Consider the following 228,923-nt stretch of genomic DNA (forward strand, 5'->3'; position numbering starts at 1 on the left):
CGTCACGATCGCCGACGCCGCCGCCATCCCCAACCGGCCCGCCGTGACGGCGTCGCCGACGTGCGGGTGCTTGCACGGCATCCGTTCACCGGTGAGCGAGATGCGGGGTGCGGTGGCTTCACCGACCTGCACGATCTTGATCGCTTCACCAACCGATGCGCCGGTGGTCGCCTGGATCATCGACACCGGCGACCGGAACCCCTGCCGCCGGGCGAGGGAGTCCTTCCCGAGTTCGACACGGGACTGCCGTGCCACCTCGGCCGCGACCGGCGCGTACGCGGCATCCACATGCCGCTTCAACTCCCCGAACGCACGATTCACCGCGAGCAACTCCCCAGGAGCGAGCCCGCCCGGCTCACCATCACCACCCGCCGCAGCGAGCGCGGCGAGGGCCTCGGTGATGCCGGCGAGCGCGTCCTTCATGCCTTCGACATTAGAACATACCTACGACATTCAAGCCGCGATAGCGTGGAGCGGTGGAGAACGAGTGGGTCGCGAGAGTGGTGTTGTGCGCCGTCATGGTCGTCGCGGGCGTCCTTCTCGTGTGGATGGCGAATGCGGCGGCGTCCGGACGTCTGAAGCGCAACCAGCTCGCCGGCATTCGGATTCCCAGCACGATGGTGAGCGACGAAGCCTGGCTTGCAGCGCATATGCGTGCGCGGGGTGTGACGGTGTGCGCCGGAGTGGTCAGCATCCTGAGTGGGGCCTTCGCACTCCTTCCCGTCTCGATGCCGGTGGTGCTCATCGGCGTGCTGGCCGCCGCGCTCGTCGTGCTCGGATTCGTCTTGTACGGGGCTCGGGTCGGCGGTGTAGCTGCGAGAGCGGTTTCCGAGTCGTGATCGCACACGTCGCGTGCGGTCGAACTTCTCCCGCTGGGGTCAGTCGCGGCTGCAGAGAAAATGCTCGTTGAGGGACCGCGACTCGAACACGATCCACCGGCTACCTTGATCCGTATGGGTGACATCGGGAAACGAGGCCGCGCTTTGAAGCTCGACGGCATCCTCGCCGTCATTGCCGCTGTCTCGCTCCTTTCCGCCTGCGCGCAGTCCGGTCCGATCCCGCGCGCGCCCGACGATGATCCGATCGAGGCGGCGAAGGCGCTGGCAGATGCTCCGGACGAGGTCCGGGCAAGCGATGCCGGCGCGAGCTGTGGAGCGTTCGTCCTCGGTCAGGGAGAAGCAATTCCGACTGAGGCGGTCGAGTGCCTGGCCGCGGCTGCCGGTTCGGGCGAGCGCGCGCAGCTCGCCTGGAGCTTCCCCACCACCGAAGGCGACCCGATCGTGTCCTTCGCGTTCGCAGCGGAGGGCTCCGATGTCACCGTCTACACCACGAACGCCTTCGATTCGTGGGGCGGAGACCCTCAGTGGACGCGAAGCACGTGCGATTCGAGCACGGCCACAAGCCTCACGGGTTGCCTGCACGGTTAGCGACTGACGTCTCCGCGATCGCGAGAGCAGGCGCATGGCGGCCTCGGCGCGCCCGGCCGCGATCAGTGACCGGCGGTCAGTGCCGCGTAGGCGGCTGCGGCGAGGATCTCTCGCACTTCGCCGTCGTCGTGGGCGGTGCGCAGCGCGCGCAGTGAGTGCGGTGTCGAGTTGATGAGCCCGAACCCGGCATGCGCTTGGACGCGGAGTCGGTCGCGACTGGCACCGGGGTGGAGGTGCGAGAGGACGTCGATCCACAGATCGATGTACTCGCGTTGCAGCCGTCGCACTTCTCGACGGTCATCCTGTTCGAGGCGGCCGAGGCCGCGGTCCTGGGCGCGGATGACGTCGCTCTCGTCGACGGCGAAGTCCACGTGGAATGCGACGAGTGCGCGCAACTGATCGGTCGCGGTCCCGTGCGCGTCGACGACGGCACGCCCACCGTCGAGCAGGCGTTCACTGGTGCGCTGCAGCAGCGCTCCGAGCAGGGCCTGTTTGCTGCGGAAGTGGCGGTACACGGCCGGGCCCGTGATGCCGACCGCTGACCCGAGGTCTTCGAGGCTCACGCCGTCGAATCCCTTTGCGGCGAACAGTCGTGCAGCTTCACGCAGAAGCGCGGCAGATCGATCGGCCTTCGCGCGCTCGCGCGGGGTCGTGTCTGGAGTGCTTGCCATCTCAGTTAATCCTCGCTAACCTGGGATGCATCGAGTTAGTGCACACTAACCGATCGTCCGGCGGGGCCGCCAGACGATGAGACCGGATTGTGACATCGACGGAGATGCCATGGCAACGCTCACCGGCGCCGCCGCACACGACGACGCCTTCAACAGGAACCGCGACGGACAGCGCGCCGCTGCCGCAGCACTGCGCGAACGACTCGACCGTACCGCCGCCGGCGGACCCGAGCGTGCACGTTTACGTCACACGGCACGCGGCAAGCTGCTCCCGCGCGACCGGGTCTCCCGATTGCTCGACGAGGGGAGTCCCTTCATCGAACTCGCGCCCCTCGCCGCCGAAGGACTCTATGACGGCGACGCGCCGGCCGCGGGGGTGATCGCGGGGATCGGCCTGGTGCACGGGCGGCACGTCATGGTCATCTGCAACGATGCGACCGTCAAGGGCGGCACGTACTATCCGATGACCGTCAAGAAGCACCTGCGCGCGCAGGAGGTCGCCCTCGAGAATCGCCTGCCGTGCATCAGCCTCGTCGACTCCGGGGGCGCGTTCCTGCCCAAGCAGGATGAGGTGTTCCCCGACCGCGACCACTTCGGGCGCATCTTCTACAACCAGGCCAGGCTGTCGGCCGCCGGCATTCCGCAGATCGCCGCCGTCCTCGGCTCCTGCACCGCAGGCGGCGCGTATGTCCCCGCGATGAGCGACGAGACCGTCATCGTGCGGGGCCAGGGCACGATCTTTCTGGGCGGACCGCCGCTCGTGAAAGCAGCGATCGGTGAGGTCGTCACCGCCGAAGAGCTCGGTGGCGGAGAACTGCACGCCCGCACCTCGGGGGTCGTCGACCACCTCGCCGAAGACGACGAGCACGCGCTCGAGATCGTCCGCGACATCGTCGCGACCCTGCCCGCACCGGTCGCGCCGGTGTGGGAGGTGGCCGACAGCGTCGAACCGCTCATGGACCCTACTGAGCTCGACGGTGTCGTGCCGGTCGACGTCAACCAGCCGTATGACGTGCACGAGGTCATCGGGCGCCTGGTCGACGGCAGCGAGTTCCACGAGTTCAAACGCGAGTACGGCACCACGCTGGTCACCGGGTTCGCGCGCATCCACGGGCACCCGGTCGGGATCGTCGCGAACAACGGCATCCTCTTCGGCGAGTCCGCGTTGAAGGGCGCGCACTTCATCGAGCTGTGCGACCAGCGCGGTGTGCCGTTGCTGTTCCTGCAGAACATCACCGGGTTCATGGTGGGGCGGGATGCCGAGGCCGGCGGCATCGCGAAAGACGGCGCCAAGATGGTCACCGCCGTCGCCACGACGCGCGTGCCCAAGCTCACCGTCATCATCGGTGGCTCGTTCGGCGCAGGCAACTACTCCATGTGCGGCAGGGCGTACTCGCCTCGGTTCCTGTGGTCGTGGCCCGCCAGCCGCATCTCGGTGATGGGCGGTCCGCAGGCGGCCTCGGTGCTGTCGACTGTCAAGGGCGACCAACTCGCCGCGGCCGGCGAGGAATGGGATGCCGAGGCCAAGGCGGCCTTCGAAGCACCCGTGCGCGCGCAGTTCGAGCAACAGGGTTCCCCGTATTACGCAACCGCCAGGCTGTGGGACGACGGCATCGTCGATCCGCTGCACACCCGAGATCTGCTCGGCCTCGCCCTCGACGTCTGCTCCCGCACGCCCCTGCCCGAGCCCCGCTTCGGCATCTTCCGGATGTGATCACCGTGCCTCAGCCCCCCTTCACCACCGTGCTCGTCGCCAACCGCGGCGAGATCGCCCGCCGTGTCATCCGGACGCTGCGCCGGCTCGGCATCCGTTCGGTCGCCGTGTACAGCGACGCCGACACCGACGCCCCACACGTGCGCGAGGCCGACGTCGCCGTGCGCATCGGACCGGCAGCGGCATCGTCGTCGTACCTCGATGTGGATGCCGTCGTCGGTGCAGCCCGTGCCACCGGCGCGCAGGCGATCCACCCCGGCTACGGGTTCCTCTCCGAGAACGTCGCATTCGCCCGCGCGTGCGCCGCCGCGGGCATCGTCTTCATCGGCCCGGGTGAGCGTGCGCTGGAGGTCATGGGCGACAAGATCCGCGCGAAGGCGCAGGTGGAGGCGTTCGACGTGCCGACGGTTCCCGGCTTCAGCGCCGCGGGAATCGACGACGCCGATATCGCCGCTCGCGCCGACGACGTCGGCTACCCGCTCCTGGTCAAGCCGTCCGCCGGCGGCGGTGGCAAGGGGATGCAGGTCGTCCGCAGTGCAGCCGAGCTTCTCGATGCGCTCGCCGGGGCACGCCGTGTGGCGCGGGCCGCATTCGGCGACGACACGCTGCTGCTGGAGCGGCTCATCGAGAAGCCCCGCCACATCGAAGTGCAGGTGCTCGCCGACGAGCACGGCGGGATCGTGCATCTCGGTGAACGCGAGTGCACCCTGCAGCGCCGCCATCAGAAGGTCATCGAGGAGGCGCCGTCGCCGCTGGTCGACGACGCCATGCGTGCCCGTCTCGGCGCGGCTGCCTGCGCCGCCGCTGCCAGCGTCGACTACCGCGGTGCCGGCACGGTCGAGTTCCTGGTGCCCGGCGACCGCCCCGATGAGTGCTTCTTCATCGAGATGAACACGCGCCTGCAGGTCGAACACCCGGTCACCGAAGAGGTCACCGGCGTCGACCTCGTCGAACAGCAGGTGCGCATCGCGGCGGGGGAGCCGCTCCCGTTCGTGCAGGACGACATCCGGCTGCGCGGCCACGCGATCGAGGCCCGCGTGTACGCCGAGAGCCCTGAGCGCGGCTTTCTGCCCGCGACCGGTGAGGTGCTGCGGTGGCGCGCTGCGGAGGGCGCCCGCACCGACGGTGGCGTCGAGACCGGATCGGTCGTCACGGCCGACTACGACCCGATGATCGCCAAGGTCATCGCTGTCGCCGAGGATCGGGCAACTGCGCTGAACCGGCTCGACACGGCGCTCGCCGAGACGGTGCTGCTCGGTGTGGACACCGGCATCCGGTTCCTGCGCGCATTGATCGCTGACCCGCCCGTGCGCGCGGGCGATATGGACACCGGGCTCATCGATCGGATGCCGCCGCCCGAACCCGTGCCGGCACCCGAGGCCGCCCTCGCAGCAGCAGCGGCACTGGTGGCGGCGTCACGCCCGCGTGCGCACGGCGTGTGGGGCGAGCTGACCGGGTTCCGAAGCGGGGCGCCCACCACCGACACGGTCTTGCTGCGCGACGCGACGGGTGCCGTGCACGCTGTGCCGGTCGGCGACCCCGCCGAGCCGGAAGCGATTGCCGATGCGGACGGCGCCGTCTGGGTGCACGCCGACGGCGGAGCGCACCGGCTTGAGCCGGTCGGCCGGCGCGCCGCGATGCTGTCGCGCCTCGCAGCGGCCGGACGAGGGGCGGATGCGGCGGCTCCCGAACTGCGCGCCCCCATGCCCGGCACCGTCGTCGCGGTGCACGTCACCGACGGCGACGTCGTCACCGCAGGAACCCGCCTCGTGACCATCGAGGCCATGAAGATGGAGCACACCGTGACGGCGCCCCACGACGGCGTCGCACGGATCCACGTCAGCAGCGGCGCGCAGGTGCGCCGCGACGAACTGCTGGCAGACGTCACGGCGCATCACGCTGGAGAGGAACAGAAATGACGTTCGAGCTCACCGACTACGGGCTGGAAGAGGACCACGTCGAACTCGCGCGCATGGTGCGCGCATTCGCCGATGAGCAGGTCGCCCCGGTCGCCTACGAAGCCGACCGCACGAAGACGCTGCCGATGGACATCGTCGCCCAGATGGGCGACCTCGGCCTGTTCGGACTGCCCTTCCCCGATGAGCACGGCGGGCAGGGTGGCGACTACCTCGCGCTGTGCCTGGCGATCGAAGCGCTCGCGCGCGTCGACCAATCGATCGCGATCACCCTCGAGGCAGGCGTCAGCCTCGGCGCCATGCCGATCCACCGGTTCGGCACCGACGCGCAGAAGGCAGAGCTGCTGCCCGACCTGCTCGCCGGGCGTGCCCTGGCAGGCTTCGGGCTCACCGAACCCGACGCCGGGTCCGATGCCGGTGCCACCCGCACCACGGCGACGCTCGACGGCGGCGAGTGGGTCATCAACGGCGCCAAGCAGTTCATCACCAACTCGGGCACGCCGATCACCCGCTTCGTGACGGTGACCGCTGTGACGGGGCGCGACGGTGACCGCAAGGAGATCTCGACGATCATCGTGCCCTCCGGCACCCCGGGATTCACCGTCGAACCCGCCTACGACAAGGTGGGCTGGCACGCGAGCGACACGCATCCACTCACCTTCGACGGCGCACGCGTACCCGAAGCCAATCTGCTGGGGGAGCGCGGACGCGGGTTCGCGAACTTCCTGCACATCCTCGACGAGGGCCGCATCGCGATCGCCGCGCTGTCGACCGGAGCCGCCGAGGGATGCCTGGACGCCGCCATCGAACACGCGAAGACCCGCACCGTGTTCGGCGAGGTGCTCTCGCAACGGCAGGCGATCCAGTTCATGATCGCCCGCATGCAGCTGCGCGTGCACAACGCCCGACTCGCGTGGCATCACGCAGCGCGACTGCGTGATGAGGGGCGCCCCTTCAAGGGCGCCGCGGCCATCGCAAAGCTCACCGCGAGCGACGCGGCGATGGACAACGCCCGCGACGCGACGCAGATCTTCGGCGGCAACGGGTTCATGAACGAGTTCCCCGTCGCCCGGCACTACCGCGACTCGAAGATCCTCGAGATCGGTGAGGGGACGAGCGAAGTGCAACTGCTCGTCATCGCGCGCGAACTGGGCCTTGCCGGGTAGCGTGACAGCGTGACCGAAATCGTGCAGCGGGGACTGTTCTTCGACGAGTTCGAGGTGGGCACCGTCTACGCACACCGCCCCGGACGCACCGCGACCGAGGCCGACAACGTCCTGTTCACCACCCTCACCATGAACAGCCAGGCCCTGCACTTGGATGCCGCCTACTCGGCGACCCAGCCGTTCGGCAAACCGCTCATCAACTCGATGTGGACACTCGCCACGATGGTCGGCGCCTCGGTCACCCAGCTCACGCAGGGCACGCTCGTCGCACAGCTCGGCCTCGGCGACATCTCGTTCCCGCATCCGCTGTTCGCGGGCGACACCCTGTACACCTCGACCGAGATCGTCGAGGCGCGGCCATCGCGCTCACGCCCCGGGCAGGGCATCGTCACGATGCGCCACACCGGCCGCAATCAAGACGGCGAGGTCGTCGCGGTCGCCACCCGAACGGCCCTCATGTGGGCGTCGCCGGCTGCTGAGGAGGAATCATGAGTGCATTCGCGCTCGGACCGGCACTGCTGTTCTGCCCGGCCGACCGACCCGAGCGGTTCGGCAAAGCACTCGTGCGCTCCGACGCCGTCATCCTCGATCTCGAAGACGCCGTCGCGCCGGCCGCGAAACAGGCCGCCCGTGGCGCGCTCATCGACGCCCACGTCGACCCCGAACGCGTCATCGTGCGTGTCAACTCCGTCGGCAGCGCCGACTTCGAATCCGACATCGCCACGCTCTCGCAGACCGACTTCCGCACGATCATGCTCGCGAAGGCCGAATCGGCGAAAAAGATCGCGCGCATCGACGCCCGGTTCGACATCGTCGCGCTGTGCGAGACGGCCAAAGGCGTCGTCGCATCCGAGAAGATCGCCGGCCTCGAGAACGTCGTCGCGCTCATGTGGGGTGCAGAAGACCTCGTCGCATCCCTCGGCGGCACGTCCAGCCGCACCGCGAAAGGGCGCTACCGCGACGTGGCGCGGGCCGCACGCTCGCGCGTGCTGCTGGCCGCCGCAGCCGCGGGCAAGGCGGCCATCGACGCGGTGCACCTCGACATCGCCGACGAGGCCGGGCTCGCGCGCGAAGCCGCGGACGCGGCAGCAAGCGGATTCGCTGCGACCGCCTGCATCCACCCGGGGCAGGTCGAGACCATCCGTGCCGCGTACCGTCCCGATCCGAAGGATCTCGCCTGGGCGCGGGGTGTGCTCGCGGCTGCGGATGGGCAGCCCGGCGTCTTCTCGCACGGCGGGCGCATGGTCGACGAGCCGGTGCTGCGGCACGCCCGCACGCTCGTCGCGCGCGATCAGGCTGGGTAGGCGGCGTACGAGAGCAGGCTGAGCCGGTCACGTTCCATCAAGAACGTGTGCGCGGATCCGTTGGCCAGGCGTTCGCCCTCGGCCGGGAACGCACCGCCCGTCGCGTGCCGGATGAGCTCGCGGATGAGCGCCCCGTGCGAGACGACGATGAGCGACGGCGCCTGCGGGGCGGTCGCGTGACGTGCGTCGCGAATCGCCGCACGCAGACCCGACAGCGCACGGGTGCGCACGTCGGTCCACGTCTCGGCGCCGGGCACCTGGGCGACATGCCAGTCGCCCCAGCGTTCGTGGAACTCGTCGATGCCGAGCCCTTCGGCTTCGCCGTAGTTGCGTTCGCGCAGTTGGGGATACGTCGCCGGCGCGTCGACGCCGAGTTCGGCGGCGATGAGCAGCGCCGTCTCGTGCGCGCGCGACAGATCGCTCGAAACGACGACGAGCGGGTCGCCGTCGACGAGGTGCCGCAGGCCGGCGGCGGCTTCTCGAGCCTGCTCGCGGCCGGTGTCGTTGAGCGGGATGTCGGCGGACCCCTGGATGCGGCGCTGCGCGTTCCAGTCGGTCTGTCCGTGGCGGACGAGAGTGAGGGTGGTCACCCTGTCGAGCCTACGCGTGCCGCGGCGTGGTTCAGCCCAGGGCGCCGAGGGCCCGCGAGAGCTGCTGCAGCACCTCGGTCGTGCCGGCGTCGATCTTGACGGTGGCCTTCGCATCGGCGCGGGTCTGCCCGCGGTTGACGATGACGACAGGCAGCTTGCGACGGCGCGCGCGTTCGACGAGCCGGATGCCGGAGTTGACCACGAGCGACGACCCCGCCACCAGCAGGGCGTCGCTCGAACGCACGAGCTGCTCGGCCTCGTGGAACTTCTCGGTGGGGATGAACTCGCCGAAGAAGACGACGTCGGGCTTGAGCATGCCGGTGCAGACGCTGCAGGTGGGCACGATGAACCCGTCACTCGACGACGGCAGCACATCGCCGTCCGGGCCGAGATCGACGCTGTCGGGCACGGTGATCCACGGGTTCTCGTGCTCGACGCGCGCGGCGAGGTCACGCCGGTCGAACACCTGCCCGCAACGGGTGCAGAAGACACGCCGCATCGTCCCGTGGAGCTCGACGACGCGTCGGCTGCCGGCGCGCACATGCAGCCCGTCGACGTTCTGAGTGATGACACCGGTGGCGACCCCCGTCGCCTCCAGCTCGGCGAGCGCCGCGTGTCCGCCGTTGGGCTGCGACGCCGCGAACGTGCGCCACCCGAGGTGGCTGCCGATCCAGTACCGGCGCCGTGCCTCTTCGCTGCCCAGAAACTGCTGCACGGTCATCGGCGTGCGGGTCGGCGCGCCCTTGCCGCGGTAGTCGGGGATGCCGGAGTCGGTCGAGACGCCGGCGCCCGTGAGCACGGCGATGCGCCGCCCGGCGAGTGCATCGACCGCGCGGCCGACGGCAGCCGTGGTCGCGGGGTCGAAGCCGAGGAGCGCGGTCATGGCCCTGAGCCTACGCGGCCCGGTTTTCGCGCAGGTTACGGCGCGTGCGAAAGTGGGCGGATGCAACCCGTCCGCATCGCCGACCCCGCCGATCCGCGACTGTCGGACTACCGCGACCTGACCGATGTCGCCCTCCGCCGTGTTCGTGAGCCCGAGGAGGGGCTGTACATCGCCGAGTCGGCGAAGGTCATCGCTCGAGCGGTGGCGGCGGGGCACCGTGTGCGCTCGGTGCTCGTACAGGAGAAGTGGCTGGGCGATGTCGCCGAACTCGCGGGTGATGCGCCGGTGCTCGTCGTCAGTGACGTCGTCGCCGAGCAGCTGACCGGCTACGCCGTGCATCGTGGGGCACTCGCGGCCATGCACCGCCCCGCGCTGCCCGCGGTCGCAGACGTCGTGCGTGATGCCCGACTCGTGCTGGTGCTCGAAGACATCGTCGACCACACGAACGTCGGAGCGGCGTTCCGCGCCGCAGCCGGACTCGGTGCCGACGCCGTGCTCGTCGCACCCCGATGCGCCGACCCGCTTTACCGGCGCAGTGTGCGGGTGAGCATGGGCACCGTGTTCCAGGTGCCGTGGACGCGGCTACCGGAGTGGCCGGCGGCGCGCGATGAACTGCACGCCGCCGGCTTCCATCTCGCCGCACTCGCGCTCGCCGACGATGCGGTGCCGCTCGATGCATTCGCGTCAGCGCGCCCCGAGCGCGTGGCGCTGCTGATGGGAGCCGAGGGTGACGGGCTGTCACCACGCGCGATCGAAGCGGCCGACACGATCGTGACGATTCCGATGGCCGGCGGCGTCGACTCCCTCAACGTCGCCGCCGCGAGCGCCGTCGCCCTCTGGGCGCTGCGCTGAGTCAGGCCTGCTGGCCGCGACCGGCGGCGCGGTCGGCGGCCGGGGCCTCGACGATCGTGGGCAGACCGATCGGCGCGGCGTCGGGCCGCTTAGCCGTGACGTTGTCGCCGCTGGACTGGTGGCGCAGGCGTCGAAGCACCCACGGCACGAGGTGTGCCCGCGCCCAGACCAGGTCGTTCACGCGCGCCTCGCGCCATGTGAGCGAGGGGAGCGGGTCGGGCTGCATCGGCTGCAGGTCGTTCGGCACGTTCAGGGCTCGAAGCACCATCCGCGCGACCTCGTGGTGGCCGAGGGCGTTCAGGTGCAGCCGGTCGTCGTCGAAGAACCGCATGTCCTGGATGTCCTTCAGCGCCCACTGATCGGCGACGATGCAGTCGTAGCGGTCGGCGATGCCGCGGATATTCTCGTTGTAGATCGCGACCTTGCCACGGATCCCGCGGAACACGGGCGTGAAGTTGGTGTCGATCCCGGTGAAGACGATCACGGTGGCGCCCTGCGAGGTGAGGCGGGCCACGGCATCCTCGAACTGCTGCGCGACGGCATCGGGGTCGCTGCCGGGGCGGATGACGTCGTTGCCGCCCGCCGAGAACGTCACGAGGTCGGGCGCCAGCGCGAGGGCCGGTTCGATCTGGTCGGCGACGATCTGCCCGATGAGCTTGCCGCGGACCGCCAGGTTCGCGTAGGCGAAGTCGTCGACCTGCCCGCCGAGCACTTCGGCGACGCGGTCGGCCCAGCCGCGGTGCCCGCCCGGCAGCGACGGCTCGGGGTCGCCGATGCCCTCGGTGAACGAGTCGCCCACCGAGACCATGCGCCGCCACGGGTGCGTGCTCTCGTTCGGGATATACGGACTGCGGTGCTCGTCGTTCGACGCGTCGTTCCTGCGCATTGCCTCTTCCTCGACTCGTGGTCGCCATCGAGGCTACCTGGACTGGGGGGTGAACCGCGTCGGATCGCCGCCGGTGGGGTACGGGTCGTTTAGGGTGGTCACTCGTGACGGCACGGGAACAGGAGCATTTCGGCAGTTTCGCCGCCGAGCACCTGTCTCCGTCGTTCCCGCAGCGCGCCCCGTGGGGAACGGCGCAGAACCTGCGTGCCTGGCAGGCTGAAGCGCTCGAAGCGTACTTCGCCGCCGACGGCCCCGACGGGGTGGGATCGGGTCCCCGTGACTTCCTCGCCGCCGCGACCCCGGGCGCCGGAAAGACGACCTTCGCCCTGCGCCTGGCATCCGAACTGCTGCGCCGGAACGTCGTCGACCGGATCGTCGTTGTCGCGCCCACCGAGCACCTGAAGACCCAGTGGGCCGATGCGGCCGCGCGCGTGTCGATCCGACTCGATCCGCGGTTCAGCAACCGGCATCACACGCCGTCGAGGCAGTACCACGGTGTCGCCGTGACCTACGCGCAGGTCGCCGTCAAGGCATCCGTGCACCAGACCCTCACGCTCGACAAGCGCACGCTGGTCATCCTCGACGAGGTGCACCACGGCGGTGACGCACTCAGCTGGGGTGAGGCGCTGCGCGAGGCCTACGGTCGCGCGACCCGCCGCCTGCTGCTCAGCGGTACGCCGTTTCGCAGCGACACCGCACCCATCCCGTTCGTGGAGTACCACCCGAACGAGAAGGGCATCCGCCTCTCGCGCACCGACTACAACTACGGCTACGGTCGCGCGCTCGAAGACGGGGTCGTGCGCCCCGTGCTGTTCCACGTGTATGCGGGCAAGATGCGCTGGCGCACGCGGGCGGGCGACGAGCTCGAAGCGCAGCTCGGTCAGGACAACACGAAGGACGTCACCTCCCAGGCGTGGCGGACCGCCCTCGACCCCGACGGTGACTGGATCCCCGCGGTCCTCACCTCCGCCGATCAGCGACTCACCGAGGTGCGGCAGGACGTGCCAGATGCCGGTGGCCTGGTCATCGCGACCGATCAGACCGCCGCGCGCGCCTACGCTGCGATCCTGAAGACCATCACGGGGGAGTCGCCCACCGTCGTCCTCTCCGACGACAAGGCCGCCTCGGGGCGCATCGAAACGTTCTCGCAGACCGACTCCCGCTGGATGGTCGCGGTGCGGATGGTCTCCGAAGGCGTCGACGTGCCACGGCTCGCCGTCGGCGTCTACGCCACGAGCGCCTCCACGCCGCTGTTCTTCGCGCAGGCGATCGGGCGTTTCGTGCGTGCCCGACGCCGCGGCGAGGCGGCATCCGTCTTCCTCCCCAACGTGCCGCAGCTGCTCACGCTCGCCGGCGAGATGGAACGCGAACGCGATCACGCGCTCGACCGCGACACCGACGGTGACGACGACGGCCTCGAGGACGGCCTGCTCGACGAGGCCGAGCGCGAAGACAAGGCATCCGACGCACTGACCGAGGAGTTCACCTACCAGGCACTCGGGTCGGTCGCGCATTTCGACCGGGTCGTGTTCGACGGCCGCGAGTTCGGTCAGCTCGCCGTTCCCGGCACGCCCGAGGAGCAGGAGTTCCTGGGACTGCCGGGCCTGCTCGAACCCGAGCACGTGCACGAGTTGCTCATGCAGCGGCAGGCCCGCCAGTCCCGGCACCGCAAGGTGCGGGAGGCCGCCGAGGCTGAGGCCCGCGACCGCGGCGAGGCCGTCGAGTCCGACACCGCGGTGCCGGCGCCGTTGCACCGGACGCTGCGCGAACAGCGGCAGCTGCTGAACAGCCTCGTGGGACTGTACGCCCGGCAGAGCGGCGAGCCGCACGGGGCTGTGCATGCAGAACTGCGACGCGTGTGCGGTGGGCCGGCGGTCGCGCAGGCCACCGTCACGCAGCTGCAGTCCCGCATCGACATCCTTCGCTCGCGCGTCCGGTCCTGAGCGGCCGCTACACTCCCGGCCATGACCGGCCACCGCTACGCGTTCACCTCGCACTGGAGCGTGCCGCTCGAGGTGCACGCGTGCTGGGCTGCGATCGCCGACGCCGTCGAGCGCGGCGAGACGCCCTGGTGGCCGGGGGTGCGTCTCGAGCCGGGTCCGCTGCGAGACGGCGAGGAGCGGATGCTGGTGGTGCGCAGTCCGCTCGGATACCGGCTGCGGGTGCGTGTGCGCTTCTGTGAGGTGGATCCGCCGCGGCGCCTGGCGGCGCACGCCCGAGGTGACCTCGTCGGCGGCGGCAGCATCGCACTCACGCCCGCGGGCTCGCACGGCACCCTCGTGACCTGGGTGTGGACCGTCCGCGCGCACACGCAGTGGATGCGACTGCTCGAGCCGGTGCTGCGACCGGTCTTCGGCCTCGCGCACGCCACCGTCATGGCGCGGGGGCGTCGCGGCCTGCTGCGCGCGGTCGCGCACGGTTCGGAGCCCCGAAATGCTGGCAATCCGGGGCTTTCGTCCGATCGGACCCCGACCGCTGGCTAGCGTGGAAGGCGTCTTCCCGCCCCCGAATCGGAGCCCGCGTGAGCCTGCCCGCCACCCCGACCGCCCGCGATCGTCGCCGCTGGGCGCAGTACCTCGTCGACGAACGCGCCGAGGCGCGCGTCTACCGCGAACTCGCCGCCCGCCGGTCGGGGGAGGAGCGGGCGATCCTGCTCGCCCTCGCCGACGCGGAGGGGCGTCACGAGGCGCACTGGCTCGAGCTGCTGGGCGGTGAGCCGACGCGCCTGCCGAGCCCCGGCATCGGCACGCGGATGCTGGCGTGGATGGCGCGCCGGTTCGGCTCGATCTTCGTGCTCGCGCTCGCCCAGAACGCCGAAAGCCGGTCGCCGTACGACACCGAGCCCTACGCGACGGCCCGCATGGCGGCCGACGAGAAGGTGCACAGTGAGGTCGTCCGGGGCCTCGCTGCTCGCGGCCGTCGCCGGCTGTCGGGCACTTTCCGCGCGGCCGTCTTCGGGGCCAACGACGGACTCGTCTCGAACCTCGCCCTCGTGATGGGCATCGGCGCGACGGGCGTCGCCCCGCAGTTCGTCCTCTTCAGCGGCGTTGCGGGGCTGCTCGCGGGCGCCTTGTCGATGGGGGCCGGGGAGTTCGTCTCGGTGCGGTCGCAACGCGAGCTGCTCGATGCCACCCAGCCGTCCGCCGACGCCGCGGACGCACTGCCCGATCTCGACCTCGACGCCAACGAACTCGCGCTCGTCTATCGCACGCGGGGCATGGCCGAAGCCGACGCGCTCGCGCGGGCCCGCCGCGTCGTGCACGCCGCGCAGACCCAGGATCCGTCGCACCCGTACGGGCCGGAGGCCGCCGACGCCCATGACCACGACGTGGTCGGCGGCGCTTTCGGCGCCGCGGCCTCGAGCTTCCTGTTCTTCGCCTCGGGTGCCATCATCCCGGTGCTGCCGTGGCTGTTCGGGCTGTCCGGCATCCCGGCTGTCGTGATCGCTCTCGCCCTCGTGGGGATCGCGTTGCTCGCGACCGGCGCAACCGTCGGGTTGCTCTCGGGTGGGCCGCCGCTTCGACGCGGGCTGCGGCAGCTCGCGATCGGCTTCGGCGCAGCCGCTGTCACCTACGCGCTGGGGCTCGTGTTCGGGGTGTCGCTGGCGTGAGCGCGGTTCGTCGCACGAGCTCGGACGTGCTAGGCTCGATCTTCGGTTGGTGACAACCACACACCCATGCGCGGGTGGCGGAATAGGTAGACGCGCTAGCTTGAGGTGCTAGTGCCCGTATAGGGCGTGGGGGTTCAAGTCCCCCCTCGCGCACAAGAGAAAAGGCCCCGATCTCGGGGCCTTTTCCATATCCGGCGGACGGCGACGACAGGGAGCACGGCCATGACCGAGAGCACCGAGACGGACCTGCCGGAGGTGGCGCGCGTCGCGCGTGATCTGATCCGATTCGACACGACGAACTGGGGCGAGGGTCGTTCGCGCGGCGAGCGCGAAGCCGCCGAGTACGTCGGCGCGTACCTGGAATCGCTCGGACTCGTCCCGGAGTACTACGAACCGGTTCCGCGCCGCACCAACGTGATGGCGCGCATCCCGGGACGCGACCGTTCCCGGCCTGCGCTCGTCCTCCACGGGCACCTCGACGTCGTGCCCGCCGTCGCCGAGGACTGGAGCGTCGACCCCTTCGCGGGCATCGTGAAGGACGGCATGCTGTGGGGCCGCGGCGCCGTCGACATGAAGGACATGGATGCCATGATCCTCACGTCGGTCGCCGACCTGCTGCGCGGGGGCGAGCAGCCCGAGCGCGACTTGATCCTGACCTTCTTCGCCGACGAGGAGAACGGCGGGGTCGAGGGTTCGCAGTTGGTGGTCCGCGACCGGCCCCAGTGGTTCGCCGGCGCGAGCGAGGCCATCAGCGAGGTCGGGGGCTACTCGATCGCCGTCGGCGACCGCCGGGCCTACCTGCTGCAGGTCGGGGAGAAGGCGCTCGTCTGGATCCGTCTGCACGCCCGCGGCCTCGCAGGTCACGGCAGCCGGTTCCACCATGACAACGCCGTGACCCGGCTTGCCGAGGCCGTCACCGCGCTCGGGCGTGCGTCGTGGCCGATCGAATTGACTGCGACGACGCGCGAACTCGTGGACGAACTCGCGCGCATGGCGGGCGTCGACCCCACCGACCCCGACGCCGTCGCGGCGGCCACGGGGCCGGCATCCGCATTCCTCAGCTCGACCTTCCGGACGACCACGAATCCGACCGGGCTCACCGCCGGCTACAAGCACAACGTCATTCCCGACAACGCCGTCGCGGCGATCGACATCCGCACCCTGCCCGGTCAAGAGGACGCCGTCCTCGCCGAAGTGCAGCGGCTCGTGGGCGACGACATCGAGATCGAGGTCGTCCACCGCGACATCGGGCTCGAGGTGCCGTTCGGCGGCGATCTGGTCGACCGGATGGTCGCCGCACTGAACCGGCACGACCCGGGCGTCCCCGTCGTGCCGTACCTGATGGGCGGCGGCACCGACAACAAGGCCCTCGCCGAGCTCGGTATCGTCGGGTTCGGGTTCGCGCCGTTGCGCCTTCCGTCCGATCTCGACTTCACGGGTATGTTCCATGGGGTGGACGAGCGCGTCCCCGTCGACGCGCTGACGTTCGGCCAGGCCGTGCTCACCGACCTCATCCGCTCCGCCTGACCGCGCCGAAACCCGAAGGACACCATGGATCTGTTCGAGGCGATCTTCCTCGGGATCATCCAGGGACTGACCGAGTTCCTGCCGATCTCCTCCAGCGCGCACCTGCGCATCGTGGGCGAGTTCCTGCCGTCTGCAGAAGACCCCGGCGCCACGTTCACCGCGATCACCCAGATCGGCACCGAGCTTGCCGTGCTCGTCTACTTCTGGAAGAAGATCACGCGCATCATCACGAAGTGGTTCCAGTCGTTGGCGGGCAAGGTCGACCGTAACGACCCCGACGTGCGCATCGGGTGGATCGTCATCATCGGCACGCTGCCGATCGGTGTGCTCGGGTTCCTCTTCCAGGACGTCATCCGCGATACGTTCCGCAATCTCTGGCTCGTCGCCGTCGTGCTGATCGTCTTCGGCATCCTCCTCGGCATCGCCGACGCGCTCGGTCGCCGTGAGCGCACCGAGGCCGACATGACCTACCCGCACGGGCTCGCGCTCGGATTCGCGCAGGCCCTCGCCCTGATTCCCGGTGTCTCGCGTTCCGGCGCGACCACGACGATGGGGCGCGCACTCGGCTACACCCGTCCCGCCGCCGCCGAGGTGGCATTCCTGCTGGCCGTGCCCGCCGTGTTCGGCTCGGGCGTCTACGAGCTGATCCAGGCGATCCGCGAGCCCGGCCAGTCGGTGTTCTCGCTCGGTGAGACGGCGGCGGCCACTGTCGTCGCGTTCGGTGTCGGTCTCGCGGTCATCGCGTTCTTGATGCGCTACCTCAAGCGCGGCAGCTTCCTGCCGTTCGTGGTCTACCGTGTGCTGCTCGGCATCGCGCTGATCATCCTGCTCAGCGTCGGGGTGCTGCAGCCGTACTGATCCGGTCGGCCGGTCAGCGGCGCGGGTCGTCGCGGCCGGGCTTTGTCGGGCCGTCGCCGCCGCGGCGCAGGTACTTCTCGAACTCCTGCGCGATGGCGTCTCCCGAGGCTTCGGGCGAGTCCCACGTGTCGCGGGTCTGCTCGAGCTGGCGGATGTACTCGGTCATCTCCTCGTCGTCTGCGGCGGCAGCGTCGATCGACGCCTCCCAGGCGAGCGCCTCGGCGGGCAGTTCGCCGCGGTCGACGTGCGCGCCGGTGAGCTCTTCGAGCTTCGACAGCAGGGCGAGCGTCGCCTTCGGCGAGGGGGAGTGGCCCGCGACATAGTGCGGCACGCTCGCCCAGAGCCCCGCAGTCGGGATGCCGGCTTCTTCAGCAGCGGCCGACAACACACTGAGGATGCCGACGGGCCCCTCGTATGTCGAGCGCTCCAGAGAGAACTCGGCACGCAGCTGCTCGTTCTCGCTTCCGGCGAAGACCGAGATCGGTCGGGTGTGCGGCACATCCGACATCATCGATCCCAGCGCGACGAGCCCTGTGACGTCGTGGCTGAGGGCGATGTCGATGAACTCCGCGGCGAAGGCCTGCCAGGCGCGGGCGGGCTCGACCCCGCTCAACACCCACAGCTCCGGACCGTCGGCCGGCGCGTTCGGTCGCCACACGGTCGCCTCCGGCCACGACAGTGTTCGCGTGCCGTCGGCATCCATGCCGATGGTCGGCCGCGTGTACTGGTAGTCGAAGTAGAGCTCGGGGTCGACCGAGAACACCGATGTGTAGTCGCCCGACGTGCGGATGCGGCTGACGGCGGCCGAGGCCGCTTCGCCGGCGTCGTTCCAGCCGTCGAAGGCCACTACGAGTACTCGCTGTCCGAGAGTCGCCACTGCGCTCCTTCCGCTGCCGGGGTCGATCACCCCACGATACGCCGGGGCGGTGCCCCCGGGGCGCGACCGGCGCGCTCGGTAGGATGGATCAGTGACATCCCCTACCCCTGCCGCGGTCCTGTGGGACATGGACGGCACCCTGGTCGACACCGAACCCTACTGGATGGCTGCGGAGGAGCGACTCGTCGCGAGCCACGGCGGCACGTGGACCCACGAGGAATCCCTGCAGCTCGTCGGGTCGGGACTCGAAGACGCCGCGAAGATCCTGCAGAACGCGGGCGTGTCGCTCGACGTCGACGAGATCGTCCAGACGCTCACGAGCGACGTGATGGTGCAGCTGCAGACGCAGGGTGCGCCGTTCCGACCCGGCGCCCAGGAGCTGCTGCGCAGCCTGCGCGAGGCCGGTGTCAAGACGGCGCTGGTCACGATGTCGATGCGACGGATGGCCGACATCGTCGTCTCCCTCATCGGCTTCGAGGCGTTCGACATCGTCATCGGTGGCGATGACGTCGAGCGACCCAAGCCGCATCCCGATCCCTATCTGCAGGCCTGCCGCGCCCTCGGCGTGTCGCCCGAGGACGCCGTCGCGATCGAGGATTCGCCGAACGGACTGCGCGCGTCGCTGGCGGCCGAGGTGCCGAGCATCGGCGTGCCGCACATCGTTTCGCTCGACGAAGTCGGCGCCGACACCCTCTGGCCGACGCTGGAAGGGCGCACGGCTGAGCACGTCGCGGCGTTTCACGCCGAGCACCGCGCAGGGGCCGCGCTGTGAACGCGCTGCGACCGAGCGGCCCGTTCCGCCTCGGCGACCGCGTCCAGTTGACGGGGCCAAAGGGGCGCCTGCACACCGTGACGCTCCGCGAGGGCGGCGAGCTCCACACGCATCACGGGGTGCTGCGGCACGAGTCGATCGTCGGGCAGCCCGACGGGTCTGTCGTCACCAACAGCGGCGGGCACGAGTACCTCGCGCTGCGCCCGCTGCTGCGGGACTTCGTCATGTCGATGCCGCGGGGAGCGGCGATCGTCTATCCGAAGGATGCCGCGCAGATCCTCGCTTCGGCCGACATCTTCCCCGGTGCGACCGTCGTCGAGGCCGGTGTCGGGTCGGGCGCGCTGTCGCTGTGGCTGCTGCGCGCGATCGGCCCGTCGGGCAGGCTCGTGTCGTTCGAGCGGCGGGCGGAGTTCGCCGAGGTCGCCGAGGCGAACGTCGAGACCTTCCTGGGTGAGCGTCCCGACGCCTGGCGGGTCGTGGTGGGCGATCTCGTCGAATCGCTGCCCAGCGCCGTCGAACCCGGCAGCGTCGACCGCGTCGTGCTCGACATGCTCGCACCATGGGAGTGCATCGATGCGGTGGCCGAGGCGTTGACGCCGGGCGGCGTCGTGCTCTGTTACATCGCGACCGCGACGCAGCTCAGCCGTGTCGCGGAGTACATCCGCGGCTCCGGACTGTTCACCGACCCCGAAGCCACCGAGACGATGGTCCGTGGGTGGCACGTCGAGGGGCTCGCGGTGCGACCCGATCACCGCATGGTCGCCCATACCGGGTTCCTGCTGACCGCTCGTCGCCTTGCGCCGGGAGCCGTGCCGCCCGACGTGCGCAAGCGTGCGTTGAAGAAGCCGAGTTACGCCGACGAGGACGTCGAACTGTGGACGCCCGGCGCCGTCGGAGACCGGCAGATCACCGACAAGAACCTGCGCAAGCGGGTCCGCGACGCGAAGCGCGCCGTCGAAGGAGCCCGTCAAGCGGCCGGGGAGCGCGGCGACGACGACGTAGACTGATCCGGTGCGTCGGATCCCCGCTGTCTTCTCTGTCCTCAGCCTGTCCGCCCTTGCCCTCGTCGGCTGCGCGTCTGCGCAGCCCGGCGACGCGGCGGGCTGCGAGCGTCCGGTCTCCGATTCGACGGTGCTCGATGTGATCGACGCATCGGGCGAACTCGGGCAGCCGACGGTCTCGCTCGGCTCCCCGGTGCACGTCGATGACACCGTCTTCACCGACCTCACGGTCGGGGAGGGCGCTGCCGTGACGACGCGCGCACAGGACGTGCAGTTCACGGTGGCGATCGCCAACGGCTCTTCGGGCGAGACGATCATCGCCTCCGGCACGCAGGTCACCCCGCTCAGCAACTGGGCCGAGCACTACGAAGGCATCGCAGTGATGCTCGAGTGCGCCACGGAAGGGTCGCGCGTGGTCGGTGCGATTCCGGCGAGCGATCTCTCCGAGACGGCTGCGGCCGATCTGGGTCTCACCGAGGGCGACGCGGCCGCCATCGTCATCGATCTGCAGCGGGTCTACCTGCCGGCTGCGAACGGCGCGCCGCAGTACAACGACCGCCCCGGAATGCCGTCGGTCGTGCTCGATCCGTCGGGCCGCCCCGGCATCATCGTCCCCGATGCCGATGCACCGACCGAGCAGGTCGTCGAGGTGCTGAAGAAGGGTGACGGCGCTGAGGTCACCGCTGCCGACTCGGTGCGTGTGCACTACACCGCCGTCGGCTGGGACGATCGCACCGTGGTCGCCTCGACCTGGACGGACGGGGCTTCGGCCGCCGTGACGCTCGCGGGCGACGGCCCGGAGTTCGCCGCAGCACTCGAGGGCCAGACCGTCGGATCGCAGTTGCTGGTGGTCGTGCCGGCCGCCGATGACGCGGCATCCGCCACGGTCTACGTCGTCGACATCCTCGGCACCGACCTCGTCGCGACGCAGTAACCGGAAGTGCGGCGCGGTCACCTCGGGTGCACTGAGGCGGCGACCGCACGGCTCGTGCGCGGGGCTCCGGCTCGGTGCACTCGCGCGTGCCTAGGATGGGCTGGTGCCCACCGAATCCGTCCGCTCCGCCCCTGAGGAGCGTCTCGTCAACCTCGTCGTCGCCCTCATGGCGACCGAGCAGGGACTGACGAAAGAGACGATCCTCTCATCGGTCTCGGGGTACCGCGAGCAGAGCGAAGCCGGCGCCGGCAAGGACGCCCTCGAGAAGATGTTCGAGCGCGACAAGGAGAACCTCCGCGGCCTCGGCGTGCCCATCGAGACGATCGGCGACTACGCCGACCCCGACGACCTGCGCGAGGCGCGGTATCGCGTGCCCACCGCAGAGTACGAACTGCCCGTCGACATCACGTTCACGCCGGCCGAGTTGGCAGTGCTCAACCTCGCCGGCGGCGTCTGGAGCGAGAGTTCCATGTCGGCGCAGGCGCGCAGCGGCCTGCGCAAGATCCGCGCGCTCGGCAATGACGTGGACGCCCCGATCATCGGGTATTCGCCGCGCATCAGCCTGCGCGAGCCGTCGTTCGCGCCGCTGCAGCGGGCGATCGAACAGGCCCGTGTCGTCGAGTTCGACTATCTCAAGGGGGGAGAGGATGCCGCGCGCAGACGCCGCATCCAACCCCTCGCGCTCGTCGAGTACGAAGCGCGCTGGCACGTGTTCGGCATCGATCTCGCGGCCGGCGCCGACCGTACGTTCCTGCTGTCGCGCATCGTGTCGACCGTCACCCTCACCCGGAGCAGCTTCGACCTCGCGTTGCGCGACGGCGCCGGTGAGCGCGCGCTGAGCGGTCTGAACGACGTCGCCGCGCGACAGCGCGCGCTGCTGGAGGTCACCCCCGGCACTGAGGCCTCGCTGCGGCTCGGGCGTCGTGCGACGCCCGCCGACCAGGGGCTGTACGTGCCGTACGTCGACCTGCACATCTTCGCCGACGAGCTCGCCTCGTACGGACCCGAGGTGCGGGTGGTCGAACCGGCATCGCTCAGGGAGCAGGTCGTCGCGCGCCTGCAACGGACCGTCGATGCGCATGAGGCGGTGCCCGCATGAGCGCGCGGCCGCTGCTGGCGACCGAACGCGCAGCGCTCATCCTCCAACTCGTGCCGTACCTGATCGGCAAGGGCGAGGTGACCGTCGCCGAAGCGGCGGACGAGTTCGACGTCACGCCGGCCGAGATGCAACGGATGGTCGAGAAGCTCACGGTCATCGGGCTGCCCGGCGACGGTGGATTCTGGCAGATGGCGAACGACCTGTTCGACATCGACTGGGACCTGCTCGACGAGCGCGGGGTCATCTCGATCACCAACACCGTGGGGCTGGAGCGCACGCCCCGACTCACTGCGCGCGAGGCAGCGGCACTGCTGGCAGGTCTTCAGCTGGCCGCGAGTCTGCCCGGCGTCGGGGACAACGGTGTCGTGCAGGGGCTCCTCGCCAAGCTCGCGGCCGGTGCGTCCAGCGCGCCCGCCGATGTGATCGTCGCGCCCGGTGGCGTCGACGACGTGCGCGTCGCGGTCGCCGAGGCGCTTCGCGATGGCGTCGCGGTCGCGTTCACCTACCGGGCGCCCGACAGTGACGCCACGACCCGCACCGTCGACCCGGTGAAGGTGCATATCGCCGGCGGGCAGTGGTACCTGCAGGGCTGGTGCCATCTGCGTCAGGCGATGCGCACGTTCCACCTGGAACGTGTGAGCGATGTGCGCCTGACCGACATCCCGATCACCCACGGCGGCGAGCACGTGCCCGACCTGTTCGAGCCGAGTCCTGCCGACACGGTCGTCGAGGTGCGGTTCCGTGCTGCTGTCGCACCGCTGCTCGGGGAGTACCTCGACGAGGCCACGGTCACCGACGATGCCGGATGGCAACGGGCCCAGTTGCGGGTGGCTGACGAGCGCAGCGTCAAACGGATCGCCGCACGACTGGGAGGCGACCTGCAGGTCATCGGACCCGACACGGCGCGCGAGGCGGCCAGATCGTGGGCCTCCGCCGGGCTCGACGGCTACCGCTGACACGTCACCGCCCGCGGTCGATCCGCCGCCCCGGACGGGTAGACTCGCCACACGACTCAATTCGAGGAGAGATCTCATGGGAAACCTGACCGGATGGCACCTGCTGATCATCCTCGCTGTCATCCTGTTGCTGTTCGGTGCGGCGAAGCTGCCGGCCCTGGCCAAGAGCGTCGGACAGTCCGCCCGCGTGTTCAAGGGCGAGATGAAGGCGATGAAGGACGAAGACGCTCCCGCCGACGGCACCGCGGCATCCACTGCCGCCGACCCTGCGACGCCGACGCAGTCGGGATCGACCGCATCCGGCGATCCCAAGCCGTAGTCGGCGGTGGCCACGGCCGAACACCCGCGAATCGGAGAGGATGACGCTCCGAAGCGGGACAAGCGCATGTCGCTCGGAGCGCACCTGCAGGAGCTGCGCAAGCGACTGATGATCGGCGCGCTCGCGCTGGTCATCGGCATGGTCGTGTCGTTCTTCCTCACCGACTGGATCATCTGGGCCATCACCGAACCGATCCGCATCGTCGCCGACAACCGGGGCGAGGAGGAGAAGGTCGGATTGATGTTCCAGACCGTGACGGCCGCGTTCGACCTGCGACTGCGCATTTCGTTCGCCGTCGGCCTGCTCATCTCGGCACCGGTGTGGCTCTGGCAGATCTGGGCGTTCCTCATGCCCGGCCTCACGCGCAAAGAGGTGCGGTACACGATCTGGTTCGTGGCCGCCGCAGTGCCCCTGTTCTTCGGCGGCTGCTTCATCGGTTGGCTCGTCATGCCGCATGTCGTCGAGATCATGGCGTCGTTCACACCCGACGAGGCCGCGAACTGGTTCACGGCGAACTACTACTACGACTTCGTCTTCAAGCTCATCCTCGTCGTCGGTGTCGCGTGCGTGCTGCCCGTGTTCTTGGTGGCACTGAACGTCGCCGGCATCATGAGCGGCAAGGCGATCCTGAAGGGGTGGCGCGTCGCCATCCTGGTCGCGACGGTCTTCGCGGGGCTGGCAACTCCCGCTGCCGATGTGGTGAGCATGCTGTTGCTCGCGGGCATTCTCATCGTGCTGTATTTCGCCGCAGCGGGCCTCTCGATGCTGTTCGACCGCCGCCGAGCCAAGCGTGACGCCAAGGAACTGGGCCTGACCGCGTGACCGATCCGGCAGAGCGGTTCGCGCGGGCGGAGTCGGCGAAGGCGCACCCCGAATCGACCGCGTTCGCGCAGTCCCAGCGGTTCGAGCTCGACCCGTTCCAGGTCGCCGGATGCCACGCCCTCGAAGAGGGGCGAAGCGTGCTGGTGGCCGCGCCGACGGGCGCCGGCAAGACGATCGTGGGCGAGTTCGCGATCCACCTCGCCATGCGAGAGCCGGGCGCGAAGGCGTACTACACGACGCCCATGAAGGCACTGTCGAACCAGAAGTTCCGCGAACTGCAACAGGTGTACGGCGCCGACGAAGTGGGACTGCTCACCGGTGACACGAACATCAACGGCAACGCCCGCATCGTCGTGATGACCACCGAAGTGCTGCGCAACATGCTGTACGCAGAATCGGCGGCGCTGCGCGGGCTGCGGTACGTCGTGATGGACGAGGTCCACTACCTCGCCGACCGCTTCCGCGGTGCGGTGTGGGAAGAGGTCATCATCCACCTGCCGCCGGACGTGCGACTCGTGTCACTGTCGGCGACCGTGTCGAACGCCGAGGAGTTCGGCGACTGGCTCGACACGGTGCGCGGCGACACCGCGGTCATCGTCTCGGAGACACGCCCCGTGCCGCTCGAGCAGCACGTGCTCGTGCGCGGCGATCTGCTGCCGCTGTTCGATGACCGGGCCGGAGTGGCGACCGCGCAGGTCAATCAAGAACTCATGCGGGTGCGCTCGTTCAAGGGACCCATCTACGAGAACAACCGCCGCTCGCAGGAGTACCGCAGCAGCGGAATGGGCGACGCCGCGAAGCGGCGCCCCTACAAGGGCAACAAGCGCCCGATCCGCCCGTCCAATGTGCAGCGCGTCGAGCGCATCGACCGTCCGCAGGTGGTCGAGCTGCTGGGGCGTGCGAACTTGCTGCCGGCGATCTTCTTCATCTTCAGCCGCGTGGGGTGCGAAGCGGCGGTGGAACAAGTGCGCCGCAGCGGTGTGCGGCTGACGAGCCGTGAGGAGCGCGACGAGATCCGCGCCATCGTCGATGACCGCACCCGCACGCTACGGGACGAAGATCTCGCAGTGCTCGGCTTCTTCGAGTGGCGCGAGAACCTCGAGCGCGGCCTCGCCGCCCACCATGCCGGGCTGCTGCCGGCGTTCAAGGAGGTCGTCGAGGAACTGTTCCAACGCAAGCTCGTGAAGGTCGTGTTCGCCACCGAGACCCTCGCGCTCGGCATCAACATGCCCGCCCGAACCGTCGTGCTCGAGAAGCTCGAGAAGTTCAACGGTGAGGCGCGTGTCGCGATCACGTCGGGGGAGTACACCCAGCTCACCGGCCGGGCGGGACGCCGCGGCATCGACGTCGAGGGACACGCGGTCATCCAGTGGACGGCGGGTCTCGACCCGCAGGCGGTCGCCGCGCTCGCTTCACGCCGCACATATCCGCTGAACTCGAGCTTCCGACCGACCTACAACATGGCCGTCAACCTCATCGACCAGTTCGGCCGCGAACAGGCGCGCGAGATCCTCGAATCGTCGTTCGCACAGTTCCAGGCGGACCGATCCGTCGTCGGGCTTGCGCGTCAGGTGAAAGAGGCCGAGGAATCGCTCGGCGGCTACGAGCAGGCGATGGTCTGCGATCGGGGCGACTTCGCCGAGTACGCGCGTATGCGGCGTGAACTGAGCGACCTCGAGAAGAAGAACCGTTCCGATCGTGAGGCGCCGAAGGCGACGCAGACCGAGCGGCAGCGACGTATCCAGTCGCTGCGGCGGTCGTTGCAGCGGCATCCGTGTCATGAGTGCCCCGACCGCGAGCACCACGCGCGGTGGGCGGAGCGGTACTGGAAGCTGCGGCGGCGCACCGACAAGCTGCGTGGGCAGATCGAGAGTCGCACCGGCACGGTCGCGCGTGTCTTCGACCGCATCGTCGAGGTGCTGACGGCGCTGGAATACGTCTCGGTGGACGGCGGCGTGACCTCACTGACCCCGGCCGGCGCAACCATGAAGCGCATCTACGGTGAGCGCGACCTCCTCGTGGCCGAATCGCTGCGACGTGGCATCTGGAACGAGCTGGATGCCGCCGGCCTCGCCGCGCTCGCCTGCAGCCTCGTATACGAGCCCCGACGCGACGACGCAGCACCGGGGGAGCACGGGCTGCCCCGCGGCGCGTTCCGCCAGGCACTCCGTGACACTCAGGAGCTGTGGGTGCGACTGGACGATCTCGAGCAGGAGCATCATCTGCCGGGCTCCGAGTCGATCGCGACGGGGCTGGCGCCGGCCATGCACGCGTGGGCTCGGGGTGCTGCCCTGGACCGCGTGCTCATGGAAGCCGACATGGCTGCCGGCGACTTCGTGCGGTGGGCCAAGCAGACGATCGATCTGCTCGATCAGCTCTCCCTCGTGGCCGATCCGCCGGTCGCGACGACGGCGCGCAAGGCGTTGGATGCCGTCCGCCGCGGCATCGTCGCCTACTCGTCTGTTTGATCCGATATGCGGGTTCCAGGCACGAGCGCAGTTCTCCTCCGTGTGCGCGGATCGAGATGCGCGTGCGCACGTAGGCTGGAGGCGTGCCCGAACGTCCGCTGCTGCCGATGTGGGCGGCCGTGTTGTGCGCCCTCCTCGGTGGTGCGGTGCTCGACCTCGCCTTCCCCGACGTGGGCTGGTGGCCCCTCGCGTTCGTCGGCGTCGGACTTTCGCTCGTCTCGCTGATCGGTCGTTCGGCCTGGGGCGCGGTCCTGGTCGGAGCTGCGTTCGCGGCATCCTTCTACCTCATCCATATCGTCTGGATCACCCGGTACCTCGGCCTCGTGCCGTGGTTCGCCCTGTCGGGGGTCGAAACGGTCCTCAGCGCGGCCGGAGCGGTGCTCATCGCGTTGGCCTACCGCTGGATGCCGCGGTTCGCCCGTGGCGCCGCAGGGCGGCTCGTGGCGCTTCCCGCACTCGTCGCGGGGCTGTGGACCGCGCGGGAACTGTTCCTGGGGTCGTGGCCCTACACGGGGTTTCCGTGGGGGCGCATCGGCATGAGTCAGGCCGAGAGCCCGTTCGGCGACGTCGCCTCGTGGGTGGGCGTGTCAGGCCTGACGTTCCTGATGGTGCTGTTCGTCGCCGCCGTCATCGAATGGGCGCGGTTCGGGCGGCTCCGCGAAGTGCGCACGGCCGGCCCCGCGGTCGCGGTGCTGGCAGCGCTCGTGGCGCTGCCGGCCTTCCCGACGGCGGATGCCGGCACCCTGACCGTCGGCGCCGTGCAGGGCAACGGACCGACCGGGTACTTCGACGAGCGCGAGCCGTGGGCGGTGCTCGACGCGCAGATGGCAGCCACCGAGCCGCTCATCGGCGAGGACATGGATGTGCTGCTGTGGCCGGAGGGCGGGATCGATGGCGACCCGCTCGCGAACGCATCCGTGGCGCGCGTGCTCGACCGGCTGTCAGCCGCCGTCGATGCCCCGCTCATCGTCAACGCCGCCACCACGCGCGGCGATGACACGTTCAACACGTCGATCCTGTGGGAGGACGGCGCCGAGAACCCTGTCGCCCTGCACGACAAGGCGAACCCCGTGCCGATGGGGGAGTACGTGCCCGATCGGTGGTTCTACGAGGCCATCGCCCCGGACCTGATCGGGCTCATCCAGCGCGAGTACACGCCGGGCACGAACCCCGCGTTTTTCGACGTGCACGGCATCGGCGTGGGGCTCGCGATCTGCTTCGACGTGATCTACGACGACGTCATCTGGGACAGCGCTCGAGACGGCGCGCAGGTCTACATGTTCCAGACGAACAACGCAGACTTCCGCGACACCGATGAGAACCTGCAGCAGCTGGCCTTCGCGCGAATGCGTGCCATCGAGACCGGGCGCGCCGTCGTCAACATCTCGACGGTCGGCACGAGCCAGGTGATCGCCCCTGATGGCTCGACGATCGAGGGGCTCCCGGCCGGGGAGGCGGGCGCCATGCTCACTGACGTGCCGCTGCGCACCGGTCTCACACCCGCCGTGATCATCGGGCCGGCCGTGCAGCTCGTGCTGCTGTGGGGGAGCGTCCTGGCGCTCGCGGTCGTCGGCGTGTGGACGCGACGCTACCGAAACACGACGATGCCGGACCCCGAGGGGTCCGGCATCGAAGAAGAAGGACTCAGGCGCTGAGCTTGGCTGCGCCGCGGCGTTCGCGCAGCAGAGCGAGGCGCTCTTCGAGCAGTTCCTCGAGCTCGGGAATGGTGCGACGCTCCATCAGCATGTCCCAGTGGGTACGGGGAGCCTTGTCGCCGGAGTGATCGACCTCGGCGACGGTGTCGCCGACACGCAGCAGGGCCTCGCCGCCACAGGTGCGGCACTCCCAGGCCTCGGGCACCTCCGCGTCGGCCGCGAAGGTCAGCACGCTCTCACGGTCGCACTGGGTGCAGACGTAGGTGTGGTTGGTGCGTTCGTGGAAAACGACGCCTTCCTCGCTCTGTAGGCTGGAGGCGCCGAGTCGGATGCCGCGCAAGCTGCGGTCTGCCATTTTGTGGTCCTCTCGTCGATCATCAGGTATAACGACTCGACCTGTGTGCATCATCCGAAGAAGGGCCCTGAAGGCCCTTTTCACAGCGGATGCTCAGCGCCGCGTGGCATGCGTGCATACCCGCCGCGCACGGGTCGCCCTCGAGACGGTTTCAGGAGCGCGAGGCGACCACCGCGAGCGCGAGATCGCAGCGATCGGTGACGAGGCCGTCGACCCCGAGATCGAGCAGTCGGGACATGTCGTCGGGCTCGTTGATCGTCCACACGTGCACCTCGACACCGTGTCGGTGCACCGCATCGATCAGACGCCGCGAGACGACGCGCACGCCCTTGTGCCGCTCGGGGACCTGCAACGCATCGAGCCCGCGCACAGCGGCACCGACGAGTCGTCGCGAACCCGTTGCGACGGCGGCCACGACGCGCGCCATCGTCTTCGTTCCGGGGGAGGTGGCCGGTGTTCCGCCCGCCGCCCGAGCCGCATCGAGTGCGGCGATGCGACGCCCGTCATCGAAGCTCGTCACCAGCACCCGGTCGGCGTGCTTGGCGACGATCCGACCGGCCGGTGCAGCCACCGCATCCGCCTTCATGTCGAGATTGAACCGCACCGTGGGAAAGGCCGTGAGTGCCTGCGGCAGTGTGATCAGTCCGCCGCGCGTCGACATGAGGTCTTCGAGCTCTCGCGCGCGGACATCGGCGATCGGGCGCTGGTCGCCGATGACGCGCGTGAGGTCTGCGTCGTGGAAGAGCACCACCTCGCCGTCGGCGGTCAGATGACAGTCCGATTCCACGTAGACCGCACCCGCGGCATGCGCGGCCGCCACCGCCGCGAACGAATTCTCCACGACCCCCTCAGCGTCCGGCGGCACGAAGCCGCGGTGGGCCAGTACACGGGGGAGAGGAGCAGCCGAGAACCAGGGATGCGTCACGGAGCCGGGTCCGCCGGCGGCACTGCGGTGGGCGGCGGCGTCTGACCCGCCCGCGGCGCGAACCCCTGACGGAGCCCCTTGAGCGCCTCGGTGAACTCACTCGGGATGATCCAGAGCTTGCTCGACGCGCTCTCGCTGATCTTCGGGAGCGTCTGCAGGTACTGGTAGGCGAGCAGCTTGTCGTCGGGGTTGCCCTTGTGGATGGCGTCGAACACCGACTGGATCGCAGTCGCTTCACCCTCGGCGCGCAGGATCGCGGCCTGCTTCTCACCCTCGGCGCCGAGGATCGCAGCCTGGCGCCGCCCCTCCGCCTCGAGGATCTGCGACTGCTTGGATCCTTCCGCCGTGAGGATCGCCGCGCGCCGGTCGCGCTCGGCGCGCATCTGCTTCTCCATCGAATCCTGGATGGACACCGGCGGATCGATCGCCTTCAGCTCCACACGCGAGACGCGCAGACCCCACTTACCGGTGGCCTCATCGAGCACGATGCGCAGCTTGCTGTTGATCTCGTCGCGGCTTGTGAGGGCCTCTTCGAGGTTCAACCCGCCGACGACGTTTCGCAGCGTCGTGGTCGTGAGCTGTTCCACGGCACTCAGATAGTTGGCGATCTCGTAGGTCGCGGCGCGCGCGTCGGTGACCTGGAAATAGACGACCGTGTCGATGGAGACGACGAGGTTGTCTTCGGTGATGACCGGCTGCGGCGGGAACGAGACGACCTGCTCGCGCATGTCGACCAGCGGGCGAAGGCGGTCGATGAACGGCACCAGCAGATTCAGGCCGGGCGAGAGGGTGCGCTGATAGCGACCCAGTCGCTCGACGACGCCTGCGTAGGCCTGCGGGATGATGCGGATCGAACGGAAGATCACGATCACCACGAAGATCGCTACGACGATCAACAGGATGATGATGAAGATCTGCCCGATGAAGGCGCCGGGGTCGATCATGATTCCGCACTCCGTTCCGTGGTCTGAGGTGGTGTCTGCAGGGGGACGACCTCGACGGTCGCGCCCCGCACGGCCTGCACTGTGACGCGTGTGCCGACCGCGAGTCCGTCACCGCCGCCGACGAGCCGGGCCGTCCAGGTCTCGCCGTTGTCGAGCTTGACGGCGCCGTCGCCGTCGACGAACGGGGTCGTGACGCGCGCACCGATGCCTTGCAGGGCGTCGACGTTCATCGGCACCGCGGCGCTGCTGCGATGCAATGCCCGTAGCAGGAGCGGTCTGATCGTGAACAGCAGCAATGCCGAGATGGCGGCGGCCATGAGGATCTGCAGCCACCACACACCGCCCAGCAGGTTGACGCCGAGGCCGCCGATGAGGGTGCCGGTGGCGAGCATGAGGAAGGTGAATTCGAGCGTGAGCAGTTCGATGATGACGAACAGCAGAGCCAGCACGAGCCACGCGATCCAGAGATACTGCGTGAGGTCCGGCAGCATCGCGGCCCCCTTCCGTCCGGCGTTCTTCGAACGATAACACCGGGTGCCGATCCGGCGCGGGAAACCGGCGGTTGGTAGTGTCGAAACCGCCCGGATCCGGGCATCGACAGCCATCACAGGAGTGCAACACCGATGTCACAGCCCATTCCCGCAGGAACGCTCACGGGCCGCACAGCCCTCGTCACGGGATCCTCGCGCGGCATCGGCGCCGACACTGCGCGCTACCTCGCGCAGGCCGGTGCGAACGTCGTCATCAACTTCCGCAACAAGGCACCCCGCGCCGAGAAGCTCGCGAACGAACTGCGCGAACTGGGCGTCGAGGTGCTGACGGTGGGCGCGGACCTCACCGACCCCGAGTCGGTCGCCGCGATGATGCAGGCCGTCAAGGAGCAGTTCGGCGCGCTCGATCTGCTCGTGCTGAACGCCTCGGGCGGCATGGAGAGCGGTATGGCCGGCGACTACGCCATGGTGCTCAACCGCGACGCACAGGTGAGCGTGCTCGAGCACGCGCTGCCGATCATGCCCGACGGCTCCCGCGTCGTGTTCGTCACGAGCCACCAGGCGCACTTCATCCGCACCACCCCGACCATGCCCGAATACGAGCCGGTCGCCCTGTCAAAGCGCGCGGGCGAAGACGCCCTGCGCGAGCGCATCGGCGACCTCACCGAGCGCGGGGTCGGGTTCGTCGTCGTCTCGGGCGACATGATCGAAGGCACCATCACCGCGACACTGCTCGAGCGCGCCAACCCTGGGGCCATCGCTGACCGTCGCGAGTCGGCAGGCAAGCTCTACAACGTCTCCGAATTCGCCGCCGAGGTCGCCACTGCCGCCGTCGAGCCGATTCCCTCCGACAACACGCGGCTGATCGGCGACACCGGATCGTTCGGCGGCGAGTGACATGCGCGCCGACGACATCGAATCGCTCGTCTCCGTCGGCCGCCCCTCGATCGCCCCGGACGGGACGTTCGCGGTGTTCGCGACCTCGCGTCCCGATCTGGCCGCGAACCGCAACGTCGGCCAGTTGTGGCGCGTCGACCTGCCCGGAGGAGCGCCCCGGCGCCTGACCCGCGGTGTCGCCGACGCTTCGCCGCGCGTGCGCCCAGACGGTGCGGCGATCGCATTCGTGCGTGCCGACGCCGACGGCAAGGCGCAGGTGTTCGTGATCCCGGCATCCGGTGGTGAGCCGGTACAGGCCACCGCGGCGGATGCCGGCGTCGGCGGCTTCGACTGGAGCCCCGACGGCTCACGAATCGCGTACACGGCGCGGGTGGTCGAGCCCGGGCGTTACGGCTCGGTCGAGGGCCTCGATGCCGCGCACGAGTCGCCGCGGCGGGTGACCGGCATCCGCTGGCACGCGAACGGTCTCGGCTATATCGCCGATCGCCCATCGCACGTGTTCGTGATCGATGCACCCGAGGTGGATGCCGAGCCGTTCTACGAGCCGGCCCCCGCTGTGCGCGCCGAGGGTGAAGACGCGCCGAAGGCGCGTCGTATCGCCGCCGAGCCCCGTCAGCTGACGACGGGAGAGGTCTCGCACGGCGGCGTCCGCTTCACGACCGACGGCACCGAGATCTTCACCGTGCCCGACGCGATCGAGGCGGATCGTCGCGATCTCCGCGCCCCGCTGCTGGCCGTCGCCGTCGACGGGTCCGGCACCCGCGAGGTGATCGGTCGCGAAGCCGGACTCATGATCAGTGAGGCCGTGCAACTCGCGGATGGCACGATCGCGCTGCTCGCCGCTGCTGCGGGCGACGGCGTCGATTTCATCGCACCGGGTGTCGCGCTGCATCTCTGGCGCGACGGCGACCTGCACACCCTCACCGATCCCGAGCAGATCGATCTCGGCGAGGTGGGCTCGCACCTGACACTTGACGGCGATGACTTCCTGGTGCAGAACCGCACCCGCGGGCGCGTCACACTGCTGCGGGTCACCCGCGACGGCGTCATCACCGAAGAACTCGGCGGCGACATCGAAGTGGTCGGGCACGATGCAGCGGGAGGTCGTGTTGTCGCAGCGATCGCCTCGCCGACGAGTCTCGGCGAACTCGCGCTCGTCGGGCACGGCACGCTCACCGACTTCGGGGCGGGCAGCGGTGCGAGCGGCCTCGTGGCGCCACGCGAACTCGAGATCGTGGGCCGCGACGGCTACCCGGTGCACGGCTGGGTCGCGACGCCGGAGGGGGAGGGGCCGTTCCCGGTCATCCTCCAGATCCACGGCGGGCCGTATGCCTCGTACGGCATACACCTGTTCGATGAGACGCAGGTGCTCGTCGATGCCGGCTACGCCGTCGTGTACAGCAATCCGCGGGGGAGTGCCGGCTATGGCCGCGCGCACGGCCGCAGCATCCGTCAGCAGATGGGTACCGTCGACTTCCACGACGTCATGGACTTCTTCGACGCGGCGATCGAAGCCGATCCGCGACTGGATGCGGCGCGCGTCGGTGTCATGGGAGGTTCGTACGGCGGCTATCTGACGGCATGGGTGATCGCGCACGATCACCGGTTCGCAGGCGCGATCGTCGAGCGAGGGTTCTTGGACCCCGCGACGTTCCAAGGCACGAGCGACATCGGTTCGTTCTTCGGTGACGAATACGTCGGGGTCGACCCGGCGCAAATCGCGGCGCAGAGTCCCATGGCGGTGGTCGACCGGGTGCGCACGCCGACACTCGTGCTGCATTCCGAGCTCGACTTCCGGTGCCCGCTCGAGCAGGCGACCCGGTACTACACAGCCCTGAAGCGGCAGGGCACAGATGCCGAGATGTTGATCTTTCCGGGGGAGGACCACGAACTCACCCGCTCGGGTCAGCCGCGTCACCGCATCGAACGCTTCGACGCGGTCGTGGACTGGTGGCGTCGCTACCTGCCGATCGACTGACGAACACGAAGATGGCCCGGAGCTGAGCGCTCCGGGCCATCTTCGTGCAGTCGTTACTTGCCGAACGTGAACGCGCGGATGATCTGCGCGATACCCAGCACGATGGCCGAGATGCCGAGCATCAGGAACAGCACGGCGGCGCCCCACAGCGGCGAGGTGACGAGGGTGATGCCGGCGATGATGGAGATCGTGGCGAACACGACGGTCCACACCTTGGTGGTCGCCTGGCCGAGGGTCGAGAGCGACACGACGCCTTCGACGATCCACATGACGCCGACGAGGACGCCGAGGAACACGGCGAGCCAGACGGCGGTGGCGCCGAGGTTGGCGAACGCGACGATGCCGGAGACGATGAACAGGACGCCGAGCAGGATGTGGCCGATGCGTGACCATCCGCCCTTGGTCTTGGAGAAGATGCCGAGACCGGCGTAGGCGAGTCCGGTGGCGATGGCGTAGATCGCGACGATGGCCGCGACGACCATGGCGCTGCGGCCCGGCCACACCAGGATGACGATGCCCGTGATGAGTGCGAGGACACCGCCGATGCCCAGCGCGATGCGGATGGCGTTGACCTCGGACTTGTCGAGGGTGGTGGACATGCTCGGCCTTTCTGAAAGGAACCTGAGAACGATCTCATCCAGCGTAAACCCGGCTGCGCGCGCGGGATGGTATCGACGCGGGGGAGCGGGCCGGGGTCAGCCGAGGAGCACCGTGATGAGCAGCAGCGCCGGCACGCAGCCGAGCGTCGTGAGGAAGACGGTGTCGCGGGCGATCGTCTCGCCGACATCGAACCGTTGCGCGTAGTTGAACACGTTCTGGGCGGTCGGAAGCGCCGCGAGCACGGTGATGACGAGCACGTCGTGGTCGTCGAGCCCGAACATGAATCGGGCGGTGCTCCACGCGACGAGCGGCATGACGAACAGCTTCAGCGCCGATGCGAGCAGGATGTCGCGCCGCCGGCCGCTTGCACCCAGCACCCGCTGGCCGTACAGCGAGATGCCGTAGCTGATCAGCAGCACCGGCACGCACGCGTCGGCGATGAGGCGTGCGGGCTCGTAGATCATCGCGGGCAGGTCGATGCCCGACAGCGACACCGCGACGCCCAGCACCGAGCCGACCACCAGCGGGTTCGTCAGCGTGCGACGCAGGATCGGCCATGCGCGCCGTTGGCCCGTCGAGATCGCCTCGAAGATCGCCATCGTGAGCGGCGTGAACACGATGAGCTGCAACAGGATCACCGGCGCCGGGTAGGCAGCGCTGCCGAGCAGATACAGCGACAGCGGGATGCCGATGTTGTTCGAGTTGACCTGACCGGCCGACAGCGTGCCGATGAGCGTCTCGCCGACGCTGCGACGCCACACGAACCGCGCCACGACGACGTAGACGGCGAACACCGACACCGCAGCGATCGCCGACACCGGCAGCAACGCGGAGAAGAGCGTGTGCACATCGGCGGTGGCGAGCACGACGAACAGCAGGAACGGTGACAGCACGAAGAACGTCAAACGGCTCAGCACGTGTCGTCCGTGCGGGCCGAGCAGATCGATGCGCCCGATGATCCAGCCGACGACGATCGCGACGCCCACCACGACGAATCCGGTGAACGTGTCGAGCATGCTCTGAGCCTACGGCCGCCCGGCATCCCGCCTCGACCGCATTTCACCGATAATGCACATTATGTCAACTATCGGAGTGATGCCCCTCCTCCCGCGGTCAGGCGAGATCGGTGGAGGCCGCCCTGCGGCAGCACTGCGACGTGCGTCGCTGGTGCGTGCTGCGCCAGGCGCCTACGAGTTCTTCACGCCACTCGGACCTTTTCTTGATGTACTCGTTGTCGGCGAAGTCGGCGAAGAGAATTCTTTCGGCGGGTTCCCTCGGGCGTAACGTTGAGGGGTGACGCACACGGCAGGCCCCGGCATCCGTGCCTGGATCATCTGGGTCGTCGGTGTCGCCGCCTATGTGCTGGCGATCACCAACCGTTCGTCACTGTCGGCCGTCGGGGTCGACGCGGCGGAGCGGTTCACGGCGGATGCCGCCACCCTGTCGATGTTCGCCGTCGTGCAGCTGGCGATGTACGGCGGCATGCAGATCCCCGTCGGCGTGCTGCTGGACCGGTACGGGGCGCGACCGGTGATGACCATCGGCATGCTCGTGATGGCCCTGGGGCAGCTCACGATGGCGCTCTCGCCCAGCGTCGGGGTCGCGCTCGTCGCCCGCATGCTGCTCGGCGCGGGAGACGCCGCCATCTTTCCGGGAGTCCTGCGCCTCATCGCCACGTGGTTCCCCGCGCAGCGTGCGCCGGTCATGGTGCAACTGACCGGCATCGTCGGGCAGACCGGGCAGCTCATCGCCGTCATCCCGCTTGCCGCGCTCCTGCACGCGACGTCGTGGTCGATCACGTTCGGCTCGATCGCCGGACTCGGCGTGCTCTTCGCGATCCTCGTCGTCCTTCTTGTGCGCAACCACCCGCCCGAGGTCGCAGCCGACGTGTCGGTCAACACCGATACCGGCGCGATCCGCGTCGTGCGCTCTTCGGTCGACACCGGCGTGGGCATCCGAGCCGCCTGGGCGCATCCGGGCACCCGACTGGCGTTCTGGACGCACTTCACGACGCCGTTCGCGGGAACCGCGTTCGTGCTGCTGTGGGGCGTGCCGTTCCTCACCGCCGGTGAGGGACTCTCGCTCGCCGCAGCCGCCGGCGTCACCTCGGCGTACGTGCTGGTCGGCATGGTCATCGGCCCCGTGATGGGCGACCTGTCGCGCCGCATCCCCCATCTGCGCTCCAGGGCGCTCGTGCTGCCGGCGGTCGGCGTGCAGGCACTCGCGTGGCTGGTGGTCATCGTCTGGCCAACGGCTGCGCCGCTGTGGCTGCTGTACGCGCTCGCCGTCGCGCTGGCGATGGGTGGACCGGCCTCGATGATCGCGTTCGATCACGCTCGGACGCACAACCCCGCTCACCGGCTGAGCACGGCGACCGGAGTGACCAACGCCGGCGGCTTCCTCGCCGCGCTCATCGCGATCCTGCTGATCGGCCTCGCGCTCGACCTGCAGGGTGCGGGAACCCCCGACACGTATCGCCTCGAGGCGTTCCGGTGGGCGTTTCTCACCCAGCTTCCCCTCTGGGTGCTGGGCGGCGTGTTCATCGTCATCGAGCGCAAGCGGACGAGGATCCATATCGGCATGGATCCGCCGCGCCGCTCGCGCTCGTGACGGGGGCGCTCAGGCGACGGGAGGCTCGCCAGAGCTGCTGGTCGTGTTGCGCGTGACGCGCTCGCCTTCGACCGGGTCGACCGTGCGGGTGACGACTTCGGTCTGTCGACGACGGAAGAGGAAGACGAGGCCGATGAGGAACACGAGCGCTCCAGCGCCCATCATGATGTAGCCGATCATGTCGAGGTTGACGACGTCGGTCTCGACGTTGACGGCGAATACGAGGATCGCTCCGATGACGAACAGGGCGATGCCGGCTCCGATACTCATGTGCAGGACTCCTTCTCCGGGGGTCGGGATACGAGCATCCTGACGCATCGACGGGCGCGTGAGCGAGGCCCTTGACACCGACGATGGGGGTGTGTTTAGCCCGCCGAGGGCGCGATCGACACCCATTGCGGATGCTTCGCAGCTCTGCCGTCACCCGAAGACGTTCCGGTGAGACGGCGTCGAACCCAGGGGCCGAGGTGCTCGCGCACGTACGCGCCGCGACCCAGCCGAACCCATTCCGGAAGTTCCGGCAGCGACCACCACCCGTCGGGCACCCGCTCCCCCAACGCCTCCAGCACCCGTGCCGCCACGCGATGGTGTCCACGGGTGTTCATGTGCAACCGGTCGGCCGACCAGAACGACGGGTCGGTCAAGGTCGCATCGGGCCAGTTGAGTGCCATCACGACATCGTCCCGCCCGTGCACCCGGGCCACCACCGCACGCGAGAGCTCGTCGCCGCGACGTTGGATGACGCGGCTGAGTGGCAGCTGGCCGGACGGGTTCGCACCTGACAGGAGCACGAGCGTGACGCCCTCCTCGTCGCAGCGACGCAGCACGTGCGTGAACGCGTCCGCGATGCGACTGATGGGCGTGCGGGGCCGCAGCATGTCGTTGCCGCCCCCGTTGAACGACAGATGCGTCGGATGCAGGGCGAGCGCGCGTTCGAGCTGCTCCTCGACGATCGGCCAGACGAGCTTGCCCCGGATCGCGAGATTCGCGTACTCGATCGCCTCACCGCGGGAGGACGCCCAGCCGGTCGCGACGAGGTCCGCCCAGCCGCGCACGGTGCCGTCAGGCAGCTCGTCGCCGACGCCCTCGGTGAACGAGTCGCCGAGCGCGACGAAGCGGACCGGATCCATCGTTCCAGCCTAGCCGCGGTGCCGACGCGGTCAGCGCTCGTCGAGCGCCGCCCCGCGCCGGTCCACGAGCCCCCACGCGGCGGCGGCTCCGACGACGAAGAATACGGCGAACACGACGAACAGCAAGCCGATGCCTCCTATGCCGGTCAGCAGTGGAACGCTCAGTGGGGCGATGATCGACGCGATGCGGCCGACACCGGCCGCCCACCCTGAACCGGTTGCCCGCAGGGAGGTGGGATACATCTCGGGTGTGACGGCGTACAGCGTGCCCCACGCACCGAGGTTGAAGAACGACAGCGCCATGCCGCTGATGATGATCGTCGTCTGGTCGGTTGCCTGGCCGAACGCGATCGCTGCCGCAGCCGAGCCCACCAGGAACACCGACAGCGTGAGCCGCCGCCCCCACACCTCGATGAGCCATGCGGCGACGGCATACCCGGGCAGCTGCGCGAGCGTGATGATGAGCGTGAACTCGAACGTGCGCACCAGGTCGTAGCCCTGTTGGAACAGCAGCGTCGGGATCCAGATGAACGCGCCGTAGTAGGCGAAGTTCACGCAGAACCAGACGATCCACAGCGCCGCCGTGCGCACGGCGAATTCGCGCGACCAGAGCGCCGCGAGGCGTTGCCCGGCCGAGGAGGCGGCCGGTGGCGGCGTGTCCGCGATCACCTGCCGGCGCCGCGTGGCCGCGGTGAGCGACGCGGACTGCTCGAGGGTCGTGACGATCGCATCGGCCTCCGCGTGGCGACCTTGCCGTTCGAGCCAGCGCGGTGATTCGGGGAGCGCCCAGCGCACGACGAGCGCGTACACGGCTGGAAGCGCCCCGATCGCGAACGCCCACCGCCATCCCTCGGAGACGTTCGGGATGACGAAGTAGCCGACGAGCGCCGCGGCCGTCCAGCCGACGGCCCAGAACGCCTCGAGGATGACGATGAGCCGGCCGCGCATGCGTGCGGGCGCGAACTCGGAGACGTAGGTGCTGGCGACGGGCAGTTCGGCTCCGAGCCCGAGGCCGACGAGAAACCGCAGTACGAGCAGCGCGACGAGGCCGCCGACCAGGGCGCTCGCACCAGTGGCGACCCCGTAGACGAGCAGCGTGATCGCGAACACCGACCGCCGACCGAGTCGGTCGGCGAGCAGGCCGCCGAGACTTGCGCCCACGGCCATGCCGACGAAGCCGGCGCTCGCGATCCACGATGCCTGCTCGCCGGTGAGCGACCACTCCGACACGAGCGCGGCGATGATGAACGAGATGAGCCCGACATCCATCGCGTCGAGTGCCCAGCCGATGCCCGAGCCGGTGAGGACACGCAGGTGCCCACCCGTGAACGGCAGCGCGTCGAGGCGGGTCGCGACTCGGGTGGTCTGCGTCATGCCCTGATGCTACCGGTCCGACTCCGGTGCGTCGTGGAGGAGTTCCTGCACGAGCGGAGCGACGCGGGTGCCGAACAGTTCGATCGAGCGCAGCATGCGCGCGTGCGACAGCGTGCCGGTCGAGAACTTCATGTCGAAGCGATCGATATCGAGCGTGCGGACGGTGTCGACGATCTTGCGGGCGACGGTCTCGGGTGAGCCGACGTAGGCCGCCCCCTCGGGGCCGACATCCCGCTGGAACTGCATGCGGTTGTACGGACCCCAGCCGCGCTCGCGACCGATCACGTTGCGCATCTGCTCGAAGGCGGGATACGCCTCACTCCACGCCTGCTCGTCGGTGTCGGCGACATGCCCGGGCGAGTGCACTCCGATCGGCAGCGCGGCTTTGCCCGCGCGCGCCTGATGGAAGAGGTCTACGAACGGCTTGAACCGATGCGCAGGCCCGCCGATGATGGCGAGCATGAGGGCGTAGTCGTGCTCGGCAGCACGGATGACGGATTCGGGGCTGCCACCGACACCGACCCACGCGGGGAATCCGCCCTCGGTCTTGGGGAACACGTCGGCGGCGTCCAACGGTGCCCGTGTCGTGCCGGACCAGGTGACGGGACGCTCGGCACGCAGCTGCGAGAACAGCGCGAGCTTCTCGTCGAAGAGCACCTCGTAGTCGCGCAGGTCGAAGCCGAACAGCGGAAACGATTCGACGAACGAGCCGCGCCCCAGCGTGATCTCGGCGCGACCCGACGAGACGGCATCCAGCGTGGCGAAACGTTCGTACACGCGCACCGGGTCATCGCTCGACAGTACGGTCACCGCGGTGCCCAACCGGATGCTGCGGGTGCGCGCAGCGGCCGCGGCCAAGACGACCTCGGGGCTCGAAATCGCGAACTCGCGCCGGTGGTGCTCCCCCACACCGAACGCGTGCAGGCCGACCTCGTCGGCCACGACGGCCTGCTCGACCACGTCGCGGATCGCCTGCGCGTCGGAGACTCGGGTGCCGTCCTCGCGCAGTGTGATGTCGCCGAACGTGTCCAGTCCCAGCTGCACCGAAACGCCCATCGGCCGCCCCCTTTCCTCTGTCGAGGTCAACGAGCGGCCGACGGATGTATTCCCGTGGATGCGATCAGTGCTGCGCGAGCGCCATCCGCAGGGTGTCGAGCCCGACGCCACCGAGCTGCAGCGCCTTCATGTGGAAGGTCTTGAAGTCGAAGGCATCGCCCGCACGTTCGCGGTAGTCGTCGCGGATCTGCTCCCAGATGCGCTGGCCGACCTTGTACGACGGGGCCTGTCCCGGCCACCCCAGGTACCGGTTGACCTCGAACCGGACGAACTCGTCGGGCATGTTGACGTTGCGCCGCATGAACTCGAGCGCATAGTCCGCATCCCAGACGCCGTCGCCGTCGAGCTTCGGCTTGCCGAGGTGTACGCCGATGTCGAGCACGACCCGTGCCGCGCGCATGCGCTGACCGTCGAGCATGCCGAGGCGGTCGGCCGGGTCATCGAGGTAGCCGAGCTGCTCCATCAGTCGCTCGGCGTACAGCGCCCACCCCTCAGCGTGCCCCGACGATCCCGCGAGCAGGCGGCGCCATGAGTTCAGTTCGGCCCGGTTGTAGACGGCCTGCGCGATCTGCAGGTGGTGCCCCGGAATGCCCTCGTGGTAGACCGTTGTCAGCTCACGCCACGTGTCGAAGGTGTCGACGCCCTCGGGCACCGACCACCACATGCGACCCGGACGGGAGAAGTCGTCGGTCGGGCCGGTGTAGTAGATGCCGCCTTCTTGCGTCGGCGCGATCATGCACTGCAGGGTGCGGATCGGTTCGGGGATGTCGAAGTGGGAACGGCCGAGCTCTTCGACGGCACGGTCGCTCGTCTCCTGCATCCACCGCTGCAGGGCCTCGGTGCCGTGCAGTTTACGGCTCGCGTCGGTCTCGAGGAACGCGACAGCCTCCTCGACGGACGCGCCGGGCTTGATCTCGTCGGCGATGCGCTCCTGCTCGGCGACCATGCGGGCGAGCTCTTCGATGCCCCACTCGTACGTCTCGTCGAGGTCGATCTCTGCCCCGAGGAATCGGCGTGACTGCAGCGCGTACAGTTCGCGCCCGACGGCATCCTCCTCAGTCGCCGCGGCAGCAAGGTCCGATCCGAGGAACGCAGCGAGGCCGTCGTAGGCCACCCGAGCGGCATTGGCGTTGTCGGAGAGGTCGCGTGCCAGCGACGCGGGCAGGCCGCCCTCTGTGGGTGCAGCATTGCCGACGAAATCGGCGAAGAACCCGTTGTCGGCCGTGTAGCGGGCGATCTGATCGACCACTTCGGTGACTTGCCGGCGCGCGGGGGTCACACCCTGAGCGATGCCTTCGCGGAGGGTCTGGATGTACCCGTCGATCGCCGCCGGAACCGCAGCGAGGCGCATCGCGATGACCGACCAGTCCTCGACCGTGTCGGTCGGCATGAGGTCGAACGTCTCGCGCAGGGCCTGCGCGGGCGACGCGATGACGTTGACGTCGCGCAGGTGGTCGCCGGCCTCGTGCAGTTCGATGTCGAGGCGCAGTGTGCTCGCGAGATCTGCTTTCGTGACGACATCGACCTGGTCGACGGGCTCAGCCGCCTCCAGGGCCGCCAGCGCGGCCTTCGTGGCGGCCAGGCCACGCGCGGTGCCTTCCGGCGACAGGTCGTCGAGGCGCGCGTTGTGCTCGAAACGTCCGATGTAGGTCGCCAGCCCCGGTGAGAGCTCGGCGGCGGTGTCCACCCAGTCCTCGGCGATCTTGTCGATCGGCGTGGGGGTGCGCTGTTCGTTGGTCATCCCCCGAGCCTATGCGCTGGACCAGCTCCGGTGTGGGACCGCTTCCGCGCGGTGCCGACGCCCGTCAGTGCCCCGCGACATCCCAATCGCCGCCGCGCCCGATCTGCACGTCGAGCGGCACCGTGAGATCGGCGGCATCACCCATGCGCTCGCGCACGATGCCCTCCACCTCGTCCCACTCTCCCGCTGCGACTTCGACGACCAGTTCGTCGTGGATCTGCAACAGCACCCGCGAGGCCAACCCCTTGTCGACGAGTTCGTCGTGGATGCGGAACAGGGCGATCTTCATGATGTCGGCCGCGCTGCCCTGGATCGGGGCGTTCAGCGCCGCACGCTCGGCGTTCTCGCGCAGCACGCGGTTGGGGCTGCCGAGGTCGGGGAAGGGACGACGACGACCGAAGATCGTCTCGGTGTAGCCGTCGACGCGCGCCTGGGCGACGGACTCGCGCAGGTAATCGCGTACGGCACCGAACCGCGCGAAGTAGTCGAGCATGAGCTGCTTGGCCTCGGCCTGCTCGATGCGCAACTGCTTGGACAGCCCGAACGCCGACAGCCCGTAGACGAGCCCGTACGACATCGCTTTCACCTTCGTGCGCATCGCCGGGGTGACATCGGCCGGTTCGACCCCGAACACCCGCGAGCCGACGAAGCGGTGCAGGTCTTCACCGGAGTTGAACGCCTCGATCAGGCCCGGGTCCTCAGACAGATGCGCCATGATGCGCATCTCGATCTGCGAGTAATCCGCCGTCAGCAGCGTCTCGAACTGCTCGCCGACTTCGAACGCCGAGCGGATGCGGCGCGACTCCTCGTTGCGGATCGGGATGTTCTGCAGGTTGGGGTCGGTGCTCGACAGCCGCCCGGTCTGGCTGCCGGTCTGCACATACGTGGTGTGCACACGGCCATCGGCGGCGATGGCGACGTCGAGCGACTCGATGATCTGCCGCAGCTTCGTTGCTTCGCGGTGCTGCAGAAGCAGATTCAGGAAGGGATGCGGGTTCGACTCCTGCAGGTCGGCCAGCACGGCCGCATCGGTGGAGTATCCGGTCTTCGTCTTGCGGGTCTTGGGCAGCTCGAGCTGCTCGAACAGGACCTCCTGCAGCTGCTTGGGCGACCCGAGGTTCACCTCGCGGCCGATCGCGGAATACGCTTCCTGCGCGATCGTGTCGGCGCGCGCGGCGAGCTCAGTCGAGAACGACGACAGCTTCTCGTGCGAGACGGCGACACCGGCGAGCTCCATGTCGGCAAGAGTGTCGAGCGTCGGCAGTTCGATGTCGGTGAGCACGGTCGACACGGATGCCGGCAGTTCGGCGCGCAGGGCTTCGGCGACCCGCAGCACGTACCACGACAGTTGTCCCGGCGTCGCGCCCTCGGTTTCGGGCACGAGCTGCGTCGGATCTGCTTCAGGCAGCTTCTCGTCGAGGTAGCGGTCGACCAGGTCCCCGAGTCCCTTGTCGGGAAAGCTGGGGCGCAGCAGCCACCCCGCGAGCACGACGTCGCACGCGAGCCCGCGCAGGCGGATACCCGCTCGGCGCAGCGCCTTCACCTGGGTCTTCGCGTCGGCCAGCACCTTCGGGGCGTCGCCGGTGAGCCACGGGGTCAGCGCCGCGGCGACCTCGTCGGTCCAGGTCGCCTCGACCGCCGCATCCGGCGTCGCGAGCCCGATGCGCCCGGGCAGGCCGCCGTCGACAGTCAGGGTCACGCCGACATCGCCGGCCGCCGCCTCGACCCACGCCGCGAGGGCGACCGGGTCGGGTTCGGACGGTATCGGCGCCTGCTGCGCCGGCTCGCTGACGGACTCGGCGGGGTCGGCGCCCATCGCTTCGAACACACGCGGCAACAGGGTGCGGAACTCGAGTCGCGCGAAGATGTCGCGCACCGCCTGCGCGTCGATCGCCCGCATGGCGAGATCGGCGGGCGCCACTTCGAGCTCGACGTCGCGCAGCAAGGCGTTCAGCGCGCGGTTGCGGCGCACGTCGTCGAGGTGGTCGCGAAGATTGCCCCCGACGACGCCCTTGATCTCGTCGGCGCGCTCGAGCAGCGCATCGAGCGAACCGAACTGGGTGAGCCACTTCACCGCGGTCTTCTCGCCGACTTTCGGGACGCCGGGGAGGTTGTCGCTGGTCTCCCCCACGAGCGCCGCGATGTCGGGGTAGTTCTGCGGCGGCAGACCGTATTTCTCGACGACGGTGGCGGGCGTGTAGCGCTTGAGCTGGGAGACGCCCTGCACACTCGGGTAGAGCAGGGTCACGTCGTCGGTGACGAGCTGGATCGTGTCGCGGTCGCCCGAACACACGAGCACCTCGTAGCCCTGTTCGGCGCCCTGCGTCGCAAGGGTCGCGAGGATGTCGTCGGCCTCGAAGTCCTCCTTGGTGAGCACCGTGACGTTCATTGCGGCGAGGCAGTCCTGCAGCAGCGGGATCTGCCCCTTGAACTCGGCCGGCGACTCGGAGCGGTTCGCCTTGTACTCCGCATACTCACGCGTGCGGAACGACTGCCTCGAGGTGTCGAAGGCGACCGCCAGGTGCGTGGGCTGTTCGGCCTTGACGAGGTTCACGAACATCGACAGAAAGCCGTAGATGCCGTTCGTGTGCTGGCCGTCCTTGGTCGAGAAATTGTCGACCGGGAGGGCGAAGAACGCCCGGTACGCCAGCGAATGGCCGTCGACGACGAGAAGGGTAGGCTTTGCGGAGTCGCTCACCCGTCCAGCCTAACGAGGGTCGGCGACACCGCCCCCAGCGAAGAGGAACGATGACCGAGACTGCGCCCCCCGACGTCAACGGCATGGAATGGGCCGCGCAGCGGGGCATGGGTGCCCTCGCCGAGAAGATGGGCATGGCGTTCACCGAGTTCTCGGTCGAACGCTGTGTCGCGACGATGCCCGTCGAGGGCAACACGCAGCCCGTGGGCTTGTTCCACGGCGGCGCGTACGTGGTGCTCGGCGAGTCGCTCGGGTCGATGGCGGCGAACCTCCACGCCGGACCGGGCCGACTCGCTGTCGGCGTCGACATCAACGCGACCCACACGCGCTCAGCGACGTCGGGCATCGTCACGGGCGTCTGCACGCCCATCCACCTCGGCCGCAGCATGACCGTGCACGAGATCGTCGTGAGCGACGATCAGGGCCGGCGGTGCTCGACGATCCGCATCACGAACATGATCAAGGACATGCCCGCGCGCTGAGTGTTGAGGTTTCGATACACCGCGGCCTCGCCGCGGCACTCAACCTGAGTCGGCTCGCGTCAACGCCGCTTCGCGGCATCGACCCGCAGCCGACTCACTTCTTCGGCGAGAGCTGTTCGATGATCGCCTTGGCGACGTCCTGCATGGTCAGGCGGCGGTCCATCGACGCCTTCTGGATCCAGCGGAACGCCTCGGGCTCGGACAGGCCCATCTTCTCGTTCAGCAGCCCCTTGGCGCGATCGACCAGCTTGCGGGTCTCGAAGCGTTCGACCATGTCGGCGACTTCGGCCTCGAGCGTGATGATCTGCTCGTGGCGGGCCAGGGCGATCTCGATCGCGGGCAGCAGGTCGTTCGGCGTGAAGGGCTTGACGACATAGGCCAGGGCCCCAGCCTCGCTCGCGCGCTCGACGAGCTCCTTCTGGCTGAACGCCGTCAGCAGCACGACCGGTGCGATGTGGGCCTTCGACAGGCGCTCCGCGGCGCTGATGCCATCGAGGACGGGCATCTTCACGTCCATGATGACGAGGTCGGGGCGCAGCTCCGTTGCGAGCTGTACAGCCGTTTCGCCGTCACCGGCCTCGGCGACGACGTCGAAGCCGTTGTCGCGGAGGATCTCGACGATGTCGAGGCGGATCAGCGATTCGTCTTCCGCCACGACGACGCGACGCGGTGCGGCCGGTGCCGTGGGGGTCTGTTCCTGCTCAGTCACCCTTGAATCCTACGGCACGCGAAGAACCCGACGCGAAGCGTGTCCGAAGGTGCTCCCCCGCTGCGGTATCTTCGATGTGCACCACGCCGGTGTGGCGGAATGGCAGACGCGACCGACTCAAACTCGGTTGCCCGAAAGGGCGTGTGGGTTCGACTCCCACCACCGGCACGCGATCCCGCACGAACGCGGAAGGGGCGGATGCTGCACGATGCAGCATCCGCCCCTTCCGCGTCTGCGGTCAGTTGCCCGCCTGGTAGATGGGTGCCTTGCCGTACATGGCGTCGCCGAGCTTGTGGATGCGGATGTCGTTGGTCGAGCCGATGATCCCGGGAGGCGATCCCGAGATCACGACGACCTTGTCGCCTTCGGTGGCCAGGCCATTGCCGAGGAAGTAGTCGTCGACCTGCAAGAACATGAGGTCGGTGTGCGCGACCGGCTCCACGAGCGCTGAGCGGACGCCCCACGTGAGGGCCATGCGGCGACGGATCGCCGGGTCGGTCGCGAACGCCATCATGGGAATGCGAGGGCGCAGGCGCGACATCCGTCGTGCCGTGTCACCCGACTCGGTGAAGATGCAGATGTACTTCGCCTCGACGAACTCTGCGACCTCTTCTGCGGCGAGCGTAATGATGCCCGGCTGCGTGCGGGGCTTCGTGTTCAGCGGTGCGATGCGCTCGAGCCCGTGCTCTTCGGTGGACTCGATGATGCGCGCCATCGTGCTGACGACGACGGTCGGGTACTTTCCGACGCTCGTCTCGCCCGAGAGCATCACGGCGTCCGCGCCGTCGAGGACCGCGTTGGCCACGTCGCTCGTCTCGGCGCGCGTGGGGACGGGGTTCTCGATCATCGATTCGAGCATCTGCGTCGCGACGATGACGGGCTTCGCCATGCGGCGGCAGAGCTCGACCGCGCGCTTCTGCACGATCGGCACCGCCTCGAGGGGCAGCTCCACGCCGAGGTCGCCGCGAGCGACCATGATGCCGTCGAACGCATCGATGATCTCTTCGAGCGCATCGACGGCCTGCGGCTTCTCGATCTTGGCGATGACGGGGACCTTGCGCCCCTCCTCCGCCATGATCTCGTGCACGCGCGTCACGTCTTCGGCGTTGCGCACGAAAGACAAGGCGATGATGTCGGCACCGGCGCGAAGGCCCCAGCGCAGGTCCGCCTCGTCCTTCTCGCTGAGGGCGGGAACGTTGACGGCGACACCGGGCAGGTTGATGCCCTTGTTGTCGGACACCGGGCCGGCGACGATGCATTCCGTCGTGACGACGTTGCCCTCGACCGACGTCACCTGGACGCGCACCTTGCCGTCGTCGATGAGCAGGAAGTCGCCCGCCTTGACATCGCCCGGAAGGCCCTTGAACGTCGTCGAGACGATGTCCTTCGTGCCGAGGATGTCATCGGTGGTGATCCTGAGCACGTCGCCGACCGCGAGCTCATGCGGGCCGTTCTCGAACTTGCCGAGGCGGATCTTCGGTCCCTGCAGGTCGACGAGGATGGCCACCGGGCGTCCGGCGTCGTCAGCCGCCTTGCGCACGTTGGCGAAGTTGCTGTCGTGCACGGAATAGTCTCCGTGGCTGAGGTTGAACCGCGCCACATCCACACCGGCGTCGATGATCGCGCGGACCATCTCGTAGGTGGAAGTGGCGGGGCCGAGGGTGGCGACGATCTTCGCGCGTCTCACGTATCTGACTCCGGTCTTGGGTTATCGGGGATTGGTTCTCACCCTACGCGGGCAGCAGACCGATGGCGATGTCGGTCGGGCGCACCGGTGAGGGAAGCATGGTCTGGCCCATGAGGTACTCGTCGACCGCTGCGGCGGCTGCGCGGCCCTCGGCGATCGCCCACACGATGAGCGACTGTCCGCGCCCGGCGTCACCGGCCACGAACACGCCGGGAGCGGTCGTCTGATAGTCGTCGGCGCGCTCGACGGTGCCGCGTCCGGTGAACACGGCACCGAGCTGCTCCTCGAGCGCGGTGCGCTCGGGGCCGGTGAAGCCCATCGCGATCAGCACCAGATCAGCGGGGATCTCTCGCTCCGTGCCGCTCTTGGGCACGCGGCGGCCGTCGATGTACTCGGTTTCGGCAACGCGCAGGGCACGCACCTCTCCGGCATCGTTGGCGAGGAACTCGACGGTCGACGCCAGGTAGGCCCGCTCGCCGCCTTCCTCGTGCGCGGACTGCACTTCGAACACCGTCGGGGCCATGGGCCACGGCTGGTGTTCGGGACGCTCGTGCGGCGGCTGCTTGCCGATGGCGAGGTTCGTCACGCTCAGCGCGCCGTGGCGGTGGGCCGTGCCGATGCAGTCGGCGCCGGTGTCGCCGCCGCCGATCACGACGACGTGCTTGCCTTCGGCGTGGATCTGGTGGGGAACCTGGTCCCCCGCGACGGCCTTGTTCGATTCGACGAGGTACTCCATCGCGAAGTGCACGCCGGCGAGGTCGCGGCCCGGGATCGCCAGGTCGCGCGGCAGCGTCGCGCCGGTGGCCACCACGACGGCGTCGTACCGGGCGCGCAGGTCGCTCCACGAGATGTCGCGGCCGATCTCGACGCCGGCGCGGAAGCGGGTGCCCTCGCCCTGCATCTGACGAAGACGCGTCTCGAGGTGGCGCTTCTCCATCTTGAAATCGGGGATGCCGTAGCGCAGCAGACCGCCGATGCGGTCGTCGCGCTCGAAGACGGCGACCGTATGGCCTGCGCGCGTCAGCTGCTGTGCGGCCGCGAGCCCCGCGGGTCCGGATCCGACGACGGCGACCGTCTTGCCGGTGAGGCGCTCCGGCGGCTCGGGCTCGACCCAGCCATTGGCGAACGCCTCGTCGATCGTCGAGACCTCGATCTGCTTGATCGTGACGGCAGGCTGGTTGATGCCGAGCACGCACGAGCTCTCGCACGGTGCCGGGCAGAGCCGCCCGGTGAACTCCGGGAAGTTGTTCGTCGCGTGCAGGCGCTCGATCGCGGCCCGACCTTCGCCGCGCCAGGTCAGGTCGTTCCACTCCGGGATGAGGTTTCCGAGCGGGCAGCCCTGGTGACAGAACGGCACGCCGCAGTCCATGCAGCGTCCAGCCTGACGGCGCAGGACGGCAGTGTCGCCCGGCTCGTAGACCTCTTTCCAGTCCATGATGCGTACGGGCACGGGGCGGCGGGCGGGCAGCTCGCGCTCCGTCGTCTTGAGGAAGCCCTTCGGGTCAGCCACCGGTCACCTCCAGGATGCGGGTCCAGACGACGTCGCCGTCGGGGTCGAGCCCCTCGGCGACTGCGTTCTGGCGGGTCTGCAGCACCGCTGCGTAATCGCGCGGCAGGACACGGACGAAATTCGCGGCCTCGGCCTCGAAGTCGTCCAGCAGCTGGGCGGCAAGCGCCGAGCCGGTTTCGGTACGGTGCTGCTCGAGGAGGTCGCGCAGCATCTCGACGTCGCCGGAGCCCATCTCGAGCAGCTCGAGCTCGCCACTGGCGAGGGCCTCGCGGTTCACGAGATCGCGGTCCAGCTTGTAGATGTAGGCCGAGCCTCCCGACATACCGGCACCGAGGTTGCGACCCGTCGTGCCGAGAATGACGGCCAGTCCCCCGGTCATGTACTCCAGTGCGTGATCGCCGACGCCCTCGACGACGGCGGTGGCACCCGAGTTGCGCACCAGGAAGCGCTCGCCGACGACGCCGCGCAGGAACATCGTTCCCTGGGTTGCGCCGTAGCCGATGACGTTGCCGGCGATGACGTTCTTCGAGGCGTCGAAGCTCGCATCGCGCGGCGGACGCACCACGATCTGTCCGCCCGAGAGCCCCTTGCCGACGTAGTCGTTCGAGTCGCCTTCTAGGCGCAGCGTGATGCCTGCGGGCAGGAAGGCTCCGAAGGACTGACCGGCCGAACCCGTCAGGTTCACTTCGATCGACCCCGCGGGCAGCCCGTTCTCACCGTGGGCGAGGGTCACCTTGTTGCCGAGCATCGTCCCGACCGCACGTGCGGTGTTGCGCACCGGCAGGTCGATCGACACGTGTCCGCCGTGCGCGACCACGTCCTGTGCGCGCTCGATGAGCTGCACGTCGAAGTGCTCGTGGAGTTCGTGGTCCTGCGCGCGCATGTTGCGACGCGGGACGTCGGCAGCGAAGGCGGGGCCGCGAAGGATCGGGCCGAGGTCGAGCCCGCTGGCCTTCCAGTGATCGATCGCGCCGTTCACGTCGAGCAGCTCACTGTGACCGATCGCCTCGTCGAGCGAACGGAAGCCCAGCTCGGCGAGATACTCGCGCACCTCTTGCGCGATGAACTCCATGAAGTTCACGACGAACTCCGGCTTGCCGGTGAAGCGGCTGCGCAGCACGGGGTTCTGGGTCGCGACGCCGACCGGGCAGGTGTCGAGGTGGCAGACACGCATCATGATGCAGCCCTCCACGACGAGGGCCGTGGTGGCGAAGCCGAACTCCTCGGCGCCCAGGAGCGCGGCGACGATGACGTCGCGCCCCGTCTTCAACTGCCCGTCGGCCTGCACCACGACGCGGTCGCGCATGTCGTTGAGCATGAGCGTCTGCTGCGTCTCGGCCAGACCCAGCTCCCACGGGGTGCCGGCGTGCTTGAGCGAGTTCAAGGGGCTCGCACCCGTGCCGCCGTCGTGCCCCGAGACCAGGATGACGTCGGCCAGGGCCTTCGCAGTGCCCGCCGCGACCGCGCCGATCCCGGACTGGCTCACGAGCTTCACGTGCACACGAGCCGCGGGGTTCGCGCGCTTGAGGTCGAAGATCAGCTGCTTGAGGTCTTCGATCGAGTAGATGTCGTGGTGCGGCGGCGGCGAGATGAGTCCGACACCGGGTGTGCCGCCACGGGTGCGGGCGATCCACGGGTACACCTTTGCGGGCGGCAGCTGACCGCCCTCGCCGGGCTTGGCGCCCTGGGCGAGCTTGATCTGGATGTCGTCCGCGTGCGTGAGGTACATGCTGGTCACACCGAAGCGTCCAGACGCGACCTGCTTGATCGCACTGCGACGCTCGGGGTCGAGCAGACGGTCGACGTCCTCGCCGCCCTCGCCGGTGTTCGACTTCGCGCCCAGACGGTTCATCGCGATGGCGAGCGTCTCGTGCGCTTCCTTCGAGATGGAGCCGTAGCTCATCGCGCCGGTCGAGAATCGCTTGACGATCGAGGCGACCGACTCGACCTCGTCGATCGGCACGGCCCGGCGCTCCTCGGTGCGCAGCTTGAACAGCCCGCGCAGCGTCTTCAGCTCGGCGGCCTGGTCGTCGACCAACCGCGTGTACTCGCGGAAGATGTCGTATCGACGGTTGCGCGTGGAGTGCTGCAGCCGGAAGACCGTCTCCGGGTTGAACAGGTGCGGAGCACCGTCGCGGCGCCACTGGTATTCGCCACCCGTCCAGAGGCGCTCGTGCGCGCGGGCCGCGGCATCCTCGGGGTAGGCGAAGTCGTGGCGCTTCTGGTTCTCGGCGGCGACCGCCTCGATGCCGATGCCGCCGAGCTTGGTCTCGGTGCCGGTGAAGTAGGTGTCGATGAACTCCTGCGAGAGGCCGACGGCCTCGAACACCTGCGCACCCGCGTACGACGACACGGTCGAGATGCCCATTTTCGACATGATCTTCAGCACGCCCTTGCCGAGAGCGTAGATCAGGTTCTTGACGGCCTTCTCAGGCGCGATGCCGGTGATGAACCCGGCGCGCACGAGATACTCGACGGTCTCCATCGCGAGGTACGGGTTGACCGCCGAGGCGCCATAGCCGAGCAGCGTCGCGACGTGGTGCACTTCGCGCACGTCACCGGCCTCGACCACGAGCCCGACCTTCATCCGGTTCTCGTTGCGGATGAGGTGGTGGTGGATCGCGGACAGCATGAGCAGCGACGGGATCGGGACCAGGTCCTTGTTCGAGTCGCGGTCACTGAGGATCACGAACTCCGCGCCCGCCTCGATCGCGGTGTCGACCTCGGCGCACATCTGCTCAAGGCGGTCGCGCATGGCGTCGGGTCCCGCCTCGAACGGGTACAGGCCACGGATCGTCACCGAGCGGCGGCCGGGCAGCAGCTTGTCGATGTTCTGCAGCTTGGCGAGCTCGTCGTTGTCGATCACCGGGAAGTCGAGCGTGATCGTCCGCGTGTGGTCCGGGCCCCACGTCAACAGGTTGCGCTCGGGGCCGAGGCCCAGCGCGAGGGACGTCACGACCTCTTCGCGGATCGAGTCCAGGGGTGGGTTGGTGACCTGCGCGAACTGCTGGATGAAGTAGTCGAACAGGAGGCGCGGCCGCTCGCTGAGCGCGGCGATCGGCGTGTCGGAACCCATCGCGCCCAGGGGCTCGGCGCCGGTCTGACCCATCGGGGTCAGGAGGATCCTCACTTCTTCCTCGGTGTAGCCGAACGTGCGCTGACGGCGGGTGATCGAGGCGATCGGGTGCACGATGTGCTCGCGCTCGGGCAGGTCGCGCAGCTGCACCCGGCCCTCGTCGAGCCACTCCTGCCACGGCTCCTGCGCAGCGAGCTGCGCCTTGATCTCTTCGTCTTCGATGAGTCGACCCTGTGCCGTGTCGACGAGGAACATGCGGCCCGGACGCAGGCGGCCGCGGCGCTTGATGCGCTCGGGCTCGAAGTCGAGCACGCCCGTCTCCGAGCCGATGACGACCAGACCGTCGGTCGTCTCGGTCCAGCGCCCGGGACGCAGACCGTTGCGGTCGAGCGTCGCGCCGACAAGGGTTCCGTCGGTGAAGATGAGGGCGGCAGGACCGTCCCACGGCTCCATCTGCATCGAGTGGTACTCGTAGAACGCCCGCAGGTCGGGTGCGATGTCGGCCTGCTTCTCGTAGGCCTCGGGCACCATCATCATGATTGCGTGGGGCAGGCTGCGACCGGTGAGGGTGAGCAGCTCGAGCACCTCGTCGAACGACGCCGAGTCGCTTGCACCGTCGGTGCAGATCGGGAACAGCTGACGGATGTCGCCCAGGTTCTCTGCCTCGAGCTGCGACTGGCGCGCCCGCATCCAGTTGCGGTTGCCGTTGACGGTGTTGATCTCGCCGTTGTGGGCGAGCATGCGCAGCGGCTGTGCGAGCGGCCACGAGGGGAAGGTGTTGGTCGAGTAGCGCGAGTGCACGACGGCGAGTTCGGTCGTGAAACGCTCGTCCTGCAGGTCGGGGTAGAACGGCTCGAGTTGCAGCGTCGTGACCATGCCCTTGTAGCCGATCGTGCGGCACGACAGCGACACGAAGTACGCGTCGAGTTCGTGCTGCGCGCGCTTGCGAAGGCGGTAGGCGCGGCGGTCGAGGTCGATCCCCGACAGCGCGGCGTTGCCGCCGGAAGCCGGGTGCGAGAGGAACACCTGCTCGAACGCGGGCCGCGCGTCGAATGCGAGCTTGCCGAGGTGCTCGTCCGCCGTCGGCACGGCACGCCAACCGAGCACGGTGAGGCCCTCGGTGGCGGCGAGGTCGGCGATGCGGTCCTTCAGCGTGCGACGCGCATCGGCATCCAGGGGGAGGAAGGCGAGCCCCGCCGCGTACTCCCCCACCGGTGGCAGGTCGAACTCGACGACTGCGCGGAAGAAGTCGTCGGGCATCTGCGTGAGAATGCCCGCACCGTCGCCCGTACCGGCATCCGAGCCGATCGCGCCGCGGTGCTCGAGGTTTCGCAGCGCGGTCAGGGCGAGGTCGACGATGTCGTGACCCGCCTCGCCGCGTAGCGTGGCGACCATTGCGAGACCACACGCGTCCTTCTCGAACGCGGGGTTGTACATGCCCTGCTTGGGCGGGAACGCACCTCCGACTCGGGTGTCGGCGGCGGTGGAACGGGGGCTCGAAGGCATACCTGACCGTCCTCCTGGAGAAGCTCAAGTGGGACGACGTCGGCCCGAGATGTTCTTTATTTGGCGGCGATGGCGCTTGTGGCTTGCCCGTCGCTGACTTCGGATGCCGGGGGTGCGCTCACATCCACGAAGTCATCGGTGTCCTGCGATTGTACAGCCCCGTCGCCGGACCATTCGCGCCCAGTGACGTAGGGCGAGGGCTCGTCGCCGAGATGACGGCGCTTCTGCACGATCATGATGACCAGTCCGAACACGACGCCGAAGATCGCCGCCCACACGTTGGTGCGCAGCCCGAAGAACACCTCGCTGGGGTCGATGCGGATCGATTCCCACACGATGCGGCCGGCGCTGTACCAGACCAGGTAGAGGCCGAACAGGCGTCCCCACTGCAGGCGGAAACGCCGCGCGGCCCACAGCAGCACGAGCACGCCGAGCGTGTTCCAAACGACTTCGTACAGGAATGTCGGGTGGAACAGGGTGTCTTCGGCGAGCCCCGGCGGGAAGGCGCCGTTGTCGGGGTCGATCTCGAGACCCCACGGCAGGTCGGTGGGCAGGCCGAACAGCTCCTGGTTGAACCAGTTGCCGAAGCGGCCGATCGCCTGCGCCAGCAGCAGGCCGGGAGCCAGGGCGTCGGCGAAGGACCAGAAACGGATGCCGGTCCAACGGCAGCCGAGCCACGCGCCCACCGCGCCGCCGATCAGCGATCCGAAGATCGCGATACCGCCCTCCCAGATGTAGAACACCGCGAGCGGGTCCTTGCCCTCGCCGAAATAGAACCCCGGGTGGGTCAGTACGTGGAAGATCCGAGCCCCGATGATCGCCAGCGGCACGGCCAGCAGGGCGATGTCGATGACCACCCACGGCTCGGCGCCGCGCTTGGTGAGCCGGTGGTTCGTCCACAGCGCCGCCACGATGATGCCCGTCATGATGCACAGCGCGTAGATGTGGATCGTGAGCGGGCCGATCTGGAAGCTGCTGATGTCGGGGCTCGGGATGCTGGCGACGACGTCGAGGGCGGAGAAAGTCACGACCGCGAGTCTACTTCGCCCCGCACCCGCGTTGCGTCAGCGGGTGGTGCCGGCGGCGATGGCGCGGGTCGTGGCGGCGAGGCCGTCGAGCCCGCCGTCGCGCAGCGCGCGCACGAGCGCGGTACCCACGATCGCACCGTCGGCGTAGTCGAGGAGATCCGCGACCTGCTCCGCGGAGGAGATGCCGATGCCGACGCACGCGTGCTCGGCGCCGTGCTCGCGCAGGCGTGCCACGAGTGTGCGGGCTGCGGCATCCAACTGCGCCCGCTCCCCCGTGATGCCCATCGTGGAGACCGTGTACACGAAGCCCGTGGACTGCTGCACGATCATCTCGAGCCGGTCGTCGGTCGACGTCGGCGCGGCCAGGAAGACGCGGTCGAGCCCCGTGCGTTCGGAGGCGGCGATCCACTCGCTCGCGGCATCAGGGGTGATGTCGGGTGTGATGAGCCCTGCTCCCCCGGCGGCGGCGAGGTCATCGGCGTATCGGTCGACGCCGTACTGCGTGACGGGGTTCCAGTACGTCATGACGAGGATGGGCACGTCGACGCGTGCCGCGATCTCGCGCACTGCGGTGAAGGTGTCGCGCAGTCGGAATCCGCCCGCCAGGGCAGCCTGGGTGGCTTCTTGGATGACCAGGCCGTCCATGACCGGATCCGAGTACGGCGGGCCGAGCTCGAGCACGTCGACGCCGTTCTCGGCGAGGGTCACGGCCGCATCGATGCTCGTCTGCAGGTCGGGGTAGCCGATCGGGAGGTAGCCGATGAATGCGCCGCGCCCTTCGGCGCGGGCCCGGTCGATCGCGTCAGCGACGCGGCTCATCCCTGCGCTCCCTCGTCGTCACCGGGTTCGTCATACAGGCCGAACCACTTCGCGGCGGTGTCCATGTCCTTGTCGCCGCGGCCCGACAGGCTCACGGCGATCACGGCGTCGGGGCCCAGTTCGCGCGCCAGACGCAGCGCGCCGGCCAATGCGTGCGCGGACTCGATCGCGGGGATGATGCCCTCGGTGCGGCTCAGCAGCCGAAGCGCGTCCATGGCCTCGGTGTCGGTCGCCGGAATGTACTCGGCGCGGCCGATGTCGGCGAGCCAGGCGTGCTCGGGACCGACCCCTGGATAGTCGAGCCCTGCCGAGATCGAGTGCGACTCGACCGTCTGACCGTCCTCGTCCTGCAGGACGTATGTCTTCGCGCCGTGCAGCACGCCGGGTCGGCCACGCTCGATGGATGCCGCGTGCTTCGGCGTGTCGACGCCGTCGCCGGCGGCTTCGACGCCGTACAGCTTCACCCCCGGGTCGTCGAGGAACGCATCGAACATGCCGATCGCGTTCGATCCGCCGCCGACGCAGGCGACGACGACGTCGGGCAGTTTGCCGGTCTCGTCGAGCAGCTGCCGGCGCGCTTCCTCGCTGATGACCTTCTGGAAGTCGCGGACCATCGCGGGGAACGGGTGCGGTCCTGCGGCCGTGCCGAAGATGTAGTTCGTCGACTCGACCGTCGCCACCCAGTCTCGGTAGGCGTCGTTGATCGCATCCTTGAGGGTGCGCGACCCCGTCGTCACGGGGATCACCTCGGCACCCAGCAATCGCATGCGCGCGACATTCAGGGCCTGTCGCTGCGTGTCGACCTCGCCCATGTAGACGGTGCAGTCGAACCCGAACAGGGCCGCCGCTGTCGCGGTCGCGACACCGTGCTGGCCGGCACCGGTCTCGGCGATCACGCGTGTCTTGCCGAGGCGCTTGGTCAGCAGCGCCTGCCCGATGACGTTGTTGATCTTGTGCGAGCCCGTGTGGTTGAGATCTTCGCGCTTGAGGAAGATGCGTGCACCCCCGGCGTGCGCGGCGAAGCGCGGCACCTCGGTGAGCGCGGATGGTCGACCTGCGTACGTGTTCAGCAGACGGGTGAATTCGGCCTGGAACGCCGGATCGGCCTTGGCGGACTCGTACTCCGCCGTGAGTTCGTCGATCGCGGCGATGAGGGATTCGGGCATGTAGCGCCCACCGAACTCGCCGAAGAAAGGGCCTGCGGCCTCACGAAGACTCATGCGCCCGCCTCCAGGAAGTTCGTCAGCGTCGCGACGGGATCACCCGTCACGAGTGCTTCACCGATCAGGACGACATCGGCCCCGGCCGCTCGATAGTGGCCAACGTCGGCCGGCGTGAGGACGGCCGACTCCGCGATCTTCACGGCATCTGCCGGAATGTGCTCGGCGAGTCGTCCGAACAGGTCGCGATCCAGCTCGAACGTCGACAGGTCTCGGGCGTTCACGCCGACCAGACGTGCCCCGATGTCAGCGGCCCGGTGGACTTCGTCGAGGGAGTGCGTCTCAACGAGGGGCGTCATGCCCAGCTCGAGCACGAGTTCGTGCAACTCGGCCAGCAGTGGCTGCTCGAGCGCCGCGACGATCAACAGCACGAGGTCGGCCCCCGAGGCGCGCGCCTCGAACACCTGGTACGGCGTGGCGATGAAGTCTTTGCGCAGCACCGGCAGTGAGACCGATGCCTTGACGGCTTCGAGGTCGGCGAGCGAACCCTTGAATCGGCGACCCTCGGTCAGCACCGAGATGGCGGACGCGCCACCGGTCTCGTACAACCCTGCTTGGTGGGCCGGGTCGGGGATGTCGGCGAGGTCACCGCGCGACGGACTCGCGCGCTTGACCTCGGCGATGATCTTCACGCGGTCGGCAGGTGCGAGGGCGGCGAGGGCGTCGCGAGCGGCCGGCTGAGCGAGCGCGAGCTGCTCCACGGTCGCCAGCGGACGCGTGCGCGCACGCGTTTCGGCATCCTCCACCGCGCCGGCTGTCAGTCCGGCGAGCATGATCAGTGCTCTTTCGGCGTGTACTTGGGCCCGTTCACGCCGTAGCCGGCGCGCGCGAGCGCCCAGCCGACGATCGCGCCGACGAGCAGCAGCCCGCCGGAGACCCAGACCAGCACCGGCAGGTCGAGCCAGTAGAAGAGGGTGCCGAGAGCAACCGCCACGAGCATGATGATCACGGCCGTCCACGCGGCGGGGCTGTGTCCGTGGCCGGGGTCACCGATGGGGTTGCTCATGTCTCTCCTTCGCGATCGGGCGCTGGTCCCAGTCTAGCGGGGCGCGTCGGCCGGTTCCGAACCCGCGCGCTGCCGCGTTCATGTCGTCGGGTCGGTGCCCCGCGACAGGTCGTCCCAGTCGTCGATTGCGTCGTGCGGACGCGACCCCGCGGGAGCCGTCGCCGTCGCGTCGTACCGTCGCCCGCCGCTGCCCCAGCTGCGGGCGGTCGCGAGCGTCCATACGCCACCGGTGGCCACAAGGATGCCGCTGATGAGCGCCGCGACCGGCCAGCCGGTGACAGCGACATGATCGACCAGACTCGCGATCGCGTCGACGCCGCCGAGGCCGGTCGCCTCCGTCACCGCCGTCGCGTACGCGCCGAGGGGCGCCGGCAGGGCGGAGGCAGCCGCCGCGGTCAGTCCGATCCCGAGGGCCACGGCGACCACGCCGAAGATGTACCGCAGCACGCGTCCGACGATCGTCAGGGCGAGTCCCAACGCGAGCGCCGCAAGACTCAACGGTGCAAACAGCGCGACGGCATCCGATCCGACGACCTCGAGCGTGTCGGCATTCCCGTCTGCGAGTGTCACCAGCATCCACGGTTGCGTCGATGCGAGCAGGCTGGAGATGCCGCCCACGAGCACGGCGAGGACGCCGGTCGCGCGGGCCCGTCGCAACAGACGGTTCATTTCGCCTCCGTAGCGGCGAGAGAGGTGCGAGCGCTCACGCGGTGCCCGTCACCGGGTGCAGGTCGTCGGCGTCGAAGCACGTGCGGTCGCCGGTGTGGCAGGCGGCGCCCACCTGGTCCACGCTGATCAGCAGCGTGTCGCCGTCGCAGTCCAGGCGAGCGCCCTTGACGAACTGCATGTGCCCCGACGTGTCGCCCTTGCGCCAGTACTCCTGACGCGACCGCGACCAGAACGTGACGCGGCCGGAGGTGAGTGTGCGACGAAGGGCCTCGGCATCCATCCAGCCGAGCATGAGCACCTCGCCGGTGTCGTGCTGCTGGATGACGGCCGGCACCAGACCGTCGTCATTGAAGCGCACGCGTGCGATGCGGGGGTCGTCGAGGGTCATCGCACGTCGATCCCGTCGGTCTTCAGCGCCGCTTTCACGTCGCCGATCGTGAGCTGTCCGCTGTGGAACACGGATGCCGCGAGCACGGCGTCGGCGCCCGCGTGGATCGCGGGAGCGAAGTGCTCGGCCGAACCTGCGCCGCCCGACGCGATGACGGGCACGCTCGAGAGCTCCCGCATGAGTCCGACCAGCTCGAGGTCGAAGCCGTCCTTGGTGCCGTCCGCGTCGATGGAGTTGACGAGCAGTTCGCCCGCGCCGCGCTCGATCGCCTCGCGCGCCCACTCGAGCGCGTCGAGTGTCGTGGCCGTGCGGCCACCGTGGGTCGTGACGACGAAACCCGACGGTGTTCCCGGTGCCCGCTTCACGTCGAGTGAGAGGACGAGCACTTGTGATCCGAAACGGTCTGCGATCTCGCCGAGCAGGTCGGGTCGTGCGATGGCGGCGGAATTCACGCCGACCTTGTCAGCGCCGACCCCGAGCAGGCGCGCGACGTCGTCGGTCGTACGCACCCCTCCTCCGACCGTGAGCGGGATGAACACCTCTTCGGCCGTGCGCCGGACGACGTCGTAGGTCGTGGCGCGGTCATCGACCGTCGCGGTCACATCGAGGAAGGTCAGCTCGTCGGCACCCTGCGCGTAGTACAGACGGGCGAGGTCGACAGGGTCACCCATGTCGCGCAGGTTCGCGAAGTTGACGCCCTTCACGACGCGGCCGTCGGCCACGTCGAGGCATGGGATCACACGGCACACGAGGGCCATGTCAGAGCCTCGCGTTGTGGATCGGTGTGACCAGGATCGCCCGGGCGCCGATCGCGTACAGCGCGTCCATCACCTGGTTGACGGTCTTGCGCGGCGTCATGACCCGCACCGCGACCCACTCCGGGTCGCGCAGCGGCGAGATGGTCGGCGATTCGATGCCGGACGCGATCTCGACGGCCTTGTCGACCAAGTGTGCCGGCAGGTCGTAGTCGATGAGCACGTACTGGCGCGCGACGAGCACGCCGCGAAGACGCCGCAGCAGCGTCTGGGTGCCGTCGGCCTCTTCGGGGGCGGCGATCAGCACCGCTTCGGATTCGAGGAGCACCGGTCCGAAGATCTCGAGCCCCGCCTGCCGCAGGGTCGTTCCGGTCGAGACGACGTCGGCGACCGCGTCGGCCACGCCGAGTCGCACAGCCGATTCGACCGCGCCGTCGAGGGGCACCAGATCGACGGCGACACCGTGCTCGTCGAGGTAGGCGTCGACGAGGCCCGGATACGCCGTCGCGACGCGGTGGCCCTCGAGGTCGGAGAGCTCGGTGAATGTGCCGGGAGGGCCCGCGAAGCGGAACGTGGACCCGCCGAAGCCGAGCTTCTCGATCTCGCGGGCACCGGGCATGCGGGCGTCGAGCAGCAGGTCGCGGCCCGTGATACCGACGTGCAACGCGCCGGAGCCGACGTAGGTCGCGATGTCTTTCGGTCGGAGGTAGAAGAACTCGACCTCGTTGACGGGGTCGATGACGTGGAGGTCTTTGGGGTCGCGGCGGCCGGTGTAGCCGGCTTCGGCCAGCATTTCGGCGGCGGTCTCGGCCAGCGATCCCTTGTTCGGCACGGCGATGCGCAGCATGTCGGGGTTCTTTCGAGTCGGAGCGGTCGGAGGGATGCGCTCAGAGATGTCGGTAGACGTCTTCGAGGCTGAGCCCCTTCGCGAGCATCAGCACCTGCAGGTGGTACAGCAGCTGCGAGATCTCCTCGGCCGTCTCGGCGTCGGACTGATACTCGGCGGCCATCCACACCTCGGCGGCCTCTTCGACGATCTTCTTGCCGATGGCGTGCACACCGCGGTCGAGCTGCGCGACGGTGCCCGATCTCTCGGGTCGTGCCGCGGCGGTAGCGGTGAGCTCAGCGAACAGCCCGTCGAACGTCTTCACCCTGACAGGCTACCGGCCCGCCGCCGGTGCCGGATGCCGCGTGTCAATGCGTATGGTGGCTTGCGGCTTCGCTGCGCAACGCCGCTATCGCCTGTTCCGGGTCTTCGGCACCGAAGACGGCAGACCCCGCGACGAACGTGTCGGCGCCTGCTTCGGCCGCCTGCGCGATCGTGGACGCGGAGATGCCGCCGTCGACCTGCAGCCACACCTGGGATCCGCGGCGATTGGCTTCTTCTCGCAGTCGCGCGAGTTTCGGCATCTGGTCGGCCATGAACGACTGACCGCCGAAGCCCGGCTCGACCGTCATCACCAGGATCTGGTCGAACTCGTCGAGCACCTCGTACAGACCCTCGACCGCGGTGGCAGGTTTCACGGCGACACCCGCGCGCGCGCCGATCTGTCGCAGCCGTCGGGCGAGCGCCACGGGCTCGGTCGCCGCCTCGAGATGGAAGGTGACCGACGCGGCACCGAGTTCGGCGTAGCCGGGGGCCCACCGATCGGGGTCCGTGATCATGAGGTGCACATCGAGCGGCACGGGGCTGGTCGCCTGGATCCGCTCGACCATCTGCGGCCCGAACGTGAGGTTCGGCACGAAGTGGTTGTCCATGACATCGACATGCGCGAAGTCGGCGGTCGCGATGCGGGCGAGCTCCGCCTGCATGTTCACGAAGTCGGCGGCGAGGATGCTGGGGTTGATGCGGATGTCGCTGTCGGCCACGCGACCACCCTAGCGGCGACGCAGGAGGGAGATGCTCATCGCGTCGGTGTTGTGGCGGTGGGGCCACAGCTGTGCGCGGCCCGAACCGTCGAGCTGCGCGGGCAGGTCGATGGGGGCGTCGGAGAGTCCTGCGAGCACCGCCCGCGCGTCGAGTTCTTCGACGGCATCCCCGTGCTCGCGCAGCACCTCGGCAACGACGGCGGCGGTTTCGGCGAGGTGCGGCGAACAGGTGACATACGCGACGATGCCGCCGGGTGCGAGTGCGTCGACTGCAGCACTCAAGAGCTCACGCTGCAGTTCGCTGAGCGCCGGCACGTCGGCGGGCTGCTTGCGCCAGCGCGCTTCCGGGCGTCGACGCAACGCCCCGAGGCCAGTGCACGGCGCGTCGACGAGGATGCGGTCGTAGCGGCCGCGGCCGGCGCGTTCCCGGCCGTCCTCTTCCGACACCGGCACGTCGAGCGGCACACCGGCCACCGAGTCGCGCACGAGGCGGGCGCGACTCGGTGACAGTTCGTTGGCTTCGAGGACCGCACCGTGAGCGAGGGCTTCGGCGGCGAGCACCGCCGTCTTGCCGCCGGGCGCGGCGCACAGGTCGAGCCAGCGCTCCCCCGCTCGCACCGGCTCGGCGCGGGTCAGTGCGAGCGCTGCGAGCTGCGAACCTTCGTCCTGTACCCGCACGCGACCCTCGGTGGCGGCGATGATCCGCGCCGGGTCGCCGCCGCCGAGGCGGAATCCGATCGGTGAGAGGCGCGTCGGTTCGGCATCGGCGGGCCGTTCGGCCAGGCCTGGAAGCGCCGTCATCGTGACGGAGGGCGACGCGTTGTCGGCGGCCAACAGGTCGTCGAGCTCATCTGCGCGACCCTCTGCGGCGAGGGCGCGGCGCAGCGCACGGATCACCCAGACGGGGTGCGCGTGCCGGAGCCCGAGTCGTTCGTCGTCGGAGCGAGCGAGCTCGTCGAGGCGGGCCTGCCATTGCTCGGTCGTGCGCTCCGACACGCGGCGCAGCACCGCGTTCGCGAAGCCCGATGCCGGTTTGCCGGCTGCTTGTCGCACCTGTCGTACGGTCTCGTTGACGGCTGCGTGGGCCGGTACGCGAGTGGCGAGGAGTTGGTGCACGCCGATGCGGAGTGCGTCGAGGACGGCAGGGTCGATCTCGTCGACCGGGCGGCGGGCGGCTTCGGCGATGACGGCGTCGTAGGTGCCCTGTCGACGCAGCGTGCCGTAGGTCAGCTCTGTGGCCAGGCCCGCATCGGCCGGCGAGAGCTGCGCCTTCGCGAGCTCGCGCGGCAGCAGCAGGTTGGCGTACGCATCGGATTCGCCCACGGCTCGCAGCACGTCATAGGCGACCCACCGCGCCGGGTTCGACTGAGGTGCCCGATCTTGCGCACGCCCACTCACGCCGTCACCTCCGGCAGGTCGACGTGCGGCTTGTCGATGCGCAGTCCTCGCCACCAGTCCCCCGCAGCCATGGCACCCTTGCCTGCCGGCTGCACGCGTGTGAGTGCGACCGTTCCGTCGCCCGTGCCGACGAGCACCTGGCCGTCGCGGAACACCAGCGCGCCCGGATCGAGCTGCACGTCGGGCCCCCGCAGGGCGCCGTGCAGCTTCAACCGTTGACCGTCGAGCATCACATGCGCGCCCGGTTCGGGGGTGGTTCCGCGAAAGCGATCCAACACCCGCTCAGCGCCCTGTCGCAGGTCGAGGGCGCCGTCGGCGAGAGAGAGTTTCGGCGCCAGCGTCGGTTCCCCGATCTGCGGGACGGCGTGCGCCGTCCCGGCGGCGAGCTCGTCGAGCACGCCGGTCAGCAGTGCGGCACCGGCATCCGCCAGTTCGTCGAGCACCTCGCCTGCGGTCGCGCCACGCGGCACCGTGTAGCGAAGTTCGGCGAACACATCGCCCGCGTCGAGGGCAGGGACGAGCTGGAACACAGCCGCTCCCGTTTCGCGGTCACCGGCGATGAGCGCGTGCTGCACCGGGGCGGCACCGCGCCACCGCGGCAGCAGCGAGAAGTGCAGGTTGATCCAGCCCAGCCGCGGCGTCGACAGCAGCGGCTCCCGCACCAGGCCGCCGTAGGCGACGATCACGCCGAGATCCGGCCGCAGCGCAGCGATGCGTTCGGTCGCATCGGCATCCAGTCGATCGGTCTTGATGGTGGGGATGCCGAGCTGTCCCGCAGCTTCGGCCACGGGCGACGGGGTCAGCACACGCTTGCGCCCGAGAGGGGCATCGTTGCGGGTGACCACCGCGACGAGTTCGTGGCCCGAAGCCGCGACGGCGTGCAGGGACGGAACGGCGGGCTCAGGGGTGCCCGCGAAGACGATGCGCATCGGATTCCTCACAGATCGAGCTCGGGCACGTCGAGCCGCACGTTGAGTGTAGGCGTGTTGCGGGCCGTGCGATCTTTGCGGGAGCGGCGCCCGCGCAGTGCCTCGGCAATGACGAGGGCACGCAGCGACGTCGCCACGGCGCGACCGGCCGCGTAGTCGAACCTGATGAGCGCCCGCACTTCACCGTCTGCGCTGGGAAGTGCGACGGGGCCGAGTACGGCGGTGGGAGGCAACGACGGCACGTCGGCCCGCAACTGGGTGATGGCCCCCGCGACGGCACGCTGGGTGCCTTCGACCGCGGCGACCCGGATGGTCGGCGGCATGTGCAGCGGCTGCCTGTCGGCGAGTTCTGCTCGTGCGTACGCCGGCTGCGTCCAGGTCGCCATCGCACGGGAGACCGGGCCGGTCACCCCGACCAGGTGCACGGGTGCGTTCGGCGCGGCAAGCGCTGCGGCGTTGGACCACCATCGCAGGCACGACTCGCCGATGCGCAGCTGTTCGGTGAGCAGCATCTTGTCGCCGTCCAGCAGGATGACCGCCCGGTAGCCGCTCTCGGCGATCGGCTCTGCGCCGCGGGTGGCGATCACGAGCGCGGGCCGCGCATCGACACTCGTGACCGGATGGTCGCCGTCCGCGACGATGACCCGTGTGTTGGGGAACGCGCGGCCGAGCTCATCCGCGGTGCGTTCGCTGCCCGACGAGGCCATGCGCAATCGGGTGGACGAACAGTTCGCACAGGCCCAGTTCGCGTACCGTCGACCACACCAGCCGCAGTCGGGTGCGGCGCCGGCACGTCGGGCGCGCAACGGACCCGTGCAGTGCGGGCACTTCGTCGGCGTTCGACAATCCGCGCACACCAGCACCGGTGCGTAGCCGGGCCGCGCGACCTGGACCAGGACCGGACCGTGCTGCAACGCCTCGCGGGCTGCGGCGAACGCCGTCGAGGGCACGCGGACGCCGTGCCCTTCGCCCTCATGGGTCGCCGAGAGGACGACCCGGGGCTTTGCGGGGCGCGCCGCAAGGATCTCGCGCACCCAGCCGATCTGCACGAGGCGTTCGACGTCGGTGGTGCGGGTGTGCCCGGCGAGCACGAGCGCCGAACCCTCCAGCTCCTGGCGCAGCAGCGCCGCGTCGCGGGCATGGACGCCGGGGCTGAGCGGCTCGGCCAGCAGCGGGTCGCCGTCGTCCCAGATCACGATCGTGCCGACGTCGTGGGCCGGTGCGTACACCGTCGACCGATTGCCGACCACGATGCACGCCGCCGGTAACAGCAGTCGCAGATAGGCGGCGTAACGCTCTGGTCCTGACTGGCGTGCATCCACCGCGACGACGGCATCATCGGGTGCGTGGGGCGCGAGCGCTGCCGTCAACTGCGCCTGGTCGCGATGGTCCGGCACGACCAGCAGGGTGCTGCGGCCACGAGCGAGCGTGTCGACGGCGACCGCAGCCAGCAGTTGCGCCCAGGCTCCGACCGGCGGGACGTCGGGGTCGCCGTCGACAGCGGAGCGGGCCGGGTGCGGAGGTGCGTCGACGGCGATCCGCTCCCCCTCGCGCAGCGCACCGGACAGATCGGGAAACGCCCCGAGGACGGTGCCCGCCCATTCCTTCGCCGCATCCGCGACGATCGGTGCCTCGGGAGGCGCCGCTGCCAGCCACGCCTTCTCGGCGCGCACCATCCGCTTGGGGATCGCCAGCCGCAGGATGTCACTCGCCGACCCCGCCGCGCGATCAGCCGCTTTGCGTGCGAGTTCGTACAGTGCGGGTGTCAGCACGGGGACGGATGAGATGACGGTGTCGATCTCTGACAGGACCCGATCCTCGGGGTCGTGCTCGGCGAGTTCGACGACGAACGCCTCCATCATGCGTCCCGCACTGCGAAGCGGCACCTTGACGCGCACTCCGGGGTGGACGTCGTCTACGAGCCCGTCGGGGACGGCGTAGTCGAAGAGTCGGTCCAACTGCGGCAGGGGGGATTCGACGAGCACGCGCGCGACGACGCCGACGGTGCCCTCCTCCCCCATCGCCGTATCCCCGATCAGAGGCCGGCGGCCGACCGCAGCTCCTCGACGCGGTCGGTGCGCTCCCACGTGAACTCGGGCAGTTCGCGACCGAAGTGGCCGTAGGCGGCGGTCTTCGCGTAGATGGGGCGCAGCAGGTCGAGGCGATCGATGATCGCCTGCGGACGCAGGTCGAAGACGTCGCGGATCGCTTTGGTGATGATCTCGTCGGCGACGTGGCCGGTGCCGAAGGTCTCGACGTACAGTCCCACGGGCGCGGCGCGGCCGATCGCATAGGCGACTTGCACCTCGAGGCGGTCTGCGAGGCCTGCTGCGACGGCGTTCTTGGCGACCCAGCGCATGGCGTAGGCGGCCGAGCGGTCGACCTTGGACGGGTCCTTGCCGCTGAACGCGCCGCCGCCGTGGCGGGCGGCGCCCCCGTAGGTATCGATGATGATCTTGCGGCCGGTGAGGCCGGCGTCGCCCTTGGGGCCGCCGATCACGAAGGGACCCGCAGGGTTGATGACGTACTCGACGTCGGAGATGTCGAGTCCGGTCTCTGAGATCACCGGGTCGATGACCTCGGCGCGCACCGCTGCGCGCAGCGCCGCCAACGAGATGTCGGGCTGATGCTGCGTGGAAAGGACGACCGTTTCGATCGTGCGAGGCGCCGCACCGTCGTAGCCGAGGGTCACCTGAGTCTTGCCGTCGGGGCGCAGGAACGGCAGTGCTCCACTGCGACGCGCGTCGGTGAGACGCTCCGCGATGCGGTGCGCCGTCCAGATCGCCGTCGGCATGAGCTGCGGCGTCTCATTCGTGGCGTAGCCGAACATGATGCCCTGGTCGCCCGCCCCGAGCGCGTCGGTCGGATCGGCAGAGCCCCCCTCCCGGTGCTCGAGCGCACTGTCGACGCCAGAGGCGATGTCACTGGACTGCTCGCCGATCGACACCGTCACACCGCACGAGTCGCCGTCGAAACCGGTCTCGCTCGAGGTGTAGCCGATGCGGTTGACGACGCCGCGGACGATGCCGGGGATGTCGACGTACCCGTCGGTGCGCACTTCACCGGCGACGTGGATGAGGCCGGTCGTCACGAGGGTCTCGACCGCCACCCGGCTGTTCGGGTCGACGCCGAGCAGCGCATCAAGGATCGAGTCGGAGATCTGGTCGCAGATCTTGTCGGGGTGACCCTCGGTCACGGACTCGGAGGTGAACAGGCGCAGCGAAGTCATCGGGGCTCCAGTCGACGGGTGGTGCGCGGAACGTATCGCGCAAGGAGTACACAAACCATCATGCCCGCGGCCCCCGACATGCGGGGACGCGCGGGCATGTCAGACGCCTTCCGGCGTCATACGGTCACTCGACCGGGCGCAGGCGCAGCTTGTCCTCGTGGATCTCGTGCAGCGCGATCGTGAGCGGCTTGTCCTCGACGTTCGAGTCGACGAGCGGACCCACGTTGTCGAAGAGGTTCCCCTCGTGCAGGTCGGAGTAGTAGTCGTTGATCTGCCGGGCACGCTTGGATGCGTAGATCACGAGCTGGTACTTCGAGTCGACCTTCTCGAGGAGCGCGTCGATGGGCGGGTCGATGATGCCCTGGTCACGGTTGGCCATAGTGGACCTCCTGGTCGGATGGCGGTGGGAAGATCTTGCGGCGCGACCATCCCCTCGACGGGCGCCGGTCGCGGCATCCGACCATTCTACAGGGCGGACGCCGCCAGGCACGTCACCGTGCGAGGGCGGCGACCTCGGCGGCGGCGCGCGGCACGGTGTCGTTCACGACGCGGAAGTCGAACTCGCCCTGCGATGCCAGTTCCACCTTCGCGGTGCGCAGGCGCCGGGCGCGCTCTTCGTCGTCCTCGGTGCCGCGACCGACGAGCCGGTTGACCAACTCGTCCCAACTCGGCGGCAGCAGGAACACGAGCGTCGCGTCGGGGGCTGCGGCCCGCACCTGACGTGCGCCCTGCAGGTCGATCTCGAGCAGCACCGTGCGGCCGTCTGCGAGTGCCGCATCGATGGGACCGCGGGGGGTGCCGTAGCGGTACTTGTTGTGGACGGTCGCGTGCTCGAGCAGTTCGCCCGCTTCGACCATCCGGTCGAACTCGGCGTCGTCGACGAAGAAGTAGTGCTCGCCGTCGACCTCTCCTGGGCGCGGTGCGCGCGTGGTGGCCGACACCGACAGCAGGATCTCGGGGTGATGCTCCTTGATGTGCTGCGCAACCGTGCCCTTGCCGACGGCGGTCGGGCCCGCGAGCACGACGAGGCGGCTGCGGCCCGCCCGCGGTGCGGGCTCAGGGAGGCGCTCATCGAGGAACGCCTGCAGGTCGACGCGCTGTCGTGCGCCGAGGCCGCCGAGTCGCTTGACGGGAGAGATCTTCAGTTCGTCGAGGATGCGGTCGCGTTTGCCGTCGCCGATCGCCGGGATCGCGGTGAGGAACTCGGGCACCCGCATGTGTCCCGCAGCCGAGTCCGGGTCGGCCAGCGCGCGCCGCAACAGGTCCTGCGGTGTGATGACACGGGTCGTGACGTCGCGCTTGAGCGACGCGCGTTCGCGGCGGGCGGCGACGGCGCGCCGCGAGGCGGCAGCGCGGTCGACGTCGGGTGGAGTGCGGGAGTCAGCCATCGGATCCCCCACGGTACAGGTCGCGCGGATAGAGCCCGGCGCGCTCCGCGATGCGGTCGGCGAGGCCGGCGGGTCCGGCCGACAGGATGCTGCGGCTCTCGCTCGCGATCACCTGCGGCGCAACGACGCCGAACACGCGCACGAGATCGTCGGGCTGGGCGCCCTGCGCTCCGAAACCGGGCGCGAGGATCGGTGCACCGCGCAGAAGGTCGTCGCTCAGTCCGACGTCGGCGCGGTCGACGGTCGCGCCGACGACGAGTCCGATAGGTCCCAGTCCCCCGCCGAACGCCGACGACGTGTTGACGGCCGCGGCATCCTGCGCGACGCGGGCGGCCACGGTCTGCCCCTCGGATGCCGCGACATCGACGGTCTGCGCCGCCTGCAGCACGGGGCCGTCGGGGTTGCTGGTCGCCGCCAGCACGAACACGCCCTTGTCATGCCGTGCGGCGAAGGCGAGCGCGTCGCGGATCGAGTCGGTGCCGAGGTACGGATTGACCGTGAGCGCGTCGGCCTCGAGCGGCGAGCCGGGCTCGAGCCAGGCACGTGTGTATGCGTCCATCGTCGTGCCGATGTCACCGCGCTTGGCGTCGGCGATCACGAGCAGCCCGGCGTCGCGAGCAGCGCGAATCACCGCTTCGAGCGCTGCGAATCCAGCAGACCCGAACCGCTCGAAGAACGAGATCTGCGGCTTGACGATGCCGACCCGGCCGGCCGCGGCATCCACGACCCGCAGGCCGAACTCCCGCACGCCGGCGCCGGACTGCTCGAGCCCCCACTCGGTGAGCAGCTGCTCGTGCGGGTCGATGCCGACGCACAACGGCCCGGAGGCCGCGAGCGTCTGCGTCAACCGTGCGCCGAAACCCGTCACGCCTGCACCTTCCGGTCGTCGGCGTACTCTTGCAGGCTTCGCACCTCGAACCCTTCGCGCAGCACCGGCAGCGCGCTGACGGCGGCACCGAGGACGGCCATCGTGGTGAACAGCGCCTTGTCGGCCGCGACCGCGGCTGCACGGATCTCGTACCCGTCGGCCCGGGCGATGCCGCCGGACGGCGTGTTGACGACGATGTCGATCTCGCCCGCGTTGATGAGGTCGATGACGTTCGTCTCGCCCGTCTCGTGGGTCGCGGAGTACTTGTTCACGACTTCGACGCGGATGCCGTTGCGCGCGAGGATCTCGGCGGTGCCCTCGGTCGCGGTCAGGCGGAAGCCGAGCTCCTGCAACCGGTGGGCGGGCAGGATGACGGCGCGCTTGTCGTCGTCGGCGACCGACAGGAACACGGTTCCCGAGGTCGGCATGCCGCCGTACGCCGCCGCCTGGCTCTTGGCGAACGCTGTCGGGAAGTCGCGGTCCATGCCCATGACCTCGCCGGTCGAGCGCATCTCTGGGCCGAGCACCGAGTCGACCGTCTCGCCCTCGGCGGTACGGAACCGCTTGAAGGGCAGGACGGCCTCCTTGACGGCGACAGGGGCATCCAGCGGCACGCGGGAGCCGTCCTGTGCGGGCAGCAGCCCTTCGGTCTTCAGTTCGGCGATCGAGGCGCCTGCCATGACGCGCGCGGCGGCCTTGGCCAGCGGAATGCCGAGCGCTTTCGAGACGAACGGCACCGTGCGGCTCGCGCGCGGGTTCGCTTCGATGACGTACAGCACGCCTGCCGACACCGCGAACTGCACGTTGAGCAGGCCGCGCACGCCGATGCCCTCGGCGATCGCGAGGGTCGCGGTGCGCACGCGGTCGATCTCGGTGCGGCCGAGCGAGATGGGCGGCAGGGTGCACGACGAGTCTCCGGAGTGGATGCCGGCCTCTTCGAGGTGCTCCATGACACCGCCGATGTAGAGCTCATTGCCGTCGTACAGCGCGTCGACGTCGATCTCGACGGCGTCGTCCAGGAAGCGGTCCACCAGCAGCGGCGCCCCCTCCCCGATGATCGCCTGGTCGGCGATGCGCACGAAGTAGTCGCGGAGGCTCGGGGTGTCGTAGACGATCTCCATGCCGCGACCGCCGAGCACGAAGCTCGGGCGGACCAGCACGGGGAAGCCGATCTCCTCGGCGATCGCGATCGCTGTGGCCTCGTCGGTCGCGGTGCCGTGGCGCGGTGCGGTGAGCTCGGCGCGGTCGAGCAGCTGCGAGAACTGCTCACGCTCTTCGGCGATGTCGATCGCCGCCGGCGACGTGCCGAGGATCGTGAAGCCTGCGGCCTCGATCCCCTTCGCAAGGCCGAGCGGGGTCTGCCCGCCCAGCTGGCAGACGACGCCGTAGATCTCGCCCGACTGCGCCTCGGCGTGCAGCACCTCGAGCACGTCTTCCAGCGTCAGTGGCTCGAAGTAGAGCCGGTCGCTCGTGTCGTAGTCGGTGGACACCGTCTCGGGGTTGCAGTTGACCATCACGGTCTCGAACCCGGCATCGGCCAGCGCGAACGACGCGTGCACGCACGAGTAGTCGAACTCGACACCCTGCCCGATGCGGTTGGGACCCGAGCCGATGATGACGACCTTCTTGCGGTCGGACGGCGTCACCTCGGTCTCGGTGTCGTACGACGAGTAGTGGTACGGCGTGAGCGCCGGGAACTCCCCCGCGCACGTGTCGACCGTCTTGTAGACCGGACGCACCCCCAGGCCGTGACGGATGCCGCGGATCTCGGCCTCGGTCACGCCGCGCAGCTCGGCGAGCTGCACGTCGCTGAACCCGTGCTCCTTCGCGACGCGCAGCACGTGCTCGTCGAGCTCGCCCGCCGTGCGCACGAATTCGGCGACCTCGTTGATGAGCGCGATCTGGTCGAGGAACCAGGGGTCGATCGCCGTCGCCTCGAAGGCCTGCTCGATGGTCGCGCCCTTGCGCATGGCCTGCTGCAGCACGACGATGCGGCCGTCGGTCGGGGTCTTCGAGATCTCGAGGAGCTCTTCGACCGAACGCTGTTCCTCGCCCCAGTGGAAACTGGAGCCGCGCTTCTCGAGCGAGCGCAGCGCCTTCTGCAGCGCCGAGGCGTAGTTGCGGCCGATGGCCATCGCCTCGCCGACCGACTTCATGGTGGTCGTGAGCGTGGTGTCGGCGGCGGGGAACTTCTCGAAGTTGAACCGCGGCACCTTCACGACGATGTAGTCGAGCGTCGGCTCGAAGCTCGCCGGCGTCGCCTGCGTGATGTCGTTGGGCACCTCGTCGAGGCGGTAGCCGATGGCGAGCTTGGCGGCGAGCTTCGCGATCGGAAAACCGGTCGCCTTCGAAGCGAGCGCCGACGAGCGCGAAACGCGCGGGTTCATCTCGATGACGATGATGCGGCCGGTGGCCGGGTCGACCGCGAACTGGATGTTGCAGCCGCCGGTGTCCACGCCCACGGCGCGGATGATGTCGATGCCGATGTCGCGCAGCTTCTGGTACTCGCGGTCGGTGAGCGTGAGGGCCGGGGCGACGGTGATCGAATCGCCCGTGTGCACGCCGACGGGGTCGACGTTCTCGATCGAGCAGACCACGACCGTGTTGTCGGCGGTGTCGCGCATGAGCTCGAGCTCATACTCCTTCCACCCGAGGATCGACTCCTCCAACAGCACTTCGGTCGTCGGGGAGTCGCGCAGCCCAGCCCCGCCGATGCGACGCAGGTCCTCTTCGTCATACGCGAAGCCCGAACCGAGCCCGCCCATTGTGAACGAGGGACGCACAACGAGCGGGTAGCCGAGCTCGGCGGCGCCCGCGAGCAGGTCGTCCATCGTGTGCGCGATGACGCTGCGTGCGACGTCGGCCCCGGCATCCAGCACGAGCTGCTTGAAGACCTGGCGGTCTTCGCCCTTCTGGATCGCGTCGACCTTCGCGCCGATCAGCTCGACGCCGTACTTGGCGAGGATGCCCTGTTCGTGCAGCGCCATGGCGGCGTTCAGGGCGGTCTGGCCGCCGAGGGTCGGGAGGATCGCGTCGGGCTTCTCCTTCGCGATGATCGTCTCGATCACGGCGGGGGTGATCGGCTCGATGTAGGTCGCGTCGGCGAAGTCGGGGTCGGTCATGATCGTCGCCGGGTTGGAGTTGACGAGGATGACGCGGACGCCCTCTTCGCGCAGCACGCGACAGGCCTGGGTGCCGGAGTAGTCGAACTCACAGGCCTGACCGATGACGATCGGGCCGGAGCCGATGACGAGGACGCTGTTGATGTCGTCGCGCTTGGGCATTACTTGCCACCTTCCCGGTGATCGAGTGCGCGCGGAGCGCGTGTATCGAGATCGCTGACCACCAGGTCGCGGAATCGGTCGAAGAGATAGTTGGCATCGTGCGGGCCGGCGGCGGCCTCGGGGTGGTACTGGACGGAGAACGCCGGGATGTCGAGGGCACGCAGCCCTTCGACGACGTTGTCGTTGAGCCCCACGTGCGAGACCTCGACGCGGCCGTAGCCGTTGGGGCTGTCGACGGTGCCCTCGAGCGGTGCGTCGACGGCGAAGCCGTGGTTGTGCGCGGTGATCTCGACGCGGCCGGTGGCCTTGTCGAGCACGGGCTGGTTGATCCCGCGGTGACCGAACGGCAGTTTGTAGGTGCCGAAGCCGAGCGCACGGCCGAGCAGCTGGTTGCCGAAGCAGATGCCGAAGAAGGGCAGCCGGGCATCGAGCACTTCGCGCAGCAGGCCGACGTGGTCGCCGCTTGCGGCGGGGTCGCCGGGCCCGTTCGAGTAGAAGACCGCGACCGGGTCGATCGCCTGGATGTCGGCGAAGGTGACCGTCTGCGGCAGCACGTGCACGTCGAATCCGCGGGCTGCGAGGTTGTCGATCGTCGCCTGCTTGACACCGAGGTCGAGCACGGCGAGGTTGCCGATGCGCTCGCCGGTGGCCGGCGTCACCTCGGCGGCGGCGACCGAGACGGCCGCCGACAGGTTCTGCCCCGCCATCTGCGGCGCCTCCTGCACACGGCGCAGCTGCTCGTCGGCGTCGAGCGCGGCATCCGCCCCCGAGAACACGCCGCCGCGCATCGATCCTTCCGAGCGGATGCGGCGAGTGACGGCGCGGGTGTCGATGCCGCTGATGCCGACGATCCCGTCGCGCACGAGGGCGTCATCGAGCGATTCGTCGGCGCGCCAGTTGGAGACCACGCGCGAGGGGTCGCGCACGATGTAGCCGGCGACCCAGATGCGGCGTGACTCGGGGTCTTCGCCGTTCATGCCGGTGTTGCCGATGTGCGGCGCGGTCTGCAGCACGATCTGGCCGGCGTACGACGGGTCGGTGAGGGTCTCCTGGTAGCCGGTCATGCCGGTGGAGAACACGACCTCGCCGAGCGTCGTGCCGCGGGCGCCGTAGGCGCGACCCGCGTAGCGCGAGCCGTCTTCGAGCACGAGGACGGCGGGGTCGGTGGTCGGGTGGAATGCAGAGGTCATGCGTCGCTTCCCGTGGGTGTGGTGGCTGTGGGTTCGGGCAGGATCGCGGTGATCGCAGCTGCGACCTCGCGTGCCGAGGCATCCTGTGCCCGCAGGTAGGTGTCGACGGCTTGTTCGGTGCCGTCGGCGATGGTGGTGCGCCAGACGAGTCGGACGAGGCCGTCCTTCTCGACCACGCGGTCGATGGCAACCGTGGCCTGGTCGACGGACTCGATGCGGTCGCGGGTGATCACGATGCGCGGCTGCCCGGTCAAATCGAGCGCCACGCCGGCGTCGGTGATCGTGATGTCGACACGCGAGCGGAACGCGAGGCCGCAGATCGCGAGCCGCTCCAACGGCTCCTCGTGCACGGTCGTCGCGACGTAGAGGCCGTGGAACTCGGCGCGGGTGACCGCTCCGGCCGGCAGCTCTCCCACCGGCGCAGCGAGGCCACGGTCGCGCTTGGTCCGTCGCCACCAGCCGTAGACGCCGGCAGCCAGCAGCAGCAGGGCGGCGGCGATCATGACGATGAGCGCCAGCTCACGGGTCATCGGACCACCTCCGACACGACGCTGCCGTCGTGCACCGTGATGGCGCCGCGCGACAGCGTCCAGCGGACCTGTCCAGGCAGTTCACGGCCGAGATAGGGCGAGTTCAGGCTCCGACCGCGAAGGTCATCGGTCGTGAAGGTGCGGCCCGGGGTCGGGTCGTACAGCGTGAACGACGCCACCTCGCCCGCGGCGATCGGGGTGCCTGCATCGGCGAGGCGCCCGATCCGCGCAGGTGCCGTCGACATGACGCGTGCGACGTCGTCCCACGACAGCATCCCGGTGTCGACGACCGCCTGCTGCACGACCCGCAGCGCGGATTCGAGGCCGACCATCCCGTTTGCGGCGGCCTGCCACTCGCACGACTTCACCTCTGCGGGATGCGGGGCGTGGTCGGTCGCGACGATGTCGATCGTGCCGTCGGCGAGGCCCTCGCGCACGGCCCGCACGTCTTCGTCGCGGCGCAGCGGCGGGTTCACCTTGAAGCGCGGGTCGTAGCCGCGCACGAGCTCCTCGGTCAGCAGCAGGTGGTGCGGCGTGACCTCTGCGGTCACGTTGATGCCGCGTGCCTTGGCCCACCGGATGATGTCGACCGAACCCGCGGTCGACAGGTGGCACACGTGCAGTCGCGAGCCGACGTGCTCGGCCAGCAGCACGTCGCGGGCGATGATCGACTCCTCGGCGACCGCGGGCCACCCCGCGAGGCCGAGCTCGGCCGAGACGGTGCCCTCGTTCATCTGGGCGCCCTCGGTCAGGCGCGGGTCCTGCGCGTGCTGGGCGATGACACCGTCGAAGGCCTTCACGTACTCCAGCGCCCGGCGCATGATGAGCGGGTCGAAGACGCAGAAGCCGTCGTCGCTGAAGACACGGACCTGCGCGCGGGAGGAGGCCATGGCGCCGAGTTCGGCGAGCCGCTCCCCCTTCTGCCCGACGGTGACAGCGCCGATCGGCTGCACGTGCACGTAGCCGGCGGCCTCGCCGAGGGCGAGCTCCTGCTCGACGACGCCGGCCGTGTCGGCGACCGGTGAGGTGTTCGGCATCGCGAAGACGGTCGTGTAGCCACCGGCCGCAGCCGCGCGGGATCCGGTGAGGATCGTTTCGGACGCTTCGTATCCGGGTTCGCGGAGGTGCGTGTGGAGGTCGACCAGGCCGGGCAGGGCGATCAGGCCGTCAGCGTCGATGACGGTGGCGCCGCTGCGGTCGAGGCCGGTGCCGACCTCGGCGATGTGGCCGTTTTCGACGAGGATGTCGGAGCGGTCGCCCGCGACGATCTGTGCGGATCGGATGAGGATCGGGTTCGTCATCGGGTTGCGTCCTCTTCCGTGCTCGATTCGTTCCGCTCCCCCGCCAGCAGCAGGTAGAGCGCCGCCATCCGCACCGACACGCCGTTGCTCACCTGTTCGAGCACAGTCGAGCGCGGGGAATCGGCGGCATCGGCGGAGATCTCCAGGCCCCGGTTCATGGGCCCCGGGTGCATGACAATGCTACCGCCCGGCAGGGCAGCCATCCGCCCGGCGTCCAACCCCCAGCGGCGGGAATACTCCCGTTCAGTGGGGAAATAGGCGGCGTTCATGCGCTCGAGTTGGATGCGGAGCATCATGAGCGCGTCGGGCTTCAGGGCGATGGCCTCGTCGAGGTCGTAGACGACCTTTACGGGCCACGCCGAGACGTCCTGCGGCACGAGCGTCGGCGGTGCGACGAGCGTGACCTCGGCGCCGAGCGTGGTGAGCAGCCACACGTTCGAGCGGGCGACGCGCGAGTGCAGGATGTCGCCGACGATCGCGACCTTGAGGCCCGCCAGATCGCGGCCGCGGCTGTCATCGCCGAAGGTGCGCTTGCGGATCGTGAAGGCGTCCAGCAGCGCCTGCGTGGGATGCTCGTGGGTGCCGTCGCCGGCGTTGAGCACACCGGCCGAGATCCAACCGCTGGTGGCGAGGGTGTGCGGGGCGCCGGAGGCGCCGTGGCGGATGACGACGGCATCCGCGCCCATCGCCTGCAGCGTCTGCGCGGTGTCCTGCAGCGACTCGCCCTTGCTGACCGACGAGCCCTTCGCCGAGAAGTTGATGACGTCGGCCGACAGGCGCTTGGCGGCCGCCTCGAATGAGATGCGCGTGCGGGTCGAGTCCTCGAAGAAGAGGTTCACGACGGTCTTGCCGCGCAGCGTCGGCAGCTTCTTGATTTCACGACGCTGGGTGTCGGCCATGTCCTCTGCGACGTCGAGGATCTGCAGCGCATCGGCGCGTGACAGGGTGCGGGTGTCGAGCAGGTGCCTCATGCGATCGTCACCTCGTCGGCGCCGTCGACCTCTGCCAGGCGCACGTTGACGCGCTCCTCACGGGCGCTCGGCAGGTTCTTGCCGACGAAGTCGGGGCGGATCGGGAGCTCCCGATGCCCGCGGTCGACGAGGATCGCCAGTCGCACGGCGGCCGGGCGTCCGATGTCTTGCAATGCGTCGAGGGCGGCGCGGATGGAGCGGCCGCTGAACAGCACGTCGTCGACGAGCACCACGGTCTTGCCGTCGATGCCGCCGGCGGGAATGTCGGTCGGGTGCGGCGCCCGCGTGGGATGCCGGTGCAGATCGTCGCGGTACATCGTGACGTCGAGCGCGCCGTTGGGTACAGGCGTGCCTGCGAAGCGCTCCAGAAGCGCCGCGATGCGGGTCGCGAGTGCGACGCCGCGGGTGGGGATGCCGAGGACGACCAGATCATCGGGGCCCTTGTTCGACTCGAGGATCTCGTGGGAGATCCGAGTCAGTGCGCGCGCGATGTCGTCTTCGTGCAGGACGGTACGTCCCTGCCCGGACTCACTCATCCGCCGCTCCCTTCTCCGCCTCACGGGACGGTGTTAAAGGTTGCTGTGGTTCGCCGTCCAGCCTACCGGACGGCGAGTGTCAGCCGGCGCGCGCGATGCGGGCGAGCACGCCGTGCACGAACGAGCCGGAGCCGTCGGTGGAGAACTCCTTCGCCAGTTCCACGGCCTCGTCGATCGCGACGGCCGACGGCACCTGGTCGTTGAAGAGGATCTCCCACACACCGATACGCAGCACGGCGCGGTCGACGGCGGGCATGCGGCTGAGGGGCCAATCCTTCGAGAACGTCGTGATCTGCTCGTCGATCTCGTCACGGTTGTCGATCACACCGTCGACGATCTCGCGGGCGTAGAGCCACGATGCCTCGCGCGCCGGCTCGTTGGCCGCGCGCTTCGCCTCGGCGGCGAGCGTCGTCGGCAGGTCGTCGCCGCGGACATCGGACTGGTACAGGATGTCGAGCGCGCGCTTGCGCGCCTTCGAACGTGCGCTCACGCCTTACTTCTCGCGGCCGAGGTAGTCGCCCGTGCGGGTGTCGACCTTGACCTTGGTGCCGGTCTCGAGGAACAGCGGCACCTGGATCTCGTAGCCGGTCTCCACCGTCGCGGCCTTCGTGCCGGCCGACGAGCGGTCGCCCTGCAGGCCCGGCTCGGTGTAGGTGATCTCGAGGACGACGGATGCCGGCAGGTCGAGGTACAGCGGCGTGCCGTCATGGAGGGCGATCGTGACCTGCTGGTTCTCGAGCATGAAGTTCGCGGCATCCCCCACGGTGGCGGCGGGCACGTTGAGCTGGTCGTAGTCGGTCATGTCCATGAACACGAAGCTGTCGCCGTCGTTGTACAGGTACGTGAAGTCGCGACGGTCGACGTTCTGGATGTCGACCTTGGCGCCCGCGTTGAACGTCTTGTCGACGACCTTGCCGGTGAGGACGTTCTTCAGCTTGGTGCGCACGAACGCGCCGCCCTTGCCGGGCTTGACGTGCTGGAACTCCACGACGCTCCAGAGCTGCCCTTCGATCGAGAGGACGACGCCGTTCTTGATGTCTGCGGTGGATGCCATGAGTGTGGAGTTTCCGTTCGTTGCGTGCGGTGGCCCCGCGTCGAGATCGCGGACCAGCATCCGATTCTACGTGATGGCGTGCTCAGCCGTCGGCTTGGCCGGTGATCACGTCGATGAGCGCGTCGGTCGCACGCGCGTAGCCAGGCACGCCCTCACCGACGACATGGATGACGGCGACGTCGGCGACATACGAGTGGTGCCGGAAGGCTTCGCGCTCGTACACGTTGGAGATGTGCACCTCGGCGACCGGGAGCGAGACGCCCGAGAGTGCGTCGCGGAGCACGACGGAGGTGTGCGTGAGCCCGCCGGGGTTGATGACGATGCCGGCGCACTCGGTGCGCGCGGCGTGGATCGCGTCGAGCAGGACACCCTCGTGGTTGGACTGCACGGCGCGCACCTCGAAGCCTCGTGCGGCTGCGCGGTCTGCGACGAGCCGCTCCACGTCGGCGAGCGTCTCGTGCCCATAGATGTCGGGCTCGCGGGTGCCGAGCAGGTTGAGGTTCGGCCCGTTGACGAGCAGCAGGCGGCGGGGTGTCGTCACCGGGCCAGCCTACCGACGCGACTCACAGCGGCCGTGACATCGCTCCGCCCGACTTCGTGGCAGTCGTTGTGGCGTGGCGCTCCTTCAGGCGACAACGAGTGCCACGAACTCGGCGAGCGAGGAGGCGCGTCAGTCGCCGAGTTCTTGGTAGGCGGCGAAGAGGAGGGACTCGTCGGGGGCCTGCAGCACCGTCGGCTTGGCGATGTCGTCGAGGACGATGAAGCGCAGCATGCCGCCGCGCGACTTCTTGTCGCGCTGCATCGTCGCGAGCAGCTGTTTGAAGGCGCCCGCACGGTATCCGGTCGGCAGTCCGAGCGACGTCAGGATGTCGCGGTGCCGTTGGGCGGCGGCATCCGACAGTCGCCCCGCCAGTCGCGACAGCTCTGCGGCGAAGACCATGCCGATCGAGATCGCGGCGCCGTGGCGCCACTGGTACCGCTCGGCGTGCTCGATGGCGTGACCCAGCGTGTGCCCGTAGTTGAGCACTTCGCGCAGTCCCGCCTCGCGCAGGTCCTCCCCCACGACCTTCGCCTTCATGTCGATCGCGAGTTCGATGCAGCGGCGGAACTCCGGCGTCGTCGGGTCGACGGCCCGCTCGGGGTCTGCCTCGATGATGTCGAGGATCTCGGGGTACCAGATGAACCCGGCCTTGATCACCTCGGCGAACCCCGCCACCCGCTCGTTGCGCGACAGTGAGTCGAGCAGCTCGAGGTCGCAGAGCACGGCGCGGGGCGGCCAGAACACGCCGACGAGGTTCTTGCCCTCGCTCGTGTTGATGCCGGTCTTGCCGCCGACCGCGGCATCCACCATGCCGAGCACGGTCGTCGGCACCTGCACGAGGTCGACGCCGCGAAGCCAGGTCGCGGCGACGAAGCCCGCGAGATCGGTGACGGCGCCGCCGCCGAAGCCGACGACGACGTCGGTGCGGGTGAAGTCGGCCTGGCCGAGCACCTGCCAGCAGAAGGCGGCGACCTCGACCCGCTTGCCGGCTTCGGCATCGGGGATCTCGGCCAGCAGCACCTGGCGGTCATCGCCGAGCTGCGCGCGCAGCTGCTCCGCACGGGCCCCGAGGGTCGGCGGGTGGATGATGAGCACCTTGCGGGCAGCCTCTGGCAGCGCGTCGGCCAGCCCGGCGAGCACGCCGCGCCCCACGGTCACCTCGTACGGGCGGTCTCCGCCCACGGGGATGACGGTCGCATCGGTCATACCTGCTCCTTCGCGGTCTGGTCGGTTGCTCGCACCCACGTGACGATCTCATCGACGACGCCCTGCAGCGGGCCGACCGACGTGTCGAAGGTCGTCGTCGCAAGGCGCTCGTACAGCGGGCGACGCTGTTCGTACACCTCGGTCCACCGTGCGATCGGATCGTCTGCCTGCAGCAGCGGCCGGTTCGTGCCGCGGATGCGCGAGGCGATCCGCTCCGGCGGCACCGTGAGCAGGACGACCTGATGACCGGCGAGATCGTGCTGAGTCTCGGCGTGGAGCACCGCGCCGCCGCCGAGAGCGATGACGCCACCGTCACGCTCGGCAGTGGCGACCGCGGATGCGACAGCCTCGCGCTCCAGCGAGCGGAAGTGCGCCTCACCGTGTGCCTCGAACAGCGCCTCGATGGGGCCGTGGTCGCGGACGACGGCGGCGTCGGTGTCGACGAACGGCACGCCGAGCGCTTTGGCGACCCGACGACCGATGCTCGTCTTGCCGGCACCCATCGGACCGATCAGGACGATCACGGGGCGCTCCCCGGATGCCGTGGTCATGCCAGCGCGGCGTCGCTCGCTGATGTCGTGCGAAGCGTGTCGGGGATGGCCGCGAGGTAGCCCTCGAGGTTGCGGCGCGTCTCGGCGACGTTGTCGCCGCCGAACTTCTCCAGCATCGCCTCTGCGAGGGTGATCGCGACCATCGCCTCGGCCACGACTCCCGCGGCCGGGACGGCGCACACGTCGGACCGCTGGTGGTGTGCGGTGGCGGTGTCGCCGGTGGCGGTGTCGACCGTCCGCAGGGCGTGGGGCACGGTCGCGATCGGCTTCATGCCGGCGCGGACACGGAGCACTGTGCCCGTCGACATGCCGCCCTCGGTGCCGCCGGCCTTGTCGCTCGAGCGCGTGATGCCGTCGCCGGTGACGAACAGCTCGTCGTGGGCGGCCGATCCGCGGCGGCGGGTCGTCTCGAAGCCGTCGCCGACCTCGACGCCCTTGATCGCCTGGATGCTCATGAGCGCCTGCGCGAGCTTCGCGTCGAGCCGGCGATCCCACTGCACGTGCGAGCCGAGCCCCGGCGGGACGCCGTAGGCGAGCACCTCGACGATGCCCCCGAGCGTGTCGCCGTCCTTCTTGGCGGCGTCGACTTCGGCGACCATGGCGGCCGACGTCTCGGCGTGGAAGCAGCGCAGCGGATCGGCGTCGAGTGCGTCGACGTCGTCCGGCGTCGGCAATGCCGCGTCGGCGGGGGCCTGCACGGGCCCGATCGACAGGGTGTGGCTGACGAGGCGGATGCCGAGTTCGCTCAGGAACGATCGGGCGATCGCGCCGAGCGCGACACGCGCCGCGGTCTCGCGTGCGGAGGCGCGCTCGAGGATCGGGCGGGCTTCGTCGAAGCCGTACTTCTGCATCCCGACGAGGTCAGCGTGCCCCGGGCGGGGGCGCGTGAGCGCCGCGCCGCGACCGCGGGACTTGTCGGTGAACTCCACCGGTTCGGCGCTCATGACCTCGACCCATTTGGGCCATTCGGTGTTGCCGATGCGCAACGCGATCGGGCTGCCCAGCGAGAAGCCGTGACGAACGCCCGTCGACAGGGTCAGTTCGTCCTCTTCGAACTTCATGCGCGAGCCGCGGCCGTAGCCGAGCTTGCGACGGGCGAGGTCGGCCTGGATGGCGGCACGCGAGATGGGGACGCCGGCCGGCAGACCCTCCATGAGGGCGACGAGTTCTGGGCCGTGCGATTCGCCGGCCGTGAGCACGCGGAGCATTGCTCTATCCTCCCACGAGCGCGCGCCGCATGACGTCGACGACCGACTCCTCGTCGGGAAGGGGCTCGTCGAGGTCGCCGGTGGCGAAAAGCCGGATCTGCAGCACCGCTTGCCGCAGGAGCATCCCCTGCCCTTGCACGGCGGTCGCCCCGGCATCCGTCCATGCCGCGGCGAGGTCGGTCGGCCAGTGTCCGTACACGACGTCGTACAGCAACCCACCGTCGGTCGCGAGCGCTTCGGCCGCGGCTCGGGGCACGGCCGCGCCCCCGGGAAGTGTCGCGATCGTGAGCTGTGCGGGCCGGAACGCCGCGACATCCATCGGGGTGGAGGTGACCTCGAGCCCGAGCGAGGTGCCGAGCCGCACGAGCGGCGCAGCAGCCTCAGGTCGGCGGGCGACGACGTCGAGTCGGGTGACACCGATTTCTGCGGCGGCGACGACGGCCGAGGTGGCGGTCGCGCCCGCGCCGACGATGCGCGCGGCATCCACTCGGTCGATGCCGTGATCGGCCAGGTCGTTCACGATGCCGCCCACATCGGTGTTGTGCCCGACCGGCCCGCCATGCGTGAGCAGCAGCGTGTTCACGGCGCCGGTCAGCTCCGCCCTTCGATCACGCCTCGTGGATGCGGCGAAGGCGGCGCCCTTGAGCGGGAAGGTCACCGACAGGCCGCGATGGTGCGCGCTCAGGCCCGCGAGCGTGGGAGCGAACTCGGACTCGGTGACGCGCCGACGGTCATACGTCCAGTCCCACCCGAGATGCGCGTACGCGGCGCGATGCAGCGCCGGCGACAGGCTGTGGTCGATCGGATCGCCCCACACCTCGAACGCGGGCGCGGTCACGTCAGCACCCCGAATCGGGGTTGTCTTCGCACCACGAGTCCCACTGTGCGACGGCCGCCTCGTGCTCGGCGAGCGTCTCGGTGAACACGGTCTCCCCGGTGTCGAGGTTGACCGTCACGAAGTACATCCATGGGCCGTCGGCGGGGTGCATGGCTGCGTCGATCGCCATGTCGCCGGGATTGGAGATCGGCCCGACCGGTAGGCCTGCATGGACGTAGGTGTTCCACGGGTTGTCGTCGGTGAGGGCATCTTCGGTCGAGCTGACTGTGCCGTCGTCCTCGCCGACGCCGTACTGGGCGGTCGAATCCATCTCCAGGCGCCCGCCGGTGTCGGTGTTGTCGGGTGAGAGCCGGTTCTGGATGACGCGCGAGACCTTGTAGAAGTCTTCCTCGTACCGCGCTTCCTTCTGGATGATCGACGCGATCGTGAGGATCTCATGGTGACGGTCCTCGGGGACTCCGGCGTCGCTGAGTGACTTGCGCGTGCGGTCGACCAGCGTCTGGATGACGCCCTCCGCCGTGATGCCGGGGTCGAACGTGTAGGTCGCGGGGAACAGCCAGCCTTCGAGCGAATCGGCCTCGACGCCGTACGCAGACGGGTCGGCGACGGCTGCTTCGAGGTCGGCCTGCTCGAGGCCGATACCCTCTGCCAGCAACGGGAGCGATTGCGCGACGGTGAGCCCCTCACGCAATTGTGCGGTGTTCTCCTGCTTGTTTGCGGGGTCCCTCAGCGCCTCCAATGCCGCCGCTGCCGTCATCCGTTGCTGCAGTGCGTAACTCCCGGGCTGGATGAAGTCGGTGTTCTGAGCAGTGGCGATCAGGTGGTCGTAGAAGACATTTCTCGTCTTCGTGACGCCGGCCTCGAACAGCGATACCGACACATCGGCGCCCGTGTCGCCCTCGATGATGGTGATCGTCGCCTCGCCGGTCGCCTCCCCTGTCTCGTAGTCCGCCGGTTCGGTCCACCCGAACAGTTCACGGATCTGCGTCTCGTAGGTGTTCCACACCCACACGCCACCGGCGACGACGCCGCCGATCATGGCGAGCACGACGAAGAGGACCACCCACTTCGCAACCCGGCTTTTGCGGGCGTCACGGTCGTGGCGATGCTGCTGCGCGTGTCGATCGCGTGCGTGCTCGGCGGCGAACAACGCGTCGAGCGTGCCGGATTCGTTCGGGCCCGCATCCGGCGCGACCGCGGGCGAGGCGGGCGCAGACGTCGCGGCCGCCGGAACAGGGTTCTCGGCGGGCGACGGGGTCGCCGGCTCGCTGCGCGGCGGCACGGCATGGTGCCCCGTGGCCGTCAGCGCAGCCTCGCGCGCGGCCCTCCGGCTGCCCGGTGCGGCGGCAGGCGCTGGGCGGGCGGCGGGATCGGGTAGTCGATCGAACAGATCCGCGAACTTATCGTCGTTCGACGGGGAATCGGGCATCAGGCGGGCTCCTGAGAGTCTGACAACAGCGTCCCGGCGGGGGTCCCGGAACGCTTCTCGACGTCGATCGCCTGCTGGAGGAGGACGACCGCGGCGACCTGGTCGACAATCTTACGAGACGATTTCTGAGAACGGCCAGACGTGCGAAGCGCCGCGTGCGCCGACACCGTGCTCAGTCGCTCGTCGACGAGCCGGACCGGGCGGGATGCCGCTGAATGCAGCAGCGCCGCGAAGTCGCGTGCATCGGTCGTCGAGGCTGTTTCGTTGCCGCTCAGGCTCACCGGCAGACCGACGAGCAGCTCGAACGCGTCATACTCGGCAGCGATCTGCGCGATCCGTGCGGCGGAGTGCTCGTCGCGAGGCACGGTTTCGACCGGCACGGCGAGCAGCCCGTCCGGATCGCAGCGCGCGACGCCGACACGGGCCTTGCCGACATCGACGCCGAGGCGCACCCCGCGGCGGAACCCGCTCACGCGGTCGCCGTCTCCAGCGCGGTCACGATCGCGGTGAGCGCGGCCGGGATCGCGGATGCGTCCGTGCCGCCGCCCTGTGCCACGTCGTCGCGGCCACCGCCGCCACCACCGAGCACCCCGGCCGCCGTCTTCACGAGGGCGCCAGCCTTGGCGCCGGCGGCACGTGCGGCGTCGTTGGTCGCGACGATGACGACCGGGCGGCCACCCGTCGAGCCGGCGAGGGCGACGACCGCGGCATCCGAGCCGAGGCGTTCGCGCAGCTGCAGGGCGAGCGCGCGGACGTCGTCGGCGGACGCGACCTCACCCAGCGTCTCGGCCACGACGCGCACGCCACCGACGACGCGGGCGGTCTCTGCGAGGGCAGGCAGACGCTCGCCGAGGGCTTTCGCCTCGAACTGCGCGATCTTCTTCTCGGCGGCCTTCAGGCTCGCCGCGAGCTCCGCGATGCGTGCCGGCAGCTGGTCCCGAGGCGTCTTCAGTGACGATGTCAGCTGCGAGACGATCGCGCGTTCGGCGGCGAGTTCACGGAAGGCATCGAGTCCGACGAGCGCCTCCACGCGACGGTTGGAGGCGCCGACCGACGACTCCCCCACAAGCGAGATCAGGCCGACCTCGGCGATGGAGGCCACGTGGGTGCCACCGCACAGCTCGCGCGACCACGGGCCGCCGATGTCGACCATGCGGACCGTCTCGCCGTACTTCTCGCCGAACAGCGCCATCGCGCCGAGCTCCTTGGCTTCGGCCAGCGGCAGCACGCGCGTGGTCACCTCGAGGTTGTCGCGCACCGCGTTGTTGGCGATCTCTTCGATCTCGCTCTTGGTCGCATCCGACAGCGCCTGACTCCACGTGAAGTCGAAGCGCATGTACCCGGCGCGGTTGAGCGATCCTGCCTGCGTCGCGCTGCGACCGAGCGTGTCGCGGAGCGCTGCGTGCACGAGGTGGGTCGCCGAGTGGGCCTGCTGCGCGGCGCGACGATTCGCGGCATCCACCACGGTGGTTGCCGTCTGCCCGACACCGACCTCGCCGGTGGTGACCTCGACCGTGTGGCTGACCAGCCCAGGCACGGGCTTCTGCACGTCGAGCACCTCGAGCTCGAAGCCCGGGCCGACGATGACGCCCTTGTCGGCGACCTGACCGCCGGACTCGGCGTACAGGGCCGTCTCGGCGAGGATGATCTCGGCGATCTGGCCCTGCGTCGCCGCCGTTGCCGGCTGCCCGTCCACGAGGATGCCGAGCACGCGCGATTCGGTCTCGAGGTCGGTGAAGCCGGTGAAGACCGTCTCGCCCTGGGCGCGCAGGTCGCTGTAGACGCTGAGGTCGGCCAGTGCCCGCTTGCGCGACTTCGCGTCGGCCTTCGCGCGGGTGCGCTGTTCCAGCATGAGCGTGTCGAATGCGTCGCGGTCGACGCTCAGACCCGCCTCTTCGGCGACTTCGAGGGTGAGGTCGATCGGGAAGCCGTACGTGTCGTGCAGCAGGAACGCCTCAGAGCCGCTGAGTGCGCTCTTGCCGTCCTTCTTGGCATCCGTCACGGCGAGATCGAGGATCTGCGAACCGGAGGCGAGGGTGCGCAGGAAGGTCTCCTCCTCGGCGAACGCGTACTGCGAGATGCGCTGCCAGTCGGTGGCGACCTCGGGGTAGGCGGTCTGCATGGCATCGCGCGAGGCGGAGAACAGCTCGGGGAACGTCGGCGCGTCGACACCGAGCAGTCGCATCGCACGGATCGTGCGGCGCATGAGGCGGCGCAGGATGTACCCGCGACCCTCGTTCGACGGGGTGACGCCGTCGCTGAGCAGCATGAGCGACGAGCGCACGTGGTCGGCGATGACGCGGAAGCGCACGTCGTCCGCGTGCTCCGCACCATAGGCGCGGCCACTGAGCGCGACCGCGCGGTCGAGCACGGGGCGCACCTGGTCGGTCTCGTACATGTTGTCGACGCCCTGCTTGATGAACGCGACGCGCTCCAGGCCCATGCCGGTGTCGATGTTCTGCTTGGGCAGCGGGCCGACGATGTCGAAGTCGACCTTGGAGCGCACATTCGTGATCTGCTCCTGCATGAACACGAGGTTCCAGATCTCGGTGAAGCGGTTGTCGTCGACGGCGGGCCCGCCTTCGCGGCCGTATGCGGGTCCCCGGTCGAAGTAGATCTCGGAGCAGGGCCCTGCGGGGCCTGGCTGACCGGTCGACCAGTAGTTGTCCTCGCGCCCCATCCGCTGGATGCGGTCGGCGGGCAGCCCGGCGACCTTCTGCCACAGCGCCGCGGCCTCATCGTCGTCCTGGTAGACGGTGACCCACAGATCTTTCTCGGCGAACCCGAGTCCGCCGTCGGCCTCGGACGAGGTCAGCAGCTCCCATGCATAGCCGATCGCGCCCTCTTTGAAGTAGTCGCCGAACGACCAGTTGCCGAGCATCTGGAAGAACGTGCCGTGCCGGGCGGTCTTGCCGACTTCTTCGATGTCGTTCGTGCGGATGCACTTCTGGTTGTCGGCGGCGCGCGGATAGGGCGGCGGCACGGTTCCGTTGAGGTACGGGATGAACGGCACCATGCCGGCGATCGTGAACAGCACCGACGGGTCGGGGCTGACGAGAGAGGCCGACGGCACGATCGTGTGGCCGTTGCGCTCGAAGTAGTTCAGGTATCGCTGTGCGATCTCCGCGGTCTGCATGATGGGGTCCTCGGGCATGCGGGCATCGATCCCCCGTTGCGGGGGCCGGTCGATGCGGGGGTCAGTCGGTCGGCTTTGCGGCGTCGCGGGCGGCAGCGACCGTATCGGCGGCGGCGCCCTTGGCGGCCTCGACGGCCTCGGCGGCGGCAGTGCGGACGTCGGCGGCGATGCCTTCGATCTTCGACTCCTGGTCGCGGTACGCATCGCCGATGCGGTCGGTGAACTCGGTGATGCGCGCGTCGACCTCGGCGAGCAGTTCGTGTCCGCGGGGGTCCTTGTTGACCAGGTGGGCGACGACGAAGCCGCCGGCGAGGCCGAGCACGAACCACAGCGCGTTCTTCATGGCATCCATGTTAGGTGCAAACGACGAAGGGCGCCGGGGTGACCCCCGACGCCCTTCATGCTTGCTCGGTCGTTGAGCGAGCGAAGCGAGACGAAACGCGCTTAGCGCGCCGCGTAGCTGTGCACGTGGCCGCTGCGCGGCTGTACTACGCGTCGCTTAGCGCGCCGCGTAGTACTCGACGACGAGCTGCACGTCACAGGTGACCGGAACCTCGGCGCGCTTGGGGCGACGCACGAGACGGGCCTGGAGCTTGTCGAGCTCGACCTCGAGGTATCCCGGAACCGGGGGCAGCACCTCGGCGTGGCCACCGGCAGCGGCGACCTGGAAGGGCTCGAGCGACTCGCTCTTCTCCTTGACGTGGATGAGCTGACCCGGCTTCACGCGGAACGACGGGCGGTCCACGAGCTGGCCGTCGACCAGGATGTGGCGGTGCACGACGAGCTGGCGGGCCTGGGCGGTGGTGCGGGCGAAGCCGGCGCGGACGACGAGCGCGTCCAGACGCATCTCCAGCTGCTCGACCAGGTTCTCACCGGTCAGGCCGTCCTTGCGGCGGGCCTCGTTGAACTGGATGCGCAGCTGCTTCTCGCGGATGCCGTACTGCTCGCGCAGACGCTGCTTCTCGCGCAGACGGACGGCGTAGTCGCTGTCCTGCTTGCGCTTGGTGCGGCCGTGCTCGCCCGGAGCGTAGGGACGCTTCTCGAGGTACTTGGCGGCCTTGGGGGTCAGGGCGATGCCGAGTGCGCGCGAGAGGCGCACCTTGCGGCGGTCCTGGGACTTCGTGGTCACGAAGGATCCTTCCGTTACGCGGCCATGTCGGTCATGGCCTGCGGACGTATCTCCCGCTCCGCTCCCTGACCGGACTGCACGCCGGGGCACGCCGGAAGGTCTTGATCAGCGGAGGGGGATGCCCGAAAACTCGGTTTCGAGCCGATCCATGCTATCAGATCCGCGGGTTCGAGCCGGGCGAGGCGAGCTGCCGTGCGAGGTCGAGGATGCCGTCGGGGTAGAAGGCCGGCGCACCGGACGCGGCAAGGGCATCCAGCGCGTACCAGCCGACCGTTGTGTCGGCATCGAGCACGGGCAAGCGGGCGCGCAACGGGAGGGCTTCAAGACGTGCGCTGCGCACGGCGAAGACATGGACGATCTCGTGGCCGGGGTGCGCGGCATCCGCGAAGATGTTCTCGGTCACGCCCAGGAGTCGCACCTCGTCGGCGTCGACGCCGAGCTCTTCGCGCAGCTCGCGCCGCATCGCGTCTGCGGCGGGCTCGCCGAACCGGATGCCGCCGCCCGGCGCCCGCAGGAACGGCGCACCGCCCGCGAGACCCGGGTACTCCTCGCACAGCACGTACCCGTCACGCACCACCAGGGCGACGACGATGCTGCGCACCCGTCGCAGCGGCGCGAGATCAGCCGCGTAGGCCTCGATCGCCCGCCGATACGCGGGGAGTCTGCCCGCAAGGGCGGTCAGGGCGGTGCGCAGTGCGACGCGCGCCTTGTCGTCGTCGTACTGCGCGAGCGCGAGAAACGCCTGCGCTGCGTCGGCGTGCGGATCGTCCGCCGATACGCCTTGCAGCAGGCGCATCGCCCCCGAGGCGTCATCGACGTTGCGCAGCGAGCTCGCGAGTTGGATCGTCGCGAACGTGCGCAACTCCCCCGCGAGCCCGCCGTCGAGTGCGGCGCGGTACAGCGGGATCGCCTGGGCCTCCTCGCCCAGGAAGTCATGCAGCGACGCGCGTTCGAAAGGTACCCGTGGATCATCGCTCGCCAGCGGCTGCAGCAGCGCGTCGAGCGCGCGCCACATCTCCTCCGGGCGTGTGTCGTCGGCATCCGCCCAGAAGGCGTCGATCCGGGCGTCGATGTCGTGGGTCATCCGCCCATCGTCGCATCCCGATCCTCGCCAAGCCCCTCTCCGCGGCACAGGAGAAATCACCGCTACAGGACGATCCACGCCGATTCGTCCTGTCTTCGTGACTTCTCCTGTGTTGACGAGGTGCCCGTTGCTGACGCGCCGCTGGTCACGCCACGGGTGTGAGTGCGGACTCGACGCGGACGACCCCGTCGCCGAAGCGCTCGTCGAACTCGCGCTGCAGGGTGCCATCGTCGAAGACGACCAGGACTTCGATCGCCTCTTCGACGCCCATCCGTCCGCCGCCGAGCACCTGCGGCCACTCGCCGGAGAAGATCTCTGCGCTGACCGACTGGTACTCGGCATCGGTACGCTCCGCCTCTGTGACACACAGCATGCCGCCCCAGACCTCGCGGAGGTCTCGTTCGGCGGCGCCCACGTCACCGACAAGCGTCACGTTGATGATCGTGAGCAGCGGGTCGTTCATCGTCGACTCGTCGGGTTCGGGATCATCGGCGGACGGGTTCGGTGACTGGTCCAGCCACACGAGCGAGTAGCCGTCGAGTGCCATGGCACGCTGGATTGCCGCGTCCATCGATGAGGCTGTCGTGAGCGATTCATCGACAACGCGCCATCCGCCCTCTGGTTCGCGGCACGGGGTGCCGAGGTCGACCTCGGGTGGGGATGTCGGCTGCGTGGCGTCTTCGGCTCGGACGACGTCGGTCGGTGCAATGGTCCCCGCATCGATGTCGTAATGGCCGGTGATCACGAACGATCCCCACCGCACGCCGTTCGCCTCCTCGAACGAGCCGACCCACGACTGCCAGTCCCATTCGGTCAGTTTCGGTCCACCGCACTGCGGCGGCAAAGAGTATGCGACACCACCGAGACACGCCTCCGCGCCATCGCCGTCGTCGAGCACCATCACCGGGACGGTTGTCGTGACGACCAGCGGCGGGTGCTCGCTGGGCTCGGCTTGCGGCCGCGTCGTCGCACAGGCGCTCAGTGCGACACCGAGTGCCGTGACGGCGAACGCGGCGCTGATGCGGTGGACGGTGGTGTGCACGTGGGTCCCCCTCGCCGTCGGCACCGAGATGGTGCTGTCACAACGCAAGTGTCGCCCACCGCGGAAGCGTCTCGCGCCTTCGCTCAGTCGCCCAGGATACGGCGGATCTTCCCGAGCCTGGCGGCGACGTCGCGTTCGAGGCCGCGACCGGTGGGTTCGTAGTACCGCTTGCCGCGCAGTTCGTCCGGGAGGTACTGCTGGGTCGCGACGCCGACGTCGAGGTCGTGCGGGTACACATACCCCTTGCCGTGCCCCAACCGCTTCGCGCCGGCGTAGTGCGCGTCGCGCAGATGGATCGGCACACGCCCGAACCCGCCCGCGCGCACGTCCGCGATCGCGGCGTTGATCGCCATGTACGCGGCGTTCGATTTCGCGGTCGTTGCGAGATAGGCGGTGGCCTCGGCGAGCGGAATCCGCCCTTCGGGCATGCCGATGAAGGCGACGGCGTCTGCGGCGGCGACAGCGATCGTGAGCGCCTGCGGGTCGGCGAGTCCGATGTCTTCGGATGCCGAGATCACGAGCCGGCGCGCGATGAACCGGGGATCCTCCCCCGCCTCGATCATGCGCGCCAGATAGTGCATCGCTGCGTCGACATCCGACCCGCGGATCGACTTGATGAACGCGCTGATGACGTCGTAGTGCTCGTCACCCTGCCGGTCATAGCGCAGCAGTGCCCGGTCGACCGCTTGAGCGACATGCGCGGCCGAAATCGTCGCGTCCTCCTCATCCGCGACCATCGATGCCGCCGCCTCGAGCGCAGTGAGGGCGCGGCGCGCATCTCCGGATGCCAGTTGGATGAGCGCCGTCCGCGCCTCCGGAGCAAGCTCGACCGCACCGTCGAGGCCGCGCGGATCGCCCACGGCCCGATCGACGAGCGCACCGAGATCGTCATCGGTCAACGGCTGCAGCGTGAGCAGGAGCGAGCGCGACAGCAGCGGGGAGATGACCGAGAACGACGGGTTCTCGGTCGTGGCGGCGATGAGGATGACCCAGCCGTTCTCGACGCCCGGCAGCAGCGCGTCCTGCTGAGCCTTCGTGAAGCGGTGGATCTCGTCGAGGAAGAGGATCGTCGACTGGCCGTACAGGTCGCGCTGGTTCATCGCCTCCTGCATGACCTCGCGCACGTCCTTGACGCCGGCGGTGATCGCCGACAACTCGACGAACCGGCGCCCCGAGGTGCGTGCGATCGCCTGCGCGAGCGTTGTCTTGCCGGTGCCCGGTGGACCCCAGAGGATCACTGACACGGCAGTCTTGCCACCGGCATCCGGACCTGCGAGCGCGACCAGCGGCGACCCTCGCCTCAGGAGGTGCGCTTGCCCTGCGACTTCGTCGAGCGACGTGGGCCGCATGCGCACGGCGAGCGGGGTCTGTCCCTGGAACAGCGCGCCACTCGTACTCACCGCACCAGGCTAGTCGGGCGCGCCGACACTCAGGCGCGCCCGCATCCAGGCGGCGCTGTTTCGGGCGATAGGCTTTCCCACGGCCCGGGACGCCCGGGCACGAGGAGGATCCGTGGCCAAGGGTGTCGGCAAGAAGGACGCGCGTGCAGCGCGCGACCGCTCGCGTGTCTATCAGGCGCGACAGCAGTTCCACGACGGGACGGTGCGTCGACGCACGCGCGACAACCTCGTCGCAGGAATCGCCGGCGGCGCGCTGATCCTCGCGGTCATCGGCGGCCAGGTGCTCTACTTCACGGCGGGACCCGGCGCACCGACCCCCGAGCCGACGACGAGCATGACCCCGACGCCGACGGCAGTGCCGTCCGAGACCCCCGCGCCCTCCGAGTCCCCCGCATCCACCGACTCGCCGTCGCCCGAGCCGACCTCCACCCCCTGAGGTCGCTCGTACTAGGCTGTGAGCCGACCGATCCCCATGCGGCGTGCGCCGCGACGAGGTAAGACCGTGACTTCCGCATCTGCCCCTGATTCTTCGGCCTCCACTCCCGACGACGAGGCCGTCGCCACGCGTGACGACGCTGTCACAGACGCCGCTGCCGTCGAGGACGCTGCGTCTGTTGAGGACGCTGCTCCCACTGAGGATGCCGCGCCCGTCGAGGACGCTGCTCCCGCCGAGGACGCCGCCCCCGTTGAGGACGCTGCGAGCGGGCCGACCGTGCCCGCGCCCGTCCCCACCCCCGGGCCGCGCCCTGGACCCGTACCGAGGCCCGCGCCGCGTCCGAGCGCTGCGGCACCGGTCCCCGCAGCCACCCCCTCGAACACGAGCACCGAGCCGTGGGGGCGCGTCGAAGACGATGGCACCGTCTCGGTCCGCGAGGGCGACCAGTGGCGTGTCGTCGGCCAGTACCCCGATGGCACACCGGCGGAGGCACTCGCCTACTTCGAGCGGAAGTTCGCCGACCTCGAAGGCGAAGTCAGCCTGCTCGAAGACCGTCACCGCCGTGGCGGCGCGACGGCCGCCGAACTGCGTTCGACGGCGCAGACCGTGCGCGATCGACTCACGGATGCTGCGGCCGTCGGTGATCTGGCGTCGCTCGCGGCACGCGTGACTGCGCTCGAATCGCTGCTCGTCGAGGCGACGGCGGAAGAGGCCCAGGCCGCCCGCGAGGCCGTCGATGCTGCGGTCGCGCACCGGACCGGCATCGTCGAGCAGATGGAGGCGATCGCCGCGCGCGATCCGAAGTCGATCCAGTGGAAGCAGACGACGACCGAGGTGTCCGGTCTGTTCGACCAGTGGCAGACCCACCAGGCCGAGGGTCCGCGCCTGCCGAAGGCGCTCGGGCAGCAACTTTGGAAGCGATTCCGTGACGCCCGCTCGATCGTCGACCGACACCGTCGCGAGTTCTACTCATCCCTCGACGAGCAGCACAAGTCGGCGCGCACCGAGAAGCAGCGGCTCATTGACCGTGCCGAAGCGCTCGCGAGCCGCGGGGAAGACGGCATCGCCGACTATCGCAACCTGCTCGACCAGTGGAAGCGTGCCGGGCGCGCCGGCAAGAAGGCCGATGACGCCCTGTGGGCGCGATTCAAGGCCGCCGGAGACGCGCTCTACGGGGCGCGCGCAGAACGTGAGCGTGTCGAGGTCGCGGAATCCAAGGACAAGATCGACGCGAAGCAGGCGCTTCTCGCGGAAGCGGCCGCCGTCGGCAAGGAGAAGGACACTGCGCGCGCCCGCGCCCTGCTCACCGGCATCCAGCGTCGGTGGGACGAGATCGGCCGCATCTTCCCCCGTGACGCCGAGCGCAAGCTCGACGACGACCTGCGCAAGATCGAACAGTCCGTGCGCGGCCGCGAAGACGCCGATTGGAAGAACAACAACCCCGAGACCAAGGCCCGGCAGAACGACATGACGTCGCAGCTGCAGGATGCCATCTCCAAGCTCGAAGCCGACGTCACCGCCGCCGAGAAGCAGGGCGACAAGCGTGCGATCGCGGCCGCGAAGGAAGCACTCGACGCACGGAAGGCATGGCTCAAGGCGCTGGGCGGCTGACGCTCGGAGCATCGCCTCCTCCCCCGCACGATGAAGGCTGCATCTGTCCACAGATGCAGCCTTCATCGCATCCATGGGCGCATGAGCGGTCAGACTCGGCACATGCCGTCACCGTTCCTGTACTTTGCCGATGAACGACTCTCCCGCGCTGAGCTGGCCGCGGCGAGACTGGACGGCGTGCTGGTCGAACTCGGCGACGGCTACATCCCGGCTGACGCGGTCGAGACGCGAGAGCTGCGGGCAAGCTCGCTCCGCACGTTGGCGCGGGGCGAAATCGCGTTCACGCACGAATCCGCGGCGTGGGTGCACGGATTCCGGTTGACGCCCCCGGCCCGGCATCGCGTGCAGCGGGCCGTCGGCCACCGGATTCCGCACGTGATCGACGTTCGGCTTCGGTACAGCGACCTTGCCATTCCCGATGACGACGTCGCATTGATCGGGGGCGTGCTCGTGACCACTCCGGCGCGGACCTGTGCGGATCTCACGCGTGAAGCCGTCGCAGGCGAGCACGGCGATCAACGCGCGCTGCGAGGCCTCTTCGACGCGCACCCAGACCTCCGGGATGCCGCCGTCGAATGGCTCGAGCAGACCAAACCGGTCCATCACAAGCGGACGGCGCTGGCGTGGCTGCGCGCGGAGGCCTCGCGCGCAAGCGCGGTCAGGACGAGGTGACGCGGTACACGTCGTACACCGCGTCGATGCGGCGGACGGCGTTCAGCACACGGTCGAGGTGCACGATGTCGCCCATCTCGAAGACGAAGCGGCTCACCGCGAGCCGGTCGTTGCTGGTCGACACCGACGCGGACAGGATGTTCACGTGATGCTCACTGAGCACCCGCGTGACGTCGCTGAGCAGACCGGAGCGGTCGAGCGCCTCGACCTGGATCTGCACCATGAACACGCTCTTGGTCGTCGGCGCCCAACTCACATCGATCATGCGGTCCGGCTCGTCGGTGAGCGAACGCACGTTCGTGCAATCGGCACGGTGCACCGAGACACCGCTGCCACGCGTGACGAACCCGACGATCTCGTCGCCGGGAACCGGCGTGCAGCACTTCGCAAGCTTGACGAGGATGTCGCCGGCACCGCGAACGAGCACGCCCGAGTCGCCACCGCGCGGCGCCTTCGAACGGCCCACCTGCGGTATGTCGATGGGACCGGTGGAGGTCTCCTCCTGGCTGCGCACGAGCGCGGTGACCTTCTCGATCACCGACTGCGTCGAAACGTGCCCTTCGCCGACGGCGGCGTAGAGGGCTGAGACGTCCTCGTAGCGCAACTGCTGCGCGACCTCGGCGAGCGATTCCTGCCCCATGAGGCGTTGCAGCGGCAGGTTCTGGCGCCGCATCGCCCGTGCGATCGCGTCCTTGCCCTGCTCGATGGCCTCTTCGCGACGCTCCTTCGTGAACCAGCCGCGGATCTTGCTGCGCGCGCGGGTGCTCTTCACGAAGCCCAGCCAGTCCTGGCTGGGACCCGCATCGGGGTTCTTCGACGTGAACACCTCGACGACATCGCCGGAGCTCAGCTCCGACTCGAGCGGCACCAGCCGGCCGTTGACTTTGGCACCCATCGTGCGATGGCCGACCTCTGTGTGCACCGCGTAGGCGAAGTCGACCGGTGTCGCCCCGGCGGGAAGTCCGACGACGCGCCCCTTCGGGGTGAAGACGTAGACCTCTTTCGCCCCGATCTCGAACCGCAGCGAATCGAGGAACTCACCCGGATCGGCCGTTTCGGCCTGCCAGTCGGAGATGTGCGCGAGCCAGGCCATATCGGCATCCACCGAGCCGGCGCCGCTCTTTGCGCCGCTGCCGCCGTTGACCTGCTCCTTGTACTTCCAGTGCGCAGCGACGCCGTACTCGGCCTGCTGGTGCATCTCGTTCGTCCGGATCTGGATCTCGACGGTGCGGCCGCCCGGGCCCATGACCGTCGTGTGCAGCGATTGGTACAGATTGAACTTCGGCGTCGCGATGTAGTCCTTGAACCGGCCCGGCAACGGCGTCCACCGCGCGTGAATCGAACCGAGCACCGCGTAGCAGTCGCGCACGGTACCGACCAGCACGCGGATGCCGATCAGGTCGTAGATGTCATCGAACTCGCGACCGCGCACCACCATCTTCTGGTAGACGGAATACAGCTGCTTCGGGCGGCCCATGACACGGCCGCGGATGCGAAGCTCCCGCAGGTCGGATTCGACGGCGTCGATCACAGTCTGCACGTACTGTTCACGCTGCGGCGTGCGCTGCTTGACGAGACTGTCGATCTCGACGTAGAGCTTCGGGTGCAGCACCGCGAACGAGAGGTCTTCGAGTTCGCTCTTGATCGCCTGGATGCCGAGTCGATTCGCGAGCGGCGCATAGATCTCGAGGGTCTCGGTCGCCTTCTTTGCGGCCTTCTCGGGTGGCACGAAGCCCCACGTCCTGGCGTTGTGCAACCGGTCGGCGAGCTTGATGAGCAGCACCCGGATGTCTTTCGACATCGCGACGATCATCTTTCGGACCGTCTCGGCCTGCGCGGCGTCGCCGTACTTGACCTTGTCGAGCTTGGTCACGCCGTCGACGAGCATCGAGATCTCGTCACCGAACTCCGAGCTGAGGGTCTCGAGGCTGTAGTCGGTGTCTTCGACGGTGTCGTGCAACAGGGCGGCTGCGATCGCGCGCGGGCCGAGGCCGAGATCGGCGAGGATCTGCGCGACGGCGAGCGGGTGTGTGATGTACGGCTCGCCGCTCTGGCGCTTCTGCGACGAATGCGCCTTCTCGGCCACCGCGTACGCGCGCTCGATGACGGCCAGATCGCCCTTGGGATGGTGTGTCCGGACGGTGCGGATGAGTTGCTCGACGCCGTCGCTTCGAGAGGGCGCCCGCGAGAACAGGCGCGGCACCAGACGGCGCAGTGACGATGGCGGCTGGGCGCCCGGAAGGGGCGCTTGACTCGCCTGCGTCATCCGGTCACCTCCGACGTGTGCAACCCGACAATCCTACGCCCGCGGCGGCGGTGTCAGATCTCGCCGAGCTCACGGTCCCGCGTCGTGCGCATGCGCCCGTCGCGGTCGGTGATCGACTCCTCGCCCTCGCGCAGCAGCGAGTAGAGCGGCGCTGCGACGAACAGCGTCGAGTACGCGGCGACGATCGTGCCGACGAAGATCGACAGCGAGATGTCGGTAAGTGTCTGGGCGCCGAGCCACAGCGCTCCGATGAACAGGATCGCGCCGGTCGGCAGCGCCGCGACGACGGTCGTGTTGATCGATCGGACGAGTGTCTGGTTCACAGCGAGGTTGACGGATTCGCCGAACGTGCGACCGGATTCTTCGCTCGTGTTCTCGCGGATCTTGTCGAAGACGACGGTCGTGTCGTACAGCGAGTACGACAGGATCGTCAGGAAGCCGATGACGGCGGCGGGCGAGATCTCGAAGCCGAACAGTGCGTACACACCGATCGTGATCACGAGCACGTCGACGAGACCGACGATCGCGGCGACCGACATCTTCCAGGTGCGGAAGTAGATCGCCAGGATCAGGAAGGTCAACGCGAGGAAGATCGCGAGTCCCCACAGCGACTGACGGGTCACGTCCTCACCCCACGCGGGACCGATGAACGACGAGCTGACCTGCGCCGTTTCGACACCGTAAGCGTCGGCGAGAGCGGCCGTCACGTCACGGGTTTCTTGGTCTTCCATCTGATCGGTCTGGATGCGAACTGCGTCCTGACCGATCGTGGTGACCTTCGTGGTCGCGTCGGGGACGACGCTCTGGACCGCGTCGGTCGCCGTCGCCTGGTCGAGATCGCTGACCCCGTTGACGGTGAACTGCGATCCGCCCGTGAACTCGATCGAGAAGGCGACCGGGCGGAACAGCGGCACGAGTGCCGCGCCGATCACGAGCACGGCGGCGATGATGAACCACAGCCGGCGGCGCCCGACGAACGGGAACGATGTCTTACCGGTGTAGAGGTCGTTTCCGAGCTGATTCATGGAGCGCATCAGTCGTCCCCCTCCGTCGTGCGGCGACTATCGTCCTGTTGCGCGAGCTTGCGCTCCGCGATCGTCTGTCGGCGTTGCGCTTCGCCTCGGGCCTTCGACGACCTGGCTGCCGAGCCCTTGCTCGCCGCCGCGACGGGAGTGCGGAACTGCGCACGCCCACGGTAGACGGCGCCGAGTGCGTCGGGATCGAGCCCCGACAGCGGGTGCCCGCTCCCGAAGAACCGCGTACGGGCGAGCAGCTGCAGCACCGGGTGGGTGAAGAGGATGAAGATGAGGATGTCGATCGCGGTCGTGAGGCCGAGGGTGAACGCGAAGCCCTTCACCGTCGCATCCGCCAGGATGTAGAGCACGACGGCGGCGAGGATGTTGATCGACTTCGAAATGTAGATCGTGCGCTTCGCGCGGCCCCACCCGTCCTCGACGGCACTCGTAATCGACTTGCCGTCGCGCAACTCGTCGCGGATGCGCTCGAAGTAGACGATGAACGAGTCGGCCGTGAAGCCGATCGTCACGATGAGGCCTGCGACGCCGGCGAGCGACAGGCGGAAGCCCATCCGCCACGCCAGGATGCAGAGCGTGATGTAGGTGAGTACGGCCATCACGCCGAGCGAGGCGATGATGACGAAGCCCAGTGCGCGGTACACGACGAGCGAGTAGATGGCGACCAGGGCGAGGCCGATGAGGCCGGCGATGAGGCCGATCTGCAGCTGCTGCGAGCCGAGGGTCGCCGAGATCGAGTTGCTCGACTGCACTTCGAAGCTCAGCGGCAGCGCGCCGTACTTGAGCTGGTCGGCGAGCACCTTCGACGAGTCCTGGTCGAAGCTGCCGCTGATCTGCGGCTTGCCGTCGAGGATGACGGCGTTCATCGTCGGTGCCGAGAGGACGGCGCCGTCGAGCACGAATGCGAACTGATTCTGCGGCGTCGTGCCCGCCTGGGTGAACGCGTAGAGGCGCTGGCTGATCTCGCCGAATGTCTCGGTGCCCTCCGAGTCGAAGACGATGTTGACGACCCACTGACCGTTCTGGCTGTTCACGCCGTTGCTGGCGTCGTCGATCGATTCGCCGGTGATCTCGACCGGGCCGAGGAGATATTTGCCCGCGCCCTCGGCGTCGCACGTGATGAGCGGTTCGCTTGCGGGCTGCGATGCCGGGTCGTTCTCGGTCGATGCGCAGTCGTAGGCGAGGAACTCGGCGTACAGCGCCTCGGTGACCCACGCGAGGTCGCTCGCGCCGGTGGGCTCGGGTGTCGGAACCGCGTTGAGTGTCGGGTCGGGGGTCGGGTACGGGGTCTCGTTGCCGTCCTCGCCGATGTACGTGTTCGTGCCTGCTGTGGTGGCGAGCACGGCACGCAGCTGCAGCTGCGCGGAAGCCTCGATGCGGTTGCGGGTGTCCTCGTCGGCCTCGCCCGGAACCTGGACGACGATCTGGTTGCCGGCCTGGGTCGTGATGTGCGCTTCGCCGACACCCGAGGCGTCGACGCGCTGGCGGATGATCGTGACCGCCTGATCCATCTGCTCGGTGCTCGGCGCCGCTCCGTCCTCGGTCTGGGCTTCGAGGATGATCTGCGTGCCGCCCTGCAGGTCGAGGGCGAGCTCAGGCAGCCAGGAGCTGGCTGGCCCGCCGTCGGCGTCCTTGAAGACGAATGCGCCGAGCGCGTTGATCCCGAACAGGACGGCGGTGACGACGATGAGGCCGGTCAGCGCACGCCAGGCATGGCGGACAGGGGTGGATGTGGCCACGGATGGTCAGCTTTCTGGGAGCACCGCCTGGCGGTGTGGGAACTCAGGCCTTGGGCTTGTCGTCCGTGTCGGGCGCAGCCTCTGCGGCCGGCTTCTCGACGGATTCAGGCGCCGGGGTCGACTCGATGACGTCGTCGCCGGGGATCTGTTCGTCGGCGTCTGCGACCGCTTCGTCCTCGACGATCCGCAGCACGGCCTGGCTGTGCACCTCGACGACCACGCCCGGGGCGAGTTCGACGTGTGCCGACTTCGACAGGTCGTCGCCGTCGTATTCGACGATCGTGCCGTACAGCCCACCCTGCAGGAGCACCTTCGCGCCCGGCAGCATCTTCGCGGCCTTCTCCTCCTGCTCGGCCTTCATGCGCTGCTGGCGACGACGCGAGCTCCAGAACATGAAGACGATGAGGATGAGCAGCAGGATCAGCAGACCGTACTGCGCGAAGAAGCCGGCGAAGCCGTCGGCCTGGGCGGGTGCGGGAGTCGCAGCGAAAAGCATGGGCGCGGAGGCACCTTTCACAAGTGGATGCGCGCAGCGGCGCGCGAAACGATGGCAGGCGAAAGCCTTCAGCGATTATAGGTCATCGAATCTCAGCGCCTCTTCGGCGCGCGGCACCTGCAGATGCTGGTACGCGTCGGGGGTGGCCACCCGCCCACGCGGCGTGCGCCCCAGAAACCCGATCCGCACGAGGTACGGCTCGACGACCGACTCGATCGTCTCCGCCTCTTCGCCGACGGTGACGGCGAGCGTGCCGAGCCCGACGGGGCCGCCCCGGAAGCGACGCACAACGGCATCGAGCACGGCTCGGTCGAGTCGGTCCAGGCCGATGGAATCCACGTCGTAGAGCTCGAGCGCAGCCGACACGTCGTCGATCGTGGCGTCGAGTCCCGCGCGGTGCACGATGACGAAGTCGCGCACGCGGCGCAGCAGGCGGTTCGCGATTCGGGGAGTGCCGCGGCTGCGTCGGGCGATCTCGGCGCGTGCCTCTCGGGGCAGGCGCACATCGAGCATGGATGCCGATCGTGCGACGACCTGTTCGAGTTCGTCGGGTTCGTAATATTCCAGATGCGCCGTGAACCCGAAGCGGTCGCGCAGCGGATTGGGCAGCAGCCCGGCCCGAGTGGTGGCCCCGACGAGCGTGAACGGCGCGAGGTCGAGCGGGATGCTGGTGGCGCCGGCGCCCTTGCCCACCATGATGTCGATGCGGAAGTCCTCCATCGCGAGGTACAGCATCTCCTCGGCGGAGCGGGCCATGCGGTGGATCTCGTCGATGAAGAGCACTTCGCCCGGCATGAGGCTCGAAAGCAGCGCCGCGAGATCACCCGCGTGCTGAATCGCCGGACCGCTCGACAGTCGCAACGGTCTGCCGCTCTCGTGCGCGACGATCATGGCGAGCGTCGTCTTGCCGAGTCCGGGCGGCCCCGACAGCAAGATGTGATCGGCGGGCCGCTCCTGGATGCGGGCGGCGTCGAGCAACAGCTGCAGCTGCCCGCGCACCTTCTGCTGGCCGACGAACTCGGCGAGTGAGCCGGGCCGGAGCGCGCCTTCGACGGCGAGTTCGGTCTCGTCCTCGGCAAGCGCGGGGTCGTGTGCAGCCCTCGCCTCAGACACTGCTCTGCTCCTTCGTCGCCTTCGGGCTTCGCGCCGGGCCGAGCTGAGCGAGCGCGAGCTTCAGGAGTGCCGGCACGGTCGCGGCGTCCGACGCAGCGGTGACGTCGTCGACCACTTCGGTGGCCACGCGTTCGGACCATCCCAAGGCGATGAGCGCTTCGACGACCTGCCGGGCCAGGTCCGGCGCGGCGGACGCCGATCCGGCGGTCGCCGCGGCGCGCGGCAGCGCCTTGAGCTTGCCCGCCAACTGCACGACGATGAGCTTCGCCGTCTTCGGGCCGATGCCGGACACGCGCCGGAACGGTGCGTCGTCCTCCGCCGCGACCGCATCGTGGATCTGATCGGCGGTGAGCGACGACAGCACGCCGAGTGCGGACTTCGGGCCGACCCCCGACACACTCAGCAGGTGCAGGAAGACGGAGAGCTCGTCGCGACCCTGAAAACCGAAGAGCGAGAGCGAGTCTTCGCGGACCACGAGGTTCGTGTGGAGGACGATCTCATCGCCGACGTGGAACTCCCGGGCCAACTGCGGCGTCACCGCGACTGCGTAGCCGACTCCACCGACGTCGACGATCACCGACTCGGCGTCCAGGTGCAGAACGTGACCGCGCAGGGAGGAGATCATGTTTTGAGCCTACGGGCCCCTTCGGACATTTGTTCGAGCGACACGCGTCGTCAGCGCCGGGTGAGCCGCTCGGCATCTGCCCACGCGCGCTGAGCCGGCGTGAGCGCGCCGCCCGTCGGGGTGGCGGCACTCCCCCGTCGCCACGCGTGACACAGGGCCAGTGCGAGCGCGTCGGCGGCGTCTGCGGGCTGCGGGAGCGTGTCCAGTCGCAGCACACGCGCGACCATCGTCTGCACCTGCAGCTTGTCGGCCGAGCCGTAGCCGGTGATCGCTGCTTTGACTTCGGATGGTGTGTGCGTGGCCGCCGGCAGACCGTGCTCGGCCGCGAGCAGGAGTGCGATTCCGCTGGCCTGGGCCGTGCCCATCACGGTGTTGCGGTTGTGCTGTGCGAACACGCGTTCCACCGCGACGACATCCGGACTGTGCGCACCGAGCACGACGCGGATCCCCGCGGCGATCGTCGCGAGGCGACGCTCGATCGGCTCGTCGGGCGCAGAGCGCACGACGCCGACGTGCACGAGCGATGCGGAGCGATCGCGGCGCACATCGACGACCCCGACGCCGCAGCGGGTGAGACCGGGGTCGATGCCGAGAACGCGAAGAGCGGATGCCACGTGTCCACGCTACGCGCGGATCGCGGCATCCGCTCAACGGCGCATGCGTTTCGCCGAGGTCAGTCCTCGTCGTTCTCGAGCTCGGCCTGCACCTCGGCGCTCAGGGCGAAGTTGCTGAAGACGTTCTGCACGTCGTCGCTGTCTTCGAGGGCGTCGATCAGACGGAAGATCTTGCGAGCGGTGTCCGCGTCGATCTCGACTTTGAGGTTCGGCACGAACTCGACATCCGCCGACTCGTAGTCGATGCCGGCATCCTGCAGTGCCGTGCGTACCGTGACCAGATCGGTCGCCTCGGTGACGACCTCATAGCCCTGCGCGTGCGGCTCGACCTCTTCGGCGCCGGCTTCGAGCACGGCGAGCATCACGTCATCTTCGGTGGTGCCCTCGCCGCCGACGACGATGACGCCCTTGCGAGTGAAGTTGTAGGCGACCGAACCGGGGTCGGCAAGCGTGCCGCCGTTGCGGCTGAGCGCGGTGCGGACTTCAGCCGCAGCGCGGTTCTTGTTGTCGGTCAGACACTCGATCATGAGCGCGACGCCATTGGGACCATAGCCCTCGTACGTGATCGACGAGTACTCGACGGACTCGCCGCCGATGCCGGCGCCGCGCTTGATCGCCCGATCGATGTTGTCCTTGGGGACCGAGGTCTTCTTCGCCTTGAGGACAGCGTCGAACAGCGTCGGGTTGCCCTGCAGGTCGGCGCCGCCGAGCTTGGCCGCCACCTCGATGTTCTTGATGAGCTTGGCCCACGACTTGGCACGGCGCGCGTCGATGACCGCCTTCTTGTGCTTGGTCGTGGCCCACTTGGAATGTCCGGACACGGAGCTCCTCTCGAAAAGCCGTCGATCAGTCTACCCGCGGGCGTCGCGTGCGGCCTCGACCCTCGCGCGCACCGTCTCGACCAGCAGTGCGTGGAATCGGTGCTCGCCGGTGACCTCCGGATGGAATGAGGTGCCGATGAGGTCGCCCTGGCGCACCGCGACGATCCGACCGTCGTCCAGCGCCGCCAGTGTCTCGACGCCGGGCCCGGTCTCGAGGACGAGCGGTGCCCGGATGAACACGGCGTGCACGGGCGGGTCGCCGAGCGCCGGGACGTCGAGATCGGTCTCGAACGAGTCGACCTGACTGCCGAAGGCGTTGCGCTGCACCGTGACATCGAGGCCGCCCAAGGTCTGCTGACCGGCGATGCCGTCGGTGATGCGGTCAGCCAGCAGGATGAGTCCGGCGCACGTGCCGTACACCGGCATGCCGCCCGTGATCGCGTCACGCAACGGCTGCTGCATGCCGAACGTGCGCGACAGTTTGTCGATCACGCTCGATTCGCCGCCGGGCAGCACCAGCCCATCGACCTCGCCGAGCTCGGCAGGTCGGCGCACGAGCGTCACGTCCGCGCCGAGTTCGGCGAGCACCTTGGCATGCTCGCGGACGTCGCCCTGCAGGGCGAGCACGCCGATGCGGGTCGCGGTCACCACCCGCGCTCAGCGAGGCGGTGCGGTGCGGGCAGGTCCGACACGTTGATCCCGACCATCGCCTCACCGAGGCCGCGCGAGACGTCGGCGATGACCTTGGCGTCGTCGAAGAACGTCGTCGCCTTCACGATCGCCGCGGCGCGCTCGGCGGGGTTGCCGCTCTTGAAGATGCCCGAGCCGACGAACACGCCATCGGCGCCGAGCTGCATCATCATCGCCGCGTCGGCCGGGGTGGCGACACCGCCGGCGACGAACAGCACGACCGGCAGTGTGCCGGTTTCGGCGATCTCGACGACGAGCTCGTACGGTGCCTGCAGTTCCTTGGCGGCGACGTAGAGCTGGTCCTTCGACAGGGCGCCGAGGGCCGCGATCTCGCCCTTGATCTTGCGGATGTGCTTCATCGCCTCCGAGACATCGCCGGTGCCGGCCTCGCCCTTGGAGCGGATCATGGCGGCGCCCTCGTTGATGCGGCGAAGCGCCTCACCGAGATTGGTCGCGCCGCACACGAACGGCACGGTGAAGTCGTACTTGTCGATGTGGTTCACGTAGTCGGCCGGTGAGAGGACCTCGGACTCGTCGATATAGTCGACGCCGAGCTCCTGCAGCACCTGCGCTTCGACGAAGTGGCCGATGCGGGCCTTCGCCATCACGGGGATCGAGACGGCCTCGATGATGCCGTCGATCATGTCGGGGTCGCTCATGCGCGAAACGCCGCCCTGCGCACGGATGTCGGCAGGCACACGCTCGAGCGCCATGACCGCGACCGCGCCGGCATCCTCGGCGATCTTCGCCTGGTCGGGCGTGACGACGTCCATGATGACGCCGCCCTTCAGCATTTCGGCGAGACCGCGCTTCACGCGCGAGGATCCGGTGGTGGGCGTCGACATGGGCACTCTCCTCGAGCGGTGGAAGGGGATAGGGCTATGGCCTAGGTCAAAAGCTAGCATGGCCCACCACGTAGGCTGATCGTGCGTGAAGGGATGTGACATGACGACGATCTCGGGCAGATCGGCGACGGAGATCGCCGAGAGTGTGCGTGGGCTCGTCGACCGCGGCGTCCTGCGCCCCGACGATGCACTCCCGTCGGTGCGCGCCCTCGCCGAAAACCTCGACGTCAACCGCAACACGGTCGTCGCCGCGTATCGACAGCTGGCGCTGGCAGGCGTGGTCGCAGGTCACGGCCGGGGAGGCACGCGGGTCACGGGGGCGGCGCCCGTCCCGCAGGAGGGCTTCGCCGCCGACAGCGTCCTGCGTGACATCGGCACGGGCAATCCCGACCCGACACGCATCCCGGATCCGTCGGCCGCGCTCACCGCGATGGCCGGCCGACCCGTTCTGTATGGCGAGCCGCTCATCGACCCGGGGCTCGAGCGCTGGGCGCGAGACTGGTTCGCCGACGCGGCCCAGGCCTCCCCTGACCTCGCCCTGACGATCACCGGCGGCGCATCGGACGCGATCGAGCGGCTGCTCACCGGGGCACTCACCCGCGACGACGCGGTCGCCCTCGAAGACCCGTGCTTCCTCTCCAGCATCCACACCGTGCGGTTGGGCGGATACCGTCCGCTGGCGGTGCCCGTCGACGACGAGGGCATGACCGTCGACGGGCTGCGGTCGGCCTTGGCGGCCGGTGCCCGGGCCGTCGTCTGCACCCCGCGAGCCCAGAATCCGACGGGTGCGAGCACGAGTGCCGCGCGTGCCGAGGCGCTCCGCGCCGTGCTTGCCGACCACCCGTACGTGCTGGTGATCGAAGACGACCACTTCTCGCTGCTGTCCTCACAGGACTACCACTCGATCATCGGACCCGACCATCGCCGCTGGGCGCTCGTGCGATCGGTCTCGAAGTTCCTCGGCCCCGACATGTGTCTGGCCGTGACGGCATCCGACCCCGACACTGCAGAGCGCCTGGCGCAGCGGCTCACGCCCGGCACGACGTGGGTGAGCCACCTGCTGCAGCGGCTGGTGCACGCGCTCATGACCGACCCGTCGGTCGTGCGGCAGATCGCGGATGCCGGCGCCCACTACCGCGCGCGCAACAGGACGTTCGTCGGCGCGCTCCACGATGTCGGCCTCGATGCGAGCGTCGGCGATGGTCTGAACGTCTGGGTGCCGCTGCCGCTGCCAGGCCGCACCGTCGCGGACCACCTCATGCGCCGCGGCTGGCTCGCCCGGCCCGGTGACGAGTTCGTGCTTGCAGCGTCGAGCGTCGCCCAGCACCTGCGACTGACCGTCCACGATCTCGGCGATGCCGATCAGCGTCGCCTGGCGGCAGACATCGCCGCCGCCGTCTCGAACCCGAAAGTGGGATGATCCTCCGATGAAGATCCTGTCCATCCAGTCCGCTGTCGCATACGGTCACGTGGGCAACTCGGCCGCCGTCTTCCCGCTGCAGCGGATCGGCGTCGAAGTGCTGCCCGTCTACACGGTGAACTTCTCCAACCACACCGGGTACGGGGCGTGGCGAGGACCGCTCATCGCCCCCGACGACGTGCGCGAGGTCATCACAGGGATCGAAGAACGCGGCGCGTTCGGCGACATCGATGTCGTCCTCTCGGGCTACCAGGGCAGCGAGGGCATCGCCGATGTCATCCTCGATGCAGTCGCTCGGGTCAAGTCCGCCAACCCGAGTGCCGTCTACTCGTGCGACCCGGTAATGGGCAATGCAAAGTCGGGCTGCTTCGTGGCGCCCGCCATCCCGATCCTGCTCCGCGAGAAGGTCGTGCCGGCCGCCGACATCATCACGCCCAACCAGTTCGAACTCGGGTTCCTGACCGGCACCGAGCCGAACGATCTGGCATCCACCCTCGCCTCGGCAGACGCGGCCCGGGCGATGGGGCCGTCGACGGTGCTGGTCACGAGCGTGGAGCGGCCCGACCGGCCGGAGGGCACGATCGAAATGCTCGCCGTCACACCCGACGGCGCGTGGATCGTGCAGACGCCGCACATTCCGATGAAGGCGAACGGCTCCGGCGACGTCACCGCGGCGCTGTTCACGGCGCACTACCGCGCGAGCGGTGATGCCGCCGACGCGCTCGCGAAGACGACGTCGAGTGTGTGGGATCTGCTCGACAACACCCACCGTTCGGGGCAGCGCGAACTGCAGCTCATCGAGTCGCAGGACGCGTATGCCCACCCGCGCATGCAGTTCGACGTGACGCAGGTCCGCTGAGGCCGCCGGCTACGAGCCGTAGACCTCGTCGAACGCGGCTTCCCAGCCGGGAGCGTCGTCGGGGCAGATGAAGCCGGTGCCGAACACCATGATGCTCACGAGGTTGCGCTCACCCGCCTCCCGCTCTCGTCCTTCGAGATCTCCGAGCACCGTCTGGAAGATCGGTGAGCTCGTCACGTGCGCGTCCAGCAGCGCGGCGTCGACGTCGTGGCCGTTGAGGATGGCGGTCTCGCAGGCATCCACCGCGGCTGCGAGATAGATGGTCTCGTGCTGCTCGGTCCAGGCGACGCCTTGACTCTCGAGGTACTCGCGCTGCTGCGCAATGAACTCCTTCTGCTCCGGCGTGACGGCGACCAGCATGCTGCTGTCGGTGGGCAGCTGCTGCTCGGCGAGGAAGCGGTCGCGTTCGGCGAGGGCCTCGGCCGTTCCGTCGGTGACGCTGTCGGTCGGCGTCGGTGTGGGCGAAGCCGACGTGCTCGTGTCCGGTTCCGTGGTCGTGTCGGGCTCGGGCGATGCGTTCGTTCCACAGCCGGCGAGTCCGGCCGTCAGGAAGGCGGCTGCCACCAGCAACGTCGCGTTTCGATGGCGCATGGATGATCCTCTCGTCACGTCCAAGCTAGCCACGCGCAAATACCTGCCCCCGCGATTGTCCACAGTCGGGCAGCGGCCGCGTGCGCGTCCTCGTCAGGCGGGCCAGGCGGCGGTGACGGCCTCGCGCACTTCGCCGAGCAGCTGCGGCAACGCCTTCGTCTTCGCGATGATGGGGAAGAAGTTCGCGTCCGTGGCCCATCGCGGGACGACGTGCTGGTGCAGGTGCGCGTCGACGCCTGCGCCGGCGACCCGACCCTGGTTCATGCCGAGGTTGAACCCGTCGCACCGCGAGACCTCACGCAGCACCCGCATGGCGGTCTGCGTGAGGGCGCCGATCTCAGCGACTTCCTCCACCGTCGCCTGGTCGTACGTGGCGATGTGACGGTACGGACACACCATCAGGTGGCCCGAGTTGTACGGGTACAGGTTGAGGATGACGTAGGCGGTCTCACCGCGCGCGACGATCAGACCGTCCTCGTCGGAGCGCTGCGGGGCGGCGCAGAACGGGCACTCCTCGCGCAGCGGCTCGGGGCCCGCCTGGATGTATGCCATCCGGTGCGGCGTCCACAGCCGCTGGAACTCGTCGGGGACGCCGGCGAGGTGGTCTGCGGGTTCGCTGCGCACGTCTCCGGCGTCCCCGACGGTCACGGCAGGTCCTCGGCGGTGTCGACGAGGGTGTGGTTTGCGATCGCGGCGGTGATCTTGGCGATCGCCTCGTCGATCGGGATGCCGTTGGTCTGCGAGCCGTCGCGGAAGCGGAACGACACGGTGCCGGCGGAGCGGTCCTGCTCCCCCGCGATCAACTGGATCGGCACCTTCCCGGTGGTGTGGGTGCGGATCTTCTTCTGCATCCGGTCGTCGGAGTGGTCGACCTCGGCGCGCACGCCCGCGACCTTCAGCCGCTGCACGACGTCGTCGAGGTACGGCCCGAAGGCCTCGGCCACCGGGATGCCGACGACCTGCAGCGGCGCGAGCCACACCGGGAACGCGCCCGCATAGTGCTCGAGCAGGATCGCGAAGAACCGCTCGATCGACCCGAACAGTGCCCGGTGGATCATGATCGGACGGTGCTTCTCACCGTCGGGGCCGGTGTACTCCAGCCCGAACCGCTCAGGAAGGTTCGGGTCGACCTGCACGGTCGACAGCTGCCAAGTGCGTCCGATGGCGTCGCGGGTCTTCAGGTCGATCTTCGGACCGTAGAACGCCGCCTCGCCGGGCACCTCGGTGAGCTTGAGCCCGCTTGCGACCGCGACGTTTCGCAGGGCCTGGGTCGAGTACTCCCAGAACTCGTCGGTGCCGATCCACTTGGCCTTCTCATCGTCGCGCATCGACAGTTCGAGCTCGAAGTCGTCGAGACCGAAGTCGCGCAGCATCGAGATCACGAACGCCAGCACCCGAGTGGTCTCGGCCTCGAGCTGGTCGGGGGTGACGAACAAGTGCGAGTCGTCCTGGGTGAATCCGCGCACCCGGGTGAGCCCGTGAAGGGCGCCGGAGAGCTCGTTGCGGTACACGGTGCCGTTCTCGGCCAGACGCATCGGCAGGTCGCGGTAGCTGCGTGCGCGCTCCTTGTAGATGAGGATGTGCATCGGGCAGTTCATGGGCTTCAGGTAATAGTCCTGGCCCTTCTTGACGACGGTGCCGTCCTCATCCACCTCTTCGTCCATGACGATCGGCGGGAACATGCCGTCCTTGTAGGTGACGAGGTGATTCGAGGTGAGGAACAGGTCCTCCTTCGAGATATGTGGGGTGTACACGTAGGTGTAGCCGCCCTCGACATGACGCTTGCGCGCGTGCTGCTCCATCTCGCCGCGGACGATGCCGCCCTTGGGATGCCAGACGCTCAGGCCCGACCCGATCTCGTCGGGGAACGAGAACAGGTCGAGCTCCTTGCCGAGCTTGCGGTGGTCGCGCTTGGCGGCCTCTTCGAGCCGGGTCTGGTAGGCGCGCAGCTCGTCCTTGGTCGGCCACGCGGTGCCGTAGATGCGCTGCAGCTGCGGGTTCTTCTCGCTGCCGCGCCAGTAGGCGCCGGCGATGCGGGTGAGGTCCCAGCCGTTGCCGATCATGCGGGTTCCGGGCACGTGCGGACCGCGGCACAGGTCCTTCCACGCGGTCTCGCCGTCGCGGGTCACGTTGTCATAGATGGTGAGCTCGCCTGCGCCCACCTCGACCGAGGCGCCCTCGGTCTTCTCTGCGCCGCCGCCTTTGAGGCCGATCAGCTCGAGCTTGAACGGCTCGTCTGCGAGCTCGGCGCGGGCCTCGTCGTCGGTGACCACGCGGCGGACGAAGCGCTGGTTCTCGCGAACGATGCGCTCCATCTCCTTCTTGATGGCCTTGAGGTCTTCGGGAGTGAACGGCTCGTCGACACCGAAGTCGTAGTAGAAGCCGTCGACAACGGGCGGGCCGATGCCGAGGTTCGCCTGCGGGCGGATGCGCTGCACCGCCTGCGCGAGGACGTGCGCGGTCGAATGGCGCAGGATCGACAGTCCGTCTGGGCTGTCGACGGTGACCGGCTCGACCGCGTCATCCGCGGTCACGACGGTGGCGAGGTCCTTCAACTCGCCGTTCACGCGCAACGCGACGACGGAGCGATCGGGAAAGAGGGTGAATCCGTCGGCCGGGTAGGTGACGTCCGACGGGATGATGACGTCAGTCAAGGGAGTGTCTCCAGGTGGGTGGCTCGGTCAAGGCTACTCAGCTTCGAGCGCACGCCGCGCTCTGCCCGCTCAGGCCTGACGCGTTCGCGTGCCGACGCACGACCAGACGGCCTTGCGCATCGGGCGACGTTCCATGGCGTCAGTCTACCGCTCGCGCGCCGACGTGCTTGAGCGCTTCGCGGCGGCTCAGCGGGCTGAGCGGATGGGTGGCTGCGAAGTCGCGGACCCAATCCGGGTGCGCGCGCGCCGCGTCGCGCAGCGCCCACCCGACCGCCTTGCGGATGAAGAACTCCGGGTCATCGATGTTCGGGGTGATGACGGCGTCGAGGAGCTCGAGGTCGACCCGCTCCTTGCGTCCGAGTTGCGAGATGATCGCGATGCGCCGCAGCCACATGTCCTCGCCGATGCTCCACCGGCGCGCGATCTCAGCCGTCTCCGCGGGATGTCGATCGTGCAGTTCCTGCATACGGGAGGCCAGGTCGTCGCTGAAATCCCACCACCGGCCGGTCGTGGCCATGTGTTCGATGAGCGGAACCGATGCCAGGTCGGCGCGGGCCTTCGGCGCGCCCAGCATCATCATCGCCGCATAGCGCTCCTCGCGATGGGTCGCGGCATCCCACAGCTCCCGGGCGACAACGAGGACGGCAGCGGCGTCCGGCAGCGTCTTGGCGGCGGCGCGCGCGAGCCGGCGCACTTGCGGCACTGTGACACCGAGGAACGGCATCACCGACTTCATGTAGGCCTGCTGGCCCGGTGCGCGGGCGGGGTCGGCGGCGGCGCGCAACTCGGCGCGGAGCTGCGCGACGGTCGCCGTCATTGCGCGACGGTGACGTCGACCTGGATCTCCCCGGCGAGCCGCTCGAGCGCCTCGGTGAGCCGGCCGGCGGCGTCGCTGTCGGGGATGCGCACATCGACGACGGCTTCGAACAGGGTCCCGCCCGCCATGGGCGCCTCGAGCGTGCGGCTGCGGAAGCCGTCGATCGAGAGGGCGTGCGCGGTGATGGCGGCGGTCACGTCGCGCACGATGCCGGGACGATCATTGCCGAGCACCGTGAACTGCAGCTCGCGCACATCCCCTGCCACAGGTGTGCCGGTGCCGCTGTGCGCCGTGACCCGCAGCATCCCGTCGAGTTCCTGCACGGCAGCCGTCAACGCGTCGACGTTCGCGTCGGGCACGGAGACCAGCACGATGCCGGCGAACGCGCCGGCGAGCTCGGCGAGCTCGCTACGCTCCCAGTTGCCGCCGTGCGCGGCGATGCGTTCGGCCAGGGCGCCGACCAGGCCCACCCGGTCATCTCCCACGACGGTCAGTACGAGCTGTGCCATGTGCCGAGCCTACGGGGTCAGGCCACCGCCCGGGGTGCGCCGACCGGCGGGCTCTGGCACGATCGGTGGCCATGAGGATGCCGATCGGTCGCTATCTGGAATTGCTGCTCGACGCGTGTGCCGACGATGGCGGTGGTGTCGCGGACTACATCCCCGAGCTGGCGGCGGCCGATCCGGATCGGGTCGCTGTCGCGCTGGCGACCCCGGACGGCGAGGTGTACGCCGCGGGCGATGCGGACCTCGAGTTCACGATCCAATCGATCTCGAAGCCGTTCACCTACGCGCTGGCGATCGCCGACCGCGGCCTCGACGAGGTGCTCGAATCGATCGACGTGGAACCGTCCGGTGACGCCTTCAATGAGATCTCCCTCGACGAGGCGACCGGCAGGCCGCGCAACCCGATGATCAATGCCGGGGCGATCGCCGCGCACGGGCTCGTCGAAGGCGCCGACCAGGACGAGCGCGACCGCCGCATCCTCGACTTCTACTCCGAGATCGCGGGCCGGCGACTGCGCATCGACGAGGCCGTGTTCGAATCGGAACTGTCCACTGCAGACCGCAACACCGCGATCGCGTACATGCTGCGCACCGTCGGCACGCTCGAACAGCCGCCGCTGGAGGTCGTCCGCGGATACACCCGTCAATGCTCGGTCGCCGTCACCGTGCGCGACCTCGCCCGGATGGCCGCGGTGCTGGCCGCCGGCGGTCGCACACCCTCCGGTTCGCGCGTGCTCTCCCCCGAGGTCAATCGTCAGGTGCTGAGCGTGATGGCCACGTGCGGGATGTACGACGCGGCCGGCGACTGGCTGACCCATATCGGCATCCCTGCAAAGAGCGGGGTCGCCGGCGGTCTCGTCGGCGTGCTGCCCGGGCAGGTCGGCATCGCCGCGTTCTCGCCGCGGCTGGACGAGCACGGCAACAGCGTGCGCGGGGTGCGGATCTTCGAACGACTCAACCGCGACATGGGGCTGCATCTGATGGATGCCGCCGAGGTCGCGCCGGCGGTCGTGCGCCGGCGGCTGCACGACGGTATTCCGGTGCTCGAGGTGACGGGCGATCTGCGGTTCGTCGAGGCTGAGCGCGTGCTGCGCACGTTCGCCGAGGAGCGCGAGGGCGAGGATGTCGTCGTGGTGGATCTCACCCATGTGCACCACGTCAACGACGTCGCCCGCCGGTTGCTGCTGGAAGGCATCCGCCGGCTCAATGCCGACGGTCATCCCGTGCGACTGGTCGACCCCGATCGCGTGCTGGGGTCTGCTGAGGCCGGAACCGGTGAGATCGTGCATGGCGAGCAGCCGCGCGGCGGGTACGTGCCCGACCGCTACGAGGACGCCGGAGCGGCCACCCGCGGGTGAATAAGAAAACCCCCGGCCGTGGCCGGGGGTTTCGGTGGTGCGCGATACTGGGATCGAACCAGTGACCTCTTCCGTGTCAGGGAAGCGCGCTACCGCTGCGCCAATCGCGCCTATACAGGCTCTTCAGTTGCAAGAGTGGAGGTGGCGACGGGATTCGAACCCGTGTAAACGGCTTTGCAGGCCGGTGCCTAGCCTCTCGGCCACGCCACCGCGTGTGGTTCGGACCCACGTGACGTGGTTCCTCCGAGGAGGAATCCCCGCACTCGAGCGGATGACGAGACTCGAACTCGCGACCCTCACCTTGGCAAGGTGATGCGCTACCAACTGCGCTACATCCGCGTGCTCCCGGATCTCTCCGGGCGCTTGAATGACTTTAGCCGACGATCGGCGCTCTGCAAAACCGGGAGCGTCCCGCGCGTGTCTGGCTCAGTATCGGGGCGCCGCCGGTTACCCGAAGTACTGCTCCAGCGTGTGGAAACCCCCGCGGTGATAGTCGGCCGCGACCTCTCTCCCGACATACCGGAGATGCCAGGGCTCAGAGGTGTAGCCGGTGATGTCGGTGTAGCCCTTCTCGTACCGAACAACGAATCCGTACCTCCACGCATTGGCGGCGACCCACTTCTGCTGTCGCGTTCCCGCGAAGGAATAGATCGATCCGCAACCGCTGCCGCATGCGACGACGTCGACGGTGAATCCCGTCTGGTGCTCGGAGTGTCCGGCCCTCGCTGAGTGCAGATCTGCCCAGGTGCGACCGTTGGATGCCACGTAGCCTGCGTAAAGGGACTTCTGCGTCGCATAGCTGCGGTAGGCGCTGGTGAGGCCGAGGCGCCCTGCGCCGGCAGTCGACGCGCCCGAGCGCAGCTTCTGGAACGCGGTCGCGGCTTCCTTTCGCAGCAGGTACCCCGTGCCCGACACGTACTGCAGGTCGGAGGGACGGTACGACGTCGGACGCAGCGCGTTCTTCTTGTTCGCGACAACCCACGTGCTCGACGGGTCAGTGGTACTGCGGCACGGTGTCACTCGCGCGACGAGGCCACGGAGCATCCGAGGAGACCCGACGACGGCGACGCCATGCGCATCGACCGCGCGCACGGCCGATTGCAGGTGCCGGTCGGCGCAGATCCGCCCGCTGAGCACGAGCGGCGATCGGCGGACGATGGCGTATGTCAACCCCGCCATCGCGCCGCGGTAGTCGGTGGTGTTCGCGACGATGACGCGATCGGCCGACTCGGGGAAGCGTCGAGCCATGACGGCGGACATCTCCGACGCGCTGTCGGCCTTCAACCGGACGACTTCCAGACCGGACCGTGCGAACTGCCGATAGATGCCGCTGCTCACCGAGTCCGGGTTGCCGACCAGCACGACGCGCTTCGCCCCAAGATCGCTCACGAGGTCGAGCGTGCGCTCGGGCACACGGTCGGCGAGCCCGTCGACGGCGATCAGCGGCTCACCACGCGCCGCAGCGAGCGCACCACCGACGAGCGCATTCGCGAAGCTCCGGCCTGTAGCGATGAACACTTCGCTCTCGTTCGTGAACGCTGACCGTACGAGCGCTCGCGAAGTGCCATATCGATTCGAGCCGGCGATCCGTTCGACGGAGGGAGCGAGCTTCTGCACTCGTTCTTCTGTGCGCGCGGAGATCGTGCCGGTGCCACCGACGATGATGAGGCGATCCGGGCGCAGGCGCCTGATCTCTTCGACGACCGAAACCGGAATGCCGTCGCGCCCGACGAGAAGCATCGGGCCGCCGAGCGCGGCCGCCACCGGCGCCGCGCTCAGTGCCTCGGTCGAGGAGTCTTGGCTCACCAGGAGGACGACGGGGGCCGTCTGGCCTTCGGGACGGGCTCGCTGCGATGCCGCTACGCTCGTGGTCGTTTCGGCGTCGCCGACAATGCGGCCTGTAGCCCGCGTTGCGGCATCGGCGGCCGAACCCGGTACGACGACCAGCAAGGCGGTCACAACGGCGACGGCGGCGATCACACCCGCTGCACGACGGAACAAGCTGCCCATGACTCCCCCAGGTACGACTGACCGGTCGCTCCTCGACCCGATTACGTCACCGCGCTGGCATCCTATAAGCTTGGTGCTCGGCCCGCAGGGGCCACGGGCGATTGGCGCAGTTGGTAGCGCGCTTCCTTCACACGGAAGAGGTCATCAGTTCGAGTCTGGTATCGCCCACAGGATTTAGCCCCGGAATCACGCGGAAGCCGCGAACGACCGGGGCTTTTTCGTGCCCTCAGAAGCGGGCTGTGTGGACAGAATCGCCGGTTGTGTGGACAGCGTGTCGGGCACGATGCGCTCGGCACGGTCCGCCGCCTCCGTCTGCGCGCCCAGCGATACGTGCGCGTAGATGGCGGTGACGTGGGCCTGTGCGTGGCCCAGTCGGGTTGCGATTAGGAAGCCGTCAGCCCCCGTCTCGCGCAGGTGGGTCGCGTGCAGGTGACGGAACCCGTGGAGGCGCATCGGGGTGAGCCCTGCGCGCTTCGCAATCACCGCGAGTTGCTTTGACGGGTACTCGGGCATGATCGGGTGACCGTCCGCGGTGGTGAACACTCGGCCGGACTCCTCCCATGCTTCACCCGCCGCGACTCGTGCGGCGTTCTGTGTGAGCCGCTGGGCCCTGAGCGCGCGGAGTGCACGCGGTCCCAGCCCGACCTCTCGCCCCTGCCCGGCGCGGCTCTTCGCCGTGCCCTCGGAGACGTTCGCGCCGTACTCTCCGCCGCGGCGCGCGACCTGGACGCGGTTGGTGTTCACGCGGAGCACCTTCCCGCCCATGTCCACGTCCGACCAGCGGAGCCCGGCGAGTTCGCCGCGACGGAGGCCGGTGTACAGGGCGAGTTCGTAGAAGTGGAGCATGCTCGACTCCTTCGCCGCGGTGAGGAACGCGGACGCCTGGTCTGGGGTCCACAGCGTCTTGTCCTTCGCCTGGACGGTCGGCAACTCCACCAGCCGGGCAGGGTTCGCGATGATCGTTTCCGCGCGCTCGGCGGCCGACAGGGCCGACTTCAGAACGGTGATGATCTTGGCGACCGACTGAGCCCCGCGAGACTTCGCCATGTCGTCTACGAACGCCTGAACGTCCGCGCGGCGGAGTTCGGTGAGCGGGATGGATGCGACCCGGTGGCCCAGGATCACACCCACATACAACTCGTAGACCGCGAGGGTGCTGGGCTTCAGTGTCCGGCCCATCGTCTCGCGCCGCTTCAGCCACGTCGGCAGGTACGTCGTCAGCGTCTCCCGCGTGGGGGTGAGTCGCTGGCCGTCGAGTGACGCGCGCAGGTAGGGCTTGGCCCACTCCTCGGCGGCACCCTTCGACGCGAACCCACCTTTGCGGATGCGCTGGCGCTCCTGGTTGTGTGTGGCGGGCTGGTTCACGAACACCGCCCAGGTGCCGTGTCTCGGGTTGCTCAACTTCGGGCACTTCGCGCCCAGTTGCTTGCCGTCCTCGCGGCATCCACAGCGGCGCTGATAGTGCGCCGTCGTTCCTTTCATGGGGTTCTTCCCTTCTCCCCCGGCAACTGGCCGGGTGGTCGATGGGCTCCCGGTCAGATCGTGCCGACCTCGGGAGCGTTGCCGCGCTTGTGGCGGAGAATGTCGCGGCGCGCGGTCGCCGTCAAACTGTGGATGCTGGCGGAGTCGCCCGCGAGAGTTTCGGCGGCGATCTGAGCGCCGCGAATCATCCCGCCGATCACGCCCAGACTCTTCGCCAGTTCCTCGGCCTTCTCTATGTGGTCGAGTACCGCACGGCCGACCTCAAGCAGATACTCCTCCGGTGCGTCGGGGTGCGTACCTGAGTCCTGGAGTGCGCTTCGCGGCACGTTCTCGCCGTTGTCCATGCGGATGCTCTCGACACCGACGGGGATCAGCATTAGGCGTGAGACGGGCTTACCGAGCGCGCGCGCGAACAGCACCAAGTCGTCCATTGTGAAGTTGCGTTCGCCGCGCTCCGCTTCGCTGACGCGGTTCACGGACCACGCACGCTTGCTTGGGTCCAGGGTCTTCAGCCGCTCAGCGAACGCGGCTTGACCTTCCTGAACGCCGCTCTTGCGGAGGGTTTTGATGTTGTGCGCGATGATCTCTCGCATCGTCATCGTGCTCGGAATCTCCGGTTCCACCCTGTAACCCTTCAATCGGTATTCGAGAACTCTCGAAACCCAGACTACCGGAAATGCCGCCATTTGTGTGGTACAACTGTTCCGACAGCGCATCCGCCTGGAGGGTATGGGCGCTGAACGGGGCGACACCCCGACCAGGAGTCGGAGTCGCTAGCACCGTGACCAGGTAGAGCCAGGCGCGGGCCGCAATCACTCATCTGCGAGCCGCCTGGAGCCCTCCATGCTTTCGACGTCATCTGTCCGTCTCGACCTCCCCGACCCTCTCCCGGTGACACTCACCGTCGAAGAGGCCGCGCGAGTCCTCCGCATCGGGCGCAACAGCGCCTATGAGGCCATCGCCCGCGGCGACATCCCGTCCGTGCGCATCGGCGGGCGCGTCCTCATCCCATCGGCGCGTCTCCTCGCGCTCTTCGGAGTGGAGGTCACCGAATGAGGGTCCTCGGGTGCGTCTCCCTCGACCTCGCACGGTCCCGCACCGCTTACGACACCCGCCGCGCCATCCGGCACGCGCTCGACGGCCTCCAGCCCGGCGACACCGTGCGCATCAACGTCGGCCGCAACAGCGTCCCCGCAGACGTAGCCGACCTCATCCCCGACACCGCAACCGTCCAGGTCACCGGCCCTGACGCCTACACCGTCCGCGCCTGGCGCGCCGCACTCGGAGGCGACCGGTGAGCCGCGAACTGCTGGTCACGCCCCTCGCGATGATCCAGCCCGAACCCGTCACCTGGGCTGTGCGGGACCAGATTCCTACGCACACGATCACGATCCTCGCCGGAGCGGCCGGCATCGCGAAGTCCACCATCCTCGCGCACTACATCGCCCGATGGACGCTCGGCGGGTCGGTCGGTGACTTCACCGGCCCGTCGCCCGTCGCGATCATCAACGGAGAGGACGACCTGGCCCGCGTGCTGGTGCCGCGCCTCATCGCGGCCGGGGCCGACCTCCGCCACGTCCACGCCATCGACGGCGTGCGCGTCACCGACGAGAACGGCGAAACGTGGGTGTCCGGCGCGACCCTCGCGGACGACCTCCCCCGCATCCGCCACACCATCCAGGAACTCGGCGTGCGCGTCCTCATCGTGGACCCCATCATCAGCCTCATGTCCGGCGACTCCCACCGGCTGGAGGACGTGCGCCGCAACCTCGACCCCCTCGCATCAATGGCCGCTGACCTCGGCATCGCCATCGTCTGCGTCGCCCACTTCAACAAGGGCGGGGGCCGCGCCGGAGAGAAGGTGTCCGGGTCCCACGCATTCCGCGACATCGCCCGCTCCCTCCTGGTCCTCGCCGTCGATGAAGAGACAGACGACCGCATCCTGAGCGTCGAGAAGAGCAACTACAGCGCCCGGAAACCCTCCCTCGCGTTCAGCGTCGAATCCGCCGCCGTGCCGCTCCCAGACGGCTCCACAGCCACAGTCGGCCGCGCCCGACTCCTCGGAGAAACGTCCCTCACCGTCCAGGACCTCCTCAACCGCGACACGAGCACCCTCGGAGACGTGTCCACCCAGATCGTCGCCGCCGTCAGCCACGCCGCCGAACCTGTCAGCGCCCGCGAAGTCGCCGCCGAAGTCGGAGAACCTGAAGACAAGGTGTCCCGCTACCTCCGCCGCCTCACCGAATCCGGCCGCATCCAACGCGCCGAACGCGGCCGATTCGCACCCCTCGGCTGGCAACCGGACACCGAAACGGACACCACACACACGGCGTCCGAAGTGTCCGAACTGTCCGGATTCCACACCCTCGCGCGAGAGCAAAATGTGTCCTCTCTCTCCGCTTCACAGGACCAACCGGACACACCGGACAGATAGGACGCACCGTGCGACTGTCCGAAACACCGTCCGAAGCCAACAGGAAGGAGAGCACCGTGAGCGATCACGCATGGCTCGACAACATCATCAACACCGGCCAACTCCCCACCCACTACGGCACCCGCAACGACCTCCGCCGCGAGATTCAGGACAATGCCGCACAGATCGAAGCCATCGCTTCGTCCTCTTCCTTCCGCACGCGGTCCCAGGAGTCCACACAGTCGGCCGGTGATGGCGCTGAGGGCCTGTCCACACGTCGTCCACACGCCGCGGAATCTCGCGGCTCTGAGGTCCAGGATTTCCCCACGGAGGAAGAGGGCACGGTGCGAGAGGATCGCACGCGACCGCACGGCATCCGCCCCTCGGCGGCTGTGCTGGAGGCGCGTCGAGAGGCTATGCGGGCTGACCGGGCACGGCAGAACGTTGGCAAGCATGCGTGGCCTGTCATCCGCATCCTGGAGCGCCATCTGCCGGTCGTCGGCGCGGCTGTCCGGGACTACACACGGGCCGCGAACGATGAGGCACGCGCCTATCGTCAGTACGCCCGCGCCCTCGCGGCTGACCTCGCGGCGCTGGAGGGCGACCAGTGAGCCGGTGCGGCGGGTGTGCGCACCCTGAGCGTGAGGCCCTGGACGCGGCGCTGGTGTCGGGGCAGACGGACACAGCGGTGGCTGAGCGATTCGGGCTGACTCGTGACGCGGTGGGGCGGCATCGTCGCGGGCACCTGTCCCCTGCGCTGAAAGCGGTGGCGGCGGAGCGGGAGACGGCGGGGGCACGGACGGCACTGGACCGGCTGGAGGCTCTGCATGATCGGGCGGAGCGGGTGCTGGCGGCGGCTGAGGCTGAGGGGAAGGCGGCGCTGTCGCTTCAGGCGATCCGGGAACTCCGGTCCACGGTTGAACTGATCGCGAAGTTGACGGGTGAACTGGACGACCGGCCCCAGGTGCAGGTGCTGAATGTCACGGCGTCCCCTGAGTGGGATGCGCTCCGCGGTGTGGTGCTGACCGCGCTTCGGCCGTTCCCGGAGGCGGGGCGGGCTGTGGCGCTGGCGTTGGAGGCGGGGTCGTGAGTGAACTGGGGCAGGACCTCGCGGCGGCGCTGGACCCGGTGGTGTTCGGGCGGCGGCTGGGGTTCGATGCTGAGCCGTGGCAGGAGCGGCTGTTGCGGTCGTCGTCGGCGCGGACGCTGGTGCTGTGTGCCCGGCAGGTGGGGAAGACGCAGACGACGAGCATGAAGGCTCTGCATGTGGCGGTGTTTGAGCCGGGGTCGCTGGTGCTGATTATCTCGCCGTCTCAGCGTCAGTCGGACGAGATGCTGTTGCGGGTGAAGGCCCTCTATCGGGGGTTGGGGCGGGCGAAGCCGTCGCGGGATTCGGGGTCGGAGTTGGTCCTGGAGAACGGGTCGCGGATCGTGAGTCTGCCGGGCACGGAGGGCACTTCGCGCGGCTTCAGTGGGGCGCGACTGATCGTGCTGGATGAGGCGTCCCGTGTGGAGGATGACATTTTCGCGTCGGTGCTTCCGATGGTGGCGAGTGATGGGGCGATCTGGGCTCTGTCTACGCCGTGGGGTCGTCGGGGCTGGTTCCACGCTCTGCATGAGGACCCGGTGAACGGCTGGGAGCGGCACAAGGTGACGGTGTACGAGTCGGCCCAGTACACGCCCGCGAGGATCGCGGAGGTTCGGGCGGCTCTGGGGTCGTTCACGTTCGCGTCGGATTACGAATGCGAGTTCGGGGACACGGATTCGCAACTGTTCGGCACCGAACTGGTGCGCGCGGCGTTCTCGCCGCTGGTCAAGGGATTGGAGTTGCCATGAGTTCGTACACGGTGGGCCTGGACCTCGGGCAAGGGCAGGACTTCTCTGCCCTGGTGGTGGTGGAGCGGGTGCTGGTGTTGCCGCCGCTGGTGAGCGTGGGCGCGTTCTGGCGGGCACCGCAACTGATCGGCCCGTCGATCCGGGAGGAGCGGCATGTGCGGCACCTGCGGCGCTGGGAACTGGGGACGCCGTATCCGGCGATCGTGGACGACGTGGCGACGATGATGCGCGCGGACGCCATGCGGGACGGCCTCCTGTTCATCGACCGGACGGGCGTGGGCCGCGCGGTGTTCGACATGTTCGTGGAGGCGTGGCAGGCGGAGGAGTTCGGCGCGTCGTATCCGCTGGGCGTGACGATCACGGCGGGGGCGAAGCGGAACGGCATGCACGTCCCGAAGTCTGACCTTCTCGCGGCGATTCAGGTTCCCCTTCAGCAGGGCACTCTGCGGGTCGCGGACGGGCTGGCGTTGGGGCCGGTGCTGGAGCGCGAACTGGTGTCGTTCCGGCAGAAGATCAGCGACTCCGGGCGGGACACGTTCGATCTACAGCGGCGTGCCGGTGAGGGGCACGGCGACCTGGTGACGGCGCTGTCTCTGGCGCTGTTCCAGGACAACACAATTTCTCGGCCGGAAGTGGTCGAGAACACCGATGCTCTGAAGGGAGCAAGCAATGACTGACGATGTGAAGGACGACGACCTGGCGGCGCTCCCCTCGGAGCGGCTGGCGGAGATGCTCCGAGAGAAGCGGCGCGCGGAGGCGGCTGTGCGCTCCCGGCTCCGCGAGGTCGAGACGGAGCGGGATGCGCTGTCGGAGCGGGTGACGGCGTGGCAGGGTGACCGGTTCGCGGCGCTGGCGAAGGACGGCCGCGTGGTGGAGTCCGCTGTGAAGGACGTTCAGGCTCTGGTGCCGTTGGAGTCGGTGCTGGATGAGGCGGGCCTGGTGGACGCGGAGAAGGTGTCGGAGGCGCTGATCGGCCTGCGGCAGGAACGTCCCCACCTGTTCCGGGGCGGGCCGTCTGGCGCGGAGTCGTTCGGGGGCGCTGAGGGCTTCCGCTCGCCTGTGTCCTGGTCGGACGTGCTCCGGTAGGGCTGGGCGGCGTTGTGCGCCGTTCTGAGCGGCTTTCGTGGCCTGGCGGGGTGATTGGTCGTCCTGCCAAGCCACGCGCTTAGATTCGATTCTGGCGCGCCGGTGCGGCCGTCAATCTCGCACATGTGTCTGATCGGTCGTATACTGAGGGCGTGCCCTTGCGGCACGTTCTGACGCCCCTTGCGGGCAGACGAGAACTCATCGTTTCTCTCTGCTCTGGAAGGGGCTTTCTCGTGACTCTCTTCACGACTACCAACGACGTCAAGGGCATCAGCCCGGACGCAATCTCGACTCTCATCACGCTCCCGGTGGAGCGTCAGTCGGTCGCCGCTCAGGTCGCCACCGTCATCCCGACGAACGCGACCCGCACGCACATTCCGCTGGTCACCGCGGACCCCTCGGCCGCGTGGGTCGCGGAGGGCGCGGAAATCACCGCGTCGGACCCGACGCTGGACGACGTGATCGTGACCCCGGCGAAGATCGCGGGCCTGACGATCATCACGAACGAACTTGCCGCCGACACCAGCCCCGCCGCCGCTGGCATCGTCGGGGACGGCCTCTCGCGGGATATCGCCCGCAAGATCGACGCCGCATTCTTCGGCACGAACGGCGGCGGTGCCGTCCAGCCGGAGGGCCTGGAGGACGTGGCCGGTGTCGCGGACGTGGACGCCGGTTCGGCGTGGGCGAACCTCGACCCGTTCGCGGAGGCCCTGTCGAACGCGGAGGGCCTGGGGCTCATGGTCGATTCGTTCGTGGCGAACCCTGCGGACGCGCTGATCCTCGCGACCCTGAAGGAATCCACGACCAGCCAGCGCCCGCTTCTCACCCCGGACCCCACTCAGCCGTCGAAGCGGCTTCTTCAGGGTGTGCCGCTGTTCGTCTCCTCGGCCGTGACGGCGGGCACCGTGTGGGGCATCCCGAAGGTACGGGCGATCCTGGTGCGCCGGAACGACGTGGACCTGGCCGTGGACCGTTCCGCGTACTTCACCAGTGACCGCACGGCGATCCGCGCGACCATGCGCGTGTCGTTCGCGTTCCCGCACGCGGCGGCGATTCAGAAGATCGCGCTTAGCGCCTGATCACGTTGGTCGCGGGCCGCGCTAGCCTGCGCCGCCCGCGGTCAGCGCGGCCTGAATGACGGTCGGTGCGGATGCGATTGCGCCGCCGAACGCTGACACTGCGACCTGCGAGAAGAACGAACGCCATTTGTCAGACTTCTTCTCGGACTGATCCGCCGCGGCCTGGAGCGCGACCCAGAGTCGTTCCATCGCTACGTCCAGATCGAAGGTGTTCAGCACGTCGTGCTCTTCGACAGCGGTTCTCGTCTCCTGGACTAGCCGGAGGAGATAGGCGCGAAGTTGAGGAGTGATCGAATCGTCTTCCGCGAGGAGTGCGCTGATGTTGTCGAGCATCGCGGGTATCGTCGCGACGACTTCGGGGGCAACGTGTGCCGCCGTGGTCAGGTCGAGAAGTTCTGCAAGGTGGTCAAGCGAGTCCAGCGCGTGAATCGAAAAGTCCCCCTGCGTGGTCGTCCAACCATGCGGGTAGGCGAGCACGCCGTGCATCCACTGGGGGTAGATGCGCCGATAGGAAGCCATGTTTCGGCCGCGAGTCTCCAGCGCCGTCAACTCACGGTCAATCGCGATCAGGGCTCCCATTGCGCGAAGCATCCCGTGTGTGTCGTCGGCGCTCTGGTCCCCTCCCAGGCCGCGGGCATGGGCCGCCGCGCCTTTCGGGTTTGCGTACCAGGTGACCAGTTGCGAATGAAGGTGGCGGGCAGGGTTCGTCACTGTCGAAGGCTATCGGGCGTGTGGACACGGTGTGGACAGACTCACTGGGAGCCGACGTGAACGGTCGTCACCAAACGGGAGGAGTCCCCTCCCGACCCTTGATATTCCGGGCCGGAAGGGGACTCCCGGGGACTCGAAGGGATGGCCCTTCGCTCTTTCACACGGAAGAGGTCATCAGTTCGAGTCTGGTATCGCCCACCGCCGAAGGCCCGCCGATCTTCTGATCGAGCGGGCCTCGTCCGTTCGGGTGAACGTAGACTGGCCGGCACACCGACGGAGAGGAGGAGCCATGAAGGCTGTCATCGACGGTGCCGTGGTCGCCGAGGCGCCCCAGGAGGATCTCGTCCGCATCGAAGGCAATTGGTACTTCCCGCCGTCGAGCATCGTCGACGGCGCCCTTGCGGAGAGCCCCACGCCGTACACCTGCCCCTGGAAAGGTGCGTGCCAGTACTACGACATCACGGCCGGCGAGCAGCGTGTTCCCGACGGTGCGTGGGCATACCCCGATCTGCTCCCGGGGGCGGTCGAGCGCGTCGGTCGCGATTTCGCCGGCTACGTCGCGTTCGCGCCCGGAGTCCAGATCATCGACTGAGCTCACCCGATCCCGGGATTCGCTGCGGCCAGGGTCACCACGGTGAAGGCCTCATGCACCGACCTTCCAGCCGTAACGTCGGGTGAGGGCCTGCGCGATGATGGCGAATCTTTCGAGATCGAGGATCGCGGCTTCCCGTCGCATGCCATCGTGGTGCACGCTGTACAGCTGTTCGATATCGACCCACGACTCGCGCCCCTGCGCGTCCCACTCCCCCGTCCCGAGTGGGAGGAAGTCGCGATCGCCCTCGTGGGACTTGCTGGTCATTCGTACGGCGTACACGCGCTCCGGACTGATCCGACCGATCACGACGACCGGGCGGTCCTTGCCGCGCCCGTCGTTCTCGGCGTACGGCACCCACGTCCAGATCACTTCGCCGGCGTCGGGGTCGCCATCCCGGTCGGGCGCATACGTGATGCGCAGGCCGTCCGCCGTCGGCGGATCGATCTCGATCGTCTCCGAGGACCCCCTCGACGCGCGCTCGGTCTCGCCCGGGAGTGGTCGCTGCACTTGTTCGTCGAGCACCGCGGCACCACCGGTGAACAGGTTGACGAGCCCCTTCCAGAGCCCCCGGCGGGAGGTGTCCTTCGGTGTCATGGCTTCACGGTATCGCGCCGAAGGGGCACCGGACCGAAGCCCGGCGCCCCTTCGGGTGCGAGATGTGGATCAGTCGACGAGCGCGTAGCCCTCTTCACCGTGGACCACGGTGTCGATGCCCGCGATCTCGTCCTCGTTCTTCACGCGGAAGCCGATCGTCTTCTCGATGGCGAAGCCGATGATGTAGGCGACGACGAAGGAGTAGACCAGCACCGCGAGGGCCGCGACGGTCTGCGAGAGGAGCTGGCCGGCGTCGCCGCCGACGAACAGTCCGGTGCCCGTTGCGAAGAAGCCCAGGTACAGGGTTCCGATGAGGCCGCCGACGAGGTGGATGCCGACCACGTCGAGCGCGTCGTCGAAGCCGAGCTTCCACTTCAGCTCGATCGAGAAGGCGCACACGACACCGGCGATGAGGCCGAGCAGGAGCGCCCAACCCGGGGCGAGGGCGGCACAGGCCGGGGTGATCGCGACGAGACCGGCGACAGCACCGGAGGCGGCACCGACGGAGGTCGCCTTGCCGTCCTTCAGCTTCTCGACGAGGACCCAGCCGAGGATGGCTGCTGCGGTCGCGCCGAGCGTGTTGACGACGATGAGACCGACCGACTGGTCTTCGGTGCCGAGCAGGCCGAAGGTGCCCTCGGCGCCGGCGTTGAAGCCGAACCAGCCGAACCACAGGATCGCGGCACCGAGCATGACCAGCGGCACGTTGTGTGGCTTGTTGATGCCCTTCTGGAAGCCGACACGCTTGCCGAGGACGAGCGCGAGGGCGAGTGCGGCTGCGCCGGCGTTGATGTGGACAGCGGTTCCACCGGCGTAGTCGATGACGGCGGGCAGGCCCGTCTCGTCACCCCAGTTGAAGATCCAGCCGTCGCCCCACACCCATGCGGCGACCGGGAAGTACACGACGACCGCGAACAGTCCGGCGAACAGCATCCAGGCGCCGAACTTGGCGCGGTCGGCGATGGCGCCGGAGATGAGCGCGACGGTGATGATGGCGAAGGTGGCTCCGAAGGTCGCGCCGACGAGCGTGTCGCTGTCAGCGCTCGCGAGGCCGAAGTCGGCGAACGGGTTGCCGGAGAAGGCGAACGTGCCGCCGCCGAGGCTCATGTTGAATCCGAAGAGGATCCAGAGCACGCCGACCAGGCCCATCGCACCGAAGCTCATCATCATCATGCTGACGACGCTCTTGGCCTTGACGAGGCCACCGTAGAAGAACGCCACGCCGGGCGTCATGAAGAGTACGAGGGCTGTCGCGGCGACAGACCACGCGAGGTTTCCGCTGTCCATGAAGTTCCTCACTCATGTGTTGTGTAACTCGGTCCCGGTCCGCTGCAGACGTCGGGACGCGGCGTTTTCGGGCGCGACCAGTTTCGCGAGGTGCCGTTACCGGCGTCGTGCGTGCCGTGTTTCGCGCCTGTTACACAAGTGTCTGTGAGGTAAACATCACGTTTCGCGGGGCCGGGAACCGCCACCGCATCCAGCGGTCAGCTGTGCGTGAGTGCGACGAGTCGTGAGATGGCGCGGAGGTACTTCTTGCGGTACCCGCCGGCGAGCATCTCCTGGCTGAAGACGTCGTCCAGCGGCGTTCCCGTCGCGCGGATCGGTATCTGCGCGTCGTACGCGCGGTCGACGAACGCGACGAAACGCAGCGCGGCGGATTGGTCGTCGAGCTGTGTGATCTCGCGCAGTCCGATCGCGTCGACACCGGCGATGAGGCGGATGTAGCGAGAGGGGTGCACGGAGGCGAGATGGCGGACCAGGTCGGCGAAGGCGTCGTCGGATGCCGTCCCGCCGCCGGCCGCCTCGGTCAGGGCCGCCTCGTACGCATCGCTGTCCTGCACCCGCGCGTGTCCGTCGACGGCGCGCTGGCGGTAGTCGGTGCCGTCGATGCGGATCGTCTCGAAGCTCGCCGACATGGCGTGGATCTCGCGGAGGAAGTCCTGCGCCGCGAATCGGCCTTCGCCGAGCGCGTTCGGCGGTGTATTGGAGGTCGCGGCGAGCTTCGTCCCCCCGGGAACCAACTCCCCGAGCAATCGGGTCATCACCATCGTGTCCCCGGGGTCGTCGAGTTCGAATTCATCGATGCACAGCAACTGTGCACCGCGGAACAGTTCGACTGTCTTCTGATACCCGAGTGCGCCCACGAGCGCCGTGTACTCGATGAACGAGCCGAAGTACTTCCGGCGCGCGGGCATCGCGTGGTAGATCGACGCGAGCAGGTGCGTCTTTCCCACGCCGAAACCGCCGTCGAGGTAGACGCCCGGCTTCATCTCCGGAGCCTTCTTCGCCCGGCGGAACAGGCCGCCGCCTTTCACGGGTGCTCCCCCGCTGCTGAAGGCGATCAGCTGATCCTTCGCCGCCTGCTGCGAGGGATAGTCCGCATCGGCGCGGTAGGTGTCGAAGGTCGCACCATCGAACTGCGGCGGTGGCACGAGCGCCGCGACCATCTCATCGCCGGTCACCTGCGGGTGACGGTCGCTCAGATGGACGATGGCGGTCGACGTGCTGCTCACACCGAAAGCCTAGACGCCGCCCCGGTCGTCCTCCGCAGCGATATGACGCTCCAGCCACGACGTGATCGCGGCCTCCCATCGCTGCGGATCGTAGTTCCACAGCTTGGTGTGGCGCGCCACCGAGAACGTCTCGAGCTCGACGAGGTCCGGCCTGGCTGCGGCCAGCCCGTGCGACGCATCCGACGGCACGAACCCGTCGTCGTCGCTGTGCAGGATCAGCATGGGATGCCGAAGCTCCGCCGCCCGCGCCACCAGATCGAGCCGGTCGAATCGTATGGGCGTGTCGGCGCCGGTGACCGCCCGGGTCCATCCGCGTTCGAGCGTGCCCATCGCCAGTCCCGCGACCGCAGCCGGTACCCGCAGTTGGCGAGCGTGGTAGCCGAGCACGATGCGCCAGTCAACGACCGGCGACTCCAGCACGAGGCCCGCGATCCGCTCGCGGTGCGCCGAGTTCAGCGACAGCTGGAGCGTGATCGCGCCACCCATCGACCACCCCATCAGCAGCACACGTCTCGCGCCGTTGCGCAGCGCGTAGGTGATCGCCGCGTCCACGTCTCGCCACTCCGTCAGTCCGAGCGCGTATGTCCCGGCCCGGCTCCTGGGTGCGTCACCGTCGTTGCGATACGAGACCAGCAGACTCGTCACACCGGCGGCGTGGAACAGCGGCACCGCTCGCAGGCATTCCGCCCGCGTCGTACCCCGGCCGTGCACCTGGATCACCCAGGTGTGCGACGAATCGTCGGGAGCAGGGAACAGCCACGCCGGGCAGCGACCGATCGGCGCGTCGATCTGTACGTCGCGGTACGGCAGGTGGAGCTGGTCGGGGTGATCGAAGTACCAGCCGCTGAACGCGGCCTTCGCCGACAGGCGGGAATGCTCGTCGACCTCGGTCAGCAGCTTCCGCGTGACCCGCGTCGTATCGGAGGAGAGGACGGTGCCCAGCTTCACATAGCTCGACGTGCCGGTCGTGAACAGCCCGTACCGTCCGGGCAACGCCGTGTCGGGGGTGCGTCGCAGGGTGATGGTCTGCGCCGATGTGTCGACGTCGAGGATATCGGTGTCGGCGACCCGGCCGCCCGGGGTCACGATGCGGCGCGCCATGCGCACCGAGACCGCCGCTGAAACTGCCGCGACGGCGGCGAACCCGGCAGCGGTCACCGTCAACGCCCCCCGCAACGCGGTGTTCCGTGCCGCGCCGCCGGGCACGGCGCGCCTGGGTGCCATCATCGTGCGCTCACTCTAGTCTGTCGGCGTGGATGATCCCCGTCCCCCGGCCGGTTCCGCGGCCTTCTCCGCCGTGGCCGACGGTTTGCGTGCGATGACGTTCCGAAGCGATTTCGTCGTGCGCGAGATCCCCGCTCCCGGTTCGCTGGCCCCCGAGGCGGTCGCGTTCGCGGGCGACGTGCGCCCGGAAGCGCACGGCGTGGACTCGATGTACGGCACTGGCCGATTCATCCTGCTCCATGACCCCGACGAACCGGATGCCTGGAACGGCGCGTGGCGCGTCGTGTGCTTCGCGCAAGCACCGCTCGAAGTCGAAATCGGCATGGATCCGTTCCTCGCCGACGTCACGTGGTCATGGTTGGAGGACGCGTTGCGCACTCGAAGCGCGTCGGCCCACTCGATGTCCGCCACAGCGACGAAAACCCTGTCGAAGGGGTTCGGTTCGCTCGCGGTGGAGGGCGACGGAGCGCAGATCGAGCTGCGCGCATCATGGTCCCCTGCCGGGGACATGCGGGCGCACCTGGATGCGTGGGCCGAAGTGACGTGCATGATGGCCGGGCTCCCGCCCGGTTCGGAGGGGATCGCCGTCTTCGGAGGGAACAGGACGATCCGTGGCTGAGTACGACGTCATCGCCGATCAGGCGGGACTGGAAAAGGTGTGTGCGGCGCTCGCCGCGGGGAACGGCCCGGTCGCGGTCGACGTGGAACGGGCCTCGGGATTCCGATACTCCCAGCGTGCCTATCTGATCCAGGTGTACCGACGAGGGGCCGAAGTGTTCCTGATCGATCCGCCTGCCGTCGGTGACCTCTCGCCGCTGCAGGCCGTGATCGGCGACGCGGAGTGGGTGCTGCACGCGGCGAGTCAAGATCTGCCGTCGCTGCGCGAGGTCGAACTCGTGCCGCCTCGCATCTTCGACACCGAGTTGGCCGCGCGCCTTCTCGGCCACGAGCGTGTCGGGCTCGGCGCCGTCGTCGAGGACACACTCGGGATCACACTCGCCAAGGCGCATTCTGCGGCGGATTGGTCGACGAGGCCCCTGCCGCAATCGTGGCTCGAGTATGCGGCGCTCGATGTGCTGCATCTGATCGACGTGTATGACGCCCTGGTCGCGGAACTGGCCGAGCAGGGCAAGTCCGACTTCGCGGCCGAGGAGTTCGAGGCCGTCCGCACCCGCCCGGCAAAGCCTCCGCGCGAAGAGCCGTGGCGCCGCTTGAGTGGGTTGCACACGGTCAAGGGGCGGCGTGCCCTGGCCGTCGCGCGCAGCCTGTGGCAGGCCCGAGAGGACTACGCGCGGGAGCAGGACACGGCACCGGGTCGACTCGTCCCCGATCGCGCCCTTGCAGCGGCGGTACGCGCCGAGCCCGCGACGAAGGCCGATCTGGCACGGCTGAAGGAGTTCACAGGTCGCGCCAGTCGCAGTCAACTCGACCGCTGGTGGGCTGCCATCGAGGCGGGCCGGGTCGACCCTGAGCTTCCTGCCGCGCGCGGCAGCGGTGACGGCATGCCGCCACCGCGGGCATGGGCAGACCGCAATCCCGAGGCCGATGCGCGGCTGAAGGCCGCGCGGCCCGAAGTGGAGGCCGTCGCAGCGGCCCTGGGGATGCCCACAGAGAACCTGCTGACGCCGGATCTGCTGCGCCGTGTCGCGTGGACGCCGCCGACCCAGATCGATGCCGGGACCATCGGCGAGGCACTCGCGGGGCTTGGCGCGCGCTCGTGGCAGATTGGGCAAACTGCACAGGTGATCGCCGATGCCTTTGTCGGTTCCGTGCACGAGCCCGCACCCGGCTCGGAGCGCGCTTCGTAGATTCGGCCCAACCGATTTCTTCGGACCGACGGCCTCCCTACGCTGGGATCATCCCTACCTTTGGAGGCAGTGTGGCCGAGCTTTCGGACGTCTACTTCGTCGATGGAATGCGCACCCCGTTCGGGCGTGCCGGCGAAAAGGGCATGTACTGGAACACACGAGCTGATGACCTCGCCGTCAAGGCGACGATCGGACTCATGGAACGCAACGCGGGCGTGCCCGCCGATCGCGTCGACGATGTCGCCATCGCCGCGACCAGCCAGACCGGCGACCAGGGCTTGACGCTGGGCCGCTCGGTCGCGATTCTGGCCGGCCTGCCGCAGACCGTGCCTGGTTTCGCCATCGACCGCATGTGCGCCGGTGCCATGACGAGTGTCACCACGATGGCCGGTTCCATCGCGGCGGGCATGTACGACGTCGCGCTCGCCGGTGGTGTCGAGCACATGGGCCACCACCCCATCGGCGGCAACACCGACCCCAACCCGCGATTCGTCGCCGAGAAGATGGTCGACCCGGGAGCTCTCAACATGGGTGTGACCGCCGAGCGCATCTTCGATCGCTTCCCGCACCTGACCAAGGAGCGCTCCGACCGCTTCGGCATGCTCAGCCAGCACAAAGCGCAGGCCGCGTACGACGCCGGCAAGTTCCAGTCCGACCTGGTGTCGGTCGCGGTGAAGGACGCCGAGGGTGCATGGGGGCTCGCCACGGAGGACGAGGGACGTCGCCCGCAGACGACGATGGAGGATCTCGCTGCCCTCAAGACGCCCTTCCGTCCGCACGGTCGGGTGACGGCCGGGACCTCCTCCCCACTCACCGACGGCGCGACCATGTCGCTGCTGGCCGGTGGCGGCGCCGTGAAGGAACTGGGCCTGAAGCCCAAGATGAAGCTCGTGTCGTACGCCTTCGCCGGCGTGCAGCCGGAGATCATGGGCATCGGGCCGATCCCGTCGACAGAGAAGGCGCTGAAGAAGGCGGGCCTGTCGATCACCGATATCGGCCTGTTCGAGCTCAACGAAGCCTTCGCGATCCAGGTGATCTCGCTGCTCGATCACTTCGGCATCGCCGATGACGACCCGCGCGTGAACCAGTGGGGCGGCGCGATCGCCCTCGGTCACCCGCTCGCCGCGTCCGGCGTGCGCCTGATGATCCAGCTCGCGGCACAGTTCGCCGAGCGCCCCGACGTCCGCTACGGCCTCACCGCGATGTGCGTGGGCCTCGGCCAGGGCGGCTCGGTCATCTGGGAGAACCCGCACTACAACGGTAAGAAGCGCTGAGGAACGCCGACATGACGAACTACGAGAGCATCGACTTCTCCCCCATTCAGGCGCTCACGGGTGACGAGGTGATCACCCGCTCGACCGCACGCGACATCACGCTGCCGTCCGGCAAGGTCCTCGCACTCATCACGCTCGACAACGGACGCGACCACACCCGACCGAACACGCTGGGTCCCGCGACGATGACGGCGCTCGGCGAAACGCTCGACGCAGTCAAGGCGCGCGCGGCGGCTGGCGAGATCCAGGCGGTCGGCATAACGGGCAAGCAGTACATCCTCGCCGCCGGCGCCGACCTGTCCGACATCACCAAGGTCGGCTCGCGTGAGAACGCGAAGCTCGTCGCGCAGCTCGGCCACCACGTGCTCGGCAAGCTCTCCGACCTCGGCGTGCCTTCGTTCGCGTTCGTGAACGGTCTCGCCCTCGGTGGCGGGCTCGAGATCGCGTTGAACTCGACGTACCGCACCGTCGACGCGTCGGCCGCGGCCATCGCGCTGCCCGAGGTCTTCCTCGGCATCATCCCCGGCTGGGGCGGCGCGTACCTGCTGCCAAATCTCATCGGCATCGAGAACGCCCTCGAGGTCGTCATCAGCAACCCGCTCAAGCAGAACCGGATGCTGAAGCCCCAGCAGGCGTTCGACCTCGGCATCGTCGACGCGATCTTCCCGGCGGCGAACTACCTCGAGAACTCGCTGCGCTGGGCCGACGGCGTGCTGTCGGGCAAGACGAAGGTGGAGCGCAAGAACGAGCCCGGCAAGATCGAGCGCCTCACCAAGTGGCCCATCGCCATCAAGATGGCGCGCGGCATGCTCGAGTCGAAGATCGGCACCGTGCCCAAGAGCCCATACGTCGCGCTCGATCTGCTCGACAAGGCGCGCTCGGGTACGAAGGCCGAAGGGTTCGCGCGCGAGGACGAGGCCCTGGCCGACCTCGTCGTCGGCGATCAGTTTGCGGCATCCATGTACGCGTTCGACCTCGTGCAGAAGCGCGCCAAGCGACCTGTCGGCGCGCCCGACAAGGCGCTCGCGAAGAAGGTCACGAAGGTCGGCATCATCGGTGCCGGGCTCATGGCCAGCCAGTTCGCGCTGCTGTTCGTGCGCAGACTGCAGGTGCCCGTTCTCATCACCGACCTCGATCAGGCGCGCGTCGACAAGGGCGTCGCCTACATCCACGACGAGATCGGAAAGCTCGAGGCGAAGGGTCGCTTGGATGCCGACAGCGCGAACAAGCTGCGCGGGCTCGTGACGGGCACCACCGACAAGTCGCTCTACGCGGACTGCGACTTCGTGATCGAGGCCGTCTTCGAGGAGGTCGGCGTCAAGCAGGCCGTGTTCGGTGAGATCGAGCGGATCATCGCCGAAGACACGATCCTTGCGACGAACACCTCGTCGCTGTCGGTCGAAGAGATCGGCGCGAAACTCGCCCACCCCGAGCGCCTCGTCGGCTTCCACTTCTTCAACCCGGTGGCCGTCATGCCGCTCATCGAGATCGTCAAGACGGAGCACACCTCCGAGGCTGCGCTGTCGACTGCGTTCGTCGTGGCGAAGGGCCTCGGTAAGAACGCGGTGCTGACCGCCGACGCGCCGGGCTTCGTCGTCAACCGGCTGCTCGCCAAGGTCATGGGCGAGGCGGCCCGTGCCGTCTACGAAGGCACGCCGGTGGCCGACGTCGAGAAGGCGTTCGGCCCACTGGGTCTGCCGATGGGGCCGTTCCAGCTCATCGACCTCGTCGGCTGGAAGGTCGCCGCGCACGTGCAGGACACGATGGTGCGCGCGTTCCCCGACCGCTTCTACGCCAACGACAACTTCCACAAGCTCGCCGAGCTGCCCGAGGTCGTCGAGAAGGACAAGGGCGGTCGCGTCACCGGCTTCACGAAAGCCGCGGAGAAGGTCTCGAAGGATGCCATCGGCACCACGCCCGCATCTGCCGAGACGATCCTGCAGCGCGTGCAGGACGGACTCGCGCAGGAGATCAAGATCATGCTCGACGAGGGTGTCGTACCCGAGGTCGAGGACATCGACTTGTGCCTCATCCTGGGCGCGGGCTGGCCCTTCATCGACGGCGGGGCAACCCCCTACCTCGACCGTGAAGGCGCAAGCGAGCGCGTGTTCGGCGACACGTTCCACAACCCGCCGATCCGCGGCATCGGAGCCTGACCGACCTGCTCCACCGGAACGACCCCGTATCGCGTCAGCGTGCGGGGTCGTTCCGTGTCCGAGCCGCGAAGCGAACGGTCGGCGACGGTCCGGTGAACTCTGCGCGCTGCGCCCCGAAACGCGCTTTCGGGGGCTTGTCGACGGGGCATTCTGGTCGCGTCGGATCCCGTCGTCACCAGACTTGAGGAGCGCATTCGGATGGTCGAAGCCGTCAGTTCGTTGTTCACCGCGAGTTCCATGAACACCGCGATCAAGACCGGTGGCGCTGTCCTCACGGTGTTGTTGGTGATCCCCGCACTGTTCAAGCTCTTCGTCGTCACCGTCGAAGAAGGCTCGGCCGCGATCAGAACCCGCAACGGCAAGCCGATCGTTCGCAGGCCCGCCCGTGCGCCCCGTGATGAGCCCGGCGAGCTGGTCGTGCTGCGGCCGGGCACCCACGGGGCCTTTCCCGTGCTCGCGTGGTACCGGTTGGTCGATGTGCGGGTGCGCTCGACGGACCTGGCGCCGCGGCAGCTCACCGGTGCGGCCGGCCACCAGCACCTCGTGCATGCGTCGTTCGATTGGCGGCCGATCGTGACCGGCGCCGATCTGCGGGTGCTCGAGCTCGACGTGGTCAACGTCAAGGAACGCGCCGGCAACATCATCGGCGCGGGACTGCGCGACATCGTGCACGACCTCGGTGGGGCGGTCCTTCCCCCGAACACGGTGCTGGGGCCGATGATCGTCGCAGCGTGCGCGGAGCGCGTGCGAAGGCGGTGCGGAATCGAGCTGCTGACCGTCGACGTCACCGGCGATGCGCTGACAGACGGCTACCTGCTGTCGGAGGCGCTGACGGCAACCGGAGACGACCGGGCGCACAGGGCGCTCGCGGCGGCGTGGCCGGCGGCACTCCGTGGTTGAGTTGCTCGACCTCATCGCGAGGTGCGATCGTGACCGCCCTCTCGCCGCCGACGCCGAAGTCGCGCTCGCGGTCGATCAGTCCGGCTGAGCGGCCCGCACCCGCAGGTCGCGGGCCAGCCCGTCGCGCTGCTCGATGACGATCCGTCGGAGGGCACCTGGTGCGTCCGTGTTCGCCGCCAGCCACCCGTCCGCGGCATCGAGCGACTCGGCGCTCGGAAACAGCCCCCGCACCAGCCGCCGTGCGATCTCGATGCTGCGGTGTGACCACACGTCCCGAATCCGCCCGAAGTAGTCGGCATCGAACGCGGCGATCAGATCCCGCCTGGCCCCGGCGCGGATGCCGGAGATCGTCGCATCCAGATGGTCGTTGCTGAGGGACTCGTCCGTCCACGCAGCCGTCCATGCGGCAGCTCGCACGTCCGAATCGGGGCGGGCGGCGAGGACGGCGCGGTGCATCGTTCGACCCTTCGCCGTCGGATCCGACGCGAGCTCCGCGTCAGCCCGTGCTGCATCCGCGTGCCCGGTTGCCGCAAGCGCGAACAGCCACCCCCAGCGCAACTCGGCGTCGAGGACCAGTCCGTCGGGTACCTGCGCCTCGCCGGCGAGCATCGCTGAGATCTCCGGCGCATTCTCGTCGGCGACAGCTGCGGCGACCCCGAGCGCTCGCGCCCACGCGAGCTGCGCGTCGCTTCCGGGCTGCGCCGTCCAGAGCGCATCCCACACGGCCGCCAGCCAGCTGCGTCGCAGTCCTGCACGATCGCTCTCGCTCGCATAGCGCGCGATCGCGGCGCTCGCGTGCGAAATCGCGTCAGCCAGCAGCGCGGAGTTCGCCTCTGCCGGCGCGTGGCGCGCCACGATGTCGAGATAGCGACGAACGGGCAGGTCGCCGTCGCGGGTCGCATTCCACAGCGCCGCCCACACGACAGCACGGGCGAGCGCATCGTCGATGCTCGAGAGACCAGCGGCGACGGCATCCGTCGACCGTTCGTCGAGCCGCACCTTCGCATAGGTACGGTCATCGTCGTTCGGCAGGATCAGGTCCGCATCGGGCAGCACGGGCGCCGAGAGGCGCGTGCGCGCGCCGACGATGTCGGCGTCGACCCCGCCGCGCCTGACCAGACGATCGCCTTCCAACCCGTAAAGCCCCACCGTGAGGCGGTGCGGGCGCGGATCAGTCTGCACGACGTGCAACATGTCGTCGTCACGGTCGACGGAGATCTCCGACATGCCGGTCGTCTGCAACCACGCGTCGCTCCACGCGCGGAGATCGCGCCCAGAGGCACGTTCGAGTGCGTCGAGAAGATCGGTGAGGGTCGTGTTGCCGAACGCGTGCGCGGCGAAATAGCGTTGCGCGCCGCGGAAGAAGGCATCCTCCCCCACGAACGCGACGAGCTGTTTGAGCACCGAGGCACCCTTGGCGTAGGTGATGCCGTCGAAATTGAGTTTCGCGGCCTCCAGATCGGTGATGTCCGCGACGATCGGGTGGGTCGTGGGCAGTTGATCCTGCTCATACGCCCACCCCTTGCGGCGGCTCGCGAACGACACCCAGGCGTCCTCGTGCGCCCCGGTCGCGACATTCGCGTGGGCACCCATGAAGTCCGCGAACGACTCCTTGAGCCACAGGTCGTCCCACCATCGCATCGTCGCGAGGTCGCCGAACCACATGTGCGCCATCTCGTGCAGGATCGTGTTCGCCCTGCCCTCGTGCTGTGCCCTTGTGGACGCACCGCGGAAGACGTACGCCTCCGTGAAGGTCACGAGCCCAGGGTTCTCCATCGCGCCCAGGTTGTACTCCGGCACGAAGATCTGGTCGTACTTGCCCCACGGGTAGGCGTAGTCGAACGCCTCCGAGAAGAAGTCCAGGCCCCGTCGGGTGACGTCGAGGATCTCGTCCGCGTCGAGGTGCTCGACCAGCGACGCCCGACACAGCACGCCGAGCGCGACCTGCTGCTCCCCGCTGCGCCACACGCCGTCGACCCGGTGGTACGGCCCCGCGGCGACGGCGGTGATGTAGCTCGACAGCGGCAGCGTCTCGGCGAAGTCGATGCGCACTCCCCCTTTCACCGGCTCTCTGCTTGTCTCGGCGCCGTTGGACAGCACCGTCCAGTCGGTCGGCGCGCTCACCTGGAACGACCATCGCGCCTTCAGATCCGGCTGCTCGAAGCAGGGGTAGACACGGCGGCAGTCCGCCGGTTCGTACTGCGTGTACAGGTACACCGCGTCGTCGACGGGATCGACGAAACGGTGCAATCCCTCGCCCGATCGGCTGAAGCGGCCGCGCCCGCGCACGGTCACTGTGTTGCGCGACTGAAGCGACGACACCCGCACGCGCGCACCGTCCCAGTCGACCTCCTGCGCCGCCCCGTTGACCACAACTTCATCCACCGACGTGCCGATGAAGTCGATCCACGTCGCCGTCGCGCCATCGGCGTCGAAGACGAACGTCGATGCCGTCGCGAAGGTCTCGTCACCGAGGTCTCGCGCGCCTCGCAGATCGAGGTCGACTGACACGGTGTGCACGCTGATCGAGGCGGCGCGGTCGGCCGTCTCGTCGCGGTGGAGATTGGCGGTGCTCATCCCTCCATGCTGTCACGCAGGATCAGGAACGGGCTTCGTTCGAATCGGCCGCGTCGTGCTGCGCAGCGGCGGGCCCCGGCATCCAGATCGCACCCGTATCGGCAGACGGGCGGGCCACCGGGATGCGCGTGCCGAGCACCTGGGCGACGACGTCCTGCGCGATCTTCGACGGGGTGATCCCGGCGTCTTCGAGGATCTGCTCGCGGGACGCGTGATCGATGAACGCGTCCGGCAGACCGAGCTCATCGACGGCAGTGTCGACACCCGCCTCGCGCAGCACCTGGCGCACGCGCGTGCCGATCCCTCCGACACGGATGCCGTCTTCGATCGTGATCACGAGTCGGTGGGCACGGGCGAGTTCGACGATCGAATCCGGGACGGGAACCACCCATCGCGGATCGACGACGGTCGCACCGATCCCCTGCGCGCTGAGCCGCGCCGCCACGTCGACGGCGATGTGTGCCATCGGGCCGATGCCGATCAGCAGCACGTCCTGACTGTCGCTGCGCACGAGCACGTCGACACCGTCGTCGAGCCGCTCCACCGCGGGCAGGTCCGGGCTCACGGTGCCCTTGGGGAATCGCACTACGGTCGGCGCGTCCTCGACGGCCACTGCCTCCGCGAACTCCTCCCGCAGCCGCTCGGCGTCGCGCGGAACGGCGATGCGGATGCCGGGCACCAACTGCAGCATCGCAAGATCCCAGATGCCGTGGTGGCTGGGCCCGTCGGGTCCTGTGACGCCGGCGCGGTCGAGCACGAAGGTGACGCCCGCGCGGTGGAGAGCGACGTCCATGATCACCTGGTCGAACGCGCGGTTCATGAACGTCGCATAGATCGCCACGACAGGGTGCAACCCGCCGAACGCGAGTCCCGCCGCCGAGGTGACGGCGTGCTGTTCGGCGATGCCCACGTCGTAGACACGGTCGGGGAAGCGCTGTGCGAACGGCTGCAGGCCGGTCGGGCGCAGCATCGCCGCTGTCATCGCGATGACGTCGTCGCGCTGCTCCCCGGCCTCGACGAGCGCGTCGGCGAACACGTCTGTCCACGCCTGTGCGTCGGACGAGCCGAGCGGCTCTCCGGTCGTCGGATCGATCTTGCCGACGGCGTGGAACTGGTCGGCCTCATCGTTGCGGGCGGGCTCATAACCACGTCCCTTCTCGGTGATGACGTGCACGATGACCGGCGCCCGGTGCGACTTCGCCAATCGCAGGGTCTCTTCGAGGGCATCGAGGTCGTGTCCGTCGATCGGGCCGAGGTACTTGATGTCGAGATTCGAGTACAGCGCCTCGTTGTTCGTGAATCGAGACAGGAATCCGTGGGTGCCGCCGCGCACACCGCGGTAGATCGCGCGCCCGGCGGGGCCCAGCCGACGGAACAGCGACGCGGAACCGCGGCGCAGACTCTCGTACCCCTCGGTCGTGCGCACGCGGTTGAGGTAGCGCGCCATGCCGCCGATCGTCGGTGCGTACGACCGGCCGTTGTCGTTGACGACGATCACGAGATTGCGATCGTTGTCGTCGGAGATGTTGTTGAGCGCCTCCCACGTCATGCCGCCGGTGAGTGAGCCGTCGCCCACGACCGCGACCACGTGCCGGTCGGTGCGACCGGTGCGGGTGAGTGCGCGCGAGATGCCGTCCGCCCAGCTCAGTGAACTCGACGCGTGCGACGACTCGACGACGTCGTGCTCGCTCTCAGCGCGCTGCGGATAGCCAGCGAGCCCGCCGCGGGCCCGGAGGCCGCTGAAATCCTGGCGCCCCGTGAGCAGCTTGTGCACGTACGACTGATGGCCGGTGTCGAACACGATCGGGTCGCCCGGCGAGTCGAAGACCCGGTGGATCGCGAGCGTCAACTCCACGACACCGAGGTTGGGGCCGAGGTGCCCGCCGGTGCGGGAGACGTTCTCGACGAGGAAGTCCCGTACCTCCTGGGCGAGTTCGCGCAGTTGGTCTCGGGAGAGCGCATCGAGGTCGCGGGGGCCCTTGATCGACGCGAGGAGACTCATCCTGCGAGTCTACGCGTCGACCATGCGTTCGCATGCGAAGAGCCCCGGATCGGCGACGATCCAGGGCTCTTCGGCAGATGCTCAGACGAGCGAGCGCAGCACGTACTGCAGGATGCCGCCGTTGCGGTAGTAGTCGGCTTCACCGGGGGTGTCGATGCGGACCTTCGCCTCGAAGGTGATGGTCTGCTTGCCCTCGGGCGAGAACTCGGTCGGCTCGGCGGTGACGGTCACGGTCTTGGGAGTGACGCCCTCGTTGAGCTGCTCGAGCCCCGTGATCGAGACGGACTCGGTGCCGTCCAGACCCAGCGACTTCCAGCTCTCCCCGTCGGGGAACTGCAGCGGGACGACGCCCATGCCGATGAGGTTCGAGCGGTGGATTCGCTCGAAGCTCTCCGTGATGACCGCCTTGACGCCGAGCAGCGACGTGCCCTTCGCCGCCCAGTCGCGCGACGAGCCGGAGCCGTACTCCTTGCCGCCGAAGACGACGAGCGGCGTGCCCTGCGCGGCATAGTTCTCGCACGCGTCGTAGATGTACGACTGCGGGCCGCCGGGCTGGGTGAAGTCACGGGTGAACCCGCCCTCCACGATCTGGCCGTCGTTGACGGCGGAGACGAGTTCGTTCTTCAGACGGATGTTCGCGAACGTGCCGCGGATCATGACCTCGTGGTTGCCGCGGCGCGAGCCGTAGGAGTTGAAGTCCTTCTGCGCGACGCCGTGGTCGGTGAGGTACTGCGCCGCGGGGGTGCCCGCCTTGATGTTGCCGGCCGGGGAAATGTGGTCGGTCGTGACCGAGTCCCCCAGGGTCGCCATGACCCGCGCGCCCGAGATGTCGGTCACCGGGGTCAGATCCATCGACATGCCGTCGAAGTACGGGGCCTTGCGGACGTACGTCGAATCGGCATCCCACTCGAAGACGGGGCCGGTCGGCGTCGGCAGACTCGTCCAGCGCTCGTCGCCGTCGAACACGGTCGCGTACTGCTTGATGAACTGCTCGCGCGAGATCGAGGAGTCGATGACCTCCTGGACCTCCTCCGGCGAGGGCCAGATGTCCTTGAGGAACACGTCGTTGCCGCTCTGGTCCTTGCCGAGCGGGTCGGTCTCGAAGTCGAAGTTCATCGATCCCGCGAGCGCGTACGCGACCACGAGGGGCGGCGAAGCGAGGTAGTTCATCTTGACGTCGGGGCTGATGCGGCCCTCGAAGTTGCGGTTACCCGAGAGGACGGCCGTGACGGCGAGGTCGTTCTCGTTGATGGCCGCCGAGACCTCCTCGATGAGGGGGCCCGAGTTGCCGATGCAGATCGTGCAGCCGTAGCCGACCGTGTAGAAGCCGAGGCCCTCGAGCGCCTTGTCGAGACCGGACTTCTCGTAGTAGTCCGTGACGACCTTCGAGCCCGGGCCGAGCGTGGTCTTCACCCACGGCTTCTGCTTGAGGCCCTTCTCGACGGCCTTCTTCGCGAGCAGGCCCGCGGCGAGCATGACGGAGGGGTTCGACGTGTTGGTGCAGGACGTGATCGCCGCGAGCGCGACGGCGCCGTGGTCGAGCGTGAACGCGTCACCCGCAGAGGTCTTGACGGCGGTCGGCTTTGAGACCGACGTCGGTGCGTGCGAGTGGTGGTGGTGCTCGTGGTGGCTGTGCTCGTCCTCGGGCGTGAACCCGGGCGGGTCGGATGCCGGGAACGACTCGGCGACGGTCAGGTCGACCAGGTCGTGGTCCTCGTCGGCGTAGTTGGTGAGGTCGACGTTGAACTGCGACTTCGCCTCGGACAGCAGGATGCGGTCCTGCGGACGCTTGGGCCCGGCGATCGAGGGGACGACGGTGCTCAGGTCGAGTTCCATGTACTCGCTGAAGCCCGGCTCGTTGTCGGCGTCGTGCCACAGCGACTGCTGCTTCGCATAGGCCTCGACGAGGGCGACGGTCTGCTCGTCGCGACCGGTCAGGCGCAGGTAGTCGAGGGTGACATCGTCGATCGGGAACATGGCGGCCGTCGATCCGAACTCGGGGCTCATGTTGCCGATCGTGGCGCGGTTCGCGAGTGGAACCGATGCGACACCCGCACCGTAGAACTCGACGAACTTGCCGACGACGCCGTGCTTGCGCAGCATGTCGGTGATCGTGAGGACGACGTCGGTCGCGGTCACGCCCGCCGGGATCTCGCCGGTGAGCTTGAAGCCGACGACGCGCGGGATGAGCATCGACACGGGCTGGCCGAGCATCGCAGCCTCGGCCTCGATGCCGCCGACGCCCCAGCCGAGCACGCCGAGGCCGTTGACCATCGTGGTGTGCGAGTCGGTGCCGACGCAGGTGTCGGGGTAGGCGCGCAGGACGCCGTCGCGACCGGTCCGGTCGTAGATGACCTTCGCGAGGTGCTCGATGTTGACCTGGTGGACGATGCCGGTGCCCGGCGGGACGACCTTGAAGTCGTCGAAGGCGGTCTGACCCCAGCGAAGGAACTGGTACCGCTCGCCGTTGCGCTCGTACTCGATCTCGACGTTGCGCTCGAGGGCGTTCTCGGTGCCGAAGAGGTCGGCGATGACCGAGTGGTCGATGACCATCTCGGCCGGCGAGAGCGGGTTGATCTTGTTCGGGTCGCCGCCGAGTGCGGTGACCGCCTCGCGCATGGTCGCGAGGTCGACGATGCACGGGACGCCGGTGAAGTCCTGCATCACGACGCGTGCAGGCGTGAACTGGATCTCGGTGTTGGGCTCGGCATCCGGGTTCCAGGCCCCGAGCGCCTCGATCTGCGCCTTCGTGACGTTCGCGCCGTCCTCCGTGCGCAGCAGGTTCTCGAGCAGCACCTTCAGGCTGAAGGGGAGCTTCTCGTACCCGGCGACGGTGTCGATGCGGAAGATCTCGTAGTCGGTGCCACCGACTGTGAGGGTGCTCTTGGCACCGAAGCTGTCAACTGTGGACACGAATGCTCTCCTTCGTCGGCGATGCAGGTTCAGCGACGCGTGCGTCGGAAGCCCTGCCGCTCCTATCATCCCCGCACCCAGCGCGTCAGGCTAGTGAGGTCTGCCTAACCGCGAACAACGGGAAAAGTATCTTGATATCGAGATAAATCTATCACGCGTCGGCGCGTGAGTAGACCGATCGCGCAGCGAGCCATGTCACGGCCACGAGGGGTGCGAACAGCGGCAGCCCCATCACCAGTTTCAGCGTGCCGAGCGTGGTCACATCACCGGCGAAGTAGAACGGCAGCTGCACCGCGAGGCGCGCGAAGAACAGCGCCGCCCACGCGATCGCGAGCCAGAAGAAGACACGCTTCTTGCGGCGGTCGGAGCGCCACGCGACACCGTCGTTCATGAGGAAGCCGACCGCCAGACCGATGATCGACCAGCCGATGACCGCCGAGATCAGGAACGCCGTGCCGTACACCGCGTTGGTGATCAGCCCCGGGACGAAGTTGTCTTCGCCGCGCCCGGTCCACAGTGCGAGGGCCGCGGCCGCACCGGTCGCGATGAGCCCACCGAGGGCGGCGCTGAGCGTGGATCGCTGCACGAGTCTGACGATCGTGAAGATCGCCGCCAATCCGACGGAGACGCCGAGCGAGAGCGGCAGGTGCTGGGTGAAGGTGTAGAGCAGGACGAACGCGAGACCCGGCAGGACCGACTCCAGCACGCCGCGCCAGCCACCCATCGCGGCCCAGACGACGTGTCCGGTCGTGGACTGCTCCACCGGGTCGATCCCCGCTCGCCGGGCGGCGCCGCCGAGGGCCTGGCCGATCAGTTCTGACGCGCTGGGCTCATCGCGGGCACGGTCGTCCTCGGATTCGGGCGTGCTCACGCGCTGCCCGGGGATGCCGGCATCTTCAGCGGGATGAGGTCCCGAGGGGGCATGGGCGTGCCGCCGCGCACGACGACGATCGAGCGGAACAGGTCCTCGACCTGGGCGGCCGCTTCGATGTCGGCCGTCGCCGCGCCGCCGATCACCCCGCGCAGGAACCAGCGGGGTCCGTCGACGCCGATGAAGCGTGCGAGCCGCTTGGTCTGGCTGTCGCCTGCCACGACAGGCACCTCGGCGAGCAGTTCGGGACCGAGCGGTCCTTCGCGCTCTTCGACGCGGCCGCCCTGCGATCGGATCTGCTGACGGATCTGCTCACGCGTCTCCTCCCACAGCCCGGTCGATCGAGGCGCCGCGAACGGTTGCACCTGCAGCGTCGAGCCGGCGTAGTCGAGGCCGACCGCGACGATGCGCTTGGACTGCTCCTCGACCTCGAGGCGCAGGTTGAGCCCCTCGCGCGGCAGGATCTTGATCCCACCCAGGTCGATGTACGGGCGAACCGGGTTCGCTTCGGATTCGTCGAACGGCCCGGACGCGGATCGATCGGCGGGAGCGGTCTTGTCGAGGGCGTCGCTCATGCGGAGGCTCCTGTCTGATAGCCGGTCGACCCGAAGCCACCCTCGCCGCGGTGGCTCTCGGGCAGGGTCTCGACGGGGATGAAGGTGACCTTGGGGACGGGCATGACGATCAGCTGCGCGATGCGGTCCCCGGGTTCGACACGATAGGTCTCCGTGGTGTCGGTGTTGAGGAGGGACACCTTGATCTCGCCGCGGTAGCCCGCATCGACGGTGCCGGGCGAGTTGACGATCGTGATGCCGTGCTTCGCTGCCAGACCGCTGCGCGGCACGACGAACGCCACATAGCCGTCGGGCAGCGCGATGCGCACACCCGTGCCGACGAGTGCCCGCTGCCCGGGGTCGAGGACGACCGTCTCGGTCGAGACCAGGTCGGCACCCGCGTCGCCCGGGTGGGCGTAGACGGGGACCTGGGGCGCGATAATGGGAATGTCCACCGATTCGGTCACTCCACGAGGGTAATGCACATCACTTCCGCCGACACGAACCAGCTCCGATACCGCGAACGGCTGACGCCGTCACTGTGGATCCTCGTCAGCGCCGCGGTGGCCGCACCGATGGCGGCCCTGGTGTTCGTGCCGGTCGATGGCACGCTCGCGCTGATCGTCGGGCTCGCGGTCGGCGCCGCGTTGCTGACCACGCTCATCGGGGTCTCCCCCGTCATCCGCATCGACGACCACGAGCTCCGCGTCGGGCGCGCACACATCGCGCACGAGCACCTCGGCGCCGTTGAGACGTTCACCGGCGACGACGCTCGGCAGGTCCGTGGCCCGGGGCTGCAGCGCACGTGGTGGCACCGGTTTCGCGGAGGCGTCGACGGAGTGGTCGTGGTCTCGCTCACCGACGTCGACGACCCGCACACCGCGTGGGCCTTCTCGTCGCGCACGCCGGAGCGGATCGCGGCGGTGCTGGAACGCGCGCATGCATGACAACGCCCGCGCAGACGCGCGGGCGGGTCAGTGGTTCGCGGTCAGGCGGCGCACTCGGTGCAGATCGCGCCGATCGATGTCTCGTGATCGATCTGCGTGCGGTGCTTCACCAGGAAGCACTCGACGCACGTGAACTCGTCGTCCTGTGCGGGCAGCACGACGACATCGAGATCCATGTCGGACAGGTCTGCGCCGGGCAGTTCGAAGCCCGAGGGGTTGTCGGCATCTTCGACGTCGACCGCGCCGGAGCGCGTGTCCGGAACGCGCTCCTTGAGGGCCTCGATCGACTCACTGTCGTCTTCGGTCTTGCGCGGGGCGTCGTAATCGGTGGCCATGCTCGAACGTCTCTTCTTCCCAGTTGTGTGGCGGTTGCCGGCCCGAACGGGCGGCGATAGTTTGCACGACGCCGGTGCATTTCGCAAATGGCGTCCCGCCGGAAGGCGGTGTGCGCGCCGTCATCGCATCGAACTCGCGGCGCGCCCACGATATTCCCGGCTCTGCGTTCGCCCTGTGACAGCATGAACGCACCCGCTGGATCTGGAGGACTCTCGCATGGAGCAGCTCAAAGTCATCGGCACCGAAGAGGGCGTCCTGGTGCTCGCCACCGAAGAGGGCGACCGATTCGCGTTGCCCGTCGACGAGTCGTTGCGTTCGCAGCTGCGCCGCTTGGAGCGCGTCGCTGAACCCAAGGCCGTGCGCCCGAGCCCGCGCGAGATCCAGGCCCACATCCGCAGCGGTCTCACTGCGGAAGAGGTTGCCGAACTGCTCGGCGTGCGCGTCGACGACGTGGCCCGCTACGAGGGACCCGTCCTCGCCGAGCGTGAGCACATCGTGACCCAGGCACTGTCGGTGCCGGTGCTCATGGGCGGCGAACTCGACCCCGACGCCCAGCCGACGTTCGGCACCGCCGTGCGAGGCAAGCTGGCCGAGGCCGGCGCTTCGGGCGAGCGTTGGTCGAGTTGGCGCGAGGAATCGGGCTGGATCGTCAAGCTCGAGTTCACCGCTGCCGAGGTCGACCACGACGCTCGATGGAGCTTCGACCCTCGCCGGTCGAGCCTCTCGCCGCAGAACGCCGACGCCGTGCAGCTCTCGCGACAGGGCTCGCTGCCCGAAGGACTCATCCCCCGACTGCGCGCTCTCGACCATGCGACACCGGTCAAGGACGACTCTCGGTTCGACAGCGCCGCGTTCGGTCCGCGCCGCCTGCCCGACCCCGCGCCCGAGGCTGACGCCGAGGTGACCAAGGATGGCTCCGCGGCGCAGGAGGCGGCGATCAAGCGCGCCCCCGATCAGGTCGTCACCAGCGCCGAGACCGCGGATCTGCTCGAGGCGCTGCGTCGTCGTCGCGGTCAGCGCGAGCCGATGCCCGGTGACGAGCAGCCCGCGCCGCCGCGCGAGCAGGCGCCCCGTGGGCAGGCTCCGGTCGCGCTCTTCGACGCGCTCGAGCCCGGCTACGACGACACGTCCGCTGCGCAGCCGGCGGCGACCGAAACGGTCGACGAGGACGACACCGCGGCTGCTGACGGCAACCGTCGTAAGGGCCGCACGTCGATGCCCTCGTGGGACGAGATCGTGTTCGGCGCCCGCACCGAAGACGGCTGACCGGCGCGAACCGTCACGCCTCGGGCGCGAACGCTCCCAGTCGGATGAGCGGCACCAGGCGTTCCTGGTCGGTCAGCGACCCGTGCTGTCCGACCATGTTCTGCGCCTTCTTGTCGGCTTCCCGGTCGTCGTAGTAGGCGATGCCCGCACGCGCGGCCACCAGAACATCACCGATGCGCTCGGCCACCTCGGGTGCGACCGACGTCCCGAACAGCCCGGCTTCGATCGCCTCCCCGCGCGTCAGGACCCAGGACCGCTGTCCTTCTGCGCGCTCCCAGCGGTCGCGCACCGCACCGGATGCGTCTGCGGCCGTGTACAGGTGCAGCATGCGAGGCTCGCCGGCGACGATCTCGACGTCCTCGACAAGCGCGTCGCCCTCGCCCAGCAGCACCTGGCGGTGGCGGGGAACGTCGACCATGCCGTGATCGGCGGTCAGGAGCGCCCCGACGTCGGCGGGCATGAGCTGTTCGAGCCTTCGGGCGGCGGCATCCACGGCTTCGAGGCGGTCGCTCCACGCGTCGCTCTCCCAGCCGTGCGCGTGGCCCGTCGCATCGAGTTCAGGCGTGTAGAGGTAGACGAGGGCGTTGTCGTGGCTGCCGGTCAGCGCTGCCGCCGTCTCGACGCGGTCATCGAGTGAATCGGCTCCCACGAACTGCGCGCCCCGCTGGATCGCCCTCGTGAAGCCGGTACCGGCATAGCCGGGCCGGGAGACGACGAAGACGGGGCGCCCATCGAGGGCCTCACGCTCGAGCAGCGGCAGTGCGCGTTGCCACGTGAGCGGGTCGAGCCCATGCGTCTCCCAGCCCTTCAGCTGGTTGGGCGCGTCGTGGGTGCCGGGGATGCGCACTCGGTACCCGACGATGCCGTGCTCACCCGCATCCGTGCCGGTGAGCAGGCTCGTCAAGGCGGTCGCCGTCGTTGACGGGAACACCGTGCGAGCGTGGTCCTTCTTCGTCATGCGGCCGGAGAGGAATCGGGCGTGCCCGGCGCGGGCCGACAGGTTGAGCCGGCCGAGCCCGTCGACCACCATCAGTACCGCCGAACGCGCGGGCTTCAGCGACGGTGATCGCCCCGAGAGGGCGGCCAACATGTCGGGCACGACACCGGTGAGGCTCCGGGCCGTCGGTGGGTCCGCGGGTAGGCTGAGAGGCATCGGGGCAAGTCTCGCACACGGCCGGTGCAGCCCCAGGTACCCGATCTTCGACACCGCCCGTCACCGGAGGACCCTGCAGTTCCATGGCAGCTTCGCGCACCGAACCGACTGACAACGAACGCATCGAGGACGTCGACCTTTCGACGGAGATGCAGGGCTCCTTTCTCGAGTACGCGTACTCCGTCATCTACTCGCGGGCACTTCCCGACGCGCGCGACGGGCTCAAGCCGGTACAACGCCGCATCCTGTACCAGATGGCCGACATGGGGCTGCGCCCCGACCGTGGTCACGTCAAGAGTGCGCGTGTCGTCGGCGAGGTCATGGGAAAGCTCCACCCGCACGGTGACTCCGCCATCTACGATGCGCTCGTCCGCCTCGCTCAGGATTTCGCATTGCGCGTGCCGCTCGTCGACGGGCACGGCAACTTCGGGTCGCTCGACGACGGCCCCGCTGCCGCCCGCTACACCGAGGCCCGCCTCGCCCCGGCAGCCCTCGCGCTCACCGAGAACCTCGACGAAGACGTCGTCGACTTCATCCCGAACTACGACGGCCAGTTCCAGCAGCCCGAAGTGCTGGCCGCGGCCTTCCCCAATCTGCTCGTCAACGGCACGACCGGCATCGCTGTCGGCATGGCGACCAACATGGCCCCGCACAACCTCATCGAGGTCGTCGCCGCGGCCATCCACCTGCTCGACCATCCCGAGGCCACGCTCGAAGAGCTCATGGAGTTCGTGCCGGGTCCCGACCTTCCCGGTGGCGGCGTCATCGTCGGGCTCGACGGGGTGAAGGACGCGTACGCAGCGGGGCGCGGCACCTTCCGCACCCGCGCGAAGGTGTCGATCGAATCGCTCGGGCCGCGCCGCACCGGCATCGTCGTCACCGAACTGCCCTACATGGTCGGTCCCGAGCGGGTCATCGAAAAGCTCAAAGACGCCGTCAGCGCCAAGAAGCTCACCGGCATCGCCGATGTGACCGACCTCACCGACCGCAACAACGGCCTGCGCCTGGTGATCGGCATCAAGACCGGCTTCGACCCGAATGCGGTGCTCGAGCAGCTGTACCGTCTTACGCCCCTCGAGGACAGCTTCGGCATCAACAACGTCGCGCTTGTCGACGGCCAGCCCCAGACGCTGGGCCTGAAGGCGCTGCTGCGCGTCTACCTCGACCACCGCATCCAGGTGGTCACCCGTCGCAGCCGCTATCGCCTGGCCCGTCGGCAGGAACGACTGCACCTGGTCGAGGGACTGCTCATCGCGATCCTCGACATCGACGAGGTCATCCAGGTCATCCGTTCGTCCGACGACTCCGAGCAGGCCCGGCAGCGCCTGATCGACGTGTTCGACCTGTCGCTGCCGCAGTCCGAGTACATTCTCGAACTGCGCCTTCGCCGCCTCACCAGGTTCTCGCGGATCGAGCTCGAGACCGAACGCGACAACCTCAAGGCCGAGATCGCTCAGCTCGAAGAACTGCTCGGCAGCGACAGTCTGCTCAGGTCGCAGGTGGCTCGCGAACTGGATGCCGCGGCCGAAGCGTACGGGACGCCGCGCCGGACGCTCCTGCTCAACGGCGGCGCACCCGCAGCCCGCGCCCGCACCGCCGCGCCCGCCGACTTGCAGATCGCCGACGCGCCCTGTCGCGTGTTCCTCTCGGCGACCGGGCGTATGGTGCGTGCGGAGTTGAACGACGACATCCTCGGCGGTGGCATCGTTCCGCCCGCACGTCGGGCGAAGCACGACGCGATCCGCTCCGCAGTCGACACGACGACGCGCGCCGACCTGGGCGCCGTGACCAGCGCTGGGCGCCTCGTCCGCTTCTCCCCCGTCGACCTCCCGTCGGTGCCCGGCAACTCGGTGCAGCTCGCGGCCGGCAGCAAGGCGGACCAGTATCTCGCGCTCACCGGCACCGAGCGCGTCGTCGCTGTCGTTCCGCTCGTCGAGTCGCCGGTGATCGCTATCGGGACAGCCCAGGGCGTGGTCAAGCGCGTCGCCGCCAGTGAGCTGGCCCCCGGCAAGACCGACGTCGAGATCATCTCGCTCAAACCCGGCGACCGCGTCGTCGGCGCAGCACCTGCCCAAGACGGCACGGAGCTTGTGTTCGTCACCTCCGACGCGCAGCTCCTGCGCTTCGACGCAGCAGCGGTCCGCCCGCAGGGGCGGGCGGCCGGCGGCATGGCGGGGATGCGCGTGGCGCCGGGTGAGCAGGTGATCTCGTTCACGGCTGTCGTCGCCGGTGATGAGACGGTCGTCGTCACGATCGCGGGTTCGACGCAGTCGCTCGCCGGTGCCGACGCAGGCTCCGGCAAGGTCTCGTCGTTCGCAGAGTTCCCGCCGAAGGGACGCGCGACCGGCGGCGTGCGGGCGCAGCGCTTCTTGAAGGGCGAAGACACGCTGCGCCTCGCATGGGTCGGCGCCGATCCGCGCGCCGTCGGCAGCGATGGTGCCGTCCGTCAGTTGCCGGCTGCGGGCGCCAAGCGCGACGCGTCGGGTCAACCGCTGGATGCGGTCATCGCCGCCGTCGGATCCCCGATCAGCTGACGGTCGTCAGGCGTCGATCGCCTCGCGGTCGAGCCGGTCGCTCGAGGAGACGATGAAATCGCGCCGGGGGGCGACATCGCTGCCCATGAGCAGCTCGAACACGCTCGCCGCCATCTCGGCATCCTGCACGCGCACGCGGCGCAGCATCCGGCCGTTGCGCTCCATCGTGGTCGTCGCGAGCTGGTCGGCGTCCATTTCGCCGAGGCCCTTGTAGCGCTGCACCGGCTCCAGCCAGCGACGGTTCGATTTGCGGAGCTTCGCGAGCAGGGTGTGCAGCTCTTGCTCGGAGTAGGTGTAGATCGTCTCGTTCGGCTTGCTGCCCGGGTTGACCACGACGACGCGGTGCAGCGGCGGTACCGCGGCGTACACCCGACCGTCCTCGATCAACGGGCGCATGTACCGGAAGAACAGCGTGAGGAGCAGCGTGCGAATGTGCGCGCCGTCGACATCGGCGTCGCTCATCAGGATGATCTTTCCGTAGCGTGCGGCCTCGAGATCGAACGAGCGGCCCGAGCCTGCGCCGATCACCTGGATGATCGCGGCGCACTCGGCGTTGGAGAGCATGTCGGAGACCGACGCCTTCTGCACGTTCAGGATCTTGCCGCGAATGGGCAGCAGCGCTTGATACTCCGAGTTGCGCGCGTTCTTGGCGGTACCGAGTGCCGAGTCACCCTCGACGATGAACAGCTCCGAGTCGGCGACGTCGTTCGTGCGGCAGTCGGCGAGTTTGGCCGGCAGCGAAGACGATTCCAGCGCGTTCTTGCGTCGCTGGGTCTCTTTGTGGGCACGCGCTGAGATGCGCGCCTTCATCTCGGAGACGACCTTGTCCAGCAGCAGCGCGGTCTGGTTCTTGTCGTCGCGCTTGGTCGAGGCGAAGCGGGCGGTGAGCTCCTTGGTGACGACCGCGTTGACGATTTGGCGCACGGCGGGGGTGCCGAGCACCTCTTTCGTCTGACCCTCGAACTGCGGTTCGGGTACCCGGACGGTGAGCACCGCGGTGAGCCCCGCGAGCATGTCGTCCTTCTCGGGCTTGTCCTTGCCCACCTTCAACCGCCGCGCGTTGGCTTCGATCTGCGCGCGCAGCACCTTCACGAGACCCTGTTCGAAGCCGGCTTGATGCGTGCCGCCCTTCGGGGTCGCGATGATGTTCACGAACGATCGCGTGACCGTCTCGTACCCGTTGCCCCAGCGCAGTGCGACGTCGACGTGGCACTCCCGTTCGACCTCGGTCGGCACCATCGCGCCGGAGGCCTGCAGGACCGGGACGGTCTCGGTGAAGGTACCGGCGCCGGTGAGGCGCCAGGTGTCGGTGATGGCCGGGTCGGGCGCGAGGAAGTCGGCGAACTCCGAAATGCCGCCGTCGTACTTGTACGAGGTCGAGGTGGGCTCGTCGCCGCGCTCGTCGATGATGACGATCTCGAGTCCCGGGACGAGGAAAGCGGTCTGTCGGGCGCGCTGCTCGAGTTCGGTGAGCCCGAACTCGGCATCCTTCGTGAAGATCTGACGGTCGGCCCAGTAACGGATGCGGGTGCCGGTCACGCCTCGCGCGGCCTTGCCGACCACGCGCAGTTCGGAGGACTTCTCGAACGGCGTGAACGGCGAGTCGGGCGTGGAACCGGCGAAGGTGCCCGGCTCGCCGCGGTGGAACGACATCTCGTACGTCTTGCCGCCGCGGTCGACCTGCACGTCGAGTCGTTCGGAGAGTGCGTTCACGACGGACGCGCCGACACCGTGCAATCCGCCGGATGCCGCATATGATCCCCCGCCGAACTTGCCACCGGCGTGCAGCTTCGTGAAGACGACCTCGACGCCCGTCAGGCCCGTGCGCGGTTCGACATCGACGGGGATGCCGCGAGCACGGTCGCGGACCTCGACACTGCCGTCGGCGTGGAGCACGATGTCGATCTTGGTGCCGTGGCCGCCGAGGGCCTCGTCGACCGAGTTGTCGATGATCTCCCACAGGCAGTGCATGAGCCCGCGGGAGTCGGTGGACCCGATGTACATGCCCGGGCGCTTGCGAACGGCCTCGAGCCCCTCGAGCACCTGGAGATGATGGGCGGAATACTCGGCGGTCACAATCCTCAAGCGTATCCGCGGGGTGCGACACGGCGGCGGCGACACACGAGCCGAGATGCAGGCGGACTGCGCGAGTGCCGAAACGCCGTACGCGCACAGCGAAATGTGACGGCCTCCGGGCATTCTCTGAACATCGGCGTGGTTGTATTCCATAGACCGACGTGCACCCGCACGAGGCAGAGCACCAGACGAACGAGGAGGCACCGACATGAGCATGACGACCACCACTGAGCCCGCAGCCGTCCTCGAGTACCGCCTGAGCGCGACCGACCGCTGCGACTCCTGCGGTGCTCAGGCGTACATCGCCGCGGAGGTCGGCGGCAGCGAACTGCTGTACTGCGCCCACCACGGCCGCAAGTACGAAGAGAAGCTGCGCGCCATCGCCACATCGTGGCACGACGAGACGGCACGTCTCGACGAGCGCGACTGACGCTCCCCTGCTTCATCCAGAAGCCCGCACCTGACGGTGTGGGCTTCTGTCGTTGTGGGTGAGCGGCGGGTCAGAAGCCGACGGCGGCCTGGTAGACCGGCAGCAGGCCGGTCCGCACGCCCGATGCCGAAGGCTTGGGCTGGAAGACGCTCGAGTTGTGGTTGCCCTCGATGACGACCGGGCCGCTCGGCGTGATCGCGAGGTCCCAGCCGACGTACGGCGCTTCGGGTGTGCGACGTGCGAGGGCCTCGGTGAGCTCGACCACCTGGTCGTACAGCGGCACCTGGAACCCGACGATCGACGTTCCCGTGACCGGGTGCTCACGGTAGACGTTGCTGTTCTTGTCGACGCCCGGGTACAGCGCGACGCCGTCCTCGTCGAGCATCGTGAACATGCCGCCCGAGGCGAAGTTGTCGATGACGTCACCGTTGCCGATCCGCAGCACCGCGGCCAGCAGGCGCACGTCGCCGTCGGGACGCAGGTACGTGATCATGCGCACCGTGTTGACGCTGTCGGGGTACAGCGAGGCCATATCGGGGTGCTGCACGATGAACTCGTCGATGATCGTCTGACCGGCAGCGTTCACCTCGGCTCGGAAGGCCGCGGCATCCACGTCGCCCGACAGTTCGTGCAGGGCGATGCCGCCCCCGCCGTGGCCGTCGAGGGGCTTGGCGAGCACCTTCGGGTGGCGGCCGAGGAAGGCCGCAAGCGCCGCGTCGTCGACGTCGCGCAGGTCGACGGTCTCGCGTCCGAGGAGGTCGGCGTACTCGCGGGCGAAGCGGCGCTTGTCCTCGAGCTTCGCGCGACCCTCCGGGGTGTTGTGCATGCGGGTGATGCGGAATGACTTGGGGTGCGTCATCCAGGTCGCCCGCTCCTTCGCATTGAGCAGCCGGATGTCCCACACGGCGTAGTCGCGGAAGCCCATGTCGTACTTGACGGAGCACCACAGCATGTCGGCGATGATCACCGGTGTCGGAGCCTTGGAGACCTTCTTGACCTGCTTGGCGAATTCGAACAGGTTGCCCACCCGGATGTTCCGGGCGCGGTTGAAGAGGTATCCGAGTCGGACGGTGGCCTTGCCCATGGCGTGGTTCCCCCAGTGGTCGGTGAGACGGCAGGTCAGAAGCGCATCGCGGCGCGGTAGCGCGGCAGCAGCCCGCGGCGGATGCCGGAGACGGACGGCTTGGACTGGAACACGCCGGTGTTGTGGTTGCCCTCGATCACGACCGGTCGTTCCGGGGTGATCGCGATGTCCCAACCGATGTACGGCAGGTCGGGCACGCGGCGGGCCAGGCGGTCGACCAGCGCGAGGATCTCGTCGTACAGCGGCACCTGGAAGCCGGTGAGCTCCACACCCGTGATCGGATGCGTCTCGAACGGGTGACCCTCTTCATCGCTCGCGGCGTGCAGGGCGCGACCGTCCTCGCCGAGCATCGTGTACATGCCCCCGTTGGAGAAGTTGTCGATGACGCCGCCGTTGCCGACCTTGAGCACGGCCGCGAGCAGGTGCACCTCGTCGTCGGGGTCGCGGTAGGTGACCATGCGCAGCGAGTTGACGCTGCCGGGGTACAGACGCGCCATCTCGGGATGCTGCACGAGCACCTCTTCGACGAGCACCTGCCCCGTCTCGAGCAGCTCTGCGCGCAGTGCGGGGATGTCGTCGATCTGGGCGGTGTCGCGCATCGTGATGCCGTTGCCGCCGACACCGCCGGGGTTCTTCGAGATCACCCGCTCGTGGCGACGGACGAAGGCCTCGAGCTGCGCATCGTCGATCTCGCGCACGTCGACCCACTCGCGACCGAGTTCGTCGCCGAAGCGCGCCGCGAACTGCAGCTTGTCGTCGAAGATCCCCCGCTGTGCGTCGTCGTTGAGTCGGCGGGACAGGTGGAACGACTTCGGGTCGGTCATGTAGGTCTTGCGCTCGCGGCGCTTGAGGATGCGGAAGTCCCACTCCGAATAGTTCTCGAAGGTCGTCTCGTAGCGCACGGCGCAGTAGGCCATGTCGAGCGCGACCCACCACACGGGTGCCTTGGAGAGCTTCGCCGACTGCCGCGCGAACTGCATGACCCGTTCGCGGTCGAACATCGCGACGCGCCGCACGAAGAAGCGGCCGCGCCGGTAGAGGCGGTTGATCGCGCCCATGTCAGACCTCGCGGATGATGCCCATCGGCGTGGACTGGTGTCCCTGCCCGAGCGGGTTGTCGCCGAGGATGCGCACGAGGCGCTGCTCCCCCGCCTTGTCGAGCGTCGAACCGAGGATGTTGCCACCGATGTCGTTGATGTCGACGACGGCCACCTCGACGGCCCCGCCGAGCTGGCGCTGCAGTGTCCGGGCGACCTTGTCGGGCTCGCTCGGGCCGAGGACGACCGCTTCGTTGTAGGGCGGGATCGTGCCGCTGGTCGGGCCGTCGATCGCGCGGGCCTTCTCGCCGGCGACGCGGTAGAAGTCGCCGCGGCGGCCGAAGACCTTCGTGACGGCGCTGACGGTGGCGGCGAGGAGGATGCGGGGCGTGCCGCACTCGCGCAGTGCCATCTCCATCGTCTCCGGCATGCCGAGGCCGATGCCGTACGGCGTGCGGGCCACGTACTTCGAGAGGAACCTCGCCAGCGGACGCGGCTGGATCTCGTCGAGCCGGTACGAGCGGCCCTGCGTGATGGCGACGATCTTCTCCGTCACGAAGAGGATGTCGCCGTCTTGCAGGTGCTCTGGCGCGTATTCGGTGACGACCTCGTCGAGATCGTCACCGGGCATCACCACGCGGGTGCGGATCGGGATGCGCGCGAACGACGTCCCGTCGACGGCGACCTCCAGCGCCTTGCCGTCGTTGGCGGCCGAACTCATTCGAGGTAGTCCCGGAGCGACTGCGAGCGCGACGGGTGCCGCAGCTTCGCCATCGTCTTGGACTCGATCTGCCGAATGCGCTCACGCGTCACGCCGAACGTGTCGCCGATCTGGTCGAGCGTCTTCGGCTGGCCGTCGCCGAGACCGAAGCGCATGCGGATGACGCCCGCCTCGCGCTCCGACAGCGAGTCGAGGAGCGACTCGAGCTGACGCTGCAGCATCGTGAAGCCCACCGCGTCGGCCGGTACGACCGCCTCGGTGTCCTCGATGAGGTCACCGAATTCGCTGTCGCCGTCCTCGCCGAGCGGGGTGTGCAGTGAGATCGGCTCGCGGCCGTACTTCTGCACCTCGACGACCTTCTCGGGCGTCATGTCGAGCTCGCGCGAGAGCTCCTCGGGCGTGGGTTCGCGGCCGAGGTCCTGCAGCATCTGCCGCTGCACGCGGGCGAGTTTGTTGATGACCTCGACCATGTGCACCGGGATGCGGATGGTGCGGGCCTGGTCGGCCATGGCGCGGGTGATGGCCTGACGGATCCACCAGGTCGCATAGGTCGAGAACTTGAAGCCCTTCGTGTAGTCGAACTTCTCGACGGCACGGATCAGGCCCAGGTTGCCCTCCTGGATGAGGTCGAGGAACTGCATGCCGCGGCCGGTGTAGCGCTTGGCGAGCGAGACCACCAGACGCAGGTTCGCCCCGAGCAGGTGGCTCTTGGCGCGCTGACCGTCGCGGGCGACCCACTGCAGGTCGAGCCCGAGCTGCGAGCTCTTCTCGGCCGCCGACATGTTCGACAGCTTCTCTTCGGCGAACAGCCCCGCCTCGATGCGCATCGCGAGCTCGACTTCTTCGGCCGCGTTCAGCAGCGGCACCTTGCCGATCTGCTTCAGGTAGTCCTTGACGGGGTCGGCGGTCGCACCCGTGATCTGCGTCGAGTAGACGGGAACCTCGTCCTCGTCGTTCGAGCTGATGACGATCGCCCCGGTGGGGAGCGGCTCGGTGACGACCTTCTTGACAGGTGCGTCCTCGTCGTCGTCCTCGTCGTCGTCGGAGGCGTCGCTCTTCTTCTTCGCGTCGGACTTCGCCGCAGCGGCGTCGTCCGAGGAGTCGTCGCTGTCGTCCGAGTCGTCGCCGGCGTCGTCCATCTCGATGTCGTTGTCTTCGACCTCGTCGTCGAACTCGTCGTCATCCTTCTTGGACGTGCCCTTGGTGCGCGAGGTCGCGGGAGCGGCCTTGGCAGCAGTCTTCTTGGCCGCGGGCTTCTTGGCTGCGGCCTTCGCCTTGGGTGCGACCTTGGTCGCGGGAGTCGTCGTCGCCTCCTGCACGTCCTCGACGTCGTCCGTCTTACGGGTGCGGGTGGATTTGGTCGTCGCCACGTCTCGCCTTTCACCGACGGGATTCCGTCGTGTTTTCGGACAGGAGTATGACCCTTGTCAAGTCCCGGCCGACGATGCGAGCATCGTGCGGCGGATTCGACAACGGGTCAGGGTATTCATTATACCCCGACACCGCTCAGCGCAGACCGCGCTTGTCGTCGTCGGCGGGCCGGCTCGCGAGAAAGCGTTCGAGCTCCGCTGCGAGCTCATCCGCGCTGGGCAGGTCGCCGGTGTGGATGATCGGTTGGCCGAGCCCACTGCCCGCCATATACGAGTCGTATCGCTCCTCGAGGTTCTGCAGCATCGTCGTGAGCTCGCTGGACCCCTCCACCTGCTCCGCGACCTTCTCGAGGAACGGCTTGTTCTCTTCACGCAGGACGTCGATGTCGAACGTGAGGCCGGTTGCGACCGACAGGCTGTCGAGGGCAGCGATCGCGGCACCCGGAAACTCGGTGTCGCCGAGGTAATGCGGCACGAGCAGGACGAAGCCCGCGATCGAGGCGTCGACCTGCGAGAACCGGTACTCGAGCAGGTGGCCCACCGTTGCCGGAACTTGCGTATGCGGCTGCCAGACGGAATGCGCCTTGGTGAGATCTTCGCGATTCCCGCTCACGGTCGTGCCGATGGGTCGGGTGTGCGGCACGGGCATCGGAATGGCGTGCACCCACGTGATGCTGGCGACACTCAGTCCTTCGGCGAGCCCGACGACGGTCTCTGCGAACGCCTCCCATGCAAAGTCCGGCTCGAAGCCGGCCAGCAGCAGGAACGGTCTCCCCGCGGCGTCATGCACGAGCGACAACTCGAGTCGCGCCGGTCGGAAGTCGGTCAGGTGATCCGCCTCGAAGGTGACGATGGGGCGGCGGGCCCGATAGTCCAGCAGGACGTCTGGATCGAACGCGACAACCGGCGCAGGCTCGAGCTGATCACGGAAGTACTCCACGGTGCGTGCGACGGCTCCGCCGGCATCCGTGAAGCCCGTCAATGCGATGACCAGCGGAAGTCCGGCCGGGACCGGCGGCGCTGACGCGACGCGTTCGTAGAGCGGACCGGAGAGGGGCATACCTCCACTGTACGAGCCGCTCAGCAGGTCGGATCCCGTGGCGTCCCGCTGACAGCGAACACCACCTCCCTAGGATGGAAGGCATGCCGTACCCCGAGCTCGAGATCTCGTCCGTTCCCCCACTCGACTCCAAGGCCGATGCCATCGTCGTCGCGCTCCCGCCGCTTGCCGAATCCGGCGATGTGCTCGAGGCGTGGCCGGGCGTCGCCGCGGCACTCGAAGCACTCGCCTTCACCGGCGCACGCGGCACCTGCGTGCGCGTGTACGCACCCGAAGCGACATCACGACCGCTCATCGCCGTCGGCACCGGCGGCGACCCCGCTCCGGCCGACGTGCGGGATGCCGTCGGCACCGCCGTCCGGACGACGACCGGGTTCGCCACCCTGTCCGTCGCGCTCCCGGGGGTCACCGACGCAGACCTGTGGGCCGCGGCGGCCGAGGGCGCGGCGCTCGGCGGCTATCGCTTCGCAGGCTTCAAGAAGGACAGGGGCACTTCCCGTGCGGATCGCGTGCTGCTGCACGCCGACGATTCGCTCTCGTCCGAACAGGTGTCCCGCGCGGTCGCCGTCGCCGACGCCGCGGCCCTCGTGAAGGACCTCGTGCACACCCCCGCCAATCGGCAGAGCCCCGCTGATCTGGCGGATGCTGCTGTCGCCGCTGCGGCGGAGCTGCCCATCACGGTCGAGGTGCTCGACGAAGACGCGCTGGAGGCCGGTGGGTACGGCGGCATCCTCGGGGTCGGCGGCGGCTCGGACCGCCCGCCGCGGCTGGTTCGACTGGACTACTCCCCCTCCGGGGCGCAGCGCCACGTCGCCCTCGTCGGAAAGGGCATCACGTTCGACACCGGCGGCCTCTCCCTCAAGCCCGCGGCGAGCATGGTCGGCATGAAGTTCGACATGGCGGGGGCCGCGACCGCGCTCGCCGTCGTCATCGCCGCCGCGCGCCTCCAGTTGCCGGTGCGTGTCAGCGGCTGGCTCGCCATCGCCGACAACATGCCGTCGGGTCGCGCGACGCGACCGGGCGACGTTCTCACCATGCTCGACGGCACGAGCGTCGAGGTGCTCAACACGGATGCCGAGGGGCGCCTCGTGCTCGCAGACGGACTCGTGGCCGCGAGCCGCGAACGTCCCGACCTGCTCATCGATGTCGCGACCCTCACGGGCGCGATCATCGTCGCGCTCGGGCACCGCCACGTCGGGGTCATGGGATCTGACGATGCGGTCGCCGAATACCTCGCCGCCTCGAAGGCGACGGGAGAGCTCGCATGGCATCTGCCGCTGCCGGCGCACATGGAGGACGAACTCGACAGCCCGATCGCCGACCTGCAGAACGCCAAGATCGGTGACCCCGCCGGCGGGTCGCTGTTCGCCGGACTCTTCCTGCAGCGGTTCGTCGGTCGCGTCTCGGATGCCGACGACGCCGCGCGCATCCCCTGGGTGCACCTCGACATCGCGGGCGCCGGCACGAGCAAGTCAGCCGCGTTCGGCGCGACGGACAAGGGCCCGACGGCCGTCACCGTGCGATCACTGATCGCCCTGCTGGAAGGAGCCGGACGATGACCGAGCACCGGAGCGATCTGGTCGTCCTGGGCGGCGGAAGCGGCGGTTACGCTGCCGCGTTGCGTGCCGCCGAACTGGGCAAGACCGTCACGCTGATCGAGAAGGACAAGGTCGGTGGAACCTGCCTGCACCGCGGCTGCATCCCGACCAAAGCGCTCCTGCACGCAGCCGAGGTCGCCGACCACGTGCGCGAGGCATCGGCCGTCGGCGTGGAGGCCACGCTCGGCGGTGTCGACGTCGAACGCCTGACCGCCTACCGCGAGGGCATCGTCGCAAAGAAGTTCAAGGGCCTCGAAGGGCTCATCAAAGCCCGCGGCATCAACGTCGTCGCGGGCGCCGGGCGGCTCACCGTCGACGGCGCAGTGCAGGTCGGTGACGACGTCTACCGCGGCACCGACGTGGTGCTCGCCACCGGCTCGATGACGCGTCTGCTGCCAGGCCTCGAGGCCGGCGGGCGCATCCTCACGAGCGAGGAGGCGCTGGCGCTCGGCGAAATCCCCGCGAGCGTGCTCATCCTCGGCGGCGGTGTGATCGGTGTGGAGTTCGCGAGCCTGTGGCGCTCGTTCGGGGTCGAGGTCACGATCATCGAGGCGTTCGACCACCTGGTGCCCAACGAAGACGTCGCGCTCAGCAAGGCACTCGAGCGGGCGTTCCGCAAGCGCGGCATCACCTCCAGGCTGGGCGTGCGCTTCGCCTCGGCGACACATCACGAGTCGTCGGTCACCGTGGCTTTGGAAGACGGATCCGAGCTGTCCGCCGACTACCTTCTCGTGGCCGTCGGGCGCGGTCCGGTCACGGCCGGACTCGGCTTCGAAGAAGCAGGGGTGGCGCTCGACCGGGGCTTCGTCACCGTTGACGAGCAGTTGCGCACCTCGGTGCCGCACATCCGCGCCGTCGGCGACATCGTGCCCGGGCTGCAGCTCGCGCACCGCGGCTTCCAGCAGGGCATCCGCGCCGCCGAACTCATCGCAGGCGTCGCGTCGGTCGACGTGCCCGAGAGCACGATTCCCCGCGTGACCTACTCCCACCCCGAGGTCGCCTCGGTGGGCCTCACCGAGGCGCAGGCACGCGATGCGCACGGCGACGCCATCGTCGCGTACGAATACAACCTCGCCGGCAACGGCAAGAGCGAGATCCTCGGCACCGCGGGTATCGTCAAGGTCGTGCGCGTCGCCGATGGACCCATCGTCGGTGTCCACATGGTGGGCGACCGTGTCGGTGAGCTGATCACCGAAGGCCAGTTGGCCGTCGGATGGGAGGCGCACCCGGAGGATATCGCCCCCTTCATCCACGCCCATCCCACGCAGAGCGAAGCGCTCGGCGAGGCGTTCCTGGCGCTGTCCGGCAAGCCCCTCCACGCGCTCTGACCGGCGCACCCCCGACATCACTAAGCTAGACACGACATCGACATCCTGAAGGAGCAAACGACATGAGCACTTCCGTGGTCCTCCCCGCGCTCGGAGAGAGCGTCACCGAGGGAACGGTCACCCGCTGGCTCAAGAAGGTCGGTGACACGATCCAGGCCGATGAAGGTCTGCTGGAGATCTCGACCGACAAGGTGGACACCGAGATCCCGTCGCCCGTGAGCGGCGTCATCGAAGAGATCCTGGTCGACGAGGACGAGACCGTCGAGGTCGGCGCGATCCTCGCCAAGATCGGTGACGGCTCCGGGGCACCCAGCCAGGACGAGCCCAGCGCCGAGGCGCCCGCCGACGCTGCGCAGGAGCAGGCCCCGGCTGAAGCCGCGCCGGCAGCGGAGGCACCCGCCGCCGAGCAGCCGGCCGCCGAACCGGCACCCGAGCAGGCTGCACCCGCGTCGTCCGGTGACGCGAAGGATGTCACGCTCCCCGAGTTGGGCGAGAGCGTCACCGAGGGCACGGTCACCCGCTGGCTGAAGGCCGTCGGTGACAGTGTCGAGGTCGACGAGCCGCTGCTCGAGATCTCCACCGACAAGGTGGACACCGAGATCCCGTCGCCCGTCGCGGGAACGCTGACGGAGATCCTCGTGCAAGAAGACGAGACGGTCGAGGTCGGCTCCGTGCTCGCGCGCATCGGGTCCGGTGCTGCACCGGCTGCCGCCGAGGCGCCTGCGGCGCCCGCTGCCGAAGCTCCGGCCGCACCGGCCGCTGAAGAGGCCGCCGCTCCTGCGGCGCCCGCGGAGGCTCCCGTCCAGGAGGCGCCGGCTGCGCCAGCGGCGCCGGAGGCCGCACCGGCCGCGCAGGAGCCGCCGGCTCCGACGATGCCCAGCCTCGGTACGTCCGACGACGACGGGCCCACCTATGTCACGCCGCTTGTGCGCCGCCTCGCGCAGCAGCAGGGCGTCGACCTCGCGAGTGTCACGGGCACCGGTGTCGGTGGTCGCATCCGCAAGGAGGATGTGCTGAAGGCGGCCGAGGCCGCCAAGGCCGCGCCCGCGGCAGCGCCCGCTGCGGCCTCTGCTCCCGCCGCGCCCGCGCCGCGCGAGATCTCGGAACTGCGCGGGACGACGCAGCCGATGTCCCGTCTTCGCAAGGTGCTCGCAGAGCGTGCCGTCGCCTCGATGCAGCAGACCGCTCAGCTCACGACCGTGGTCGAAGTGGATGTCACCAAGCTCGCCGCGCTGCGCGACGGCGTCAAGGGGCCGTTCCTCGAGAAAACGGGCGACAAGCTGTCGTTCCTGCCGTTCTTCGCGCTGGCCGCCGCCGAGGCGCTGCAGACGTTCCCGATCATCAACGCGACGGTCGACGGAACCGACATCGTCTACCCCGCGACCGAGAACCTCTCGATCGCGGTCGACACCGAGCGCGGACTGCTGACGCCGGTGCTGCGTGATGCGGCCTCGAAGAACATCGCGCAGATCGCGCACGAGATCGCCGATCTCGCCGCCCGCACCCGCGACAACAAGCTCAAGCCCGACGAGCTCGCCGGGGGCACGTTCACGCTGACCAACACGGGTTCGCGTGGCGCGCTGTTCGACACCCCGGTGGTCTTCCTCCCGCAGTCCGCGATTCTCGGGCTGGGCGTCGTCGTCAAGCGCCCCGGCATCGTCTCGGTCGACGGCAAGGACGCGATCGCGGTCCGTTCCTACGTCTACCTCGCGCTGTCGTACGACCACCGCACCATCGACGGCGCGGATGCTGCGCGATTCCTCGGCGCGGTGAAGACCCGCCTCGAGGCAGCGCAGTTCGAGGGCGACCTCGGCATCTGATCCCTGTTCACGATGGCTGGTCCGCGAGGTCGTACACCTCGCGGACCAGCCATTCGTCATCGGTGCGGACGGCCACGATGATCTGCGTGTCGTGCCCCGGCGCCTCGGCGCGATAGACGGCGACCCCGCCGTACTCGTCCACCAAGGTGGTCTCGGCCGAGGCGACGAGGGCTGCACCCGCGGTCGGACGCTTCGCAGTGGGTTCGAGGACGTCGCAGTGCACCGCGTCGCCGCAGGCCGCCAGTCGTGCCACCAGCACCGAACCCACATCGTCGAGAGATGGATCCGACGCCGTCGGTGACGGCGTCTCGGCTGCTGCAGAGCGTTGGGGCTGCATCGATTCGGTGGCGCCGCCCTCGCTCGGCCAGAGGGCGCCGGCCGCGAGGACCGCGGCGGCCGCGCCGGTTGCGAGCAGCAGCACGCGCCGGCGGGAGCCCGAACCTGAGGGTGCCGGCGCGCCGGACTCGGGTCCGTTCGCGGACGCCGGTCGTTTGCGGATCGCGCGGCGCGGGCGGGCCAGCAGTTCGCGCGCCCGCTCCCCCAGCTCCAGGTCGACGAACACGTCGAACCATCTCCCGGACGCGGGGGCGCCCGCGGTGGACGGTGCGCGATCGGCCTCACGCGCGCGCCGGCGGTTCGGCGTCGGGGCGTGCTGCTCACGCAGCTCGCGTTGCGCCAACGGTCTCGCCTCGGCCGCTGCGAACAGGTCGCCCTCGCACGCCGCGCCGTCACGCGCCAGTCTTCGCGCGTCCGCAATCACATCGGATGCCCGACGCAGCTGCGGCTCGATGTCGGGCATGGCGTCGGCGAGCCGGTGCAGGAGGGCGACCGTGTCAGGTCGCCACGGCACCGAGCCGGTCAACGCCAGCACGGGGCGCCCGTCGGCGGTCACCCACCAACTGCCCGCGTCGCCTGCGAGACCGTCCGCCTCGGTTGCGCCGCGCAGCAGGCTGACGGCCACCGTCACCGCCTCACCGGCCGTGGCGACGGCATCCGCGTCGAGACGCATCGTGCACACCGGCAGGATGACGGCGGTCCCATCCCCGGCAAGGGCGAGGTCGACGGGCGCGAGCACATGCCCGTCGGCGGCGGCCCGCCAACCCGGACCCGGCCCGAAATCCTTCCGCTCGACCCACATCCGCGGCGGCTCGCCCGCGACGAGGTCGGCCGCGAAGGGCGCCTCGGGAGGGGCGACCCGTCGCAGTACTCGGGGTCGCAGTTCGTCGATGAGGCGCTGGGTCATGCACCCGAGTGTCGCCTCCCGGGCGGGCGCGTGGTCTCACTCGGTCGCGATCGGTGGACAACCCGTCACGGAGCCGTTCTGTGCAGACGGCGGCGCGACGCGAAAGGTAGGCTGGAGCCATGTCCTCCCGCAGTACCGCACCGGAGAAGCGTCCCGGCTTCTTCAAGCAGCTCCGCTCGCTCTACACGTTCACGGCATCGACCTACTCGTGGCTCCCGTGGCTGCTCGGCGGCGTGCTCGTCGTGGGTATCGCGATCGGCGTGGTCGTCGGATTCTTCGTGCCGCCGGTCGCCGTGTGGAGCATCATCCTGTGGGGCTTCACGGGCCTCATGCTCGGTCTGCTCGGGGCGATGATGACGATGACGCGCCTGTCGACGAGTGCGATGTACAAGAAGATCGACGGGATGCCGGGTGCGACCGGCCACGTGATCTCCACCGCCCTCGGCCGCAACTGGACGGCCTCCGACACACCCGTCGGCATCAACCCGAAGACGCAGGACGCCGTCTATCGCGTCATCGGTCGCGGCGGCGTCGTGATCATCGGCGAGGGTGCGCGCGGGCGTCTGACGCGGCTCATCAGCGACGAGCGACTCAAGGTGCAGCGCGTCGCCTCCGGCGTGCCGGTCGCCGTCATGTACGTGGGCCACGACGAGGGCGACGTCGCAATCGCCGACCTCGCGAAGACCATCAAGGCCCTGCCCAAAAAGATCGACCGCGCGACCATGGCCGCGATCATCAAGCGTGTCGACTCGGTGTCGCAGTCGGTCACGTCATTGCCGATCCCGAAGGGCATCGACCCGATGAAGGCGCGCGCGCCGCGCCCGCGTTGACCCCTCAGGCCTGCAACAGGATCAGGCCCGCAGCAGGATCGTGCCGGCCAGTTTGTCGTGCAGCCCGCGCTGATCAGCGTCCCAGACCAGCGCGGGAATGACGAGCACCAGCAGTGCCGTCCGGACGATGGGTCGCCAGAGGCCGACCCATCCCCCGCTGAACCGCTGCATGCGCAGCCCGACGATCCGGTGCCCCGGGGTGCCGCCGATCGTCGGCACGAACAACAGGTTGAGCGCGGCGAACACGGTCATGGGCGCGAACAGACTCAGTCCCGCCTCAGACGGCAGCGCGAACTGGTCGTAGCCGAAGAACGCGGTCGCGACGAGTGTCGCCGCGGCGTAGTCGATGATCAGGGCGACGAGCCGGCGGCCGAACCGCGCGACACTGCCGGAGCCGGACGCGGGGAGGCCGAGGCGCTCTCCGGGGTAGGAATTCTCGGGGGTCGCCACGCGTCCAGCCTATCGGCGCCCGCGTAACATGCCCGAAACATGCGGGATACTGGAGAGCAACCCCGCCCCGCTAGTTTCGACCGTGTCGGCATCAGCGCTGGCGTGTTCCTCACCCGATCTTGGAGACTCCATGTTCAAAGATTCATCCGAGGTGCTCAAGTTCATCCAGGACGAGGACGTCAAGTTCCTCGACATCCGTTTCACGGATCTTCCTGGCGTGCAGCAGCACTTCAACATTCCGGCCTCGACCGTCGACGAGGAGTTCTTCACGGTCGGCCAGCTCTTCGACGGCTCGTCGATCCGCGGCTTCGCGAACATCCATGAGTCCGACATGCAGCTGATCCCGGATGTCTCCACCGCCTACCTGGACCCGTTCCGCGAGGCGAAGACCCTCGTGATGGTCTTCGACATCTACAACCCGCGCAACGGCGAGATCTACAGCAAGGACCCGCGCCAGGTCGCCAAGAAGGCCGAGAAGTACCTCGCCTCCACGGGCATCGCCGACACGGCGTTCTTCGCACCCGAGGCGGAGTTCTACATCTTCGACGACGTCCGCTACGAAGTGAAGCAGAACGCGAGCTTCTACTCGGTGGACTCCGAAGAGGGCGCCTGGAACACCGGCCGTGAGGAAGAGGGCGGCAACCTCGCCAACAAGACCCCCTACAAGGGCGGCTACTTCCCCGTCGCACCGGTCGACAAGACGGCTGACCTCCGCGACGACATCAGCCTCAAGCTGATCGAGTCGGGCCTGCAGCTCGAGCGCGCGCACCACGAGGTGGGCACCGGCGGCCAGCAGGAGATCAACTACCGCTTCGACACGATGGTGCACGCGGCCGATGACATCCTGAAGTTCAAGTACATCGTCAAGAACGTTGCAGACCAGTGGGGCAAGGTCGCGACCTTCATGCCCAAGCCGCTGTTCGGTGACAACGGTTCGGGCATGCACACCCACCAGTCGCTGTGGAACGGCGGCGAGCCGCTCTTCTACGACGAGAAGGGCTACGGCGGTCTCTCCGACATCGCCCGCTGGTACATCGGCGGCATCCTGGCCCACGCTCCGGCCGTGCTCGCCTTCACCAACCCGACGCTCAACAGCTACCACCGTCTGGTGAAGGGCTACGAGGCTCCCGTCAACCTGGTGTACTCGGCAGGCAACCGCTCCGCTGCGATCCGCATCCCGATCACCGGCACGAACCCGAAGGCCAAGCGCATCGAGTTCCGCGCGCCGGACGCTTCGGGCAACCCGTACCTCGCCTTCGCGGCGCAGCTGATGGCCGGCATCGACGGCATCAAGAACCGCATCGAGCCGCACGAGCCGGTCGACAAGGACCTCTACGAACTGCCGCCCGAGGAGGCCAAGAACATCCCGCAGGTGCCCAACTCGCTGCTCGACTCGCTGGAGGCGCTGCGCGCCGACCACGAGTTCCTGCTGCAGGGCGGCGTGTTCACGCCCGAGCTGATCGAGACCTGGATCGAGTACAAGATCGAGAACGAGATCCAGCCGATCGCTGCACGTCCTCACCCGTTCGAGTACGAGCTGTACTTCGGTGTCTGAGGTCACCTGACACGAGAGCCCCTCCGATTTCCGCACATGTGCGGGGTCGGAGGGGTTTCTCTGTCGTGGAGGTGACGCGGGTCAGCCGTAGAAGAGCTTTTCGAATGCTCGTCGGCCTCGACGGGAGGCACGCATCCAGTCTTCTTCGACACGGGTCGCGGAGCCGTCCGGGTACTCCAGGATGCGCCCGATCCCGTCGAGCTGTCCGCGGTCTGTCGGCAGCACATCGCTGGTCTGGCCGGACAGCAGGGTATTGGCCGACCGGAGTCGGCTTGCGAGATGCCAGGACTCCGCGAGGCGCGTCGCGGATGCATCGGGCACGAGACCGGCCTGCCGTGCCGCGTCCAGTGCCGCCAGCGTCGAAGTCGTACGCAGGCCCGGCACGCGGTGGCCGTGCTGCAGCTGCAGCAGCTGTACGAGCCACTCGACGTCGCTGAGGCCGCCCGGGCCGAGCTTCAGATGCCGACTGCGGTCGGCACCCTGTGGCAGTCGTTCGTTCTCGACGCGCGCCTTGATGCGCTTGATCTCACGCAGATCCTGCAGCTTGGCATCCGCCGGATAGCGCACCTCGTCCGCCAGTGCCATGAAGCGCTCGATCAACTTCACGCTGCCGGCGATCCCTCGGGCCCGGAGGAGTGCTTGCGCCTCCCACGAGAGCGACCACCGCCGGTAATACTCGGCGTACGAGTCCAGCGACCGCGCCATCGGGCCGTTGCGCCCCTCGGGACGCAGATCCGCATCGAGCTCGAACGGCACGCGGTGGTCTTCGGAAGCGTTCCGCAGACCCTGCACGATATTTCGCGCGTACTCGGCCGCACGCTGCGGGTCCACGCCGTTCGCGTCGTACACGTACATGACATCGGCGTCCGACCCGAACCCGAGCTCGGCGCCGCCGAATCGACCCATCGCGATGACGGAGAAGTCGAGCGCGTCGTCTTCGGGCGCAACGACCTCGCGCCGCACTGCGCGCAAGGATGCCTGGATCGTCACTTCGCTGATCGTCGTGAGCCCTGCCGCGAGATCCTCGATCGTCATCGGCGTCAGCAGCCCTGCCAGCGCGAGTCGCAGCAATTCGCGACGCCGGAGCGCTCGCACGGCCCGCATCGCGTCGTCGATGGTCTGGTGCCGCGTCTGGATCGCGCGGGCCTCCTCCTGGAGGGCGACTCCCGAGCGCGGCCTGAGCTGATCGTCGGAATCGAGCCAGGCGACCGACTCGGGAATCCACTCCATGAGCTCGCCGACGAACCGCGATCCCGACAAGGCCCGCGTCAGCCGTTCGGCGGCTCCCGAGGAGTCGCGCAGCATCCGCAGGAACCAGGGCGTGTCGCCGAGTCGTTCCGAGATGCGCCGGAAGGCGAGCAGACCGTAGTCGGGATTGACGCCGTCGGCGAACCACCGGATCATCACCGGCATGAGGTGCCGCTGGATCGTCGTCTTGCGGCTGATGCCGGTCGTCAGGGCGCCGATGTGTCGGAGCGCGCCCGCCGGGTCCGCGAAGCCGATCGCGGCGAGTCGGTCGTGCGCCTGCTGCGTGGAGAGGGCGTGCTCGTCGGCGGGCAGCGCGGCCACTGCAGACAGCAGCGGCCGGTAGAACAGGCGCACGTGGATCTCGCGCACCTCACGCTTGACCGACTCCCACAGCGCCCAGACGTCGGCGCCCTTGTCGACGAGGCCCGACGCTCGGGCGAGCGCGCGCAGCCCCTCCGGCGACTGCGGCATGAGATGCGTGCGCCGAAGCCCTCGCAACTGCAGCCGATGCTCCAACACCCGCAGGATGCGGTAGTCGCGCGAGAACGTCGCGGCATCCTCCCGGCCGATGTACCCCTGCGAGACGAGCGCGTCGAGCGCGTCGAGCGTGCCGCGCTGGTGGATCTGATCGTCGGAGAGCCCGTGCACCAACTGCAGCAGCTGCACGGTGAACTCGATATCGCGGATGCCGCCCGGCCCGAGCTTGAGCTGATACGGCACTTCTTCGGGCGGGATGTGCTCGGTGACACGTTCGCGCATGCGCTGCACGCTGTCGACGAAGTTCTCGCGGGCGGCGCTGGTCCACACCTTCGGCTGGACGGCGGCGACGTACTCGGCCCCGAGCGCCGCATCGCCGGCGAGGGGGCGTGCCTTCAGCAGCGCCTGGAACTCCCAGCTCTTCGCCCACCGGTCGTAGTACGACAGATGCGACTCGAGTGTGCGCACGAGGGCGCCCTGCTTGCCCTCCGGCCGGAGGTTCGCGTCGACCTCCCACAGCGGCGGTTCGATCTCGACGCCCGAGATGCCGCGCATGGTCTGCACCGCGAGCCGCGTCGCGATGTCGACGGCACGCCCTTCGCCGACCGCCTCCTTGAGGATCTCGTCGGCGCCGCCGACGAAGATCACATCGACGTCGCTCACGTAGTTCAGCTCGCGTGCACCGGTCTTGCCCATGCCGATCACGGCCAGCCTCGTGCCGGCGACGTGCTCGCGCGGGAACAGGCCGGCACCCGCAGCGCCGCCCGACACCCGCGTGCGCGCGACGGCGAGTGAGGCCTCCAGCGCGGCGCCCGCCGCGTCGGCGAGCGTCGCGGCAACCCGGTGCAGGACGTCTTCGGCGCTCGGGGCCGTCAGATCGAAGGCCGCGATGAGGGCGAGCATGCGACGGTAGCGGACGCGCAGTGCGACCCACGCGCTCTCGTCGCCCAGCGCGGCGAAGCCCTCGGCATCCGCGCCCACCGACTCGAGCAGCTCGCGCCGCATCCGCTCCGCGTCCGGCAGGATCGACCCGGCCCCGACGAGGTGCACGAGCTCTTCTGGATGCCGCAGGTAGAAGTCTGCGAAGCCGTCCGACGCCCCGATCACCAACCACGCAGTCTCCGGACTGTCCGCGAGGACGGTGCGCACGGGCGCCGCATCGCGTCGCGCGATGCGCACCAGGGCCGCCGCTGCCGTGTCAGGATCGGCCGCTCGTTCGGCGCCGACGAGCAGCGCACTGCGGTCGAGCCCGGTGAGCGACGCGAGCTCGTCGAGCGAACGTTCGCCGTCGGCGAGGTCGCCGAAGCCCGCACGAGCGAGCGCCGTCAGGCCAGAGGAACGCTCCCCGGCCATGGCCTCAGAGCATCTCCAGATTGCTCTTCAGCTCGTACGGCGTGACCTGCGCGCGGTACTCCTGCCATTCGCGTCGCTTGTTGAGGAGGACGTAGTTGAAGACCTGCTCCCCCAGCGTCTCTGCGACGAGTTCGGACTCCTCCATGTACTCGAGCGCGTGATCGAGGCTCGCAGGCAGCGGCGCGTAGCCGAGTGCTCGGCGCTCCGCGTCGGTGAGCGACCACACGTTGTCCTCCGCCTCGGGCGGAAGGTCGTATTCCTCCTCGATGCCCTTCAGGCCCGCCGCGAGCAGCAGGGAGAAGGCCAGGTACGGGTTGGCAGCAGAATCGAGTGCACGGTACTCGACGCGCGAGGACTGGCCCTTCTTCGGCTTGTACAGCGGCACACGCACCAGTGCGGAACGGTTGTTGTGCCCCCACGTGATGAAGCTCGGGGCCTCGTCGCCACCCCAGAGGCGCTTGTACGAGTTGACGAACTGGTTGGTGACCGCGGCGATCTCGTTGGCGTGCTTCAGCAGACCGGCGATGAAGTGACGGCCGGTCTTCGACAACTGGTATTGCGCGCCCTCTTCGTAGAACGCGTTCTGGTCGCCTTCGAACAGCGACATGTGCGTGTGCATGCCGCTGCCGGGGTGGCCGCTGAGGGGCTTGGGCATGAACGTGGCGTACACGCCCTGCTCGATCGCCACCTCCTTGACCACCGTGCGGAAGGTCATGATGTTGTCCGCCGTCGCGAGCGCGTCCGCGTAACGCAGATCGATCTCGTTCTGGCCCGGGCCGCCCTCGTGGTGGCTGAACTCGACCGAGATGCCGAGGTCTTCGAGCATGCGCACCGAGCTGCGACGGAAATCGTGCGCGGTGCCGCCGGGCACGTTGTCGAAGTAGCCCGCCGAATCGACGGGCACAGGACCCTCGGGACCGACCTGCGACGACTTCAACAGGTAGAACTCGATCTCGGGATGCGTGTAGAACGTGAAGCCGGCGTCTGCGGCCTTCGCCAGCGTGCGCTTGAGCACGTTGCGGGGGTCGGCCACGGCCGGTTGACCGTCAGGGGTCGTGATGTCGCAGAACATCCGCCCAGTGGGGTCGACCTCACCGCGCCACGGGAGCGTCTGGAAGGTCGTCGGGTCGGGGTATGCGAGCAGATCGGACTCGTGTGATCGCGTAAGGCCCTCGATCGCCGAGCCGTCGAAACCGAGGCCCTCGGCGAAGGCCCCCTCAACCTCTGCCGGTGCGATTGCGACCGACTTGAGGGTGCCGATCACGTCCGTGAACCAGAGGCGGACGAACTTGACGCCCCGCTCCTCGATCGTACGAAGTACGAAGTCCCGCTGCTTGTCCATCGCGTCCTCTCCGAAGGGGCCTGCGCCCAGACTATCGGGCCTGGTCAGCCCTTCGACGCACCGGACCCCCAGTCGTCCTCACGAGCCTCTTCCTCCGCCCACGCGCGGGAGCGTTCTGCGAGCAGTCGCGGTGCGTCGGCGGCCGCTTCAGCGGTGTCGAACGGGCCGGCCCGATCGACGGCGGGTGATTCCAGGCCGTACTCCACCTGACCGGTCGTGAGGTTGTACCAGTACTTCTCGTCGCCGCTCATGGAGCCTCCTCGGGGATGCGTGCGCAGTGCCACGATCCTAACGATGACGCCTCGTGGTCGATAGGCTGGGCGGCATGGCGAGCACGACGACCCGCGCTGTCGGGGTGGACATCGGCGGAACCGGCATCAAAGGCGCCCTGGTCGATATCTCGACCGGGGAGCTGCTGAGTGATCGGGTGAAGGTCGCAACGCCCGAAGGCGCGAAGCCCGACGACGTCCTCGCTGCGGTCAAGACCGTGCTCGAGCGTCTTGAGGTGACCGACGCCGACGTGCCGCTGGGGGTCGCCTTTCCCGCCATCGTCAAGCGCGGACGCACCTTGTCGGCCGCGAACGTGTCGGACCGGTGGATCGATTTCGAGGCGGAGCAGTTCTTCGAAGAGGGACTGGGACGCGAGATCCACTTCGCGAACGACGCCGATGTGGCGGGCGTGGCGGAGGTTCGCTTCGGGGCAGCTCGTGACGTCGACGGGCTCGTCATCCTCACGACGCTCGGCACCGGGATCGGCAGCGCCATGATCCACAACGGCGTCCTCATCCCCAACAGCGAACTCGGCCACCTGGACCGGGCCGGGCACAAGCGGGATGCGGAGGCGTGGGCGGCGTACTCGGCGATGGAGCGCGAGGAACTCACCTGGGACAAGTGGGCGGGGCGGTTGCAGTGGTACTACAGCCACCTCGAGTTCCTGTTCAGCCCTGACCTGTTCATCGTCGGCGGTGGCGTCTCGAAGCACGCCGACAAGTTCCTGCCCCTGCTCGATCTCAAGACACCGATCGTGCCGGCGACGCACCGCAACAACGCAGGGATCATCGGCGCGGCGGCACTCTCGATCGGCTGACCGGCGTCGGGCGGGGCGAATGGGCCGGCCTGTACGCCGGGTTCTGTTCCGGGACCGAAGTCCCTTCGACGGTCATCTCTCTCGGCGACACGTTGCCGTGCCGCTCCAGCGGCCTACCCGGGGACTCGGCGGACCGCGTCGTCATCCCCTGTCTGGCCTTGCTCCGGACGAGGTTTACCTTGCGGGTCGTGTCGCCACGACCCCGGTGGTCTCTTACACCACCCTTTCACCCTTACCCCGGTGAACCGGGGCGGTCTGCTTTCTGTGGCACTGTCTCGCGGATCGCTCCGGGTGGGTGTTACCCACCGCCCTGTCCTGCGGAGCCCGGACGTTCCTCGGTGCGGTCTCCCGCAACGCGACCGTCCGGCCGACCCATTCGCATCCCCGATCCTACGGCCCCGTGGTCGTGGGCGTGCGCCGGTCACGCCTTGCCCGCGTCGATCGTGATGCGCAGGTCGAGCGGAAAGTCGATCGGGAATCCGCCGAACAGGAGGTCCGTCGCGGCCGCAGCAGCCGCACGCACCGCTTCGGCCGCCTGATCGGCTTGCGACGCTGGGGCATGCACGATGATCTCGTCGTGCAGGAAGAACGCGAGATGGGCACGAGCGCCGAAGACGGGCCCTGATCGCGCGGCAACGGCGCCGGCATCCACCGCAGGCAGGGCGGCGAGGCGGACGCGAAGGTCGGCGAGCCATGCAAGGGCCCACTCGGCAGCAGTGCCCTGCACGATGAAGTTCCGTGTGAACCGCCCTCGATCACGAGCGCTCCGACGGGCCGTCGCCCTGTCGCCCTCCCCCGCGTCGGGCTCAGCGGCATCCGCCTGCAGCCTGCGCCAGCCCGCTGAGGGCGGAGGCGACGATCGACCCAGCCAGGTCGAAACGACCTCGCCGAGCTCGCCGGCCCGCGCCGCGTCGTCGACGAGCCCCATCGCGCGCGGATAGGCCCGGCGAAGCGCCGGAACCAGCCGCCCGCTGTCGCCGGTCGTCGCGCCGTACATCGCGCCGAGTACAGCGATCTTGGCGTCCTGGCGGGTCGGCACCACTCCCGACGCGACGATTCCCGCGTACAGATCGGTTCCCCGCGCCGCGTCCGCGAGCCCTCGGTCGCGAGCCATCGCCGCGAGCACCCGCGGTTCGAGCTGCGCGACGTCCGCCACGACGAGCACCCAACCCGGATCGGCCCGCACCGCCGGACGCAGCTGCCGCGGCAGCTGGAGTGCCCCGCCGCCAGACGAGGCCCACCGCCCGGTGACGACGCCGCCGGGGACGTACACAGGACGGAACCGGCCGTCCGGTGCCCACTCCTGCAACCACGACCATCCGTTCGCGCTGAGCAGACGGGTCATCCGCTTGTACTCGAGCAGGGGTGCGACGACCGGATGGTCGTGCTCGGCGAGCTCCCACTTGCTGGTCGACGAGACCATCACGCCGACGCTGTGCAGGGCACGCAGCAGCTTGGGCTGCGAATCGAGGCTGGCCGATGGATCATCCAACGCTGCACGCACCTGGGCTGCCACCGCTTCGATACGGTGCGGAAGTCCGCCGGTCTTCGAACGTGCGCCCAGTGCCTCCGTCAACAGCCCATCGTGCACAGCGGCATCCCACGGCACCCCGGCGGCGTGCATCTCGACAGCGATCATCGCCCCGGCGGACTCGGCGGCGAGCAGGAGACGGAGGGCCTCTGGATGACGCGAGGCGTCGACTGCGTGCTGCTGTCTCGAGAACTCGGCGCAGATGTCGTCGATGTGGTCTGGCAGCGCCGGACCGTGCGCGAGGTCGAACAGCGTCTCGGATGTGCTCGTCGGCTCGGATGCGACGTCCCATGCCGTCGCGGCGCGGAGATCGTCGGCGTCGTCGACATGCGCGCTGTCGCGGAGGATCGCGTGGCACAGTCGCAGATCTCGGCACCGGGCGACCTCGACCCCCGCCTCGAGCGCAACGGGCAGCCACGAACGCGCATCGTTCCACACCCACCGTGCGCCGACGTCCGCAGCCACGGCGGCCGTGACGTCATCGAACGACGACGGTTCGCTCAGACGCCGACCGGTCGCATCGACGGCCACCGTGACGATTCGTCCCGCGTCATCGCGGCCGATCGCGCGCCAGCCGCCCGAGGCGTTCGTCATCCTCGGGTGGTGCTCATGGCATCACAGCCCGGATTCGTCGGTGCGCACGAGGATTGCGCCGCACTCCGGGCACGTCGCCACCTCGTCCTCGCGCACCTGACGCAGTTGCTGCAGGTCTGTGCCCGACAAGACCATACGGCACGCTTCGCAGGTACGGCGGTGGAGGAGCCCCGCTCCCACACCGCGAGCCGCGAGTCGCTCGTACATCGCGAGCAGGTCCGCCGCCACCGTACCCGCGATGGCATCGCGGTCGCGTCGGGCCGTGTCGAGGACCGCGGTCGCCTCGGCGACCGCCTGCTTGCCTTCTGCGCTCAGCCGCGCGCCCTCATCGTTCGTCTGGGCGACGAGGGCCTCCTGCGCCGCCACCTCGGACTCGATCGCTTCCAGTCGCTCCATCACATCGAGCTCGGCGTCTTCGAGCGCGCTCTTGCGGCGCTCCAGCGACGCGATCTCGTGCTCGAGACCGACGGCATCCTTCGGGTTGGTTGCTGCGGCGAGTCGATCGGCATCGCGCTTGGCGCGGGCATCGACGACCGCGACATCGGCCTCGATCCGCGACAGCTCGGCTCGTGCGTCGTCACGAACCCCGAGCAGTCGCGTGAGTTCGCCGGACTGCGTCTGGCGCTGCGCCAGCAATTCCTGCACACGGGCGGCCTGCGGTGGGTTGCTGCGCGCCTGCTCCGCCTGACGGACGCGGGCGTCGAGCTGTGCGATGTCGAGGAGCTTGCGCTGGTCGGCGGGGCTTGCGTTCACGCCTCCAACCTACCGCGCGGGACGGCGGTCGGCGTGTGCGAGCAGGAAGCGACAGTGGGCCCTGCCGGGATCGAACCGACGACATCCACGGTGTAAACGTGGCGCTCTACCAGCTGAGCTAAAGGCCCTCGGGTTCTCATCCTACGGGTGCGTCCTCGTCGGTCGCGGAGGTCGCTAGGCTGATGCACGACGCGATTGTCTCTGCTGAACAAAGCAGCACGCCTCAGAAGCCCCAGAACTGGCATGATCTGCCAGCGAACGAAAGGTCACCTGTGACTGTTCACGACCAGGACCCATACTCCCAGGGCCCCCTCGACAGCGACCCCGAAGAGACGTCAGAGTGGCAGGAGTCGCTCCAGCAGCTCGTCGATGCCAAGGGCGCAGGCCGCGGACGCGAGATCATGCTGAGCCTGCTGCAGACCTCGCACGAACTGCAGCTGAACGTCCCGCAGGTTCCGACGACCGACTACATCAACACGATCGCGCCGGAGAACGAACCGGAGTTCCCCGGCGATGAAGAGCTCGAGCGCCGCTACCGCCGCTGGATCCGCTGGAACGCCGCCGTCACCGTGCACCGCGCACAGCGTCCCGGCATCGGCGTCGGCGGGCACATCTCGACCTACGCCTCGTCGGCATCGCTGTACGAAGTCGGCTTCAATCACTTCTTCCGGGGCCTCGACCACGCAGGCGGCGGCGACCAGATTTTCATCCAGGGCCACGCCTCCCCCGGCATCTACGCGCGCTCCTTCCTCGAAGGCCGCCTCACCTCCGACCAGCTCGACGGCTTCCGCCAGGAGAAGTCGAAGGCGCCGGTCGGCATTCCGTCATACCCGCACCCACGCCTCATGCCCGAGTACTGGCAGTTCCCGACCGTCTCGATGGGTCTCGGTCCGATCAACGCCATCTACCAGGCGATGACGAACAAGTATCTGACCAACCGTGGCATCAAAGACCTGAACGACTCGCACGTGTGGGCCTTCCTCGGCGACGGCGAGATGGACGAGGTCGAGAGCCGCGGGCAGCTGCAGGTCGCCGCCAACGAGGGGCTCGACAACCTCACGTTCGTCGTCAACTGCAACCTGCAGCGACTCGACGGACCCGTGCGCGGCAACGGCAAGATCATCCAGGAACTCGAGAGCTACTTCCGCGGCGCCGGGTGGAACGTCATCAAGGTCGTCTGGGGTCGCGGCTGGGACGAACTGCTCCAGGTCGACGTGGACGGAGCGCTCGTCCACCTCATGAACACCACCCCCGACGGTGACTTCCAGACGTACCGCGCCGAAGACGGCAAGTTCATCCGCGATCACTTCTTCGGACGTGACGAGCGCACCTCCGCGATGGTCAAGGACTGGTCCGACGACGACATCTGGGGCAAGCTCCGCCGCGGTGGGCTCGACTACCAGAAGCTGTACGCGGCATACGCCGCCGCCAAGGCGCACAAGGGCCAGCCCACCGTCATCCTCGCGAAGACGATCAAGGGCTACGGCCTCGGGCACCACTTCGAGGGCCGCAACGCGACCCACCAGATGAAGAAGATGACGCTCGAAGACCTCAAGCACTTCCGCGACTCGATGCGCATCCCGATCACCGATGCACAGCTCGAAGAGAACCCCTACACGCCGCCGTACTACCACCCCGGCATGGAGGACGAGACGATCCAGTACATGGTCGACAAGCGTCGCGACCTGGGCGGCTTCCTGCCCGAGCGCCGTACGCACCACGTGCCGATCACGCTCCCCGACGACAGCGCGTACGCGTTGCCTAAGAAGGGTTCGGGCACGCAGGAGATCGCCACCACGATGGCGTTCGTCCGGCTGCTGAAGGATCTGCTCCGCGCGAAGGACTTCGGCCACCGCATCGTGCCGATCATCCCCGACGAGGCGCGCACGTTCGGCATGGACGCGTACTTCCCGACCGCGAAGATCTACAACCCGAACGGCCAGAACTACACGTCGGTCGACCGTGAACTGCTGCTCGCCTACAAGGAGAGCCCGCAAGGGCAGATCATGCACGTCGGCATCAACGAGGCCGGCGCAGTCGCCGCGTTCACGAACGTCGGCACGTCGTACGCGACGCACGGCGAGCCGCTCATCCCGGTGTACGTGTTCTATTCGATGTTCGGCTTCCAGCGCACCGGCGACGCTCAGTGGGCCGCCGGCGACCAGATGGCGCGCGGCTTCATCATCGGCGCGACAGCCGGTCGCACGACGCTGACCGGTGAGGGCCTGCAGCACGCCGACGGGCACTCGCACCTGCTCGCATCGACGAACCCGGCCACCGTCTCCTACGACCCGGCCTACGGGTACGAGATCGCCCACATCGTGCGCAGCGGCCTCGACCGCATGTACGGCGGCAACCACCCCGACCCCGACGTGATGTACTACATCACCGTCTACAACGAGCCGCTCGTGCAGCCCGCCGAGCCCGAGAACGTCGACGTCGAGGGCATCGTCCGCGGCATCCACCGCGTCTCGGTCGGCGAGGGTGAGGGGCATCGCGCCCAGATCCTCGCTTCGGGCGTGGGTGTGCCGTGGGCGATGGAGGCGCAGAAGCTGCTGCAGGACGACTGGGGCGTGACCGCTGACGTCTGGTCGGTCACCAGCTGGACCGAACTGCGCCGCGACGGCCTCGCCGCCGACGAGCACAACTTCCTGCACCCGATGGACGAACCGCGTACCGCGTACGTCACCCAGAAGCTGCAGGACACCGCGGGCCCGATCGTCGCCGTCAGCGACTTCATGCACGCCGTGCAAGACCAGATCCGCCCGTGGATGCCGCGTCGATTCGCCACGCTCGGCGCAGACGGCTTCGGCTTCTCGGACACGCGCGCCGCGGCCCGCCGGTTCTTCAAGATCGACGGCCCCTCGGTGGTCGTGCGCACCCTGCAGGCGTTGGCCGATGAGGGTGTCGTCGACCGCTCGCTCTCGGCGCAGGCGATCGAGAAGTACCGCCTGCACGACGTCACCGCGGGAACGAGCGGGAACGCCGGCGGCGAGAGCTGACCCGGCGTGCCCGAACGTCCCACCCCGGAGCAGAAGGCCGAGACGTTGGCGTGGTTGCGCCGCATCTCGGGTGACCTGGCGACAGCGACCATCAAACGGCTCGAAGACCAGCTGCCCTGGTACGCCGAGATGCCGCCGGCTCGTCGTTCCGCGGTGGGACTGGTCGCACAGGCCGGCATCACGTCTTTTATCGAGTGGTATGACGACCCGGGCGCGACGCCGTGGATCGCGGCCGACGTGTTCGCCGCGGCGCCCCGCGAACTGCTGAGAAGCGTGAGCCTGACGCAGACGCTCCAACTGATCCGCGTGACCGTCGAGGTCACCGAGGAGCGCGTGGCGGGTCGCGGCGAAGACATCCGCGAGAGCATGTTGCTGTACTCGCGGGACGTCGCCTTCGCCGCCGCTGACGTGTATGCCCGTGCAGCCGAGGCCCGAGGGCTCTGGGATGCGCGTCTGGAAGCGCTCGTGGTGGATTCAATCCTCACGGGCGAAGCCGACGAGGAACTGCCGAGCCGCATCGCGGCGCTGGGGTGGCACGGGCACGGCGAAGTCGCGGTGCTGGTCGGGACGACGCCCGCGCAGTTCGACGTCGACCAGTTGCGACGCATGGCCCGCAAGCTCGGTGTCGACGTGCTCATCGGCGTGCAGGGATCGCGGCTGGTGCTGGTGATCGGGCGTTCCGAAGCCCCCGCGGCCGACGAGGTCGCCCCGCTGCCCTTTCCCGAGATCGCACGGCGACTCGAGCCTGGATTCGGTGCCGGACACCTCGTGCTCGGCCCGGCCGTCTCGGCGCTCGTCGACGCCAGTCAGAGTGCGCGTGCAGCCCTGGCGGGTTTCGCGGTCGCGAAGGCCTGGCGCCACGCGCCACGGCCGGTCGAAGCCGACGATCTGCTGCCGGAGCGCGCGCTCGCGGGTGACCCGCTCGCGAAGACGACGCTCGTCGAGCGCATTTTCCGGCCGCTGCAGGCGCATTCGACCGATCTCGTGACGACGCTGTGGAGCTACCTCGACAACGGTCGGTCGCTCGAAGCGACGGCTCGCGAGCTGTTCGTTCACCCCAACACGGTGCGGTACCGACTCAAGCGCGTCTCGGACGTGATCGGGTGGGATGCCACGGGTCCGCGTGAGGCGCTCATCCTCCAGACCGCGCTGATCATCGGTTCGATCGGCACCGAGGTGACACGCCGACGCGCCTCACCCGTGCGCCGGCCCTGATCGCGCGCTAGCCTGAACGGCGGCGTGGCGCTGTAGGCCACGCACAAAGCATCAAGACTTTCTTGTGAGCGATCCGCCAGGAGGGGGATCGAGGTTCTTGGGAGGATGAAAAGCGTGATCATTGCCGTGTTCCCCGGTCAGGGCTCGCAGACCCCCGGGTTCCTGACCCCGTGGCTCGAAATCGACGGGGTGCGAGAGCGCCTCGAACGCTTCTCCGAGCTCTCCGAGGTGGACCTCGTCGCAGCAGGCACCGAGTGGGATGCCGACGCCATCCGCGATACGAAGGTCGCACAGCCCCTCATCGTGGCCGCGTCTCTGCTGTCGTTCGACGCCCTGGTGTCTGCGGCCGGCGCGCGTCCGGCCGGCGTCGCGGGTCACTCGGTCGGCGAGATCGCCGCACTCGCGGCGGCCGGTGTGTTCAGCGCCGAAGACGGCATGCGCCTGGTGGGCATTCGTGGTCGCGCGATGGCCGAAGCCGCTGCCATCGAGCAGACCGGCATGAGCGCCGTGCTCGGCGGCGATGAGCAGGTCGTGCTGGATCTGCTCGCCGAACTCGACCTCACGCCCGCGAACCACAACGGCGGCGGGCAGATCGTCGCCGCAGGGGCCCTGCCCTCACTCGCCCGGTTGGGCGAGCAGGCTCCCCGCGGCACCCGCGTCATTCCGCTGCAGGTTGCCGGCGCGTTCCACACGCACTACATGGCTCCAGCCGTCGACACACTGCGCGCTGCCGCGGCCGACGTCGCGGTGGCCGCACCTGCCGCGACACTCTGGACGAACCGCGACGGATCGACGGTTGACGATGGCCGCTCCGCGGTCGACTTGCTTGTCGCGCAGGTGGCTTCCCCCGTTCGATGGGACCTCTGCATGCAGTCCTTCGCGGGCGCCGGCGTCACCGGCATCGTCGAACTCGCGCCGGCGGGGACGCTCACCGGTCTCGCCAAGCGCGCGCTGCGCGGCATTCCCACCGTCGCCGTCAAGAGCCCCGAAGACCTCGAGGCCGCTGCGGCACTGCTGACAGGAGGCGACGCATGAGCGTCACGCTCACGCAGGCCACCGGGCCCGCCCACACCCGCATCTATTCGTACGGCGCTGCGCGCGGCGAGCACTTCGTGCCGAACGATGATCTCGTCGGCCCGATCGACTCGAGCGACGAGTGGATCCGCCAGCGCACGGGTATCGTGACCCGCACCCGTGCCGGCGCCGACGTCGACGCGATCGACCTCGCGACGACGGCCGCCGCGGAGGCCATCGAGCGGGCCGGTGTCGTGCCCTCCCAGGTCGACGCCGTCATCGTCGCGACGATCTCGAACCCCAAGCAGACGCCGTCCGTCTCGGCGATCGTGGCCGACCGGATCGGGGCGAACCCTGCGGCCGCCTACGACGTGAACGCCGCGTGCGCAGGCTTCGCGTACGGCGTCGCGCAGGCGGACGCGCTCATCCGCTCCGGCGCCGCAACGTATGCGGTCGTCGTGGGGACCGAGAAGCTCAGCGACATCGTCGACCCCGCCGACCGATCCATCTCGTTCCTGCTCGGTGACGGCGCCGGCGCTGTGGTCGTCGGGCCGAGCGATTTCCCCGGGATCGGTCCGACGGTCTGGGGATCGGACGGCTCGAAGGCCGATGCCGTCGGCATGAACCACACGCTCACCGAATTCCGCGACGGTGCAGCGCCGTGGCCCACGCTCCGGCAGGAGGGGCCGACCGTGTTCCGCTGGGCGGTGTGGGAGATGGTCAAGGTCGCCCGCCGCGCCCTCGAGGCTGCCGGTGTCAAGGCGTCGGACCTGGCCGCGTTCGTGCCACACCAGGCGAACATGCGCATCATCGACGAGTTCGCCAAGCAGCTGGGTCTGCCCGAATCGGTCGCGATCGGCCGCGACATCGAGACCACGGGCAACACCTCGGCCGCCTCGATCCCACTGGCCACGCACCGACTGCTCGAGGAGCGTCCCGAACTCAGCGGCGGACTCGCGTTGCAGATCGGGTTCGGCGCAGGCCTCGTCTTCGGGGCGCAGGTCGTGGTTCTGCCCTGACCGGCGCAGATCCCGGCTGCACACGTACCCCGCACCTAAACTGAATCTCGGCCCGCCCGGGCCGGCGAACCACTGGAAACAAGGAGAACACCATGGCATTCACCAACGACGAGGTCCTCGCTGGGCTCGCCGAGCTGATCACCGACGAGACGGGCATCTCGGCCGACGAGGTCGCGCTCGAGAAGTCGTTCACCGACGACCTCGACATCGACTCGATCTCGATGATGACGATCGTCGTCAACGCTGAAGAGAAGTTCGGCGTCACCATCCCCGACGAAGAGGTCAAGAACCTGAAGACCGTCGGCGACGCCGTCACCTTCATCACGTCGAACCAGGCGTAAGCCCCATGTCGGTGGGGGCGGCACCGCCCCCACCGGAAGACCAACGAGGACACCCATGAGCAGCACACCGCGAATCGTCGTCACCGGAATCGGCGCGAGCTCCCCCATCGGCGGCACCGCCGCAGAGAGCTGGGAGGCGCTGCTGGCCGGTGAGTCCGGCGCGAGCACGCTCGAGCACGACTGGGTCGAGCAGTACCAGCTGCCCGTCACGTTCGCCGCGCAGGCGAAGGTGCGCCCCGATACGGTGCTGGAGCGCCCGGTCGCCAAGCGCCTCGATCCGTCGTCGCAGTTCGCGCTGGTCGCGGCATTGGAGGCGTGGGCGGATGCCGGCGCCCCCGAGGTCGATCCGGAACGCCTCGGTGTTGATTTCGCGACGGGCATCGGCGGTCTCTGGACGCTCCTGGATGCCTGGGACACCCTGCGCGAGAAGGGGCCGCGGCGGGTGCTGCCCATGACGGTCCCCATGCTCATGCCCAACTCCGCGGCGGGCAACCTCTCGCTGCACTTCGGTGCGCGTGCCTATGCACGCACCGTCGCGAGCGCATGCGCGTCGAGCACGGAGTCGATCGTCAACGCGGTCGAACACCTGCGCGACGGCCTCGCAGACGTCGTGATCGCCGGTGGCACCGAGTCGGTCATCCACCCGGTCACCATCGCCTCGTTCGCGTCGATGCAGGCGCTGTCCAAGCGCAACGACTCCCCCGAGACGGCATCCCGTCCGGGCGACATCACCCGTGACGGATTTGTCATGGGTGAGGGCGCCGCGGTGCTCATCATGGAGACCGACGCGCACGCGAAGGCTCGCGGAGCCAGGATCTATGCAGAGGTCGTGGGTGGCGGCGTGACCGCCGACTCGTACCACATCACGGCCAACGATCCCGAGGGCACCGGCGCGGCCCGTGCCGTGCGCACGGCGCTCGAGATGGCCGGTCGGTCGGCCGACGAGGTGACGCACATCAATGCGCACGCGACGTCGACCCCGGTCGGCGACCCGAACGAGTACGTGGCCCTCAAGAGCGTCTTCGGCGCTCGGATCGACGAGATCCCGGTCTCGGCGACCAAGGCGTCGACGGGACACCTGCTGGGCGGCACCGGCGCGCTGGAGGCGATCTTCACGATCCTCGCACTGCAGAACCGCATCGCACCGCCAACGATCAACCTCACCGAGCAGGATCCGGCCGTGCCGTTCCGTCTGTCGGGCGAGCCGACGCCGCTCGGTGCCGGCGACCAACTGGCGATCAGCAACTCGTTCGGCTTCGGCGGGCACAACGCCGTCGCCGCTTTCGCATCGGTCTGAATCGCCGCACATACGTCAAGACGCCCCCGGGAAGCCGACCGGGGGCGTCTTTCGTGTCAGGCGGGTGATGCGCGCTCCCCGTCCCCGGGAAGCCCTTCCGAGGCTGGGTACCGGCGCTCTCACGCCGCCTGAAGTCTGTGGGGTGTCCGTTCGCGTCAGCCCACCTTGTGCAGCCAGACGACCGGTGCGTCGTCGCTTGCGTGCCGGAAGGGTTCGAGTTCTTCGTCCCACGCCGCGCCGAGTGCGACATCGAGCTCGCGCTGCAGTTCGAACGCGTCGCCGGCGGCGATCTCCATCGCGTAGCGGATGCGGTCCTCGCCGATGACGACGTTGCCCGCGGTGTCGGTCTGCGCGAAGTGGATGCCGAGGCCGGGGGTGTGCATCCAGCGGCCGCCGTCACTGCGAGGCGTCGGGTCCTCGCTCACCTCGAAGCGCAGGTGCTCCCACCCGCGGATCGCGGTCGCGAGCGCCGCGCCGGTGCCGGCGGGGCCCTCCCAGTAGAACTCGGTGCGCCGGCTGCCGTCGAGGACGGGCTGATCGGTCCAGTCGAAGTTGACGGCCTGCCCGAGGGCACGACCGGCAGCCCACTCCAGGTGTGGGCACAACGCGCGTGGCGCAGAGTGAATGAGGATCACTCCACGCGCCTGAGGTGTCGCCATCATCTCTCCGTTTCATCAGGTACGTCTTCCCCTACGACCTGGTGCCGGAGTGCGGCGGGATATGCGGTTGTGGCTCAAGTATCGCCCATGGGCCGGGCGAATCACAAGCCTGTCATTCGGCGCGTCGCGCCTGTCGGACATGTTGTAGGGCGGGTGGGACTTGAACCCACGATCGTCGGGTTATGAGCCCGCTGCCTTGACCAGCTTGGCCACCGCCCCCTGCGGCATCGAGCCTACCGTTTGGAGCGCCGCGGTCCGAGATGCGGGCCGATCTCGTGGTCGTCGTCGACGGGCGGGTTCGGCCACACTTTCGACACAGCTTCGGTGATGCGGATCGCTCCGGTCTTCGGCGATGACTCGTCCACCGGCGCATCGGTTGCATCGGCGGGGGTGCCGCTCCCCCGCACGATCGGCAGATCCTGACTGTCGCTGACGATCTGCGGATGATGGCGGGCGAGTTGATACACGCCGAAGGTGGCGATGGCACCGGCGATCATGAAGCCGATGTATGCGCCGAACGGCGCATACCGCGCCTCGCCGAGCACGGCGAGGCCGATGACGATCGCCACGATGGGATCGATGACCGTGAGGCCGGCGATGACGAGGTCGGGGGGGCCGGAGGCGTACGCGTTCTGCACGAAGTACGCGCCGATACCGGTGCCGGTCAGCAGCGCGAGCAGACACAGCAGCGTGAGCCATTCGAAGTCCCCGGACTGCACACGGCTGATGACGATCTTCGCGAGGGTGGCGACGAAGCCGTAGACGATGCCCGCAGCGACGATGTAGAAGAGCGCCTTCATGCGGTGGCGCAGCCAGATCCACAGGCCGGTCAGCACGACCATGACGGCGGCGAGGATGACGAGCACGGTGATCAACTGCGCGTCCGAGACCGGGCGCTCCGTGGCGTACAGTGCCGCGACCGTGACGAACACGAGGATCCCGCCCACGCACAGCCCGATGGCGGTGATCGATCTGCGCGTCGGACGGTGGCCGGTGATCCGTGCGTTGAGGAGCGTCGTGATGACGAGCGAGATGGCGCCCAGCGGTTGCACGAGGATCAGCGGCGCGAACGACAGCGCAGACAACTGGCAGACGATCGCAAGCCCCAGCATCGCCGTCCCCGCGACCCACGAGGGGCGTCGGATGAGTCGGACGAGTTGACCGCCGGACAGGCCTGCGCCCCCCGAAGCGCGGGATTCGGCTTCCACTTTCTGCACGCCGCGGTGCTGGTACTGCGCGCCGAACGACATGAAGACCGCGCCGAGCAGCGCCAGCGGAATGCCGATGAGGATGCCGGGGTCGGCGAAGACGCCGACCAGCTCATCGGTGAGCTGATCCAGGTCGTCGATCACGTGCTCGACCCCGCGCGCCCATTCCACTCCTCGACCCTAACGGCACACCCGCCTGGATTAGGCTCAGGACGTGGCAGTTCTCCCGATCCGCATCATGGGCGATCCCGTCCTCCATTCCGTCGCCGCCGAGGTCGAAGACATCACGGACGACATCCGTACGCTCGTCTCCGACATGTTCGAGACGATGGATGCCGCGCCCGGCGTCGGTCTGGCCGCCCCCCAAGTGGGCGTGGGCCTGCGGATCTACACGTACAACTACGAGGACGATGAAGGTGCGCCGTGGCGCGGCGTCATCATCAATCCGAAGCTCTGGATGCGACCGCTCGAGCCCGGCGCCCCGGACCCCGACGAGGAGTCCGAGGGCTGCCTGTCGTTCCCTGGCGAGCGGTTCGGGCTGCGACGGTCCGACGAGGTGCTCGTCACGGGCACCGACCTCGACGGCGAACCCGTCGAGATCCAGGTGACCGGGTGGCGCGCGCGCATCATGCAGCACGAGTTCGACCACCTCGACGGCATCCTGTACATCGATCGGCTCGACGACGGCGACTGGAAGACCGTGCAGAAGATCGCACGCAAGCGCGGGTGGGGTCGCCCCGGTTCGAGTTGGATGCCGGGCGTCGACGCTTTCGAAGCCTGACTGCGATGTCGACCCGCACTCGCACCTCCGCGATCGCCGCGCTGGTCGGCTGTGCAGTGTGTGCGGGCGTCGTCGCCGTGAGCGCCCTGGCGGCGCCGGTGTGGATCACCTCGATGCCGAATCCGACACCGGCCGAGCAACCGCGTGCCACCGACGCACCCGATGTGCAGACCCCACCATCCGACCCGATCGACCTGCCGGCCGCATCCGACGGCGGCGTCGGCGACGGAACGCTGGGCGTCGTCGGGCTGATCCTCGTGGTGCTGATGTGCATCGCGGTCGTGCTCGCGATCGCACGAGCGGCGCGAATTCTCGCCTCCAGGCAGGCCCCTGAGCCGATCGATGGCGTGATCGTGCAGTCGACGGTCGACGTCGGCCAGGTGCAGGACGTGCTGCGGCACGCGCAGGAACGGATCATGACCGACGATGACCCGAACATCGCCGTCATCCGATGCTGGGAGTCGCTCGAGGCGCTCGGCGCCTCGGCGGGCGTGCCGCGATCCGAGAGCGAGACCGCTTCGGAGTACGTCATCGGCATCCTCGCCGCCATGGACGTGCCGCGCGCGCCCGCGGAGCAACTCGCGCGACTCTACGGTCGGGCACTCTTCTCGTCGGAGCGGCTCGACGCGCGCGCCGTCGACGACGCGCGCGAGTGCGTCACGCGCATTGCGACCGCCATCAGCGCGACCCGGGCAGGTTCCGCGTGAAGGTGAGGGTGATACGGATGCCGCTGATCGCGTGCGCGGTTGGGGGTGCGATCGGCGCTCTGGTGTCGCTGTTGCTCGGGCAGCTCGGCGTGGGGGTCCCGCCCGCGCTGTGGATCGGTGGCGGCGTGTGCACGGGGTTGGCGTGGTGGGTGATTCGGCGATCCGGCATCCGTGCCGACGACGGTCCCCTCGACGAACCGGTTGCGCACCGAGCGGGCGTGGTGGGGCTCGCCGACCGGCGTACCCGCGTGCTCGAAGCGCAGGTGCGCGGCGCGCAGCCCGGGGTCGGCACGACGACCGGCGCCCTCCACGCCACCATCGGCGAGCTCGCCCGGCAGCGAGCCGGTGCGGGAACCTATCCGCCGAACCTCGAGCGCTATCTGCGTGCAGCGCCGCGCACCGTCGACCGCAGGCATCTGCGGATGATCCTCAAGGAGCTGAGCAGCCTGTGACAGGAATGAACGCAGCGGAATCGGTGACCGAAGCCGGGGCACGATGCCGGCAGGTGCTCGACGAGGTCGAGCGGGCAGTCGTGGGCAAACGCGACGCCCTCTCGCTCGTGCTGACCGCCGTGGTCGCCGGCGGCCACGTGCTCTTGGAGGACTTTCCCGGACTGGGTAAGACCCTCGCCGCGCGCAGTTTCGCGCAGGCCCTCGGCCTGCCGTTCCGTCGCGCGCAGTTCACGCCAGATCAGCTGCCTGCTGATCTCACCGGCAGCTACGTGTTCGACCAGACCCGATCGGAGTTCGTGTTCCGCCCCGGTCCGCTGTTCGCGGGGTTCCTGCTGGCCGACGAGATCAACCGCACGCCACCGAAGACGCAGGCGGCACTGCTGGAGGCCATGCAGGAGCGTCAGGTGACCGTCGAGGGGCATACGCACCGGTTGCCCCGACCGTTCCATGTGATGGCGACCGCGAACCCGATCGAGACGGAGGGGACCTATCCCCTGCCTGAAGCGCAGCTCGATCGGTTCTTGCTGCGCCTGCGATTCGGGTACCCCACCGAGGCGGAAGAATGGCAGATCCTCGAACGCCGCATCGCGCGGCGCACCGACGAGATCGCGGTCGCCCAGGTGCTCGACACCGAAAGTCTGATGGCCGTGCAGCAGGCCGCTGAGGACGTCTTCGTCCACCCCGCCGTCGGCCGCTACGCGGTCGCCGTCACCGCGGCGACCCGGGAAGAGTCGGCGACGCTCGTGGGCGCGTCTCCCCGCGGCAGCCTCGCCCCGCTGACCTGCGCGCGCGCCCGCGCGCTCATCGACGGCCGCGCCTTTGTGACCCCGGAAGACATCAAGGCGCTCGCTGAGCCTGCACTGGCGCATCGTGTGACCATCCGCCCCGAACTGTGGCTCAGCGGTGTGACGGGCGAGCAGGTCGTCCGCGGCGCGGTCGCGCGGGTGCCCGTGCCCGCCGAATACCTCCCCCACACATGACCTTCTTCCCGACGACCTCGCTCGTGCGCGCTGTGCTGTTGGCTGCAGGCACCACGGTGCTGGCCGTCGTCACCGGACGCGGTGAACTCGCCGTGCTGGCCGCCCCGTTCGTCGTGTGGAGCGTCATGGGCCTGTTGCGTCGTCCCCGGCCGGGCGGCCCGCCGCACATCGAGGTCTCGACGCGACAGGTGCGCTCCGGGGAGGCGGTGGGCGTGACAGCGACCGCCACAGGGCACGTCGTGGATCTGTCGCTGCCGATGTCGGGCGCGGTCGACAATTCGCCGGTCTGGGGCGCTGCGTGCGACGCCGACACCGTCAGCGTGGCGGTGCGCCCGCGCAGATGGGGACGCCTCGACCTCGGTGCGGCGGAGGTGTCGGTGACCGATCCGTGGGGCATGTGGAGCACACGGGATCGGCATCCGCTCGGCACCGTCGACGTCTCGCCCGCGGCGGCGGTGCCGGGACGCGGCGATGATATTCCGCATCCGATCGGACTCGCCGGCCTGCACCGCTCGCGGCGACCCGGTGACGGCAGCAGCCTCGCAGACATCCGGCAGTACCAGCCCGGCGACCGACTCAACCAGATCAATTGGCGGGTCACGGCACGCACCGGTGCGCTGCACACCAACACGACGACCGCAGACCGCGACACCGATGTGCTCATCATGCTCGACACCCTCGAGGATGCCGTGGACCCGACGACGGAGGCATCGAGCCTCGACGCGACCGTGGTGGCCGCCGCATCGCTCGCGGAACACTACCTGCGCCTCGGCGACCGGGTCGCGGTGCACGACCTCGGTTCGCTCGTGGGGCCGCTCCCCGCTCGCGCCGGCGCGCGCCAGCATGCGGCGCTCACCGCGCGTCTGGCCGCGGTCGACACCGACGGCATGGTCCACGGCGCTTTCCACCGTGTCGCCCACCTGCGGCCGGGCACGTTCGCGGTCGTGTGCTCACCTCTCCTCGACGAACGGGTCCTCACCGAGATCGCGACCGTGGCGCGCCGGGGAGCGACCGTCCTCGTCGTCGACACCCTCCCGGCCGCGTTGGGCAGCACGGACGGGTGGCGGGCACGCGGCGGTGTGTGGCGGAATCTGCTGGGCAGTGACGCGCAGTCCTCGCTGCGGGCAGAGGCCTGGGTCCTGCGGCGTTTGGAGCGCGACGTCGCAGTCGCGAAACTGCGCGACGTCGGCATCCCGGTCGCGCCTTGGCGTGGGATCGACGGCGTTGCAGCGCTGGCGGCATCGCTCGCCGTGCAGCGTCCCGTCGTGCGGACGGCGGGCCGATGAGCGATCTGTCCCAGATGATCGTCGATGTCGTCGACGCCGCCCGACGCCGTCCGGCCTCCCATTGGGCTGCGCGCGCGGCGATGGCGTGCAGCGGTGCAGCGGCGCAGCTGTGGCTCGTCGTCGCGACCGGTGATGCGCTCTGGTCGGTGGCGGCCGGGCTCGCGATCGCCCTCGGCGTGTGCTTTCCGCGATCGATCCTCCCGCTGCTTGCAGCCGGAGTCATCATCGCCGAAGCGGCGGTCACCGGGTTGGGGGCGCTCTGGCTCGCGCCCGTCGCCGTGCTGCTGTCGCTCTGGCACGCGTGCGCGACGGTGCTGTCGATGGGCAGGCCGTGGGCGCGGGTCGGCGTACGGGTGCGTCGCGCGTTCCTGATCCCCACGGCCATGACGGCCGCGGCTGTCCTGCTCATCGCCGCGATCGCCGCGCTCACGGCGGGTGTCGCGCTCCCCGAAGCGGCGCCGATCAGCCTGTTGACCGTGCTGCTCCTGCTGGTCGGCGCGGCGCTCATCCTCTGGCCCGCTGTCGAAGACGGGCAGGGTGGTGGCACATGAAGAACGGCCCCGAGGTGGAGCTCGGAGCCGTTGCGCTCCCCGGCTTGGACTCGAACCAAGAACCTATCGGTTAACAGCCGATTGCTCTGCCAATTGAGCTACCGAGGATCAGTCACCCCCGCGAGGGCAACCAGACGATCATAGCAAAGCTCAGGGCGTGCTCGTGACCTCGGTACCCACCGGCGGCGCGTCCCCGGGCGTCCATTGCAGCCCGTCGACACCGTGGCCGAACGCCACCGGATGGCCACTGCGAAGCACGAGCACATCGGCCTCGAGTTCGTCGATCGCTTCGCGGTCGCTCGTGATCATCAGCAGCGCCATCGGACGCTCATGCATGCGCCGCGCGAGCGCGCCGCGCACCGTCGCGCGCACTTCCGGGTCGAGGTTCGCGAACGGTTCGTCGGCGACGAGCACCTGCGGGTCGAGCACGAGTGCGCGCGCCAGCGCGACACGCTGCCGCATGCCCGCGCTCAGCTCGTACGGGTATTTCGGGGCCGCGCCGAGCGGCAGCTCGAGCTCGTCGAGCAGGCCCGCGACGCGAACCGCAAGCGCGCGACGGTTGACCGTGCGGTCGCGAGCGGTGATCGGCTCGCCGATGACGTCGGCGACTGTCAGCCTGGCAGGCAGCGCCGCCCCAGCACCCTGCGCGAGCCGGCCGGTCAGGTACTCGCGGACCCGCAGCGACCGTCCGCGCTTGTGCACAGGGATGCCGGCGACCCGTGCCGAACCACCGGCCACGACGAGCCCACGCTCGGCGCCGCCGCCGAGGATCGAGGCGAGAGAGGACTTGCCCGACCCGGTGCCGCCCATGACCGCCAGCGCGTCGCCGTATCGCAGGGTGATGCTCACACCCTCGATCACGCGCTCTCCCGCCCGCGCGAGGGACAGGTCGTCGCACTGGATCGCGACGGCCCCCGCCTCGGGAGTGGAGATCGGCGCACGCATGCGGTTCATCCTGCCTGGTCGACCGGGCGGACGCTACTGCGCCTCGGCCAGCGCGCGCCGCTGCTGGTCGAGATCGCGGATCTCGAGGCCGATGCGGCGCACCTCATCGAAGTCCGTCGACGCGCGACGCTGCGCACTCATCAGATCTGCCTTGCGACGCTCCAGGGCGCGCATCCGAAGGCGTCGCGCGAGAGACTTCGTCGAAGCGCGAGCCTCCTCTTCGGTCAACGCCGGGAACGCGCCGGTGAGCAGTTCTGCGGCAAGGGAGCGGTACGGCTCCCGTGTCGTGTCGATCACCGTGGAGGTCCAGCCGACGCGGGAGCGGTCGCCCGCCTCGACGATCGCCTGGCGGACCGCGTCGAGCGCGGGATGGAGCATGGTCAGCGACAGTGCGGCATCCACCTCGACGGCGTCGACGACGTGCCCGTACTGCAAGATGCCCATCAGCGCATCGCGTTCGAGCCCGACGTCGACCGAGCGCGGGAGCGAGGCGAGGGTGACACGGACGGCCGGCTCGCCCTGCTGGTCGCCTGCTTCCGGTGCCGGGTGGGCGCCGTCGCTCGTGTCGTTCGTGCGGGCAGCGGCGCGGGTCACGGCGCGGTGCACGTCGCGCAGGTCTTCGCCCAGTCGCCGGGCGAGAACACGCTCGTAGCCGGTGCGGATGCCGTGGTCGCGGATCTCGGCGACGATCGGCGCGGCGTGGGTGAGCGCGGAGAAGCGACCCTCCACCGAGTTGAGATCGAAGCCGGCGAGACGCTGGTCGATGACGAACTCGAACAGCGGCGACTTCATGTCGATCATGGCGCGCACAGCGCCGTCGCCCTTGCCGAGCCGCAGATCGCAGGGGTCGAGACCGTCCGGACCGACGGCGACGTAGCTCTGCAGGTTCGAACCGCGCGCTTCGGCGAACGCGCGGACAGCGGCCTTCTGGCCTGCGGCATCCGGGTCGAAGGTGAAGATGATCTCGCCGGACGCCTCCTGCCCCACGATGCGGCCGACCGCCTTCATGTGGTCGGCGCCGAAGGCCGTGCCACAGGTCGCGATCGCCGTGGTCACGCCGGCGAGGTGGCACGCCATAACGTCGGTGTAGCCCTCGACCACGACGACGCGGTGGTCGCGCGAGATGGCCTTCTTCGCAAGGTCGAGGCCGTAGAGCACGGTCGCCTTCTTGTAGATCGCGGTCTCGGGGGTGTTCAGATACTTCGGGCCGTTGTCGTCGTCGAACAGTCGCCGCGCGCCGAAGCCGATCGTCTGCCCCGTGATGTCGCGGATCGGCCAGACGACCCGGCCACGGAAGCGGTCGTACACACCGCGCTGACCCTGTGAGACGAGCCCGGCCGCGGTGAGTTCTTCGTCGGTGAACCCCTGTGCACGCATCGCGTGGTGCAGGTTGTTCCAGCCCTTCGGCGCGTAGCCGATGCCGAAATGCGCTGCCGCGCCGGCGTCGAACCCGCGCTCCCCGAGAAAGCGACGACCGGCATCGGCTTCGGGGCTCGACAGCTGCCCGCGGTACCACTCGGCGGCGGCGGTGTTGGCCTGGTAGAGCCGGGTGCGGCCGCTCGTCTCGGGCGCCGCTCCCCCGTCTTCGTAGTGCACCTGGTAGCCGATGCGCGCGGCCAGCCGCTCCACCGCCTCGGTGAACGAGAGGTGGTCCATCGCGCGCAGGAACGAGTACACGTCGCCGGACTCGCCGCATCCGAAGCAGTGGTAGTACCCGACCTGGGGGCGCACATTGAAGCTGGGGCTGCGCTCGTCGTGGAACGGGCACAGGCCCTTCATCGATCCGACGCCCGCCGTCTTCAGCGCGACACGCTCTCCGATGATGTCGGCGATGTTCGTGCGCGCCTTGACCTCGTCGACGTCGGCCTGCCGGATGCGGGGCATTACAGCCCCTCGATCGGCTCGGGCAGTGCGAACGCGTTGGATGTGATCACCCTGGCATCCGAAGACCACAAGCCCAGTTCGCGCAGGTCGACGGGGCCGATCAGGCGCCCGTGCCATTCGATCGCGAAGCGGTCGGTGAGGCTCGCGACCTGGTCGACGATGACGCGCTTGCGGGCGGCGTCGGTCTCGGCGAGGGCGAAGTCCTCGGCGTGCAGCGCATCGAGGTGCTCGGGGTGGGCCAGCAGGGCCGACGCGAGCCGCTTGAGCACGCGCCGCTGTTCCTTGTACAGCCCCTTGCGCCCCTCGATCGTCACGACGAACGCGCCGATGATGCCCTTCAGCACGGCCATCTCGACCTCGATGACGCGGGGCACGATGACTCGCCCGGCGTAACGGGTGAGGACGGGGCTCGCGTAGTGCTCGCGGGTCGCTGCGGTCGCGGCGCGCGCGAACCGGCCGATGAGATCGCTCGTGAGGTTCTTCAGGCGCGCGACGGCGGCCCGCGTGCCGTCGAAGGACGTGAGCCACTCGGGCAGCTGCGACAGCCGGTACAACGCGTCGGCGAGTTCGTCGCGGGTGTAGTCGTACCCGACCCACGCCTGGATCGCCGTCAGCAGTGCTTCGCGTTCGCGCGGATCGGCGAGGCGGCGTGGGTCGAGGTAGCCGTTGAGCATCGCATCCTCGACGTCGTGCACCGAGTAGGCGATGTCGTCGGAGAGATCCATGACCTCGGCTTCGATGCAGCGCACGCGTCCCGGCGCGTCGGCGCGCAGCCAGGCGAACACCGCCTCGTCTTCGGGATACACGCCGAACTTGAGCCGTCCGCCGGGATCGGGAACAGGATTGTCGACCGTCCACGGGTACTTGCAGGTGGCGTCCAGGCTCGCCCGCGTGAGGTTCAAGCCGAAACTGGCGCCGTCATCGTCGATGACCTTCGCCTCGAGACGGGTGAGGATGCGGAGTGTCTGCGCATTGCCCTCGAACCCGCCGATGTCTTCGGCCCATTCGTTGAGGGCCCGCTCGCCGTTGTGTCCGAACGGCGGATGCCCCAGGTCGTGACTCAGGCACGCCGTGTCGACGACGTCGGGGGCGAGCTCGAGCGCGATCGCGAGCTCGCGGCCGACCTGTGCGACCTCGAGCGAGTGCGTGAGCCGGTTGCGCGCGAAATCCGCGGGACTCGCCGGGCTCAGCACCTGCGTCTTCGAGCCGAGGCGGCGCAGCGCCGCCGAGTGCAGCACGCGGGCGCGATCGCGCGCGAAGCTGTCGCGCTGGGAACGGTGCCGCTCGGGGTGGAATCGCTCGGCGTCGTGATCGGTGTATCCGTGCGGGCGGCCCGCTGCGACACCGACGCCGCTGGCGAGCTCAACCGCCACTGTGGTCCAGTTCGGCATCGGCGAGGGCGCAGGTGGCATCTTCGCCGAGGTCACGGGAATCCAGCCACCCGTCGGGCAGGGCGGGGCGCTTCGGGCTGCCGGCCCGGCCGCGCTGGCCCTCGGCGGCGGCGCCCGGGTACGGCGCGGTGAGGTCCATCTCGCCGACCAGGTCGTCGATCTCGGCAAGGCTCGACACCGTCGCCAGTCGTGCGCGCAGGTCGCCGCCGACCGGATACCCCTTGAAGTACCAGGCGACGTGCTTGCGGATGTCGCGGCAGCCGCGGTCCTCGCTCTCGAAGAATTCGACGAGCAGCTCTGCGTGGCGGCGGAACGCACGCGCGACGAACGCGAGGTCCGCGTCGACGGGTTCCCCGGGGGCCGCGTCCGCGCCGCCGAGCGCACGCGCCAGGTCGCCGAACAGCCACGGACGACCGAGGCATCCGCGCCCGACGACGACGCCGTCGCAGCCTGTCTCGGACATCATGCGCACCGCGTCGTCGGCCGACCAGATGTCGCCGTTGCCGAGCACCGGCACCGAGGTGACCGCCTCCTTGAGCTTCGCGATCGCGTCCCAGTCGGCCGAGCCGGAGTAGAACTCTGCTGCCGTGCGGGCGTGCAGGGCGACGGCGGCCACACCGGCATCCTCGGCGATGCGGCCGGCATCCAGGTAGGTGAGGTGGTCGGCATCGATGCCCTTGCGCATCTTGATCGTCAGCGGAATGTGCTCCGCCGCGCGCGCGGCGCGGGTGACGATGTCGCGGAACAGTCCGGTCTTCCACGGCAGTGCCGAGCCGCCGCCCTTGCGGGTCACCTTCGGGACGGGGCAGCCGAAGTTCAGATCGATGTGGTCGGCGTGATCCTCTTCGACGAGGATGCGCACGGCCGCCTCGACAGTGGCCGGGTCGACGCCGTACAGCTGGATGCTTCGCGGTGTCTCGGACTCGTGATGGCGGATGAGGCGCAGCGTGGTCTGGTTGCGTTCGACGAGCGCGCGCGTCGTGATCATTTCGGACACGTACAGGCCGGCGCCGTATTCGCGGCACAGCCGTCGGAACGCGGTGTTCGTGATGCCCGCCATCGGGGCGAGCACGACGGGCGCGTCGAGGGTGAGCGGGCCGATGCGCAGCGGGCGCACAGCGGTGGCGGGGGTGGTCACCCGACCATTCTCCCAGAAGCGCACCGCGCGGGGCGGAACCGGCATAGCCTGGGGATGTGAGCGAATCGACCGAAGACCTGCGCAGCATCCCCTTCCGCACCGCCGACGGTGCCGAGACGACCCTCGGGGGCGTCGCAGACGGCGCGATCCTGGTCGTCAACGTCGCCAGCAAGTGCGGCCTGACCCCCCAGTACGAGCAACTCGAGCAGCTGCAGCGCACCTATGGCGAGAAAGGGCTGACGATCGTCGGCTTCCCCTGCAACCAGTTCATGGGTCAGGAGCCGGGCTCGATGGACGAGATCCTCGAGTACTGCTCGGTCACCTGGGGTGTGAGCTTTCCGATCATGGACAAGGTGCGCGTGAACGGCTCGCACGCGGCCCCGCTGTACAAGGCGCTGAAGAAGACGAAGAACGTCGAGGGTGCAAAGGGGCCGATCCAGTGGAACTTCGAGAAGTTCCTCATCACGCCGTCGGGTGAGGTGCACCGGTTCCGACCGAAGACCACGCCCGACGCGCCGGAAGTCGTCGCGGCGATTGAGGCCGCCCTGGCCTGATCGGCATCGTGCAGTGATGGCACCGAGGAAGGCGCGTCGCCGACGGATCCTGATCTGGGTCGTCGCCACGCTGCTCGTCGTCCTGATCGGCGGACACGTCGCGGCGGCGTGGGGCATGTCGGATCAAGTCGCCGCCGAACTGGACGTGATCGACAGGCCGCCGACGGCGACCGATCCGGAGCAGGCGCTCGGACTGCCGTTCGAAACCGTGCACTACGACGCGCCGCTGGGCCCGACACCGGCGTGGGTGGTTCCCGGTGCGGCACCGGACGACTGGGTGGTGCTCGTCCACGGCCGGGCCGGTGCACCCGAGGACTGGATGGCGCAGATCGACACGATCCACGACGCCGGTTACACGTCGATGACGATCACCTATCGCAATGATGCCGGCGCACCATCCGCGCCCGATCGCCGGTACGGGATGGGTGCCACGGAGGGTGAGGATGTCACCGCGGCCGTCGACTATGCGGTGGCGAACGGGGCGACAAGAGTCGTGCTCATGGGCGTCTCGCTCGGCGGAGCGGCGGTGATGAGCTCCCTGCGTGACGGCGCGGACCCGGCGGTGTCGGCGGTCGTACTCGATTCGCCGATCCTCGACTTCTCGGATGCCGTCGACGCCGGCGCAGATCGGCTCGGTGTCTGGATTCCGCCGACGGTCCTGTGGCTGGGCAAGCAGGTCACGTCGTGGCGCACCGGGTTGGATTGGCAGCAGGTGGATTACCTGGAGCCGACGGACCCGCTCGTGATGCCGGCGCTGGTCATGCACGGCACATCAGACGACATGGTCCCGATCACGCAGAGCAGGGAGCTCGCGGCGCGGCATCCCGATCTCGTCACGCTGGTTGAGACCCCGACCGAGCATGCCGATGCATGGGCGTATGATCCGGACGCGTACGACGCGGCCCTTCTTGGATTCCTCGGGCAGGTGTTCTGACCGGGTCGGCCCCTCAGCCGGCGCGGTGCTCCGCCCACACTTGACGGGCGATCTGCGTGAACGCTTCGGCCGGCTGCGCACCCGAGACGCCGTACTTGCCGTCGATGACGAAGAACGGCACGCCGTTGATCCCGAATTGGCGTGCCTGATCCTGATCGGCGCGCACGGCGTCGAGATACCGGCCGTCGTCGAGCGCCGTGCGCGCGGCATCGGCATCCAATCCCGCCTCGCCCGCCAGGGCAGCGAGGTCTTCGACGCGGCCGACGTGGCGTCCTTCGGTGAAATACGCGGCCATGAGGCGTTCGGCCATCTCGTGCTGGCGACCCTGCTCCTTCGCGAAATGGAGGAGCTCGTGCGCCTTGACGGTGTTGGTGTGCTTGAGCAGATCGAAGCGGTACTCGAGACCCGCCTCGCGCGCCTTGCCGGTGACGGTCTCGAGCATCTGCCCGACCTGTTCGCGCGGCATCCCCTTGTGCCCCGCCAGGAAGTCGACCTCATCGCCGTCGAAATCGACGGGGGTGTCGGGCGACAGCTCGAACGAGTGGTACGTCACCTCCACGACGGGTGCGTCGTCATCGGCGGCTGCCGCGGCGAGTCCGTTCTCGAGGTTGCGCTTGCCGATGTAGCACCAGGGGCAGGCGATGTCACTCCACACGTCGATCTTGATGGCATCCGTCACACCGGATGCAACCGCTCGCCCGGGCGGATCTATTCCGTCGTCGGCGCGTCGACGGCGCCGCCGAAGCGGCGATCGCGATCGAGGTAGAGCTGGATTGCACGCCACAGCTCGGTGCGTGAGAAGTCGGGCCACAGCGTGTCGAGGAACACCATCTCGGCGTACGCGGACTCCCACAGCAAGAAGTTCGAGGTGCGCTGCTCCCCCGACGATCGCAGGAACAGGTCGACGTCGGGCATGTCGGGCACGTACAGGTGCTTGCGCAGCAGCTTCTCGGTGATGGCCGACGGCTTGAGGCGCCCGGCGGCGATCTGCTCCCCCATCGAGCGCATCGCGTCGATGAGCTCGTGCCGCCCGCCGTAGTTGACGCACATCGTGAGGGTCAGCACATCGTTGCCGGCGGTGAGCTGCTCGGCGTACTGCAGTTCTCTGATCACCGATCCCCACAGGCGCGGCTTGCGCCCCGCCCACCGCACCCGCACACCCCACTCGTTGAGCTGATCGCGACGTCGGTGCAGCACGTCGCGGTTGTAGCCCATGAGAAACCGCACCTCTTCGGGCGATCGCGCCCAGTTCTCGGTCGAGAACGCGTACACGCTCAGGTGCTTGACGCCGGCCTGAATGGCTCCCGCGACGACGTCGAGCAGCACCTCCTCGCCCGCGCGGTGCCCTTCGATCCGGGTGAGCCCGCGGCGGTTGGCCCACCGGCCGTTGCCGTCCATGACGATCGCGACGTGGCCGGGCACCGATCCCTTCGGGAAGGCTGGCGGGTGGATGCCGGTCCAATCCAGTGGCCGGTACGGCACCGCGTCGGGGTGGGTGTAGGGCTTGGGGGTCACCGCATGGCCTCCAGGTGGGACAGGGATCGGATGCCGCGTTCGAGGTGCCATTGGGCGTACGCCGCCACGAGGCCCGAAGCGGCGGCATTTGTCGCGGGCGCCGCGGCATCGACGACGTCCCATTCGCCGGCCATCAGACTGCGCAGCTGCTGCAGCGCCTCAGAGCGGATGCGGGCCGAGCCCGCGGGAGCGCAGTCGTCGCAGATGCTGCCGCCCAGTTGCGCGACGAATCCGGTGTGCGGACCGGGCGCGCCGCACCGGGCGCAGCCGTCGAGTGCCGGGGCCCAACCCGAGAGGGCCATCGCTCGGAGCAGATAGGAGTCGAGGATCGCGCGCGAGTCGTGATCGCCGCGGGCGAGGGAACGCAGGCCCCCGACGAGCAGCAGATACTGCTGCGGGGTGGCCTCGGCCTCGTTGAGCCGGTCAGCGGCTTCGACCATCGCGTGCGCAGCGGTGTAGCGCTCGTAGTGTGCCGCGATGTCAGCCCCGTACGAGCCGAGGGATTCGGCCTGCTGGACGACATCGAGGCTGCGGCCCTTGGAGAGCTGCACGTCGGCCACCATGAAGGGCTCGAGGCGGGATCCGAACCGCGACGACGTGCGTCGCACACCCTTCGCGACGGCGCGCACCTTGCCGTGGCGACGGCTGAGCAGCGTGAGAATGCGATCGGCTTCACCCAGCTTGTGGGTGCGCAGGATCACGACCTCGTCGCGGTAGGTGGGCACCCCTCCATTATCGGTCGCGCTCCCGACAGCGGGCTGGAGGCGCGGCGACCGTCAAGTGTTCACCAACGTGCGGATCGCACTGGAGCACCCGGTCGACGTCGACCTGCCCGCCGGTCCTGCGCGCGTCGAGGCAGAATGGATGCCGTGGACGAGCCGCTCTTCGTGATCCCGCTGTGGGCCGACCTTCTCGCCGTCGGACTCGGTGGCGTGCAGGGTGCCCTGTTCGCATCGGGCTTCGTCGGCCAACGGCGCCTCGACCTGCTCGGCGTCGCCATCATCGGCATGCTCATGGGCATGGGCGGCGGCCTCATCCGTGACCTGCTGCTGAACACGACGCCGGTGACGTTGCAGAGCAACTGGTATCTGCTCACCGCGACGGCGGCTTCATTGGTGGGCATGCTGCTTGCCGGCTTCTTCCACCGGCTCAACGGCGTCATCGTCGGACTGGATGCCGTGGTCATCGGCCTGTTCGGGGCGTTCGGCACTGCGAAGGCGCTCGTGGTCGGGCTGCCTGTCGTTCCGGCCGTGTTCGTCGGTGTGTGCGCCGCGGCAGGCGGTGGCGTGCTCCGCGACATGATGATGGGCCTGCCCGTCGCGATCATGCACGTGGGCTCGCTCTACGCGGTCGCAGCGGCGGGCGGCAGCATCGTTCTCGTCGCTGCCGAAGCACTCGGCGCCGACCTCGTCTGGGCGGCGGTCGCCGGCGTCACGGTCACCGCCGTGATCCGCCTGCTCGCCGTCATCTTCGACATCTCACTGCCAGAGCAGCGCGCCCTGCACCGCCGCAAGGTCGCGCTCGAGACCGCGGCGATCCCGATCGTCAAGCCCTGACGCGGCGTTTCGTCTCGTCGCTGTCCTCCTCGCTCAACGACCGGGATGCTGGACCCGGTCGTTGAGCGAGCGGAGCGAGACGAAACAAGACGGAGCGAGACGACTCAGACGCCCGCGAGGGCACCGGAGCGGTCGCGGGTGCGGATCGCACGGTTGACGCCCGACACGATCGCTTTCAGGCTTGCGGTCGAGATGTCGCCGTCGATGCCGACGCCCCACAGCCGCTCGCCGTCGACCTGCAGTTCGACGTACGCGGCGGCCTGGGCGTCGCCACCCGAGCTCAGCGCGTGCTCGACGTAGTCGTACACGGCGACGTCGAAGCCCTGTGCGCGCAGCACTTCGAGGAACGCCGCCACCGGGCCGTTGCCGCGACCGGATGCCGGGGTCGCCGTGCCGCCGTCGCGCAACGTGACCTCGAGGGAGACATCGCCCGACATGTCGCTGCTGGTCGCGGTCGACAGCAGTTCGAACCGGCCCCATTTGGCGTCCGCCTCGTCGGCGGGCAGGTACTCGTCGGTGAAGATCGACCAGATCTGGTCGCTCGAGACCTCACCGCCTTCGGCATCGGTCTTGGCCTGCACGACACCCGAGAACTCGATCTGCAGCTTGCGGGGCAGATCCAGCGCGTGGTCGCTCTTGAGTAGGTAGGCCACGCCACCCTTGCCCGATTGCGAATTGACGCGGATGACGGCCTCGTACGAGCGGCCGAGGTCCTTCGGGTCGACCGGCAGGTAGGGGACGGCCCAGTGGATGTCGTCGACGGTGACACCGGCGGCATCGGCTCGGGCGGCCATCGCCTCGAAGCCCTTCTTGATGGCGTCCTGGTGCGACCCGCTGAACGCCGTGAAGACGAGGTCGCCCGCCCACGGGCTGCGCTCGGGAACCGGCAGTTGGTTGCAGTACTCCGCGGTGCGCTTGACGTTGTCGATGTCGCTGAAGTCGATCTGCGGGTCGATGCCCTGCGTGAACAGGTTGATTCCCAGTGCGACGAGGTCGACGTTGCCGGTGCGCTCACCGTTGCCGAACAGGCACCCCTCGATGCGGTCGGCACCTGCCATGTAGCCGAGCTCTGCGGCCGCGATCGCGGTACCACGGTCATTGTGCGGGTGCAGCGACAAGATCACGTTCTCGCGGTGGTTCAGGTGCCGGCTCATCCACTCGATCGAGTCGGCGTAGACGTTCGGAGACGCCATCTCGACGGTCGCGGGCAGGTTGATGATGACCTTGCGCTCGGGCGTCGGCTCGAAGACCTCGAGCACCTGATTGCAGATGTCGACCGCGAACTCGAGCTCGGTGCCCGTGTAGCTCTCGGGCGAGTATTCGTAGAACACCTTGGTCTCGGGGATGCGCTGCTCGAACTGCCGGCATAGCCGAGCGCCTTCGAGCGCGATGTCGACGATGCCCTGCTTGTCCGTGCGGAAGACGACCTCGCGCTGCAGCACGCTGGTGGAGTTGTACAGGTGCACGATCGCCTGCTTCGCGCCGGCGATCGACTCGTACGTGCGCTCGATCAGGTGCTCGCGCGCCTGCGTCAGCACCTGGATGGTCACGTCATCGGGAATGAGATCCTCTTCGATGAGCTGACGCACGAAGTCGAAGTCGGTCTGCGATGCCGACGGGAACCCTACCTCGATCTCCTTGTAGCCCATCTGCACGAGCAGCTCGAACATGATGCGCTTGCGCTCGGGACTCATCGGGTCGATGAGCGCCTGGTTGCCGTCACGCAGGTCGACGGCGCACCAGCGCGGTGCGGTCGTGATGCGGGCGTCGGGCCAGGTGCGATCAGGCAGATCGACGCGGATCTGCTCGTGGTACGGCCGATACTTGTGGATCGGCATCGCCGAGGGCTTCTGGGTGTTTTCCATGATGTGTCGCTTCTCTTCGTCGTCGGGATGCGGGCACGCGACGAACTCCGCGACGAGGAGTGCCCTAGATCGAGGCCTCGCCGCGGCTGCTAAGAAGAAGCGAGCGCACGCGCATGCGACCAGCGTACACCCGCACGGCGCGGTGCCGCCGCGCGAGCCCGCGCAGTGCCGTGAGACGGAGCGGCCGATCGCGACACTCCACAGGCATGAAGCTCCGTTCCCTCCTCCTCGTCGCGGCACCCGTGCTGGTGCTGAGCGCATGTGCGACGCAGGTCCCGCCCCAGGGGACCTCCCCCGATGCGCCGGACACGGGTGCCGCGCTCGGCGTCACGTGGCCCGACCCGCCGACGGGTGAGGTCATCGGGCAGGGCACCGTCATGGACGTGGCGGGCACGGTCGAGCTGTGCCTCGGAGCGGTCGCCGAGTCCTGGCCGCCGCAGTGCAGCGGCATCCCCCTCACAGGCTGGTCCTGGGACGGTCTCGACGGCTCCGAGTCCGAAGGCGACGTGCGCTGGGGGTCGTATGCCGTGCAGGGCACATACGACGGCGATTCGTTCGCGGTGACGCAGCCGCCCATCATGCTCGCCCTCTACGACCCGATGATGCCCGAGGACCCCACGGGTGGTGTGCCCGGCGACACCGACGAGGAACAGCTCGTGCGCATCCAGGACGAGCTGCCGGCGTTGCTCGGTGCGGAACTGCTCGGCTCGTGGCCGCAGGACGGGCGCCTGTGGGTGCAGGTGCTGTGGGATGACGGCACCTGGCAGAGCGCGGCCGACGACGACTACGGGGTGGATGTCGTCGTCATCCAGTCGGCGCTGCGCCCGGTCGGCTGACCGCGCCGCCGACACCGCCCGTCTGCGCCGGAACGGCTTCTCCGGCGCGGACGGGCTTCTTCGTCAGAAGCCGAGTCGGCCCAGTTGCTTCGGGTCGCGCTGCCATTCCTTGGCGACCCGCACATGCAGCGACAGGAACACCTTCGTGCCGACGAGCGGTTCGATGCCCGCCCGGGCACGGGCGCCGACGTCCTTCAGGCGGGAGCCCTTGCGGCCGATGATGATCGCCTTCTGGCTGTCGCGCTCGACGACGATGTTCGCGAACACGTCGGTGAGGTCGTCGCGGCCCTCGCGCGCAGCGATGTCTTCGATCGTGACGGCGATCGAGTGCGGAAGCTCGTCGCGGACACCCTCGAGCGCCGCTTCGCGGATGATCTCCGCGATGCGGTCTTCGAGCGACTCATCGGTCACGACGCCGTCCTCGTAGAGCGCAGGACCTTCGGGCATGAGCTTGAGGAGTTCATCGGACAGCACATCGAGTTGGTCGTCGGTGACCGCCGACAGCGGGATGACCGCCGCCCAGTCCTCGCGCAGGCTGTCGACCTCCATCAGGCGCTCGGTGATCTCGTCACGGGCCGCGGCATCCACCTTCGTGACGATCGCGACCTTCTTCGCCCGCGGGTAGCCGTCGAGCGAGTCCGCGATCCGCCGGTCTCCGGGGCCGACCTTCTCGGTGGCGGGGACGCAGAAGCCGATCACGTCGACGTCGCCCAGCACCTGCTCGACGAGGTCGTTCAGGCGCTGCCCGAGCAGCGTGCGCGGCTTGTGGATGCCGGGGGTGTCGACGATCACGAGCTGCCCGCCCGGGCGGTTGACGATGCCTCGGATCGCGCGGCGGGTCGTCTGCGGCTTGTCGCTCGTGATCGCGACCTTCTCGCCGACGAGCGCGTTCGTCAATGTGGACTTCCCGACGTTGGGGCGGCCCACGAACGTGACGAATCCGGACCTCGCCGGCGTCAGGTCTGCATCGGTCATCTCATTCACCCTTCCGGCGATCGTCGAGGATCGTACCGATGCGGATCGGCCCGGTGCCGGGCCCGTCGTCATCGTCGTCGTGTTCGCGCGGCGCGCGTTCCACGAACACCGTCGCGAGACCTCGCCCGCGACCGCGCGAAGCACCGCCGGTCATCACGACGCCGCCGTAGGTCGCCGTCGCACCCGGCAGCGGCACCCGGCCGAGCGCCTTGCCCAACAGGCCCCCGATCGAATCGACGTCGTCGTCGTCGAGTTCGATGTCGAACAATTCGCCGACGGTGTCGAGCCCGAGTCGCGCGCTCACCCGGAAGCGGCCGTCCTCGAGCGGGACGATCTCGGCCTGGCGTGGGTCGTACTCGTCCGCGATCTCCCCCACGAGTTCCTCGATGAGATCCTCGAGCGTGACAAGGCCCGACACGCCTCCGTATTCGTCGACCACCATGCACACGTGGACGGCGTCGCGCTTCATCTGCTGCAGCAGCGTCTCAGCACGCATCGACTCGGGCACGAACACCGCCGGGCGCGCGATGCGGCTCACCGGCGCGTCGCGCCACGCCGTCTCGTCACGGTAGGCGAACTGCACAAGGTCTTTCAGATAGACGATGCCGGTGATGTCGTCGGCCTCGTCGTCTGCGATCGGCACACGCGAGACGCCCTTATCGAGGAACAACTGCATGGCCTCGTGCGTCGTCGTGCCGGCATCCATCGTCACCATGTCGGTGCGCGGCACCATGACGGCGCGCACGAACGCGTCGGTGAAGTCGAAGACGGAGTGGATGAGGTCGCGATCGTCCTCCTCGATGAGATCCTGCGAGACGGCCTCGTCGACCATGCTGAGCAGCTGCTCTTCGGACGCGAACGAGGCGTTGCGGCGCACGCCGGGGGTAAATCGGTCGCCCAGGATCACGAGGAGATGCGCGAGGGGTCCGAGAACGAGCCGTGCCCCGCGGATCAACGGCGCGCACAGACGCAGCAGTCCCTTCGCGTGCTGACGACCGACCGAGCGAGGACTGGCGCCCACGAGGACGAACGAGACCCCCGTCATCAGCACCGCAGCGGCGAGCATCGCCCACCAGATGTTGTCGAAGAGCAGGTTGAAGGCGACCGTCACGACCACGGCGGCAGCCGTCTCGGCGAGGATCCTGATGAAGACGACGGCGTTGTCGTGCGCATCGGGGTCGGCTGCGATCTTGCGGAGGAACCCTCGGTTGCGACCGCTGTCGGCGAGGTCGGCCAGATCGGCCCGCGACGTCACACCGAGCGCTGCGTCGATGGCCGCCATGAGCCCGCCGAGCGCGACCAGCAGCACCGCGCCGATGAGCAGCAGAGTCGGAATCATGCGCGTCGTCGACGCTCGGAATGGTGGAAGGCGGTGATGAGTTCGCGCTGCAGCCCGAACATCTCGCGTTCCTCCGCCGGCTCGGCGTGGTCGAACCCGAGCAGGTGGAGCAGGCCGTGCGTCGTGAGCAGAATGAGCTCGTCGACGGTCGCGTGGCCCGCCGCCTGCGCCTGGGTCTCGGCGACCTGCGGGCACAGCACGATGTCACCCAGCAGGCCCGGAGGGGTCGGCGCCTCCTCGGTGCCGGGGCGCAGCTCGTCCATGGGAAAGCTCAGCACATCGGTGGGGCCGGGTTCATCCATCCACTGCACGTGGAGCGCCTCCATCGCGCCTTCGTCGACGAGCAGGATCGCCAGGTCGGCGTCAGGGCTCACCCGAAGCTCCGCAAGGTTGTTCTCGGTGAGGCGCAGCAGCACCGTCTCATCGATGTCGACGCCGGACTCGTTGGTGATCTCGATGGTCATGAGCGTCCTCGCTTGGGCATGTGGTCGCGGGGGTTGTGGGGGCGCATCCCAGCACGTCGTTCCGCGCGGTTCGCGAATTCTGATGCCTCGTCTCGCTCACGACGGCCCGCGAGACGCTGCTCGTCGTACACGCTGTACGCGTCGACGATGCGGCCGACGAGCGTGTGGCGGACGACATCTTCGCTCGTAAGCATCGCGAAGTGGATGTCGTCGATGTCCTTCAGCACCCTCGTGACCAGTCGGAGCCCCGACGCGCCCTGCGGGAGGTCGATCTGCGTGATGTCGCCCGTGACGACCATGCGCGTGCCGAACCCGAGACGGGTGAGGAACATCTTCATCTGCTCGGGCGTCGTGTTCTGCGCCTCGTCGAGCACGACGAAGGAGTCGTTGAGCGTACGGCCGCGCATGTACGCGAGCGGCGCGACCTCGATCGTGCCCGACGCGATGAGCTTCGGGACGATCTCGGGGTCCATCATCTCGTTGAGCGCGTCGTACAACGGCCGCAGGTACGGGTCGATCTTGTCGGTGAGTGTGCCGGGCAAGAAGCCGAGCCGCTCCCCTGCCTCGACGGCGGGCCGGGTCAGGATGATGCGGTTGACCTCTTTGCGCTGCAGCGCCTGCACGGCCTTCGCCATGGCGAGGTAGGTCTTGCCGGTGCCGGCAGGGCCGATCCCGAAGACGATCGTGTGGTCTTCGATCGCGTCGACATAGGCCTTCTGGCCGAGCGTCTTCGGGCGGATGATCTTGCCGCGCGACGACAGGATCGCCTCGCCGAGCACCTCGGACGGGCGGGGGCCGTTGTCGCGCAGGATGCGATTGGACGCCGACACGTCGGAGGGGTCGAGTCCCTGCCCGGTGCGTGCCATCGCGATCAGCTCGTCGACGAGTGAGCGTGCCGCGGCGACGTGCTCGGGTGATCCCGAGAGCGTGATCTCGTTGCCGCGCACGTGCACGTCGACGTCCGGGTGCTCGCGTTCGACGACGCGGAGCAGGCGATCTTGGGGGCCCAGCAGCTGGACCATGGCGACACCGTCGGCGAGGATGCGCTCGACGGTCGGTTCGGGGGCGTCAGCCACCGAGCCTCCCTTCTTCGAGACCGCCCGCGAGCACGTGCGCGTGCACGTGGAAGACGGTCTGCCCGGCGGCTTCGCCGGTGTTGAAAATCAGTCGGAAATCGCCGTCCGCGTGCTCGGCGGCGAGCGTATTCGCGAGCCCGATCATCTCGGTGAGCAACGCCGGGTCGCCGGCTGCGAGCTCGACGACATTGCGGTACTCCTCGGTCTTCGGGATCACCAGCAGGTGCACCGGCGCCTGGGGTGCGATGTCACGGATCGCGAACACGTTCTCAGTCTCGGCGATGATCTCGGATGAGATCTCGCCGCGCAGGATGCGGGTGAAGATCGACGGCTCGCTCATGCGCTCCAGTCTAGCTTTCGGGTCAGGCGTGGTCTCGGGTCACCAACGGCCGAGGCGTGCGTTGAGCAGCGCGAGGGCGGCGGGACCCGCCGTGGACGTGCGCAGCACGGTGTCGCCGAGGCGCACGCGTTCGGCGCCTGCCGCCGACAGCGCGGTCAGCTCTTCCGCAGCGATCCCGCCTTCCGGGCCGACGACCAGCACGATGTCGCGGTGATCGCCGCTCTGGTCGAGATCGAGCGAGCTCAGCGCGGTGGTGGCAGTCGGTTCGAGCACCAGGATGCGTGCGCCCGCGCGCGCCGCGAGCTGCTTCGTCGTGACCGGCGCGGTCACGGCGGGAAGCCAGGCGCGGTGGGCCTGCTTGCCGGCCTCGCGGACGATCGCCGACCAGCGCGCGACCCCTTTGGCCGTCTTGGCACCCTCCCACCGTGAGACGCTCCGCGCGGCCTGCCATGGCACGACCTCGTCGACCCCGAGTTCGGTCGCCGCCTGCACGGCGAGCTCGTCGCGGTCACCCTTGGCGAGCGCCTGCACAAGCACGAGCCGGGGCGTCGCGGGGGCGACATCCATCCGATCGGTGACCCGCACCAGGACCGACGTGGGCTCGGCGGACTCGACGGTCGCGGTCAACCACGCACCGGCGCCATCTCCCACCGTGACGGTCTCACCCGTCCGGACCCGCCGCACGACCGCGGCGTGGTGCGCCTCCGTCCCGGTGAGCTCGACCGTCTCACCGGGCGCCTGGGTGAGCGCGTGTTCGACGACGAAGTGCAGCGGCACGGGTCAGCTGCTCCGGAAGCGGTCGCGCAGCTTCGCGAACAGGCCCTGGTGGAACTCGGCCAGGCGCGGCGACGGCGCCTTCGTCCGCTTGGCGAAGTCTTCGATCAGCGCGCGCTCCTTGTGATCGAGGCGCGTCGGGGTGATCACATGGACGCCGACACGCAGGTCGCCGCGCTGCGTGCCGCGAAGCGGCGTGATGCCCCGGCCCTTGATCGTGAGGACGTCGCCGGACTGCACACCTGCCCGCACCTCGAGTTCGACCGGACCATCGAGGGACTCGATCGTTGTGGTCGTGCCGAGGATCGCGTCGGGCATCGACACTTCGAGCGTCGCCAGCAGGTCGTCGTTCTCACGGCTGAAGGTGTCGTGCGGTTCGACGGTCACCTCGAGGTAGAGGTCGCCGTTCGGGCCGCCCGCCGGACCGACTTCGCCCGATCCCGGCAGCTGCAGCCGCAGGCCGGACTCGACGCCGGCGGGGATGTCGAGCGACACCGTGCGACGGGCGCGCACGCGACCCTGTCCCTGACACGTTGCGCACGGATACGGAATCGTCGTGCCGTAGCCCTGGCATGTCGTGCACGGCGCAGAGGTGACGACGTTTCCGAGCAGACTCCGCACGGTGCGCTGGACCTGACCGGAGCCGTGGCAGATGTCGCACGTCGCGGGCTGGGTGCCGGGTTGGCAGCACGACCCCTGACACGACTCGCACAGCACTGCGGTGTCGACCTCGATGTCGCGGTGCGTGCCGAAGACGACGTCGCCGAGGCTGAGCGTCACCCGCACGAGGGCGTCCTGGCCGCGTTCGCGACGGTCCCGAGGACGGCCCGCGCGCCCGCCGCCGGCGGCGCCGAAGAATGTCTCGAAGATGTCGCCGAACCCGCCGAAGCCGCCGGCGCCGCCGAAGCCGCCGGCATCCCCCATGTCGTAGCGCTGGCGCTGTTCGGGGTCGCTGAGCACGTCGTACGCGTGCGTCACGAGCTTGAAGCGCTCTGATGCGTCCTCGCCCGGATTCACGTCCGGGTGCAGCTCACGGGCAAGCCGGCGGTACGCCTTCTTGATCTCTTCGGGTGACGCGTCCTTCGACACGCCGAGGACCTCGTAGTGGTCAGCCACAGTCGCCTTTCCTGCCCATTCGGGCGCGGTCTGCTCGGGTCAGCGGGCGCGCTCGTCTTCTTCGAGCAGCCGGCTGAGATAGTGCGCGACGGCGCGGACCGCCGCGAGGTTGGTGGGATAGTCCATGCGGGTCGGGCCGAGGAGGCCCACCCGGGCGCGTGAGACGGAGGCGTCGTAGTCGCTGGCGACCACCGACGCTTCATCGAGACCGAACGCCTCGTTCTCACGACCGATGCTCGCCGCGAGCCCCTGCTCGTCAGCGACCATCTCGCTCATGAGTCGCACGAGCGTGACCTGCTCCTCGATCGCCTCGAGCAGCGGCGAGATGCTGCCGCGGAAGTCGGACTCGCTGCGTGCCAGGGTCGCCGAACCTGCCAGCACGAGGCGGTCCTGCCGGAACTCCTCCAGCTCTTCGGCCACGATCGATGCCACGGCGTGCGCAGCTTGATCGGCCGCGCCGGTGGTCGGGGTGTCGGCGAACTGGGTGACCGCCTGCAACCCGTCACGGATCCGCTTGCCGGTGACGAGGTCGGCGATGCGACCCTTGACGATGCGCAGTTCGTCGTCGTCGAGATCGACGCTGAGTGCGGCGACCCGCTGCGAGACGCGGCCGTTGTCGGTCACGACGATCACGACGTGACGCCCCGCCCCCAACGGCACGACCTCCACGTGCGAGACGTTGGCCCGCTCGAAGGACGGATACTGCACGAGCGCGACCTGACCGGTGAGGCGCGTCAGGGCGCGCACGGTGCGCACCAGCACATCGTCGAGGTCGGCGGGACCCTGCAGGAACGAGGTGATCGCCGTCCGCTGCGCGGAGGTGAGCGGCCGCAGTTCGGCGAGGTGGTCGACGAAGACGCGATACCCCTTGTCGGTGGGAACCCGGCCTGACGACGTGTGCGGCGCGGTGATGAGCTCTTCGTCTTCGAGGAGGGCCATGTCGTTGCGGATGGTCGCTGCGGACACACCGAAGTGGTGCCGGTCGACGATCGCCTTGCTGCCGACGGGCTCGTGTGTGTCGACGTAGTCCTGCACGATGGCGCGGAGGACCTGTAGTCCGCGTTCCGAGACCATGACCCCTCCTCGTTGGCACTCCCGATCCCTGAGTGCCAATTCTATCGCGGCGCGCAACGCCCGGTACACCGCGTGCATGAACCACCTCCGCATCGACGGTGCCGCGCGCGGGTAGCGTGGGCACCCATGCGCCCGAACTCGCCCCGATCCGACGACCTCACACCGCCGACGGCGCGTGAACAAGCTGCCGCGACACGGCGCCGCCGCACCGAGGAGCGCATCGTTGCGGCCGCAACGGAGTTGTTTCTCCGAGAGGGCTACGCCGCCACGAGCATCGCAGCGGTCGCCGAGGCGGCGGGCGTCAGCGAGCGTACCGTCTATGTCCGATTCGCGAGCAAAGTGGTCCTCTTCCAGCGAGTGATCGAAGTCGGGATCGTCGGCGATGTTGACGCGACGCCGATGCCGCAGCGTGAGTGGAGTGTGGACGCACTGACCGCAGCGACCACATCGGCACGCATCGCCGCGTTCGCCGACGGCGTGTCTGCAATGCATGAACGCCTCGGCCCGCTGATGGCGGTAAACGGCGAGGTGGAGGGATCCGAGCCGAGCGTGCAGGACTCGGCAGGACGGTGGCGCGCGGCCACCCGCGACTACCTGGCGCTGTTCTGGACGACGATGCGAACCGATGGGCTCCTTCCTGCAAGCGTCGATCTCCCGTGGCTGATCGACACCACGACGGTGCTCACCGCGGCCGAGTCCCGGTTGCTCATCACGAGGACGATGGGGTGGCGGCGCGCCGTGTACCAGCAGTGGGTCGTGACGTCGATGACGAGAGCCGCGCAAGCCGCCGCCGACGCTTGACACGGAGCCACCCCTACCGTTCAATTGCAGTGTCACTGCAATGGAACGGTAGGGTAAATGGAATCGCTTCAGGCCGCTTTGGACCAGACCCTGGCGTTCGCGGAGCGATTTCCGGGGGAGATCGTCGTCGTGCCGTACTCGCTGGTCAGCAATCAGCGTGATCTCGCCGCCGGGTACGCCACCGGCTTTCTCACGCTCGTAACGACGGGATCTCGCGGGCTGCCCCGCCGGCGCCTGGAGCGGCGCGGGGAGATGATCGCGGGCTCTGCAACGCCGGACACCTGGCACCGCGTTGTGGTCCATCCGCCCGAGTTGCGTCCCGGCGGGCTCAGCGGGTGGATCCTTGAACTCGCAGTCGATCGCGCTGGCTCACCGACGGCGAGGGTGCCGATCGAAGATGGCCCGGTGGGCGTCGCGACCGGCGTGGGGCCTGGTGTGGGGTCCGCAATCGAAGCGTGCTACCTGCTCGCGCTCGGCCGCCCCGGTTTGGAAAGCCCGCGGCCGCGCTGACCGCTCAACCGGTGAGCGCGCGGACGACGGCGTCTGCCAGCAGGCGGCCGCGGCGTGTCAGGATGACGCGGCCGCGCAGCGCCGATGCGCCTTCGATCAGTCCGTCCGCGATGAGTTCGGCCACCGCGTGCCGCCCGGCGCCGGTGAGTTCGGACACGGGCAGCCCCTCGGCGATGCGCGAGCGCAGCAGCACGCGCTCGAGGCGCCGTGCCGCCTCGTCCGGCCGCTCCCGCGCCGCCGCGGGTGACTGCGCCGCCGCCAGGCGCTGGGCGTACGCGGCCGGGTGCTTCACGTTCCACCAGCGCAACCCGGCGACGTGACTGTGTGCTCCCGGGCCGAACCCCCACCAATCGGTGCCGCGCCAGTAGGCGAGATTGTGCCGCGACCGATGCTCCTCGCCCCGCGCCCAGTTCGACACCTCGTACCAGTGCAGACCGGCTGCGGTGAGCAGATCGTCGGCGAGCTCGTACATGTCGGCCTGCAGATCGTCATCGGGTGCAGCGAGCTCGTCGCGCCGGATGCGCCGTTCCAGCGCGGTGCCGTCCTCGATGATCAGGGCGTACGCGGACACGTGGTCGGGCGCGAGATCGATCGCCGTTTCGAGAGACAGCCGCCAGTCGTCCAGCCCCTCTCCCGGAGCGCCGTAGATCAGGTCGACGCTCACGCCGAGCCCCGCCGCACGGGCCGCCTCGACGGCGGTCCGCACGCCGGCCGGGTCGTGCGTGCGATCAAGGGTTGCGAGCACGTGCGGGACGGCGGACTGCATGCCGATCGACATCCGCGTCACGCCGGCGGCGGCGAGTTCGAGCGCCACCTCGGCCGTCACGGTGTCGGGATTCGCCTCGACGGTCACCTCGGCGTCCGGCTGCACGCCGAACGCGTCGCGGATACCCGCGAGCATGCGGGCGAGGTCACCGGGCGGCAGCAGCGTCGGGGTGCCGCCGCCGAAGAAGACCGTGGATGCCGCGCGCACCGCGCCGGCCTCGGACAGCACCCGCTGGGCCACCGCGATCTCGCGCAGCACTTCGTCGGCGTACGCGTCCTGCCGCGCCCCGCGCAACTCGGTGGCGGTGTAGGTGTTGAAGTCGCAGTACCCGCACCGCACGCGACAGAACGGCACGTGGACGTACACGCCGAAGTCGACGCCGGGGTCGACTCGGAGGTCGGCCGGCAGTGCGCCATCGGTCGGAACGGGGTCGCCGAGCGGGAGCGCCGAGCCCATCAGGCGGGGGTCTGGTACAGCGGCGAGATCGCCCGCAAATACCCCTGGAACAGCTCGCGGCGGCGACGCTTGACGAGCCCGGGGAGCAGCCGGTAGACGATGCCGGTGGCGCGATCGAACGCGCGCACCGTGAACCAGACCTCGTCGTTGTCTCGCCAGTCGACGACGAACGACTCCTCACCGCTGACGACGGAGCCCGACACGGTGCCGAGTGCGAAGCCGACCCGTCGAGGCTCCTCGATCGAGTAGATGACGCGGAGTTCGCCGTCGGCTTTCAAGCCCTTGACGCGACCGTGCACGTGGATCGTCGTGCCGGCGCTCACGTACGGGGTGCCGTCGGCGTCGAACCGCTGATCGGCTTCGAGGCGACTGGGCGCGACGGGCGCCCCCTCTTCGTCGAAGCTCACACCCGAATACATCGGACCTGCGGCAGGGCGCACGTCGCTGACGTCGAGGCCCGCTCCGCGCAGCGCCGACCACGACAACAGTGCGTCGGCCGACGTCGTGAACCGCTCCTCGCCGCTGCCGATCCGCCAGGACTGTTCGGCGGGCGTGCTCCTCTCGGGCGGATAGCCCATGAGGTCGGCAGCCTGGGTGGCGCCGACAGCGGCGTAGTCGACCGTTCCGTTTTGGAAGCTTCCGCGGCGCATGGTCTCCAGCCTAGTTCGGGGCTACTTCTTGCTCTCGACGTCACCGGAGAGCGCGGCGATGAACGCCTCTTGAGGGACTTCGACGCGCCCGACCATCTTCATGCGCTTCTTGCCCTCCTTCTGCTTCTCGAGCAGCTTGCGCTTTCGGGTGATGTCGCCGCCGTAGCACTTGGCGAGCACGTCCTTGCGGATCGCGCGGATGTTTTCGCGCGCGATGATGCGGGCGCCGATCGCGGCCTGGATCGGCACTTCGAACTGCTGCCGAGGGATGAGCTTGCGCAGCCGCTCGGTCATCATCGTGCCGTAGCTGTAGGCCTTCTCGCGGTGCACGATCGAGCTGAACGCGTCGACCTTGTCGCCCTGCAGCAGGATGTCGACCTTCACCAGGTCGGCGGTCTGGGACCCGGCGGGTTCGTAGTCGAGGCTCGCGTAGCCCTGCGTCTTCGACTTGAGCTGGTCGAAGAAGTCGAACACGATCTCACCGAGCGGCATGTTGTATCGCAGCTCGACTCGATCCTCACTGAGGTAGTCCATGCCGAGCAGGGTGCCGCGGCGCGACTGGCACAGTTCCATGACGGTGCCGACGTAATCCTTGGGCAGCAGGATGCCGACCTTCACGACCGGCTCCGAGACCTCGGCGACGCGGCCGTCGGGGTACTCGCTGGGGTTGGTGACGGTGACCGTCTCCCCGGTGTCGGTGGTGACCGTGTAGGTCACCGACGGCGCCGTCGTGATGAGGTCGAGGTCGAACTCGCGTGAGAGTCGCTCCGTGATGATCTCGAGGTGCAGGAGACCGAGGAACCCGCAGCGGAAGCCGAACCCGAGGGCGACGGAGGTCTCGGGCTCATACTGCAGCGACGCATCCGAGAGCTTCAGCTTGTCGAGCGCTTCACGCAGGTCGGCGTAGTCGCTGCCGTCGATCGGATAGATGCCGCTGAAGACCATCGGCTTCGGGTCGGTGTATCCGGCCAGGGCCGCCGTGGCGGGGGTGCGCTGATTGGTGATGGTGTCGCCGACCTTCGACTGGCGCACGTCTTTCACGCCGGTGATCAGGTACCCGACCTCGCCGACGCCGAGTCCCTTGGTCGGTGTCGGCTCGGGGCTCGACACACCGATCTCGAGCAGCTCGTGCGTGGCCTTCGTCGACATCATCTGGATGCGTTCGCGCGGCTTGAGCGCACCGTCGACCATGCGCACGTAGGTGACGACGCCGCGGTACGAGTCGTAGACCGAGTCGAAGATCATCGCCCGCGCCGGCGCATCGGCGTCGCCCTTGGGCGCCGGGATCTCGTTGACGAGGCGGTCGAGCAGCGCGTCGACCCCGACGCCGGTCTTGCCGCTGACGCGAAGGACGTCTTCGGGGCGGCCGCCGATGAGGCCGGCGAGTTCGGCGGCGAACTTGTCGGGGTCGGCTGCCGGCAGATCGATCTTGTTGAGGACCGGAATGATGTGCAGGTCGTTCTCGAGCGCGAGGTAGAGGTTCGCGAGGGTCTGCGCCTCGATGCCCTGTGCCGCGTCGACGAGGAGGATCGCGCCTTCGCAGGCGGCGAGGCTGCGCGAGACCTCGTACGTGAAGTCGACGTGGCCCGGGGTGTCGATCATGTTGAGCGCGAACGTCGATCCGTCGAGGGACCACGGCATCCGCACGGCCTGCGACTTGATCGTGATGCCGCGCTCGCGCTCGATATCCATGCGGTCGAGGTACTGCGCCCGCATGTCGCGGTCGGAGACGACGCCGGTGATCTGCAGCATGCGGTCGGCCAACGTCGATTTGCCGTGGTCGATGTGGGCGATGATGCAGAAATTGCGGATCAGCTCGGGCGGCGTTGCGGCGGGCTCGAGGGGCTTCAGGGCGCGCGGTGACATGTCTGCAGCAGTCTACCGGCGCGCGTGGCGGCCGCCGCGCCACCGACCGGGAGCCATCTCCTGCGGTTCGCCTCCACATGAGAAAGAGTTAACCGCCCCTTACCTTGCGGCATTCAGCGGATTCCCAGCACGCTCGGAGTTGCGGTCGTTTCTCAGCGCTCACCCACGCGCGCGGCCGCACGGGAGACGACGTGACGAACGACGCAGCACACTCTGCCCTTCGTCCGCATCGTCGGTGGATCGCCGCCGCTACGGCAGGCGCCACCGCGATCGCGGGCCTCGCGCTGACACCTGGAGCCGCTTCGGCGGCCGTGTCGCCGGATGCCGCGGTGGTGATCTCCGAGGTCTACGGCGGCGGTGGCAACAGCGGTGCGCCGTTCGACCGTGACTTCGTCGAACTCGCCAACGTGAGCGACACAGCGGTCGACCTGTCGGGGTACAGCGTGCAGTACGCGTCGCCGACCGGGTCGAGCTGGCAGCTGACGCCGCTGACCGGCATCACGATTCCGGCCGGTGGCAACGTGCTCGTCGGTCAGGCGTTCGGGGCAAACCTCGACGCGACCGACATCGCCGCGGACGTCGACGGCAGTATCGCCATGGGCGGCCAACAGGGCAAGGTCGCATTGGTATCCGATCAGAACGCGCTGAGCGGTTCGAGCGGGCTCGTCGACCTTCCCCAGGTGGTCGATTTCGTCGGCTGGGGCGGGGCGACCCACTTCGCCGGTGCGGCTGCGGCGCCGGCGACGTCGAACTCGACGAGCATCGCGCGGGACGCGTCGTGGACCAACACCGCCGACAACGGTGCGGACTTCACGACCGGCACGCCGACACCTACCGGCCTCGGCGACCCGGGCACCAATCCCGAACCCGAGCCCGACCCCGAGACCCTGTCGATCGCGGAGATCCAGGGCACAGATGCCGCGAGTGGGCACCAGGGCGCCACGGTCATCACGACCGGCGTCGTCACCGCGCACTACCCGACCGGCGGCTTCAACGGCTACGTCATCCAGACCCCCGGCACCGGTGGCGCGATCGATCTGGCCGCCCACACCGCATCCGACGCCGTCTTCGTCTACGCGCCCGGTGCGGTCGACGAGGTCGCGCTCGGCGACACCGTCGAGGTGACCGGCGTCGTCTCGGAGTGGAACGGCCTGACCGAGCTCACCGTCGAACCCGGCGACGCGACGGTGGTCGCCGCCGGTGAGCCGGTCTCGCCCGCCGCCGTCGCATGGCCGGAGACCGAAGTGGAACGCGAGCGACTCGAGTCGATGCTGATCGCGCCCGCCGGCGAGTACACCGTCACGAACACCTACTCCACGAACCAGTACGGCGAGGTGGGTCTTGCCGCCGGCACGACGCCGCTGCGCCAGCCCACCGACGTGGCCCGCCCCGGAACCGCCGAGGCCGACGCGGTCGCGGCCGACAACGCCGCTCGAGGTGTCGTGCTCGACGACGGCACGACCCTCAACTTCCTCTCGACCGCGAACCGCGAGCTCACTCCCGCCTACGTCTCGCTGGGTGAGCCGATCGTCGTCGGCGGCGGTGTCTCGTTCGTCGACCCCGTGATCGTCGACTGGCGCAACAACACGTGGAAGCTGAACCCGACCGCACCCCTGACTGCGGACGGGACTGGCGCCGATGGGGTGGCGTTCTCCTCTCCTCGCACCGCCGCTCCCGAGTCGGTGGGCGGCGACCTGTCGATCGCCTCGTTCAACGTCCTCAACTACTTCACGACCCTCGGTGACGAGAACGCGTCGTGCGTGGCGTACACCGACCGGTTCGGCGACGGTGTGACCGTGCGTGAGGGCTGCGACCAGCGCGGCGCGTGGGATGCCGAAGACCTCGACCGGCAGCAGGACAAACTCGTCGCCGCCATCAACGCACTGGATGCGGATGTCGTCGGCCTCATGGAGATCGAGAACTCCGCTGCGCTCGGCGAGCCGGTCGACGAGGCGACTGCGACCCTCGTGGACGCGTTGAACGCGGCCGCTGGCGCCGATACCTGGGCGTTCGTGCCCTCGTCGGCAGATCTGCCCGCCGCGACCGAGCAGGACGTCATCACCAACGCGATCATCTACCGCACCGCGGCTGTCGACACGGTCGGCGCCTCACGTGCCCTCGGCGATCAGAGCGGTGACGGCGAAGCGTTCGGCAACGCGCGCGAACCCATCGCGCAGGTGTTCGAACCGGCAGCCGGCGGCGCGCCGTTCCTGTTCGCGGTGAACCACTTCAAGTCGAAGGGATCGGCCGGGCCCTGGCCCGGTGACGTCGACACGGGTGACGGTCAGGGCGCGTCGAACGAGTCGCGCGTACGACAGGCCACGGCGCTGCGCGACTGGGTCGGCGAGATCCAGGGCGACGTCGAAGCGGTCGCACTCGTCGGCGACTTCAACTCCTACGGCCAGGAGGACCCGCTGCAGGTGCTGTACGAGGCGGGCTATACCGACGCGGAGCACGCGTTCGACCTCGACACGTCGTCGTACAGCTTCTCGGGGCTCTCGGGATCGCTGGACCACGTGCTGCTCAACACCGCAGCGCTGGGGCGAGCGACCGACGCCGACATCTGGAACATCAACTCCGGCGAGTCGGTCGCGCTCGAATACAGCCGCTACGCCTCGCACGGCACGCTGTTCTACGCCGACGACGTCTACCGCTCGAGCGATCACGACCCGGTTATCGTGGGCCTCTCCGCCGACGCCGCACCGGTGGATGTCACCCTCCTCGGCATCAACGACTTCCACGGCCGTATCGACGGCAACACCGTCGAGTTCGCCGGCACCGTCGAGCAGTTGCGTGAGGCGGCGTCCGGTCCGGTGCTGTTCCTCTCCAGCGGCGACAACATCGGCGCGTCGCTGTTCCCTTCCGCGGTCGCGCAGGATCAGCCGACGATCGACGTGCTCAACGCTCTCGAGCTGTCGGCCACGGCCGTCGGCAACCACGAATTCGACCGCGGTTGGGACGACCTCTCCGGTCGGGTCTCGGACGCCTTCGATGCGCCGCAGCTGGGTGCGAACGTGTACCTCGCCGGCACGGAGACCCCCGCGCTGCCCGAGTATGCACTGCTGGACGCCGACGGCATCACGGTCGGCGTCATCGGCGCGGTCACCGAAGAGACCCCCGCGCTCGTCTCTCCCGCAGGCATCACCGACCTCGAGTTCGGCGAGCCGGTGGCGGCGGTGAACCGCGTCGCTGCGCAGCTCACCGACGGTGACGACGCGAACGGTGAAGCGGATGTGCTCGTCGCGCTGTACCACGAGGGCGCCGGCGCCGGCACGCCCGACGGGTCGACCCTCGACGCGGAACTGGCTGCGGGTGGCGCATTCGAGGCGATCGTGAACGACACGAGCGCCGAGGTGGACGCCATCTTCACGGGACACACGCACAAGGAGTACGTCTGGTCGGCTCCCCTGCCAGGCACCGATCGCACCCGCCCCATCGTGCAGACCGGCTCGTACGGCGCGAACATCGGCGAGGTCGTGCTGACGGTCGACCCGGAGACGTTCACCGTCGACGCGCACACCGAGCGTCTCGTGCCCCGCACGACAGACGACGCGGCCGCCCTGATCGCGGCCTATCCCCGGGTCGCCGAGGTGGACCGGATCGTCACGGCCGCGCTGGACGCAGCCGCGGAGATCGGCAACACGGCGGTCGGTGAGGTCTCTGCCGACATCACGACTGCGCACGCCGGCGGCTCGTTCGTCGACGGCGTCTGGACGGGCGGGACGCGCGACAACCGTGCGGCCGAATCGGCCCTCGGCAACACGGTCGCCAACATGCTGCGCGACTCCCTCGCGGATCTTCCCGACGGTGCCGTCATCGGCGTCACCAACCCGGGCGGGCTACGGGCGGACCTGTGGGACACGCAGGCCGAGTACGGGGCGAACGCCGTGGCGGGTCTGGCCGACGGCCAGGTCTCGTTCTCGCAGGCGAACGCTGTGCTGCCGTTCAACAACACGCTGGCGCTGGTGACCCTCACGGGTGCGCAGTTCACGACCCTGCTCGAGCAGCAGTGGCAGCGCGACGCAGACGGCAATGTGCCGTCGCGGCCGTACCTGCAGCTCGGCCTCTCCGACAACGTGTCTTACACCTTCGACGAGACGCTGCCCGAGGGCGAGCGGATCACGTCGGTCACGATCGACGGTGCACCCATCGACCCGGCAGCGACCTACCGGATCGGCACGTTCTCGTTCCTCGCCGCCGGTGGCGACAACTTCCGGGTCTTCACCGAAGGCGCGGATGCCGTCGACACCGGACTGGTCGACTACGAGGCATGGATGGACTACATCGCCGACGGCTCGCCGCTGGCGCCGTCGTTCGCCAAGCAGGCCGTGCAGGTCACCGGCATCCCCGAGGTCGTCGCGGCCGGTGACGAGGTCACGTTCGAGGTGAGCGGCGTCGACATGACCAGTCGAGGAGCACCCGAGAACACGGCGTTCGACATCACCTCCGGCGGCGCATCGCTCGGAACGGCCGCGATCACGGCGGGATCGTCGACCGTGACCTTCACGGTGCCCGCGGGAGCCCCCGCGGGAACCTATCCGGTGACGCTGACGTCGGCTGCATCCGGCACCGTCGTCCAGGTCGCGCTCACGGTCGAACAGGTCGCCGACCCGTCGGCCACGCGCACGAGCCTGTACGCGGTGCTCCCGATCCACATCAACCGCGTCCTGCCGACGTCGCTCGTCGCGCACGTGCGACAGGACGAGGGGCGTCCCGCCGGTGTGGTCGAGTTCCGCGAGGACGGTGCTGACGGAGCGGTCGTCGGCACGGCGACGCTCTCGCGCAGCGGCTTCGCGACCCTGCGACTGGGCACGCTGAGCCGTGGCACGCACCGATACGTGGCGGTCTTCGTCCCCGAGGACGAGTCGGTCGCGACCGGGTCGACCAGCCGCACCGTCACCGTCCGATCGCTGTTGTGACCCCCACTACGCAGGGTCGGCACCTCCCCAGCCGGCCCTGCGTAGGCTGGGTCGCATGACGGCGCAGGCGGTGTTGGTCCACGGCATCCGCACATCGGCCACGATGTGGCGATCGCAGGTGGCACACCTGACCGAGCGGGGCGTCGGCGTCACGGCCCTCGACCTGCCCGGCCACGGCACCCGCATGGCCGAGCCGTTCACGCTCGACGTGGCACTCGACACGATCGACGCGGCCGTGCGATCGGCCGCTGCGCACGGGCCGGTCATCCTCGTCGGACACTCGATGGGCGGCCTGCTGTCGATCGCCTACGCCGGACGGACCGATCCGCCGCCGATCGCGGCATTCATCGCTGCGTCGTGCACCGCCCTCCCCCGTGGCGTCGGGCTGGCCGCCTACCGTGCACTCGCGCGCGGGCTCGATCGACTCCCCGGGCGCGGACAGCCGATCGCGGACTGGGTCCTCGACAACACGCTGCCCGCCGAGACACGAGCGGACTTCGGAGCCGGAGGCTACGCGTACGACGCCCAGGACGTCGCATTGAAGAGCCTTTCGGTGCTCGACCTGCTCGACGCGCTGCGTCGCATCGCTGTGCCCACCTGGTTCATCAACGGGCAGTACGACCAACTGCGACTCAACGAGCGCCTGTTCACGCGCCTGTTGCCTGAGGCGGAACTCATCGTGGTGCCCCGCACGAGCCACCTCGTGACCGCGATGCGCCCTCGCGTGTTCAACGCGTTGCTCGACGTCGCGATCGCCACGGTCGAGCACCCGCCCGCGGGGACGCCAGGCGAAACCTGATAGACTCGTGCATTGGCTTGCGTGTGAGTCCCACCTCATGCGCCGCCGTTCGGCGCCCCTCTACCGTCGTCCGGCACACTCAACCGAAACACTCCGAACGAAAGAGCCGTCGAACGTGGCGAACATCAAGTCGCAGATCAAGCGCAACAAGACCAACGAGAAGGCGCACGAGCGCAACAAGGCCGTCAAGAGCGAGCTGAAGACCGAGGTGCGCCGCACCCGTGAGGCCATCGCCGCAGGCGACAAGGCCGCAGCCGAGAAGGCGCTCGCCAAGGCGACCAAGAAGCTCGACAAGGCCGTGAGCAAGGGCGTCATCCACGAGAACCAGGCTGCGAACCGCAAGTCGGCCATCGCCAAGCAGGTCGCCGCTCTCTGAGCACACTGACATCGAAGCCCCGTCCCCCTGTGGGACGGGGCTTCGTCCTTTGTGGCACACCCCGATCGCGCACAGCGCCGACACGGAGAGGAGACCGCAGACCGCGATTCGAGACGTCGGTCAGGCGCCGTACGGCGCGCGGGTCGCGATCACCGTGACGAGCCTTTCGACGGCGTACACGGGGTCCCTCGAAGCGCCCTTGACCTCGGCATCCGCCCGCGCCGCGGCCTGAATGGCGATGCCGAGCGACGCCTCGTTCCACCCCGATAGGTCGCGACGGGCGCGGTCCACCTGCCAGTCCTTCATGCCGAGGCGGGCGGCAAGCGCCTTCGAGGGTTCGCGGTTGCCGGCCACGCGGGCCATCGTCCGCAGCTTGCTCGCGATCGCAGCGACCATCGGCACCGGGTCGGCGCCGCTCGCGAGCGCGTGCCGAAGGGCGACGAGCGCATCGCCGTAGCGACCCGCGATGGCCGTGTCGGCGACCGTGAACGCGCTCGTCTCGACGCGGCCGCCGTAGTAGCGCTGCACGACGTCTTCACCGATGTCTCCGGCGACGTCCGACATGAGCTGTTGGCAGGCCGCGGCGAGCTCTGTGACATCGTCCGCGAACGCCGACACGAGCGAGCGCAGCGCTGCGGGTGCGATACGTCGCTGCCCGGCGTGGAACTCCCCCGCCGCGAAATCGAACCGGTCGGCATCGCGCTTGATGGCGGCGCACGCGATCTCGATGCCACCACCGGTTCCGGCGCGCACGGCGTCGAGCAGCTTCTTGCCCCGCACACTGGCACCCGTGTGACGCAGGATCACGGTCGCGCCGTCCTGCGGCGCTTCGAGGTAGGCGAGCGCCTCGGCGAGAAAGGTGTCGCTGGACTTCTCGACGCCCGCGACGCGGACGAGCCGGGGCTCACCGAACAGCGACGGCGAGGTGAATCCGAGCAGCTGACCCGCGGCGTAGTCGTCGGCGCGGATGTCGGACACCTCGAGACTCGCGTCTTCGGCGCGGAGGTAGTCGCGGATGCCGGCGATCGCACGCTCCGCGCAGACGTCCTCGGGTCCGGAGACGAGCACGATGGGGGCGGGCTGGGGCTGTCGCCACGACACCTGCGGGATCGTGGAGGCGGCTCGGGCGGGAGCACGACGCGGTGCAGGCGGCATGGGGACCAGCCTACCGATCGGCACCGACGCCGGGCAGAGGCCGGGAGCGCCAGATGTTGAGTGCACCACCGTCTGTCCACACCGCGATATCGCCTTCGGTGTCGGTCCGCGCGATCGACGCACCGGCCGCCTCGAGCACCTTGAGGGTCTCGTCGCGAGGGTGTCCGTGGGTGTTCTCCCCCACGGTGACGAGCGCGAGCCGAGGTTGCACGTTCGTGTACACCGGCGGGTACTGGTCCGCGCTGCCGTGGTGGGCGACCTTGACGACGTCGTATGTGCCCGAGAGCGCACCGGCCACGCGCGCCTGCGGACGCGCGGCGAGGTCGCCGAGGAACAGTGTGCGCGGCAGACCACCGCCGGAGACCTCGATGACGACGCTCGCATCGTTGCCCGGTGGCGTGTCGGCGCTCGGCCAGAGCGCGCGCCAGGTGGCGTCGCCGAGAGGTCCGGAGGTTCCCGGCTTCACTGCGTGGAGGGCCGCGCCGGCAGACTCGAACGCCGCGAGCAGTGCGTCGTCGTCAGGGTCGGCGACGGGGCCGTGGAGGACAGTCGCCACGTCTCCGATCACGGTGGCCGCGCCCCCGGCGTGGTCGAGATCGAAATGCGTCAGGACGAGCAGATCGATCTTCTCGATGCCGAACCGATCGAGACATCGCCCGAGCGACGCCTCGTCGGGCCCGGTATCGACGAGCGCGATGTGCTCGGCCGAACGGATGAGCAGGGCATCGCCTTGACCCACAGCGCATGCGGCGATCGACCACGATGCCGGAACGCGGGTGCGGTCCACCATCCGCGAGACGGGACCCATCGCGATCAGCACCGCGCACAGGAGGGCGAGCACGGTGGCCGACGTGCGCCGGGCGCGCCCCATCAGCACGCCCGCAACGGCGCCACCGGCGCCCAGGAGCACGAGCAGTCCCACGGGTCCCGACCACCACGGTAGGAGCGCGCCGGGCAGCGTGGCGAAGACGTTCGCGACACCGGTGATCCAGGCGGCCGGCACCCAGGCCAGCGTCGCGAGCCCCGCGCCCAGCAGCGGGACTCCTGACAGCAGGCACGCCGCGAGGCCGACGATCGTCGCGATCGGCGCGGCAGGAGCGGCGAGCAGATTGGCGATGACGCCGTAGACCGGAATCGACGGGGTGAGGAGAACGAGCAGGGGTCCGCAGGCGAGTTGCGCCGCGACCGGAACCGAGAGCGCGATGGCGAGTGGCGTGGGCAGCCAGCGTTCCAGACCCGCGGCGAGCGGGCCGGCCAGCAGGAGCAGTGCCGCGGTCGCCGATGCCGACAGGGCGAACCCGAGCGACAGTGCGAGCCAGGGGTCGAGCACGAGTGCGCCGATGATCGCCGTGCTGAGCAACGACACGCCCGCGCCCACCCTGCCGAGCAGAATCCCGAGCATGGCGATCGCCGACATCGTGGCGGCACGCACGACGCTCGGTTCGGGCGTGACGAGGACGACGAAGCCGGCGAGGGCGCCGAGCGCGAACACGACCCGCATTCGTCGCCCGAACCCGCATGCGGCGGCGGCGAAGAACGCGATGGCGACGACGAGTGCACAGTTCGCGCCCGAGACCGCGGTGAGGTGCGACAGCGATGCATCCTGCATGCGGGTGTCGAGTTCGGTGGTCACGTTCGAGGTGTCGCCCACGGCGAGGCCCGCGACCAGTCCGGATGCCGGGGCAGGAAGGCCGGCCGTCACGTCGGAGAGCCCGTTGCGCAACGCCGCCGCGGTCTCGAGGATGCCTACGGGACCGGCTTCGACCTCGATGCGGTCGGCGATGACCCGGCTTACGGCTCGGTCTCCGGGGCGCAGCGGTTGCCCCGTCCCGCGGATGCGAACGCGCGCGCCGACGTCGACGGTATCGGGCGGGTCGCTCACGATCACCTGTACGGGGGCGGAGAGTCGCGCCTCGGCGCCCTGCCCGCCGTCGATGACGACCGTGGCGGCATCGAACGCCCAGCGGTCCCCGTAGCGGTCCACCTTGCCGACGACGATCGCCGTCAACTCCGCGGAACCGCCGTCGACCAGGAGCGCGGTCGCCTCGCCGCGCGACGGCAAGGTCGACGACACGTGCACGGCGACGGCGGCCCCGACAGCGCACCCGACCGCGACCAGCACCGCGACCGTGCGCGCGGGCTCCGGGCGGGTGCGGGCCAGGAACAGCAACCCGATCATCGTCACGCCCAACGCGGCGGCAAGGACCGGTGCAGCCTCCGGCAGGACGATCGCGGCGATCGCGGCCGGCCACGCGACGGCGACGACGATGAGCAGGCGCACATCGCGCCTGCGCGCACGGCGCCCGCTCACAGCGTCACCTGATCACGCAATCCGGCGAGGACCTTGTCTCCGATGCCCGGCACGCCGAGGAGGTCCTCCACGGCGCGGAACGGGCCATGCTCGCTGCGCCAGGAGATGATGCGCTCGGCGAGAGCGGGACCGATCCCTGGCAGCGTCTCGAGCGCGGCGGCATCGGCGCTGTTGAGCGCAACGCGGCCGTCGGCCGTGGGTGCGCCGGAGTGCGGCGCGGCCTCCTCGCCGACGGCCGGGACCCGCAGCTGCTCGCCGTCGACGACGAGGCGTGCCAGGTTCACGGCTGAGTCGTCCGCATCCGTCGTGAGGCCCCCGGCGGCGGCGATGACATCGACGACGCGTGCATCCGAGCCGAGGCGGTAGATCCCCGGCGCGACCACCTCGCCGTGGATGTGGACGTACACGGCGGACTCGACAGCGGCGGCCGTCGGCGACAGGGCAACCGTCTGGGGCTGGTCCCCCAGGCTTCGAACCGCGCCGATCGCGACCGCGACGGCAGCGACGACGAGCACGGCGACGACAGCCGCGCCGACGCCGAACTTTCGCATCCCGCCGGTGGCGGACCCGTCCGATCCCACGCCTCCACGGTTTCAGGCGCCACGACCTGCCCACGCCTTCAGCGGACGATCTGTGGAGAACGCGACGAAGCGCCGTGCTGTGCAGACGGCGGAAGCGGCGACTCAGGCGGTCGTGAAGCTGACGACCTTCGGCGCTCGAACGACGGCCCGCGCGATCTCGCGGTCACCGAGTGAACGGCGCACCTTCTCGTCGGCACGCGCGAGCGCTTCGAGCTCATCGGCCGAGATCTTCGCCGAGACGGTCAGGGTGCCGCGAACCTTGCCGTCGATCTGCACGACGGCGGTCACCGACTCTTCCACCAGCAGCAACGGGTCGGGGCTGCGCCACGCGACGAGCCCGACGAAGCCGTCGTAGCCGAGGACCTCCCACATCTCCTCGGCCGTGTGCGGCGCGAACAGGTCGAGGATCATCGCGGTCGCCTCGGCTGCTTCGCGGACGGCGGCGTCGGCCGGGCCGGCACCGGAATCGATCACCTTGCGCGTCGCATTCACGAGTTCCATGAGGCGCGCGACGACGACGTTGAACTTCGTCTGCTCGACGAGGCTCGGAGCGTCGGCCAGCAGCCGGTGCGTGACGCGGCGGAGTGCAGGGTCGCCGGTCTTCCACAGCACGTCCGGGTCGCTCGTGACGTCCTTGGCGACGCGCCATGCCCGCGCCAGGAACTTCTGGGCACCGGTGGTCGACACGTCCTCCCAGTTGATGTCGTCTTCGACCGGACCGGCGAAGGCGATGGCGGTGCGCACCACGTCGGCGCCCGGGTCCATCATGCTCGAGGCGAACTCGACCAGGTTGCCCTTGCTCTTGGACATCTTCGAGCCGTCCAGCAGCACCATGCCCTGGTTGATGAGGCTCGAGAACGGCTCCGTGAAGTCGATGAGGCCCATGTCGTACAGCACCTTCGTGATGAAGCGTGCGTACAGCAGGTGCAGGATCGCGTGCTCCACGCCACCGATGTACGAGTCGACCGGCGCCCACCGGTCGGCCTCGCTCGACGGGAACGCCTGCGTCGGATCGTTCGCGGCGAGGAAGCGCAGGAAGTACCACGAGCTGTCGACGAACGTGTCCATCGTGTCGGCATCCCGCAGCGCCGGTTCACCGGTCTCGGGATCGGTCGTCTGCATCCACTCGGTCGCCCCGCCCAGCGGCGAGGTGCCCTTCGGCTTCAGATCGAGGCCGGTCGCGTCCGGCAGGCGCAGCGGAAGCTGCTCGTCGGGCACCGGCACGATGCGACCGTCCTGCGTGTGGATCATCGGGATCGGCGTCCCCCAGAACCGCTGACGTGAGATGAGCCAATCGCGAAGGCGGTACGACTTCGCGGCACGACCCGTGCCGGCGGCCTCGAGTTGCTCGATGACGCGGGTGATCGCATGACGCTTCGACAGCCCGTCGAGGGTGCCGGAGTTGATCATGCGTCCATCGCCGGTGAGGGCGATACCGGTCCGCGCGGGGTCGATCTCTTCGAGGCTCTCGTCCTCGGGAAGGATGGGAACACCGTCCTCATCGGTCTCGATGACCGGGATCGCGCCGGTGACCGGGGCGGTCGTGTCGACGACCGTTCTCACCGGCAGATCGAACGCACGAGCGAAGTCCAGGTCGCGCTGGTCGTGGGCGGGAACGGCCATGACCGCGCCGTGACCGTAATCGGCGAGCACGTAGTCAGCCGCCCAGATCGGCAGCCGCTCCCCGTTGACCGGGTTGACGGCGAACCGATCGAGGAAGACACCCGTCTTCGGCCGGTCGGTGCTCTGACGCTCGATGTCGCTCTGGCGCTGCACCTGATCGAGGTAGTCCTGGAAGCGCATGCGCACCTCGGCCGTCGAGCCGGCAGCCAGTTCCGCCGCAAGGTCGCTGTCGGGCGCGACGACCATGAAGGTCGCGCCGTGCAGCGTGTCGGGACGCGTCGAGAAGACGGTCACCTTCTCGGCGCGACCTTCGATCTCGAAGTCGATGTCCGCGCCGACCGAGCGACCGATCCAGTTGCGCTGCATACGGATGACCTTCGACGGCCAGAAGCCCTCGAGCTGGTTCAGATCGTCGAGCAGCCGATCGGCATAGTCGGTGATCTTGAAGTACCACTGCGTGAGCTTTTTCTTCACGACCTCGGCGCCGCAGCGCTCGCAGTGCCCGTCGACGACCTGTTCGTTCGCAAGCACCGTCTGATCGTTCGGGCACCAGTTGACGGGGCTGTCCTTGCGGTACGCGAGGTCGCGCTCGTAGAGACGCTGGAACAGCCACTGGTTCCAGCGGTAGTACTCGGGGTCGCTCGTGTGGAGCACGCGGCTCCAGTCGTACGACGAACCGAACTCGCGGAAGCTCTTCTTGTGCTGGTCGATGTTGCGGTAGGTCCACTCGCGGGGGTCGGACCCTGCGCCGCCCTTGATGGCGGCGTTCTCGGCGGGGAGGCCGAAGGAATCCCAGCCGATCGGGTTCAGCACGTTGTAGCCGCGGTGTCGCCAGAAGCGCGCGACGACGTCGACGTACGCGTAGTTCTCAGCGTGACCCATGTGCAGGTCGCCTGAGGGGTACGGGAACATGCCCAGCACGTACTTGCGGGGGCGCGTGTCCTCCTCGCCGCCCGCACGGAACGGGTCGGCCTCGGCCCAGCGGGCCTGCCACTTCTGTTGGATCGCGTACGCGTCGAAGCCGTCGGCGGGCGCGTCGGTGTCGGTGGCGTTGATCTGTGACACGGAGGAGGTACCAATCATCGAAAGCAGGGAACGCCGCAAGGCGTCCCCTCAGATTACCGGAGCAGCGCTCACCACCCGGCCGGAAGACGTCCGCCCGCCGCTGCCAGCGGACCGCGCGCCTTGATCCCGACCTCGGCGACCTCGTCGGCCGTGATCGAACTCCACGTGATGCCGCCGCCCGCGCCGACATACGCGGCGTCGGGCCCGACGAAGATCGAGCGGATCACCATCGCGAGGTCAGCGGCACCTTCGTCACCGATCCAGCCGAAGCACCCGGCGAACACACCCCGTGTGCCATCCTCCAGCCGGTGCAGGACGGTCATGGCCGACAGCTTCGGGGCGCCGGTCATGCTGCCGGCGGGAAACGCGGCATCCAATACCTGCCCGATGGTCGTCCCCTCCCGCACGTGGCCTGCCACCGTGCTGACCAGCTGGTGGACCGCCGGGTAGGACTCGACCTCCAGGAGGCGCTCGACCGTCACCGAACCCGGCTCGCACACGCGTTGCAGGTCGTTGCGCATCAGGTCGACGATCATGACGTTCTCGGCCTGCTCCTTCGCGCTCGCACGAAGCTCCGCTGCGAGCTGCGCGTCGTCGTCCGGCGTCCGACCGCGCGGTCGCGTGCCCTTGATGGGATGCGTACGCACGGTACCGCCCACGATGTCGAGGAAGCGCTCCGGGCTCGCCGAGGCCAGCACGTGATCACCGACCCGCAGGAAACCGCCGTGGTGCGACGGTGTCGCACGGCGAAGCCGTCGATACGCCGCGACGGCGTCGACCGCGCCGTCGAGTTCGAACCGCGTCGTGAGACAGAGCTGGTAGGCGTCGCCCTCCCGGATGACGTCGCGACACGCCTCGATGAGGTCCGCATAGCGTGTGGCCGAGTGCCGGGATCGGGTCGGGATCGCGGGCGCAGGAGCGAGTGCAGGGGCGTGCGTCTTTGCCCACCGGGCGACGCGCTGCACGTGTGCGTCCAGCTCGTCCGGCGCGGCGACGGCCCACTGCTGTCGCGACGCATGGTCGATCGCGACGAACGCCCGCACGCGGACACCGCGTGAGCCCGGACCCTCATCACGGGCAGGAGCACCGGCACGACCGGCGGCGGGATCGTACGCCAACCATCCGACCCATCCCCCGGAGAACGGCCCCCACCGCTTCGGCGCCGGCGTCGACGGCGCGACGGCGACCTCGCGGGGCACGCCGACGGGCGACTCGCCGATGCCGAGGTAGCTCCAGCCTTCGACGGCTGCTGGTCCGGCATCCAGCCAGAACCCGCCGTCGGCGTTCGCCGGCCCGGCGCAGAAGAGCGTCTCCGGGTCCGTCCACGGCAGGGGGCGGGCGGTCAGATCCACCTTCTCAGGCTAGTCGCCGCCTAGACGCCTACGCTGGAGCCGTGAACGAGTTCCTCACCTGGCTGCTCGATGCCGTGCAGAGTGTCGACCCGGTGCTGCGGACCGTGCTGGCAGGACTCGCGATCATGCTCGAAACCAGCGTGCTGATCGGACTCGTCGTCCCCGGCGACACCATCGTCATCGTCTCGGGGACCGCCGTCTCCTCCTTCTGGGAGGGTGGCATCCTCGTCGTCGTCGTGATCGTGGGGGCGCTCGTCGGCGAAAGCATCGGGTTCTGGCTCGGGCGGTGGTTGGGTCCGCACATCCGCTTCTCCCGGCTGGGCGCGAAGGTCGGTGAGCACAACT

General features: G+C 68.9%; 210 protein-coding genes, 9 tRNA genes, 1 other RNA gene and 1 pseudogene (1 of these 221 running past the window's edge). 83 read left to right on the forward strand and 138 right to left on the reverse strand.

The annotated features are described in order from the left end of the window. Positions 1–423: pseudogene (locus ACSF8R_RS06995) on the reverse strand (HNH endonuclease); the annotation flags it as partial. A 53-nt stretch (positions 424–476) separates the two neighbouring features. On the opposite strand from ACSF8R_RS06995, the gene ACSF8R_RS07000 reads away from it, so the two are divergent. Continuing rightward, positions 477–839, forward strand: coding sequence for an SdpI family protein (locus ACSF8R_RS07000; protein WP_434811147.1), 363 nt, complete (start codon positions 477–479; stop codon positions 837–839). 114 nt (positions 840–953) lie between these two features. Further along, the gene (locus ACSF8R_RS07005) at positions 954–1,427 is read left to right on the forward strand and encodes a hypothetical protein (protein WP_434811148.1); all 474 of its coding nucleotides are present in this window, start codon (positions 954–956) and stop codon (positions 1,425–1,427) included. A 62-nt stretch (positions 1,428–1,489) separates the two neighbouring features. Here the strand turns inward: ACSF8R_RS07005 and ACSF8R_RS07010 are convergent, their stop codons facing one another. Next, entirely contained in the window at positions 1,490–2,098 is a 609-nt protein-coding gene (locus ACSF8R_RS07010) for a TetR/AcrR family transcriptional regulator (protein ID WP_434811149.1), read from the reverse strand. 109 nt (positions 2,099–2,207) lie between these two features. Between ACSF8R_RS07010 and ACSF8R_RS07015 the strand changes: the two genes are divergently transcribed. From ACSF8R_RS07015 to ACSF8R_RS07035, 5 genes are read left to right on the forward strand one after another with little or no spacing between them, the layout of a single operon-like run. Further along, positions 2,208–3,812: a carboxyl transferase domain-containing protein gene (locus ACSF8R_RS07015; protein WP_434811150.1), complete on the forward strand. Its 1,605-nt coding sequence runs from the start codon at positions 2,208–2,210 to the stop codon at positions 3,810–3,812. Between the two features lie 5 nt (positions 3,813–3,817). Beyond that, the gene (locus ACSF8R_RS07020) at positions 3,818–5,731 is read left to right on the forward strand and encodes a biotin carboxylase N-terminal domain-containing protein (protein ID WP_434811151.1); all 1,914 of its coding nucleotides are present in this window, start codon (positions 3,818–3,820) and stop codon (positions 5,729–5,731) included. Further along, on the forward strand, positions 5,728–6,894 hold the full coding sequence (locus tag ACSF8R_RS07025; RefSeq protein WP_434811152.1) for an acyl-CoA dehydrogenase family protein: 1,167 nt from the start codon (positions 5,728–5,730) through the stop codon (positions 6,892–6,894). Before ACSF8R_RS07020 ends, ACSF8R_RS07025 begins: the two co-directional genes overlap by 4 nt. A 9-nt stretch (positions 6,895–6,903) precedes the next feature. Further along, positions 6,904–7,386: a MaoC family dehydratase gene (locus tag ACSF8R_RS07030; RefSeq protein WP_434811153.1), complete on the forward strand. Its 483-nt coding sequence runs from the start codon at positions 6,904–6,906 to the stop codon at positions 7,384–7,386. Continuing rightward, a complete protein-coding gene (locus ACSF8R_RS07035) occupies positions 7,383–8,198 on the forward strand; it encodes an HpcH/HpaI aldolase/citrate lyase family protein (RefSeq protein WP_434811154.1) in 816 nt (271 codons plus the stop codon). Before ACSF8R_RS07030 ends, ACSF8R_RS07035 begins: the two co-directional genes overlap by 4 nt. Here ACSF8R_RS07035 and ACSF8R_RS07040 read toward each other — a convergent pair. Next, positions 8,186–8,788 (reverse strand): histidine phosphatase family protein, encoded by a 603-nt coding sequence (locus ACSF8R_RS07040; RefSeq protein WP_434811155.1) that lies wholly within the window; start codon positions 8,786–8,788, stop codon positions 8,186–8,188. The two genes, ACSF8R_RS07035 and ACSF8R_RS07040, sit on opposite strands and share 13 nt — an antisense overlap. 31 nt (positions 8,789–8,819) lie before the next feature. After that, the gene (locus tag ACSF8R_RS07045; RefSeq protein WP_434811156.1) at positions 8,820–9,671 is read right to left on the reverse strand and encodes a Sir2 family NAD-dependent protein deacetylase; all 852 of its coding nucleotides are present in this window, start codon (positions 9,669–9,671) and stop codon (positions 8,820–8,822) included. Between the two features lie 60 nt (positions 9,672–9,731). On the opposite strand from ACSF8R_RS07045, the gene ACSF8R_RS07050 reads away from it, so the two are divergent. Continuing rightward, positions 9,732–10,523 (forward strand): TrmH family RNA methyltransferase, encoded by a 792-nt coding sequence (locus tag ACSF8R_RS07050; protein WP_434811157.1) that lies wholly within the window; start codon positions 9,732–9,734, stop codon positions 10,521–10,523. A 1-nt stretch (position 10,524) separates the two neighbouring features. Here ACSF8R_RS07050 and ACSF8R_RS07055 read toward each other — a convergent pair whose 3' ends face one another. Then, a complete protein-coding gene (locus ACSF8R_RS07055; RefSeq protein ID WP_434811158.1) occupies positions 10,525–11,409 on the reverse strand; it encodes an SGNH/GDSL hydrolase family protein in 885 nt (294 codons plus the stop codon). A gap of 104 nt (positions 11,410–11,513) precedes the next feature. Here ACSF8R_RS07055 and ACSF8R_RS07060 point away from each other — a divergent pair, with 104 nt between their 5' ends. From ACSF8R_RS07060 to ACSF8R_RS07085, 6 genes are all read left to right on the forward strand, one after another. After that, positions 11,514–13,352 carry a DEAD/DEAH box helicase gene (locus tag ACSF8R_RS07060; RefSeq protein ID WP_434811159.1) on the forward strand — a complete coding sequence of 613 codons (1,839 nt, stop codon included), beginning with the start codon at positions 11,514–11,516 and terminating at the stop codon, positions 13,350–13,352. Positions 13,353–13,373: 21 nt separating this feature from the next. Beyond that, on the forward strand, positions 13,374–13,892 hold the full coding sequence (locus ACSF8R_RS07065; RefSeq protein ID WP_434811160.1) for a hypothetical protein: 519 nt from the start codon (positions 13,374–13,376) through the stop codon (positions 13,890–13,892). A gap of 38 nt (positions 13,893–13,930) precedes the next feature. Then, positions 13,931–15,019 carry a VIT1/CCC1 transporter family protein gene (locus ACSF8R_RS07070; RefSeq protein ID WP_434811161.1) on the forward strand — a complete coding sequence of 363 codons (1,089 nt, stop codon included), beginning with the start codon at positions 13,931–13,933 and terminating at the stop codon, positions 15,017–15,019. 68 nt (positions 15,020–15,087) lie between these two features. Further along, a tRNA-Leu gene (locus ACSF8R_RS07075) sits at positions 15,088–15,172 on the forward strand. Positions 15,173–15,241: 69 nt separating this feature from the next. After that, on the forward strand, positions 15,242–16,546 hold the full coding sequence (locus ACSF8R_RS07080; protein WP_434811162.1) for a M20/M25/M40 family metallo-hydrolase: 1,305 nt from the start codon (positions 15,242–15,244) through the stop codon (positions 16,544–16,546). Between the two features lie 24 nt (positions 16,547–16,570). Next, positions 16,571–17,404, forward strand: a complete 834-nt coding sequence (locus ACSF8R_RS07085) for an undecaprenyl-diphosphate phosphatase (protein WP_434811163.1) — start codon at positions 16,571–16,573, stop codon at positions 17,402–17,404. 13 nt (positions 17,405–17,417) lie between these two features. Here the strand turns inward: ACSF8R_RS07085 and ACSF8R_RS07090 are convergent, their stop codons facing one another. After that, the gene (locus tag ACSF8R_RS07090; RefSeq protein WP_434811164.1) at positions 17,418–18,281 is read right to left on the reverse strand and encodes a PAC2 family protein; all 864 of its coding nucleotides are present in this window, start codon (positions 18,279–18,281) and stop codon (positions 17,418–17,420) included. Between the two features lie 91 nt (positions 18,282–18,372). On the opposite strand from ACSF8R_RS07090, the gene ACSF8R_RS07095 reads away from it, so the two are divergent. The 9 genes from ACSF8R_RS07095 to lnt all read left to right on the forward strand — a co-directional run bounded on the left by ACSF8R_RS07095 (position 18,373) and on the right by lnt (position 28,307). Then, positions 18,373–19,053, forward strand: coding sequence for an HAD family hydrolase (locus tag ACSF8R_RS07095; protein WP_434811165.1), 681 nt, complete (start codon positions 18,373–18,375; stop codon positions 19,051–19,053). Further along, positions 19,050–20,060, forward strand: a complete 1,011-nt coding sequence (locus ACSF8R_RS07100) for a tRNA (adenine-N1)-methyltransferase (RefSeq protein ID WP_434811166.1) — start codon at positions 19,050–19,052, stop codon at positions 20,058–20,060. The genes ACSF8R_RS07095 and ACSF8R_RS07100 overlap by 4 nt, the downstream gene beginning before the upstream one ends. A 4-nt stretch (positions 20,061–20,064) precedes the next feature. Then, positions 20,065–20,988, forward strand: coding sequence for an FKBP-type peptidyl-prolyl cis-trans isomerase (locus ACSF8R_RS07105; RefSeq protein WP_434811167.1), 924 nt, complete (start codon positions 20,065–20,067; stop codon positions 20,986–20,988). Positions 20,989–21,091: 103 nt separating this feature from the next. Next, positions 21,092–22,087 (forward strand): helix-turn-helix transcriptional regulator, encoded by a 996-nt coding sequence (locus ACSF8R_RS07110; RefSeq protein WP_434811168.1) that lies wholly within the window; start codon positions 21,092–21,094, stop codon positions 22,085–22,087. Continuing rightward, positions 22,084–23,043: a helix-turn-helix transcriptional regulator gene (locus ACSF8R_RS07115; protein WP_434811169.1), complete on the forward strand. Its 960-nt coding sequence runs from the start codon at positions 22,084–22,086 to the stop codon at positions 23,041–23,043. Before ACSF8R_RS07110 ends, ACSF8R_RS07115 begins: the two co-directional genes overlap by 4 nt. A gap of 76 nt (positions 23,044–23,119) precedes the next feature. Continuing rightward, complete coding sequence (tatA, locus tag ACSF8R_RS07120) at positions 23,120–23,362, forward strand: Sec-independent protein translocase subunit TatA (protein ID WP_434811170.1); 243 nt, start codon at positions 23,120–23,122, stop codon at positions 23,360–23,362. Positions 23,363–23,428: 66 nt separating this feature from the next. Next, positions 23,429–24,184: a twin-arginine translocase subunit TatC gene (tatC, locus tag ACSF8R_RS07125; RefSeq protein ID WP_434811171.1), complete on the forward strand. Its 756-nt coding sequence runs from the start codon at positions 23,429–23,431 to the stop codon at positions 24,182–24,184. Further along, positions 24,181–26,652 carry a DEAD/DEAH box helicase gene (locus tag ACSF8R_RS07130; protein WP_434811172.1) on the forward strand — a complete coding sequence of 824 codons (2,472 nt, stop codon included), beginning with the start codon at positions 24,181–24,183 and terminating at the stop codon, positions 26,650–26,652. Before tatC ends, ACSF8R_RS07130 begins: the two co-directional genes overlap by 4 nt. Before the next feature lie 107 nt (positions 26,653–26,759). After that, positions 26,760–28,307 carry an apolipoprotein N-acyltransferase gene (gene lnt, locus ACSF8R_RS07135; RefSeq protein WP_434811359.1) on the forward strand — a complete coding sequence of 516 codons (1,548 nt, stop codon included), beginning with the start codon at positions 26,760–26,762 and terminating at the stop codon, positions 28,305–28,307. Here the strand turns inward: lnt and ACSF8R_RS07140 are convergent. The 4 genes from ACSF8R_RS07140 to ACSF8R_RS07155 form a co-directional block, all read right to left on the reverse strand. Then, a complete protein-coding gene (locus ACSF8R_RS07140; RefSeq protein ID WP_434811173.1) occupies positions 28,297–28,662 on the reverse strand; it encodes an RNA polymerase-binding protein RbpA in 366 nt (121 codons plus the stop codon). The two genes, lnt and ACSF8R_RS07140, sit on opposite strands and share 11 nt — an antisense overlap. A 151-nt stretch (positions 28,663–28,813) precedes the next feature. After that, positions 28,814–29,587, reverse strand: coding sequence for a glycerophosphodiester phosphodiesterase family protein (locus ACSF8R_RS07145; protein ID WP_434811174.1), 774 nt, complete (start codon positions 29,585–29,587; stop codon positions 28,814–28,816). Further along, positions 29,584–30,531, reverse strand: a complete 948-nt coding sequence (locus ACSF8R_RS07150; RefSeq protein WP_434811175.1) for an SPFH domain-containing protein — start codon at positions 30,529–30,531, stop codon at positions 29,584–29,586. Before ACSF8R_RS07150 ends, ACSF8R_RS07145 begins: the two co-directional genes overlap by 4 nt. After that, on the reverse strand, positions 30,528–31,022 hold the full coding sequence (locus ACSF8R_RS07155) for an NfeD family protein (RefSeq protein ID WP_434811176.1): 495 nt from the start codon (positions 31,020–31,022) through the stop codon (positions 30,528–30,530). The genes ACSF8R_RS07150 and ACSF8R_RS07155 overlap by 4 nt, the downstream gene beginning before the upstream one ends. Positions 31,023–31,154: 132 nt before the next feature. Between ACSF8R_RS07155 and ACSF8R_RS07160 the strand changes: the two genes are divergently transcribed. Continuing rightward, complete coding sequence (locus ACSF8R_RS07160; protein WP_434811177.1) at positions 31,155–31,919, forward strand: SDR family oxidoreductase; 765 nt, start codon at positions 31,155–31,157, stop codon at positions 31,917–31,919. Position 31,920: 1 nt separating this feature from the next. After that, positions 31,921–33,897, forward strand: a complete 1,977-nt coding sequence (locus ACSF8R_RS07165) for a S9 family peptidase (RefSeq protein WP_434811178.1) — start codon at positions 31,921–31,923, stop codon at positions 33,895–33,897. A 53-nt stretch (positions 33,898–33,950) separates the two neighbouring features. Here the strand turns inward: ACSF8R_RS07165 and ACSF8R_RS07170 are convergent, their stop codons facing one another. Then, on the reverse strand, positions 33,951–34,496 hold the full coding sequence (locus ACSF8R_RS07170; protein ID WP_434811179.1) for an HdeD family acid-resistance protein: 546 nt from the start codon (positions 34,494–34,496) through the stop codon (positions 33,951–33,953). Between the two features lie 96 nt (positions 34,497–34,592). Next, positions 34,593–35,513: an AEC family transporter gene (locus ACSF8R_RS07175; protein ID WP_434811180.1), complete on the reverse strand. Its 921-nt coding sequence runs from the start codon at positions 35,511–35,513 to the stop codon at positions 34,593–34,595. 277 nt (positions 35,514–35,790) lie between these two features. On the opposite strand from ACSF8R_RS07175, the gene ACSF8R_RS07180 reads away from it, so the two are divergent. Next, positions 35,791–37,107 (forward strand): MFS transporter, encoded by a 1,317-nt coding sequence (locus ACSF8R_RS07180; protein WP_434811181.1) that lies wholly within the window; start codon positions 35,791–35,793, stop codon positions 37,105–37,107. A gap of 9 nt (positions 37,108–37,116) precedes the next feature. Here ACSF8R_RS07180 and ACSF8R_RS07185 read toward each other — a convergent pair whose 3' ends face one another. From ACSF8R_RS07185 to polA, 6 genes are all read right to left on the reverse strand, one after another. Continuing rightward, complete coding sequence (locus ACSF8R_RS07185) at positions 37,117–37,377, reverse strand: DUF6458 family protein (protein ID WP_434811182.1); 261 nt, start codon at positions 37,375–37,377, stop codon at positions 37,117–37,119. Between the two features lie 95 nt (positions 37,378–37,472). Then, entirely contained in the window at positions 37,473–38,237 is a 765-nt protein-coding gene (locus tag ACSF8R_RS07190; protein WP_434811183.1) for an SGNH/GDSL hydrolase family protein, read from the reverse strand. A gap of 30 nt (positions 38,238–38,267) precedes the next feature. Then, positions 38,268–39,611 (reverse strand): MFS transporter, encoded by a 1,344-nt coding sequence (locus tag ACSF8R_RS07195; protein ID WP_434811184.1) that lies wholly within the window; start codon positions 39,609–39,611, stop codon positions 38,268–38,270. A 9-nt stretch (positions 39,612–39,620) separates the two neighbouring features. Then, a complete protein-coding gene (locus tag ACSF8R_RS07200; protein WP_434811185.1) occupies positions 39,621–40,667 on the reverse strand; it encodes an LLM class flavin-dependent oxidoreductase in 1,047 nt (348 codons plus the stop codon). A gap of 64 nt (positions 40,668–40,731) precedes the next feature. Beyond that, positions 40,732–42,408, reverse strand: a complete 1,677-nt coding sequence (locus ACSF8R_RS07205; protein ID WP_434811186.1) for a DUF885 domain-containing protein — start codon at positions 42,406–42,408, stop codon at positions 40,732–40,734. Between the two features lie 64 nt (positions 42,409–42,472). After that, entirely contained in the window at positions 42,473–45,106 is a 2,634-nt protein-coding gene (gene polA, locus ACSF8R_RS07210; protein WP_434811187.1) for a DNA polymerase I, read from the reverse strand. Positions 45,107–45,156: 50 nt separating this feature from the next. Between polA and ACSF8R_RS07215 the strand changes: the two genes are divergently transcribed. Next, positions 45,157–45,588: a hotdog fold thioesterase gene (locus ACSF8R_RS07215; protein WP_434811188.1), complete on the forward strand. Its 432-nt coding sequence runs from the start codon at positions 45,157–45,159 to the stop codon at positions 45,586–45,588. Between the two features lie 94 nt (positions 45,589–45,682). Here ACSF8R_RS07215 and ACSF8R_RS07220 read toward each other — a convergent pair whose 3' ends face one another. Continuing rightward, complete coding sequence (locus ACSF8R_RS07220) at positions 45,683–46,297, reverse strand: ANTAR domain-containing response regulator (RefSeq protein ID WP_434811189.1); 615 nt, start codon at positions 46,295–46,297, stop codon at positions 45,683–45,685. An 85-nt stretch (positions 46,298–46,382) separates the two neighbouring features. On the opposite strand from ACSF8R_RS07220, the gene ACSF8R_RS07225 reads away from it, so the two are divergent. Then, positions 46,383–46,465: transfer RNA gene (locus ACSF8R_RS07225), tRNA-Leu, on the forward strand. Between the two features lie 70 nt (positions 46,466–46,535). Here ACSF8R_RS07225 and pyk read toward each other — a convergent pair. The 42 genes from pyk to ACSF8R_RS07435 all read right to left on the reverse strand — a co-directional run bounded on the left by pyk (position 46,536) and on the right by ACSF8R_RS07435 (position 92,021). Continuing rightward, positions 46,536–47,984 (reverse strand): pyruvate kinase, encoded by a 1,449-nt coding sequence (gene pyk / locus ACSF8R_RS07230; protein ID WP_434811190.1) that lies wholly within the window; start codon positions 47,982–47,984, stop codon positions 46,536–46,538. 43 nt (positions 47,985–48,027) lie between these two features. Beyond that, positions 48,028–49,494, reverse strand: a complete 1,467-nt coding sequence (locus tag ACSF8R_RS07235; RefSeq protein WP_434811191.1) for a glutamate synthase subunit beta — start codon at positions 49,492–49,494, stop codon at positions 48,028–48,030. After that, positions 49,487–54,076, reverse strand: coding sequence for a glutamate synthase large subunit (gene gltB / locus ACSF8R_RS07240; RefSeq protein WP_434811192.1), 4,590 nt, complete (start codon positions 54,074–54,076; stop codon positions 49,487–49,489). Before gltB ends, ACSF8R_RS07235 begins: the two co-directional genes overlap by 8 nt. A gap of 56 nt (positions 54,077–54,132) precedes the next feature. Continuing rightward, positions 54,133–55,104, reverse strand: a complete 972-nt coding sequence (gene lgt / locus ACSF8R_RS07245) for a prolipoprotein diacylglyceryl transferase (RefSeq protein WP_434811193.1) — start codon at positions 55,102–55,104, stop codon at positions 54,133–54,135. A gap of 36 nt (positions 55,105–55,140) precedes the next feature. Further along, on the reverse strand, positions 55,141–55,923 hold the full coding sequence (trpA, locus tag ACSF8R_RS07250) for a tryptophan synthase subunit alpha (protein WP_434811194.1): 783 nt from the start codon (positions 55,921–55,923) through the stop codon (positions 55,141–55,143). Then, entirely contained in the window at positions 55,920–57,143 is a 1,224-nt protein-coding gene (gene trpB / locus ACSF8R_RS07255) for a tryptophan synthase subunit beta (protein ID WP_434811195.1), read from the reverse strand. Before trpB ends, trpA begins: the two co-directional genes overlap by 4 nt. Next, positions 57,140–57,916 (reverse strand): indole-3-glycerol phosphate synthase TrpC, encoded by a 777-nt coding sequence (gene trpC / locus ACSF8R_RS07260; protein WP_434811196.1) that lies wholly within the window; start codon positions 57,914–57,916, stop codon positions 57,140–57,142. Before trpC ends, trpB begins: the two co-directional genes overlap by 4 nt. 2 nt (positions 57,917–57,918) lie before the next feature. Continuing rightward, positions 57,919–58,149 carry a DUF6704 family protein gene (locus tag ACSF8R_RS07265; protein ID WP_434811197.1) on the reverse strand — a complete coding sequence of 77 codons (231 nt, stop codon included), beginning with the start codon at positions 58,147–58,149 and terminating at the stop codon, positions 57,919–57,921. Positions 58,150–58,227: 78 nt separating this feature from the next. Beyond that, complete coding sequence (locus ACSF8R_RS07270; RefSeq protein WP_434811198.1) at positions 58,228–58,818, reverse strand: Trp biosynthesis-associated membrane protein; 591 nt, start codon at positions 58,816–58,818, stop codon at positions 58,228–58,230. 34 nt (positions 58,819–58,852) lie between these two features. Further along, on the reverse strand, positions 58,853–59,206 hold the full coding sequence (gene hisI, locus ACSF8R_RS07275) for a phosphoribosyl-AMP cyclohydrolase (protein ID WP_434811199.1): 354 nt from the start codon (positions 59,204–59,206) through the stop codon (positions 58,853–58,855). Further along, positions 59,203–59,964: an imidazole glycerol phosphate synthase subunit HisF gene (hisF, locus tag ACSF8R_RS07280; RefSeq protein WP_434811200.1), complete on the reverse strand. Its 762-nt coding sequence runs from the start codon at positions 59,962–59,964 to the stop codon at positions 59,203–59,205. The genes hisI and hisF overlap by 4 nt, the downstream gene beginning before the upstream one ends. Before the next feature lies 1 nt (position 59,965). After that, positions 59,966–60,808: an ATP phosphoribosyltransferase gene (gene hisG / locus ACSF8R_RS07285; protein ID WP_434811201.1), complete on the reverse strand. Its 843-nt coding sequence runs from the start codon at positions 60,806–60,808 to the stop codon at positions 59,966–59,968. A gap of 40 nt (positions 60,809–60,848) precedes the next feature. After that, the gene (locus tag ACSF8R_RS07290) at positions 60,849–61,112 is read right to left on the reverse strand and encodes a phosphoribosyl-ATP diphosphatase (RefSeq protein WP_434811202.1); all 264 of its coding nucleotides are present in this window, start codon (positions 61,110–61,112) and stop codon (positions 60,849–60,851) included. A 43-nt stretch (positions 61,113–61,155) separates the two neighbouring features. Further along, positions 61,156–61,830, reverse strand: a complete 675-nt coding sequence (gene rpe / locus ACSF8R_RS07295; RefSeq protein WP_434811203.1) for a ribulose-phosphate 3-epimerase — start codon at positions 61,828–61,830, stop codon at positions 61,156–61,158. Positions 61,831–61,839: 9 nt separating this feature from the next. Further along, entirely contained in the window at positions 61,840–63,228 is a 1,389-nt protein-coding gene (locus ACSF8R_RS07300; protein ID WP_434811204.1) for an RsmB/NOP family class I SAM-dependent RNA methyltransferase, read from the reverse strand. After that, complete coding sequence (gene fmt, locus ACSF8R_RS07305) at positions 63,225–64,157, reverse strand: methionyl-tRNA formyltransferase (RefSeq protein WP_434811205.1); 933 nt, start codon at positions 64,155–64,157, stop codon at positions 63,225–63,227. Before fmt ends, ACSF8R_RS07300 begins: the two co-directional genes overlap by 4 nt. An 8-nt stretch (positions 64,158–64,165) precedes the next feature. Continuing rightward, positions 64,166–66,178, reverse strand: coding sequence for a primosomal protein N' (locus tag ACSF8R_RS07310; protein ID WP_434811206.1), 2,013 nt, complete (start codon positions 66,176–66,178; stop codon positions 64,166–64,168). 14 nt (positions 66,179–66,192) lie between these two features. Further along, a complete protein-coding gene (gene metK / locus ACSF8R_RS07315; protein WP_434811207.1) occupies positions 66,193–67,386 on the reverse strand; it encodes a methionine adenosyltransferase in 1,194 nt (397 codons plus the stop codon). A gap of 124 nt (positions 67,387–67,510) precedes the next feature. Continuing rightward, complete coding sequence (gene rpoZ, locus ACSF8R_RS07320; protein WP_434811208.1) at positions 67,511–67,765, reverse strand: DNA-directed RNA polymerase subunit omega; 255 nt, start codon at positions 67,763–67,765, stop codon at positions 67,511–67,513. Positions 67,766–67,877: 112 nt separating this feature from the next. Further along, entirely contained in the window at positions 67,878–68,774 is an 897-nt protein-coding gene (gmk, locus tag ACSF8R_RS07325) for a guanylate kinase (protein ID WP_434811209.1), read from the reverse strand. Then, positions 68,767–69,642, reverse strand: a complete 876-nt coding sequence (gene pyrF / locus ACSF8R_RS07330) for an orotidine-5'-phosphate decarboxylase (RefSeq protein ID WP_434811210.1) — start codon at positions 69,640–69,642, stop codon at positions 68,767–68,769. Before pyrF ends, gmk begins: the two co-directional genes overlap by 8 nt. After that, positions 69,639–72,926: a carbamoyl-phosphate synthase large subunit gene (gene carB, locus ACSF8R_RS07335; protein ID WP_434811211.1), complete on the reverse strand. Its 3,288-nt coding sequence runs from the start codon at positions 72,924–72,926 to the stop codon at positions 69,639–69,641. Before carB ends, pyrF begins: the two co-directional genes overlap by 4 nt. After that, entirely contained in the window at positions 72,926–74,116 is a 1,191-nt protein-coding gene (carA, locus tag ACSF8R_RS07340) for a glutamine-hydrolyzing carbamoyl-phosphate synthase small subunit (protein WP_434811212.1), read from the reverse strand. The genes carB and carA overlap by 1 nt, the downstream gene beginning before the upstream one ends. Further along, positions 74,113–74,646, reverse strand: a complete 534-nt coding sequence (locus ACSF8R_RS07345; protein WP_434811213.1) for a hypothetical protein — start codon at positions 74,644–74,646, stop codon at positions 74,113–74,115. Before ACSF8R_RS07345 ends, carA begins: the two co-directional genes overlap by 4 nt. Next, the gene (locus ACSF8R_RS07350) at positions 74,643–75,947 is read right to left on the reverse strand and encodes a dihydroorotase (RefSeq protein ID WP_434811214.1); all 1,305 of its coding nucleotides are present in this window, start codon (positions 75,945–75,947) and stop codon (positions 74,643–74,645) included. The genes ACSF8R_RS07345 and ACSF8R_RS07350 overlap by 4 nt, the downstream gene beginning before the upstream one ends. Next, entirely contained in the window at positions 75,944–76,918 is a 975-nt protein-coding gene (locus ACSF8R_RS07355; RefSeq protein WP_434811215.1) for an aspartate carbamoyltransferase catalytic subunit, read from the reverse strand. Before ACSF8R_RS07355 ends, ACSF8R_RS07350 begins: the two co-directional genes overlap by 4 nt. Beyond that, positions 76,915–77,454, reverse strand: a complete 540-nt coding sequence (pyrR, locus tag ACSF8R_RS07360) for a bifunctional pyr operon transcriptional regulator/uracil phosphoribosyltransferase PyrR (RefSeq protein ID WP_434811216.1) — start codon at positions 77,452–77,454, stop codon at positions 76,915–76,917. Before pyrR ends, ACSF8R_RS07355 begins: the two co-directional genes overlap by 4 nt. A gap of 79 nt (positions 77,455–77,533) precedes the next feature. Next, entirely contained in the window at positions 77,534–77,944 is a 411-nt protein-coding gene (gene nusB, locus ACSF8R_RS07365; RefSeq protein ID WP_434811217.1) for a transcription antitermination factor NusB, read from the reverse strand. A 3-nt stretch (positions 77,945–77,947) separates the two neighbouring features. After that, a complete protein-coding gene (gene efp, locus ACSF8R_RS07370) occupies positions 77,948–78,508 on the reverse strand; it encodes an elongation factor P (protein ID WP_434811218.1) in 561 nt (186 codons plus the stop codon). 82 nt (positions 78,509–78,590) lie between these two features. Beyond that, a complete protein-coding gene (aroQ, locus tag ACSF8R_RS07375) occupies positions 78,591–79,049 on the reverse strand; it encodes a type II 3-dehydroquinate dehydratase (protein ID WP_434811219.1) in 459 nt (152 codons plus the stop codon). Positions 79,050–79,178: 129 nt separating this feature from the next. Then, entirely contained in the window at positions 79,179–80,255 is a 1,077-nt protein-coding gene (gene aroB, locus ACSF8R_RS07380; RefSeq protein WP_434811220.1) for a 3-dehydroquinate synthase, read from the reverse strand. After that, positions 80,252–80,806: a shikimate kinase gene (locus ACSF8R_RS07385; RefSeq protein ID WP_434811221.1), complete on the reverse strand. Its 555-nt coding sequence runs from the start codon at positions 80,804–80,806 to the stop codon at positions 80,252–80,254. The genes aroB and ACSF8R_RS07385 overlap by 4 nt, the downstream gene beginning before the upstream one ends. Continuing rightward, positions 80,803–82,014 carry a chorismate synthase gene (gene aroC, locus ACSF8R_RS07390; RefSeq protein ID WP_434811222.1) on the reverse strand — a complete coding sequence of 404 codons (1,212 nt, stop codon included), beginning with the start codon at positions 82,012–82,014 and terminating at the stop codon, positions 80,803–80,805. Before aroC ends, ACSF8R_RS07385 begins: the two co-directional genes overlap by 4 nt. A gap of 4 nt (positions 82,015–82,018) precedes the next feature. After that, positions 82,019–82,852: a shikimate dehydrogenase gene (locus tag ACSF8R_RS07395; protein WP_434811223.1), complete on the reverse strand. Its 834-nt coding sequence runs from the start codon at positions 82,850–82,852 to the stop codon at positions 82,019–82,021. A 1-nt stretch (position 82,853) separates the two neighbouring features. After that, complete coding sequence (mltG, locus tag ACSF8R_RS07400) at positions 82,854–84,281, reverse strand: endolytic transglycosylase MltG (protein ID WP_434811224.1); 1,428 nt, start codon at positions 84,279–84,281, stop codon at positions 82,854–82,856. Then, positions 84,281–84,754, reverse strand: coding sequence for a Holliday junction resolvase RuvX (gene ruvX, locus ACSF8R_RS07405; RefSeq protein ID WP_434811225.1), 474 nt, complete (start codon positions 84,752–84,754; stop codon positions 84,281–84,283). Before ruvX ends, mltG begins: the two co-directional genes overlap by 1 nt. Beyond that, on the reverse strand, positions 84,751–87,417 hold the full coding sequence (alaS, locus tag ACSF8R_RS07410; protein ID WP_434811360.1) for an alanine--tRNA ligase: 2,667 nt from the start codon (positions 87,415–87,417) through the stop codon (positions 84,751–84,753). The genes ruvX and alaS overlap by 4 nt, the downstream gene beginning before the upstream one ends. 61 nt (positions 87,418–87,478) lie before the next feature. Beyond that, positions 87,479–87,760: an ATPase gene (locus ACSF8R_RS07415; protein ID WP_434811226.1), complete on the reverse strand. Its 282-nt coding sequence runs from the start codon at positions 87,758–87,760 to the stop codon at positions 87,479–87,481. Between the two features lie 156 nt (positions 87,761–87,916). Next, positions 87,917–88,546 (reverse strand): 30S ribosomal protein S4, encoded by a 630-nt coding sequence (rpsD, locus tag ACSF8R_RS07420; RefSeq protein WP_434811227.1) that lies wholly within the window; start codon positions 88,544–88,546, stop codon positions 87,917–87,919. A gap of 154 nt (positions 88,547–88,700) precedes the next feature. Then, complete coding sequence (locus tag ACSF8R_RS07425; RefSeq protein ID WP_434811228.1) at positions 88,701–89,630, reverse strand: tetratricopeptide repeat protein; 930 nt, start codon at positions 89,628–89,630, stop codon at positions 88,701–88,703. Positions 89,631–89,775: 145 nt separating this feature from the next. After that, positions 89,776–90,672 carry a hypothetical protein gene (locus ACSF8R_RS07430; RefSeq protein ID WP_434811229.1) on the reverse strand — a complete coding sequence of 299 codons (897 nt, stop codon included), beginning with the start codon at positions 90,670–90,672 and terminating at the stop codon, positions 89,776–89,778. 83 nt (positions 90,673–90,755) lie between these two features. Continuing rightward, on the reverse strand, positions 90,756–92,021 hold the full coding sequence (locus tag ACSF8R_RS07435) for a replication-associated recombination protein A (protein ID WP_434811361.1): 1,266 nt from the start codon (positions 92,019–92,021) through the stop codon (positions 90,756–90,758). Positions 92,022–92,184: 163 nt separating this feature from the next. Here ACSF8R_RS07435 and ACSF8R_RS07440 point away from each other — a divergent pair, with 163 nt between their 5' ends. From ACSF8R_RS07440 to ACSF8R_RS07450, 3 genes are all read left to right on the forward strand, one after another. Then, entirely contained in the window at positions 92,185–92,508 is a 324-nt protein-coding gene (locus ACSF8R_RS07440; RefSeq protein ID WP_434811230.1) for a dioxygenase, read from the forward strand. A 36-nt stretch (positions 92,509–92,544) separates the two neighbouring features. After that, positions 92,545–94,119 (forward strand): DUF349 domain-containing protein, encoded by a 1,575-nt coding sequence (locus ACSF8R_RS07445; protein ID WP_434811362.1) that lies wholly within the window; start codon positions 92,545–92,547, stop codon positions 94,117–94,119. 102 nt (positions 94,120–94,221) lie between these two features. After that, a complete protein-coding gene (locus tag ACSF8R_RS07450; protein ID WP_434811231.1) occupies positions 94,222–94,791 on the forward strand; it encodes an SAM-dependent methyltransferase in 570 nt (189 codons plus the stop codon). Here the strand turns inward: ACSF8R_RS07450 and ACSF8R_RS07455 are convergent. The 10 genes from ACSF8R_RS07455 to pdxS form a co-directional block, all read right to left on the reverse strand. Beyond that, entirely contained in the window at positions 94,778–97,057 is a 2,280-nt protein-coding gene (locus tag ACSF8R_RS07455) for a RelA/SpoT family protein (protein WP_434811232.1), read from the reverse strand. The genes ACSF8R_RS07450 and ACSF8R_RS07455 overlap by 14 nt on opposite strands. A gap of 53 nt (positions 97,058–97,110) precedes the next feature. After that, the gene (gene secF, locus ACSF8R_RS07460; protein ID WP_434811233.1) at positions 97,111–98,091 is read right to left on the reverse strand and encodes a protein translocase subunit SecF; all 981 of its coding nucleotides are present in this window, start codon (positions 98,089–98,091) and stop codon (positions 97,111–97,113) included. Beyond that, positions 98,091–99,830: a protein translocase subunit SecD gene (secD, locus tag ACSF8R_RS07465; protein ID WP_434811234.1), complete on the reverse strand. Its 1,740-nt coding sequence runs from the start codon at positions 99,828–99,830 to the stop codon at positions 98,091–98,093. Before secD ends, secF begins: the two co-directional genes overlap by 1 nt. Before the next feature lie 43 nt (positions 99,831–99,873). Next, entirely contained in the window at positions 99,874–100,326 is a 453-nt protein-coding gene (locus ACSF8R_RS07470; RefSeq protein WP_434811235.1) for a preprotein translocase subunit YajC, read from the reverse strand. A gap of 75 nt (positions 100,327–100,401) precedes the next feature. Next, the gene (gene ruvB, locus ACSF8R_RS07475) at positions 100,402–101,439 is read right to left on the reverse strand and encodes a Holliday junction branch migration DNA helicase RuvB (RefSeq protein WP_434811236.1); all 1,038 of its coding nucleotides are present in this window, start codon (positions 101,437–101,439) and stop codon (positions 100,402–100,404) included. Further along, positions 101,432–102,064 carry a Holliday junction branch migration protein RuvA gene (gene ruvA, locus ACSF8R_RS07480; protein ID WP_434811237.1) on the reverse strand — a complete coding sequence of 211 codons (633 nt, stop codon included), beginning with the start codon at positions 102,062–102,064 and terminating at the stop codon, positions 101,432–101,434. Before ruvA ends, ruvB begins: the two co-directional genes overlap by 8 nt. Positions 102,065–102,114: 50 nt before the next feature. Then, positions 102,115–102,678: a crossover junction endodeoxyribonuclease RuvC gene (gene ruvC, locus ACSF8R_RS07485; RefSeq protein WP_434811238.1), complete on the reverse strand. Its 564-nt coding sequence runs from the start codon at positions 102,676–102,678 to the stop codon at positions 102,115–102,117. Positions 102,679–102,737: 59 nt separating this feature from the next. Next, complete coding sequence (locus tag ACSF8R_RS07490) at positions 102,738–103,499, reverse strand: YebC/PmpR family DNA-binding transcriptional regulator (protein WP_434811239.1); 762 nt, start codon at positions 103,497–103,499, stop codon at positions 102,738–102,740. Between the two features lie 30 nt (positions 103,500–103,529). Continuing rightward, on the reverse strand, positions 103,530–104,147 hold the full coding sequence (gene pdxT, locus ACSF8R_RS07495; protein WP_434811240.1) for a pyridoxal 5'-phosphate synthase glutaminase subunit PdxT: 618 nt from the start codon (positions 104,145–104,147) through the stop codon (positions 103,530–103,532). Next, positions 104,144–105,034 carry a pyridoxal 5'-phosphate synthase lyase subunit PdxS gene (pdxS, locus tag ACSF8R_RS07500; RefSeq protein WP_434811241.1) on the reverse strand — a complete coding sequence of 297 codons (891 nt, stop codon included), beginning with the start codon at positions 105,032–105,034 and terminating at the stop codon, positions 104,144–104,146. The genes pdxT and pdxS overlap by 4 nt, the downstream gene beginning before the upstream one ends. Positions 105,035–105,134: 100 nt before the next feature. Between pdxS and ACSF8R_RS07505 the strand changes: the two genes are divergently transcribed. Together ACSF8R_RS07505 and pdxY are read left to right on the forward strand one after the other, a co-directional pair. Further along, a complete protein-coding gene (locus ACSF8R_RS07505) occupies positions 105,135–106,454 on the forward strand; it encodes an aminotransferase class I/II-fold pyridoxal phosphate-dependent enzyme (protein ID WP_434811242.1) in 1,320 nt (439 codons plus the stop codon). 7 nt (positions 106,455–106,461) lie between these two features. After that, the gene (gene pdxY / locus ACSF8R_RS07510) at positions 106,462–107,313 is read left to right on the forward strand and encodes a pyridoxal kinase PdxY (RefSeq protein ID WP_434811243.1); all 852 of its coding nucleotides are present in this window, start codon (positions 106,462–106,464) and stop codon (positions 107,311–107,313) included. A gap of 9 nt (positions 107,314–107,322) precedes the next feature. On the opposite strand, the gene ACSF8R_RS07515 is transcribed toward pdxY, so the two are convergent. The 5 genes from ACSF8R_RS07515 to ACSF8R_RS07535 form a co-directional block, all read right to left on the reverse strand. After that, on the reverse strand, positions 107,323–107,904 hold the full coding sequence (locus ACSF8R_RS07515; protein WP_434811244.1) for a hypothetical protein: 582 nt from the start codon (positions 107,902–107,904) through the stop codon (positions 107,323–107,325). Positions 107,905–107,997: 93 nt separating this feature from the next. Next, complete coding sequence (locus tag ACSF8R_RS07520; protein ID WP_434811245.1) at positions 107,998–108,552, reverse strand: HIT family protein; 555 nt, start codon at positions 108,550–108,552, stop codon at positions 107,998–108,000. Next, a complete protein-coding gene (gene thrS / locus ACSF8R_RS07525; protein ID WP_434811246.1) occupies positions 108,549–110,558 on the reverse strand; it encodes a threonine--tRNA ligase in 2,010 nt (669 codons plus the stop codon). Before thrS ends, ACSF8R_RS07520 begins: the two co-directional genes overlap by 4 nt. Positions 110,559–110,697: 139 nt before the next feature. Continuing rightward, positions 110,698–111,375, reverse strand: coding sequence for a DNA alkylation repair protein (locus ACSF8R_RS07530; protein WP_434811247.1), 678 nt, complete (start codon positions 111,373–111,375; stop codon positions 110,698–110,700). After that, positions 111,372–111,884 (reverse strand): glycine cleavage system protein R, encoded by a 513-nt coding sequence (locus tag ACSF8R_RS07535; RefSeq protein ID WP_434811248.1) that lies wholly within the window; start codon positions 111,882–111,884, stop codon positions 111,372–111,374. Before ACSF8R_RS07535 ends, ACSF8R_RS07530 begins: the two co-directional genes overlap by 4 nt. Before the next feature lie 71 nt (positions 111,885–111,955). On the opposite strand from ACSF8R_RS07535, the gene ACSF8R_RS07540 reads away from it, so the two are divergent. After that, the gene (locus ACSF8R_RS07540) at positions 111,956–113,239 is read left to right on the forward strand and encodes a glutaminase (RefSeq protein ID WP_434811249.1); all 1,284 of its coding nucleotides are present in this window, start codon (positions 111,956–111,958) and stop codon (positions 113,237–113,239) included. Between the two features lie 35 nt (positions 113,240–113,274). On the opposite strand, the gene ACSF8R_RS07545 is transcribed toward ACSF8R_RS07540, so the two are convergent. From ACSF8R_RS07545 to ACSF8R_RS07560, 4 genes are all read right to left on the reverse strand, one after another. Beyond that, positions 113,275–113,349: transfer RNA gene (locus ACSF8R_RS07545), tRNA-Val, on the reverse strand. Between the two features lie 26 nt (positions 113,350–113,375). Next, positions 113,376–113,449, reverse strand: a tRNA-Cys gene (locus ACSF8R_RS07550). 56 nt (positions 113,450–113,505) lie between these two features. Next, positions 113,506–113,578, reverse strand: a tRNA-Gly gene (locus ACSF8R_RS07555). Between the two features lie 108 nt (positions 113,579–113,686). After that, positions 113,687–115,249: a D-alanyl-D-alanine carboxypeptidase family protein gene (locus ACSF8R_RS07560; RefSeq protein ID WP_434811250.1), complete on the reverse strand. Its 1,563-nt coding sequence runs from the start codon at positions 115,247–115,249 to the stop codon at positions 113,687–113,689. A gap of 95 nt (positions 115,250–115,344) precedes the next feature. Here ACSF8R_RS07560 and ACSF8R_RS07565 point away from each other — a divergent pair. After that, positions 115,345–115,417: transfer RNA gene (locus tag ACSF8R_RS07565), tRNA-Val, on the forward strand. Positions 115,418–115,435: 18 nt separating this feature from the next. On the opposite strand, the gene ACSF8R_RS07570 is transcribed toward ACSF8R_RS07565, so the two are convergent. Both ACSF8R_RS07570 and ACSF8R_RS07575 read right to left on the reverse strand, forming a co-directional pair. After that, positions 115,436–116,731 (reverse strand): tyrosine-type recombinase/integrase, encoded by a 1,296-nt coding sequence (locus ACSF8R_RS07570; RefSeq protein WP_434811251.1) that lies wholly within the window; start codon positions 116,729–116,731, stop codon positions 115,436–115,438. Between the two features lie 53 nt (positions 116,732–116,784). Further along, on the reverse strand, positions 116,785–117,354 hold the full coding sequence (locus tag ACSF8R_RS07575) for a helix-turn-helix domain-containing protein (RefSeq protein ID WP_434811252.1): 570 nt from the start codon (positions 117,352–117,354) through the stop codon (positions 116,785–116,787). Between the two features lie 268 nt (positions 117,355–117,622). Here ACSF8R_RS07575 and ACSF8R_RS07580 point away from each other — a divergent pair, with 268 nt between their 5' ends. From ACSF8R_RS07580 to ACSF8R_RS07620, 9 genes are all read left to right on the forward strand, one after another. Then, positions 117,623–117,787, forward strand: a complete 165-nt coding sequence (locus ACSF8R_RS07580) for a helix-turn-helix domain-containing protein (RefSeq protein ID WP_434811253.1) — start codon at positions 117,623–117,625, stop codon at positions 117,785–117,787. After that, positions 117,784–118,029 (forward strand): hypothetical protein, encoded by a 246-nt coding sequence (locus tag ACSF8R_RS07585; RefSeq protein WP_434811254.1) that lies wholly within the window; start codon positions 117,784–117,786, stop codon positions 118,027–118,029. Before ACSF8R_RS07580 ends, ACSF8R_RS07585 begins: the two co-directional genes overlap by 4 nt. Then, positions 118,026–119,165: an AAA family ATPase gene (locus ACSF8R_RS07590; protein ID WP_434811256.1), complete on the forward strand. Its 1,140-nt coding sequence runs from the start codon at positions 118,026–118,028 to the stop codon at positions 119,163–119,165. Before ACSF8R_RS07585 ends, ACSF8R_RS07590 begins: the two co-directional genes overlap by 4 nt. Before the next feature lie 8 nt (positions 119,166–119,173). Continuing rightward, the gene (locus ACSF8R_RS07595) at positions 119,174–119,755 is read left to right on the forward strand and encodes a hypothetical protein (RefSeq protein ID WP_434811257.1); all 582 of its coding nucleotides are present in this window, start codon (positions 119,174–119,176) and stop codon (positions 119,753–119,755) included. A gap of 77 nt (positions 119,756–119,832) precedes the next feature. Beyond that, on the forward strand, positions 119,833–120,234 hold the full coding sequence (locus ACSF8R_RS07600) for a hypothetical protein (protein WP_434811258.1): 402 nt from the start codon (positions 119,833–119,835) through the stop codon (positions 120,232–120,234). Continuing rightward, positions 120,231–120,980: a terminase large subunit domain-containing protein gene (locus ACSF8R_RS07605; protein ID WP_434811259.1), complete on the forward strand. Its 750-nt coding sequence runs from the start codon at positions 120,231–120,233 to the stop codon at positions 120,978–120,980. Before ACSF8R_RS07600 ends, ACSF8R_RS07605 begins: the two co-directional genes overlap by 4 nt. Beyond that, positions 120,977–121,657, forward strand: coding sequence for a hypothetical protein (locus tag ACSF8R_RS07610; protein WP_434811260.1), 681 nt, complete (start codon positions 120,977–120,979; stop codon positions 121,655–121,657). The genes ACSF8R_RS07605 and ACSF8R_RS07610 overlap by 4 nt, the downstream gene beginning before the upstream one ends. Continuing rightward, complete coding sequence (locus tag ACSF8R_RS07615) at positions 121,650–122,066, forward strand: hypothetical protein (protein ID WP_434811261.1); 417 nt, start codon at positions 121,650–121,652, stop codon at positions 122,064–122,066. Before ACSF8R_RS07610 ends, ACSF8R_RS07615 begins: the two co-directional genes overlap by 8 nt. A 233-nt stretch (positions 122,067–122,299) precedes the next feature. Beyond that, a complete protein-coding gene (locus tag ACSF8R_RS07620; protein ID WP_434811262.1) occupies positions 122,300–123,145 on the forward strand; it encodes a phage major capsid protein in 846 nt (281 codons plus the stop codon). A 21-nt stretch (positions 123,146–123,166) separates the two neighbouring features. On the opposite strand, the gene ACSF8R_RS07625 is transcribed toward ACSF8R_RS07620, so the two are convergent. Then, the gene (locus ACSF8R_RS07625; RefSeq protein WP_434811263.1) at positions 123,167–123,856 is read right to left on the reverse strand and encodes a hypothetical protein; all 690 of its coding nucleotides are present in this window, start codon (positions 123,854–123,856) and stop codon (positions 123,167–123,169) included. 289 nt (positions 123,857–124,145) lie between these two features. On the opposite strand from ACSF8R_RS07625, the gene ACSF8R_RS07630 reads away from it, so the two are divergent. After that, positions 124,146–124,448, forward strand: a complete 303-nt coding sequence (locus tag ACSF8R_RS07630) for a DUF427 domain-containing protein (RefSeq protein WP_434811264.1) — start codon at positions 124,146–124,148, stop codon at positions 124,446–124,448. Between the two features lie 51 nt (positions 124,449–124,499). Here the strand turns inward: ACSF8R_RS07630 and ACSF8R_RS07635 are convergent, their stop codons facing one another. From ACSF8R_RS07635 to ACSF8R_RS07650, 4 genes are all read right to left on the reverse strand, one after another. After that, positions 124,500–125,045, reverse strand: a complete 546-nt coding sequence (locus ACSF8R_RS07635) for a type II toxin-antitoxin system PemK/MazF family toxin (RefSeq protein ID WP_434811265.1) — start codon at positions 125,043–125,045, stop codon at positions 124,500–124,502. A 69-nt stretch (positions 125,046–125,114) separates the two neighbouring features. Beyond that, positions 125,115–126,332 carry an ammonium transporter gene (locus tag ACSF8R_RS07640; protein WP_434811266.1) on the reverse strand — a complete coding sequence of 406 codons (1,218 nt, stop codon included), beginning with the start codon at positions 126,330–126,332 and terminating at the stop codon, positions 125,115–125,117. A 197-nt stretch (positions 126,333–126,529) separates the two neighbouring features. Beyond that, positions 126,530–127,558, reverse strand: coding sequence for a cell division protein ZapE (gene zapE / locus ACSF8R_RS07645; RefSeq protein ID WP_434811267.1), 1,029 nt, complete (start codon positions 127,556–127,558; stop codon positions 126,530–126,532). A 9-nt stretch (positions 127,559–127,567) separates the two neighbouring features. After that, on the reverse strand, positions 127,568–128,659 hold the full coding sequence (locus ACSF8R_RS07650) for an alpha/beta hydrolase family protein (RefSeq protein WP_434811268.1): 1,092 nt from the start codon (positions 128,657–128,659) through the stop codon (positions 127,568–127,570). On the opposite strand from ACSF8R_RS07650, the gene ACSF8R_RS07655 reads away from it, so the two are divergent. The 6 genes from ACSF8R_RS07655 to ACSF8R_RS07680 all read left to right on the forward strand — a co-directional run bounded on the left by ACSF8R_RS07655 (position 128,658) and on the right by ACSF8R_RS07680 (position 134,920). Further along, a complete protein-coding gene (locus ACSF8R_RS07655) occupies positions 128,658–128,801 on the forward strand; it encodes a hypothetical protein (RefSeq protein WP_434811269.1) in 144 nt (47 codons plus the stop codon). The genes ACSF8R_RS07650 and ACSF8R_RS07655 overlap by 2 nt on opposite strands. A 9-nt stretch (positions 128,802–128,810) precedes the next feature. Next, complete coding sequence (locus ACSF8R_RS07660) at positions 128,811–129,401, forward strand: DUF3000 domain-containing protein (RefSeq protein WP_434811270.1); 591 nt, start codon at positions 128,811–128,813, stop codon at positions 129,399–129,401. Next, positions 129,394–130,590: a ribonuclease D gene (locus ACSF8R_RS07665; RefSeq protein ID WP_434811271.1), complete on the forward strand. Its 1,197-nt coding sequence runs from the start codon at positions 129,394–129,396 to the stop codon at positions 130,588–130,590. The genes ACSF8R_RS07660 and ACSF8R_RS07665 overlap by 8 nt, the downstream gene beginning before the upstream one ends. A 71-nt stretch (positions 130,591–130,661) precedes the next feature. Next, a complete protein-coding gene (locus tag ACSF8R_RS07670) occupies positions 130,662–131,864 on the forward strand; it encodes a thiolase family protein (RefSeq protein WP_434811272.1) in 1,203 nt (400 codons plus the stop codon). An 11-nt stretch (positions 131,865–131,875) separates the two neighbouring features. Beyond that, entirely contained in the window at positions 131,876–134,020 is a 2,145-nt protein-coding gene (locus ACSF8R_RS07675; RefSeq protein ID WP_434811273.1) for a 3-hydroxyacyl-CoA dehydrogenase NAD-binding domain-containing protein, read from the forward strand. Between the two features lie 237 nt (positions 134,021–134,257). After that, on the forward strand, positions 134,258–134,920 hold the full coding sequence (locus tag ACSF8R_RS07680; protein ID WP_434811274.1) for an SPFH domain-containing protein: 663 nt from the start codon (positions 134,258–134,260) through the stop codon (positions 134,918–134,920). Between the two features lie 75 nt (positions 134,921–134,995). On the opposite strand, the gene pepN is transcribed toward ACSF8R_RS07680, so the two are convergent. From pepN to dut, 6 genes are all read right to left on the reverse strand, one after another. After that, the gene (gene pepN, locus ACSF8R_RS07685) at positions 134,996–137,497 is read right to left on the reverse strand and encodes an aminopeptidase N (RefSeq protein ID WP_434811275.1); all 2,502 of its coding nucleotides are present in this window, start codon (positions 137,495–137,497) and stop codon (positions 134,996–134,998) included. A gap of 22 nt (positions 137,498–137,519) precedes the next feature. Next, the gene (dxs, locus tag ACSF8R_RS07690) at positions 137,520–139,499 is read right to left on the reverse strand and encodes a 1-deoxy-D-xylulose-5-phosphate synthase (RefSeq protein WP_434811276.1); all 1,980 of its coding nucleotides are present in this window, start codon (positions 139,497–139,499) and stop codon (positions 137,520–137,522) included. A gap of 81 nt (positions 139,500–139,580) precedes the next feature. Then, positions 139,581–142,412, reverse strand: coding sequence for an aconitate hydratase (locus ACSF8R_RS07695; RefSeq protein WP_434811277.1), 2,832 nt, complete (start codon positions 142,410–142,412; stop codon positions 139,581–139,583). 151 nt (positions 142,413–142,563) lie between these two features. Further along, positions 142,564–143,283 carry a DUF3159 domain-containing protein gene (locus ACSF8R_RS07700; RefSeq protein ID WP_434811278.1) on the reverse strand — a complete coding sequence of 240 codons (720 nt, stop codon included), beginning with the start codon at positions 143,281–143,283 and terminating at the stop codon, positions 142,564–142,566. Further along, positions 143,280–143,858 (reverse strand): DUF3710 domain-containing protein, encoded by a 579-nt coding sequence (locus ACSF8R_RS07705; protein WP_434811279.1) that lies wholly within the window; start codon positions 143,856–143,858, stop codon positions 143,280–143,282. Before ACSF8R_RS07705 ends, ACSF8R_RS07700 begins: the two co-directional genes overlap by 4 nt. After that, positions 143,855–144,304 (reverse strand): dUTP diphosphatase, encoded by a 450-nt coding sequence (dut, locus tag ACSF8R_RS07710; protein WP_434811280.1) that lies wholly within the window; start codon positions 144,302–144,304, stop codon positions 143,855–143,857. Before dut ends, ACSF8R_RS07705 begins: the two co-directional genes overlap by 4 nt. Before the next feature lie 12 nt (positions 144,305–144,316). Here dut and ACSF8R_RS07715 point away from each other — a divergent pair, with 12 nt between their 5' ends. After that, the gene (locus ACSF8R_RS07715; protein ID WP_434811281.1) at positions 144,317–144,784 is read left to right on the forward strand and encodes a DUF3093 family protein; all 468 of its coding nucleotides are present in this window, start codon (positions 144,317–144,319) and stop codon (positions 144,782–144,784) included. Between the two features lie 41 nt (positions 144,785–144,825). Here the strand turns inward: ACSF8R_RS07715 and ACSF8R_RS07720 are convergent, their stop codons facing one another. Next, complete coding sequence (locus ACSF8R_RS07720; RefSeq protein WP_434811282.1) at positions 144,826–145,119, reverse strand: DUF4193 domain-containing protein; 294 nt, start codon at positions 145,117–145,119, stop codon at positions 144,826–144,828. Between the two features lie 217 nt (positions 145,120–145,336). Between ACSF8R_RS07720 and sepH the strand changes: the two genes are divergently transcribed. After that, positions 145,337–146,386 carry a septation protein SepH gene (gene sepH, locus ACSF8R_RS07725; protein WP_434811283.1) on the forward strand — a complete coding sequence of 350 codons (1,050 nt, stop codon included), beginning with the start codon at positions 145,337–145,339 and terminating at the stop codon, positions 146,384–146,386. A gap of 13 nt (positions 146,387–146,399) precedes the next feature. On the opposite strand, the gene ACSF8R_RS07730 is transcribed toward sepH, so the two are convergent. After that, positions 146,400–147,539: an alkaline phosphatase family protein gene (locus ACSF8R_RS07730; protein WP_434811284.1), complete on the reverse strand. Its 1,140-nt coding sequence runs from the start codon at positions 147,537–147,539 to the stop codon at positions 146,400–146,402. 83 nt (positions 147,540–147,622) lie between these two features. Here ACSF8R_RS07730 and ACSF8R_RS07735 point away from each other — a divergent pair, with 83 nt between their 5' ends. Next, entirely contained in the window at positions 147,623–150,073 is a 2,451-nt protein-coding gene (locus ACSF8R_RS07735; RefSeq protein ID WP_434811285.1) for a DNA gyrase/topoisomerase IV subunit A, read from the forward strand. A gap of 6 nt (positions 150,074–150,079) precedes the next feature. Here ACSF8R_RS07735 and ACSF8R_RS07740 read toward each other — a convergent pair whose 3' ends face one another. Further along, positions 150,080–152,149 carry a DNA gyrase/topoisomerase IV subunit B gene (locus ACSF8R_RS07740; protein ID WP_434811286.1) on the reverse strand — a complete coding sequence of 690 codons (2,070 nt, stop codon included), beginning with the start codon at positions 152,147–152,149 and terminating at the stop codon, positions 150,080–150,082. A gap of 208 nt (positions 152,150–152,357) precedes the next feature. Between ACSF8R_RS07740 and ACSF8R_RS07745 the strand changes: the two genes are divergently transcribed. Continuing rightward, positions 152,358–152,579 (forward strand): DUF7455 domain-containing protein, encoded by a 222-nt coding sequence (locus ACSF8R_RS07745; RefSeq protein ID WP_434811287.1) that lies wholly within the window; start codon positions 152,358–152,360, stop codon positions 152,577–152,579. Positions 152,580–152,649: 70 nt separating this feature from the next. On the opposite strand, the gene ACSF8R_RS07750 is transcribed toward ACSF8R_RS07745, so the two are convergent. From ACSF8R_RS07750 to ACSF8R_RS07770, 5 genes are all read right to left on the reverse strand, one after another. Further along, on the reverse strand, positions 152,650–153,663 hold the full coding sequence (locus ACSF8R_RS07750) for a sugar-transfer associated ATP-grasp domain-containing protein (RefSeq protein ID WP_434811288.1): 1,014 nt from the start codon (positions 153,661–153,663) through the stop codon (positions 152,650–152,652). A gap of 35 nt (positions 153,664–153,698) precedes the next feature. Further along, positions 153,699–154,721 carry a sugar-transfer associated ATP-grasp domain-containing protein gene (locus ACSF8R_RS07755; protein ID WP_434811289.1) on the reverse strand — a complete coding sequence of 341 codons (1,023 nt, stop codon included), beginning with the start codon at positions 154,719–154,721 and terminating at the stop codon, positions 153,699–153,701. A 1-nt stretch (position 154,722) separates the two neighbouring features. After that, positions 154,723–155,421, reverse strand: a complete 699-nt coding sequence (locus ACSF8R_RS07760) for a coenzyme F420-0:L-glutamate ligase (RefSeq protein ID WP_434811290.1) — start codon at positions 155,419–155,421, stop codon at positions 154,723–154,725. Then, positions 155,418–156,791 (reverse strand): RNA polymerase sigma factor, encoded by a 1,374-nt coding sequence (locus ACSF8R_RS07765; RefSeq protein WP_434811291.1) that lies wholly within the window; start codon positions 156,789–156,791, stop codon positions 155,418–155,420. The genes ACSF8R_RS07760 and ACSF8R_RS07765 overlap by 4 nt, the downstream gene beginning before the upstream one ends. Positions 156,792–156,927: 136 nt before the next feature. Beyond that, positions 156,928–157,851 (reverse strand): proteasome assembly chaperone family protein, encoded by a 924-nt coding sequence (locus tag ACSF8R_RS07770; protein WP_434811292.1) that lies wholly within the window; start codon positions 157,849–157,851, stop codon positions 156,928–156,930. Between the two features lie 83 nt (positions 157,852–157,934). On the opposite strand from ACSF8R_RS07770, the gene ACSF8R_RS07775 reads away from it, so the two are divergent. From ACSF8R_RS07775 to sucB, 3 genes are all read left to right on the forward strand, one after another. Next, on the forward strand, positions 157,935–159,410 hold the full coding sequence (locus ACSF8R_RS07775) for a leucyl aminopeptidase (RefSeq protein WP_434811293.1): 1,476 nt from the start codon (positions 157,935–157,937) through the stop codon (positions 159,408–159,410). Beyond that, complete coding sequence (gene lpdA / locus ACSF8R_RS07780; RefSeq protein WP_434811294.1) at positions 159,407–160,777, forward strand: dihydrolipoyl dehydrogenase; 1,371 nt, start codon at positions 159,407–159,409, stop codon at positions 160,775–160,777. The genes ACSF8R_RS07775 and lpdA overlap by 4 nt, the downstream gene beginning before the upstream one ends. Before the next feature lie 62 nt (positions 160,778–160,839). Next, positions 160,840–162,597 carry a 2-oxoglutarate dehydrogenase, E2 component, dihydrolipoamide succinyltransferase gene (sucB, locus tag ACSF8R_RS07785; RefSeq protein ID WP_434811295.1) on the forward strand — a complete coding sequence of 586 codons (1,758 nt, stop codon included), beginning with the start codon at positions 160,840–160,842 and terminating at the stop codon, positions 162,595–162,597. A 7-nt stretch (positions 162,598–162,604) separates the two neighbouring features. On the opposite strand, the gene ACSF8R_RS07790 is transcribed toward sucB, so the two are convergent. After that, positions 162,605–163,840, reverse strand: a complete 1,236-nt coding sequence (locus ACSF8R_RS07790; protein WP_434811296.1) for a ubiquinol-cytochrome c reductase iron-sulfur subunit N-terminal domain-containing protein — start codon at positions 163,838–163,840, stop codon at positions 162,605–162,607. A gap of 119 nt (positions 163,841–163,959) precedes the next feature. Between ACSF8R_RS07790 and ACSF8R_RS07795 the strand changes: the two genes are divergently transcribed. Beyond that, a complete protein-coding gene (locus tag ACSF8R_RS07795; RefSeq protein WP_434811297.1) occupies positions 163,960–164,670 on the forward strand; it encodes a DUF4191 family protein in 711 nt (236 codons plus the stop codon). Between the two features lie 21 nt (positions 164,671–164,691). On the opposite strand, the gene ACSF8R_RS07800 is transcribed toward ACSF8R_RS07795, so the two are convergent. Beyond that, the gene (locus ACSF8R_RS07800; protein WP_434811298.1) at positions 164,692–165,120 is read right to left on the reverse strand and encodes an RDD family protein; all 429 of its coding nucleotides are present in this window, start codon (positions 165,118–165,120) and stop codon (positions 164,692–164,694) included. Between the two features lie 130 nt (positions 165,121–165,250). On the opposite strand from ACSF8R_RS07800, the gene glnA reads away from it, so the two are divergent. After that, positions 165,251–166,675 (forward strand): type I glutamate--ammonia ligase, encoded by a 1,425-nt coding sequence (gene glnA / locus ACSF8R_RS07805; RefSeq protein ID WP_434811299.1) that lies wholly within the window; start codon positions 165,251–165,253, stop codon positions 166,673–166,675. Positions 166,676–166,756: 81 nt separating this feature from the next. Here the strand turns inward: glnA and ACSF8R_RS07810 are convergent, their stop codons facing one another. Genes ACSF8R_RS07810 through ACSF8R_RS07820 form a run of 3 tightly spaced genes read right to left on the reverse strand, consistent with a single transcriptional unit; the run spans position 166,757 to position 171,346 of the window. Further along, positions 166,757–169,753, reverse strand: coding sequence for a bifunctional [glutamine synthetase] adenylyltransferase/[glutamine synthetase]-adenylyl-L-tyrosine phosphorylase (locus ACSF8R_RS07810; RefSeq protein WP_434811300.1), 2,997 nt, complete (start codon positions 169,751–169,753; stop codon positions 166,757–166,759). A gap of 4 nt (positions 169,754–169,757) precedes the next feature. Next, positions 169,758–171,095, reverse strand: coding sequence for a glutamine synthetase family protein (locus tag ACSF8R_RS07815; protein WP_434811301.1), 1,338 nt, complete (start codon positions 171,093–171,095; stop codon positions 169,758–169,760). A 44-nt stretch (positions 171,096–171,139) separates the two neighbouring features. Next, on the reverse strand, positions 171,140–171,346 hold the full coding sequence (locus ACSF8R_RS07820) for an SPOR domain-containing protein (RefSeq protein ID WP_434811302.1): 207 nt from the start codon (positions 171,344–171,346) through the stop codon (positions 171,140–171,142). 74 nt (positions 171,347–171,420) lie between these two features. Between ACSF8R_RS07820 and ppgK the strand changes: the two genes are divergently transcribed. Continuing rightward, complete coding sequence (gene ppgK, locus ACSF8R_RS07825; protein WP_434811303.1) at positions 171,421–172,182, forward strand: polyphosphate--glucose phosphotransferase; 762 nt, start codon at positions 171,421–171,423, stop codon at positions 172,180–172,182. A gap of 16 nt (positions 172,183–172,198) precedes the next feature. Here ppgK and rnpB read toward each other — a convergent pair. From rnpB to ACSF8R_RS07845, 4 genes are all read right to left on the reverse strand, one after another. Next, positions 172,199–172,557: RNase P RNA component class A (rnpB, locus tag ACSF8R_RS07830), an RNA gene on the reverse strand. Positions 172,558–172,603: 46 nt separating this feature from the next. Continuing rightward, positions 172,604–174,307 carry a bifunctional 3'-5' exonuclease/DNA polymerase gene (locus ACSF8R_RS07835; protein WP_434811304.1) on the reverse strand — a complete coding sequence of 568 codons (1,704 nt, stop codon included), beginning with the start codon at positions 174,305–174,307 and terminating at the stop codon, positions 172,604–172,606. 21 nt (positions 174,308–174,328) lie between these two features. Further along, on the reverse strand, positions 174,329–175,060 hold the full coding sequence (locus ACSF8R_RS07840) for a zinc ribbon domain-containing protein (protein WP_434811305.1): 732 nt from the start codon (positions 175,058–175,060) through the stop codon (positions 174,329–174,331). Between the two features lie 55 nt (positions 175,061–175,115). After that, a tRNA-Val gene (locus ACSF8R_RS07845) sits at positions 175,116–175,188 on the reverse strand. Positions 175,189–175,332: 144 nt separating this feature from the next. Here ACSF8R_RS07845 and aceE point away from each other — a divergent pair. The 6 genes from aceE to ACSF8R_RS07875 all read left to right on the forward strand — a co-directional run bounded on the left by aceE (position 175,333) and on the right by ACSF8R_RS07875 (position 182,948). Continuing rightward, positions 175,333–178,062 (forward strand): pyruvate dehydrogenase (acetyl-transferring), homodimeric type, encoded by a 2,730-nt coding sequence (aceE, locus tag ACSF8R_RS07850; RefSeq protein WP_434811306.1) that lies wholly within the window; start codon positions 175,333–175,335, stop codon positions 178,060–178,062. Between the two features lie 6 nt (positions 178,063–178,068). Continuing rightward, positions 178,069–179,277, forward strand: a complete 1,209-nt coding sequence (locus tag ACSF8R_RS07855; protein WP_434811307.1) for a PucR family transcriptional regulator — start codon at positions 178,069–178,071, stop codon at positions 179,275–179,277. 114 nt (positions 179,278–179,391) lie between these two features. Beyond that, positions 179,392–180,312, forward strand: a complete 921-nt coding sequence (locus ACSF8R_RS07860; RefSeq protein WP_434811308.1) for an ACP S-malonyltransferase — start codon at positions 179,392–179,394, stop codon at positions 180,310–180,312. Continuing rightward, positions 180,309–181,310, forward strand: a complete 1,002-nt coding sequence (locus ACSF8R_RS07865; protein ID WP_434811309.1) for a beta-ketoacyl-ACP synthase III — start codon at positions 180,309–180,311, stop codon at positions 181,308–181,310. Before ACSF8R_RS07860 ends, ACSF8R_RS07865 begins: the two co-directional genes overlap by 4 nt. A 92-nt stretch (positions 181,311–181,402) precedes the next feature. Further along, positions 181,403–181,651: an acyl carrier protein gene (locus ACSF8R_RS07870; protein ID WP_028495632.1), complete on the forward strand. Its 249-nt coding sequence runs from the start codon at positions 181,403–181,405 to the stop codon at positions 181,649–181,651. 55 nt (positions 181,652–181,706) lie between these two features. Further along, on the forward strand, positions 181,707–182,948 hold the full coding sequence (locus tag ACSF8R_RS07875) for a beta-ketoacyl-[acyl-carrier-protein] synthase family protein (RefSeq protein WP_434811310.1): 1,242 nt from the start codon (positions 181,707–181,709) through the stop codon (positions 182,946–182,948). Positions 182,949–183,103: 155 nt separating this feature from the next. On the opposite strand, the gene ACSF8R_RS07880 is transcribed toward ACSF8R_RS07875, so the two are convergent. The 3 genes from ACSF8R_RS07880 to ACSF8R_RS07890 form a co-directional block, all read right to left on the reverse strand. Continuing rightward, complete coding sequence (locus ACSF8R_RS07880) at positions 183,104–183,607, reverse strand: DUF3145 domain-containing protein (protein ID WP_434811311.1); 504 nt, start codon at positions 183,605–183,607, stop codon at positions 183,104–183,106. 145 nt (positions 183,608–183,752) lie between these two features. Beyond that, positions 183,753–183,826: transfer RNA gene (locus tag ACSF8R_RS07885), tRNA-Ile, on the reverse strand. Between the two features lie 14 nt (positions 183,827–183,840). Beyond that, a complete protein-coding gene (locus tag ACSF8R_RS07890; RefSeq protein WP_434811312.1) occupies positions 183,841–184,986 on the reverse strand; it encodes a DMT family transporter in 1,146 nt (381 codons plus the stop codon). A gap of 43 nt (positions 184,987–185,029) precedes the next feature. Between ACSF8R_RS07890 and def the strand changes: the two genes are divergently transcribed. The 6 genes from def to ACSF8R_RS07920 are packed head-to-tail and all read left to right on the forward strand — an operon-like array spanning position 185,030 to position 189,572. Beyond that, on the forward strand, positions 185,030–185,596 hold the full coding sequence (gene def, locus ACSF8R_RS07895; protein WP_434811313.1) for a peptide deformylase: 567 nt from the start codon (positions 185,030–185,032) through the stop codon (positions 185,594–185,596). 5 nt (positions 185,597–185,601) lie between these two features. Next, positions 185,602–186,303 carry a DUF4129 domain-containing protein gene (locus ACSF8R_RS07900; protein ID WP_434811314.1) on the forward strand — a complete coding sequence of 234 codons (702 nt, stop codon included), beginning with the start codon at positions 185,602–185,604 and terminating at the stop codon, positions 186,301–186,303. 17 nt (positions 186,304–186,320) lie between these two features. Next, positions 186,321–186,755, forward strand: coding sequence for a hypothetical protein (locus ACSF8R_RS07905; protein ID WP_434811315.1), 435 nt, complete (start codon positions 186,321–186,323; stop codon positions 186,753–186,755). Between the two features lie 5 nt (positions 186,756–186,760). Then, positions 186,761–187,735: an AAA family ATPase gene (locus ACSF8R_RS07910; protein ID WP_434811316.1), complete on the forward strand. Its 975-nt coding sequence runs from the start codon at positions 186,761–186,763 to the stop codon at positions 187,733–187,735. After that, on the forward strand, positions 187,732–189,021 hold the full coding sequence (locus tag ACSF8R_RS07915; RefSeq protein WP_434811317.1) for a DUF58 domain-containing protein: 1,290 nt from the start codon (positions 187,732–187,734) through the stop codon (positions 189,019–189,021). Before ACSF8R_RS07910 ends, ACSF8R_RS07915 begins: the two co-directional genes overlap by 4 nt. Further along, positions 189,018–189,572: a hypothetical protein gene (locus ACSF8R_RS07920; RefSeq protein WP_434811318.1), complete on the forward strand. Its 555-nt coding sequence runs from the start codon at positions 189,018–189,020 to the stop codon at positions 189,570–189,572. The genes ACSF8R_RS07915 and ACSF8R_RS07920 overlap by 4 nt, the downstream gene beginning before the upstream one ends. Before the next feature lie 35 nt (positions 189,573–189,607). Here ACSF8R_RS07920 and ACSF8R_RS07925 read toward each other — a convergent pair. The 5 genes from ACSF8R_RS07925 to dusB form a co-directional block, all read right to left on the reverse strand. Continuing rightward, positions 189,608–189,680 (reverse strand) — tRNA-Asn (locus ACSF8R_RS07925). A 42-nt stretch (positions 189,681–189,722) separates the two neighbouring features. Continuing rightward, entirely contained in the window at positions 189,723–190,517 is a 795-nt protein-coding gene (locus ACSF8R_RS07930; RefSeq protein ID WP_434811319.1) for an ATP-binding cassette domain-containing protein, read from the reverse strand. A 33-nt stretch (positions 190,518–190,550) separates the two neighbouring features. Continuing rightward, positions 190,551–192,401, reverse strand: a complete 1,851-nt coding sequence (gene dnaG / locus ACSF8R_RS07935) for a DNA primase (protein WP_434811320.1) — start codon at positions 192,399–192,401, stop codon at positions 190,551–190,553. Further along, complete coding sequence (locus ACSF8R_RS07940; protein ID WP_434811321.1) at positions 192,401–193,792, reverse strand: deoxyguanosinetriphosphate triphosphohydrolase; 1,392 nt, start codon at positions 193,790–193,792, stop codon at positions 192,401–192,403. The genes dnaG and ACSF8R_RS07940 overlap by 1 nt, the downstream gene beginning before the upstream one ends. Continuing rightward, a complete protein-coding gene (dusB, locus tag ACSF8R_RS07945; RefSeq protein WP_434811322.1) occupies positions 193,764–194,975 on the reverse strand; it encodes a tRNA dihydrouridine synthase DusB in 1,212 nt (403 codons plus the stop codon). Before dusB ends, ACSF8R_RS07940 begins: the two co-directional genes overlap by 29 nt. 11 nt (positions 194,976–194,986) lie before the next feature. Between dusB and ACSF8R_RS07950 the strand changes: the two genes are divergently transcribed. Beyond that, entirely contained in the window at positions 194,987–195,484 is a 498-nt protein-coding gene (locus tag ACSF8R_RS07950; RefSeq protein ID WP_434811323.1) for a glutathione peroxidase, read from the forward strand. Between the two features lie 16 nt (positions 195,485–195,500). Continuing rightward, positions 195,501–196,418: an alpha/beta hydrolase gene (locus tag ACSF8R_RS07955; protein WP_434811324.1), complete on the forward strand. Its 918-nt coding sequence runs from the start codon at positions 195,501–195,503 to the stop codon at positions 196,416–196,418. 13 nt (positions 196,419–196,431) lie between these two features. On the opposite strand, the gene ACSF8R_RS07960 is transcribed toward ACSF8R_RS07955, so the two are convergent. From ACSF8R_RS07960 to recO, 3 genes are read right to left on the reverse strand one after another with little or no spacing between them, the layout of a single operon-like run. After that, on the reverse strand, positions 196,432–197,097 hold the full coding sequence (locus ACSF8R_RS07960) for a DsbA family oxidoreductase (protein WP_434811325.1): 666 nt from the start codon (positions 197,095–197,097) through the stop codon (positions 196,432–196,434). Positions 197,098–197,126: 29 nt separating this feature from the next. Continuing rightward, entirely contained in the window at positions 197,127–197,933 is an 807-nt protein-coding gene (locus ACSF8R_RS07965; protein WP_434811326.1) for an isoprenyl transferase, read from the reverse strand. After that, positions 197,930–198,658 (reverse strand): DNA repair protein RecO, encoded by a 729-nt coding sequence (gene recO / locus ACSF8R_RS07970; protein WP_434811327.1) that lies wholly within the window; start codon positions 198,656–198,658, stop codon positions 197,930–197,932. Before recO ends, ACSF8R_RS07965 begins: the two co-directional genes overlap by 4 nt. A 144-nt stretch (positions 198,659–198,802) precedes the next feature. Here recO and ACSF8R_RS07975 point away from each other — a divergent pair, with 144 nt between their 5' ends. Continuing rightward, complete coding sequence (locus ACSF8R_RS07975; protein WP_434811328.1) at positions 198,803–199,489, forward strand: trimeric intracellular cation channel family protein; 687 nt, start codon at positions 198,803–198,805, stop codon at positions 199,487–199,489. Positions 199,490–199,593: 104 nt separating this feature from the next. Here ACSF8R_RS07975 and leuA read toward each other — a convergent pair whose 3' ends face one another. Continuing rightward, on the reverse strand, positions 199,594–201,354 hold the full coding sequence (gene leuA / locus ACSF8R_RS07980; RefSeq protein ID WP_434811329.1) for a 2-isopropylmalate synthase: 1,761 nt from the start codon (positions 201,352–201,354) through the stop codon (positions 199,594–199,596). A 206-nt stretch (positions 201,355–201,560) separates the two neighbouring features. On the opposite strand from leuA, the gene ACSF8R_RS07985 reads away from it, so the two are divergent. Next, on the forward strand, positions 201,561–202,190 hold the full coding sequence (locus ACSF8R_RS07985) for a hypothetical protein (protein WP_434811330.1): 630 nt from the start codon (positions 201,561–201,563) through the stop codon (positions 202,188–202,190). 63 nt (positions 202,191–202,253) lie between these two features. Here ACSF8R_RS07985 and era read toward each other — a convergent pair whose 3' ends face one another. Genes era through hrcA form a run of 8 tightly spaced genes read right to left on the reverse strand, consistent with a single transcriptional unit; the run spans position 202,254 to position 209,348 of the window. Next, the gene (era, locus tag ACSF8R_RS07990) at positions 202,254–203,165 is read right to left on the reverse strand and encodes a GTPase Era (RefSeq protein WP_434811331.1); all 912 of its coding nucleotides are present in this window, start codon (positions 203,163–203,165) and stop codon (positions 202,254–202,256) included. Position 203,166: 1 nt separating this feature from the next. Then, positions 203,167–204,504, reverse strand: a complete 1,338-nt coding sequence (locus tag ACSF8R_RS07995) for a hemolysin family protein (RefSeq protein ID WP_434811332.1) — start codon at positions 204,502–204,504, stop codon at positions 203,167–203,169. Further along, complete coding sequence (gene ybeY / locus ACSF8R_RS08000; RefSeq protein WP_434811333.1) at positions 204,501–204,968, reverse strand: rRNA maturation RNase YbeY; 468 nt, start codon at positions 204,966–204,968, stop codon at positions 204,501–204,503. The genes ACSF8R_RS07995 and ybeY overlap by 4 nt, the downstream gene beginning before the upstream one ends. Next, positions 204,965–205,990 (reverse strand): PhoH family protein, encoded by a 1,026-nt coding sequence (locus ACSF8R_RS08005; RefSeq protein ID WP_434811363.1) that lies wholly within the window; start codon positions 205,988–205,990, stop codon positions 204,965–204,967. Before ACSF8R_RS08005 ends, ybeY begins: the two co-directional genes overlap by 4 nt. A 46-nt stretch (positions 205,991–206,036) precedes the next feature. Continuing rightward, positions 206,037–206,384, reverse strand: coding sequence for an HIT domain-containing protein (locus ACSF8R_RS08010; RefSeq protein WP_434811334.1), 348 nt, complete (start codon positions 206,382–206,384; stop codon positions 206,037–206,039). 39 nt (positions 206,385–206,423) lie between these two features. Further along, positions 206,424–207,161, reverse strand: a complete 738-nt coding sequence (locus ACSF8R_RS08015; RefSeq protein ID WP_434811335.1) for a 16S rRNA (uracil(1498)-N(3))-methyltransferase — start codon at positions 207,159–207,161, stop codon at positions 206,424–206,426. Positions 207,162–207,164: 3 nt separating this feature from the next. Further along, entirely contained in the window at positions 207,165–208,274 is a 1,110-nt protein-coding gene (gene dnaJ, locus ACSF8R_RS08020) for a molecular chaperone DnaJ (RefSeq protein WP_434811336.1), read from the reverse strand. Between the two features lie 39 nt (positions 208,275–208,313). Further along, positions 208,314–209,348 (reverse strand): heat-inducible transcriptional repressor HrcA, encoded by a 1,035-nt coding sequence (hrcA, locus tag ACSF8R_RS08025; protein ID WP_434811337.1) that lies wholly within the window; start codon positions 209,346–209,348, stop codon positions 208,314–208,316. Between the two features lie 126 nt (positions 209,349–209,474). On the opposite strand from hrcA, the gene ACSF8R_RS08030 reads away from it, so the two are divergent. Beyond that, complete coding sequence (locus ACSF8R_RS08030; protein ID WP_434811338.1) at positions 209,475–210,149, forward strand: helix-turn-helix domain-containing protein; 675 nt, start codon at positions 209,475–209,477, stop codon at positions 210,147–210,149. A gap of 57 nt (positions 210,150–210,206) precedes the next feature. Next, the gene (locus ACSF8R_RS08035; RefSeq protein WP_434811339.1) at positions 210,207–210,659 is read left to right on the forward strand and encodes a hypothetical protein; all 453 of its coding nucleotides are present in this window, start codon (positions 210,207–210,209) and stop codon (positions 210,657–210,659) included. A gap of 4 nt (positions 210,660–210,663) precedes the next feature. Here ACSF8R_RS08035 and hemW read toward each other — a convergent pair whose 3' ends face one another. From hemW to lepA, 3 genes are read right to left on the reverse strand one after another with little or no spacing between them, the layout of a single operon-like run. Then, entirely contained in the window at positions 210,664–211,881 is a 1,218-nt protein-coding gene (gene hemW, locus ACSF8R_RS08040; protein WP_434811340.1) for a radical SAM family heme chaperone HemW, read from the reverse strand. Then, on the reverse strand, positions 211,881–212,531 hold the full coding sequence (locus ACSF8R_RS08045) for a DUF1990 family protein (protein ID WP_434811341.1): 651 nt from the start codon (positions 212,529–212,531) through the stop codon (positions 211,881–211,883). The genes hemW and ACSF8R_RS08045 overlap by 1 nt, the downstream gene beginning before the upstream one ends. 21 nt (positions 212,532–212,552) lie before the next feature. Beyond that, positions 212,553–214,397, reverse strand: a complete 1,845-nt coding sequence (gene lepA, locus ACSF8R_RS08050) for a translation elongation factor 4 (protein ID WP_434811342.1) — start codon at positions 214,395–214,397, stop codon at positions 212,553–212,555. A gap of 191 nt (positions 214,398–214,588) precedes the next feature. On the opposite strand from lepA, the gene ACSF8R_RS08055 reads away from it, so the two are divergent. The 3 genes from ACSF8R_RS08055 (at position 214,589) to rpsT (ending at position 220,491) form a co-directional block, all read left to right on the forward strand. Continuing rightward, positions 214,589–219,316 (forward strand): ExeM/NucH family extracellular endonuclease, encoded by a 4,728-nt coding sequence (locus ACSF8R_RS08055; protein ID WP_434811343.1) that lies wholly within the window; start codon positions 214,589–214,591, stop codon positions 219,314–219,316. Positions 219,317–219,371: 55 nt separating this feature from the next. Further along, positions 219,372–220,115, forward strand: coding sequence for an alpha/beta fold hydrolase (locus tag ACSF8R_RS08060; RefSeq protein WP_434811344.1), 744 nt, complete (start codon positions 219,372–219,374; stop codon positions 220,113–220,115). 115 nt (positions 220,116–220,230) lie between these two features. After that, positions 220,231–220,491: a 30S ribosomal protein S20 gene (gene rpsT, locus ACSF8R_RS08065; RefSeq protein ID WP_434811345.1), complete on the forward strand. Its 261-nt coding sequence runs from the start codon at positions 220,231–220,233 to the stop codon at positions 220,489–220,491. A gap of 120 nt (positions 220,492–220,611) precedes the next feature. Here rpsT and holA read toward each other — a convergent pair whose 3' ends face one another. The 5 genes from holA to ACSF8R_RS08090 form a co-directional block, all read right to left on the reverse strand. Further along, on the reverse strand, positions 220,612–221,646 hold the full coding sequence (gene holA, locus ACSF8R_RS08070; RefSeq protein ID WP_434811346.1) for a DNA polymerase III subunit delta: 1,035 nt from the start codon (positions 221,644–221,646) through the stop codon (positions 220,612–220,614). Between the two features lie 10 nt (positions 221,647–221,656). Beyond that, positions 221,657–223,957, reverse strand: a complete 2,301-nt coding sequence (locus ACSF8R_RS08075; protein WP_434811347.1) for a ComEC/Rec2 family competence protein — start codon at positions 223,955–223,957, stop codon at positions 221,657–221,659. Further along, positions 223,954–224,538 (reverse strand): helix-hairpin-helix domain-containing protein, encoded by a 585-nt coding sequence (locus ACSF8R_RS08080; protein ID WP_434811348.1) that lies wholly within the window; start codon positions 224,536–224,538, stop codon positions 223,954–223,956. The genes ACSF8R_RS08075 and ACSF8R_RS08080 overlap by 4 nt, the downstream gene beginning before the upstream one ends. Positions 224,539–224,640: 102 nt before the next feature. Next, entirely contained in the window at positions 224,641–227,244 is a 2,604-nt protein-coding gene (gene leuS, locus ACSF8R_RS08085) for a leucine--tRNA ligase (protein WP_434811349.1), read from the reverse strand. A 50-nt stretch (positions 227,245–227,294) separates the two neighbouring features. Continuing rightward, complete coding sequence (locus ACSF8R_RS08090) at positions 227,295–228,578, reverse strand: anthranilate synthase component I family protein (protein WP_434811350.1); 1,284 nt, start codon at positions 228,576–228,578, stop codon at positions 227,295–227,297. Positions 228,579–228,619: 41 nt separating this feature from the next. On the opposite strand from ACSF8R_RS08090, the gene ACSF8R_RS08095 reads away from it, so the two are divergent. Continuing rightward, positions 228,620–228,923, forward strand: partial view of a DedA family protein gene (locus tag ACSF8R_RS08095; RefSeq protein ID WP_434811351.1) — the 5' end (the start) only. The gene runs 380 nt beyond the window's last position; only the first 304 of its 684 coding nucleotides appear in the window; its start codon is at positions 228,620–228,622; its stop codon lies beyond the right edge, outside the window.

Source organism: Microbacterium sp. bgisy189, assembly GCF_965345345.1.
In the GTDB taxonomy this organism is placed as follows: domain Bacteria; phylum Actinomycetota; class Actinomycetes; order Actinomycetales; family Microbacteriaceae; genus Microbacterium.

Coding starts and splice junctions, on each gene's coding strand:
- ACSF8R_RS07425 (WP_434811228.1), bottom strand. CDS start 89,630: ATGACCCACGACATCGACGCCCGGATCGACGCCTTCTGGGCGGATGCC.
- ACSF8R_RS08010 (WP_434811334.1), bottom strand. CDS start 206,384: ATGAGCGAGCCGTCGATCTTCACCCGCATCCTGCGCGGCGAGATCTCA.
- leuS (WP_434811349.1), bottom strand. CDS start 227,244: ATGATTGGTACCTCCTCCGTGTCACAGATCAACGCCACCGACACCGAC.
- trpC (WP_434811196.1), bottom strand. CDS start 57,916: ATGCTCGCCGGACTGACAGCCGGCGCGGTGGAGGATGCCGAAACGCGT.
- ACSF8R_RS07215 (WP_434811188.1), top strand. CDS start 45,157: ATGACCGAGACTGCGCCCCCCGACGTCAACGGCATGGAATGGGCCGCG.
- tatA (WP_434811170.1), top strand. CDS start 23,120: ATGGGAAACCTGACCGGATGGCACCTGCTGATCATCCTCGCTGTCATC.
- alaS (WP_434811360.1), bottom strand. CDS start 87,417: ATGCAGACCGCGGAGATCGCACAGCGATACCTGAACTACTTCGAGCGC.
- glnA (WP_434811299.1), top strand. CDS start 165,251: ATGTTCAAAGATTCATCCGAGGTGCTCAAGTTCATCCAGGACGAGGAC.
- ACSF8R_RS07735 (WP_434811285.1), top strand. CDS start 147,623: ATGGCAGCTTCGCGCACCGAACCGACTGACAACGAACGCATCGAGGAC.
- ACSF8R_RS07470 (WP_434811235.1), bottom strand. CDS start 100,326: ATGCTTTTCGCTGCGACTCCCGCACCCGCCCAGGCCGACGGCTTCGCC.
- ACSF8R_RS07450 (WP_434811231.1), top strand. CDS start 94,222: ATGCCGTCACCGTTCCTGTACTTTGCCGATGAACGACTCTCCCGCGCT.
- ACSF8R_RS07025 (WP_434811152.1), top strand. CDS start 5,728: ATGACGTTCGAGCTCACCGACTACGGGCTGGAAGAGGACCACGTCGAA.
- ACSF8R_RS07655 (WP_434811269.1), top strand. CDS start 128,658: ATGCGCACCGAGACCGCCGCTGAAACTGCCGCGACGGCGGCGAACCCG.
- ACSF8R_RS07880 (WP_434811311.1), bottom strand. CDS start 183,607: ATGGCGACACCTCAGGCGCGTGGAGTGATCCTCATTCACTCTGCGCCA.
- ACSF8R_RS07770 (WP_434811292.1), bottom strand. CDS start 157,851: ATGCCCCTCTCCGGTCCGCTCTACGAACGCGTCGCGTCAGCGCCGCCG.
- hisI (WP_434811199.1), bottom strand. CDS start 59,206: ATGACCCTCGACGACCCCCGCATCGCACGCGTGCGCTTCAATGACGAC.
- ruvA (WP_434811237.1), bottom strand. CDS start 102,064: ATGATCTCCTCCCTGCGCGGTCACGTTCTGCACCTGGACGCCGAGTCG.
- ACSF8R_RS07870 (WP_028495632.1), top strand. CDS start 181,403: ATGGCATTCACCAACGACGAGGTCCTCGCTGGGCTCGCCGAGCTGATC.
- ACSF8R_RS07630 (WP_434811264.1), top strand. CDS start 124,146: ATGAAGGCTGTCATCGACGGTGCCGTGGTCGCCGAGGCGCCCCAGGAG.
- ACSF8R_RS07530 (WP_434811247.1), bottom strand. CDS start 111,375: ATGACGGCGACCGTCGCGCAGCTCCGCGCCGAGTTGCGCGCCGCCGCC.
- dusB (WP_434811322.1), bottom strand. CDS start 194,975: ATGCCGGTTCCGCCCCGCGCGGTGCGCTTCTGGGAGAATGGTCGGGTG.
- ACSF8R_RS08030 (WP_434811338.1), top strand. CDS start 209,475: ATGCGCCCGAACTCGCCCCGATCCGACGACCTCACACCGCCGACGGCG.
- ACSF8R_RS07570 (WP_434811251.1), bottom strand. CDS start 116,731: ATGAAAGGAACGACGGCGCACTATCAGCGCCGCTGTGGATGCCGCGAG.
- ACSF8R_RS07170 (WP_434811179.1), bottom strand. CDS start 34,496: ATGTCCACCACCCTCGACAAGTCCGAGGTCAACGCCATCCGCATCGCG.
- leuA (WP_434811329.1), bottom strand. CDS start 201,354: ATGGAAAACACCCAGAAGCCCTCGGCGATGCCGATCCACAAGTATCGG.
- ACSF8R_RS07080 (WP_434811162.1), top strand. CDS start 15,242: ATGACCGAGAGCACCGAGACGGACCTGCCGGAGGTGGCGCGCGTCGCG.
- ACSF8R_RS07940 (WP_434811321.1), bottom strand. CDS start 193,792: ATGCCGAACTGGACCACAGTGGCGGTTGAGCTCGCCAGCGGCGTCGGT.
- efp (WP_434811218.1), bottom strand. CDS start 78,508: ATGGCATCCACCGCAGACATCAAGAACGGCGTCGTCCTCTCGATCGAA.
- secF (WP_434811233.1), bottom strand. CDS start 98,091: ATGCGCTCCATGAATCAGCTCGGAAACGACCTCTACACCGGTAAGACA.
- ACSF8R_RS07010 (WP_434811149.1), bottom strand. CDS start 2,098: ATGGCAAGCACTCCAGACACGACCCCGCGCGAGCGCGCGAAGGCCGAT.
- ACSF8R_RS08005 (WP_434811363.1), bottom strand. CDS start 205,990: ATGGTCCAGCTGCTGGGCCCCCAAGATCGCCTGCTCCGCGTCGTCGAA.
- era (WP_434811331.1), bottom strand. CDS start 203,165: ATGACCGATGCAGACCTGACGCCGGCGAGGTCCGGATTCGTCACGTTC.
- ACSF8R_RS07195 (WP_434811184.1), bottom strand. CDS start 39,611: ATGACGCAGACCACCCGAGTCGCGACCCGCCTCGACGCGCTGCCGTTC.
- trpB (WP_434811195.1), bottom strand. CDS start 57,143: ATGAGTCTTCGTGAGGCCGCAGGCCCTTTCTTCGGCGAGTTCGGTGGG.
- ACSF8R_RS07920 (WP_434811318.1), top strand. CDS start 189,018: ATGAGCGATCTGTCCCAGATGATCGTCGATGTCGTCGACGCCGCCCGA.
- pdxS (WP_434811241.1), bottom strand. CDS start 105,034: ATGTCGACGCCCACCACCGGATCCTCGCGCGTGAAGCGCGGTCTCGCC.
- ACSF8R_RS07065 (WP_434811160.1), top strand. CDS start 13,374: ATGACCGGCCACCGCTACGCGTTCACCTCGCACTGGAGCGTGCCGCTC.
- ACSF8R_RS07155 (WP_434811176.1), bottom strand. CDS start 31,022: ATGCTGCCGGACCTCACGCAGTATCTCTGGATCGCGTGGCTCGTGCTG.
- ACSF8R_RS07515 (WP_434811244.1), bottom strand. CDS start 107,904: ATGCGCCATCGAAACGCGACGTTGCTGGTGGCAGCCGCCTTCCTGACG.
- ACSF8R_RS07650 (WP_434811268.1), bottom strand. CDS start 128,659: ATGGCGCGCCGCATCGTGACCCCGGGCGGCCGGGTCGCCGACACCGAT.
- gmk (WP_434811209.1), bottom strand. CDS start 68,774: ATGGCTGACTCCCGCACTCCACCCGACGTCGACCGCGCTGCCGCCTCG.
- ACSF8R_RS07115 (WP_434811169.1), top strand. CDS start 22,084: ATGAGCGCGCGGCCGCTGCTGGCGACCGAACGCGCAGCGCTCATCCTC.
- gltB (WP_434811192.1), bottom strand. CDS start 54,076: ATGCCTTCGAGCCCCCGTTCCACCGCCGCCGACACCCGAGTCGGAGGT.
- ACSF8R_RS07190 (WP_434811183.1), bottom strand. CDS start 38,237: ATGGATCCGGTCCGCTTCGTCGCGCTCGGCGACTCGTTCACCGAGGGC.
- ACSF8R_RS07875 (WP_434811310.1), top strand. CDS start 181,707: ATGAGCAGCACACCGCGAATCGTCGTCACCGGAATCGGCGCGAGCTCC.
- ACSF8R_RS07005 (WP_434811148.1), top strand. CDS start 954: ATGGGTGACATCGGGAAACGAGGCCGCGCTTTGAAGCTCGACGGCATC.
- rpoZ (WP_434811208.1), bottom strand. CDS start 67,765: ATGGCCAACCGTGACCAGGGCATCATCGACCCGCCCATCGACGCGCTC.
- ACSF8R_RS07015 (WP_434811150.1), top strand. CDS start 2,208: ATGGCAACGCTCACCGGCGCCGCCGCACACGACGACGCCTTCAACAGG.
- tatC (WP_434811171.1), top strand. CDS start 23,429: ATGTCGCTCGGAGCGCACCTGCAGGAGCTGCGCAAGCGACTGATGATC.
- ACSF8R_RS07445 (WP_434811362.1), top strand. CDS start 92,545: ATGCGGCGTGCGCCGCGACGAGGTAAGACCGTGACTTCCGCATCTGCC.
- pyrR (WP_434811216.1), bottom strand. CDS start 77,454: ATGAGTGAGTCCGGGCAGGGACGTACCGTCCTGCACGAAGACGACATC.
- hemW (WP_434811340.1), bottom strand. CDS start 211,881: ATGGGCTCGGCGCTCCCGCTCGGCGACCCCGTTCCGACCGATGGCGCA.
- ACSF8R_RS07045 (WP_434811156.1), bottom strand. CDS start 9,671: ATGACCGCGCTCCTCGGCTTCGACCCCGCGACCACGGCTGCCGTCGGC.
- ACSF8R_RS07985 (WP_434811330.1), top strand. CDS start 201,561: ATGAAGCTCCGTTCCCTCCTCCTCGTCGCGGCACCCGTGCTGGTGCTG.
- ACSF8R_RS07265 (WP_434811197.1), bottom strand. CDS start 58,149: ATGAGCAACCCCATCGGTGACCCCGGCCACGGACACAGCCCCGCCGCG.
- ACSF8R_RS07505 (WP_434811242.1), top strand. CDS start 105,135: ATGACGACGATCTCGGGCAGATCGGCGACGGAGATCGCCGAGAGTGTG.
- ACSF8R_RS07900 (WP_434811314.1), top strand. CDS start 185,602: ATGTCGACCCGCACTCGCACCTCCGCGATCGCCGCGCTGGTCGGCTGT.
- ACSF8R_RS07820 (WP_434811302.1), bottom strand. CDS start 171,346: ATGAGCGGCGACGAGAAGTACTGGTACAACCTCACGACCGGTCAGGTG.
- ACSF8R_RS07165 (WP_434811178.1), top strand. CDS start 31,921: ATGCGCGCCGACGACATCGAATCGCTCGTCTCCGTCGGCCGCCCCTCG.
- aroB (WP_434811220.1), bottom strand. CDS start 80,255: ATGACCGATGCGACCGTCATCCCCGTGGGCGGAGACCGCCCGTACGAG.
- ACSF8R_RS07715 (WP_434811281.1), top strand. CDS start 144,317: ATGCACATCACTTCCGCCGACACGAACCAGCTCCGATACCGCGAACGG.
- ACSF8R_RS07200 (WP_434811185.1), bottom strand. CDS start 40,667: ATGGGCGTTTCGGTGCAGCTGGGACTGGACACGTTCGGCGACATCACA.
- carA (WP_434811212.1), bottom strand. CDS start 74,116: ATGACCTCTGCATTCCACCCGACCACCGACCCCGCCGTCCTCGTGCTC.
- ACSF8R_RS07035 (WP_434811154.1), top strand. CDS start 7,383: ATGAGTGCATTCGCGCTCGGACCGGCACTGCTGTTCTGCCCGGCCGAC.
- mltG (WP_434811224.1), bottom strand. CDS start 84,281: ATGCCCGATTCCCCGTCGAACGACGATAAGTTCGCGGATCTGTTCGAT.
- ACSF8R_RS07540 (WP_434811249.1), top strand. CDS start 111,956: ATGAGGATGCCGATCGGTCGCTATCTGGAATTGCTGCTCGACGCGTGT.
- fmt (WP_434811205.1), bottom strand. CDS start 64,157: ATGCGCATCGTCTTCGCGGGCACCCCTGAGCCCGCCGTTCCGTCCCTG.
- ACSF8R_RS07750 (WP_434811288.1), bottom strand. CDS start 153,663: ATGGGCAAGGCCACCGTCCGACTCGGATACCTCTTCAACCGCGCCCGG.
- ACSF8R_RS07140 (WP_434811173.1), bottom strand. CDS start 28,662: ATGGCAGACCGCAGCTTGCGCGGCATCCGACTCGGCGCCTCCAGCCTA.
- ACSF8R_RS07560 (WP_434811250.1), bottom strand. CDS start 115,249: ATGGGCAGCTTGTTCCGTCGTGCAGCGGGTGTGATCGCCGCCGTCGCC.
- ACSF8R_RS07270 (WP_434811198.1), bottom strand. CDS start 58,818: ATGAACCGTCTGTTGCGACGGGCCCGCGCGACCGGCGTCCTCGCCGTG.
- ACSF8R_RS07415 (WP_434811226.1), bottom strand. CDS start 87,760: ATGAAGAACGCGCTGTGGTTCGTGCTCGGCCTCGCCGGCGGCTTCGTC.
- sucB (WP_434811295.1), top strand. CDS start 160,840: ATGAGCACTTCCGTGGTCCTCCCCGCGCTCGGAGAGAGCGTCACCGAG.
- ACSF8R_RS07775 (WP_434811293.1), top strand. CDS start 157,935: ATGCCGTACCCCGAGCTCGAGATCTCGTCCGTTCCCCCACTCGACTCC.
- trpA (WP_434811194.1), bottom strand. CDS start 55,923: ATGAGCCGCGTCGCTGACGCGATCGACCGGGCCCGCGCCGAAGGGCGC.
- dxs (WP_434811276.1), bottom strand. CDS start 139,499: ATGAGTCTCCTCGCGTCGATCAAGGGCCCCCGCGACCTCGATGCGCTC.
- ACSF8R_RS07915 (WP_434811317.1), top strand. CDS start 187,732: ATGACCTTCTTCCCGACGACCTCGCTCGTGCGCGCTGTGCTGTTGGCT.
- ACSF8R_RS07160 (WP_434811177.1), top strand. CDS start 31,155: ATGTCACAGCCCATTCCCGCAGGAACGCTCACGGGCCGCACAGCCCTC.
- ACSF8R_RS07535 (WP_434811248.1), bottom strand. CDS start 111,884: ATGGCACAGCTCGTACTGACCGTCGTGGGAGATGACCGGGTGGGCCTG.
- dnaG (WP_434811320.1), bottom strand. CDS start 192,401: ATGCCCCGCATCCGGCAGGCCGACGTCGACGAGGTCAAGGCGCGCACG.
- ppgK (WP_434811303.1), top strand. CDS start 171,421: ATGGCGAGCACGACGACCCGCGCTGTCGGGGTGGACATCGGCGGAACC.
- ACSF8R_RS07745 (WP_434811287.1), top strand. CDS start 152,358: ATGAGCATGACGACCACCACTGAGCCCGCAGCCGTCCTCGAGTACCGC.
- sepH (WP_434811283.1), top strand. CDS start 145,337: ATGGAGCAGCTCAAAGTCATCGGCACCGAAGAGGGCGTCCTGGTGCTC.
- ACSF8R_RS07615 (WP_434811261.1), top strand. CDS start 121,650: ATGACTGACGATGTGAAGGACGACGACCTGGCGGCGCTCCCCTCGGAG.
- holA (WP_434811346.1), bottom strand. CDS start 221,646: ATGCCGCCTGCACCGCGTCGTGCTCCCGCCCGAGCCGCCTCCACGATC.
- ACSF8R_RS07730 (WP_434811284.1), bottom strand. CDS start 147,539: ATGCCTCTCAGCCTACCCGCGGACCCACCGACGGCCCGGAGCCTCACC.
- ACSF8R_RS07055 (WP_434811158.1), bottom strand. CDS start 11,409: ATGCGCAGGAACGACGCGTCGAACGACGAGCACCGCAGTCCGTATATC.
- lnt (WP_434811359.1), top strand. CDS start 26,760: ATGTGGGCGGCCGTGTTGTGCGCCCTCCTCGGTGGTGCGGTGCTCGAC.
- ACSF8R_RS07085 (WP_434811163.1), top strand. CDS start 16,571: ATGGATCTGTTCGAGGCGATCTTCCTCGGGATCATCCAGGGACTGACC.
- hisG (WP_434811201.1), bottom strand. CDS start 60,808: ATGCTGCGCATCGCCGTGCCGAACAAGGGATCGCTGGCCGAGACCGCC.
- ACSF8R_RS07810 (WP_434811300.1), bottom strand. CDS start 169,753: ATGGCCGGGGAGCGTTCCTCTGGCCTGACGGCGCTCGCTCGTGCGGGC.
- ACSF8R_RS07435 (WP_434811361.1), bottom strand. CDS start 92,021: ATGCGGCCCACGTCGCTCGACGAAGTCGCAGGGCAAGCGCACCTCCTG.
- ACSF8R_RS07790 (WP_434811296.1), bottom strand. CDS start 163,840: ATGACCCAGCGCCTCATCGACGAACTGCGACCCCGAGTACTGCGACGG.
- ACSF8R_RS07720 (WP_434811282.1), bottom strand. CDS start 145,119: ATGGCCACCGATTACGACGCCCCGCGCAAGACCGAAGACGACAGTGAG.
- ACSF8R_RS07930 (WP_434811319.1), bottom strand. CDS start 190,517: ATGCGTGCGCCGATCTCCACTCCCGAGGCGGGGGCCGTCGCGATCCAG.
- ACSF8R_RS07455 (WP_434811232.1), bottom strand. CDS start 97,057: ATGACGCAGGCGAGTCAAGCGCCCCTTCCGGGCGCCCAGCCGCCATCG.
- hrcA (WP_434811337.1), bottom strand. CDS start 209,348: ATGGTCTCGGAACGCGGACTACAGGTCCTCCGCGCCATCGTGCAGGAC.
- ACSF8R_RS07050 (WP_434811157.1), top strand. CDS start 9,732: ATGCAACCCGTCCGCATCGCCGACCCCGCCGATCCGCGACTGTCGGAC.
- ACSF8R_RS07610 (WP_434811260.1), top strand. CDS start 120,977: ATGAGTTCGTACACGGTGGGCCTGGACCTCGGGCAAGGGCAGGACTTC.
- ACSF8R_RS07955 (WP_434811324.1), top strand. CDS start 195,501: ATGGCACCGAGGAAGGCGCGTCGCCGACGGATCCTGATCTGGGTCGTC.
- pepN (WP_434811275.1), bottom strand. CDS start 137,497: ATGAGCACCGCCAATCTCCACCGCGACGAGACGGCCGACCGCGCCGCC.
- ACSF8R_RS07675 (WP_434811273.1), top strand. CDS start 131,876: ATGACGAACTACGAGAGCATCGACTTCTCCCCCATTCAGGCGCTCACG.
- ACSF8R_RS07835 (WP_434811304.1), bottom strand. CDS start 174,307: ATGACGAACGCCTCGGGCGGCTGGCGCGCGATCGGCCGCGATGACGCG.
- ACSF8R_RS07185 (WP_434811182.1), bottom strand. CDS start 37,377: ATGAGTATCGGAGCCGGCATCGCCCTGTTCGTCATCGGAGCGATCCTC.
- ACSF8R_RS07175 (WP_434811180.1), bottom strand. CDS start 35,513: ATGCTCGACACGTTCACCGGATTCGTCGTGGTGGGCGTCGCGATCGTC.
- pdxY (WP_434811243.1), top strand. CDS start 106,462: ATGAAGATCCTGTCCATCCAGTCCGCTGTCGCATACGGTCACGTGGGC.
- lpdA (WP_434811294.1), top strand. CDS start 159,407: ATGACCGAGCACCGGAGCGATCTGGTCGTCCTGGGCGGCGGAAGCGGC.
- ybeY (WP_434811333.1), bottom strand. CDS start 204,968: ATGACCATCGAGATCACCAACGAGTCCGGCGTCGACATCGATGAGACG.
- ACSF8R_RS07795 (WP_434811297.1), top strand. CDS start 163,960: ATGTCCTCCCGCAGTACCGCACCGGAGAAGCGTCCCGGCTTCTTCAAG.
- ACSF8R_RS07355 (WP_434811215.1), bottom strand. CDS start 76,918: ATGAGGCACCTGCTCGACACCCGCACCCTGTCACGCGCCGATGCGCTG.
- ACSF8R_RS07385 (WP_434811221.1), bottom strand. CDS start 80,806: ATGACCACGGCATCCGGGGAGCGCCCCGTGATCGTCCTGATCGGTCCG.
- ACSF8R_RS07635 (WP_434811265.1), bottom strand. CDS start 125,045: ATGACACCGAAGGACACCTCCCGCCGGGGGCTCTGGAAGGGGCTCGTC.
- ACSF8R_RS07640 (WP_434811266.1), bottom strand. CDS start 126,332: ATGGACAGCGGAAACCTCGCGTGGTCTGTCGCCGCGACAGCCCTCGTA.
- ACSF8R_RS07585 (WP_434811254.1), top strand. CDS start 117,784: ATGAGGGTCCTCGGGTGCGTCTCCCTCGACCTCGCACGGTCCCGCACC.
- ACSF8R_RS07705 (WP_434811279.1), bottom strand. CDS start 143,858: ATGAGCGACGCCCTCGACAAGACCGCTCCCGCCGATCGATCCGCGTCC.
- ACSF8R_RS08045 (WP_434811341.1), bottom strand. CDS start 212,531: ATGCGCCGCGGAAGCTTCCAAAACGGAACGGTCGACTACGCCGCTGTC.
- ACSF8R_RS08060 (WP_434811344.1), top strand. CDS start 219,372: ATGACGGCGCAGGCGGTGTTGGTCCACGGCATCCGCACATCGGCCACG.
- ACSF8R_RS07345 (WP_434811213.1), bottom strand. CDS start 74,646: ATGACCCGTGAGCTGGCGCTCATCGTCATGATCGCCGCCGCCCTGCTG.
- ACSF8R_RS07350 (WP_434811214.1), bottom strand. CDS start 75,947: ATGACGAACCCGATCCTCATCCGATCCGCACAGATCGTCGCGGGCGAC.
- ACSF8R_RS07995 (WP_434811332.1), bottom strand. CDS start 204,504: ATGATTCCGACTCTGCTGCTCATCGGCGCGGTGCTGCTGGTCGCGCTC.
- ACSF8R_RS07905 (WP_434811315.1), top strand. CDS start 186,321: ATGCCGCTGATCGCGTGCGCGGTTGGGGGTGCGATCGGCGCTCTGGTG.
- ACSF8R_RS07150 (WP_434811175.1), bottom strand. CDS start 30,531: ATGATCGACCCCGGCGCCTTCATCGGGCAGATCTTCATCATCATCCTG.
- ACSF8R_RS07205 (WP_434811186.1), bottom strand. CDS start 42,408: ATGACCAACGAACAGCGCACCCCCACGCCGATCGACAAGATCGCCGAG.
- hisF (WP_434811200.1), bottom strand. CDS start 59,964: ATGGCCCTCGTGTGCCGTGTGATCCCATGCCTCGACGTGGCCGACGGC.
- carB (WP_434811211.1), bottom strand. CDS start 72,926: ATGCCCAAGCGCGACGACATCAACAGCGTCCTCGTCATCGGCTCCGGC.
- ACSF8R_RS07760 (WP_434811290.1), bottom strand. CDS start 155,421: ATGAGTTCGGCCGCCAACGACGGCAAGGCGCTGGAGGTCGCCGTCGAC.
- ACSF8R_RS07755 (WP_434811289.1), bottom strand. CDS start 154,721: ATGGGCGCGATCAACCGCCTCTACCGGCGCGGCCGCTTCTTCGTGCGG.
- ACSF8R_RS07310 (WP_434811206.1), bottom strand. CDS start 66,178: ATGGGGGAGGAGGGCACCGTCGGCGTCGTCGCGCGCGTGCTCGTCGAA.
- ACSF8R_RS07865 (WP_434811309.1), top strand. CDS start 180,309: ATGAGCGTCACGCTCACGCAGGCCACCGGGCCCGCCCACACCCGCATC.
- metK (WP_434811207.1), bottom strand. CDS start 67,386: ATGACTTCGCTGCGCCTGTTCACCTCCGAGTCCGTGACCGAGGGTCAC.
- aroC (WP_434811222.1), bottom strand. CDS start 82,014: ATGCTCCGCGTGCTCACGGCCGGCGAATCGCACGGCCCAGAACTCGTC.
- ACSF8R_RS07910 (WP_434811316.1), top strand. CDS start 186,761: ATGAACGCAGCGGAATCGGTGACCGAAGCCGGGGCACGATGCCGGCAG.
- ACSF8R_RS07815 (WP_434811301.1), bottom strand. CDS start 171,095: ATGGACAAGCAGCGGGACTTCGTACTTCGTACGATCGAGGAGCGGGGC.
- ACSF8R_RS07680 (WP_434811274.1), top strand. CDS start 134,258: ATGAACACCGCGATCAAGACCGGTGGCGCTGTCCTCACGGTGTTGTTG.
- lepA (WP_434811342.1), bottom strand. CDS start 214,397: ATGTCACCGCGCGCCCTGAAGCCCCTCGAGCCCGCCGCAACGCCGCCC.
- ACSF8R_RS08035 (WP_434811339.1), top strand. CDS start 210,207: ATGGAATCGCTTCAGGCCGCTTTGGACCAGACCCTGGCGTTCGCGGAG.